154 protein-coding genes, 6 tRNA genes, 3 pseudogenes and 1 other annotated feature are annotated in these 177,986 nt (G+C 35.4%); of the genes and pseudogenes, 85 read left to right on the plus strand and 78 right to left on the minus strand.

The genetic code is table 11. From position 1 onward, the window contains the following. Window positions 1-300: 300 nt before the first annotated feature. Window positions 301-924: a sigma-70 family RNA polymerase sigma factor gene (locus H6F32_RS04340; RefSeq protein ID WP_190368123.1), complete on the minus strand. Its 624-nt coding sequence runs from the start codon at window positions 922-924 to the stop codon at window positions 301-303. Between the two features lie 364 nt (window positions 925-1,288). Between H6F32_RS04340 and H6F32_RS04345 the strand changes: the two genes are divergently transcribed. Next, window positions 1,289-1,882 (plus strand): glyoxalase-like domain protein, encoded by a 594-nt coding sequence (locus H6F32_RS04345; protein WP_190368254.1) that lies wholly within the window; start codon window positions 1,289-1,291, stop codon window positions 1,880-1,882. 117 nt (window positions 1,883-1,999) lie between these two features. Here H6F32_RS04345 and H6F32_RS04350 read toward each other — a convergent pair whose 3' ends face one another. After that, window positions 2,000-3,448, minus strand: a complete 1,449-nt coding sequence (locus tag H6F32_RS04350) for a cyclic nucleotide-binding domain-containing protein (RefSeq protein WP_190368124.1) — start codon at window positions 3,446-3,448, stop codon at window positions 2,000-2,002. A 296-nt stretch (window positions 3,449-3,744) separates the two neighbouring features. Beyond that, on the minus strand, window positions 3,745-4,167 hold the full coding sequence (locus tag H6F32_RS04355; protein WP_190368125.1) for a hypothetical protein: 423 nt from the start codon (window positions 4,165-4,167) through the stop codon (window positions 3,745-3,747). Window positions 4,168-4,624: 457 nt separating this feature from the next. On the opposite strand from H6F32_RS04355, the gene lnt reads away from it, so the two are divergent. Next, entirely contained in the window at window positions 4,625-6,184 is a 1,560-nt protein-coding gene (gene lnt / locus H6F32_RS04360) for an apolipoprotein N-acyltransferase (protein WP_242031046.1), read from the plus strand. A gap of 52 nt (window positions 6,185-6,236) precedes the next feature. On the opposite strand, the gene H6F32_RS04365 is transcribed toward lnt, so the two are convergent. From H6F32_RS04365 to ccsB, 5 genes are all read right to left on the minus strand, one after another. Next, window positions 6,237-7,013, minus strand: coding sequence for a tryptophan-rich sensory protein (locus H6F32_RS04365; protein ID WP_190368126.1), 777 nt, complete (start codon window positions 7,011-7,013; stop codon window positions 6,237-6,239). A 133-nt stretch (window positions 7,014-7,146) separates the two neighbouring features. Further along, on the minus strand, window positions 7,147-7,401 hold the full coding sequence (locus H6F32_RS04370; protein ID WP_199294476.1) for a 2Fe-2S iron-sulfur cluster binding domain-containing protein: 255 nt from the start codon (window positions 7,399-7,401) through the stop codon (window positions 7,147-7,149). Window positions 7,402-7,539: 138 nt separating this feature from the next. Then, window positions 7,540-9,015, minus strand: coding sequence for a cobyric acid synthase CobQ (gene cobQ, locus H6F32_RS04375; RefSeq protein ID WP_190368127.1), 1,476 nt, complete (start codon window positions 9,013-9,015; stop codon window positions 7,540-7,542). Window positions 9,016-9,558: 543 nt separating this feature from the next. Continuing rightward, window positions 9,559-9,963: an Npun_F0494 family protein gene (locus tag H6F32_RS04380; RefSeq protein ID WP_190368257.1), complete on the minus strand. Its 405-nt coding sequence runs from the start codon at window positions 9,961-9,963 to the stop codon at window positions 9,559-9,561. 76 nt (window positions 9,964-10,039) lie between these two features. Next, entirely contained in the window at window positions 10,040-11,092 is a 1,053-nt protein-coding gene (gene ccsB, locus H6F32_RS04385) for a c-type cytochrome biogenesis protein CcsB (protein WP_190368128.1), read from the minus strand. 448 nt (window positions 11,093-11,540) lie between these two features. Between ccsB and H6F32_RS04390 the strand changes: the two genes are divergently transcribed. The 5 genes from H6F32_RS04390 to H6F32_RS20870 all read left to right on the plus strand — a co-directional run bounded on the left by H6F32_RS04390 (window position 11,541) and on the right by H6F32_RS20870 (window position 13,981). Then, complete coding sequence (locus tag H6F32_RS04390; RefSeq protein WP_190368129.1) at window positions 11,541-12,497, plus strand: DUF4351 domain-containing protein; 957 nt, start codon at window positions 11,541-11,543, stop codon at window positions 12,495-12,497. 137 nt (window positions 12,498-12,634) lie between these two features. After that, entirely contained in the window at window positions 12,635-13,453 is an 819-nt protein-coding gene (locus H6F32_RS04395; protein ID WP_190368130.1) for a TlyA family RNA methyltransferase, read from the plus strand. Continuing rightward, entirely contained in the window at window positions 13,450-13,620 is a 171-nt protein-coding gene (locus H6F32_RS20860) for a DUF29 family protein (protein WP_277875039.1), read from the plus strand. The genes H6F32_RS04395 and H6F32_RS20860 overlap by 4 nt, the downstream gene beginning before the upstream one ends. A gap of 2 nt (window positions 13,621-13,622) precedes the next feature. Further along, a complete protein-coding gene (locus H6F32_RS20865) occupies window positions 13,623-13,754 on the plus strand; it encodes a DUF29 family protein (protein ID WP_313926375.1) in 132 nt (43 codons plus the stop codon). Window positions 13,755-13,810: 56 nt separating this feature from the next. Next, the gene (locus H6F32_RS20870) at window positions 13,811-13,981 is read left to right on the plus strand and encodes a DUF29 family protein (protein ID WP_277875040.1); all 171 of its coding nucleotides are present in this window, start codon (window positions 13,811-13,813) and stop codon (window positions 13,979-13,981) included. A 158-nt stretch (window positions 13,982-14,139) separates the two neighbouring features. Here H6F32_RS20870 and H6F32_RS04405 read toward each other — a convergent pair whose 3' ends face one another. The 7 genes from H6F32_RS04405 to H6F32_RS04435 form a co-directional block, all read right to left on the minus strand. After that, window positions 14,140-14,409, minus strand: coding sequence for a Calvin cycle protein CP12 (locus H6F32_RS04405; protein WP_190368131.1), 270 nt, complete (start codon window positions 14,407-14,409; stop codon window positions 14,140-14,142). 185 nt (window positions 14,410-14,594) lie between these two features. Beyond that, complete coding sequence (locus tag H6F32_RS04410) at window positions 14,595-15,929, minus strand: GTP-binding protein (RefSeq protein ID WP_190368132.1); 1,335 nt, start codon at window positions 15,927-15,929, stop codon at window positions 14,595-14,597. Window positions 15,930-16,044: 115 nt separating this feature from the next. After that, window positions 16,045-16,824, minus strand: a complete 780-nt coding sequence (locus tag H6F32_RS04415) for an ABC transporter ATP-binding protein (protein ID WP_190368258.1) — start codon at window positions 16,822-16,824, stop codon at window positions 16,045-16,047. Window positions 16,825-16,915: 91 nt separating this feature from the next. Further along, entirely contained in the window at window positions 16,916-18,052 is a 1,137-nt protein-coding gene (locus H6F32_RS04420; protein WP_190368133.1) for a branched-chain amino acid ABC transporter permease, read from the minus strand. 297 nt (window positions 18,053-18,349) lie between these two features. After that, window positions 18,350-19,738, minus strand: coding sequence for a collagen-like protein (locus H6F32_RS04425; RefSeq protein WP_190368134.1), 1,389 nt, complete (start codon window positions 19,736-19,738; stop codon window positions 18,350-18,352). Window positions 19,739-20,118: 380 nt separating this feature from the next. Next, window positions 20,119-20,604, minus strand: a complete 486-nt coding sequence (locus H6F32_RS04430) for a hypothetical protein (protein WP_190368135.1) — start codon at window positions 20,602-20,604, stop codon at window positions 20,119-20,121. 11 nt (window positions 20,605-20,615) lie between these two features. Continuing rightward, complete coding sequence (locus H6F32_RS04435) at window positions 20,616-21,017, minus strand: hypothetical protein (RefSeq protein ID WP_190368136.1); 402 nt, start codon at window positions 21,015-21,017, stop codon at window positions 20,616-20,618. Window positions 21,018-21,099: 82 nt separating this feature from the next. Here H6F32_RS04435 and hslO point away from each other — a divergent pair, with 82 nt between their 5' ends. Further along, complete coding sequence (gene hslO, locus H6F32_RS04440; protein ID WP_190368137.1) at window positions 21,100-22,005, plus strand: Hsp33 family molecular chaperone HslO; 906 nt, start codon at window positions 21,100-21,102, stop codon at window positions 22,003-22,005. Between the two features lie 184 nt (window positions 22,006-22,189). Further along, window positions 22,190-24,259 carry a chromosome segregation ATPase gene (locus H6F32_RS04445; protein ID WP_242031048.1) on the plus strand — a complete coding sequence of 690 codons (2,070 nt, stop codon included), beginning with the start codon at window positions 22,190-22,192 and terminating at the stop codon, window positions 24,257-24,259. Between the two features lie 492 nt (window positions 24,260-24,751). Here H6F32_RS04445 and H6F32_RS04450 read toward each other — a convergent pair whose 3' ends face one another. Continuing rightward, entirely contained in the window at window positions 24,752-25,429 is a 678-nt protein-coding gene (locus tag H6F32_RS04450) for a response regulator transcription factor (protein WP_190368138.1), read from the minus strand. An 897-nt stretch (window positions 25,430-26,326) separates the two neighbouring features. Here H6F32_RS04450 and groES point away from each other — a divergent pair. Next, complete coding sequence (gene groES, locus H6F32_RS04455; protein WP_190368139.1) at window positions 26,327-26,638, plus strand: co-chaperone GroES; 312 nt, start codon at window positions 26,327-26,329, stop codon at window positions 26,636-26,638. 101 nt (window positions 26,639-26,739) lie between these two features. After that, window positions 26,740-28,371, plus strand: a complete 1,632-nt coding sequence (gene groL, locus H6F32_RS04460) for a chaperonin GroEL (RefSeq protein ID WP_190368140.1) — start codon at window positions 26,740-26,742, stop codon at window positions 28,369-28,371. 128 nt (window positions 28,372-28,499) lie between these two features. On the opposite strand, the gene H6F32_RS04465 is transcribed toward groL, so the two are convergent. Further along, a complete protein-coding gene (locus tag H6F32_RS04465) occupies window positions 28,500-29,375 on the minus strand; it encodes a hypothetical protein (protein WP_190368141.1) in 876 nt (291 codons plus the stop codon). After that, the gene (locus H6F32_RS04470) at window positions 29,375-29,632 is read right to left on the minus strand and encodes a helix-turn-helix domain-containing protein (RefSeq protein WP_190368142.1); all 258 of its coding nucleotides are present in this window, start codon (window positions 29,630-29,632) and stop codon (window positions 29,375-29,377) included. The genes H6F32_RS04465 and H6F32_RS04470 overlap by 1 nt, the downstream gene beginning before the upstream one ends. Before the next feature lie 133 nt (window positions 29,633-29,765). Here H6F32_RS04470 and H6F32_RS04475 point away from each other — a divergent pair, with 133 nt between their 5' ends. Further along, window positions 29,766-30,878 (plus strand): DNA methyltransferase, encoded by a 1,113-nt coding sequence (locus H6F32_RS04475; protein WP_190368143.1) that lies wholly within the window; start codon window positions 29,766-29,768, stop codon window positions 30,876-30,878. Between the two features lie 26 nt (window positions 30,879-30,904). Here the strand turns inward: H6F32_RS04475 and H6F32_RS04480 are convergent. After that, a pseudogene (locus tag H6F32_RS04480) lies at window positions 30,905-31,844 on the minus strand (IS630 family transposase). A gap of 102 nt (window positions 31,845-31,946) precedes the next feature. Between H6F32_RS04480 and H6F32_RS04485 the strand changes: the two are divergent. Beyond that, window positions 31,947-32,324: a hypothetical protein gene (locus tag H6F32_RS04485; protein WP_242031049.1), complete on the plus strand. Its 378-nt coding sequence runs from the start codon at window positions 31,947-31,949 to the stop codon at window positions 32,322-32,324. Window positions 32,325-32,426: 102 nt separating this feature from the next. Here H6F32_RS04485 and H6F32_RS04490 read toward each other — a convergent pair whose 3' ends face one another. Further along, the gene (locus H6F32_RS04490; RefSeq protein WP_190368144.1) at window positions 32,427-34,499 is read right to left on the minus strand and encodes a TonB-dependent siderophore receptor; all 2,073 of its coding nucleotides are present in this window, start codon (window positions 34,497-34,499) and stop codon (window positions 32,427-32,429) included. Between the two features lie 223 nt (window positions 34,500-34,722). Next, window positions 34,723-35,916 (minus strand): energy transducer TonB, encoded by a 1,194-nt coding sequence (locus H6F32_RS04495; protein WP_190368145.1) that lies wholly within the window; start codon window positions 35,914-35,916, stop codon window positions 34,723-34,725. 593 nt (window positions 35,917-36,509) lie between these two features. Here H6F32_RS04495 and H6F32_RS04500 point away from each other — a divergent pair. The 8 genes and pseudogenes from H6F32_RS04500 (at window position 36,510) to H6F32_RS04535 (ending at window position 43,227) form a co-directional block, all read left to right on the plus strand. Then, window positions 36,510-37,148 carry a peroxiredoxin gene (locus tag H6F32_RS04500; RefSeq protein WP_190368146.1) on the plus strand — a complete coding sequence of 213 codons (639 nt, stop codon included), beginning with the start codon at window positions 36,510-36,512 and terminating at the stop codon, window positions 37,146-37,148. Between the two features lie 234 nt (window positions 37,149-37,382). Continuing rightward, window positions 37,383-38,489 carry a DMT family transporter gene (locus H6F32_RS04505; protein ID WP_190368147.1) on the plus strand — a complete coding sequence of 369 codons (1,107 nt, stop codon included), beginning with the start codon at window positions 37,383-37,385 and terminating at the stop codon, window positions 38,487-38,489. A 70-nt stretch (window positions 38,490-38,559) separates the two neighbouring features. Continuing rightward, window positions 38,560-38,673, plus strand: a pseudogene (locus tag H6F32_RS04510) (transposase); the annotation flags it as partial. Between the two features lie 234 nt (window positions 38,674-38,907). Continuing rightward, the gene (locus tag H6F32_RS04515) at window positions 38,908-39,804 is read left to right on the plus strand and encodes an LD-carboxypeptidase (protein ID WP_190368148.1); all 897 of its coding nucleotides are present in this window, start codon (window positions 38,908-38,910) and stop codon (window positions 39,802-39,804) included. Between the two features lie 72 nt (window positions 39,805-39,876). Then, entirely contained in the window at window positions 39,877-40,677 is an 801-nt protein-coding gene (locus H6F32_RS04520) for an FkbM family methyltransferase (protein WP_190368149.1), read from the plus strand. Window positions 40,678-40,855: 178 nt separating this feature from the next. After that, window positions 40,856-41,548, plus strand: a complete 693-nt coding sequence (locus H6F32_RS04525; RefSeq protein WP_190368150.1) for a glycosyltransferase family 2 protein — start codon at window positions 40,856-40,858, stop codon at window positions 41,546-41,548. 182 nt (window positions 41,549-41,730) lie between these two features. After that, window positions 41,731-42,981 carry an ABC transporter substrate-binding protein gene (locus H6F32_RS04530; RefSeq protein ID WP_242031054.1) on the plus strand — a complete coding sequence of 417 codons (1,251 nt, stop codon included), beginning with the start codon at window positions 41,731-41,733 and terminating at the stop codon, window positions 42,979-42,981. Between the two features lie 90 nt (window positions 42,982-43,071). Beyond that, a complete protein-coding gene (locus tag H6F32_RS04535) occupies window positions 43,072-43,227 on the plus strand; it encodes a hypothetical protein (protein WP_190368152.1) in 156 nt (51 codons plus the stop codon). Window positions 43,228-43,415: 188 nt separating this feature from the next. Here H6F32_RS04535 and H6F32_RS21165 read toward each other — a convergent pair whose 3' ends face one another. Further along, window positions 43,416-44,681, minus strand: coding sequence for a 6-carboxytetrahydropterin synthase (locus tag H6F32_RS21165; protein WP_190368153.1), 1,266 nt, complete (start codon window positions 44,679-44,681; stop codon window positions 43,416-43,418). Between the two features lie 367 nt (window positions 44,682-45,048). Here H6F32_RS21165 and hemE point away from each other — a divergent pair, with 367 nt between their 5' ends. Then, window positions 45,049-46,101 (plus strand): uroporphyrinogen decarboxylase, encoded by a 1,053-nt coding sequence (gene hemE / locus H6F32_RS04545; protein WP_190368154.1) that lies wholly within the window; start codon window positions 45,049-45,051, stop codon window positions 46,099-46,101. 153 nt (window positions 46,102-46,254) lie between these two features. Here the strand turns inward: hemE and H6F32_RS04550 are convergent, their stop codons facing one another. Beyond that, window positions 46,255-48,486 (minus strand): polysaccharide biosynthesis tyrosine autokinase, encoded by a 2,232-nt coding sequence (locus tag H6F32_RS04550; RefSeq protein WP_190368155.1) that lies wholly within the window; start codon window positions 48,484-48,486, stop codon window positions 46,255-46,257. 216 nt (window positions 48,487-48,702) lie between these two features. On the opposite strand from H6F32_RS04550, the gene H6F32_RS04555 reads away from it, so the two are divergent. The 6 genes from H6F32_RS04555 (at window position 48,703) to H6F32_RS04580 (ending at window position 55,796) form a co-directional block, all read left to right on the plus strand. Next, the gene (locus H6F32_RS04555; RefSeq protein WP_190368156.1) at window positions 48,703-48,876 is read left to right on the plus strand and encodes a hypothetical protein; all 174 of its coding nucleotides are present in this window, start codon (window positions 48,703-48,705) and stop codon (window positions 48,874-48,876) included. A 56-nt stretch (window positions 48,877-48,932) separates the two neighbouring features. Further along, on the plus strand, window positions 48,933-50,747 hold the full coding sequence (gene dnaK / locus H6F32_RS04560) for a molecular chaperone DnaK (protein ID WP_190368157.1): 1,815 nt from the start codon (window positions 48,933-48,935) through the stop codon (window positions 50,745-50,747). Between the two features lie 455 nt (window positions 50,748-51,202). Next, on the plus strand, window positions 51,203-52,339 hold the full coding sequence (dnaJ, locus tag H6F32_RS04565) for a molecular chaperone DnaJ (protein WP_190368158.1): 1,137 nt from the start codon (window positions 51,203-51,205) through the stop codon (window positions 52,337-52,339). A 6-nt stretch (window positions 52,340-52,345) separates the two neighbouring features. Continuing rightward, window positions 52,346-52,603 carry a sulfurtransferase TusA family protein gene (locus H6F32_RS04570; RefSeq protein WP_190368159.1) on the plus strand — a complete coding sequence of 86 codons (258 nt, stop codon included), beginning with the start codon at window positions 52,346-52,348 and terminating at the stop codon, window positions 52,601-52,603. Next, on the plus strand, window positions 52,600-53,679 hold the full coding sequence (gene rsgA, locus H6F32_RS04575) for a small ribosomal subunit biogenesis GTPase RsgA (RefSeq protein ID WP_190368160.1): 1,080 nt from the start codon (window positions 52,600-52,602) through the stop codon (window positions 53,677-53,679). Before H6F32_RS04570 ends, rsgA begins: the two co-directional genes overlap by 4 nt. Before the next feature lie 524 nt (window positions 53,680-54,203). Beyond that, window positions 54,204-55,796 carry a glycoside hydrolase family 57 protein gene (locus H6F32_RS04580; RefSeq protein WP_190368161.1) on the plus strand — a complete coding sequence of 531 codons (1,593 nt, stop codon included), beginning with the start codon at window positions 54,204-54,206 and terminating at the stop codon, window positions 55,794-55,796. Window positions 55,797-55,857: 61 nt separating this feature from the next. On the opposite strand, the gene H6F32_RS04585 is transcribed toward H6F32_RS04580, so the two are convergent. Then, on the minus strand, window positions 55,858-57,615 hold the full coding sequence (locus H6F32_RS04585) for a caspase family protein (protein ID WP_190368162.1): 1,758 nt from the start codon (window positions 57,613-57,615) through the stop codon (window positions 55,858-55,860). Window positions 57,616-58,061: 446 nt separating this feature from the next. On the opposite strand from H6F32_RS04585, the gene H6F32_RS04590 reads away from it, so the two are divergent. Next, window positions 58,062-58,133, plus strand: a tRNA-Thr gene (locus tag H6F32_RS04590). Here the strand turns inward: H6F32_RS04590 and H6F32_RS20875 are convergent. Continuing rightward, window positions 58,125-58,250, minus strand: a complete 126-nt coding sequence (locus H6F32_RS20875) for a hypothetical protein (protein WP_277875041.1) — start codon at window positions 58,248-58,250, stop codon at window positions 58,125-58,127. The two genes, H6F32_RS04590 and H6F32_RS20875, sit on opposite strands and share 9 nt — an antisense overlap. On the opposite strand from H6F32_RS20875, the gene H6F32_RS04595 reads away from it, so the two are divergent. Beyond that, entirely contained in the window at window positions 58,210-58,563 is a 354-nt protein-coding gene (locus H6F32_RS04595; RefSeq protein ID WP_190368163.1) for a HepT-like ribonuclease domain-containing protein, read from the plus strand. The two genes, H6F32_RS20875 and H6F32_RS04595, sit on opposite strands and share 41 nt — an antisense overlap. A 116-nt stretch (window positions 58,564-58,679) precedes the next feature. Here the strand turns inward: H6F32_RS04595 and H6F32_RS04600 are convergent, their stop codons facing one another. Both H6F32_RS04600 and H6F32_RS04605 read right to left on the minus strand, forming a co-directional pair. Further along, window positions 58,680-59,150, minus strand: coding sequence for a DUF29 domain-containing protein (locus H6F32_RS04600; protein WP_199294478.1), 471 nt, complete (start codon window positions 59,148-59,150; stop codon window positions 58,680-58,682). Window positions 59,151-59,478: 328 nt separating this feature from the next. After that, complete coding sequence (locus H6F32_RS04605) at window positions 59,479-60,621, minus strand: AI-2E family transporter (protein ID WP_190368164.1); 1,143 nt, start codon at window positions 60,619-60,621, stop codon at window positions 59,479-59,481. A gap of 235 nt (window positions 60,622-60,856) precedes the next feature. Here H6F32_RS04605 and rplS point away from each other — a divergent pair, with 235 nt between their 5' ends. The 17 genes from rplS to H6F32_RS04690 all read left to right on the plus strand — a co-directional run bounded on the left by rplS (window position 60,857) and on the right by H6F32_RS04690 (window position 75,576). Beyond that, entirely contained in the window at window positions 60,857-61,219 is a 363-nt protein-coding gene (gene rplS, locus H6F32_RS04610; RefSeq protein WP_190368165.1) for a 50S ribosomal protein L19, read from the plus strand. Between the two features lie 157 nt (window positions 61,220-61,376). After that, window positions 61,377-61,449, plus strand: a tRNA-Trp gene (locus H6F32_RS04615). A gap of 203 nt (window positions 61,450-61,652) precedes the next feature. Then, window positions 61,653-61,874, plus strand: coding sequence for a preprotein translocase subunit SecE (gene secE, locus H6F32_RS04620; protein WP_190368166.1), 222 nt, complete (start codon window positions 61,653-61,655; stop codon window positions 61,872-61,874). Beyond that, a complete protein-coding gene (nusG, locus tag H6F32_RS04625) occupies window positions 61,874-62,506 on the plus strand; it encodes a transcription termination/antitermination protein NusG (protein ID WP_190368167.1) in 633 nt (210 codons plus the stop codon). The genes secE and nusG overlap by 1 nt, the downstream gene beginning before the upstream one ends. 6 nt (window positions 62,507-62,512) lie before the next feature. Beyond that, window positions 62,513-62,938, plus strand: coding sequence for a 50S ribosomal protein L11 (gene rplK / locus H6F32_RS04630; RefSeq protein WP_190368168.1), 426 nt, complete (start codon window positions 62,513-62,515; stop codon window positions 62,936-62,938). Between the two features lie 118 nt (window positions 62,939-63,056). Continuing rightward, window positions 63,057-63,773, plus strand: coding sequence for a 50S ribosomal protein L1 (rplA, locus tag H6F32_RS04635; RefSeq protein WP_190368169.1), 717 nt, complete (start codon window positions 63,057-63,059; stop codon window positions 63,771-63,773). Window positions 63,774-63,819: 46 nt separating this feature from the next. Next, window positions 63,820-63,995: a sequence feature (ribosomal protein L10 leader region), on the plus strand. A gap of 47 nt (window positions 63,996-64,042) precedes the next feature. Further along, on the plus strand, window positions 64,043-64,588 hold the full coding sequence (rplJ, locus tag H6F32_RS04640; protein WP_190368170.1) for a 50S ribosomal protein L10: 546 nt from the start codon (window positions 64,043-64,045) through the stop codon (window positions 64,586-64,588). An 82-nt stretch (window positions 64,589-64,670) separates the two neighbouring features. Continuing rightward, the gene (gene rplL, locus H6F32_RS04645) at window positions 64,671-65,063 is read left to right on the plus strand and encodes a 50S ribosomal protein L7/L12 (protein WP_190368171.1); all 393 of its coding nucleotides are present in this window, start codon (window positions 64,671-64,673) and stop codon (window positions 65,061-65,063) included. Between the two features lie 395 nt (window positions 65,064-65,458). Next, window positions 65,459-66,637 carry a sulfate adenylyltransferase gene (gene sat, locus H6F32_RS04650; protein ID WP_190368172.1) on the plus strand — a complete coding sequence of 393 codons (1,179 nt, stop codon included), beginning with the start codon at window positions 65,459-65,461 and terminating at the stop codon, window positions 66,635-66,637. A gap of 179 nt (window positions 66,638-66,816) precedes the next feature. Then, the gene (locus H6F32_RS04655) at window positions 66,817-68,955 is read left to right on the plus strand and encodes a caspase family protein (protein ID WP_190368173.1); all 2,139 of its coding nucleotides are present in this window, start codon (window positions 66,817-66,819) and stop codon (window positions 68,953-68,955) included. A 373-nt stretch (window positions 68,956-69,328) separates the two neighbouring features. After that, window positions 69,329-70,528, plus strand: coding sequence for an alanine racemase (alr, locus tag H6F32_RS04660; protein WP_190368174.1), 1,200 nt, complete (start codon window positions 69,329-69,331; stop codon window positions 70,526-70,528). A 464-nt stretch (window positions 70,529-70,992) separates the two neighbouring features. Beyond that, window positions 70,993-71,074, plus strand: a tRNA-Leu gene (locus H6F32_RS04665). Window positions 71,075-71,336: 262 nt separating this feature from the next. Next, on the plus strand, window positions 71,337-71,588 hold the full coding sequence (locus H6F32_RS04670; protein ID WP_190368175.1) for a hypothetical protein: 252 nt from the start codon (window positions 71,337-71,339) through the stop codon (window positions 71,586-71,588). An 888-nt stretch (window positions 71,589-72,476) separates the two neighbouring features. Further along, window positions 72,477-72,785, plus strand: coding sequence for a DUF3181 family protein (locus tag H6F32_RS04675; protein WP_190368176.1), 309 nt, complete (start codon window positions 72,477-72,479; stop codon window positions 72,783-72,785). Window positions 72,786-72,825: 40 nt separating this feature from the next. Beyond that, entirely contained in the window at window positions 72,826-73,041 is a 216-nt protein-coding gene (locus H6F32_RS04680) for an acetyltransferase (RefSeq protein WP_190368177.1), read from the plus strand. Window positions 73,042-73,507: 466 nt separating this feature from the next. Further along, a complete protein-coding gene (locus H6F32_RS04685) occupies window positions 73,508-74,809 on the plus strand; it encodes a dihydrolipoamide acetyltransferase family protein (protein ID WP_190368178.1) in 1,302 nt (433 codons plus the stop codon). 263 nt (window positions 74,810-75,072) lie between these two features. After that, on the plus strand, window positions 75,073-75,576 hold the full coding sequence (locus H6F32_RS04690; RefSeq protein WP_190368179.1) for a hypothetical protein: 504 nt from the start codon (window positions 75,073-75,075) through the stop codon (window positions 75,574-75,576). Between the two features lie 87 nt (window positions 75,577-75,663). Here H6F32_RS04690 and pth read toward each other — a convergent pair whose 3' ends face one another. The 4 genes from pth to H6F32_RS04710 form a co-directional block, all read right to left on the minus strand. Continuing rightward, complete coding sequence (gene pth, locus H6F32_RS04695; RefSeq protein WP_190368180.1) at window positions 75,664-76,338, minus strand: aminoacyl-tRNA hydrolase; 675 nt, start codon at window positions 76,336-76,338, stop codon at window positions 75,664-75,666. Next, on the minus strand, window positions 76,335-76,607 hold the full coding sequence (locus tag H6F32_RS04700) for a TatA/E family twin arginine-targeting protein translocase (protein ID WP_190368181.1): 273 nt from the start codon (window positions 76,605-76,607) through the stop codon (window positions 76,335-76,337). The genes pth and H6F32_RS04700 overlap by 4 nt, the downstream gene beginning before the upstream one ends. 136 nt (window positions 76,608-76,743) lie before the next feature. Beyond that, window positions 76,744-77,724, minus strand: a complete 981-nt coding sequence (locus tag H6F32_RS04705) for a protochlorophyllide reductase (RefSeq protein ID WP_190368182.1) — start codon at window positions 77,722-77,724, stop codon at window positions 76,744-76,746. A 266-nt stretch (window positions 77,725-77,990) separates the two neighbouring features. Next, a complete protein-coding gene (locus tag H6F32_RS04710; protein ID WP_313926391.1) occupies window positions 77,991-78,905 on the minus strand; it encodes an alpha/beta fold hydrolase in 915 nt (304 codons plus the stop codon). Between the two features lie 628 nt (window positions 78,906-79,533). On the opposite strand from H6F32_RS04710, the gene H6F32_RS04715 reads away from it, so the two are divergent. Together H6F32_RS04715 and H6F32_RS04720 are read left to right on the plus strand one after the other, a co-directional pair. Then, the gene (locus H6F32_RS04715; RefSeq protein ID WP_190368262.1) at window positions 79,534-81,873 is read left to right on the plus strand and encodes a ComEC/Rec2 family competence protein; all 2,340 of its coding nucleotides are present in this window, start codon (window positions 79,534-79,536) and stop codon (window positions 81,871-81,873) included. An 87-nt stretch (window positions 81,874-81,960) separates the two neighbouring features. After that, window positions 81,961-82,045 (plus strand) — tRNA-Ser (locus tag H6F32_RS04720). Between the two features lie 72 nt (window positions 82,046-82,117). Here the strand turns inward: H6F32_RS04720 and H6F32_RS04725 are convergent. Further along, a complete protein-coding gene (locus H6F32_RS04725) occupies window positions 82,118-82,264 on the minus strand; it encodes a hypothetical protein (RefSeq protein ID WP_190368183.1) in 147 nt (48 codons plus the stop codon). A gap of 201 nt (window positions 82,265-82,465) precedes the next feature. Further along, window positions 82,466-83,374: an N-acetylmuramoyl-L-alanine amidase gene (locus H6F32_RS04730; protein ID WP_190368263.1), complete on the minus strand. Its 909-nt coding sequence runs from the start codon at window positions 83,372-83,374 to the stop codon at window positions 82,466-82,468. Between the two features lie 110 nt (window positions 83,375-83,484). Here H6F32_RS04730 and metH point away from each other — a divergent pair, with 110 nt between their 5' ends. Both metH and H6F32_RS04740 read left to right on the plus strand, forming a co-directional pair. Next, window positions 83,485-87,006 (plus strand): methionine synthase, encoded by a 3,522-nt coding sequence (gene metH, locus H6F32_RS04735; protein ID WP_190368184.1) that lies wholly within the window; start codon window positions 83,485-83,487, stop codon window positions 87,004-87,006. Window positions 87,007-87,473: 467 nt separating this feature from the next. Further along, window positions 87,474-88,391, plus strand: coding sequence for an AEC family transporter (locus tag H6F32_RS04740; protein WP_190368185.1), 918 nt, complete (start codon window positions 87,474-87,476; stop codon window positions 88,389-88,391). 47 nt (window positions 88,392-88,438) lie between these two features. Here the strand turns inward: H6F32_RS04740 and H6F32_RS04745 are convergent, their stop codons facing one another. After that, the gene (locus H6F32_RS04745; RefSeq protein ID WP_190368186.1) at window positions 88,439-88,954 is read right to left on the minus strand and encodes a phosphoribosyltransferase; all 516 of its coding nucleotides are present in this window, start codon (window positions 88,952-88,954) and stop codon (window positions 88,439-88,441) included. Between the two features lie 95 nt (window positions 88,955-89,049). Here H6F32_RS04745 and H6F32_RS04750 point away from each other — a divergent pair, with 95 nt between their 5' ends. Then, a complete protein-coding gene (locus tag H6F32_RS04750) occupies window positions 89,050-90,528 on the plus strand; it encodes an MFS transporter (RefSeq protein WP_190368187.1) in 1,479 nt (492 codons plus the stop codon). 19 nt (window positions 90,529-90,547) lie between these two features. Continuing rightward, window positions 90,548-92,005, plus strand: coding sequence for an MFS transporter (locus H6F32_RS04755; RefSeq protein ID WP_190368188.1), 1,458 nt, complete (start codon window positions 90,548-90,550; stop codon window positions 92,003-92,005). Window positions 92,006-92,113: 108 nt separating this feature from the next. On the opposite strand, the gene H6F32_RS04760 is transcribed toward H6F32_RS04755, so the two are convergent. The 5 genes from H6F32_RS04760 to H6F32_RS04780 form a co-directional block, all read right to left on the minus strand. After that, the gene (locus H6F32_RS04760; protein WP_190368189.1) at window positions 92,114-92,443 is read right to left on the minus strand and encodes a helix-turn-helix domain-containing protein; all 330 of its coding nucleotides are present in this window, start codon (window positions 92,441-92,443) and stop codon (window positions 92,114-92,116) included. A 183-nt stretch (window positions 92,444-92,626) separates the two neighbouring features. After that, window positions 92,627-95,194 (minus strand): leucine--tRNA ligase, encoded by a 2,568-nt coding sequence (gene leuS, locus H6F32_RS04765; protein WP_190368190.1) that lies wholly within the window; start codon window positions 95,192-95,194, stop codon window positions 92,627-92,629. A 513-nt stretch (window positions 95,195-95,707) separates the two neighbouring features. Further along, the gene (locus H6F32_RS04770) at window positions 95,708-96,610 is read right to left on the minus strand and encodes a bestrophin family protein (RefSeq protein WP_190368191.1); all 903 of its coding nucleotides are present in this window, start codon (window positions 96,608-96,610) and stop codon (window positions 95,708-95,710) included. A gap of 239 nt (window positions 96,611-96,849) precedes the next feature. Next, a complete protein-coding gene (locus H6F32_RS04775) occupies window positions 96,850-97,521 on the minus strand; it encodes a hypothetical protein (protein ID WP_190368192.1) in 672 nt (223 codons plus the stop codon). Between the two features lie 183 nt (window positions 97,522-97,704). After that, window positions 97,705-98,229: a sterol desaturase family protein gene (locus H6F32_RS04780; RefSeq protein WP_190368193.1), complete on the minus strand. Its 525-nt coding sequence runs from the start codon at window positions 98,227-98,229 to the stop codon at window positions 97,705-97,707. A 154-nt stretch (window positions 98,230-98,383) separates the two neighbouring features. On the opposite strand from H6F32_RS04780, the gene H6F32_RS04785 reads away from it, so the two are divergent. After that, window positions 98,384-98,773: a 6-carboxytetrahydropterin synthase gene (locus tag H6F32_RS04785; protein WP_190368194.1), complete on the plus strand. Its 390-nt coding sequence runs from the start codon at window positions 98,384-98,386 to the stop codon at window positions 98,771-98,773. Between the two features lie 131 nt (window positions 98,774-98,904). Here the strand turns inward: H6F32_RS04785 and H6F32_RS04790 are convergent, their stop codons facing one another. Further along, window positions 98,905-99,195, minus strand: a complete 291-nt coding sequence (locus H6F32_RS04790; protein ID WP_190368195.1) for a hypothetical protein — start codon at window positions 99,193-99,195, stop codon at window positions 98,905-98,907. A gap of 4 nt (window positions 99,196-99,199) precedes the next feature. Then, window positions 99,200-99,871 (minus strand): NYN domain-containing protein, encoded by a 672-nt coding sequence (locus H6F32_RS04795; RefSeq protein ID WP_190368196.1) that lies wholly within the window; start codon window positions 99,869-99,871, stop codon window positions 99,200-99,202. Between the two features lie 922 nt (window positions 99,872-100,793). Here H6F32_RS04795 and H6F32_RS04800 point away from each other — a divergent pair. The 9 genes from H6F32_RS04800 (at window position 100,794) to H6F32_RS04840 (ending at window position 110,571) form a co-directional block, all read left to right on the plus strand. Beyond that, window positions 100,794-101,621 (plus strand): squalene/phytoene synthase family protein, encoded by an 828-nt coding sequence (locus H6F32_RS04800; RefSeq protein WP_190368197.1) that lies wholly within the window; start codon window positions 100,794-100,796, stop codon window positions 101,619-101,621. Window positions 101,622-101,680: 59 nt separating this feature from the next. Continuing rightward, entirely contained in the window at window positions 101,681-103,129 is a 1,449-nt protein-coding gene (hpnJ, locus tag H6F32_RS04805) for a hopanoid biosynthesis associated radical SAM protein HpnJ (protein WP_190368198.1), read from the plus strand. Window positions 103,130-103,365: 236 nt separating this feature from the next. Continuing rightward, window positions 103,366-104,082 carry a Uma2 family endonuclease gene (locus tag H6F32_RS04810; protein WP_190368199.1) on the plus strand — a complete coding sequence of 239 codons (717 nt, stop codon included), beginning with the start codon at window positions 103,366-103,368 and terminating at the stop codon, window positions 104,080-104,082. A gap of 2 nt (window positions 104,083-104,084) precedes the next feature. Next, on the plus strand, window positions 104,085-104,510 hold the full coding sequence (locus H6F32_RS04815) for a restriction endonuclease (RefSeq protein ID WP_242031050.1): 426 nt from the start codon (window positions 104,085-104,087) through the stop codon (window positions 104,508-104,510). A gap of 210 nt (window positions 104,511-104,720) precedes the next feature. Then, complete coding sequence (gene hpnK / locus H6F32_RS04820; RefSeq protein ID WP_190368200.1) at window positions 104,721-105,569, plus strand: hopanoid biosynthesis-associated protein HpnK; 849 nt, start codon at window positions 104,721-104,723, stop codon at window positions 105,567-105,569. Between the two features lie 134 nt (window positions 105,570-105,703). Continuing rightward, entirely contained in the window at window positions 105,704-106,150 is a 447-nt protein-coding gene (locus H6F32_RS04825; protein ID WP_190368201.1) for a hypothetical protein, read from the plus strand. A gap of 42 nt (window positions 106,151-106,192) precedes the next feature. Continuing rightward, complete coding sequence (locus H6F32_RS04830; protein ID WP_190368202.1) at window positions 106,193-107,263, plus strand: pentapeptide repeat-containing protein; 1,071 nt, start codon at window positions 106,193-106,195, stop codon at window positions 107,261-107,263. Between the two features lie 447 nt (window positions 107,264-107,710). Next, the gene (locus tag H6F32_RS04835) at window positions 107,711-109,129 is read left to right on the plus strand and encodes a hypothetical protein (RefSeq protein WP_190368203.1); all 1,419 of its coding nucleotides are present in this window, start codon (window positions 107,711-107,713) and stop codon (window positions 109,127-109,129) included. A 194-nt stretch (window positions 109,130-109,323) separates the two neighbouring features. Beyond that, complete coding sequence (locus tag H6F32_RS04840) at window positions 109,324-110,571, plus strand: OFA family MFS transporter (RefSeq protein ID WP_190368204.1); 1,248 nt, start codon at window positions 109,324-109,326, stop codon at window positions 110,569-110,571. Window positions 110,572-110,651: 80 nt separating this feature from the next. Here the strand turns inward: H6F32_RS04840 and cas6 are convergent, their stop codons facing one another. The 6 genes from cas6 to H6F32_RS04870 form a co-directional block, all read right to left on the minus strand. Next, window positions 110,652-111,749, minus strand: coding sequence for a CRISPR-associated endoribonuclease Cas6 (gene cas6, locus H6F32_RS04845; protein ID WP_190368205.1), 1,098 nt, complete (start codon window positions 111,747-111,749; stop codon window positions 110,652-110,654). Between the two features lie 600 nt (window positions 111,750-112,349). Further along, window positions 112,350-113,387, minus strand: a complete 1,038-nt coding sequence (locus H6F32_RS04850; RefSeq protein WP_190368206.1) for an agmatinase family protein — start codon at window positions 113,385-113,387, stop codon at window positions 112,350-112,352. A gap of 202 nt (window positions 113,388-113,589) precedes the next feature. Continuing rightward, window positions 113,590-113,997 carry a hypothetical protein gene (locus H6F32_RS04855; protein ID WP_190368207.1) on the minus strand — a complete coding sequence of 136 codons (408 nt, stop codon included), beginning with the start codon at window positions 113,995-113,997 and terminating at the stop codon, window positions 113,590-113,592. Between the two features lie 237 nt (window positions 113,998-114,234). Next, window positions 114,235-116,064 (minus strand): serine/threonine-protein kinase, encoded by a 1,830-nt coding sequence (locus tag H6F32_RS04860; RefSeq protein ID WP_190368208.1) that lies wholly within the window; start codon window positions 116,062-116,064, stop codon window positions 114,235-114,237. Window positions 116,065-116,468: 404 nt separating this feature from the next. Next, window positions 116,469-117,623: an AAA family ATPase gene (locus H6F32_RS04865; protein ID WP_190368209.1), complete on the minus strand. Its 1,155-nt coding sequence runs from the start codon at window positions 117,621-117,623 to the stop codon at window positions 116,469-116,471. A 96-nt stretch (window positions 117,624-117,719) separates the two neighbouring features. Then, the gene (locus H6F32_RS04870; RefSeq protein WP_190368210.1) at window positions 117,720-118,142 is read right to left on the minus strand and encodes a DUF29 family protein; all 423 of its coding nucleotides are present in this window, start codon (window positions 118,140-118,142) and stop codon (window positions 117,720-117,722) included. Window positions 118,143-118,408: 266 nt separating this feature from the next. Here H6F32_RS04870 and H6F32_RS04875 point away from each other — a divergent pair, with 266 nt between their 5' ends. From H6F32_RS04875 to H6F32_RS04885, 3 genes are all read left to right on the plus strand, one after another. Further along, window positions 118,409-118,741: a DUF433 domain-containing protein gene (locus H6F32_RS04875; protein WP_190368211.1), complete on the plus strand. Its 333-nt coding sequence runs from the start codon at window positions 118,409-118,411 to the stop codon at window positions 118,739-118,741. Between the two features lie 118 nt (window positions 118,742-118,859). Further along, window positions 118,860-120,857: a DUF4209 domain-containing protein gene (locus tag H6F32_RS04880; protein ID WP_190368212.1), complete on the plus strand. Its 1,998-nt coding sequence runs from the start codon at window positions 118,860-118,862 to the stop codon at window positions 120,855-120,857. After that, the gene (locus H6F32_RS04885) at window positions 120,854-121,288 is read left to right on the plus strand and encodes a PIN domain-containing protein (protein WP_190368213.1); all 435 of its coding nucleotides are present in this window, start codon (window positions 120,854-120,856) and stop codon (window positions 121,286-121,288) included. Before H6F32_RS04880 ends, H6F32_RS04885 begins: the two co-directional genes overlap by 4 nt. On the opposite strand, the gene H6F32_RS04890 is transcribed toward H6F32_RS04885, so the two are convergent. The 4 genes from H6F32_RS04890 to H6F32_RS04905 all read right to left on the minus strand — a co-directional run bounded on the left by H6F32_RS04890 (window position 121,233) and on the right by H6F32_RS04905 (window position 124,980). Then, entirely contained in the window at window positions 121,233-121,823 is a 591-nt protein-coding gene (locus tag H6F32_RS04890; RefSeq protein WP_190368264.1) for a Uma2 family endonuclease, read from the minus strand. The genes H6F32_RS04885 and H6F32_RS04890 overlap by 56 nt on opposite strands. A gap of 114 nt (window positions 121,824-121,937) precedes the next feature. Continuing rightward, on the minus strand, window positions 121,938-122,522 hold the full coding sequence (locus H6F32_RS04895; protein WP_190368214.1) for a DUF4276 family protein: 585 nt from the start codon (window positions 122,520-122,522) through the stop codon (window positions 121,938-121,940). An 11-nt stretch (window positions 122,523-122,533) separates the two neighbouring features. Next, window positions 122,534-123,706 (minus strand): AAA family ATPase, encoded by a 1,173-nt coding sequence (locus H6F32_RS04900; protein ID WP_190368215.1) that lies wholly within the window; start codon window positions 123,704-123,706, stop codon window positions 122,534-122,536. Window positions 123,707-123,777: 71 nt separating this feature from the next. Next, the gene (locus H6F32_RS04905; RefSeq protein ID WP_190368216.1) at window positions 123,778-124,980 is read right to left on the minus strand and encodes a phosphoglycerate kinase; all 1,203 of its coding nucleotides are present in this window, start codon (window positions 124,978-124,980) and stop codon (window positions 123,778-123,780) included. Window positions 124,981-125,235: 255 nt separating this feature from the next. Between H6F32_RS04905 and psbN the strand changes: the two genes are divergently transcribed. Continuing rightward, the gene (gene psbN, locus H6F32_RS04910; protein ID WP_190368217.1) at window positions 125,236-125,373 is read left to right on the plus strand and encodes a photosystem II reaction center protein PsbN; all 138 of its coding nucleotides are present in this window, start codon (window positions 125,236-125,238) and stop codon (window positions 125,371-125,373) included. 74 nt (window positions 125,374-125,447) lie between these two features. Here the strand turns inward: psbN and H6F32_RS04915 are convergent, their stop codons facing one another. From H6F32_RS04915 to H6F32_RS04925, 3 genes are all read right to left on the minus strand, one after another. Next, window positions 125,448-128,609 carry an Hsp70 family protein gene (locus tag H6F32_RS04915; RefSeq protein ID WP_190368218.1) on the minus strand — a complete coding sequence of 1,054 codons (3,162 nt, stop codon included), beginning with the start codon at window positions 128,607-128,609 and terminating at the stop codon, window positions 125,448-125,450. A gap of 69 nt (window positions 128,610-128,678) precedes the next feature. Then, window positions 128,679-129,875 (minus strand): hypothetical protein, encoded by a 1,197-nt coding sequence (locus H6F32_RS04920; RefSeq protein ID WP_190368219.1) that lies wholly within the window; start codon window positions 129,873-129,875, stop codon window positions 128,679-128,681. A gap of 598 nt (window positions 129,876-130,473) precedes the next feature. Next, a complete protein-coding gene (locus H6F32_RS04925; RefSeq protein WP_190368220.1) occupies window positions 130,474-131,460 on the minus strand; it encodes a GntR family transcriptional regulator in 987 nt (328 codons plus the stop codon). Between the two features lie 287 nt (window positions 131,461-131,747). On the opposite strand from H6F32_RS04925, the gene gltX reads away from it, so the two are divergent. Further along, entirely contained in the window at window positions 131,748-133,208 is a 1,461-nt protein-coding gene (gene gltX / locus H6F32_RS04930) for a glutamate--tRNA ligase (RefSeq protein ID WP_190368221.1), read from the plus strand. Between the two features lie 117 nt (window positions 133,209-133,325). Here gltX and H6F32_RS04935 read toward each other — a convergent pair. The 3 genes from H6F32_RS04935 to pdhA all read right to left on the minus strand — a co-directional run bounded on the left by H6F32_RS04935 (window position 133,326) and on the right by pdhA (window position 135,617). Further along, window positions 133,326-133,397, minus strand: a tRNA-Lys gene (locus H6F32_RS04935). A gap of 92 nt (window positions 133,398-133,489) precedes the next feature. Beyond that, window positions 133,490-134,359, minus strand: coding sequence for an aldose epimerase (locus H6F32_RS04940; RefSeq protein WP_190368222.1), 870 nt, complete (start codon window positions 134,357-134,359; stop codon window positions 133,490-133,492). 220 nt (window positions 134,360-134,579) lie between these two features. Further along, window positions 134,580-135,617: a pyruvate dehydrogenase (acetyl-transferring) E1 component subunit alpha gene (pdhA, locus tag H6F32_RS04945; protein ID WP_190368223.1), complete on the minus strand. Its 1,038-nt coding sequence runs from the start codon at window positions 135,615-135,617 to the stop codon at window positions 134,580-134,582. 463 nt (window positions 135,618-136,080) lie between these two features. Here pdhA and nadA point away from each other — a divergent pair, with 463 nt between their 5' ends. Then, window positions 136,081-137,040 carry a quinolinate synthase NadA gene (gene nadA / locus H6F32_RS04950; RefSeq protein WP_190368224.1) on the plus strand — a complete coding sequence of 320 codons (960 nt, stop codon included), beginning with the start codon at window positions 136,081-136,083 and terminating at the stop codon, window positions 137,038-137,040. Between the two features lie 372 nt (window positions 137,041-137,412). On the opposite strand, the gene H6F32_RS04955 is transcribed toward nadA, so the two are convergent. Further along, window positions 137,413-138,144 carry a hypothetical protein gene (locus tag H6F32_RS04955; protein WP_242031051.1) on the minus strand — a complete coding sequence of 244 codons (732 nt, stop codon included), beginning with the start codon at window positions 138,142-138,144 and terminating at the stop codon, window positions 137,413-137,415. 309 nt (window positions 138,145-138,453) lie between these two features. Here H6F32_RS04955 and crtD point away from each other — a divergent pair, with 309 nt between their 5' ends. Further along, window positions 138,454-139,965 carry a C-3',4' desaturase CrtD gene (gene crtD, locus H6F32_RS04960; RefSeq protein WP_190368225.1) on the plus strand — a complete coding sequence of 504 codons (1,512 nt, stop codon included), beginning with the start codon at window positions 138,454-138,456 and terminating at the stop codon, window positions 139,963-139,965. A gap of 233 nt (window positions 139,966-140,198) precedes the next feature. Here crtD and H6F32_RS04965 read toward each other — a convergent pair whose 3' ends face one another. Beyond that, entirely contained in the window at window positions 140,199-140,903 is a 705-nt protein-coding gene (locus tag H6F32_RS04965) for a hypothetical protein (RefSeq protein WP_190368226.1), read from the minus strand. Window positions 140,904-141,462: 559 nt separating this feature from the next. Between H6F32_RS04965 and cruG the strand changes: the two genes are divergently transcribed. The 8 genes from cruG (at window position 141,463) to H6F32_RS05005 (ending at window position 152,763) form a co-directional block, all read left to right on the plus strand. Beyond that, on the plus strand, window positions 141,463-142,635 hold the full coding sequence (gene cruG / locus H6F32_RS04970) for a 2'-O-glycosyltransferase CruG (RefSeq protein WP_190368227.1): 1,173 nt from the start codon (window positions 141,463-141,465) through the stop codon (window positions 142,633-142,635). Between the two features lie 62 nt (window positions 142,636-142,697). After that, window positions 142,698-143,852 carry an alanine--glyoxylate aminotransferase family protein gene (locus tag H6F32_RS04975; RefSeq protein WP_190368228.1) on the plus strand — a complete coding sequence of 385 codons (1,155 nt, stop codon included), beginning with the start codon at window positions 142,698-142,700 and terminating at the stop codon, window positions 143,850-143,852. An 833-nt stretch (window positions 143,853-144,685) separates the two neighbouring features. After that, window positions 144,686-146,413 (plus strand): bifunctional serine/threonine-protein kinase/formylglycine-generating enzyme family protein, encoded by a 1,728-nt coding sequence (locus tag H6F32_RS20410; RefSeq protein ID WP_190368229.1) that lies wholly within the window; start codon window positions 144,686-144,688, stop codon window positions 146,411-146,413. A 134-nt stretch (window positions 146,414-146,547) separates the two neighbouring features. Continuing rightward, complete coding sequence (aroA, locus tag H6F32_RS04985; protein WP_190368230.1) at window positions 146,548-147,897, plus strand: 3-phosphoshikimate 1-carboxyvinyltransferase; 1,350 nt, start codon at window positions 146,548-146,550, stop codon at window positions 147,895-147,897. A gap of 65 nt (window positions 147,898-147,962) precedes the next feature. Continuing rightward, on the plus strand, window positions 147,963-148,703 hold the full coding sequence (locus H6F32_RS04990; protein ID WP_190368231.1) for an RNA methyltransferase: 741 nt from the start codon (window positions 147,963-147,965) through the stop codon (window positions 148,701-148,703). 110 nt (window positions 148,704-148,813) lie between these two features. Next, window positions 148,814-149,773, plus strand: coding sequence for an aldo/keto reductase (locus tag H6F32_RS04995; RefSeq protein WP_190368232.1), 960 nt, complete (start codon window positions 148,814-148,816; stop codon window positions 149,771-149,773). A 651-nt stretch (window positions 149,774-150,424) separates the two neighbouring features. Further along, entirely contained in the window at window positions 150,425-151,234 is an 810-nt protein-coding gene (locus tag H6F32_RS05000; protein ID WP_277875042.1) for an AccI family restriction endonuclease, read from the plus strand. A gap of 14 nt (window positions 151,235-151,248) precedes the next feature. Continuing rightward, window positions 151,249-152,763, plus strand: coding sequence for an N-6 DNA methylase (locus tag H6F32_RS05005; protein WP_190368234.1), 1,515 nt, complete (start codon window positions 151,249-151,251; stop codon window positions 152,761-152,763). A 49-nt stretch (window positions 152,764-152,812) separates the two neighbouring features. Here H6F32_RS05005 and cobS read toward each other — a convergent pair whose 3' ends face one another. Next, window positions 152,813-153,589, minus strand: a complete 777-nt coding sequence (gene cobS, locus H6F32_RS05010; RefSeq protein ID WP_190368266.1) for an adenosylcobinamide-GDP ribazoletransferase — start codon at window positions 153,587-153,589, stop codon at window positions 152,813-152,815. A 231-nt stretch (window positions 153,590-153,820) separates the two neighbouring features. Here cobS and H6F32_RS05015 point away from each other — a divergent pair, with 231 nt between their 5' ends. From H6F32_RS05015 to H6F32_RS05025, 3 genes are all read left to right on the plus strand, one after another. Continuing rightward, complete coding sequence (locus H6F32_RS05015) at window positions 153,821-154,273, plus strand: hypothetical protein (protein ID WP_190368235.1); 453 nt, start codon at window positions 153,821-153,823, stop codon at window positions 154,271-154,273. Between the two features lie 92 nt (window positions 154,274-154,365). Beyond that, entirely contained in the window at window positions 154,366-155,463 is a 1,098-nt protein-coding gene (gene tgt, locus H6F32_RS05020) for a tRNA guanosine(34) transglycosylase Tgt (RefSeq protein ID WP_190368236.1), read from the plus strand. Window positions 155,464-155,606: 143 nt separating this feature from the next. After that, complete coding sequence (locus H6F32_RS05025; RefSeq protein WP_190368237.1) at window positions 155,607-157,145, plus strand: helicase C-terminal domain-containing protein; 1,539 nt, start codon at window positions 155,607-155,609, stop codon at window positions 157,143-157,145. A gap of 95 nt (window positions 157,146-157,240) precedes the next feature. On the opposite strand, the gene H6F32_RS05030 is transcribed toward H6F32_RS05025, so the two are convergent. The 12 genes and pseudogenes from H6F32_RS05030 to H6F32_RS05085 all read right to left on the minus strand — a co-directional run bounded on the left by H6F32_RS05030 (window position 157,241) and on the right by H6F32_RS05085 (window position 169,471). After that, a complete protein-coding gene (locus H6F32_RS05030; RefSeq protein WP_242031052.1) occupies window positions 157,241-157,852 on the minus strand; it encodes a HigA family addiction module antitoxin in 612 nt (203 codons plus the stop codon). A gap of 176 nt (window positions 157,853-158,028) precedes the next feature. Then, window positions 158,029-158,100, minus strand: a tRNA-Cys gene (locus tag H6F32_RS05035). Window positions 158,101-158,236: 136 nt separating this feature from the next. Next, the gene (locus H6F32_RS05040; RefSeq protein WP_190368238.1) at window positions 158,237-158,833 is read right to left on the minus strand and encodes a chromophore lyase CpcT/CpeT; all 597 of its coding nucleotides are present in this window, start codon (window positions 158,831-158,833) and stop codon (window positions 158,237-158,239) included. A gap of 108 nt (window positions 158,834-158,941) precedes the next feature. After that, on the minus strand, window positions 158,942-159,730 hold the full coding sequence (gene pstB / locus H6F32_RS05045; RefSeq protein WP_190368239.1) for a phosphate ABC transporter ATP-binding protein PstB: 789 nt from the start codon (window positions 159,728-159,730) through the stop codon (window positions 158,942-158,944). 197 nt (window positions 159,731-159,927) lie between these two features. Continuing rightward, entirely contained in the window at window positions 159,928-160,809 is an 882-nt protein-coding gene (gene pstA / locus H6F32_RS05050; protein WP_190368267.1) for a phosphate ABC transporter permease PstA, read from the minus strand. Window positions 160,810-160,862: 53 nt separating this feature from the next. Next, window positions 160,863-161,846 (minus strand): phosphate ABC transporter permease subunit PstC, encoded by a 984-nt coding sequence (gene pstC / locus H6F32_RS05055; protein ID WP_190368240.1) that lies wholly within the window; start codon window positions 161,844-161,846, stop codon window positions 160,863-160,865. 85 nt (window positions 161,847-161,931) lie between these two features. Then, a complete protein-coding gene (gene pstS, locus H6F32_RS05060) occupies window positions 161,932-162,966 on the minus strand; it encodes a phosphate ABC transporter substrate-binding protein PstS (RefSeq protein ID WP_190368241.1) in 1,035 nt (344 codons plus the stop codon). A gap of 660 nt (window positions 162,967-163,626) precedes the next feature. Next, on the minus strand, window positions 163,627-163,965 hold the full coding sequence (locus H6F32_RS05065) for a P-II family nitrogen regulator (RefSeq protein WP_190368242.1): 339 nt from the start codon (window positions 163,963-163,965) through the stop codon (window positions 163,627-163,629). 339 nt (window positions 163,966-164,304) lie between these two features. Next, complete coding sequence (locus tag H6F32_RS05070; protein ID WP_190368243.1) at window positions 164,305-165,408, minus strand: glutamate--cysteine ligase; 1,104 nt, start codon at window positions 165,406-165,408, stop codon at window positions 164,305-164,307. Between the two features lie 147 nt (window positions 165,409-165,555). Next, window positions 165,556-168,039 carry a cell division protein HetF gene (hetF, locus tag H6F32_RS05075; protein ID WP_190368244.1) on the minus strand — a complete coding sequence of 828 codons (2,484 nt, stop codon included), beginning with the start codon at window positions 168,037-168,039 and terminating at the stop codon, window positions 165,556-165,558. Between the two features lie 910 nt (window positions 168,040-168,949). Further along, window positions 168,950-169,356 (minus strand): annotated as a pseudogene (locus tag H6F32_RS20420) (RNA-guided endonuclease InsQ/TnpB family protein). Continuing rightward, window positions 169,322-169,471 carry a helix-turn-helix domain-containing protein gene (locus H6F32_RS05085; protein ID WP_190368245.1) on the minus strand — a complete coding sequence of 50 codons (150 nt, stop codon included), beginning with the start codon at window positions 169,469-169,471 and terminating at the stop codon, window positions 169,322-169,324. The pseudogene H6F32_RS20420 and the gene H6F32_RS05085 overlap by 35 nt, the downstream one beginning before the upstream one ends. Window positions 169,472-170,888: 1,417 nt before the next feature. On the opposite strand from H6F32_RS05085, the gene H6F32_RS05090 reads away from it, so the two are divergent. The 4 genes from H6F32_RS05090 (at window position 170,889) to psaI (ending at window position 174,859) form a co-directional block, all read left to right on the plus strand. Then, the gene (locus tag H6F32_RS05090; protein ID WP_190368246.1) at window positions 170,889-171,713 is read left to right on the plus strand and encodes a hypothetical protein; all 825 of its coding nucleotides are present in this window, start codon (window positions 170,889-170,891) and stop codon (window positions 171,711-171,713) included. Window positions 171,714-171,798: 85 nt separating this feature from the next. Next, the gene (locus tag H6F32_RS05095; RefSeq protein WP_190368247.1) at window positions 171,799-172,044 is read left to right on the plus strand and encodes a hypothetical protein; all 246 of its coding nucleotides are present in this window, start codon (window positions 171,799-171,801) and stop codon (window positions 172,042-172,044) included. 27 nt (window positions 172,045-172,071) lie between these two features. After that, a complete protein-coding gene (locus tag H6F32_RS05100; RefSeq protein WP_190368248.1) occupies window positions 172,072-174,570 on the plus strand; it encodes a hypothetical protein in 2,499 nt (832 codons plus the stop codon). Between the two features lie 148 nt (window positions 174,571-174,718). After that, a complete protein-coding gene (gene psaI / locus H6F32_RS05105; RefSeq protein ID WP_190368249.1) occupies window positions 174,719-174,859 on the plus strand; it encodes a photosystem I reaction center subunit VIII in 141 nt (46 codons plus the stop codon). A 365-nt stretch (window positions 174,860-175,224) separates the two neighbouring features. Here the strand turns inward: psaI and H6F32_RS05110 are convergent, their stop codons facing one another. The 6 genes from H6F32_RS05110 to H6F32_RS05135 form a co-directional block, all read right to left on the minus strand. Beyond that, the gene (locus tag H6F32_RS05110) at window positions 175,225-175,344 is read right to left on the minus strand and encodes a photosystem II reaction center protein J (RefSeq protein WP_190368250.1); all 120 of its coding nucleotides are present in this window, start codon (window positions 175,342-175,344) and stop codon (window positions 175,225-175,227) included. 182 nt (window positions 175,345-175,526) lie between these two features. Continuing rightward, a complete protein-coding gene (locus tag H6F32_RS05115; RefSeq protein WP_015081482.1) occupies window positions 175,527-175,646 on the minus strand; it encodes a photosystem II reaction center protein L in 120 nt (39 codons plus the stop codon). A 9-nt stretch (window positions 175,647-175,655) separates the two neighbouring features. Beyond that, window positions 175,656-175,793: a cytochrome b559 subunit beta gene (psbF, locus tag H6F32_RS05120; RefSeq protein WP_015139785.1), complete on the minus strand. Its 138-nt coding sequence runs from the start codon at window positions 175,791-175,793 to the stop codon at window positions 175,656-175,658. A 9-nt stretch (window positions 175,794-175,802) separates the two neighbouring features. Then, a complete protein-coding gene (psbE, locus tag H6F32_RS05125) occupies window positions 175,803-176,051 on the minus strand; it encodes a cytochrome b559 subunit alpha (RefSeq protein ID WP_190368251.1) in 249 nt (82 codons plus the stop codon). Between the two features lie 177 nt (window positions 176,052-176,228). Then, entirely contained in the window at window positions 176,229-177,242 is a 1,014-nt protein-coding gene (locus H6F32_RS05130; protein WP_190368252.1) for a photosynthesis system II assembly factor Ycf48, read from the minus strand. Between the two features lie 154 nt (window positions 177,243-177,396). Continuing rightward, a complete protein-coding gene (locus tag H6F32_RS05135) occupies window positions 177,397-177,741 on the minus strand; it encodes a rubredoxin (protein WP_190368253.1) in 345 nt (114 codons plus the stop codon). Window positions 177,742-177,986: the final 245 nt, after the last annotated feature.

A 177,986-nucleotide genomic window follows, 5' to 3' on the forward strand; every position in this document is an offset into this window, starting at 1 on the left:
CAACTGGTATGAAGTACAGAGGAATCTGTTTACTTTAGTTGTACGTGAGCATATTTTTGCTAATCTTAATAGCGATCGCATGATCTAGAATACATAGATAATGTTTTTTGTCAATGCGTAAGTCCTAATACCATCACACAAGCGTTTTTCGTCTTCACTTAAACCTAGTGTAACCGCATCTAAATTATGTAATCTATACACAGCTATGGTTTCAATTTTTAGATACAAAACTTAACAATGCCTTAAACCTTTGTCCTGGTTGTCACGGGCGATCGCTGATTTTTAAAGTAAACATAGATACTATTCACTATCTTCACCTAAGTAAATAGCACGAATATCCGCAGGTAAATTTTCTTCTAGCATTCTATAACCTTCTTGGAGTAAATTACTTACTTCCCCAGGGGAAATTTGTTCTCCTTCGGCTTGCAAATAAGCGGCTATTCTGGTTTCACTCCAATGAAAAGTTTCAGACATTAACACTATTAATCTTAACATTGGTTGTAATCTATCTAACGCTTGTTCTACATAACACCATAGTGGTGGTGATGTATTTTTCAGAACATAATGAATTGATTCTGATGGTGGTAATTTCATTTCATTGATATAGAAAGCAGCGATGTTAATTAACCAATTTTGTAAAGTTAAAGTTTGCTTACCTGTTTCTGGATTAACTAAAGAAAGACCGCCTAATTCATAGTATATCTGTCGCCAAATGAGGGCGAATAAATAATCAGCTTGGACAGGCGATCGCGTTGAATGTCTAATTAAAGTATAGACTATAGAATTATAACGGCAAAAAATTACTGTAAAATACTTGCCATGTTCAGGATAGCGTTGAAATAAAGTGAGTAATTCTTGGTCACTATAGCGAAATAATGACTTAACTAACGGATGATTAGCTTCAGAAAAGAAAGGAATTTGCACAGGATTTTAATGTGTTAGCAGTTAAAATATACAAGAGCAGGATTTATATAAGTTAATAATATATAATAATATAGAGGTGGCAAGTTTTCTCAGGACAGTGATATGATGACTCATACTAATTTTCACACACTCCTGTGTCACCTGTCACTGGCTATTGATAAACTAGAAACAGAATCGTTATGCTAGTCTTTATTGACAATACTATAGGACTTACCCAAGTTTTACAGCAAAAATCTCTTGTAGGGTACGTCAGACTCCATGCCTGCAAATAAACAGATCCTTGACATCTGACGCACCCTACCAATGTGCCAGTTACGTCAGTTCTGTATTAAAAGCGGTTCATTTATACAATAATTCTTTGTTCATGGTTATAGCAACTAATTTCATACCTGTTCCAGCGACTCCAATTATAGGCTCTTTCCTACCTTCATTACCTTTAGATAGTCTGTTCTCTACTCAAGGCATAATGATCATGCTGTTGGCGGCCTATGCTGGTGCTATGTGGATGTTTCTCAGCAGCGCGCCCAAAGTATACACTGTCATGGTATCAGATTTGGAAATTGCCCGACAGTTATACGAAGGTTTACTTAATTTGCCCGTAGCCGAAGTACCTTTGCACTATTATTACAACTACGAACAAACCATTGGTGCTACTGGTATTGATCCCTTATATATGTCCGCCAGTTCCAATTTTGCTCCAAAAACCATGAATAATGGGAATGATGGACTTTGGTATCAACTGAAAAAAAACACCCAATTACATATTATTACTGGCGCAAGTTTGGGTAGTAAAAATCAACAACGTCATGTTTGTTTTGATCATGACTGTTTAGAATTAATCTTAATGCGTGTGGAAACAAGAGGTTTAAAACTCAAAATTCGTAATCATAAACCCTTGAATTTTTTGGTAAAAGACTACGATGGCCGCATTATTGAAATGGCAGAAGTAGCAGGTTAACATATAGCTAACAGTTAACATTGAACAGTTAACCGTTAAAGGTTAACTGTTATTAATTTTATAGCTTGAGGACTGAGCTTGCCAAACCGCACCCTACCAATATGCCTATTTTAACTGTTAAGTGGTAAGTGTTAACGCAAATATTTTCTGTAAACGTTTACGTACCCATACACCTATATTACTATCATCACTTTCTTCCACTATACCCATTTGTTGTAATTGCTTTTTCCGTTGTTCTAATTCTTCCTGATGTTGTGACAATTCCTGAATAATTAACTCAGCAAAGTCAGGCTGATCTTGTAATAATTTCTCAAATTCTTGACGATAAATACCAAAGACAATAGTAGGTTCTACAGCCCTGACGGAAGCAGTTCTCGGAATACCTAAAATCAGAGATAATTCTCCAAAAAATGCTCCTCTTCTTAATGTAGTTAAATGTTTATCTATCTTAGCTACGAAAATATCTATAGCACCTTCTAACACAATATAAAACGCATCTCCTGGTTCACCTTCATTAAAGAGAATTTGGTCTTTCTTTAATCTTTTCCGTGAACCAATTTCAATTAATTTCCTTAATTCTAACTCTGTGAAATTTTCAAAATAGGGAACTTTTTTCAGCAGATCCCTAATAGAAATATCACCACGAATTTCTCGATGTTCTTGGTTTTCTAAACTAACAATCTCTGGTACTTTTGCTTTATTCAGATAAACACTATAATCAGGAAAACTAACACTAATACCCCTTTGTCTCAAATTATATTCTATAGCATAATTCAGTTTAGTTTTTGCTGGTTCATCATCTCTAAAACTATGTATCCACACAAATAATTCAAACTCAAAGTATTTTACACCTAATTCATTAAATACTAATTCTGGAGGAGGATCTTTGAGAATGAAAGGCTCTTGATCTACTGATGTTAAAACTGTTTCCGTAAATAATACTATATCTGTACTGGGATGAATCCTAATTGGTAATTTTATTCTATTAGGATTTCCTCCATAACTCCAGTTTAAAATCGGTACTGTCACCAAGGAACTATTAGGAATAATTAATGTTGCTCCATCTTCTGTGGTAATTAGTGTGGATAGTAAGGAGATATTTTTTACTGTGCCTTCTAAATCCTCAAATTCTTGATTACTACCAAATTGTAGATAATCATTTACCTTAATGGTACGACGCAATACAATAATAATACCACTACTTAAATCTCGCGCCATGTCTTGTAAACCTAAGCCTATTCCTATTCCTAAACCTCCAGCAATAACTATTAAGGATGATAGGCTAAAACCAATGGCTTCTAATGATACCAATATCCCAATTATCGCTAAAATATAAGTTACTAATGTGCTAATAGCCTCACGAGTTCCTAAGTCTAATCCTAAACGAATTAGTAAAAATTGTTTGAGGAAAACTTGTACTAATTTAATTAATATCCAAACAATAAAGAGGTTAAGAATTAATAGAGAAATTGTAACAGCAGAAAAGTTTACTTCTCCAAAAGTAAATAAGGTATAGTTTAATACGGCATATATATATGACCATAAATATTCTAGGTATTGAGTCATAATTATCTCTGTTGATCATGTCTGTTTATCATGGTTTTTGTAGTCAAATATACTAAATTTGACCAATAGCCACTACATTATACAATGAATTTATGTAAATTTCAAGAAAAATTTTACACTTCTCAATATAAGTGCAAAAAGTTTATTCAGACTTGATTAAAATAAACAATAACATTGTCAGTAGTAGAAACATATATCAATAGATAAATATATAATAAATATATATTTATCTATATTTATCTATATTTATCTATCTTTCCACGACTGACATAATTAACAACAGACAATTTCTAGCTTTATTTATGACTATCTAATAATTGATGATGAGAAATAATTCCCTTCAATTTTAAATTAGTAAATACATTAATGGAATTTACTAATTCTCTTTGTTCTGTGGGTAAATTTACAGCATCTAATCCTTGTTTCAGACTACTACCTCTATGTAATTCGTGAGCAAGTTTTTGCTGTTGTGATGAATCTAAAATTTTGCTAATTTCCTGGTTTCTTCGCTGTATTAACCCTTGCATTTTTTGCTTTTCTTGAGGTGTAAAATCATCCTCAATAGGTCTAAATGTGCTACCAATCTGCGTATTAGCAGCTATAACAAAACTCTGGGCATAAGCATGATCAAATGTTGTCAGACAAAAAACAACAGATATCAATGCTAAAGTTAATAATTGGAATTTGAGTTTACAAATCATGTTGGTGCGGATGTTCATAAAATACTCAATCAAACTAAATCAGGTATGATATTAGTTTAACTAGTAAATAGCTTATATTATAGGACTTACGCAAGTGTCACACTAAAAAATCTGTTGTATGGTGCGTCAGATATCAACAATTTAGTTATTTACATGATTTATAGTGTCTGACGTACCCTACCAATGTGCCGGTTGCGTAAGTCCTGAATTACCTAAAATAGCATTATAAAATTGAGAATTAATAATACATATTTACTATTTATCTGGATCTGCGTTAATAAAAATGTACCAATAAATCCACTAATAAATAAGCTGTTTTACTTTTAATTTAGATAATGGATGCAAGCAAGATGCTTGCGCTACTGTAATTTTAGTGGTTTTTTCCAGTAAAATTATAAAACTGTCTAAATATGATATGGGGTTTTCAAACCACTGTATTTATTTCTGATTTGTTCACCATCTACTCTCATTCAATATGAAAATACTCAAAATTCAAGATGATCCCATTAGTATTTTATCTATTTTATCCTATATTTTAGCAGCAATTAGTGGTTTATTGATGGGGTTGACAGTTGCCCCTGTTAGTCTTTGGTTTTTGGCTTGGTTTGCCTTAATACCATTGTGGATATTATTATTTAATGATAAGTATAATAGTCACAATTATCTCAGATTAGCTTTTATTTGGGGTGTATTTTATCACGGAACAGCTATATCATGGATTAGAGGTATTCATCCTATGGACTGGTTAGGTGTTCCTTGGTGGCCAAGTTTGTTAATTACTCTATTTTGTTGGTTATTTGTTAGTTTTTGGGGCGGATTTTTTCTAGTTATTTGGGCGTTTTTAATGGTACGCTTCAATAAACAAACTCCTTGGTTACGAGTTTTATTGGGATCTACTATTTGGTGCTGTTTAGAAACTGCTTGGAGTTATAGTTCTTTATGGTGGAGTTCCCTAAGTTATACTCAATCTCCTCATAATTTGTTAGTGCTACATTTAGGACAAATTTCTGGTAGTAATACTGTCACTTTTTTACTTGTTTCTGTTAATGGTTTATTAGCTGAATTCGGGATTTTATATCTCACGCAAAGACGCAAAGACGCAAAGAGTTATATTTTGTTATTTGGGGCTGTGGGTTTGTTTTTGCTGGGGCATTTATGGGGGTTTTATTTATATGTTTCTCCTGCTAATGATGATTTTAATAATGCTGTCAAGGTTGGCATTATTCAAGGTAATATTCCTAATAAAATTAAGGTACTTCCCCAAGGTTTACGTTTAGCAATTTATCATTATACTCATGGTTATTTGCAGTTAGTTAATCAAGGTGTAAATGCTGTTTTAACTCCTGAAGCTGCTATTCCCATATTTAGTTATAATTTACCAAATACTGACTTATTTATGGCTATTAAAGAACAACAAATTCCGATATGGATAGGTGCTTTTGGTGTCCAGGGAGATAGTTATACTAATAGTTTATTTACTGTCAATGAAAAGGGGGAAATTACCAGTCGTTATGATAAGTCTAAACTTGTTCCCTTAGGTGAGTATATTCCTTTTGAGGAGATTTTTGGTAAGTTAATTGAACGTTTATCTCCTTTGGAAGCACATCAAGTTCATGGGGCAAAAAATCAGATTTTTGATACTATTTTTGGTAGGGTAATTGTGGGTATTTGTTATGAGTCTGCTTTTCCAGAAATTTTCCGTTATCAAGCTGCTATGGGAGGCAAGTTTATTTTAAGTTCTTCCAATGATGCCCATTATACTATGGCTATGGCTGATCAACATCATGCCCTGGATATTATGCGGGCAATTGAAACTAGTAGATGGGCAGTGAGAAGTACAAATACGGGTTATTCTGCTGTTATTGATCCTCATGGCCACACTTTGTGGAAGTCGGGATATAATAGTTATGAAACCCATGCGGCAGTTATTTATGGCCGTGAATATCGCACTTTATATGTTAGTTTTGGTGACTGGTTAACACCTTTTTTTGTAATTATTAGTGGTTTGGTTTGGTTGATAATTAAGATAGTCTAATAGTTAGATACCCGACTTATTAAAGAAGTCGGGTATCTTGGTGTTTTTTGTCTTAATTTCTCGGTTTCATTGTGACAAAGGTTATTAAGGAAAATATCATCATGGCTAATATTAAGGCTGAGTTTCTAATTAATGCTTTATCCCAATGTTTGACTGCGATCGCTATTAATGCCCATACTGTTACACTAGAATAAGGTATATCCTCGCATTTAATAACTATTATTCCGCAAATTATGGTGGCTATTATTAACATAATCACTGTCCACAATTGACTATTAATACCCCAACCAGTCCATTTATAGAAATGCAATGTACAAGCTATGTTAACTATTGTCGCTACACTAATCCAACTTAAATAAATGCTGATAGGATAATGTAAACATAGTTTCTTGCTGCGATTTACGGCTTTTTTACCAATTCCTAAACGATAATAAATCATCATTAAAGAAATTAAAATACCTAACATGGCAACTACTGATAAATCAAAATATCTTGCCAGGAAAAAATACACCCAAATACTTTGACATACCGAAGCAATTACTAGAAAATATGCCGTATTTTGTAAGTCCTGATCTTCCTTTTGATTTGGTAAAACTTGATAAATTCCTAAACTAAATAATCCTACATAAATTAATCCCCAAATAATAAAGGCATAATTAGCTGGTACAATTAATACATCTTGAAATATAGTGTTGGAAATTGTGCCAATATTCATCCCATTTAATGGGTAAATATTAGAGACTACATTAATGATAAATGCAGCAATAATAGCCATTAAAGTTAATATTTGCCGCAAGAAATTTTGTAAGTTAGAATTGGGTAGTTGCATAGATGAACATTATACATTAATCAGGATAAATTAATTAAGTATTGTAAGGGCGGTTTTAGCTGATAATTTGTTGCTATTATTTACAAAACCAAAACCAGCCCTGATACAAACTAATAAGATTATCAATTGTCAATTACCAAGTAGGATCGCTGAAAAGATTAATTATTAATTTTTCCTGTCCTGGTTTAATTGGTGGAACTCCGCTAATACAAGCACGAATAATTTCTGGTTCATCTTCTCCATTATCTAATTCTACTGTACAAGCATGACAAGTGCCCATTAAACAACCCGTAGGAATAGATATTCCTGCGCGTTCTGCTACATCTAAAATAAGTTCGCCAATTTCTGCATCAGTGGTTACTTTATCTGGTAAAAATTCAATTTTCATAGTTATGTTTTCGAGATTGTTTAATTTGTGATATTAACAATATTTGCCTATTAAGCAATTCACCATTATCCCCATATTTGCCCATATTAGTGATATCAATATCAAAAATATGATCCCTGATTACTGAATGCTAATAGCTTAAGATAAAATAGGTATGATATCTAAATGTTTTTCTACTTCGTTAGCTATAAAATCTAACATTTTTTCTCTTTCTTCTCGATAATTTGCTACTCCTGTAGGTAAGGATGTTAAACCTCTTTGTTGACGTAAACGGTTAATCCAGGTCCTTCTCCAAGGACCATTATCAAAAATACCATGTAAATATGTTCCCCAAACAGATTGACAATTATCTACTAATCCTAAGTTAGCATCATCAAATAATGGTTGACAGGGTTTTTGATCATTGGAATTTTCAACACGCGATCTCCCTTGATGAATTTCAAAGCCATTTACAGGTAATCCCATTTGTGGATAATTGGAAGTAACTTGTCTTTGTCTGGCGATTTTCTGCCCTGTAATTACTGTTTTTATCGGTAATAAATTCAATCCTGAATATCTTCCTGCTTGTCCTTCTACTCCTTCAGGATCGGCGACAATTTCTCCTAACATTTGAAAACCACCACAAATTCCTAACACTGTTCCTCCCGATGCAGCATAATTTTGAATTGCTGTGGACATACCAGTTTTTTGCAATATTAATAAATCCGCAATAGTGGTTTTTGTACCAGGAATAATCACCGCATCTGGATGTCCTAATTCTTGTTTGGGATGGACATATTTAATTCTAATTGATGGTTCTGACTCTAAAGGATCAAAGTCTGTAAAGTTGGCAATTCTTGATAAACGAATCACGGAAATATTTAATTCTGCATGGGATTTTGTGGATTTACGTTCTAATAAATCTAGCGAGTCTTCGGCAGGAAAAACTTGTTCTAAGTAGGGAATTACTCCTAATACGGGAATACCTGTTCTTTGTTCTAACCATTTTATTCCTGGTTCAAGTATTGATATTTGTCCACGAAACTTATTGATGACTATACCTTTAATTAGTTGTCTTTCTTCTGGTTCTAATAGTTCTAATGTTCCTACTACATGGGCAAATGCACCTCCCCGATCAATATCTACTACTAATATGGTATTTGCCTGTAAATATTTGGCAATTCTCATATTAGTTAAATCCCGATGTTTGAGATTTATTTCTGCTGGACTTCCTGCACCTTCACATACTAATGTATCAAATTCTTGGGTTAAGTTTTGAAGACATTCTTGAACTGTTTGCCAACCTATATCAAAATATTCTTCATAATAGTCTTTGGCGTTCACTTTACCTACTGCTTTTCCTTTGAGAATTATTTGAGATGTCATGTCTCCTTGGGGTTTTAAGAGAATAGGATTCATGTCTACTGTGGGTGCTATTCCCGCAGCCCAGGCTTGTACTGCTTGGGCATATCCAATTTCTCCTCCTGTGGCAGTAACATAGGCGTTTAATGCCATATTTTGCCCTTTAAATGGTGCAACTCGCCATCCTTTCCGTGAGAGAATGCGACATAATGCGGTGGTAATTAGCGATTTTCCCGCATGGGATGTTGTTCCCACTACCATGATTGATTTCATTTTCTTGATTTACTCCTATTCTTAACTTTTTCATGGCCACAATCATTAATTTTCTAAGTATTCAGCCGTGAGTTATCAGTGATCAGCTAATATTTAAAGATAGTCTCTATCAAATGTATTTGTTCTGTGATATTTTCTCATTGCTAATTACTGTTCACGTAGCGTGATGTTAGGCGTTACCTGAATACTTACTTTCTGAGGACTTTCACAAGTGTCACAGCAAAAATCTGATGTAAGGTGCGTCAGATGTGAAGAATATGTTTATTTACATGATTTATGCTGTCTGATGTGGTTGGTGAGCTTGTCGAACCACACCCTACTAATGTGCCAGTTGCCTAACTCCTGTTTCTGTAAATGTGTTTGTAAATGTGTAGGTTTTTCATTGTACTTTATACCCACAATATGCTATCCAATAACAAAATTATCAAAACAGGAAGTAAAGTAGGGTAGGAAGTGCGAAGTACGGAGTGAAAATTATGATTACTAGTCTGGGTTTAGCATTGCTAAACCCCTAGTGATATAGTGATAGCTCACAGCTGACGGCTAAAAAGGCCGACGTAACCACCGAGTGATAAAATCGAGTAGACGATCGCTCAATGATGCTGGAGGTAGTTCTTTTTCTTTGAGCTTTTCCACTAATTGATGCCCTAAAGGCGTGAGTCGAAAACCGTCCGTAATTCCCTGGCCATCTACTTCCCGTCTTAATATTCCTACGTCTATTAGCCAACTTAAAGCATTATCACATATCAATTCTGATAATGGTTGTTTGGTGTAATTTTTCTTTACTCCATGTTCTGATGCGATCGCTCCTAATGCTATACTTCGATTCTGCATCTCTATGAGTAAGTTTAGCTTAAATGGTGAACATATCAGCGATCGCTCTGCTCTGGTTAGAGTATTACTAGAATATACTAGGGGTTTGAGATTTTGACTATTCACAGCAAATATTTCTAATTTTAATTAACATTTAACTGTTAACAGTTAACGTCTAAGGTTAACTGTTAACTTAGAACACACTAATATTCTACAAAAACCAACCGTAGGAATGTAAACCTTTACCTAAAAGATTAACTCCTAAATAACAAACCCACACTACTACAAAACCTGCTGAGGCTAAAATTGCCGGTTTTCTACCCTGCCAACCACGAGTTATTCTCGCATGAAGATAGGCTGCAAATACTAACCAAGTAATTAACGCCCAGGTTTCTTTGGGATCCCAACTCCAGTAAGATCCCCATGCTTCATTTGCCCATACACCCCCCGCAATTATACCTATAGTTAGTAAAGGAAATCCTAACCCTATAATCCGATAACTTATATTATCTAATATTTCTGCCAGGTTAAGGCGTTGAGGTGAAAGGGTTAGGCTATTGGTGATAGTTGCAGATTCTGTAAGTTTTACTACGTCTAACACTGCTGTACCTTTACCATTGTTTTGGTTTTGGCTGTTGCTTTCTATACCAATAAAACCGTTATTTTCTGAGGCTGGGGTGACTAATTCTCCTGATTTAATTAATTTATAGCCGTTACTACGATAACCACCTGTACCTACAGAACTGCCTTGTAATTGGATGTTTTGTCCACGAGTGACAATTAGAAAAGCGATCGCTAGTAGTGAACCTACCATTAATGCTGAATAACTTAACATCATAACACTAACGTGCATCATCAACCAATTAGATTTTAAAGCAGGTACTAAAGGCTCAGAAATTTGCATTTCTGATGGTAAAGTCAGAGTAGCAAATGCTGTAATACCCATAGCCACTGGTGCGGTAACAACTCCTACCAAACGACTACGAGTAGAATTTTCTGCTATCAAGTGAACAGCAGTAATACCCCAAGTCAGGAAAAATAGAGATTCATAGAGGTTACTAAGAGGGAAATAACCTGCTTCTATCCATCTTGCAGCCAATAGGGTAGCAATGGATAAATTAGCGATCGCCATTCCTGCTGTGCCTAAAGCCCCAGTCAATGATAAACTAGGAAAAGCTGCTCCCACCCAATATACTAACATGGTGCAGAATAAAACAGCAAAAGAGGCATTATCTAGCCAATTCTGGAGTACAACCAGATTCATAAATACGTCTCCCTAATGGATGCTTTCAGATTAATTCTCACTTTATTTCTCATCCTATCGGTTTTTGTAACCACAAGATCCTCAATTTCTTCCATAACTATCAGCATTCAGCCATCAGCAGTCAGCCATCAGTTATCAGTTATCAGTAAATGTATATCAAATGTATCAATTTTATAATATTTCCTGACAAACAACAAGATACCGGACTCTTACAAGGTTGAAAATTAAAATAGCAGTCCTATCTTGATCAATAAATCAATTAATAAGTGTGGGTTCTTAAAACATATTACATAATAATATATACATTACATTTGAATTTTTATTAAATAATATTACCCACATCCTATAGATTTATGGTATAAAATTACTATGTTTATTGTATAGAGATCAAATTAGTGATCACCTGTAAGTAATGCTGAATACAACGATCCTCAGAAAACATTGACACATGACCAGATTTATCTATGATCAGTTTTCTAAGGACTATTTAGAAGAACTGCTTAAACCCTATGGAAAAGTAGAAACACCTCGTGAGTTGGCAGGAGAAATTAGGCAAATAGATGTTTATTTTTCTCCATTGTCCCAACTCGATCCTAGTGTAAAAATGCTAGGATTATTAGGTAATATGGCATTAACGCCAGCAATGTTTGAACCCTATCGTAATCCAGTAAAAGTGGACGAAATAGGAGATTGTATACTCAAATTATTAGAAATTAAAGGAGTCTTAAAAAGAGAAGCAAAGCGTAATAAATCTAATTTATTAGATGAACAACTGCCGAAATTATGGATACTCACACCCACAGCATCATCTGATATACTATCAGGATTTAATGCTACCTTAAAACAAGATTATTTACCTGGTGTCTATTATTTAGGAAAGTATTTACGCACAGCAATAGTAGTAATTCATCAATTACCATGTACGGAAGAAACCCTATGGATCAGAATTTTAGGAAGAGGCAAAGTTCAGCAACAAGCTATAGATGAACTGGCCAATTTACCAACTAATCATCCATTTAGGAAAATCGGGTTAGAATTACTATATAACCTGCAAACACATCTGAAAAGAAATAATCAAAAAGATGAAGATAGGGAGGTACTTATGAGATTAGAACCACTATATCAACAAGAAAGAGAGTTAGCCGTTCTTGAAGGAAAAAGAGAGGGAAAAATTCAAGGCAAAATTGAAGGTAAAATTGAAGGCAAAATTGAAGGCAAAATTGAAGGTGAGATGTTATTAATTACCAAGCAAATTAACAAAAAGTTTGGTAAAATTTCAGAAAATTTAACTGAGAAGATTCAAAAATTACCAGTTGAAACAATTGAAGCTTTAGCAGAATATCTCCTAGATTTTACTAAAGTTGATGATTTAGAAACTTGGTTAAATCAAAATTCTCCATCATAAACCTATCCCCAAATCCCCGATTTCTCAAATAAGTCGGGGATCTTAATTTAATGATGATCATGATCATGAAAAATATATCAAAAGGTTTATAGTGATAACTAGTAACTTGGGTTATTATTAATATTGGAGCGAAAACATTGGTTAAACAAAGATTAGATACTTTATTGGTAGAATTGGGTTTATGTTCTTCTCGTCAACAAGCACAACGTTTAATTCAAGCTGGAGAAGTAACTGTTAATCAAAATTTAATAGATAAAGCAGGAACGGAAGTAGATACATCTGCACAAATAGTCATTAAAGAACGTTCTCGTTTCGTTTCTCGTGGTGGAGAAAAATTAGCGAAAGCATTGGATTTTTTTGCAATTTCTGTTAAGGATCGCATTTGTTTAGATGGAGGAATTTCTACAGGAGGTTTTACCGATTGTTTATTACAATCTGGTGCAAAACAAGTTTATGGTATTGATGTTGGTTATGGCCAAGTTGATTGGAAATTAAGAAATGATCCGCGAGTTATTTTAAAAGAGCGCACAAATTTACGTCAATTAAAACCAGAACAATTATATACAGAAAATGATATAATTCCTGACTTAGTAGTGGTAGATGTTTCTTTTATTTCTTTAACTAAGGTTTTATCTGCTATTTGGGATTTAATTCAAGCACCAAGGGAGGCAATTTTATTAGTAAAACCTCAGTTTGAGGTAGGTAAAAGTCGAGTGGGTAAAAAAGGGGTGGTGCGTGATTCTCAAGATCATGCTGATGCTATTTTTCAAGTTCTCCAAACCGCCCTAAAATTAGGTTGGCAATATCAAAGTTTAACTTTTTCTCCTATTACTGGTCCTGCTGGTAATATTGAGTATTTATTATGGTTAAAAATGGATGGTGAAATAATAGTACCTGATTTAGAATCTATTCAGGAAATGACTAAGTTAGCAGTTCAGGAGTTTATGAAAAAATGATGAGTAACCAATTTGTACAAGATGATCAAATAAATGATCAATCATGGTTAGATAAAACTATCAGCCAATTGAAAGAACGCAATTTTGAGGCTTTAGATATTGATTTATTAATAGAAGAAATAGGTGGAAATTTAAAAGATGCTTTAGAAAACAATTTAATTGTTTAATTGTGGTTTTAGCACATTTATTGAAGTGGAAATATCAGCATGATAATCGTTCTGGAAGTTGGCAAGGTAGTATTAAAGAACATCGTCATCGGATTAATACAGCAGTTTCCGTTATTATGAGATACAGATGTTAATGATAAAACCCTTGTAAAACAGCCATCTTGCTGTGTTCATAGTGTACCTCATGTAGATGGAATGTGCTGTAAGTCTATGCAAATATGATGAGGATATTTTTGATAGTTGTTATGATCCTGCTTTAAATTGGGCAATGGCAGAAACGGGTTTATCTGTTGATATTTTTCCGGTACAATGTTCTTTTACTGCTGAAGAGGTTCTCAATATTAAATTTTTACCTGAGTAACTTAAGCATTCAGCTATCAGCAATCAGCTATTTACCTGAAATATTAAAATACAAAGAATGAAAACAAACGAATGCAGATAACATTCTGTGAAATTAAAATTTCTGAACCCTTGTTATTGATACTATTCTCTGATTACTGATTACTAATAGCTGAATACTTACGTATCATATATTAAACATTCTAGTGCTTCTGGATGATTTTCACAGTATATTTCTAAGTCTGTTTTGCGATGCTTTGCTTGTTTTTCTTGGGCTTTTTCTATTTGTAATTGTTGAATTAAATTCCATGCTTGAATACAAGTAGAGGAATTTTTTCCATCTATTTCGCATATTTCCCGCGCTTTTACTATTGCGGCTAGGATTTTTTCATCAATGGTTGTTTGCGGACTTTTTTGGATTTGTTTTTGGATTTGATTTACGGTTGTCATGATTTTTAGATATAAACTAACTAGGAATTATTGCCAACTCAGATGCACAGATATAGAGAATAATTTATTTGCCGATTATTTCTCAAGATTAACAATTGACAACTGATTTTTTTGTTAATTTATATACTTTTTAATAGATATTACAGATCCCCAAATTCTTAAAAAAGTCGGGGATCTTAAGGAGGTTATAATTCCTGTTTTAACCTATACAAAATTGTGTTTTCATCAACTTGTGATAATATTTCTCGAATAACAGTATTAGCCCCTAATTGTCCCCAAGTACAGCCTTTTTCTAGGTAAATTTGGGCGGCTTTTCCTACTCGATAACTACCATAGCCTGCTATTACACTTTGCATTAATCCACTAGTGGCAAAAGTAGTAATATGAAAGGGATTTTCTCCACTAATTGCATCTGTGGTTTTACCTATACCTAATATCAAACTAGTGGCTATTTCACTCAGAAATAAACTACCAGAACTAAATAAAATGGTTTTTAATAATTTGGTAGCTTCATAACTAGTCATGGGTAGGCCATATAATCTTGCTAGGGAACGAATCAGGGCTAAATCTGTGATTAAACCACCAATAATATCTAAAAAACCAATGGGATTTAATCCGATCGCTATGGCTTTATATTTAATAAATTGAGAAATAATATTTTCTGCTTCTTGTTGGCGAATATCTAGGGTTTTACTAGTAATAATTTCTTCTGCTTCTCTAGCTTGAATTAAGGCGTTTAATGCTAATAGCGATCGCCCTTCTCTATTTAATATTTTCAAAATAGTTTCTTTCAATTCATGAACTTGTGGTTCTGGAGTTTCCCATTCATAACTAACCCTACCATCTGCCCATTCTATTCTTACCTCCATTGGTGCTGGTTCAGCCGCGATCATTACAATTTCATCAGGTAATAATGGCTGATTTGATGAATTTCCTGCCCCTAATTGTTGCAAGTTTTTATATATTGTTTCTCTATCCGTTTCTGGATATAAATCAATTTTATTAAATACTAAAATTAAAGGTTTTTGTGATTGACGTAATTCTAATAATGCTTGATATTCTGTTCTCGTAATATCGCCAGAAACCACAAATAAGATTAAGTCACATTGACGCACAACATCCTTAGCCATTTGCGCCCTTGCATCCCCAGAAATTTCATCTAAACCTGGTGTATCTATCAATTCAACTAATACCTTATCTCCTGGTTTCCAACGTACTGAACGCGGCCATTGTGTCACACCATTTAATGGTCCAGTTTCTAAAATTTTATCGCCCATTAAGGAATTTAATACGGCAGATTTTCCCCGACTAACCAACCCAAAAGCAGCAATTCTAATAATATTAGCATCAAGTTTTTCTAGGGTAGTGCTTAATATTTCTATTTGTGGTTTTACCACTGTAATTAATTCAGAATTTCCTGATAATTTACCAGACTTACGCAGATAATTATACCAAGACAATGCTTGTCTAATACTAGCACGGGCGCGGTTTAAATGGGTTTCTTGTAAGTTACGAGTCATAGGATTTTGGATGTTTGGTTTTTGATTTTAGATTTTCAGATCCCGGACTTCTTTAAGAAGTCCGGGATCTAAATTTTTCAGTTCTCTAATTTTCTTTGGCATATCTAATATAACGTTATTGTCCTAAATATGCTTCTAAAACTTTAGCATTATTTTGAATTTCTGTAGGAGTTCCCACAGCTAAATTTTGTCCCTCTGCTAATACCCAAACTTGATCACATAAAGACATAATTACATCCATATTATGTTCAATAATTAAAAATGTCATACCATCGTTACGATTCCAGTTTAAAATGCGATCGCAAATATCATCTATTAACCTGGGATTAACACCTGCTGCTGGTTCATCTAACAATATTAACTTAGGATTTGTCATTAAAGCCCTGCCCATTTCTAACAGTTTTCTTTGCCCCCCTGATAAACCTCCTGCATAGTCATTAGCCTTTTTTTCTAACCCCACAGACTCTAATAAAAACATTGCCCGTTCTTTTAATTTTTTCTCTTCTTTAGCGACAATATGGGGCTGAAATTGCACTTGCCAAAAATTTTCTCCCGTTTGTTTTTGTGCTGCTAACAACATATTTTCTAACACCGATAACCGTGATAAAGCCTTAGCAACTTGAAAAGTTCTTATTAAACCTTGTTGGGCAATTTGATGAGGTTGTAATTTATGAATTGGTTCACCATCAAATATTACTCTTCCTTTATCTGGACGAATAAAATTAGAAAGTAAATTAAATAATGTGGTTTTACCTGCACCATTAGGACCAATTAATCCGGTAATACTACTTTTTCGTACTTCAATATTAGCTTCTTGCACTGCTTTAATACCACCAAAATTTTTACAAAGTCCGGTAGCAGATAATAATGGCATTTCTGGTGTTTCTAAAATCATAATTTTTATAGGTAATTGGGAATTGAGAATCATATTTATTAACCCACGCAGGTGGGTTTTGCCTGTGTATATGCGATTTCTAATCGCCAATCTATTTACCCAAAGTTAACTCCTCCTTTTTACCTAAAATACCCTGTGGTCGCCAAATCATCAATACCATGAGAATTAAGCCAATAAACATGATTCTAAATGCCCCAATTCTTTCCACATCCAGAGGGACAATTTTCGGTAAAAATTCTCTGGTTAAAGCATCATAAGCAAAATAAATTACTGCCCCTAAAATTGTGCCAATATTATTACCAGAACCTCCTAAAATTATCATAATCCAAGCATCAAAAGTTAATTGAGGTTGAAAATTATCTGGGTAAATCGCGCTTAATTGCCAAGCGAAAAAAGCCCCAGAAACACCAGCGATCGCACCCCCTAAAACCAAAGATTGTAATTTATAACTGAACACATTTTTTCCTAATGCTTTGGGTACTTCTTCATCTTCCCTAATAGATTTTAAAACTCGACCCCAAGGCGATTTTACTAACATTTGTAAACGCCAAAATACAAAGGACAAAACTAACAAAGCTAACCACATTAACCCCGCTTTTGGATTATAATTATATAAACCAATTACCCCAGAAATGTAAATTACTATGGACAATAATCCTAAAATTATTCCCACCACCAAACGAGTCATAAATTCCTGTTGACTACTTCTGGTTTTTGCCACATTATCCCTAACAATTTTCTTAGCGGAATTTATCCAACCCCATAAAGAAAATAACGTAATTCCTGCCAAAAAAGTTAAAATTAAAATCATCAATAACCGGAAAAATAAATTTGGTGTACTTGACAATGGAATTACATAACTTTGTACTCCAAAAGATCCCGATATCCAACTATTACCCACAGGTAAATCTTGATTATTTACTACTAAACGAATCAATTCTCCCGTGCCAATAGTTACAATAGAAAGATAATCTTCTCGTAACCTTAAAGTGGCAAAACCAATCACTAAACCTAATAAAGCAGCTACAATAGCACCAACTACAACCGCAAAAAGCAAAGGTACACCTTTTTGTAAACTCAAAAGTACCGTTGTATAAGCACCTAGCGTCATAAACGCAATATGCCCAAAATTAATTAAACCTGTAAAACCCCATTGTAAATTGAGTCCTAAACCGAATAAAGCAAAAGTAGCGGTAGAAACAGCCAGAAAAATTAGATATTCAATCATAAATTAGTAGTTACCGAGTTCATGGAATATGAATTTACTACGGATGAGAATGTACCATCTCATTGAACAAATACCAGATGACGAATTGTACAATATTTGGCACACAGTTCAGGCCAGGCATTATATTATGATTCTTACATGATTAAAGCGATCGCCTAAGTATATCAACTTCATCAACCTTGGCATACGCTAAGTTTTTTTAATAGACCATGACTTACGCAACTGGCACATTGGTAGGGTGCGTCAGATACCAAGAACCTGTTTATTGACATAATTTATGCTGTCTGACGCACCCTACTAACTTCTAACTTTCCTAATAGTACCCTGCCAATTAATTTTCTGTTGTGTAGAACGACTACCCAAAAAACGCACAACAGTTATTTCCATATTAACATTTGTCCCTGGTTGTAAAGCTGAACCGGGAATTTTTGACAACTTACCCACAGCAATACTAAAACGATTATATTCACGACTTACCAACTCCACCGGAATTTCTTCCTCAAAAATAGCTTGATTATTAAAAGAATCATAGACACCATCTTGTACTGTATATTTAATTTTAAATCTCGTATTAATCACCTCAGACTTACCCGCTAAATCCACAATTCTTAACACTAAATTATCACCATAATTAGCAAAATCAGCCACAGCTAACCGCGTCACATCATCTTTTTTAATAACATTATTAACTCTATATTCTGTCACATTTCCTTGAAGACTAGCCACCCCATTAACCCACAGATCATCAGGGAAATTTACATCAATTAATTGATTATCATTTAACGTCAAATTCACCATTTGATTAGCAAAATTACTAATAGGTTCTTTCTCATTCCAAACTAAATTTAAACTTCCTTCTAACCGACTTTCAAACTCTTGATATTCGTCATCAATTACGGAACCAATAGCTAATAAAGACTTAGCCCCTTGACGTATTTGCCATTTATTTTTAGAAAGTAGAAAACCTTGATTTATTAACCGAGAAATTGTTAATTCCGCAGTAGGATTATCTTCTGCTAAAGATTCTTGACCTTTAACAATTCTTAAGATTCCCAACTTACCACGAACACCATTCACGCCATCTCGTCCATAAATTCCATCAAAACCTCCTGAACAGCGATAAATCCTATTACTACACTTATAATCAGGACTACCAGAATTACCAGTACAATTTTTTACCTCCCAACGGCGGCGACCACAACTACAACCAGCCGTACCCCTACCACCACGGCCACCTCGTCCTGGTTCTCCTCCCCTAGCCAGCACCACAATATTCTTTAAATCTGCCAGATTTTGGTATAAAACCGTTAAAATACCCCCATTACCACCATTACCGCCCCTTCCACCATTACCACCACTACCACCATTAGGTGCAGTAATATTTTCTCTACCTTCATCCCCATAACCACGACAGTGGGGACGAGAACCATCTTCCCCGTCTTCCCCGTCTTCCCCATCCTTCCCCGACAAATCGAGATTTAATGAAGTACCATCAGCCTTAATAGTGACATTTTTACCACTGCGTCCATCCCTACCACTACGGCCATCACTTCCTCTACTGCCATCACCATCATAATATCTGGCTATTTGGGATTCAGCAGTGACACAAATCACATTGGCAGCAGCGGGTAAAATGTGAGTAAATAGGTAAAATGACAGTAAAAAAGGCAATTTAAGGGTTTTCATAAATCATGTTTTCTTTCTGCGTTCAATTACAGCCCATTCCATCTACATGAGGTACACTATGAACACAGCAAGATGCCCGTGTTACAAGGGTTTTATCATTAACATCTCTACCTCATAATAACGGAAACTGCTGTATTAATGTTTGTACCTCACTTGAATAGGAATAGCTATAAACCAAAATCTAAGTGCGATCGCCATCACTTGTATGAAAATTAATATCATCAGACCAAGTTTGTGATTTTCAATACGTCATAAATTTCACCCTGAAAATTGTTGCAAAAATAGCATTTTTTCTCCCGATTTTTTATAGATAAATAGCAGTTTACCGCTTGTAGCACAGCATATTGAGAGAGAAAATGCTATTAATCAAGAAAATCAAATTAGCGTGGTACTTTCCAGTTTACTGTACTTGATTTTTCTATATATTTGGGCAAACTTTTATATTTTTTACCTTGAGGTAGTGGATTTTTTGTGACTATAACAAAGGCGCGAACTGTTTTAGTGGTTTGAGGATTAACAGTCAAATCTTGTATTATTTCACTGTCATTTCCTTTATATTCAATAGAATTACCCGAGTGCCACCATATACTACCACCCGCACTTAATAGGATAGAAATATATGAATTTTCAGGCAAATTAGACATATTTACGGTAGCAGAAAAAATGCAATTATTGCGAGTAGATCCTTCTTCACAGGTTATTCTGCTATTAGGTTTAGGATTAGTAATAGCAGTGTCAGCTAAAGTTACAGATTCAAAACCAATTATCCCCGCAAAAATACTACTGAATACTAGAATTGGGCGGCGAAAATGCCAAATTTTCACTAAATTTCGAGGTTGTATTAATTTAATTGATGAGTGAAACATAAATAATCTCCTTATTTTTTCTTAGTTACAAACTCCCGCAAACTCAATAAACTCACAGTTTGAGCTAACTTTAGAGGTAAAATAGAAACTCCTTCTAAACGTGACTGTATCCAACCATCACCCCAATACCACTCATGAAAACCATCTACAGCACCACTTAGTAATAAACGTAAACAATAGGGTTTTATCACATCTACATGATGATTAATAGTAACTAATCCCGTAGAAGTAGAAAATTCAAATCCATTAGTTAATATTTCTGGCATTTGTGCCATTTCTGGCATTTTTGGGGTAAACTTCTCAGCCAGTAGCCATTTTTGCAGATTTTCTGGACACAATAAACTATCATGAATAGCATCGGCGGATGCTTTAATTTCAATTCTTAATTGGCTTTGTTGGAAAGTACCTAGCATAATTTAGTGATTAGTAATTGGTAAAATAACTTGATGACATTAAAATATAAAAGTCACCTTGTAAAGAATTGTAAGGGTTTTCATGGCAGATCAACTAATGAGAGCAACAGCAGCCGATGGAGGTATTCGGGCAGTAGGTGTCATCACCACTAGATTAACAGAAGAAGCCAGAGTTCGTCATCAACTATCCTACGTGGCCACTGCCGCACTGGGCAGAAGCATGACAGCAGGGTTATTAATGGCCTCCAGTATGAAACGTCCAGGTTCTAGGGTGAATGTCAGAATTAAAGGAGATGGTCCTTTAGGTGGTATTTTAGTAGATGCTGGTTTAGATGGAACAGTACGGGGTTATGTAAGTAATCCAACCGTAGAACTGCCTCCTAATGATCGTGGTAAACTAGATGTAGGCCGTGCAGTTGGTAAAGGTTTCCTCTACGTAGTGCGGGATGTGGGTTTTGGCTACCCCTATTCTAGTACAGTAGAATTAATATCAGGGGAAATTGGCGATGATGTTGCTCACTACCTAGTACACTCAGAACAAACACCTTCAGCTTTAGTTTTAGGTGTATTTGTAGGTCAACAAGGCGTTACAGCCGCAGGGGGCATACTTATACAAGTGTTACCAAAAGCAGCCAGAGATGAGGCATTAGTAGCCAAATTAGAATCACGGGTTTCCGCATTATCAGGGTTCACTCCTTTATTGCAAGCTGGTAAATCATTAACAGAAATTTTCACTGATATTCTGGGCGATATGCAATTGAATATATTTCCAGAAAGTCAGATGTTACGCTTCCATTGCGGTTGTTCTTTTGATAGGGTACTAGGAGCATTAAGGACTTTAGGTAAATCTGAACTGCAAGATATGATTACTAAAGATGACGGAGCAGAAGCAACTTGTGATTTTTGTGGTAATGTTTATCAAGCTAGTAGTAGTCATTTAGCCCAGTTAATTGTTGACTTACAAACAGAATCTTCAATTTCGGGTTAATGTAACTTCTCACACTCCAATTAGATAATATTCATGTTATCTGTGGGAGTGATTAACTTTTTCAGGGTTAAATGATTAGGCTAATGCCCAAATAGAAAAATAAAAAAATATAACATTTTCGATATCTTTCTATATCAATCTACTCAAAATAAGATTGGTTAATTTATTGATTGTGGTGTGAACAATGACATATAAAGATATTCCAGAAAACCTATTCCCCATGAGAGATAACAAAGTTAATGATTTATCTGGCATTCCATTAACAGAAAATCACACTTTTGATCCTGCACATAAGGGTTATCACCAGCAAACAGTGGATAATATGGATCATCAAGAAGATAATTCCATGACCGTGGCAGACGATGATAGTAGTTTAATTTATAAATTAAATGGTATCGCTAGAAAAATGCCTCTTTGGACTAAAAGCTGGATGCTATGGTCACTAATTTTGATTTTAATTCCTGGTAGCATCGGTTTTGTGGGGATATCCATGTTATTTAAGTTGCCTTCATCCCCTAAATGTCCTGAAGTTTTTTGGCCTTTAGCTAGTGCTTCCGTTAGATTACATTGTGCTCAAATAGCAGCATCTAAACAAACTATTGATGATTTATTACAAGCTATTGATTTAGTTAAACAACTACCAGAAAACCATCCTCTACGCGGCGAAATTAATAGACAATTAGAACAATGGTCAGAGGATATTTTAAAATTAGCAGATCAAAGTTTTCAAGCAGGAAATTTAGAGGAGGCGATCGCTACAGCACATAAAATTCCTCCTGATGTTAATGTTAGTCAATTAGTAGATAAACAAATCGAAAAATGGCAATCAATTTGGTCAAAAGCTGAAGCTATTTATCAAGAAGCAGAACAAGAATTACGCCAAAGAAATTGGCAATCTGCTTTTATGTTAACCTCTAAATTATTACGAGTTAATAACGAATATTGGGCTAGTACAAAATATGATGAATTAAATAATATTATTGTCACAACCCGGGAAGATGGCGACAAACTCTATAAGGCAGAAGCTTTAGCTAAAAACCGCAATTTGCAAAGTTTACTCCAAGCTATTAAATTAGCCAGAACGGTTAAACCCAATAGTTATCTATATCAAAAGTCTCAAGAATTAATTACTGAATTTGCCCAAAAAATGCTAAAATTGGCACAATCTACAATGCAAGCAAAAGATGCAGATACAGCTTTAGAAATTGCTAGAAAAATTCCCCCAGTGGCAGAACTACAAGTACAAGTTGACGATTTTATTATGTTAGGAGAAGCACAAAGAAGCGCTTTCTTAGGCACAATTTCCGGACTGGAAACTGCTATTTCTCAAGCACAACAAATAGACGCTTCCAGAGAAATTTATAGTCAAGCACAAGAATTAATTGCCCGTTGGCAATTGGAAATAGAAGATATCTCACGCTTAGAGAAAGCCCGCAATTTGGCTAGTCAAGGTACAATAAATGACTTAACCTCAGCCATTGCCGAAGCTCAACAAATTCCTACCAATAACCCCCGCTCTCAAGAAGCTCGTAGAGAAGTGGCTAGATGGGTTGATCAAGTAGAAACTATTGAAGATCGTCCCTACATAGAACGGGCAGAACAAATCGCAGTTATGGAGGATGTTAACTCACTACAAGCAGCGATCGCGGAAGCTAGTCAAATTCGCCCTGGACGTGCACTATATTTCCAAGCTAGGCAAAAAATTCGTGACTGGACAGCAAAGGTTGAAAGAATTCAAGACCAACCACTTCTGGAACAAGCTACCGCACTGGCTGATAGTGGTAATCTTCAGGAAGCTGTGAAAACCGCTCAGAAAATAGCTGTATCTGGCAGAGCTTTATCAAAACAAGCCCAAACTGCTGTAGATACTTGGCAAGAACAAATTAACGCTCGCCAAAACTGGCAAAAAGCACAACAATTAGCATTGGCAGGTACACCAGAATCTCTATCACAAGCTATTAAACTAGCTAACAGAGTGTCAAGTCGTAATGTGTTACGCCTAGATGTAAACATTGCTATAGATCAATGGAGTCAAGAAATATTGAATATAGCACGCTCTCAAAGTGAAGTTGATATCGCTAAAGCCATTGATATCGCAAAATTAGTCCCCGCAGGCAGTAGCGCTTACAGAGATGCCCAGCAAGAAATCCAAAACTGGCAACAATTTATGATCCCTAAATCTCTCTCTACCCCATCTTTTCAGCCTAGTTTAGAAGCTACACCACCATTAACACCAGAATTTAGTAATCAGTAATTTGGGGGAATTTTAATAAGTAATTTTTATGAATTTTAGAAAAATGATAAGTTTTTTAAAAGAAAACGCCACCTTTTTTCATGTTTTGTAGGCGATCGCTGTGGTATTGTAATGATACTCTAATATAATGGATTATTGAGAGTAAATTATAACTGCAAACACCCCCATTATAAAAATTTTATTCTTCTGTATATATTATCATTAAATCAGAAAAAAGTCAACTATTTAGCCGACACAAAAAAGCTAACTAATGCTCACAAAAGTTCGCTTTTTCTTTTTGCTTTATCCTAGAAGTGTCGGCACTATCTAGTCCACAGGCTAACACGGTTAATCTAACCGCAGTTTGACAAGCTCACTGACCATTTCTTTTTTTAAATTTGTTACCGCGTTTAAATCTCTGTTTAAATCTCTGTCAGACTCAAAACCGCAAATCTGATGGTTAGCAGTTACCAGTTAACTTTTAACTGTTAACTGTTAACCGTTAACCGTTAACTAAGCCATTTGATTCTCAATAGCCCACCGTGCTAACTCAGTACGGTTGTGCAAATTGGTTTTACCCAACATATTAGAAACATGGCTTTCAACAGTGCGCTGACTAACATTAAGTTCTTCAGCAATTTCTCGGTTGGCTAAACCTCTAGCGACAAACTGAACAACCTTGAGTTCAGTAGGAGTTAACTGAACATCAAAAGGAACTTGAATCCGAGAACCGTTTTCTCCTCCCTTAGTTTGATGTTCCTTCCAGCGTACAGTTTGTTTAAGTGAAGATTCTACTTGTGCTACCAGTTCCTCAGGTTCAAAAGGTTTGACCATATAAACGTCAGCACCTTTATTAAGACCTTTAACACGGTCTGCACTTTGTCCCTTAGCAGAGAGGAAAAGAACAGGAATCCAACTAGTACGTTCAACTTGACGCACTTGTTCCACAAAAGTGTATCCGTCCATTTCCGGCATCATCACATCACAGATAATCATATCTGGGACATCATTTTCGAGAATTTCTAGGGCTTCTCGTCCATTAGCAGCAGTGATGAGTTCATAGCCCCGGAATTCTAAGTAGTCCTTCACCAGCAAGATGAGGTCAGGGTCATCATCAATAAGTAGAAGTCGTTTATGGTCTTTCATGCTGGGTTCTTTCATAACAGTGGTACTTTTCGCGCTTCTTTCCATTAAGGTTTTGATATGGAAGTATTTGTCCTTGATGGTGGATGATAGGGTAATCTTTTCCCACTTAAACTGCCTTAGTTGTTTTGATGATCTTGAAAGTGGGAGTCACTTGGAAGATCATAAGAACACACTAGCAAAAGTTTCGTAAGGATACGTATAGCAGTAGTATTTATAATGCGCTATTATATATCCCTTTGAAAGTGACGGGTGAAAAACCCTGATAAATTATCATTCTTGTGCTGTACAAGTGCATATTTTCTCAAGATGACCCTAGCCCAAAAATCTCCCGTTCTTTCATGGGTTACTGCTGCTGGACTATATCCTTCGGATATTCAGCCTCGATGAAGAGCTTACTTACCCGGGGAAGTGGCAAAACAAAGTATGATACAAACTACTTATACTCTGCCGATGTTGTTGCGGTTTTTGGATAACCTCTTGGGTAAACTTCTCGGTTTATTTGGTAATACTAAACCGTTAATTAACCACTTATAGGTAAACTACTATTATCGTTCTATAACCTCAAACACGCAAGTTTTTCATTTTAATCCCTTATTTATCCTAAATTTATCTTTTCTTTAAGATTTGTAACTAGCCATTTATTAGCTTATAAGCAAGTTTAATGGTTTACTAGTTGGGATTTGTGGAGTGTGGGGAGTCGTGAGTCGTCAGTCGGGGCAGGGTGCGAAGTTTTGGGTTTAGCATTGCTAAACTTACTCCTGGATCTCCTGACTCCTGGATCTCCTCACTCCTCGATCTCCTGATGTTTGCACTTAAGTAGTGCTTTCCTTGTTTAAGTTCGGAAACCCGTACAAATTTGATTATTGCCATCGCCTATGATTTTTAGGTAAATTAGCACTCAAGAGTTGAGAGTGCTAATCACAAGAAAAAAAGGAGAAAATTATGGCAGCAGTATCTCTAAGCGTATCCACTGTTAAACCTTTGGGCGATCGCGTGTTTGTAAAAGTTAGCGCGCCCCAAGAAAGAACCGCAGGTGGTTTATATTTACCTGACAATGCCCAAGAAAAGCCCCAAGTAGGTGAAGTGGCTGCTGTGGGTCCTGGTAAGCGTAATGACGACGGTAGCCGTCAAGAAGTAGATATCAAGGTTGGTGATAAAGTGCTTTATTCCAAATATGCTGGCACTGACATCAAACTAGGTACAGAAGAGTATGTTCTTCTCTCTGAAAAAGATATCCTCGCAATCGTATCTTAGTATTGTCTCCATCAGTTTACATTTAGGAAGCTAAATAGCAAGCGAATTTACTTCCAGCAAAGAACAATTCACAAATAACCAATCGGAGGATTATACAGATTATGGCAAAGCGCATTATTTATAACGAAAACGCCCGTCGTGCTTTAGAAAAAGGTATTGACATCTTAGCAGAAGCTGTAGCAGTTACCCTTGGACCTAAAGGTCGTAACGTAGTATTAGAAAAGAAATTTGGCGCACCACAAATCGTTAATGATGGTGTAACTATTGCTAAAGAAATTGAATTAGAAGATCACATTGAAAATACTGGCGTTTCTTTGATTCGTCAAGCTGCTTCTAAAACTAATGATGCTGCTGGTGATGGTACAACTACCGCTACCGTGTTAGCCCACGCTATTGTTAAAGAAGGCTTACGCAACGTTGCTGCTGGTGCTAATGCGATTTTATTAAAACGCGGTATTGATAAAGCTACTGGTTTCTTAGTAGAAAAAATTGCAGAACACGCTCGTCCTGTAGAAGACTCTAAAGCGATCGCTCAAGTTGCAGCTATCTCTGCTGGTAATGATGAAGAAGTCGGTAGCATGATCGCTCAAGCTATGGACAAAGTGGGCAAAGAAGGCGTAATTTCCTTGGAAGAAGGAAAGTCTATGACCACTGAATTAGAAATTACCGAAGGTATGCGTTTTGATAAGGGTTATATTTCTCCTTATTTCGCTACTGATGCAGAACGCATGGAAGCAGTATTTGATGATCCTTACATCCTATTAACTGATAAGAAAATTGCTTTGGTACAAGATTTAGTACCTATCCTCGAACAAGTGGCACGTCAAGGTAAGCCATTAGTAATTATCGCTGAAGATATCGAGAAAGAAGCATTAGCAACCTTGGTAGTAAACCGTTTACGCGGTGTATTGAACGTTGCCGCAGTGAAAGCTCCTGGTTTTGGCGATCGCCGTAAAGCCATGTTAGAAGATATCGCAGTTCTCACCGGTGGTCAAGTCATCACTGAAGACGCTGGTTTGAAATTAGAAAACACCAAACTAGATAGTTTAGGTAAAGCGCGTCGTCTGACAATCACCAAAGATAATACTACCATTGTAGCTGAAGGTAACGAAGCTGGTGTTAAAGCTCGTTGTGAACAAATCCGTCGTCAAATGGAAGAAACTGAATCTTCCTACGACAAAGAAAAATTACAAGAGCGTTTAGCTAAATTATCCGGTGGTGTAGCTGTAGTTAAAGTTGGTGCTGCTACCGAAACCGAAATGAAGGATAAGAAGCTACGCTTAGAAGATGCTATTAACGCCACCAAAGCGGCTGTAGAAGAAGGTATTGTGCCTGGTGGTGGTACAACCTTAGCGCACCTCGCTCCTCAATTAGAAACTTGGGCAAATGGCAACCTTGCTAATGAAGAGTTAACAGGTGCTTTAATTGTGGCTCGTGCATTACCCGCACCATTAAAGAGAATTGCAGAAAACGCTGGTCAAAACGGCGCTGTAATTGCTGAAAGAGTGAAAGAGAAAGATTTTAACATTGGTTTCAACGCTGCTACCAACGAATTTGTAGATATGTTAGCTGCTGGTATCGTTGATCCTGCTAAAGTAACTCGTTCTGCATTACAAAATGCTGCGTCTATTGCTGGTATGGTGTTAACAACCGAGTGTATCGTAGTTGACAAGCCAGAACCTAAAGATGCTGCTCCTGCTGCTGCTGGTGGTGGTGGAGATTTTGACTACTAAGGTTTAAGTAGTTCTGGTTTCCCTAGTTTGAATTAGTGTGAATATTAGTTTAAATAATTGCCGCTTCCGTTGGGGGGCGGCTGTTTTTTGTGTTTTGTCAAGATGGAAATAAAGTAGGTAAGATTTAGCTATGAATCTTGTTTTCTAATATCAACTTTCACTTCATTTAAAACTCTATCCAAAGAAACTTCTATTTTTTGATCATCTCTTCCTTCAGCAATTGACTTAAATATTCTCAACCAGTGTTTAATTTTTATTCCCAAATAATACAAATTGAGAATTTCATCTAAATAATTTTCTAAAATGCTACCCTGTCCTGCCCTAGAAACTCGACCGAAATTATTACCCTTGTCATTTTCTGCGCTATCAGAAGCATCTTTCTTAGCTGCTGGATAAGGTTTTCTAAATTGTTGGGCAGGACGGTTTATATTGGCATTTTTACTATCAGCAATTCTTGACTGTTGCCAATAATAATTTCTGGCTTCTGCTGCGTACTTTGCTAATTCTACAAATGGTGGCAACAAAACAGGTTGACCTGCTATTACATCTGATAATATCCAAGGAAAAACTACTAGTAAATCTGCTTTAGCACAAGCATCTGGGTCAATCTTAAATCTAAAACTAGGTTCTTCTTCCTTTGATAAAGCATACCAGGCTTTAAGTTCAATACCAAATATAATTTCGTCGTTTTTGATGGCATCAACTAAAAGGACATCTGGAAATGTTTGTGATTGACGTTTAAAAGCAAAGCTAAGATATTTGTTTTCTGGGTCCCAAATATTCCTCATTTTATTTAGTCCTTCTACTAAGCTAGATTCAATGGCACTAGAAAATAAAGAACCTACGGCATATACATCAGTGGCATTTATACCTTTTACTACTATTTGAGATTGAAAAAAATTGGGTAAAGTCCTAATTAATTCATTAATTTTTGTCCATAATTCAAAATATTCCCAAGTGTTATCAGGTGGTTGTTGACTTGGGGGATTTAGATTATTCATCATTATTGCTGACCTTGACTAGAGATAATGTTTTCTAACTGGCTAATAAATTCATCAAAAGGAATTTCTAATGCTAAACAAAATGCCCTTAGTTCTATAGCATCTATACGTCTATCTCCTCGTTCACATTTACTAATAAATGATTGAGTTTGATTTAATCGCTTTGCTAACTGCTCTTGACTTAATCCAGCTTGTTTTCTACAGTTACGCAGATGACTTAAAAACAAGTGATAATCTTGGGTAAATATTGTTTTTGTCATTTAACTCACCTGATAGTGAATATATAGTCTATTTTAGAATAGTCCAAAATAGAATATATTGAGATACAATAGGAACAATGGATGAAAAAATAAATTTCAGTATGATGGATTATCTAAATGTGGTGAAATTTCTATGTCAATACCTACAACTGTAATTGATGGTGTACATATTGAGATGGCTGATGTTATCTCACGCTATGTAAATTGGCTTTCTCCAACAGTAATAGTATCCGATGGGGCTTATGGACTTGGCTTATTTCCAGGTGATCCTCTTAACATAAATGCTTTACAGAGTTGGTACGAACCTCATGTAGAGGCTTGGTCAAAATATGCACTTCCACAAACAACTTTATGGTTTTGGTGTAGTGAAATTGGCTGGGCTACTGTTCATCCACTACTAGAGAAATATGGTTGGTTGTATCGTTCCTTTCATGTGTGGGATAAGGGTATTGGACATATTGCTGGCAATGTAAATAGTAAAACCATCAGACGTTTTCCTGTGGTGACTGAGGCTTGTGTTCAATATGTCCGGGAAGTTAAATTGCCGACGGTTGATGGTAAATTATTAGAAATAAAAGAGTGGTTACGTTATGAATGGGAACGCTCTGGACTACCATTTCATAAAACTAATGAAGCCTGTGGAGTAAAAAACGCAGCAACACGAAAATATTTTACAAAATGTCATCTTTGGTATTTTCCTCCTCCAGACAAAATGGAACAAATTGTTGCTTATGCTAACAAATATGGAAAACCTACAGATAAACCTTATTTTTCTATAAATGGGAAAAACTCCGTTACAGCAGTAGAATGGTCGAAAATGCGCTCTATTTGGAATCATATTCATGCGGTTACTAATGTATGGTCAGAACCTCAAGTTAGTGGTGATGAAAGGATAAAATTAGATGGTAAAACCCTTCATACTAATCAAAAACCTCTTAGCTTGATGGAAAAAATTATTACTGCATCTAGTAATGAATATGATGTTATATGGGAACCCTTCGGTGGTCTTTGCCCTAGTGCTGTGACTTGTTTAAAAACTAAGCGGCATTGCTACAGTGCTGAAATAAATCCTGAATATTATCAAGGGGCAATATCTCGTCTTAAAAATTTTGCAAAAAGTAGTTATTTACTCACAGAATCATTTGATAATATGATTAGTTTACAAACATCTTTTATAAATCCAACAACTAGGAATATCCAGGATCAAGTATTACAGAAAAATCAGCAATTATCACTGTTTTTATAGTGGTTTTATCTTTCATATAGCCTTTCTCAGTCTAGTGAGGTACAGTAACAACAATGGGTAAACCAATTATAAATATCCTCTAATGAGATTTGAGTAAAAGCAGTTTCAATTGCTTTTGCTAAGTCTGGATAACTTCTAGCACCGAGAGAACGTAGTAGATTTTTAATTTTTGACCAACAATTCTCTATGGGAGAAAAATCAGGAGAATATGGAGGTAAATAAATCAATTTAGCTCCAGCAGATTCGATTAATTTTTCAATCTCTTTACTTTTATGAATTGAACAATTATCCATGATTATATAAGCACCTTTCCACAGATTTGGAACTAGTTTTTGAGAAATATAAGCCTCAAATGTCAGTCCATCAGTTGCACCTAAAATACTGTATTGACTAATCACACTAGAGCAATTGCACCAATTATAGAGACATTTTGGCAACGTTTTTGAGGTCGTAAACCATGCGCTTTCTTACCTTTTCACGAGCCGAGTGTCTTATTAAAGATAGATTAGCTCCCGATTCATCAAGAAATATAAGCTTTTCAGCCGGTATCCCCTGAAGTTGAAGCCAGAATTCTACTCTTAACGATTGAACTCTTTCAGTCTCTTTTTCCGAGGCGTGCAATGTTTTTTTAGGCTAATTTCCATCTTCTGTAACATCCGCTGTAGATATACCAATTGTTATTCCTGTTCTTTCTTGAATAATTAAGCGAATTTCTTCCAAGGTGGCATCATTCTTGTCTTCAACTATTTCTTGGAGAATATTCAGTTGTTCAGGATTTAGCTTTGTAGGAGTTTGTTTTATCCTCTGTTTGGGCGCAATACTTTGTGTTTCTCTATATTGCTTTAGTAATTTCTCTACAAAACTTAAACTTACACAAAATCTTTTTGCTAATTGACGTTGTGATATTCCACTTTCCAAGTATGTATCAAATATTTTTTTGCGAAAATTGAGAGAATATGCTTTCATTTTTACTCCTAATGTAGATCGACAGCCTTATCTTAATTAGTGTACCTCATTAGACTGGGAAATGCTATAATTACTAATCTGCGCCCTTACAATGGGAATAATTTGAAAATCCAAGATCAGGATATTCCTTTAAACTACAAAGTTGATGCTAATGAAAAAGTAATTAGTCCACCTTTTCGAGGTGGAGCAGTTGTGCGTTTTCCTGTGGGGCTAATTCAGAGTCTTGTCGGTACTTTGTCAGTAGAAACATCAGGAAAAACTGTAATTCCTTCCTATGGTCAGTTAAATATAACTGTGAATAATCAAATTATTAACTCACCTATTGGTAAGGAAGGAGATTTTTATTTAGACAGTGTTCCTCCGGGAAAATATGCAGCTAATGTTGACTATGAAGGAGGTATTTGTAATTTTGAGCTAACTATTCCCCAATCTCAGGAACAAATGGTTAATTTAGGTAATTTAAAGTGTACCAATAAGTAGGACTAGTCAAGGTGGCGGCTAACTAAATAGGGCTTGCTGAATAAAACCAAAACCTTGATAAATCAAAAATTTGACTCCACAACAAGACTTATTCACGAAACCCTAAATACTGGAGCTTAAACCAACACGAAAGGTAAACCCAGGACTATAAATTCGATTCACCCTTTCATATTGTTCACCAAGTAAATTTTCTAAGTATACCGTCAACCCTAAATTTTTGCTTAAAGGAATACGGCCACTCATGTCTATGTTAAAAAATGATGGAGAAAAATCTCTAGTATTATCACCAGCTTTCGTAAAAATAGCCCGGCGAGTACCACTGTTATATGTCATGTACAAGTTTCCTTGCCATCCATTTTTTTCATAGCTAATACCAGTTTTAACAAGAGAGTAGGGAATAAAGGCTAATTGTAAGCCTCTCTCGGAGGCAATGGGACTGGTTTTAATTTCGGCATCTGTATAGGTGTAGTTAACGAAAGTTGACCAATCACGGGCAATTTTTAACTGTAATGCTGCTTCTAAACCATTGGTATTTACTAAACCAATATTTTCCCATTTGTTATCAAATATTCCTAAGCGATTATCTAAACTACTACCAAAATATGTAAATTGTCCTAACAAGTTTTTCGATAGATTTACATCTACTCCCCCAGTCCAAGCTGAACCTGTTTCTGGTTTTAAATTAGGGTTTGGATCCCAATTATGAACTGTATCATAAACATATAGTTGATCTAAACCAGGATTACGCTGTGCACCTGCCCAACTTCCCCGGAGAAAAACTTTTGGTGTCAAGCTATAACGCAAGCCTAGACTGGGATTGAGATAATTTCCAAATTGTCCATCAAAGTTTTGTCTGAATCCTAAATCAACTTGAAAAAGTTGGCTAACATTCCAAGTGTTGACAGCAAATAATCCTGTGTTAAACACACTGCGATCTTCTTTTTCATTTTTAGTAATTCTGGTGGGAACTGTACTCAAAACATCTCCATATAGGTCATGATTTTTTAGATCTAATCCCCAACGTAATAGATTATTTGCTGTCAGTTGCCAATCATGATTAATCCTGGCTGTAAATTGTTTTGTATCTAAAATTCCTGTGCGAGAAAAATTACCACTAGGTCCATAGGTACTAAAATAATTTTGGTTATAACCAATGGTAGTTGTTAAATTAGAATTGTCTCTAGCACCAAGTTTACTTTTCCAAGACAAGCCAATATTTAAACTATCATGATCTAAACGATCTTTTTGTAAGGGGAAGCCAAAATATACTAATCCACGCCGACTACTAAGAGTAGTAATATCTAAATTTAGAGAATTTTTCTGATTTAATTCTAGTCCCACACTACCAAAATACGTACTTGTAGCTGTATCAGCATTTGATAAAAATCCCTGGGAATCACGATTAGCTGCACCAACGGGTACAGCATAACGGTTGTCTATAAATTTTCTTTCAAAGCTAAAGTTATAGTTTAAACGATTGCTAGAACCACTATAAGTTAATTGTTGATTATTAAAATTTAGTGAGCCAAATTTGATATTAGTAGTCAATTTTGGTTTTCCATAACCTTCTTTGGTAATAATATTAATCACTCCGCCAAAGGCTGATGAACCATACAAGGTAGAAGTAGTACCGCTATATAATTCAACTCGTTCAATAGCTTCTACAGGAATACTATTTAAGTCTGTAGCTCCGTGATAAGTGCTAATATTATTATTAAATGGTCTACCATTAATTAAAAATACAGATTGATTAACTGATGCTCCTCGATAGTATGTACCTGTGTGAATATCTGCTCCATAACCAACATCATTGATAGCAAAACCTGGCATTCTTTTTAAAATATCAGCAACGCTAGTAGCACCTTGTTTTTCAATGTCTTCTTTTTCTACTACATAAGTTGGTGTAGATTCGGGAAGATTGTCTTTTTGTCCTATGGTTTCGATGTAAATATCTGCATCTTTGCCAGGTTTGTTATTAGTTTCTGGAGGGTTGTTTGATTGACTTGGTAGTTCAGATTCTCTGGTTTTTCCTGATGGTTCAGTTAATAATTCTGCTTGGGTATATGGTAGCTGAATTTCACTTAAATTGAGAATATCTGAACTGGCTTTTTTGATATTTTCTGGGTTTGGCTGATCAGCCGCAATGCTAGGAAAGGCTATGAGAAAATATATCATAGTAACAGGCGGTAGGAGAAAAATATTCTTCACTTTATTTACACTAAATACAAAAAACTACTAGGATATAGTGTGAATGTAATTGACAAGATATGTCAAAAGACAGGCTGTCATATTTTTTAGAGGTTGTTTTTAACAATCAAAGTCACCCTTTCTCAAAGAATTTAGGTGGATATAAAAGTTTTTAATACATATATAGCAAACAGTTTTTGATGTTTATATTTTATCTTGCCATTGTAAAGTTAATTAATGCTCTAATACCCTGCCTCTCTACACCACTAGATTTTAGTTTCCAGTTGAGGGCGGAGGTTTGGGCGGCTTGATCGAGAGAGCGATCGCCACTAGATTTAATTAATTGTACATTAGTAACATTCCCATTTTTATCAATATCTATAGCTACTTCTGTTTTACCTTCTATACCTCTGCGTCTGGCTATATCTGGATACTTAATATCACATATGAGGCAATCTGTACGATCTAATCGTGAGTTGATTACTGGTTCAGGTTTTGGGGTTGTATTTATTGTAGAGTTATCTCCTTTTTCGTCGCCAACGCCATTCCCAACGCCATTCCCAACCCCATTCCCAACCCCACTCCCAACCCCATTCCCAACCCCATTCCCAACCCCATTCCCAGAATTTTTATTTAAGGGGTTACTCAAAGTTTTATCGCCAATTTTGTCCACAGATGTAGGTAAACTTTGTGTTAGTTCTGGTGAACTAGTAGGAGTTGTAACTACAGTTGAGGAAGTGACACTAGGTTGAATTGTGCTATCAAGTGATTCCGGATATTTCGGATTGATATCACGTATTAAATTCGGTTCATTTTTTGGTATTTCATCTATTAGTTTCTGAGAATTTTGCACTAAATTGTCTTGGATTTCTTGAGGAATTGAACTGGGTTTATAAATATTATCATTATTATGATTATTTTTGATAGTTGGTGTTTTTTCAGCAACTGTTTTAAATTGATGATAAATTTTCGGTTTTCTAACTAAATTAGGTTGATAAATCTTATCATCATGAATATTTTTTATTTGTATTTTATTAGAGACTATTTTAGTTTGATCAGTAATTTTTGATGCTTGTGGTTCAGCAACTGTAGAAATTTGAGGAACAACAAATGATGATTTAAGATTAAGTTGACCTCCTCCCTGATTATTACCACCAATACTAGATTTATCTTTGATTTTGTTTTGATTATTTTCTATAGTTTGTACTAATTTCTGTGCTGGTATTTCCATAATTTGCACATCAATTGGTTGATATTTCACTTGAGGATCTTTCAACCACAGTTTACTAATATTTAAAGCTAATAGACCAATATGTAATAATACAGAAAATAGGATACTGTATACAATAAAATATTTCTGAGCTTCAGTTTCTTTTTCTCGTTGTTTTATGTTAGCAAAAGTCATGAGTGTTTTCTCTGGAATAATAACTAATTTGACTAAATATAACTATAATGACATAAGTAGTTATTTCCGTCAAAAGACAGTATGTCAAACTTCATTTCCAGTAGAATTAGTTATCCCATTTTTCAACTATTTACACCACACATTCATTCTGATATCCATTACACATAGGAGTCAACATCAATGTAGGGACAATTCATGAATTGTCCCTAAAAGGGATTCAATTCACCTGTCTGCCGACAGGCAGGCGGATATTGAATTACCACCAGATATTTATTGGCACTATTTATTGGCACCTTTGCCTCTAACCTACTTCCTACTTTACTTTGCTAATGCACCTTTGCGCGAAATAAAAACTGTGGTTCATTTACCTGAAAATATCTGTTTATTTGCCAAGCACTACTTAACAATTGTAGAAAATTAACTAAAGTACAGTTAAAAAAACTAACACAGGTAATGTGGGTTTCTTTATATAAACAGCAAGCTCAAATAAAACTTACAATTTTATGAGCAAATTATCCCAATCTATAGGATAATATGTTTTTTGTGTCATAATGGCACAATAATGATGTTGTTCTAAATACAGGGAATATCAAATGGCTCTTCGTCTTGGGGATACTGTACCAAATTTTACACAAGCCTCTACCCATGGTGAAATTGACTTTTACGCATGGGCAGGTGATAGCTGGGTAGTATTATTTTCTCATCCTGCTGATTTTACACCGGTTTGCACTACTGAATTGGGTACAGTGGCCAAATTAAAACCAGAATTTGACAAACGTAATGTTAAGGCGATCGCTCTCAGTGTTGATGATGTACAATCTCATAATGGTTGGGTAGGTGATATTGAAGAAACCCAAAATACCACTCTTAACTATCCCATTTTAGCCGATCCAGACCGTAAAGTTTCTGAACTTTATGACATGATACATCCTAACGCGGCAGCTACTGTTACTGTGCGCTCAGTATTCGTTATTGATCCTAACAAAAAGTTACGTTTGAGTTTTACTTATCCTCCCAGTACAGGACGTAATTTTGACGAAATTTTGCGCGTAATTGACTCTTTGCAGTTAACTGATAACTATAGTGTTGCTACTCCCGCAGACTGGCAAGATGGACAAGATTGTGTCATTGTACCATCTTTACAAGATCCTGAAGTCCTCAAAGAAAAATTCCCCAAGGGTTATCAAGTCATTAAACCTTATTTACGCATGACACCTCAACCTAACAAGTAACAACAAGTAACAGATTAATCAGATCCCCGACTTGTTAAAAAAGTGGGGGATCTAGTTAAGTTATTATCAATTATCAATTTTGTTATATGCCACACATAAAATAAATCATAGTGTGGGGTTTTCCGGTTTTTTATGTCAGCGTCAAGAATCACCGCACCTTGAGGTCGGTGAGTATGTCAATAGTTTATAAACTACTTTACATTAGTTCAGTTTAAAAAACATTATCATTTACCCATGCAATTAGAATTTAAAACATCTAGATCTACCATTACATCATTACTACTCATTGCTCCCTTTTTCCTTTGGGGTACAGCAATGGTAGCCATGAAAGGTGTTATACCTCACACTACACCATTATTTATGGCAGGAGTGAGATTAGTACCCGCAGGAATATTAATTTTAATTGCTGCCGCATTTATGGGTAGAAAACAACCTCAAGGATTATTAGCATGGTTATGGATTACTCTATTCGCTATAGTTGATGGTACATTATTCCAAGGTTTCTTAGCGGAAGGTTTAGTCAGAACCAGTGCTGGTTTAGGTTCGGTGATGATAGACTCCCAACCTTTAGCAGTAGCCTTACTTTCTTGGTGGTTATTTCAAGAGCATATTGGTTTATGGGGATGGATAGGATTAGCATTAGGCGTTATAGGTATTAGCTTAATCGGAATACCAGACGAAATAATTGTGAATATTGTTAATTTTTCTAACTCAGAAACATTATTGACTACTAAGGGATGGGAACAATTATTAACAGATATATTTACAGGTGGAGAATGGTTAATGTTACTAGCAGCTTTATCAATGGCTGTAGGTACAGTAATGATTAGGTTTGTATGTCGTTACGCTGATCCAGTAGTAGCCACAGGATGGCATTGTATCATAGCCGGTTTACCATTGTGGCTCATGTCTTATGTATGGGAAACTCAACAATGGCAAAATATCCTACCATCAAATTGGTTAGCTCTCAGTTATGCTACTATATTCGGTAGCGCGATCGCTTACGGTTTATTTTTCTACTTTGCTCAAAGTGGTAATCTCACAAGTCTGAGTTCCCTCACTTTCCTCACTCCCATTTTTGCCTTAATATTTGGTCATATTTTCTTAACAGAAGTCCTCACTAACATCCAATGGTTAGGAGTTATTATCACCCTAATTAGTATTTATTTGATCAACCAACGGGAAAATCTGCTCAGAAAGAATAATCAAGCTACAATTAATGATCAAAGTGTTCCAGAAAATGTATTAGGAAAACCAACCCTTTTACAAAATACATCCACTAATCAAATCAGTAAAATTACTGTGAACATGGCACAATCTCAGTCAAATATAAAACCCTAAATCAACACCCGATTACTAAATTAAATTTTTAGCTGGAGATTAAGATCTAGTCGTAGGTATGGGCGGCTATAAAAAACCCCATAAAGAAGCATTATGGAGTCCCAGTTATTTTGCTATCTCTGTAGGAGGTGCGCAGCTAGAGATATTAAAGGAGTATATCAAAAATCAAGAAAAGCCGTCCTAGAAGGACGGGGCTTGTATCCCATTATTTTCGGTCAGACAAAATGCCATACGGGATTTATCACGTATTCATGATATGATAGAAAAGGTGAGCCAAACCTTGTATTTATCTCTATCAGATGAGGATCCAGAAGTACAAGTTACGGCAAATAAGCCTTAAAACAGATTAATGCTTTACCTAAAAATCATTATTCAGAAAATAGACCATCAGAAGAAAGAGCTATTTCCTAGCTAACAAATGATTATACCACCATATATCAAACCAGGTGATTTATTGCGTGTCATTGCTCCCAGTGGTGCATTAAGAGAGTTTACAGCTTTTAATGAAAGTTTGCAAATTTGGCGATCGCTAGGTTATAAAATCCAAATTAGTGATAACATAGAAGCCCAACACGGCTATCTTGCGGGAACAGATCAACATCGTCAACAGCAATTATTAGAAGCATGGCATGATCCCCAATGTCGTGGTATTATCTGCACCAGAGGGGGATTTGGTAGTACCCGCATTTTAGAAAATTGTCACTGGCCAGAAAATACCCAAGATCCTAAATGGGTAATAGGTTTTTCTGACATCACAGCCCTACTCTGGCGGCTATACAACGTCGGTATAGTGAGCGTACATGGTCCCGTACTCACTACCCTAGCCAACGAGGCACAATGGTCCATAGAAAGGCTGTATAACCTATTATCAGGTGGTGTTCTAGCACCATTACAGGGACAAGGATGGGGAGGAGGAAAAGTTACAGGAGTATTACTACCAGGTAATTTAACCGTTGCTACCCATTTATTAGGAACAGCAATTTTACCTAACCTAGATGGAGTAATATTGGCATTAGAAGACGTAACAGAAGCACCTTATCGGATAGATAGAATGTTGACACAATGGCGTTTAAGTGGGGTGTTGTCGAAAGTTGCGGGAATAGCATTAGGGGGGTTTACCAAATGTGAAGCACCAGCAAATATACCCAGTTTTACAGTAGAGGAAGTATTAAGAGAGCGTTTAGCGGATCTAAATATACCTATAGTATCTCACTTACCCTTTGGCCATGATAATCCTAATGCAGCGTTACCAGTGGGAGTATCAGCAACATTAGATGGAGATCAAGGAGTATTAGAAATTATTAACTATATTTGAAAACTATCATTAAAATCCAACTTATGCAATAATGACAGTGATACATATTCAGTCTGTAAAAATACAAAAATCATGGATGAAAACTTAATCATAGATGTTGGTGTGCACACAGGAGAAGACACAGAATATTATTTAAAGAAAGGCTTTAGAGTGGTGGGGATAGAAGCAAACCCAGAAATTTATGAACTAACAAAAAACAAACTCCAATCATACATCACCAATGGTCAACTACAACTTCTCAATATTGCCATAGCTCCCCAAGATGGTGAAATTACCTTCTATTCTAACTTAGAAAAAAGTATTTGGGGAACAACCTCCCCAGACTTTGTTCGTCGTAGCGAAATTCTTGGTACTAAATCAGTAGCTATCACAGTTAAAGGAACTAGATTTGAAAATATTCTACAAGAATTTGGCATTCCTTACTATTTAAAAATTGATATTGAAGGTGCAGATATATTGTGTATAAAGGCATTGAGAGAATTTGATAATAGACCAAAATTCATATCTATAGAATCCCCAAAACTTTCTTGGAATGATTTACTAGAAAAATTTCAGATATTTGAAGAACTAGGTTATGAGAAATTTAAAGTTATTAACCAAGCAAAAATATCTCAACAAACTTGTCCCTATCCAGCAAAAGAAGGAAAATACGTCGAGCATGAATTTCAATATGGTTGTAGCGGTTCATTTGGAGAAGAAACACCAGGTAAATGGTTGTCAAAAACAGCAGCCATAAATATCTACAAACGCATTTTTTCGTTTTATAAAATATTGGGTATTGAGGGAATTATTTATAAATATCCTTGGGGTAAGATGCTCATAGAAGGACTGAATCTTAAAGAGCCATGGTATGATACTCATGCCAGTTTGTAAAAGTAGATTAGGCTTCTAGCCCGATTTCCTAATTATTTTCTAGTGGTAATTTATGAATTACTAATACCTTCGTTATTTTTTGTCTAAGTTCTGAACAAGCAAAATTGAAAACTTGTTCAGCAAACTTTTCTGAAAACATGGTATTTTTATTCCAGTATCATTGATCTTCCTGAAAACAATGCCGAGTATCCAATTTGACACAAAACCAGAAATTTCTGTCATTCTTGCCACATATAACCGCTCAGATTATTTAAGGAATTGTATTAATAGCGTTATTGAGCAAACCTTTGAGAATTGGGAATTGGTTATAGTTGATGATGGTAGTGAAGATAACACCACAGAAGTAGTTAATTCCTATCTCCAGGAATACCGGAATATTCGTTATATTAAACATCAAAATCGTAAAGCCGCTTATGCCAGGAATGCAGGTATTCAAGCATCTTTTGGGAATTATATCACATTTATTGATAGTGACGATACTTATAAACCACATCATCTGAAATCAAGATTAGAATTTATGCAGGGTAATTCAGAAATTGATTTAATTGAAGGAGGATGTGAAATGCAAGAATTTTTTGTAGTTGATTATTTTCAACCTCATAAATTAATTAGTGTGAAAGAATGTGTTTTAGGAGGTACTTTTTTTGGTAAAAGGCAGGTATTTTTTGAATTAAGTGGATTTAATAATGTTGCTTATGGAGAAGATGCAGAATTTTGGAAAAGAGCTGAAAAAATCTTTAATACTTATCATCTGAAACAACCAGAAACTTATATCTATACTAGATCAGAAAATAGCATAACTAAAAAAGTTTTTGAGCAAATTTCCTCCCCTCTGGATGAAATTAAAGCTATAGCTCGTAAAATTATGTGAATATATAGCTTTGACTAAGTTTTAGACTATTTGTGAAAATTACATACTAAACAAGTATATAAACCATAAAAATGAAGAAAATTAATCAACTGAGAAAAATTAGTATTTATTGGACTATTTGTAAGGATTATATTTGTAATACTATAGGTGATAATTGGCAGCGATCGCTATTAGCTATAATTATGGTTATCGGTTTGTTTTGTATATCTGGTTGCCAAATACAAACTAACAAAGACTATCAAAATAATCAAGTAGTTTACCTAAATCTTTGGCAAGGAATCAACCCACCTAAAAATCGAGATGTTTTTAACAAATTAGTAGACAAATTCAATCAAAGTCATCCTGATATTCAAGTTAAATCTATCTTTTCTGGTGCAAATAATCCTTTGGCAAAAATATTGACAGCAGTTGTGGGTAATTCTGCTCCAGATATGTTGATATTTTATCCTCAACTTACAGGTCAGTTTGTACAACTAGAAGCTATTAAACCCTTAGATGATTGGTTTAATCAACTACCAATAAGATCAGATGTTATATCTACTCTATTACCAGAACTCAAATTGGATGGTCATCTTTGGTCTATTCCTTATAGTACGGCTAACCTGGGTATTTTTTATCGTCCCGATCTTTTTCAAGCCGCAGGAGTTACAGAAACACCAAAAACTTGGGATGAATTAAGAGCAGTTGCTAAAAAGTTAACTATAGATAAAAATGGTGATAAAAGACCAGAACAATATGGAATATTATTACCTCTAGGTAAGCAGGAATGGACTGTATTTTGTTGGTTTCCTTTCTTATTAGGTGCAGGAGGTGACATACTAGATGATAATTATCCTAATTTAACTAATTCTGGTGCTATTACTGCTTTAAAATTCTGGGAAAATTTAATCAAAGATGGTACAGCAACTCTTTCACCTCCTGAAAGAGGTTATGAAGAAGATGCTTTTATTAGTGGTCGTATTGCTATGCAAATTACCGGACCTTGGACTTATATTACAACATCTCCAGTTAAATATGATGTGTTTCCAATTCCTGCAAATATTAATAGAGCAACAACTACAGGTACTGGTAATTTATTTTTGATGAAAACAACACCAGAAAAAGAAAAAGCAGCATTGAAGTTTTTTGAGTTTGTGTTAAGTGAACAGTTCCAAACTGAATGGGCTATAGGTACGGGTTTTTTACCTGTAAATATCAAATCTGCTCAAAGTCAAGAATATCAAGAATACGTCAAATCAAAACCTTGGTTAAAAGTATTTTTAGATCAGATATCAGTGGCTGGTTCTCGTCCTATTTTAGCTGGTTATAGTCGCATTTCTGATAATTTAGGTAGGGCTATTGAAGAAACTTTATTAGGTAAATCTTCGGCTGAAGTGGCTTTACAAGCAGCACAAAAACGTTTGGAGTTAATTTGGCCAGATCGGAATTTTTAAATATAGTTTTTATAGTTTTTAACTATAAGCAACTATAAGCAACTATAAGCTATTTAAAACACCAAAACTGCAAATTAGCATACTCTAAAAATGTGGGTATTCAAGCCTCATTACAGCGATTTTCATGTATTTAAGCCAGAAAATTTAGAATCCCTCAATGAAGCGATGACGATCGCAGTTAAGTTAATTATATTACATAAGATGATGCCTTCAACTGGTTCAACCACTGTGGCTTATTTACTTTAAAACTGCTGCAATTCCTGTGCTTTCCCTAAAGCGAAGGCATAATTCTGAAAGTAGTAAATCATTTTTTTCATCAAGCCAAGACTTAATCATGTTCAGATATTCATCTTCAATTAAGCTATAGAATATCCATTTTTTTAGTTAGTAATTGTAGGTTGAGTTAAAGCACAAAACCCAACCTACATATTGTTTTAAACAGTAGCTAAAACAGGTGTAAAGTTAATAGCTGCAAATGAATTAGATGCTGATGATGGGTAAATTTCACAGGAGTTATTAGGACTTTCTACAAGTTTAATTTTATGTAGTGTTGCTCCCAATTCTTGAATCGGCGATCGCAAAATATTGCTAATATAAAAAGCGATATTTTCGGCCGTGGGTACAACTTCCGTAAAATAGGGAACATCTATATTTAAAAAGCCATGATCACAAGGTTCAATTACATAATCTGTAATCAACTTATTTAAACCTATTAAATCCACCGCCATACCAGTAAAATCATCAATTTTACCTTTGACAGTTACTTCTAATTGATAATTATGCCCATGGCCATTAATGCGAGAACATTTACCATAAACTTCTCGATTTTTTTCTAAACTCAAATTATTATGAGCTAATCTGTGGGCAGAACTAAATTCGCTTTTTACAGTCAAGAAAATCTCTTTTTCATTACCTACATAATCTACCCATAATTGGGAACTTTCATAAAGTCTAATTTGAGTTAATTTTGCCCCTAATTTATTAATAGGAGATGCCAGTAAATTACTCATGTAAAAAGCGATATTTTCAGTGGTAGGAACAATGTTTGTAAAATAAGGAATGTCATCATTTATGCAAGAATGATCAAACAGTTGCACTACATTATTTTCTACTACTTCCTGTAAAGAAGTTAAATCAATAATCATTCCTGTGCGTTTATCCATTTCTCCTGCTACAGTCACTTCTAAATGGTAATTATGTCCATGAGTGCGAGTACATTTACCATATTGCTCAGGACTAAGATTAGGAGCTAAACGATGAGCCGCACTAAAATGAGTAGAAATACTTAAACTAGCTTCATTACCATTACCTGTATAGTCCGCGTAAAGTAGTGGCTGTTCATATAAACGCACACCAACTACAGCTAAATGAGGTTTTAAACGTTGCCAAATTACCCTAGCAATGTTTTCATTAGTAGATAAAGTTTCTTGAAATTCTGGCCACACATCATTAAGATAAGAAAAGTCTAATGGATTTGTCACTTCTCGCTTAATAACTTGTTTAACATCGGACAAATTTAACACCATCCCATATTCGTCTAACTCACCCGCAAGGGAAATAAAAAGGGTATAATTATGGCCTTGTCCGGGAAATTTAGAAGAAAGTCCGAATTTGGCTCTATTTTCAGCTTCAGAGAGTTCTGGTAAGGAATAATGATGACTAGCTAAAAACTGCGCCCGGCGATTGATTATACACTGCATAGGTACACCGCAAATAGAATGTAATATTTCTTAATCTTTTGTTATTTACAGTGTAAACTAATTTGTTACTTAGTGGTTAGTTATTTTTTTACAGTAACTATTGATTAATTTTGTGATTAATTTTGGATGGGTAAAATGTCAGGAGATCGATGAGTCAGTAGGGGTTTAGCACTGATAAACCCGTACAAGGAGTCAGAATAAACAATTTTAATTTTCTCCCTGCTCCCTATTCCCTCCCTTACTAATCATTAATTTTTGTAAACTAATGTAAAGCAACTTTAAAACCTAACCAACTATGCGGATCAACAGTAATCTAGTGATGATAAGCTAAACAGTGAAATTAACTGATTTTAGGATGAACTATTAAATGGGTGTTTCCTCCAATGATCCTCTCCTGCTTCGCGCTGCGCGTGGTGAACAAGTAGATCGTCCCCCTGTATGGATGATGCGACAAGCGGGACGCTATATGAAAGCGTATCGAGACTTACGGGAGAAGTATCCTTCTTTTCGGGAACGCTCGGAAATTCCTGATGTAGCGATCGCAGTCTCTCTCCAACCCTGGCGAGCTTTTCAACCCGATGGTGTGATTTTGTTTTCCGATATTGTCACTCCTTTACCTGGTATGGGAATTGACATGGATATTGCGGAAGGTAAGGGTCCAATTATTTTTAATCCCATCCGCACTCAGCAACAAGTTGATCAACTACATCTTTTAGAACCAGATACGGCTTTACCTTTTATTAAACCTATCTTAACATCATTAAGAGAAGAAGTGGGTAATCAATCAACTGTTTTAGGTTTTGTGGGCGCACCTTGGACATTAGCAGCTTACGCTGTGGAAGGTAAAGGTTCTAAAACCTATTCTGTGATTAAAAATATGGCCTTTTCTGATCCCAGTATCCTTCATCAACTGCTGAAAAAGTTTGCTGAATCTATTGCAGTATATGTACGCTATCAAATTGATTGTGGCGCACAAGTGGTACAAATGTTTGACTCTTGGGCAGGACAGTTAAGCCCTCAAGATTATGATACCTTTGCCGTACCTTATCAAAAAATGGTGTTTGATCTGGTAAAACAAACCCATCCTAATACACCTTTAATTTTATTAGTCACTGGTAGTGCAGGACTTTTAGAAAGAATGGCTACTTCTGGTGCTGATATTATTACGGTAGACTGGACAGTGGATATGGCTGATGCTAGAACTAGATTAGGTGAGAATATCAAAGTTCAGGGTAATCTTGACCCTGGTGTATTATTTGGTTCTCAGGATTTTATCCGCGATCGCGTTATTGATACTGTACGCAAAGCAGGTAATTGGGGACATATCCTCAACTTGGGACATGGTGTATTACCAGAAACACCAGAGGACAATGTGAGGTTCTTTTTTGAAACAGCAAAGCAAATCACATATTTGCCTTAGTTTCTAGGGTAGGCCAGGCCTACCCTAGTATTGTATTGGTAAACTTATAGCATTTTATAAACAGGTTGTTAAAAAATCTTACATGAAATGCTCCTCCACAGGAAAAGAAGTTTAAGCAGTTTATTTATACATTCAAAACTTTTCAAACATCCTCTAGCTGGATACCTGTTGATTAGGGTAAGGTTGGTTATAGTAATTGTAATAATAATTGTAATTTCTGGCACGATTTTTATCTGCATTAACCACCATTCCTAAAATATTAATAGGAGAAACTTTTAAACTCTCCTGTAGTTCAAGCATAGACGATTTATCAGTTTTATTCATTCTAACAACCAACATTACACCATTAGTATGTGGTGCAATCAATCTAGCATCCACTAAACTTAACATTGGAGGCGCGTCATAAATTACCAAATCAAAATTATCATGAAAATAATCCATTAACTGCTTCATCTTATCTGAAGATAATAATCTAGCAGGGTCGGGAGGTAAAGAACCTGCTGTAAGCACAGATAGATTGGAAAAATCTGGTAATTCTTGAATGATTTGTTCACAAGGTATATTAGTAGCAATTAAATTACTTAATCCCCACAAGTTTTTTAATCCTGCTAATTTATGAACAGAAGAAAGACGTAAATCAGTATCTACCAGCAATACCTTTTTTCCCATAGATGCAACTGTCTTTGCCAAATTGAAAGATACCGTACTTTTACCATCTCCTGGTAGAGATGAAGAAATAACTAAAGAATTAATCGGTTGATCGGAATTTAGTAGTTGAATATTGGAATATAAAATTTGGAGAGCCTCGGAAAATCCCCCTTTTTGATAATAATAATAACTTCTTTTGGAAGAACGGGAATTATTAAGTCCTAAAATATTACGTAATTCAAGTTTATTCTCTACCTGATCATCTAATGATTCGTTATCAGGATTTGCACTTTTATCTTTAACTAACATAGACTTATCAAAGGGGAGAATTCCCAGTATAGGAAATCTAATTTTTTCCTTAACTTGATCAACACTATGATAAATAGTATCTATTTTTTCCATCAATAAACCAGTACCCACACCTAACAAAGAACAGGCTACCATTCCTAACAACATCTGCCGAGGAATATTTGGACTTATAGGGAACCGTGGTTGTTCTGCTGCTTTAATTAAGGACCAGGGAAGTTCTGTTTGTGCTACTTCTATTTGTAATCTTTCCTTATTAGCTAAAAATCGAGTCAAACTTTCATTCGCTAATTGTAAATTTAATACAATAGTTGCATATTGTCTAGTTAAAACTGGTAATTGAGTTAATTTTTGCTGTAATTGTCGTTCTGTTTGCATTAATAACTGATTATCTACTTCTACCTTTTTTAAGTTACTTTCTGCTTCTGCTAATTTGAGAGTTAATACTCGTCTTGTCTCTTGTTGGATTAGTGGTGCGAGGTTACTCTTTTTTTCCTGTAAAGTGACAATAACTGGGTTGTTAGGCGAAAATCTCGCTAATTCTCCAGATATTTGCACTTCTAATTGACGCTGTTGGGCAATTAATTGCTGATAATTTGGAGAATTATTGAGAATTAATAATTGTTCTTGTGGCTGTTGTAAACTCAGATAATTATTTCTAGCAGCAACTATTTGTTGATTAAGGGTTAAACGTTGCTGACTCAGAAGTTGTATTTGTGAAGAAATAGCTGATGATTGATTTTCTGGATCAATAAAATTATATCTTTGTCGAAATATTTGTAGTTCTTTTTGTAATTTTTCCACACGATTTTCAATCTTAGGAAATTGCTCATCTACGAACTTCATTGCTTGTCTTAACTTAGTTTGACGTTGATCTAAACTATACTTTAAGAAATTTTTTGATAGAACATCTAAGACAGTTTTAATCTTTTTAGGATCATTGCTTTTATAGGCAACTTCTAGTATCTTAGTTTCTCCAACACGACGAATAGTTAAATTTTGCACCAAGTAAATATATGTAATATCTGGATAAATTTTCTGCAATTCTTGTATAGTTTTTTCTAAAGTCTCCCGACTTTTCAATACTTGAATCTGACTTTCATAATCCAGACCTTGGCGCTTAATCAACTGAGATTCTGTTAAAGTTAATTGATCTGTAGCATCACTATCAATAGGCTCAACTAATACTTGAAAACTTTCTTGATATATTGGTTCTTGATTCATTGCTGAGTATGTTACACCTGTCATCCCTAGTATAATAACTCCAGTAATGGTTAAAGCGTGCCGTTGTAAAATACCTAAATAGTCTTTTAAAGATTTATCATCTTCCTGGGTAATCAACGATGATAAGATAGAAGGTGCTAATTCACGATTTCTTGTTGCTAATAGTCCGTTTTCTGGAAAATTTGAGGTTGTATGATGGTTGTTCATAAATTTCGTTAATTTCCCTTACATCAATATTTGATTTGCATTTATTAAACAAGTCCTGGCGTGATTATAGCAAATTAATGACTTATTTATATCTCAATATCAATTTAGTATATTTTTGGTATATTTTACACATCTAGGACTTACACATTGACAGAATCAACTAAATATCGGCTATGGGTTTGGAGGATTTTAACTTGGTTTTTTGATGATTTTTGAGTGATAGCTTCCCTTGCCGTAGGCATTGCTATTGATCGGAAGTTAATCGGCAAGAGCCTGCGAGGGATTTTAGTTCATGGACATCATGGTGAATTTGTACAGTGCGTAAGTCCTAACATTTTTAGTGGAGGTAAATTACAGGGTTGGGTTTTAGAGAACGAAAAAACTTTCTGAAAGTTTCAAGTACATGGTAACTATAATTTAACCATAGACGAATACAGCATGGAAATATGGAAAAAGTCGAAAAAGTTATTGGTATTGATCTAGGTACTACTAACAGTTGTGTTGCCGTATTAGAAGCTGGACAACCAACAGTAATTCTTAACGCCGAAGGCGGACGCACGACACCTAGTATTGTTGCTTTTGGTAAGAACAGTGATCCTCTAGTGGGACAATTAGCCAAACGACAGTCTGTAACCAATGCAGAAAACACCATCTATAGTATCAAAAGATTTATTGGTAGACGGTGGGAAGATACAGAATTAGAACGCTCTCGTATACTCTACAGTTGTAAAAAAGGTCGGGATGAAACCGTTGATGTGGAAGTTAGAGGAATTAATTATACACCCCAGGAAATTTCCGCTATGGTATTGCAAAAGCTCAAAAAAGATGCAGAAAACTTTCTTGGCGAAACTGTAACAAAAGCAGTGATTACCGTACCAGCATACTTTACCGATGCTCAAAGACAAGCTACTAAAGATGCAGGTGCTATTGCTGGTTTGGAAGTGTTAAGAATCATCAATGAACCCACTGCTGCTGCCTTAGCTTTTGGCTTAGATAAACAAGATCAAGAACAGTTAATATTAGTATTTGACTTGGGTGGGGGAACATTTGATGTTTCGATCCTCCAAATAGGAGATGGAGTATTTGAAGTTAAAGCCACTTGTGGTAATAACCATTTAGGTGGAGATGACTTTGATAATACCATTGTCAAATGGATTACACAACAATTTTGGGAATATGAAGGTATCAATATTGCCGATGACAAAGTGGCTTTGCAACGGCTACGAGAAGCCGCGGAAAAAGCCAAGGTTGAATTATCTACCTTAGAAAGCACATCTATAAATTTACCATTTATCACAGCTGATCAAACTGGTCCAAAGCATTTAGAAATTGAATTACTTCGTACCAAGTTTGAAGAGTTAACTAAGGATTTAGTTCAAGCAACTATAGAACCATTAATGATGGTTTTGAAAGATGCCGATGTCACACCTCAACAAATTGAGAAAATTATCCTGGTGGGCGGATCTACTCGAATACCTGCCATCCAAAACGCATTAATTAAGTTCTTCAACGGAAAAACGCTAGATCGATCCGTAAACCCTGATGAAGCGGTGGCTTTAGGCGCAGCTATTCAAGCAGGAGTGTTAGGAGGAGAATTAAAATCTCTGTTACTTTTAGATGTCACACCCCTATCTTTAGGAGTGGAAACCCTGGGTGAAGTATTCACTAAAATTATTGAACGCAATACCACCATTCCTACAAGTAAATCTCAGGTATTTTCTACGGCTGTAGATGGCCAAACCTCTGTAGAGGTTCATGTTCTCCAAGGAGAAAGAGCTATGGCCCAAGACAATAAGTCTTTAGGCAAGTTTCTCTTAAATGGTATTCCCCCTGCACCTCGCGGCATACCACAAATTGAAGTGGTTTTTGAAATTGATGTTAATGGCATTCTGAAAGTAGCTGCTAAGGACAAAGGCACTGATAGGGAACAAAGCATCTGTATTACCAGTACAGGAGGATTAAGCAGCAATGAAATTGAAGATATGCGGAAACAAGCAGAATTATATGGTAAAGAAGATCAACGTCGTCGAGAACTAGTACAACTAAAAAATCAAGGTGATAATTTATTGATTAGTTATCGCAATTCATTACGCGACAATGCTGGACTCTTCGATGAAAAGTTAACTAAGACGGCTGATAAAAAAGCAGTACAATTGCAAATGGCTATGATTAATCCTAGTATTGCTCCAGCTAAATTAAGAAATATTCTGGAGGAATTCCAAGAAACTCTATTTGCTATTGGTGCGGATGTCTATAGATAGGGGTTGGTGAATAGATGCAAAATATAGATAAATTAAAGGTAAAGGTTTGAGGCTGATAAACACAGAAGGAGGTTGCAAGGGTTTTCAGTGTGAGAAATCAAAATTTTCAAATCCAAAAACTCCTTGAAGTACCGACCCTTGATCTCCTTATCCTCTAATTATCATATACTATTTGAAAAGTCAACAGGGTATTTTCCCCATTTAATAATTCGGTTAGTTCTTCTGTTCAAAGTCTGGGTTTTTTCGCATCTAAACAGCACAATTAGAAAAGTTATAGCTTTCAGCAGTAAGGAATCCGTAATTCTCATACAGTGATTGTTCGATTTTACTAATATTTGCTGGGTTAACAACTATCTGTTACAATAGATTATTAACAAAACCTTAAATGTTTTCTTGGACTAACTTAGTTCCTATCTTAGCTACTTCTGTTTCCATCTAAATTTTACCTTTGCTATATGTCCCGCGATTATTATGAAACTCTGGGTGTCCCTCGTGATGCCGACAAAGAACAAATTAAACAGGCTTACCGCCGTCTGGCTCGGAAGTATCATCCAGATGTGAACAAAGAAGCCGGAGCGGAAGAAAAATTTAAAGAAATTAACCGCGCTTATGAGGTACTTTCAGAGCCAGAAGTACGCGCTCGTTATGACCGCTTTGGCGAAGCCGGTGTATCTGGTGCTGCTGCTGGTGGTGGTTTCCAAGATATGGGCGATATGGGCGGTTTTGCGGATATTTTTGAAAGTATTTTCAGTAATTTCGGCGGTGGTGTCGGTGGTCCATCTCAACAACAAAGACGGCGCGGCGGTCCTGTACGCGGAGATGATCTGCGCTTGGATCTGAAGTTGGATTTTCGGGAGGCTATTTTTGGTGGAGAAAAGGAAATTCGCATCTCCCATTTAGAAACTTGTGAGGTCTGTGGTGGTTCAGGTGCTAAGGCCGGAACTAGGGCAAAAACCTGTGGTACTTGTGGCGGTTCAGGTCAGGTAAGAAGAGTGACTAGAACTCCCTTTGGGAGTTTTACTCAGGTTTCTACTTGTCCTACCTGTGATGGCACTGGATCTGTGGTGGAAGATAAGTGTGATGCTTGTGGTGGCAAGGGATCAAATCAGGTGACGAAGAAGTTAAAAATAAATGTCCCTGCTGGTGTGGATAATGGGACTCGTTTACGCATTTCTCAAGAAGGTGATGCAGGACAAAGAGGCGGTCCACCTGGTGATTTATATGTTTACTTGTTTGTCAATGAAGATGCACATTTCCATCGAGAGGGTATTAATATCATCTCGGAAATTAAAGTTAGCTATCTACAAGCCATTTTAGGCTGTCGTTTGGAGGTGGATACTGTTGATGGTCTGGTAGAGTTAATTATCCCTGCAGGTACTCAACCAGGTACTATTATGAAGTTGGAAAATCGCGGTGTGCCTCGTTTGGGTAATTCTGTTAGTCGCGGTGATCATTTGCTGACGGTGTTAATTGATATTCCTACTAAGATCACGGCGGAGGAACGGGAATTACTGGAAAAATTAGCTAAAATTAAGGGCGATCGCACTGGTAAGGGCGGTATAGAAGGTTTCTTGGGTAGTATTTTTAAATGAGATTAAATGAGTATGTCTTCTGTATTAACTCCTGATGCTCACTTAGATTTACGCGGTACTCCCTGCCCTATTAATTTTGTGCGGACAAAGTTACGTCTGGAACAAATGTCACCAGGGGCTTTACTGGAAGTATGGTTGGATGGTGGTGAACCTATTGAACAAGTACCTGATAGTCTGACTATGGCTGGTTTTCAAGTAGAACAAATCACGGACTGCTGCCAATATTTCGCTTTGTTTGTGCGTCGTTTGGGTACGACTACATGAACAGTAATTTACAAGGAACGGTTTTAGCTGTACAGGCTAATTTCTACCGCGTACAGTTACATGATTTAGGAGAGGAGCAGTTACTTCCTTCTCCTATACTAAATAATGTTAAACCTCCTGTGTTACTTTGCACTCGCCGCACTAGGTTAAAAAAAATTGGACAACAGGTAATGGTGGGCGATCGCGTAATTGTACAAGAACCAGACTGGTTAGGTGGTAGAGGGGCTATATCTGAGGTTTTAAACCGTGAAAGTGTGCTAGATAGACCAGCGATCGCAAATGTTAATCAAATTTTATTAGTATTTGCGGTGGCTGATCCACCTCTAGAACCTATACAATTAAGTCGCTTTTTAATTAAAGCAGAATCTACAGGAATAGATGTGATTTTGTGTTTAAATAAATGCGATTTAATTGATGAGGAAGAAAAACAAAAAATCGGCGATCGCCTAATTAATTGGGGTTATAAGCCTATATTTATTAGTGTACAAAATAATATTAATATTGGCGAAGTCGCTGATCATTTACATGATAAGATTACTGTAATTGCAGGTCCTTCTGGTGTGGGAAAATCTAGTTTAATAAATATGCTCATTCCTAATATTAATTTGCGTGTAGGAGAAGTTTCTGGTAAATTGGCTAAAGGTCGTCATACCACTCGTCATGTAGAATTATTTGAAATACCTAGCGGTGGTTTATTAGCCGATACTCCCGGTTTTAACCAACCTGATTTACATTGTACTCCAGAAGAATTAATTTACTATTTTCCTGAAGCTAGAAAACGCTTAGAAAGTGCAAATTGTCGGTTTAGTGATTGTTTACATCGAGATGAACCTAATTGTATTGTCGGTGATGATTGGGAAAGATATGAACATTATTTAGAATTTTTGGATGACGCGATCGCCCATCAAACCTATATTAAACAACAAACTGATCCTGAATCAACCTTAAAACTAAAAACCAAGGGAAAAGGAGAGAATAAATATGAACCCAAATTAGAAAGTAAAAAATATCGCCGTATTTCTCGTCGTGTACAAGTGCAAAATATCCAAAATTTTTATACAGAAAGTGAGGAGTAATTTTCTAAATTAGGACTTATAGAATGTTTAATTGTCAGAATCAGGATATTGAAAATTTAAGGATTTAAAGGATTTACAGGATGTTTGATTATCAGGAATTTGTGATGGATTTTGTAAATTAATATTATTCGATTCGAGAGAATTGATATTAAGCTGTTGTGCTTTTAATTTAGATAATAGATGCAAGCAAGATGCTCGCACTACGGTAATTTTAGGTTTTTTAGTTATACAGTGAGTGCTGCACATCAGCTGATTTGACTTTTTTTATTATTTTTTCAACTGTGTTAAACTTTTCGTGCCAACTTATAATACGATATACTTTGTTTTTAACATCCTGATTCAGACAAACATCCTGAAAATCCCCACATCCTGGAGATCCTGATTCAGAAAACATTCCCATATCGCAACCACAATAACATCTGGAAAAATCCTGATCCAGATCACCACAAATCCGGTATGATCTTAAAATATTGTTAAATTCTCCAAAGTTTCGCGCTTCAACCTATCCAATAAAAAACAAAACTATGTCTAAAGGTTACGTCGCACTTGTACTCCATGCCCATCTTCCTTTTGTACGTCATCCAGAAAGTGATTATGTGTTGGAAGAAGAATGGCTATATGAAGCCATTACAGAAACTTACATTCCCTTATTGAAAGTATTTGAAGGCTTAAAGCAAGATAATATAGATTTCAAACTGACTATGAGTATGACACCTCCTTTGGTGTCTATGTTACGTGATCCTCTGCTACAAGAAAGATATGAAGCGCATTTATCGCAACTAGAAGAACTAATAGAGTTAGAATGTGAGCGCAATATTCATAATGGGCATTTGCGTTATTTAGCCGAATACTACGCCAAAGAATTTAATGAAGCTCGTCAAATTTGGGAAAAGTACAATGCTGACCTAGTAACCGCCTTTAAACAATTTCAAGATTCTGGTAATTTAGAAATTATTACCTGTGGTGCAACTCATGGTTACTTACCATTGATGAAAATGTACCCAGAAGCAGTATGGGCACAAATTCAAGTAGCAGCAGAACATTATCAGGAAACCTTTGGAAAACCCCCCAGAGGAATTTGGTTGCCAGAATGTGCTTATTATGAAGGTGTAGAGAGAATGTTAGCGGATGCTGGTATTCGTTATTTTCTCACAGATGGTCATGGTATATTATATGCTCGTCCCCGTCCGCGATTTGGTAGTTACGCGCCAATTTTCACAGAAACAGGTGTAGCAGCTTTTGGAAGAGATCATGAATCTTCTCAACAAGTATGGTCATCAGAAGTAGGTTATCCTGGTGCTGCTGAATACCGAGAGTTTTATAAAGATTTGGGTTGGGAGGCTGAATACGAATATATTAAGCCTTATGTTATGCCCAATGGACAACGTAAAAATACTGGAATTAAATATCATAAAATTACTGGACGTGGTTTAGGTCTCTCGGATAAGGCATTATATGATCCTTACTGGGCAAAGGAAAAAGCCGCTGAACACGCTGCTAACTTTATGTATAATAGAGAACAGCAAGCAAGCCATTTAAACAGCATTATGGGTCGTCCACCTATTATTGTATCACCTTATGATGCAGAATTATTCGGTCATTGGTGGTATGAAGGTCCTTGGTTTATTGATTATCTGTTCCGTAAATCTTGGTATGATCAAAATACATATCAAATGACCCATTTAGCAGACTATTTGAGGGCTAATCCTACTCAACAAGTATGTCGTCCATCTCAATCAAGTTGGGGTTATAAGGGATTTCATGAATATTGGTTAAATGATACTAATGCTTGGATTTATCAGCATTTACATAAAGGTGCTGAAAGAATGATTGAAATTGCTAAACTCGAACCAGAGGACGAATTACAATGGAGAGCGTTAAATCAGGCTGCCCGTGAGTTATTATTAGCACAGTCTTCTGATTGGGCTTTTATTATGCGAACTGGGACAATGGTACCCTATGCTGTAAGAAGAACCCGATCGCACTTAACCAGACTAAATAAGTTGTATGATGATATCAAACTGCGTAAAATTGATAGTGGTTGGTTAGAGAAGGTGGAGTTGATGGATAATATTTTCCCCAATATTAACTATCGTGTTTATCGTCCCGCTTTTTAAGCCTATTTTTCACACATTCTGATCTTTGGGTTTAGCAGTGCTAGTGCTAAACCCCTACTGGTTATTTCTGTTGTTGCCATTTTTTAATGGCATCTTGAGCATCATCATAGGCAATGGTAACATCTGGAACTAACGCAGCAGTAGCGATCGCTGACGCAAAATCTTTCTGTATTGCCCGCGCTTTAGCTAGTTCTAAAATAGCTTCACTCCATCCATTGATGGAAATTTGAGCATTTTCAAACCCTGGTTGTCCTTTGGGTATCTTTTTGGCCAGTGCAATGGCACGATTATAACTAGATGCTTGTCCTGGTATAATTAATTTTTTGGCTGCGTCTAAAAGTGTTTTGTTGCTAATAAATTGCTTCTCTGCTGTCTTCCACTTTTCTATGGCAGTCTGTACCTGATTATATAAAGATTGTTCCTGTGTAATTACTTCAACAGCCGAAATTGCACCTTGATAATCTTCTTTTCGCGCTTTCTCTTCAGCTAACTCCAAAATTATTTGACTCCATACCTGAATATTTTCTTGAGCTTGTTCATACAAAGGTTGTTCCGGTTGTACCTTTTTAGCTGTGATAATGGCCACAGTTAGATCACTAACTTGAGTAGCACGTAGAGACATTTTCTCCAGTTCTAAAATAGCTTTTTCGCGGTTATTCCCACCACTAGTAGTATTTTCAGCATTTGGAGTAGCTTGTAATTGAATGTTAGCAGTATGAGAGGGAGTAGTGGAAAAAATACGGAATAATCTAGGATTACGTAAAACAAAAGTTGCTAAAATCGCTACTATAGTCATACTACCACCACCCCAAATCATAAATTGTTGCCAGATGGGGAGATTCTTTGTTGAGGTAGAAATGTTAGTTTCCGTGACTTTAGGGATATATCGCTTATTGGTAGTTGCTTCTGGAGAATTTACTAAGGTTTTATCATTCCCATTTTTGTTTAGTTCTTCAATTGGTAAGTTATGAGCAGGAGTAATGGTAGGATTAATAATAGTTTCCAAAACTGCCACTGGTTGAGGTGCAGCAGTAACAGCTGTGGCAAAACTTTCTTCAGGAAATATTACCGCTTGGGAGTCTGTATCTACCGAAATTACTGGTAAAATAGCAGGTTGGGGACTAGGAACAAATGTAACTGGATGTTGTAAAGGTCGCCAATGATGTTGACAGAGTTTAGGAGTAAGATCAGTGAGATAATGGGCTAACTCTGAAAAATTATAACCCTGATCACAGTGTAAACCTTCTAATAAAGCGGCTGTAAAAAACCCGTGGCCTAATTCTGTGCTTTCGTGGGAAAATTCCTCTGGTTGACAGGAAATAATAGCACTTTGCTGTAATTCTTCGGCAATAGCAATAATTTCTGCTCCCACCGGTGCATCTGCTTGAGTACCAAAAGCTCGGTTAATATCAAAAATAAATAGGGATTTGATACCACTCAGGTGTATACTGTGCATCAGCGATCGCAATTCAATCCCCGTTTCTACAATTTGCTCTGGGTTGCCATCCACTGGCATTAAATAATCTTTATTTTGATAATTTACACCATAACCGCTAAAAAATAACCAGAGATAGTCCTGTGGTTGGCAACAGGCAACCAATTTTTCCATCCACTGTACAATGTTCTCCTTAGTAGGAAAAGTGGATTCATCTTGTATTGGTACAGAAGTATTAGTCATTAATAGGCAGTTTTGGGGAGGAAAACCCGCAACATTGACTAAATACTCTTTAATAGCTTCTGCATCGGCTTCAGTACAACTCAAAGGCTGGAATAATTGATATTGATTAATACCGATGGCGATCGCCCAATAGTTTACCATCGTTGTATAGTCTTGTTTGTTATGAGTGGAAAATATAGCAGATAATCTATAAATGAGTGCTACAACCTTTATTTTATCTAACTTTTTTTGGTTTTCACTGTTAAGTCAACCTAGTTAGTTAGTACCATGCTGTTGATCGGTTGTCTACTTGGCAATATCAGGACTTACGCAACTGGCACATTGGTAGGCTGTGGTTCGACAAGCTCACCAACCACATCAGACAGTATAAATCATGTAAATAACCAAATTGTTGATATCTAACTTACCCTACAACAGATTTTTTAGTGTGACACTTGCATAATTTCTAAGTATATCAGATTCCAGATCAGACAACAATAGTACAGGTTTATTAATTTTGCTGACCTGTGATCGGATATTTATGAAGTTTTTTGTATGAGAGTTACAAATTGAATCAATTATGTTATAATGGCTTGGTGATTATTATTGCCGATGTAGCACAGTGGTAGTGCAGCTGATTCGTAATCAGCAGGTCGTGGGTTCAAATCCCATCATCGGCTTGTATAATAAAAATTTGTTGTGGGATGTTTACCTTTTTGTCGCCAGGTTTCAATTTCTGGATGTTTACCCATTTGCATGAGTAATTCGTTAATTAATGGTCTGTTTTTCTCTGCCATCGTTAATTCTAATAAAAGCATTCAGCGTTATACAGCAGGAATGACTTTTAATGAATTTGCACAAAATGATATATTAATGAAAGCAATTCTGTATGATTTTGTCGTAATTGGTGAAGCAGTAATGAATATTCCCAGTGATATTAAATCTTGTTATCCGCAAGTTCCCTGGAGAGTAATAGGAGATATGAGAAATGCAATTGCCCATGAATATTTTCAGGTAAACTTAAAAATCATTTGGAATACAATTCAAAATAATCTTCCTGAATTAATAATTGAACTTGAACAATTACTACAAAATGAAACAAGAGAATAAGCTGATGTTGCCAGGAAGTTATTATAATTCTATTCTATTATTAACCAGCATTAGCCAGGGAATAAATTCCCTGTCTAAAACCGACTAAATTTTTTATGGCTAAATTTTGTATGAAATTATAAACCATAAAAATCTTCATTTAATATTTGTTCCACAGAAAATGGACAAGTTAAAGGATATTCACTTTCATCAGGAATACGCACACCAAAAGCAGCAAATTTACCTTCTTTAATAGCTAATTTACAAGCTGGAGAATATGCTTTATCAATTAATTCAGCAAGAGAACTTTTTAAAGATGGAGTATCTTCTAAACTATTCAAAATTCGTTGACGATGTTCAATAACCGAGTTATACCAACTCATTTTCATAGTATCGGGAGCATCAAATTGAACTTTTAACTTTAATAAATGAGCTAATAAAATCATCAGATTACTTTTTAAAGCATTTTTTTCTGATTTTCCCAAGTTTGTTAATTCCTCAATCAAATTTTCTACATCCAGTGATTGAAATTCACCATTTTTCAAGTTCTCAATTGTCGCATCAATCCAAACCTGAAAATCATTTTCGTAAAGATGTTTAATTATCATAATATGTTACAGGTTACAGGTGATTAAGACAAAGGTAATTTAGCTTGTCATTACCTTGCTACATTTATTTTACTACAAACGAGAGTAAAAAGCGGTCTTCCAGATCCCGGACTTCTTTAAGAAGTCCGGGATCTTATTGCCATTATCACGTAAAAACACTTATAATATAAACATGATAATCATCTTTGTTTAACAGAATCTGTTGATTTTACTTGCCCAGTACAGGGAGATTTGTAGTTCATAATCGTTAATTTTAATTAACTATAGCAATGCTATTGTTGAAATCCCCAACTTCTTCAAAAAGTCGGGGATCTTTCTGTGAACTTTCCTAATAAACGCTTAAATTATTTGCCTTGATTGTTGAGGACTCTTCTATATTAACATTATTGGTAGTTTCTACCGCTTCTAATTGCTGCAAATCAGGACGAATGGCAATAATAATACTTTTTATTACTACAGCACAGGGAACTGCCACCACTACACCTAAAAGCCCGCCTATTCTAGCCCCAGTCAGAACAGAAATTAAAATCCATACCGGGTTTAAACCTGTAAAACTGCCTAAAATACGCGGTGCAATGATATTTTCCAGAATTTGCTGTACTATCACAGCCGCACCTAAAACTCTAGCACCCATCCAAACATCCTGTAAAGACACTAACAACGTAGTTAAAGCAATGCCCACAGAACCGCCAAAAGGAATAAGTGCCATAAGACCGATACTTAACCCAAATAATAGACCATAGGGTACTTTTAACCATAAAAATGCAGGTATTAAAGCCGAGGCCATACAGGTGGATAAAATTAATTGTGTAATAAAGAAATTTTGAAAACTTAAACGTACCGTCTTAGAGAAAGCTAATCGAAACCTAGCAGGTAGCCAATCTACTAAACTTTGCCAAAGTTCTTCTCCATGCTGTAATAAGTAGAAAGTTAACACCATAGTTAGTAGAAAATCTAATAAACTAGTAAATGTAACTACAGCAAGATTTAAGACTTGTCCAGCAATAGCTTGTAACTGTCCTTTAACGCGATCATTAATTTGTGTAGCTAAGGCATCAAGATTTATGGGTAAACCCAGATTTTCTGCTCTACTATTGAGTATCATCAGTTGAGAACGTCCCGAATCAATTAACTCCGGTAATCTCGCCACTAACTGTTGTGCCTGAGTCAAAGCTAAAGGTAATAGAGTAATAGCCAGAGCTAATAAAATAGATAAAGCGATTAAGAATACTAAAATAGCTACCTGTTCCCGTTTAGCACCTTGTTTTTCCATCCAACTTACCGGGTAGTTGAGTAGAAAAGCCAGTACAGAAGCCCCAACTAAAATAACTATCAGAGAATGGAAATAGTCAAAGATAGCAGATATAGCCCAAGCATTGAGAACTAATAGGGGAGCCAACAGAGCGATCGCCCCAGTTTGTGCTATAGGTGTAAGAGTCTGCCACCAATCAAATAGCTTGCGTGTCTGCATTTTTAGCTAATTGCACTATCAATAAACTTGTAATCCTTATTTTAACGTTGTTTGTCTTTTTATCAGTAGCAATATTTTTTATTTGCAGTGTGGAGTTTGGAGTGTGAGGAGGAAATTGTTAATTGGTGACTCCTCCATATCCTGACTCTTTGAACTCCTTCCATTTTACCAACTTATGATCTACAATTAGTGATTGTCAGTTTTTTTTCCCACATTAGCAAAAACTAGTAAAACAATGAACGCGCAAGAAATAATCCGTTCTATAGAAGCGGAACATTTAAAGACCAATTTACCCACCATCTACGTTGGTGATACCGTTAAAGTAGGCGTGAAAATCAAAGAAGGCAACAAATACCGCGTCCAACCCTACGAAGGTGTAGTCATCTCCAAACGTAACGGAGGCATCAACGAAACAATTACAGTTCGTCGCGTTTTTCAAGGTGTAGGCGTAGAGCGAGTCTTCTTACTACACTCCCCCCGCATCGAAACTATTCAAGTATTAAGACGTGGTAAAGTTAGACGTGCTAAACTGTATTATTTACGCGATCGCGTTGGTAAAGCCACCAGAATTAAACAAAGATTCGACCGCGCTCTATAAATCATCAAAGTCAAATAACAGCAAAACCCAGATGGTAAGCGGCTTTAGCCGCTAACTTGACAAAATCAAAAAAATAGTTTACAATCAAGAAACAATTGTGATAAACTAAAGAAAGTTCACCACAATCATTGTTACCAAAAAAACAAGAACAGCCTGTGCGCTCTTAGTTCAGTTGGTAGAACGCAGGTCTCCAAAACCTGATGTCGGGGGTTCAAGTCCTCCAGGGCGCGCTCAAAAGCCAAAAAAAATATACCCCGAAGCAAAAACGCCACTGACAAAACAGCAGCGTTGATTATTTCGGGTATAATTATTTTTTAACTAAGAGCAATTTAAAGTGCAGCTTTCTTGTAGCCAACTAAATCAAATTAAAGCTGTAAACTAATCAGAAAAATCACAAAGTAAGGCAAAGTTAAAAAGCGGGAGGATCACCACTATGGTAAAAAAAAGCGAGGCAGAAATGCCAGAAACAGCCACTGGGTTTAGTTTAAACAACTTCATTCAAGGTTCAAAAGAAGAACTAGAAAAAGTAGTGTGGCCTAGTCGGCAACAGTTGGTAAGCGAATCAGCCGCAGTATTGCTAATGGTAACACTTTCCGCCTCTTTGATCTACTTAGTTGATGCACTCTTTGGTTGGGCAGCAAGACAGGTGTTCTGATGAATTCTGCAACAGATGAACCACGCAATATAGAATCATCCACAGAAGCACCACTAGGTACACCCCTAAAAGAAGCGCGGTGGTATGCAGTGCAAGTAGCATCTGGATGTGAAAAGCGCGTGAAGACGAACTTAGAACAACGTATTCAAAGTTTTGATGTAGCTGATAAAATCATCCAAGTGGAAATTCCCCACACCCCCGCAGTGAAAATCCGCAAAGATGGTACTCGTCAACATACAGAAGAAAAAGTATTCCCTGGTTATGTGTTAGTTCGGATGATTATGAGTGATGACACCTGGCAAGTAGTCAGAAATACCACCCACGTCATTAACTTTGTCGGTGCAGAGCAAAAACGTGGTACAGCAAGAGGTCGTGGTCACGTCAAACCACTACCCCTAAGTCATTCAGAAGTAGAACGAATATTTAAACAAACCCTGGAACAAGAACCAGTAGTCAAAATAGATATGGCTACAGGTGATAAGATATTAGTGCTTTCTGGTCCATTCAAAGATTTTGAAGGCGAGGTGATCGAAGTGTCCCCAGAAAGGAGTAAACTAAAAGCTCTACTCTCAATCTTTGGACGAGATACACCAGTAGAATTGGAATTTAATCAGGTACAAAAACAGAGCTAAATCAAAATGGCGAAGAAAGTAGTAGCGGTCATTAAACTGGCGCTGAATGCTGGAAAAGCCAACCCAGCACCACCAGTTGGTCCAGCACTGGGTCAACATGGTGTGAACATCATGATGTTCTGCAAAGAGTATAACGCCAAAACAGCCGACCAAGCTGGTATGGTCATTCCGGTGGAAATATCCGTATATGAAGACCGGAGTTTTACCTTTGTACTGAAAACACCTCCAGCATCAGTATTAATTCGCAAAGCAGCGAAAATAGAACGCGGTTCGGAACAACCCAATAAGAAAAAAGTGGGTAGTATTACCAGAACCCAATTGCGAGAAATAGCCCAAACTAAACTTCCAGACCTCAACGCTAACGACGTTGACGCAGCAATGAAAATTGTGGAAGGAACAGCAAAAAACATGGGTGTAACCATCACAGATTAGTAACAGTTGACAGGTAACAGTAAAAAAGTTACAAGTAACAGATTAATCTCAGAAAATCTAAAATTTAAAATTGTATCGGGGGAGAAGTACTACTTCGAGATCACCCCAGGAGTAACCAATGGCCAAAAAAGTGTCACGTCGTTTGCGGGCGTTACTAGAAAAAGTAGAAGATAGAGCTTACTCGCCTTTAGAGGCTTTAAACCTGCTCAAAGAAACAGCCACAGCTAAATTTCCTGAAGCAGCGGAAGCACATATTCGGTTAGGTATTGATCCCAAATATACAGACCAACAACTACGAACAACAGTGGTATTGCCCAAAGGAACCGGGCAGACTGTGCGCGTAGCAGTAATTGCTAGAGGTGAAAAAGTTACAGAAGCCTCTAACGCAGGTGCAGATATAGTAGGTTCAGAAGAACTCATTGACCAAATTCAAAAAGGCATGATGGACTTCGACAAGCTCATTGCTACCCCTGATGTCATGCCCCAAGTAGCAAAATTGGGTAAATTGTTGGGTCCTAGAGGTTTAATGCCATCACCAAAAGGTGGTACAGTAACATTTGATATTGCCGCAGCGATCGCTGAATTTAAAGCTGGTAAACTAGAATATCGTGCTGATCGCACAGGCATAGTTCATGTTATGTTTGGTAAAGCAGCCTTCACTCCTGAAGATTTATTGATTAATCTCAAAGCGTTACAAGAGTCTATTGACCGTAACCGTCCTTCAGGTGCTAAAGGCCGTTATTGGCGAACAGTATATGTATCCGCCACAATGGGTCCTTCAATTGCTGTAGATGTTAGCGCGTTGCGTGATTTGAAAGTAAGTGAAGTTGCGTAGGTCTGAGGTAATTATTCAGATCATCTACCCATCACGAAAAATTAAATAAACAGCCAATAAACAGCCGGAGACAGCAGGGACTATCTAGTTTAAACATCCTGCCGAGGTAGTAATTTTAATTGCTAATTTATCTCAGTTATTTTTAACATTGTGATAATTACTCTGTAAAAAATTACTTATCTCCCACCCCGGTCCATAAGACTGGGGTTAATTGTTGATGGTCAATGGTAACGTGAGAGGTGGTTTTTGCCCCTGGAGGTGAAAGGAAAATGGGTAGAACGTTAGAAAACAAACAAGAAATAGTAGCTGAACTCAAGGAAACTTTGAGTCACTCTAGTTTAGCAGTAGTCATTGATTATCAGGGGCTAACTGTAGCGGAAATCACAGACCTACGTAGGCAATTACGTCCTAGTGGTGCTGTGTGTAAGGTGACAAAAAACACCTTAATGGGCATTGCCATCAAAGATGATGAAAAATGGCAACCAATGTCAGAATTGCTTAGTGGCTCTTCGGCATTTGTGTTAGTACCAGAAGACTTTTCATCGGCAATTAAAGCCTACCAAGCATTCCAAAAAGCCTCCAAGAAAACAGAAATTCGTGGTGGCGTAATGGAAGGCCGTCTCCTCAAAGAAGCTGATATTAAGGCTTTAGGAGACTTACCATCCAAAGAACAACTCATGGCGCAAATTGCAGGAGCTATCAACGCTTTGGCCACCAAAGTCGCTGTTGGTATCAAAGAAGTTCCCAGTTCTTTGGCGCGTGGTATTCAAGCCGTCGCTGATGGTGAAACAGGTAAAACCGAATCTGCTGAATAGGTTATATTTACCTCTTCTTCAATGATTCCTTATCAAAGAACAAGTTCGTAAAAACAAATCAACATTATTAGGAGTTATATCCATGTCTGCTGCAACCGATAGCATTTTAGAACAGTTAAAATCCTTGACCTTATTAGAAGCATCTGAACTAGTTAAGCAAATTGAAGAGGCTTTTGGTGTTAGCGCTGCTGCTCCTGCTGGTGGTATGATGATGATGGCCGCTCCCGGCGCCGGTGCTGCACCTGAAGCTGTCGAAGAAAAGACCGAATTTGATGTTATTCTGGATTCTGTACCTGCTGATAAGAAAATTGCAGTTCTCAAAATTGTTCGTGAAATCACTGGTTTAGGCTTAAAAGAAGCTAAAGACCTCGTAGAAGCTGCTCCTAAACCTATCAAGGAAGGTATGGCTAAGGAAGCTGCTGAGGATGCTAAGAAACGTATTGAAGAAGCTGGTGGTAAGGTAGTTATCAAGTAATTGATAGTTTTTGGTTATTATCTATCTATCAAATACTAATCATATTAATTTTAGGAGTCTATCAAGACTCCTTTTTTTGATATAGCATTTACGGCATTGCTGATTAAGGGTATGATCAAAGTTTCACGCAGAGACACTTCAGGTACACAAGAGTAAGATTTTCATTTTTGTAACTTTTCCATTTCATACTCTAATTCGTCAAGACCGCATTTACTAAGCTAGTAACTTACAGACTTTTTTAGTTTTAAGGAACAGGGAACTTGTTTCTAAGTATTCAGCCTTCATCTATCAATACACCGCACTTCCCACATAAAATTTATAAAAATTTAACTATTTGTGCAAACAATTTGATAAATTAGTACATAGTTCGCAACAATTATTAGGGAAAAATTACGTTGAGTTACCAACCAGAGGCCATCGCCCCCCACGGCGGAGAGTTAATAAACCGTATCGCTTCCTCAGCCCAAAGAGAACTATTTATCTCCAAAGCTGACTTCTTACCACGAGTGACACTTGACGAACGTGCTGTTTCTGACTTGGAAATGATCGCTATTGGCGGTTTTAGTCCCCTCAAAGGCTTTATGAACCAAGCCGACTATCACCGAGTAGTTGCAGAAATGCGTTTAGCTAACGGTATTGTTTGGTCAATTCCTATTACACTATCTGTGACAGAAGAAGTAGCTGCACCATTGGAAATAGGCAGCCTAGTACGTCTCGATAACCCTAACGGGGAATATATCGGTGTATTAGAACTTACTGAAAAATATCACTACAACAAACAACTAGAAGCAATTCAAGTTTACCGCACAGATGATAGCAAACATCCCGGCGTACAAGTGGTTTATAACCAAGGTTCTGTTAACCTCGCAGGCGATATCTGGTTGTTACAACGTGATCAACATCCGTATTTTCCCACATATCAAATAGATCCCTCAGCATCTCGGCAAATGTTCCGAGAAAAAGGCTGGAAAACTATCGTTGGTTTCCAAACCCGTAACCCCATCCACCGCGCTCATGAATACATTCAAAAATGCGCTTTAGAAACTGTAGATGGGTTGTTTTTACATCCTTTAGTGGGCGCTACCAAAGAAGATGATATCGCCGCCGATGTACGGATGCGCTGCTATGAAATATTACTAGAACACTATTATCCCGCAGATAGAGTAATTTTGGCTATTAACCCTGCCGCTATGCGTTATGCAGGACCAAGGGAAGCTATTTTTCATGCGTTAGTACGTAAAAATTACGGTTGTACACATTTTATAGTTGGTAGAGATCATGCTGGTGTAGGTGACTATTACGGCACTTATGACGCACAATATATATTTGATGAATTTGAACCCGAAGAACTAGGTATAGTACCCATGAAGTTTGAACACGCTTTCTATTGTAAGCGCACAAACCAAATGGCTACCACTAAAACCAGCCCCAGTAAACCTGAAGAACGGGTACATCTATCTGGTACAAAGGTAAGAGAAATGTTGCGACGCGGAGAACTACCACCACCAGAATTTTCTCGTCCAGAAGTAGCAGCAGAATTAATCCGCGCTATGCGTACTCCCGTGTTAGTATAATTAACAATTGACAATTACAATTTTTTTAGGGGCAGGTTCATGAAGTAATTGTAACTAATTTGTAACTCAATTATCAATAAATTGAATCAACAAATTATTTACAAAACCTCTCCCTATCCATTCACTAAATTTGCAACTACTTTACTACGGCTAAATAATTATGAAACCCTAACCTCCTAATGAAACGACGTAAATTTTTACAACAAATTAGTTTTTTAGTCACAGCTTTAGGACTGTCTCAAGCTGAATTTTTTACGTTAGGAAATCTTTATTCCCAAGCATTAGCTCAGTCTACTTCACGTAAATTAGCATTATTAATAGGTATTAATCAATATCCCCAAAGTCCTATTTTAAATGGTTGTGTTAATGATGTAGAATTACAAAAAGAACTATTAATTAATCGTTTTGGTTTTTTATCATCCAATATTTTAACCTTAACAGATGAACAGGCTAGTAAAAAGTTTATTGCATCAGCTTTTTTTGATCATCTCACTAAACAAGTTAAACCAGAAGATATTGTAATTTTCCACTTTAGTGGCTATGGTACTAAAATTAATTTGGGTTTAGATACATTACAAAATGCTATCATCCCCTATGATGAGAAAAATCTCCAAGATCAAGAAACTCTTAATTACTTATTATTAGAACACATATTATTCCCATTGCGATCGCTCACTAGTCAAAATGTCACAGCTATCTTAGATACAAGTTATGATTATCCCACAGAATTAAAACCATCAACTTTAAAAATTCGCACTCGTCCCCTTATCCCCAACGCTAAGTTATCATCAACAGAAATAGACTTCTTTAATAGTCCTAATAGTCCTAAAAATACTATATCACCTATTAATCATCCTCTCATTGTTCATCCTACATCCTCTATCACTCAACCAGCAGCAGAATTAGTATTTTCTAACTGGAGTGCAGGTTTATTTACCTACGCACTCACTCAATATCTATGGGAAATTACCCCACTACAAACTGTACAAACTTTTTTCTCCCATGTTACAACTTCCATGTACAAACTAGGAGCAAAACAACAACCTACTTTAGATATTGAACATCAAAATATTGATAATAACTTAATTCATAATTATTTTCCTTTACAAAATTTACCCAGCGCAGGCATAGTCAAAAATATCGAAGATGATGGTAAAACTATCACATTATGGTTGGGAGGTTTACCACCTCAAATCTTACCTTATTATAATGTCAATTCTCGATTAACTTTGGATACAGGAACAGAATTAATTATCCGCACTCGTAACGGTTTAATAGCTAAAACTCAACTGCCAAACAAGGAAACTTCTAAATTACCAGAAAAAGGACAAACAGTAACAGAAACTATCCGCATCTTACCCCGAAATATTCATTTAACCCTTGCCTTAGATACTAATTTGGAACGAATTGAAAAAGTAGATGCTACCAGCGCCTTGGCAAGTATTAACAAAACTGCTAATATTTTAACCACAGAAGAAATACCAGATTATCTATTTGCTAAATTACCACAAATACCTACTCGCTATGGTATATTTTCCTTGGCAGGAGAATTAATTACTAATACTGCTGGAGACAGTGGAGAAGCAATAAAATTAGCTATCCAACGCTTAACTCCTACATTTTCTACTCTTCTAGCTGCAAAATTATGGCAACTTACCGAAAATACTAGTAGTTCACAAATACCTATAAGAGTAACTTTATCCATCATTAATGATATCGTTCCTCGTGTTGTTTTTCAACAAGAAACTATTATCAACGCTATCCATAATTTTCTCAATAATTCTCAAACTCAGAAAAAAAATCATAGGAAATTCAGTTATTTGGGCATCAATATTCCTACAGTAAATGCAGGAAGTATACTACAATATGGTATTGAAAATTTTAGCGATCGCCCCCTTTATCTGCTACTATTCGGCATACATAATAATCATCCCATCGCTTTTTATCCCTGGCAAATTCCTGATCCTATTACCAACAAACCTCAACTTATGGAAGTTATCATTCCTCCCCAAGAAACTTTGAAAATACCTCATAATGACACTATCACAGGTTGGTCAGTTCCCACAAGACCAACATTTTGTCAACATCAAATTATCCTCAGCACCACTCCTTTTACACAAACATTAAAAAAATTAGCTATCGCTAAATATTCTACCACAGATCAACAACCTCTTAGTCCTTTATCTAACCCTTTAGAAGTCGCTCAAGCATTACTTCAAGACTTACATCAAGATAATTTTAATATATCTGTTCCAGATTCCTATATTCTTAATACTAATAATTGGGCCAGTTTTAATTTTACTTTTCAAGTGATTTAATTTAGCTTTCATCTATTAGCTTTCTTTCACAAATTCACTTAAAAGAGCTTAAAATGAGCGACGCGAAAAATTTAACTCCTTGACAAAAGAGGAAAAAGCTGATAAAGTGGATACTGATGAGGAAGAACTATCTTATTGCACACAACGCTTCTTGATTAAGCACTATATCATACTAAACTAGTATAAGAATTGCTATCAATAAATAAGATCGCTATACGGTAACATCATTTGTCACTGACTCCAAAACAACCAAGTTTGAATATTCCTGATAGCTGGTATAATTACCGGATCAAGGTTAAACTTCCTGATTAATAGTGATATGACTTCTAAGAGATGTCAGAAGTCTTACGTGGTGCAATAGGAGTAAATCACAATGTTTAATAGTAAGCAAACTCCAGTTTTTGCTGACACTCAACAAAGTAACACCTATGCTTGGTTTTCCCAACGTGCTTGGGTAGAAATTGACTTAGGAGCATTATCTCATAATATAAAACAGTTAATTAAATTAATATCACCCCATAGTCAATTAATGGCGGTTGTTAAAGCAGATGCCTATGGTCATGGTGCAGTAATGGTATCTAAAACTGCTATTAATGCTGGTGCTAATGTGTTAGGTGTAGCTACTGTTCCAGAAGGGATTCAACTAAGAGAAGAAGGCATTAAAGCACCTATTTTGATCTTAGGAGCTACCCACACCCACGAACAAGTTCAGGCGATCGCTCACTGGCAATTACAACCTACCCTTTGCAGTCCTAAACAAGCCCTAGAATTTTCTAATACCTTGGAAAACATTCCATATCATGGTTGTTTACCTGTACATATCAAATTAGACACGGGAATGTCCAGATTAGGCACAGATTGGCGACAAGCTGCGGAATTTGTCCAGTTAGTACAAGGACTCCCTCATTTACAGATTAATAGCGTTTATTCTCATCTAGCTACCGCCGATAGTCCTGATCCTACCACTATGAATGAACAACAAAGACGATTTGATCAAGCAATTACTCAAATTAAAGCTAAAGGTATCCACATTCCCACATTACATCTAGCTAACTCAGCCGCAACTCTTACCAATAGAAATTTACACTATGACATGGTTAGAGTAGGTTTAGCCATGTATGGACTTTATCCAGCAACCCATTTAGAAAAGAATTTATACAACCAAGTTAAATTACAACCAGTTTTACAACTCAAAGCCAGAATTACTCAAGTCAAAACCATCACTGCTGGCACCGGAGTCAGTTATGGTCATCATTTTATCGCCCCCACAGATATGCGTATTGCTGTTGTAGGTATTGGTTATGCCGATGGTGTGCCTCGTAGTCTTTCTCACAAAATGCAAGTATTAATTCGTGGTCAACTTGTATCCCAAATTGGCGCTATTACTATGGATCAACTAATGCTAGATGTGACTTATATTGAGGATCTTCAAGAAGGAGAAGTAGTAACATTACTAGGATATGAAGGTAATAAATATATCTCCGCAGATGATTGGGCTACCCAATTAAATACCATCTCTTGGGAAATTCTCTGTGGGTTTAAACATCGTTTACCCCGTGTAGCTGTAATGTAATTAGGGCTTGCCTAATAAACATGAAAATATTACAGGTAAAGGATTTTAGGCAATTTGAAATGGAAAAAGTGCAAGATTTTATGGCATGGGAACTGGAAAACCTTGCACTTTGTTGGTTTTTACCTCGTTTCAAAATGCAAAAAACTCCTTGATATCCTTGAACTTCTTAATCTTCACGAAAGGACTTTTTGGTGCAATCCCTAATTATAAGCATTACATTCTGATTATTTGCATCAAAAAAAAGCCCAGGCTCAAACAATTTTCCCTCTTGACATAGGCGGAAAAACCTGTTAGACTAATCTTGATGAGGAAGAACTATCTTTATAGTACAAGCGAGTCTTGTTAAAACTGCTGCATTATTAGACGAATAGGTAAAAGCACTAAATTGATCTCCTGTGTCCACAAAATTTAGTCTGATTACCTATTGTCATCTCCAATTTTTTGTGCTATATTAATAAATGACTGCGGATGTGGCGGAATTGGCAGACGCGCTAGATTTAGGTTCTAGTTCCGAGAGGAGTGAAGGTTCAAGTCCTTTCATCCGCATTTAGTATAAATCTTGACAGAATAGCAGAACTGCTGGAAGTTAATCTTCAACAAAGCAGAAGATTCCCCATTGCTGAACTCAGGTATAAAATTGAGGGCATTGCTGATTAAAGGTATGATGAAAGTCTCGCCCAGAGGCACTCCAGGTACACAAGAGTAAGATTTTCATTTCATACTCTTAGGTATTAATCGTCGGTAAAACACAAGAACCATGATATTGTAAAATAGAAGTTGTATTTATATCACAAAAATTTACTTATATATGCCTCCTCGTTGGCCACGTGAACCAGATCGTCAAGATCCAGAATTTCGCAAACTAGATGATAGAATGAACTTTGCTGTTCATGTAGCGATCGCCGCCACCGTTACTTCTGGGTTATGGTTTTTCCACATTTTAAAATCCACATCCTGGCAATGGTTAACACCATTTAGTTTAGGTTGGTTAGCTGTAATATTACTGCATTTAATTTATATTAGTGCGATCGCTAATTATTCTCCATCATCAAATTCATAAGCTGTCAGATAAAATAGTAGGGTGTGTTATAACGCACCTTACAAAACTTTAAATGTTACTAAACACTACTTGTGAATTGTCTTTTACACAATTGTAAACAAAGAAAGAACAGACAAAGAATGTAGACATTTTAGACAAAGCTATTTATCATCATTATCAATGTAAAATACAAATGAGAAAATTAATGTATGGAGGTAAAAGCAGTTTAGCGATTAAAACAATTCCAAAAAATGGTGACAAACAGAAAAACAGAAAATCCCGATAAATCACCAAACTATCATGAAATCGTTGATAAACATCATATTGTTCATCTTAAAGCCGCCTAAGTTGCACCGTTGGTAGCATCGGCTGACATACTTCATTATGAAGCAAATATCCGAGGTGGATGAGACTTATCTAAGAGGATGTTTAAAAGTATAGAGCGAATATAATTCGCTACTGTACAGCCAAAGTCCACACTTCGACAGGCTCAGTGACTACCTGCGTGGACTAAGAAAAAACAAGGATTTTTAACCTGCGTAGACAGGCTTTGCCCCTGTAGACGCGATTTCCAATCGCCGATTTTTGTGTTAATTTAGACTTGCCAAACATCCTCTAAAACTTCTACTCATCTTCTTACCTTATTGTTAGAAATTCAAAAACAATTAAAAAACAATTAGTTTAGTTTCAAAAAAATTAGATATTTTCCAACAAAGAAAATACTTATTATAGCTAGTTAAAATCATCAATCACAGGAACTAAACTACCAATTACCAATTACCCATTATCAATTACCACCTAAATATTACTTTTGATAGTTGCCAATTTTCCGGTAATTAAGCCATAATGTAGAAAACTCGATCTACAATTATCAACTATCAATTACCAATTATCAATTAATCATCACCAATGGCAAAAACTAATACCACAGAAATACTAGAATCCCTAGCATCAGAAATAGGCGAAAATATCTATATGGATATTGCCAAATGGCATCTTTATTTATCTAATGCTAAATTAGATCATGTTCTAGCTGAAAAATTATATCCATTACTAACATCAAAGTCAGTCAATGAGCAAAAAGTTATCGAAATATTACAAACAACTTCCATTAAAATTGGAGGTGGAAGAAAAGAACTGCCATTATTAGATTTATTACCTTTACAGTGTCAAGTGACATTAATAGATATTCTGGAAAAATATCAACGAGAAATATAACAATTACCAATAACCAATTAAAACTAGGAGAATTGGAAATATGTTTTTACAAATCAAAAATACCCGTGATCTAGTGAGAATAGTTGATTTTCAAGAATTACTTGATCCTAACAGTAAAATTGTACATGGTCAAGAACAACAAGGAGAAGAAGAACAAGAAACAGATACCTATACTAAAGATGAATTAGTATTTCCATCAGGAGAAACCTTACCACGCTGTTGGTTAGATGCTAGTTATCGTTTACAACCTGTTTAATTCATACTTTAGTTTGATCCTAAAATTATACTATTGCAACAAGCAAGATCCTTGCATCCATTATTTACATTAGACATTTGGTGAAAATTATCCTAGGGACAATTCATGAATTGTCCCTACAAGCGTTTGGTGGTTATAAGCTAATGTGCAGCACTCACTGTATAATTAAAAAACCTGAAGTTACAGTAGCACAAGCATCTTGCTTGTATTAATTATTCAAGTTAAAGGCACAACAGCTTATACATTTAACTCTCGGACAGTTTTCATGTATAAACGTTATATATAACATCTCTAGAAAGGTTGTAACTTTTACCCATGCACCCTAAAAATATATACTTATATAACAATAAATTATAATCAACTATCATCATCCAGGTAAGTTTTCCCAAAAATCACCAGATGAATAAGAAAACTGTTAAAATTCATAGATCAAGATATTGTTGATTCTGAAACCACCATATCCATCATGAGTATTAACGAAGTATTTATGCCAGCGTTGAGTTCCACCATGACCGAAGGAAAAATTGTTTCTTGGGTCAAGTCACCAGGAGATAAAGTAGAAAAAGGCGAAACAGTGGTGGTTGTCGAGTCAGATAAGGCCGACATGGATGTAGAATCCTTTTATGAAGGATATTTAGCCGAAATTATCGTTCCTGCTGGTGGTGTTGCTCCCGTAGGCGCTGCGATCGCCTATATAGTAGAAACACAAGCAGAAGTACAAAATTTTGCCTCTTCTGACCCCAGTAAAACCGCAACTGCACCCGCACCTATACCCGTACTTGCCACAGTTGGCAAAACCATAGCTGCACCTACATCTATCACGGCTAGTAAAAACGGTTCCAACCATCAAGAAGGACGAGTAGTAGTATCTCCCAGAGCGCGAAAACTCGCCAAAGAACTAAAAATAGACTTACATGGCCTCAAAGGTAGCGGTCCCTATGGTCGTATTGTAGCTGAAGATATCGAAAAAGCCACAGGTAAAACCCCAGTAGTTACCACTACAACCCCCACCGTACCACAAACACCCTTAGTCACTACCCCATCAGCCAGCACACATACCACAGCACCAGCACCAACCCCTGTATCCACTGTTCCTGGACAAGTCACACCATTTAGCACCTTACAGAATGCTGTAGTTAAGGGTATGGTAGCCAGCTTAACTGTACCTGTATTTCGTGTTAGTTACACAATAACCACTGATGCTTTAGATAAACTTTATAAACAAATTAAATCTAAAGGTGTAACAATGACCGCACTACTAGCTAAAGCTGTAGCCGTAACATTACAGAAGCATCCTTTGTTAAATGCCAGTTATTCAGATCAGGGAATAGTTAACCATTCACAAATTAACATCGCTGTAGCAGTAGCTATGGATGACGGCGGTTTAATTACACCAGTGTTACAAAATGCCGATAGTCTGGATATTTATTCAGTATCTCGCAATTGGAAATCTTTAGTAGAACGCGCTAGAAGCAAACAACTACAACCAGCAGAATATAACAGTGGTACATTTACCCTGTCTAATTTAGGAATGTTTGGTGTAGATACCTTTGATGCCATTTTACCCCCCGGACAAGGTTCTATTTTAGCAATTGGTGCATCTCGTCCCCAGATGGTAGCCACCGCAGATGGTTTATTTACTGTTCATCAACAAATGCAAGTTACTATTACCTGTGATCATCGTATTATTTACGGCGCACACGCAGCAGCATTTTTACAAGACCTAGCTAAGTTGATTGAAACTAATGCTCAATCATTAACAATGTAATTATTGTTTATTGTATTGGGTTGCGCTTTGTTTAATATTTAACCGTGTAATTGTTAGTTGTTCTGTTAGGTGATACTAACTGAATATTTTACAATTTACTTCTGAATTTTTGGGTTGGCTTGCTTTTCGCTTAATCCAACCTACTAAGCAACCATATCCCCGACTTCTTTAAGAAGTCGGGGATATCACCTATATTAATTCATAAATATTCACTTAACATAATATCTATATCATTAATAATATTTTAATTCATATATTAATTAATGTTAAGAGATGCTCATATTCCTGTCATAGATACATTTCTTAACGATCGCAATTTCTACACACTAGTTGATGGTGGTTTATTTGCTAACAATCCTACCAGTTTAGCAATGATGGAAGCATTAATTTCCTCTCAAGAACCTGGAAAAACCCCACTACAATTAAATGAAATTTTAATAGTTTCCTTGGGGACAGGTTCATTAATTCGGAAATATGCCTATGAAGATGCCAAAAAATGGGGATTATTAAAATGGGTACAACCACTAATTAATATAGTATTAGATAGTGGTAGTGAATCTGTAACTTGTCAATTAGAACAATTATTACCAGATATTCCCGGTCCAAATAAACAATATTATCGTTTTCAAGGACTGTTAAAAGGTGCTAACGATGATATGGATGATGCGACACCTAAAAATATAGAAAATCTGCTCAAGTTAACAGATAAAATTATCCAAGAAAATGGCGCAGCTATAGATCAATTAGTTGAAGTGTTGTCTCAATAGCTATCCAATAACTATCAGTTAGTCAGTTAGTCAGTTATCAGCCAAAGATAAAAAGCTGACTACTGACGGCTGACTACTTTAACATTTTTAACATTCAGAAACTTCAAAATTACGACTATTACAAACATTCATCGCTTTTTCTACTCCCTGTTTACAACTCATTTCTAAACAGTCAACCACAAAGTTTAAAACCTGTGACATAACTTGATTTTCTGTAGCTGTAAACTTGCCTAAAACGTGAGATACTGTTTGTGAATTATCTCCCTCCTTTGCCGCTTCCTTTGCACCTTTAGGTTTACCTATACCAATGCGTAAACGGGGAAAATTTTGGCTATTAAGATGGGAAATAATACTTTTCATCCCATTATGTCCACCAGCAGAACCAGATAACCTTAATCTCGTTTTACCCAAAGGTAAATCTAAATCATCATAAATTACTAAAACCGATTCTGGAGGTAGTTTATACCAACTAGTGACAGCCTGTACAGCCTGTCCTGAACGGTTCATGTAAGTTAAGGGTTTCAGTAAACGTATCCTGTGACTACCTAAAGTCATCCCTTCACCAAATTGGGCTTGAAATTTGCGATTTTCAGTTAAAGAAATTTTCCAAGCGTGGGAAATAACATCAATAGCAGCAAAACCAATATTATGACGAGTTTGATCATATTTAGGTTCAGGATTTCCTAATCCTACTATTAATTGAGGAATGATTAAAACTGGTTCTTTTGGTTCTTGTAGTTCTTTATTTTTTTCCTGCTTCATCCTTGTTTATGTTCCTGTTCAGTTTTCGTAGGTTCAATATGTTTGGTGTCTTGTTTATGATCTATTTCTGCACTAGTTTGGATAGTTTCTTTAATTTGTTCGGCTTCTTTTTTAAATTCATTTTGAAACTCATTAGAAGCCTCTTGAAAACTGCGAAGAGTTTTAGCTAAACTCCGGCCAATTTCTGGTAATTTTTTTGGACCAAATATTAATAATGCTACTACTAGAATTACCATCATTTCTGGTAAGCCAATACCAAATATATTCATGTTCATTTCTCCTATATTAATATGGGTGCAAAGCGCACTTCGTCAAATCAAAAGTCAGGCATCGGATATTCTGACTCTTAGTAGGGGTTTAGCACTGCTAAACCCCTACTAATTAACGGCTGATAGCTAACTGCTATTACACTCTTGCGAGTTCTGGCAGTCCAACTAATTGGGCACTATATTTCCACATTAGTTCACCTTTTTCATTATCTCTGGCTTGAGGTGAAACTCTTTGCACAAAAGATTCACGATCTTTCTTTTGACGGTTGCCCCAACTCCAATAAATACCTGATTGTTTGTATTCTGGATCTGCTACTACCATAGCAACACGCTGGCCAGATAATTCTTCAGATACAAAACCACCAGTAATCTTTTGTTGGAAAATGGGGAAGAGTTTCTGGAATAAGGGGTAATGATTGCGGAATAATGCTGTGGTAGCTACACAACCAGGATACAATGAACTGAAAATAATACCTGTGGATTCGTGATAACGACGATGTAACTCCCTCATGGTCAGGACGTTACACACTTTGCTATCTTTGTATGCTTTTACAGGTTCAAATTTCTTGCCATCTATCATGGAAATGGGATCTTGGAAACCTGCCGCAAAACCTTCAAAGTTGCCTAAGTCTGGTCTGGGAGGAATTTTACCACCTAATTCATCGGGATTGTGGGTAACAGTTCCTAAAATTACTAATCTTTTATCCGTTGCAGGGGACTTTTGTAAATCCTCTAACATTAAATTACATAGCAGGAAATGACTTAAGTGATTAGTGGTAACAGTTAATTCATATCCTTCAGGAGAACGTAAAGGTTGTTTTATTAAAGGCATATAAATGGCCGCATTGCAAACCAACGCTTCTAATGTTCTGCCAGTAGCACGGAAGTTATTTACAAACTGTCTTGTACTGTCTAAAGATCCTAAGTCAATGTGCATCAGAGTGTAGCTGTTTTGAGGCATTCCTACACTTTGGGCGGCTTTTTCGGCTTTGACTAAATCGCGGCAGGCCATGATCACGTGCCAATTTCCTCTATCTGCAAGGGCTTTGGCTGCTTGTAAACCGACTCCGGAGGATGCGCCGGTAATAATTACTGTTGATTTGCGTGTTTGTTCCATTGTTGAGATTTTGCGGATTTTTAGTTAAGTATTTCTATGATCTCATATCCTATTGCTAATTTCATTAGGACTTACGCAAGTGTCACACTAAAAAATCTCTTGTAAGGTGCATCAGATATCAACAATTTGGTTATTTACATGATTTATACTGTCTGATGCACCCTACCAATCTAATTTATTAATCTAGTCAACTATAGCAGTATGCACTTGAATGAGATACAACAAATTGAGGAAAAAACCTAGACATTAATAGACTTTTAATTCTGTTATTCTCTGTTCTCTGTTCCCTTTTCCCTGCTATATTTAACTAATAAATGCTGATTAATAAAAGATTGTATCCATTTTAAATACTCTAAACCTACAGTGGTAGCAATATTATTATGATCTGCTCCAGGAGCTAAAATCAAGCTTTTCGGCGTTGGAGCAACTGCATAAAGTTTTTCACTCATGAAGGATGGCACGGTACTATCGGCTGTACCATGAATGAATAAAATAGGTATTTTTAATTTGGGTAATTTATCAATGGAAGCAAATTTTTGATTGAGTAATAATTTTACTGGAAATAATGAAAATCTTTTTTGAATTGTGACCATTTCTAGAATAGATGTAAAGGAACTTTCTACAATTACACCTGCTGCTTTTGGTTGTTTAATAGCTAGGTCTATAGCGATCGCTCCCCCCAATGAATGTCCATAAATAATTATATTTTCTGGTAGTATATTTTGGGTTTTAACTAAAAAATTCCATCCTGTCATAGCATCTTCATAAACAGATTTTTCCCTGGGAAAATTCCCATCACTCCAACCATAACCACGATAATCTATTAATAATACCGAAAAGCCTAATTCATAAAATCTTTTACTATGATTAATATTGGCACTAATATTTAAACCATTGCCATGTAAATATAGCAAAACTGGAGCATTTTGTTTTGATGATTTCATCCACCAACCATGAATTTTTTCTGTTTTTCCTAATTTAGATGTTACTGGTAATCTCACATCTTGATAAGGAAGATTCAATTCCGCTGGTGTTTTTTCTATCACACGAGAAGGAAAGAAAATAAACCACCTTTGTCGCATTAGCAAAAATATACAAATACCACCGTAGCCAATTACTATAAATATCCCTATATTAAGTAATAAATCAGACAATTGTTGTAGTAGATGATTCATGCCCATATTAAAAATTTCCTATTTATTAATCAAATTGTTGCAAATCTTCCAGTTATCTTGGCAATTAATACCTTAATTTTGGCATTATGTAAAAGTCAACATTTACAAATCAAGGGATCTTATTTTCATTGCTAAAAAAGTCAAATATTCACTGAATCTCTATGATATTGATTCCACTAGTTAATCTTCTTATTGTACTATAAGATGGCAGGTTTAACTTTTTTCTTCAGCTTTACTAAAATCAGCAATTTACTTATAACTGACATTTCCTATTCATAAGCCTAAAATAATAATAGCTAGGACTACCCATAAGCTATTTTGCATGAAAAATTCACAACAGCAAGTCAAAACTGAAGACACTTTCAGGCAAGTTTTTTGTGAATTTCAGAATATACAATATATCTGCACATCAACTTAACTCCTGTCTTGTCTCTTGAGATTGCCGAAAATGCTTGACTTCTTTGAGTTTAGCGATTAAACTATTTAACATAATTTAAAATTTGAAAAGTTAGTGATCTCTTTTTGATTCTATCAAGAAAAGATCACTTTTATTTTCCTCACCCCGATATGAAAACGCCATTATTAAAAGTGAGAATCGCTGTAATAGGTGATTGTGGATTAAAATAGGATTGAAATAATGCAAACGAATTTCGTAATTATTTGTCTGAGTTATATACTAGGGCTATTATCTACGGCTTTTCCCTGGAGTGGTTTATGGATTTTACTATTAGGGATTTTTATCGCAGTAATATCTCCTCTAATTTATGCCAGATGGCGAAAATTAGCTCAAAAAGGTAACTCCAATTTTAACTTAAATATTCTATCTTGCGCTCCCCATCCTCGTATATGGATTATAGCTGGAATTATTGGCTTACTAGCAACATTATATTTTAATTGGCGTGTCCCAGTACCAGGAGAAAAAGATATTAGTAAATTTGTAATTGCTGATAGTGGTAACTTAGAACAAGTGGTAATTGTACGTGGTTTTGTAGATAGTAAACCCCGCTTAACCCGCAGTCAAAAAGGACAATTCTGGTTAAATGTAACCCAACTAGATGAAGTTACAAACGATAAAGGTGCTGTAAGTTCGCCTAAAGGTGCAACAGGTAAATTATATGTCACAGTACCAATGCTGCAAGTAACAGGTTTATACCCAGGTGAAGAGGTAGCAGTAACAGGGCTATTATACAAGCCTACAAAGCCTATAAATCCCGGTGGATTTGATTTTCAAAGGTATTTACAACAAGAGGGCTGTTTTGCCGGTTTAGTGGGTAAACAGATGAACATTTTAGATGAAGGTAAAAACTGGGGATGGTGGCAAATACGAGATAAAATTGTGCGATCGCAAGTACGCTTTTTAGGTGTACCAGAAGGTATTCTTGTCAGTGCGATGGTATTAGGTAATAAAGCGGTTGATCTACCGTATGATATTCGTGACATATTTGTTAATACTGGTTTAGCTCATGCTTTAGCTGCTTCGGGTTTTCAAACTTCCTTAATTTTGGGAGTAATTCTCACTTTAACTAAACGCAGTAGTAAGAAAATACAAATCATTTGTGGAACATTAGGTTTAATTATTTTCCTGTGTTTATCTGGCTTTGAACCCGCAATTTTAAGAGCGGTAATTATGGGTTTTGCAGCTTTACTAGGTTTGGCTTTAGGCAGAAATATTAAACAGCTAGGATCTTTGCTATTAGCAGCAACTCTGCTATTATTATTTAACCCTTTATGGATTTGGAATTTAGGTTTTCAACTGAGTTTTTTGGCCACATTAGGGTTAGTAGTCACAGCATCAGCCATTGATAAACGTTTAGATTGGATGCCTCCAGCGATCGCTTCTTTAATCTCTGTACCCTTAGCTGCTACAATGTGGACTACACCCAGATTATTAGAATTTTGTAACTCCCTAATTATTTATAGTTTACCTTTAAATATTATCGCTACCCCGTTCATTTCTGTAATTAGTTTGGGAGGAATGCTTTCTAGTTTATTCAGTGTTATTTCTCCAGATATAGGAAGCATTTTAGCCAGTTTTTTGTATTATCCAACTCACTGGTTAATTGCCATAGTAGAACTATTTGAGAACTTACCAGGAAATATAATTACAGTTGGTAGTATTTCTAATTTACAAATGTTGGCTATTTATGCTTTAATTATTATTACTTGGTTAATTAAAGGTTTCCAAAAACGCTGGTGGTTAAGTTTAATCATTGCTGTTGCGTTAATATTAGTTCCTCTGTGGTATTCCACTAATAATTTATTTCAAGTCACATTATTAGCAACTAGAAATGAACCAGTATTAGTAATTCAAGAACAAGGTAATGTTACATTGATAAATAGTGGTGACGAAGGTACAGGAAGATTCACAATTTTACCATTTTTAAGACAACAAGGCATAAATCAAATAAATAACGCCATTGCTAGTAAATTTCCTGGTTATAGCAAAGATGCGTGGTTAGAAATAATGGACAAATTACCCATCAAAAACTTCTATGAATATACTCCTAATACAGATGATCAATTAGAAACCCAAATAATTCAACAACAACTACAACAACAAAAAGGCATATATCGGCCATTACTAATTGGTCAAATGATCACCAATAAATCTACAATAATACAACTAATTGATGATCAAATACCAATTATAAAACTACAAATTTTAGATCAAAATTGGTTATTAGTAGGCAATACTCCCGCAGCACCAATTTTAGAATTAATTAAAAGTGGACAATTATCTCCTGTAGATGTTCTGTGGTGTACCTCAGAAGCATTACCAGAACTGGTTTTAGCCTTAAAACCACAAATAGCGATCGCTCCCAACAGTAACCTAGAAAATACCACATTATCCACCTTAAAAAAATCATCAACAAAGATATATTTTACAGGTAAAGATGGGGCTATTCAATGGACACCAAACCAGCAATTTTCCACCTTTATACGAAATACAGAAAATAAATCTTCAGTGTTGTGATAGCACATTTCGATCCCCAACTTCTTAAAGAAATCGGGGATCTGGGGCTTGTTTTTAATCCACAATGTGTTATAATGTCGTTAAACTGGAGAGGTGTCCGAGTGGTTGATGGTGACGCACTCGAAATGCGTTTTGGGGCAACTCAACGGGGGTTCGAATCCCCCCCTCTCCGTTATCAACATAGTAATTCAAGTAAGATACCTGCAAAACTTTGATTTAACTAAACTAATTAAATTAATTTTCATCATACCTTATCTGGGTTAATACCCAACTCTCGCAACTTTTCTGCTAAACGTGCTGCTTTTTGCTGTTCATGTTCTAATTGCCATGTTAATTGCTGGGTTTTTCCCACTATAACCAAGGGGTAAAATTGGATAATGACATATTTCATTAGGTACTAAGAGATGATAATTACCATTCTAGTTCAACAGATTGAGCCATAGTCACAGAACGTAGGTAATTAGTAAGAGATTGCATGATCTATCTATGCAATAATTAACAGTCAGGATAACAATAAATTACCATAATTACCATGTAAATGATGCACCATAAAACAGAAATGAATACAGATAAAATTAGACAGGTAATATATTTATGCTAAAGTTCTAAAACGATGGAGAAGATTAAAGAACTTATCAAAATCGAAACTTAACGGATCTACTTTTCTTCCAGACCTATCCACAGCCTTATGAGTTGTAATTCTATCATCTGGTACTTGACTTTGAGCAATTAACCAAGCCAAAGAATTATATTGTGCATCCGTGTAACCACTATGTCCTGTAATATTCTCCTTACCCCAAGCATCTGGGGGAGTTTCCAGAGAAACATGATAGGCGAAATTATTTACCGAAGGTGGTAAATTAGGATTAGTTTGCACAGTTTCCACACCATTACCACCGTCAAAAACCGAATTACCAGCGCCAAAAGCGCGTTTATCAGGAGGTACTAAATAAATTACTCTACCATCCAAAGCAATTAACGCATGATAACTGGCCTGGACATTTTCATCATTATTAGTGTTTTTAAAGAAATTAATTGCACTAGAAGCAGAATTACTGGTTTCATGAAGAACAATAATAGCTTGATTATTGACAGGATTACCATTAACATCAGTAGAATAGCGATCGCCATAATTAGTAGGATTAACCGCAACCACTTGATAACGAGGTTTATAAATAGCAAAAGCCGCAGTAGTCACATATCCACCATAAACAGGTTTAATTTTAGCAGGAGTTGGTGACACAGATTTTTCTTTCACAGCAGTTTGTTGTAAAATTTTTTGTTCTAAAGATTTTTTCTGTGTAGTAACCTGTTGAGGAGAACTTGCAAAAGATGGAACACTCATCATCGGGTATTCCCCAACCACAGGACCCGTGACAGTAGATACTAAATTACCACTTTGCTCTTTATGCCTCATCCCAAACACAAACAAACTCACAAACAAACTCACAACAATCAAAAGAATAAATATAAACCTTTTGAGCCAATCACTAAATATCATCATCTTAATCTCATACATCTAAAAAACTAAAAAAAACCCATAATATTGATTATCATTATGGAACAAAAATAGAAAATATCCTTAACCAACAGCAAAACTACCATCAAAATATGACATATTCATTCCTAGAAAGACTACATAGCCCCGAACATCCTATAATCGTCTTTGATGGCGGAATGGGAACAAACCTCCAAACCCAAAACCTCACAGCAGCAGACTTTGGAGGACCAGAATACGAAGGTTGTAACGAATATTTAGTACATACAAAACCGGAAGCAGTGGCTAAAGTCCATCGTGACTTCTTAGCAGCAGGAGCAGATGTCATTGAAACCGATACCTTTGGTGGTACATCTATTGTATTAGCAGAATATAACCTTCAAGATCAAACCTATTATCTCAATAAAACCGCAGCGGAACTAGCTAAACAAGTAGCATCAGAATTTAGCACCCCCGAAAAACCTCGCTATGTTGCTGGTTCTATCGGACCTACCACAAAACTTCCCACCTTAGGACACATCGCCTTTGACACCATGAAAATAGCTTTTGCTGAACAAGTGGAAGCATTAATAGATGGTGGAGTAGATTTATTAATAGTTGAAACCTGCCAAGACGTATTACAAATCAAAGCTGCATTGAACGGAATTGAAGAAGCATTTACTAAAAAAAGTACAAGAAAACCGATCATGGTTTCCGTGACAATGGAAAGCATGGGAACAATGTTAGTCGGCACAGAAATAGCAGCCGTTGTCACCATATTAGAACCTTACAAAATTGATATACTTGGTTTAAACTGTGCCACAGGACCAGACTTGATGAAACCCCACATCAAGTATTTATCAGAACATTCCCCCTTCGTAGTTTCCTGTATTCCCAATGCTGGCCTACCCGAAAATATTGGAGGTCAAGCACATTACAAACTTACACCCGTAGAACTACGCATGGCATTAATGCACTTTATCGAAGACTTAGGAGTGCAAGTAATTGGTGGATGTTGTGGTACAAAACCGGCACATATTCAACAATTAGCAGAAATTGCCCAAGAATTAAAACCCGCTATTAGAAAACCGATTTTAGAACCATCAGCCGCATCAATTTATACAACACAACCCTACATTCAAGATAATTCCTTCCTCATAGTGGGGGAAAGGTTAAACGCCAGTGGTTCTAAAAAATGCCGAGACTTACTGAATGCCGAAGACTGGAATGGTTTAGTCTCCATGGCACGGGAACAAGTAAAAGAAGGCGCACATATATTAGATGTCAACGTAGATTATGTTGGTCGTGACGGTGTGCGGGATATGCACGAAGTTGTTTCTCGCATAGTTAATAATGTTACCTTACCTCTGATGCTAGACTCCACAGAATGGGAGAAAATGGAAGCAGGGTTAAAAGTAGCGGGTGGTAAATGTTTACTCAATTCCACCAACTATGAAGATGGAGAACCGCGATTTTTAAAGGTCTTGGAGATTGCGAAAAAATACGGCGCGGGGGTAGTTATTGGTACAATTGATGAAGATGGCATGGCCAGAACCGCAGATAAAAAATTCGCCATTGCCCATCGTGCTTACCATCAAGCTGTAGAATATGGTATACCCGCAACTGAAATATTCTTTGACACATTAGCTTTACCTATTTCCACAGGAATAGAAGAAGATCGGGAAAATGGCAAAGCCACCATAGAGTCAATTAGACGCATTCGCCAAGAATTACCAGGATGTCATGTAATTTTAGGTGTATCAAATATATCCTTCGGTTTAAATCCAGCAGCGCGAATAGTGTTAAATTCCATGTTTTTACATGAAGCCATGAATGCTGGGATGGATGCAGCGATCGTTAGTGCCAGTAAGATATTACCTTTAGCCAAAATAGATCCGCAACATCAGGAAATTTGCTGCCAATTAATTTATGATCAACGGAGATTTGATGGTGATGTTTGCATTTATGATCCATTAGGAGAATTAACAAAAGTTTTTGCAGGAGTCAAAGCTAAACGTAATACAGGAATTGATGAAAATTTACCCATTGAAGAAAGATTAAAACGCCATATTATTGACGGAGAAAGAATAGGTTTAGAAGCACAATTAACCAAAGCATTAGAACAATATCCTCCCTTAGAAATTATCAACACATTTCTCTTAGATGGCATGAAAGTAGTAGGAGAATTATTCGGTTCTGGACAAATGCAGTTACCTTTTGTGTTGCAGTCAGCCGAAACCATGAAAGCAGCAGTGGCCTATTTAGAACCTTTCATGGAAAAATCAGAATCAGGAAATAATGCCAAAGGTAAATTTGTCATTGCTACTGTTAAAGGAGATGTTCATGATATAGGTAAAAACCTAGTAGATATCATCTTATCTAATAATGGCTATAAAGTAATCAATTTAGGCATTAAACAACCAGTAGAAAATATCATTCAAGCATACCATGAACATCAACCAGATTGTATTGCCATGAGTGGTTTACTAGTAAAATCTACTGCGTTTATGAAAGAGAACTTACAGGTTTTCAATGAACAAGGTATTACTGTCCCCGTAATTTTGGGAGGTGCAGCATTAACCCCGAAATTTGTGAATCAAGATTGTCAAAATACCTATAATGGTCAAGTAATATATGGTAAAGACGCTTTTTCTGACTTGCATTTTATGGATAAATTAATGCCAGCAAAAGCCACAGGAAATTGGGATGATATTAAAGGCTTTATGGATGAATTTGTGGAAAATACACCTCTTCCTGAAAAGGATATTTCCTCTAGTGAAAAAACTCCTGTAAAAACAGAAGTTAAGGAAATAGATACTCGTCCCTCTGAAGCTGTAGATATCAATATAGAACGTCCTCAACCTCCATTTTGGGGAACAACATTATTACAGCCAGAAGATATTTCTTTAGAAGAATTATTTTGGTATTTAGACTTACAAGCATTATTTGTTGGACAATGGCAATTTCGCAAAGCAAAAGATAAGTCAAAAGAAGAACATCAAGAATTTTTAGAACACACAGTTTACCCAATTTTAGAAATTTGGAAAAAACGCATTATTGACGAGAAATTATTACATCCCCAAGTCATTTATGGATATTTCCCCTGTCAGTCTGAAGGAAATACTTTACATATTTATGATGTGGAAACGCAAACTCAAAAAATTGCTAGTTTTGAGTTTCCGCGTCAAAAGTCTGGGAAAAGATTATGTATTGCTGATTTCTTCTTAGCTAAAGATTCTGGAATGATGGATGTATTTCCCATGCAAGCTGTTACCGTAGGGGAAGTAGCCACAGAATTTGCCCAAAAGCTATTTGCTAACAATCAATATACCGATTATTTGTATTTTCATGGTATGGCTGTACAAATAGCTGAAGCATTAGCAGAATGGACTCATGCCAGAATTAGAAAAGAGTTAGGTTTTGGGGATATTGAACCTGATAATATTCGGGATATTTTAGCACAGCGTTATCAAGGTTCACGTTACAGTTTTGGTTATCCCGCTTGTCCTAATATTCAAGATCAATTTACACAATTGCAGTTATTAAGAACTCAGAGAATTAAAATGTATATGGATGATAGTGAACAATTGTATCCAGAACAATCAACTACAGCCATTATTGCCTATCATCCTATAGCTAAGTATTTTACAGCTTAGTTAAAATCCTCGGTGAATTATATCAATAATTCACCGAGGACTTGATTAATTTTCCTACTCTTTTTTCTGTAATTTAGATCATGAATGCAAGCAAGATGCTTGCGCTACTATTTACTTGGGTTGAGGCTATGTTTCCATCCCCTTGCGGGAAAAGGTGATCAAAAACCCGTAACACAGGCATCTTGCCTGTACATCTTATAAAGTTTCCATCCCTGTTAAAATCTGATCATTTGCCAGATTATCAACTTTACAAAAGTAAACAATTACAGATTTTCTCCAATTCTCCATCAAGCCCAAAAAACAGTAATGGGGTAAAGTTTTGACATACTCACCGACCTGAAGGTATATTAAAAATCAACAAAAGCCGTCAAGCACGGGGCTTGTATCCCAGATTTTTGGTCATTGTTAAATAAGCTGTTTTACAAAACACGTATAAATTAACCATATCAAAGATATTAGGTGTAGTCTTGACAAATATTATAGAACTCTACATAAAATTAATTGGCTTAGTCTCACTAGGATTTATCTTAGGACGTAAACTACCCAGTAACACTGCTACTTATATCGGTCGCTTTCTATTTTGGATCGGAGTACCCATAACTATCATTGCGTTTTTACGCAAAACTGACTTATCAGGTCAAATTTGGATAGCACCAGCGATCGCCTATTTTGCCATGTTTATAGGAATATTATTAGCATGGTTAGCAATGAAAACCTACAGTTATTGCCGTAAAACCACCTCCCCAGTTAAAACTCAAGGTAGTGTAATTTTAGCAGCTATGGTAGGAAATACAGGCTATTTAGGTTTTCCTGTCACCTTAGCAATGGTTGGTAAAGATTATTTTGCTTGGGCGTTATTTTATGATTTACTGGGTAGTCTATTTATTGCTTATGGTGTGGGAACAGTATTAGCTGCTAAATTTGGTAACAATATTCACAACTATTTACAAATACTACAGGTCATTTTTATCAATCCCGCACTGTGGAGTTTTGGTTTTGGTGTATTATTTCGTCAAGTGACGCTTTCCCAACCCTTAGAATTTGCCTTAGATAAAATCGCTTGGGCTATTTTGGCCTTATCATTGATATTAATTGGCGTAAGAATGTCGCGCTTAACTTCTTGGGGGAATATACCCCAAGCATCCATTAGTGTTGTGATTAAAATGTTATTAGTTCCTGTGATTGTAGGGATACTATTATCATGTTTGGGTGTTACAGGTAAACCAGCACTAGTAATAATCTTACAAACAGGTATGCCTCCAGCTTTTGCTACATTGGTATTAGCAGAAACCTTCAATTTAGATCATGATTTAGCAGTGACAACTTTAGCGATGGGAGTGATAGTATTATTATTTACTTTACCTTTGTGGTTGTGGCTGTGGTAATTGACAATTAACAATTGATAATTAACAGTTGATAGTTATTTTACCAATCACCAATTACCAATTTTTGATTTTAACTCCTGGGGAGTAATATGTTCATAAAATTCAAAAGGTTGATGAATCCAGGGATTTTCCGGTAGATAAGTAGTATAGTAATCAGGAATAATCACGGAACAGGATTTATACCAAATTACTGCCGTTTTAATTTCCGTAATTGCACATTGACTATATTGTTCTAACCAAGGTATTGTTTTTTGTAGGGTAATACCAGAATCTACTAGGTCATCTACTAATAAAATGCGATCGCCCAATTTTTCCGTAGTCATAGTCAACTGTGGGGATATAATCAGACTATTCCTATCGTTTTTACTTCCATCAGCATAAGATGACGTGGCTAAAATTGCCAAAGGTAGATTATAAATACGAGAAAGAACATCTCCTACTCGTAAACCTCCCCTAGCTAAACAAACAACTTGGTTAAATTCCCAACCAGAATCATAGATATTTATTGCTAACCGTTCAATCAGATGATGATATTCTGACCAAGAAATGTAAATTTCTGACATAAATTTGTAATTTCTAGTAATTTGTCATTGATAATAAATTGATCACAAACATTAAGTAAATCGCAAATTATTTTATAATATAAACCTGGTTAATTATGAAAAATTCAGCAAAAAATTTTTATGGTGATGACAATATCGAAAACAATGCTATTTCTGAAAAACTAGATTTTAGCACTAAATTAGCTTATGGTGCTGGAGATTTAGGACCGGCTATTACCGGAAATGTTTCCATCTTTTTTCTATTAATATTTTTCACCAACGTGGCAGGTATTCCCGCAGGTTTAGCTGGTAGTATTTTAATGGTGGGTAAAATATGGGATGGTATTAATGATCCCATAGTTGGGTTATTAACGGATAACACAAAATCTACTCGTTGGGGTCGTCGTTTACCTTGGCTTTTTTATGGTGCTATTCCCTTCGGTATTTTCTTCTTTCTCCAATGGATTGTACCTCCATTTAGCAACAATCCTAATAATAATATTTGGGCGTTATTTTGGTATTATGTGCTCATTGGTATTATTGGACAAGCATTATATACAGTCGTGAGTTTACCTTATACAGCAATGACTCCTGAACTTACCCATGATTATGATGAACGTACAAGTTTAAATAGTTTTCGCTTTACTTTTTCTATTAGTGGTAGTATTTTATGTTTAATATTAGCCAAAATAGTTTTTGATGTAGTTCCTGATCCTCAATATCAATATATAGTTTTAGCTAGTGTTTGTACCATTATTTCTATCCTATCTTTATATTGGTGTGTTTTTGGCACAAAACAACGAGTGTTATTGATGGAAAATAACCGTTTACAAACTCAAGAAGAAACAGAAAATATCCCTTTCTTAACACAAATAAAAATTGCTTTTAGCAATAAACCATTTCTCTTTGTTATTGGTATCTATCTTTGTTCTTGGTTAGGGGTACAAGTCACTGCTAGTATTATTCCCTATTTTGTAGTTTACTGTATGAACATGAAAAATGCGGATGTTCCTACAGTGATGATAGCAGTACAAGCTACCGCTTTAATCATGCTATTTTTCTGGAGTAACTTAAGTAAAAAAGTTGGGAAAAAAACAGTTTATTTCTTAGGAATGAGTTTATGGATAATTGCTGCTGGAGGACTATTTTTCCTACAACCTCACCAAATTACCTTAATGTATATCATGGCAATTATGGCAGGCTTTGGTGTGTCCACAGCTTATTTAATTCCTTGGTCTATGATACCTGATGTTATAGAATTAGATGAATTACAAACAGGACAAAGACGAGAGGGTATATTTTATGGTTTTATGGTTTTATTACAAAAATTCGGTTTAGCGTTAGGACTTTTTTTAGTTGGTAATGCTTTACAAACATCGGGTTTTAAAGAGTCAATTGGAGGAGTGAATATTATACAACCAGATTCAGCACTTTTCGCTATTCGTGTCGCCGTTGGACCGATCCCAACAATTTGTTTAATATTAGGTCTAATTTTAACTTATTTCTATCCTATTACTCGGGAAATGCACGCAGAAATAATGTTACAATTAGCGGAAAAACACCAAAAAAATAAGCACAAACCAACTACAAAGTAGTGAGAATAAGGGACGATCAATGAATAATAATATTAATAATTATCACAATGGGGAAAACTCGAATGGTAAATTGGATTTTACTACCAAATTATCCTATGGTATTGGTACTTTAGGACAATCTATGGCAGGCAATATGACTGCTATATTTATGTTAACTTTCTTTACTAATGTAGCAGGTATTTCCCCAGGTTTAGCCGGTGCTATTTTATTAATTGGTAAAGTTTGGGATGCAGTTAATGACCCTTTAATTGGATGGTTAAGTGATCAAACAAAATCTCTTCGTTGGGGTCGTCGTTTATCTTGGATTGTCTATGGTACTATACCATTTGCTTTATTTCGTTTTTTACAGTGGCTTGTACCTTCATTCAATCAGAATCAAAATAGTAATGTTGGTTTATTATTTTGGTATTATGTTGTGATAGGAATTATTGCCGAAGCATTATTTACAGCAGTAAGTTTACCTTATGGTGCAATGACTCCTGAATTAACTCAAGATTATGATGAACGTACTAGTTTAAATAGCTTTCGCTTTACATTTTCTATTATTGGTGAAATCTCATCATTAATTTTAGTACAAATTATTTTTTCTCATCCTATTTTTACAAATCTACAGATAAAAAATCAATATTTGTTATTGGCAGGAATTTTTAGTGTAGTGACAATTATATGTTTATATTGGTGTGTTTGGCAAACACGCGATCGCTTACTTTTATTTGAAAAACAACATATTCATAACCAGGAATTAGAACATATTCCTTTCACAGAACAATTAAAAAATCTTTGGGATAATAAACCTTTTCTATTCGTAATTATTATTTTCCTCTGTTCTTGGTTAGGGGCAAATATTACAGCCACAATTTTTCCCTATTTTGTGATTTATTTGATGAAGTTACCACCATCTCATATTCCACAATTAATGATTGTTGTCCAAGTAACAGCTTTAATAATGTTATATTGTTGGAGTTATTTAAGTAAAGAATATGGTAGGAAAAGTGTTTATTTCTTAGGTATTGGTATTTGGATAATTGCTTCCTTTGGGATATTTTTCTTGCAACCTCAACAAATGTATGTTACGTATTTACTGTGTGTGATGGTAGGTTGTGGATTATCTACAGCTTATTTAATACCTTGGTCAATGATTACTGATGTGATAGATTTAGATGAGTTGAATCATGGCCAAAGACGAGAAGGAATATTTTATGGTTTTGTGGTTTTTCTGCAAAAATTAGTATTAGCTTTAGGAATATTTTTGGTTAGTTATGGTTTAGAAATCTCTGGTTTTCAAGCGGGAACTGGAGAAACACTTATTGTACAACCTGAATCTGCATTATTAGGTATTCGTTTAGTAATAAGTCCACTAACCATGATATTTTTAATTTTGGGTTTACTAGTAAATTACTTTTATCCCTTAACTCGTGAAATTCATGCAGAAATCATGTTACAACTTAAAGAACGCCATCATCAAGATAATGTTTAGTTGTAAAAACCTAATCCTTTCTTAATTTATATCCACTAAATAGTAGCTACTGTCTTGAATGTCAAGCGATCGCTACAAACTACACACTGATTTAGATCAGTCCCTAATTTAATTGATAGCTGTTTTAGCCTTGATTCCATAATCTAAAGCTATTTCTTCTGTGGTATCCAGTTCATCAGCAATATCTTTTATGACCTTAGATAGTAATGAATCTTGATCAGCATACGGTCTAACCAGTGATTGTATCGCAAGAGACGGATCGTAATATATTGTTCTCCTACTCACTTGAAAAAATTCTATTAATTCAGGAATTGTCACTCCTTTATAGCTCAATAAAATACAATGCGCTCTTTGTCTAACTTGATAATGTCTACTTTGCTTGTATATTCTATTTAATAATTTGGCAGTATCAAAAGTTAAATCTCTAATAAATCGCATGATTGTTCCTACTTATTACTGTTCATAAGATACTTTATCACTTTATGTTTCTAATGTGCAATTTATTTTGCACGACTACTTACTAAAAAAACAAGTCACAACCAAAAAATAAAAGGTGGGTTAAACTTTCGCCAACCCACCTCAAAAAACTCTCCGTGCCTCTGCGCCTCTGCGTGAGAAAACCTAACCCAAAACGAAATTAACCAACTTACCAGGAACGACAATTACCTTCTTAATTTCCTTCCCTTCAATATAGCGCTGTGCAACTTCAGATTCTCGCGCATATTTTTCCAAACCAGCCTTATCTAACTGGGAAGGAACTTGAATAGAACCGCGAGTTTTACCCATAATTTGAATTACCAAAGTAATTTCATCAGCTATTAACGCCGCAGGATCAAAACTTGGCCAATTTTCCTGATGCACAGAATTTGTATTCCCCAATAATTGCCATAATTCATCAGCAATATGAGGCGCGAAAGGTGCTAATAAAATCACTAACGTTTTAATCCCTTCCGCGTAAATTGGTGAATTTTTTAAATTAGCATCATTTAACCCATTACTTAATTTCATCAATTCGGAAATTGCGGTATTAAATTGATATTCGTCTTCCACATCTTCCGTAATTGCTTGAATTGCTAAATGAATGATTCTTCTTAAATCTTTTTCCCCTTTATCTAACTTATCAACTTCTACTTTTTGTTTACAAACTCCTGCATTTACATAATCTGTAACCAATCTCCAAACCCGATGTAAAAACCTAAATTGTCCCTCCACATCTGCTTCATCCCATTCTAAATCTTTCTCTGGAGGTGCTTTAAATAAAATGAACATCCGCGCTGTATCTACACCATATTTAGCAATCACATCCTCCGGTGCTACACCATTTCCTTTAGATTTAGACATAGTAGCATATAACTTTTGTAAAGGTTCTCCTGTTTTCGGATCTACAGGATTATTCGCATCTACTAAATAGGAAGGTATCCATTTATCTTTACCTCCCTTATTAGGATTCATGTAAGTTAAACCCTGAACCATTCCTTGAGTTAATAACTTTTTAAAAGGTTCATCAAAGTTATATAAACCCCGATCTCTTAATACTTTGGTAAAGAAACGAGAATACAATAAATGTAAAATTGCGTGTTCAATTCCGCCCACATATTGATCTACAGGCATCCAATCATTTACCATGTCAGAATTGAAGATTTGCTGCTCATTTTTGGCATCTACATAACGCAGAAAATACCAAGAAGAATCAACAAAAGTATCCATAGTATCTGTTTCTCTTTTTGCAGGAGTACCACAACTTGGACAAGGTACATTTACCCAATCTTCCATTTGTGCTAAAGGTGAACCTCCGCGTCCTGTAAATTCTACTTCTTCTGGTAAAATTACAGGTAAATCTTGCTCTGGTACGGGGACAATTCCACATTCAGGACAGTGAATTACAGGAATAGGTGCGCCCCAATATCTTTGACGGGAAATTAACCAATCTCTGAGGCGATATTGTACTCTTAATTTACCGAAGTTTTGCTTTTCGGCATATTCTGTAATTGCTGTTTTTGCTACTACTGAATTAATACCATTAAATTCACCTGAGTTAACTAAAATTCCTGGTTCTGTGTAGGCTGCGGTTAATATTTCTTCTGTGCTATTTTCAGGAACAATTACTACTTTAATGGGCAAATTTTGCTCTTTAGCAAATTTAAAATCCCGAACATCATGCGCTGGTACTCCCATAACCGCACCTGTACCATATTCATAGAGTACATAGTCAGCGATTAAAATAGGAATGGATTCGCCATTAAAGGGATTAATTGCTTTAGCACCTGTAAAAATACCCCGTTTGGGTTTATCTTCCGCAGTGCGTTCTAATTCGCTTTGATTACTAACTTCTTTAATAAAGGCTTCAACGGCGGCTTTTTGGTCTGATGTGGTGACAATTTGAGTTAAAGGGTGTTCTGGGGCTAATACGACGTAGCTAACACCATAAACGGTATCAGGACGAGTGGTATAAACACCTATTTTTTCATCACTACCCACAATGGGAAATTCTAAATATGCACCTGTGGATTTTCCTATCCAGTTGGCTTGCATTAATTTAACTCGTTCTGGCCAACCTGTTAATTTATCTAAGTCGTTGAGTAGTTCTTCAGCATAGTCCGTAATTTTAAAAAACCACTGTCTTAGTAATTTACGTTCTACTATTGCGCCAGAACGGAAACCTCTACCTTCACTGTCAACTTGTTCGTTAGCTAATACTGTTTGATCTACTGGGTCCCAATTTACGGCCGCTTCTTTTTGATAAGCTAAACCTGCTGCTAAAAGTTGTAAAAATATCCATTGTGTCCACTTATAATAATCTGGTGAACAGGTAGCAATTTCACATTCCCAATCTAAGGATAAACCCAGACGTTGTAACTGTTGCTTCATTTGGACAATGTTTTGATATGTCCATTTTGCAGGAGGTACACCGCGATCTATGGCGGCATTTTCCGCAGGTAAACCAAAGGCATCCCATCCCATTGGATGTAATACTCTATACCCTTGCATTTTTTTCAGGCGACCTATTACGTCTGTAATTGTGTAGTTACGAACGTGACCCATGTGCAAGCTACCGGAGGGGTAAGGGAACATGGAAAGGGCATAAAATTTAGGTTTGCTTTTATCTTTATCTGTTTTATCTAAGCCGATTTCTAACCATTTTTTCTGCCATTTATCTTCTATATTTTCTGGGTTGTATCGAGACTCCACAATGAAAACTCCTGATGTGATTACTTGGTTTCGCTATTTTGGCATAATATAGACTACAGATACAGCCATTTAGCCTGATGAAGTTTTTGTTGTTGAAAGATACAAAATTTAGATAAAATTATGTTTGACGGTAACAAGTAGTTATTGTATGATAGACACATAGATTTTTGCAGGGACTGGAGCGAGGTCAAAAACCCTGGTTTCTACTTACCTAATCCCCGCAAGGGGACTGAAACTTACCTTTAGCGATAAAGTCATCCCATTCTCTACCGTTTCTAAACCATTAATCCCCAGTCAGAATCACAGATTAGACGGATTAAAGGATTTCACAGATTTTACATACAGCATATTAGAAGTTTATGAAAGACAGTCACAGATTAAACTTCAATTTTTCAAACTACCTTCTAAATCTGAAACTATATCAGATAATCTAATCCGTGCAATCCTTTAATCCCTATAATCCGCGATTCTGACTTTTTACTTTACACATTGTAAATTTTTTTAGTGCAAACCCTAAATATTTTTATCTGATAAATGTACGCTGGGAGTTAAACTCATTAAATCATTAATGTTTCGTTCTATGGTATTACAAATAGTATCCAATGGTAAATCATTAGCATCATAACCAAAAGGATTTTCTATTTCTAATCCTATAGCTTCAATTCCTAATAATGTAAAACTAACTAAGGCTGTAATTATTCCAGTCCACCATCCTAAATTTTGTACTATTTGAAATGGTAATAAGAAACAATATAATAATAACAGTTGTTTGAGATGAATGGCGTAAGCTAAAGGCATTGGTGTTCTTAAAATTCGTTCACAAGCCCCTAAATTATCCACTAATATATTCAGTAGTTCCTGCATGGATGTTAATTGATAACTATTCAAGCAATTACGACTATATTCTATTTGTAAATAATCTCCAATCCAAAAAGCAACTTCTAAGGGAGGGTTAGTTGTCAATCTTAATTTACTATATTTAGATTCTGACATGAAAGGTTCTAAATGATCTTTGATTTCTTCTCCTCGCAAATGCAATTTTGTAGATATGGCAAAAGCAATTAATAACTTTAATGCAGCGATTTTATTATCTTTATCTTCTATTCCCCTTTCGTCGATAGCTACCCAAATTTGTCTAGCTAAATTGCGGGTTGTGTTAACTATTGAACCCCATATTTTTCTACCTTCCCAAAATCTTTCATAAGCTGTATTAGTTCTAAAGACTAGTAACAAACCTAAAACTATGCTAGGAATTACACTGCCTAAAATCGGTTGAGAAACGGGTAATTTATAATAGTAAAGTATGGAGACTAATATACCAAATATGCCACATAAAATCACTCTTTGATAAATAGCACCTATCACTGAACCCTTGACTTTTAATGCAGTCTGAAACCATGTACGTTCTTTAGTCATGTTTTTGATTACATTGATAAATAAAAATTACAAAAATTATAAATTGATATATTAATAATTGTCAATTATTAATTGTCAATTATCAATTATCAATTATCAGTATTGCTGAACTCAGGTATGAAATTGAGAAGTTCAAAATTTGAAACTTTGCATCTAACGCACTGACAGTGCTTCACTTCGCTGATACGCGAAACAAAATTCATACTGCCATTATGCAATGCCCAATTTTCATGCTATGATTAAGAAACTAATGCTAATTGTTGTTCACGTTTAGTTGCTATTTGACTACGCAATTTTGCTAAAATTAGTTTGGTTCTTGCTGATTTTGGTTCTATATATCCTAACCGCAAAAGTTCTCTAATATCTTTTCTTCTGGCTGGTATTTTAGTACCTAAAATATAATCCGCTAAAGGAAAGACAATATTGTAATTTTTATTAGTAAATTGATGGTGCATATAATGATGAACTGCTAACCATTTATAAATTCCCCAATTACTAAAAAATGCTGGTGTAGGTAAGTGCATTTGTGTATGGATAGTATTCCAGACATTGCCATGTATTAATAACATTACTATAAATGTTATACCACATATTGGTGATACTGCAAAAAATAAGGCGTTGATCGGTAATAAGCAAGTCATGATGATGATCACATCAAGTGTCCTAAATCTAATATTATCATTACGCCCTGCTTCATTGGGTTCAAAGTCAAAGTCTCGATACCAAATACCATGATGTCTGATAGCATGACCTTCAAAAATATCTTCAAATATAGGATATTTCTTATAAAACCATTTTGGTAATGTTTTTTTATGCATTACCCTTGAGTGCATTTGATGTTCTGTAAAGGAAAATACAATCTCCGATACTACAATAGATCCGATAATAGATACAAGTAGAGATAACAGCATGAAATTTTTCAGTGTGGGATGAAGTTTAACCAGCACTGATGAATAGTACCAGATGCAATGCTGAAAATCAATTAATACTTTATTAAATTCATAATATTCTATTACTAATCCAAATTGCTAAGAGTCAGTATTATGTAGGGGTTTAGCATTGCTAAACCCCTACAAGGTTCTATGAGAATGTTATTATAAATTATTTATATGTGCCTTATTAGACATTAAAGAACGCCCATAAAATTTTAGCATACGTAACCACCTCATCCAAATTCTTGCGGGTTTGTCAAAAAAGGTAAAAATATCACCAAAGCCTAAGTTAGTTTTTCGATGATGTAGCCAATGTTGTTCTGGTGTGGTAATACGTAATAACTGACATACAACTATAATAGGATGTGGTGTGTTCCAACCTAAGGATGTGGTGTGTCTCCACCATACATGAATCTGACCTAATACTAAACCACTAATAACACCCCAATGCGATAAATTCCACAATAATACTGCTACCAATAAATAAGGTAATGCTCCTAAAATTCCATCTAACAGTACAGGGAAGTTTAATGTTAAAATGGCATAGTGACGGAAATTCTTTTTGCAGGAGTGGTGCGTTGTCAAGTGCAGGCTACCAAAAATGTGTTCTGGGACATGATAAACAAAGGTAGAAAGAAAATCACCAAGGAATAATAATAGCCAAGCAATAACAACAGTCTCAAGCATTTCAACTCCTGAAATATTCTGCGGTTGACAATTTAATGATTATTTTCTAACTTAGCGATCGCTCCTAAGCAAAGATTAAGTTAAGATCAATAAAAATTTAGGTTAACTTACCTAAATTGTTCCTGTTCCTCATCAAAATAAGGTAATTAGAACAATGCCCAAATGGAAATTAATTACAGAATTTAGTTTTGATAGTGCTCACTATATTAAGGATTATAATGGTCCTTGTGGTAGAATGCACGGACACAATTATAAGGTAAAAATTGAAGTACAATCATCTAGTTTACATTCTTCAGAATATTGTCCCCATCCTGTGATGGTAGCTGATTTTAAAAGTTTACGTTGGGCAAAAAAAGATGTGACTCAAGGAGGTTTAGATCATTGTATATTAAATGAAGTCTTACCTCCTGAATATGAAACTACAGCAGAAATGATTGCTAAATATATTTATGATGAAACCAAAAAAAGATTATCTCCAGATATTAAGCTAAAAGTTGCTGTATCAGAAACTCCTAATTCTTGGGCTGAATATGAGGACGATTAGTCATACAATAAATTAGATTAATAACTTATAACAAGGATTTGTTCAACCAATTACTGATACAAATCCATATTAGTTAATTAGGTTAATTTTCGTGAGGTAAAATGAATAGCTGATTGTTGAACGATATAAAGTTAAAAAGTTAAAAATTGCTGTAAATAGCAAGAAACACTAAAAATAATTATCCCTAAAAATAAGGGAATGATTTGTTGAAATTGTACTTGGCGTTTTTGGAAAATTTCGCCACAAACAGTGACAATACCCAGAGGCCATAATACAGTAGTAATGATCAACATGATCAAAGATAAAAACTTTTCTTCTGGGGTAGATGTGGGGTTTTTCCCCAGAAAAATTAACCAATTTATCAAAAAATACACTGTCATTAATATGTAGGTAATTATTAATGGTAACTGAATTTCATTCATATTGCTACAGATGGGAATTAGAAGAAGAGCGATAACTATAACCGACGTAAGAATCTTTTTGAATGTACTGTTTAATACTATCAAAATCTATAAATTCGTCAGCTACATCTATTAAATGATCACTGGTGGTACTTTGTAAACCAATAACTTCTATTCTTGCTCCTGCATTACTGACTGTATTTACAGCATAGGATAAATCACCATCTCCACTAACTAAAATTGCTGTGTCGTAATAGGGAGCTAAAGTAATCATATCAACAGCAATTTCTACATTAAGATTTGGTTTTTTATAACTATCTATAATCACGCTCATATCTTTAGTCACTACCCGATAACCATTACGGCGCATCCATAGCAGAAAACCCTGTTGTTTTTCGTTGCCATTATCTATGCCGGTATAAAAGAAAGCTCTTAATAAACGAGAGGTTTTTGTCAACCGACAAAGTAATTTTACATAGTCAATTTCAATGCCTAATTGTAAGGCCGCATGAAATAAGTTTAAACCATCAATAAATATGGCCACTCTGCCACGATTTTCTTCTTCTGTAGCCATATTTTTCGGTGTTGTATTTGTTTCCTTGGGTTTCACTGTAGCTTTTATATTTGGTCCTTGCCACTGAGGTTTTTCTTTGAGTTCTTTATACTCGTTCGCTCTTTTGCTATGATCGAATTGCATGATACCTCTCAATGTTAAATCGTGAATGTTGTGGATAAATTAGCAAGTGTAAACAATTGTAGTTTGTCTGCAATTAATTATAATTAACTAATTGTGGCACTGGGAACTGTTTAAGGACACTATAAAATAAGTTTTATTCACTTGCTATTCACTTGCTAGTCATTCCCTGTTGTATGAAATGTCTCAAATCTTTAGTCTTCAAGTCTTGAGCTATAAATCAGCATAAATTGCCAGGGTGATTTTGGCAAATTTTTGTGGTCAGGTCAGCTAAAAAGCAAATTTTCCTCCATCTATATCTACTTTACCCAAAATACACTTAATTGGGATCAAATTGCAGTGCAATTGGAATTTATTGCCAAAATTTGACTTTTCGGGGCAAATAGCTGTTTAGTTGCTATCGGAAATATTGTAAATATCATGGTTCAACTATGTTAAAGATGATGTTAAAAATCATGGTCAATAAATTTTATTTGATTTAATATATGGGATCTGTGAGATTACTAGTAAAATTCGGGTTAAAGAGAAAATCACTAGCCATATATCCAAATAATAACCTAGAAATTAGCATTTAGTAAGCATCTCATCAAATCCTGTTTTGTGGATATTGCTCCAGAAAAATTAAGATAAATTTAAGTATTGTCTGAGTAATTTTCATATTTTTACTGATATGTCAGATCCAAATTTTGGCTTTTGTCCGGTAATCATACAACTTGAGTAAAATTTTCGTCAATTTTAGGATATCATATTAAACTTTACTAAACTTTGATCAAAGGCTATGTTAATTAAGATACTGTAAATTAAGAGTTTAGAAATTCAATACTTGGATATTAATAGTTTTTTAGATTAATCAACAGCTTTATCTAGTATTATCAAAAACAACAGAATTTATTGTGGTGTTTCAATTCCATGAGGAGTGAGTAGTATGGATTTACGTAAAGAAGCGTTAAAAATTCTACAAGAAACTAGTAGAACTTTTTATATACCTATTAGTATGTTACCATCTGAATTACAACGGGCTGTAACATCGGCATATTTATGTATGCGTGCCATTGATGAAATTGAGGATGATAGTCAATTAGATAATCGCACTAAAAGCAAGTTACTTAGAAACATTAGCCGCACTTTGCAAACGGGAGGAGATGGTTTTGCGTTAAATGCGTTTTCTTCTGGGTTTATAGGTTATGAAAATTCTTTACCAGAAGTGAGTTTACGAGTACGGGAATGGTCTATTCTTGCTCCTGAAAGTATAGCACCAAGAATTTGGGATGCAACGGCAGCAATGGCTGATCGAATGGCTGATTGGGCAGAAACAAACTGGAATATACAAACAGAAGCGGATTTAGATAGATATACTTTCAGTGTAGCTGGTGCGGTAGGTTTATTACTTTCTGATTTGTGGGCGTGGTATGATGGTACACAAACCAATAGATCACAAGCCATAGGTTTTGGTAGAGGTTTACAAGCGGTGAACATTTTACGTAATCATACAGAAGATTTGCATAGGGGCGTAGATTTTTTCCCCACTGGTTGGACTCCTCAAATGTTACATGAGTATGCAAACCGTAATTTGTCGCTAGGAGATGCTTATACAAATTCCTTGCCTTATGGGCCAGCTTTAATGTTTTGTCAAATTCCATTAGCTTTAGCAAAAGGTACATTAGATGCTTTAGCTAGTGGCAAAGATAAGTTAAGTCGTAGTGATGTGTATGCACTACTGCAAAAAATTGAGGGAGTTGGGAGTAGGGAGTAGGATATATTTATCAATTGTCAATTGTCAATTATCAATTAAATTGTGTGGGAGAATATTTTATGAAAACAACTTTATTTCTCAGTCCTCCATCATTTGATGGTTTTGATGGTGGTGCGGGAGCGCGTTATCAAGCCAAGAGAGAAATTACATCCTTTTGGTATCCAACTTGGTTAGCACAACCAGCAGCATTAGTTCCTGGAAGTCGTTTGGTGGATGCACCTCCCCATGATCAAAATGTGGATGATGTGTTAAAAATTGCCAAGGATTATGAGTTAATTATTATGCACACTAGCACACCTTCCTTAAAGAATGATGTGAAATGTGCAGAAGCAATAAAAGCCCAAAATTCATCGGTAAAAATTGGTTTTGTGGGGGCGCACGTTGCAGTTTTACCAGAGGAAACTTTGCGGGAAAATCAGGTAATTGATTTTGTATGTCGTAATGAATTTGATTACACTTGTAAAGAGTTAGCGGAAGGAAAAAATTGGGAGGAAATTACAGGTTTAAGTTATCGAGATCATTTGGGACATATTCGCCATAATGAAGAACGTGCTTTAATTCATGATTGGGATGCTATGCCTAGTGTATTTCCAGTGTATGCTAGGGATTTGGATATTAGTAAATATTTTATTGGCTATTTACAACATCCTTATATTTCATTTTATACCGGGCGAGGTTGTCCAGCAAAATGTACATTTTGTTTGTGGCCGCAGACTATTGGTGGTCATTTATATCGCCATAAAAGTCCTGATGCTGTGGGTAGAGAAATGGCTGAAGCTAAGGAATTATTTGGGGATAAAGTACGGGAATATATGTTTGATGATGATACTTTTACCATAGATAAACATCGAGCGATCGCCATTAGTAAACATTTGAAGAAGCTAAATATTACCTGGAGTTGTAACGCCAGAGCAAATTTAGATTATGACACTTTAAAAGTTTTAAGAGATAACGGGTTAAGGTTATTATTAGTAGGTTTTGAATCAGGAAATCAGGCAATTCTCAATAATATCAAAAAAGGTATTAAACTAGAAACTGCCAGAGAATTTATGAAAAATTGCCATAAATTAGGAATTACTGTGCATGGTACATTTATTATTGGTTTACCAATAGAAACTAAGGAAACTGTAGAAGAAACAATTCGCTTTGCTTGCGAATTAAGTCCCCATACAATTCAAGTTTCTATAGCTGCACCTTATCCTGGCACAGAATTATATGAACAAGCGCAAGCAAATGGTTGGTTTAGTAGTAATTCCTTAGTAGCAACCTCAGGGATTCAAACATCAACATTACAATATTCTAATCTTTCCAGTGCGGAAATTGAAGATGCAGTGGAAAAGATGTATCGTAAGTTTTATTTCCGTCCAAAAGCCATTATTCCCATTGTGAGGGAAATGATTACTGATAGACAAATGTTAGTACGTCGTTTGCGAGAAGGTGGAGAGTTTTTCTCCTATTTAAAAGAGCGTCGTACCCAAGCGAAAAGTAAACAGACTGCGGTAGTTTAAAGATTTTAGACTTTAGATTTTAGATGATACAAAGTCTAAAGTCCAATACTATCAATAACGCCTAAATTTTCATACAAAGTATCATAAAAAGTATCATAAAAATTCATTATCTAACCATGATCTAACATTTACATGATTCCATATTTATAGAATTATTAATAAAAAAATCAATAAATATTATATAATGATAAATAGCTTAATATTAAGTACCACTGTCAAAAATTGGAGATATAGATATGGTACAGCAACTTATACCAAAAGTAAAAGCAGAAATCATCTACCCTGATAGCGATGGAAAACCAATGGCAGAAAATACAGAACATTATGAATGGATAGTCAAAATCAAAGAAAATTTAGAAATATTATTTGTTCCTGAAAACAATGTTTTCATCGCAGGTGATTTACTTTGGTATCCTGTTGAGGGAAGTGTAAAAACCTGTCAAGCACCTGATGTAATGGTGATTTTTGGTAGGCCAAAAGGTAGAAGAGGTTCTTATAAACAATGGGAAGAAAATAATATTGCTCCCCAGGTAGTATTTGAAATTCAATCTCCAGTAAATCGTAGTCAAGAAATGGCCAAAAAACTGCTTTTTTATCAACGTCATGGAGTAGAAGAGTACTATATTTATAATCCAGAGAAAATCGAATTAACAGGATTTATTCTTCAAGAAGAATGGTTAGAAGAAATTGAAGAAATTAATGGTTGGGTAAGTCCCCGTTTAGGAATACGTTTTGAATTAACATCAGATAATTTGGAAATTTATTATCCTGACGGTAAAAAGTTTCTCACATCTTTGGAATTAAATGAACGAGCAGAACAGGAATATCAACGAGCAGAACAGGAATATCAACGAGCAGAACAGGAACGTCAACGAGCAGAACAGGAACGTCAAAATTATCAAGACTTATTAGCAAAATTGCAAGCTAAAGGAATTGATATCAATACACTTTAAAAATGAGATCCCCGATTTCTGGAATTGGGGATCTAGTCAAGGATCTACCACAGAGATATGAAAGATGTCTGATTAGAAATTCTGATGGTTTTTATTTTCAGTGTATTTACTGCTATAATATAAGTCATTGGCAAATTCAATGTAAAAATACAGCAAAGGTTGATATTGATGTTTTAGCATTTGTCACAGGAGCAGATGTAGTTATGGTTGTTACAACTGGAGAATTTACAAAAGATTCTTATCAATATGCGTATAGAATGATGGATGTATCTCGCTACTATACGATTTTGTTACAAAAAAATGATATTGAATCTATCAAGAAAGATAAAACAAATATTGCACAAATTCTTGATAGAAAAGCTAGAAGAGTATTTGCTAAAAAAGAACTTGATACAGCAGTTTCCGTTATTATGAGGTACAGATGTTAATGATAAAACCCTTGTAACACAGGCATACTTCGACAAGCTCAGTACAAGTCTTGCTGTGTTCATAGTGTATCTCATGTAGATAGAATGTACTGTATCTCAGATGAGGAGTTAAATGATATTGAACAGGAAGAAAATCTAATAGATGAAGCTATAGAAGATGAGTAAAATTTTTTCCGATTTCCATAGTTAAATAACATTGAATTTACTCCTATGAATAAACCCTATTTTTTAATTATTAACGCTGATGATTTTGGTTTTTCTGATAGTGTCAACACTGCTATTGTTCAAGCACATACTCAGGGAATTTTAACCAGCACTAGTTTAATGGTAACTGGAAATGCGGCTGATAATGCCATTTCTCTAGCTAAAAATTACCCCAATTTAGGAGTAGGTTTACATCTGGTTTTAGTCTGTGGTAAATCAGTTTTACCTCCTACTAAAATTCCCCATCTAGTAGACTTTCAAGGTAATTTCTCTGATGATCCTACTCAAGCAGGTTTACACTATCAATTTAATCAAAATGCCCAACAAGAATTACGTTTAGAAATTCGCGCACAATTAGAAAGATTCCGCGATTCTGGCTTACAATTATCCCATGTGGATGGACATTTACACCTTCATGTACATCCAGTAATTTTAAACATTTTAACTGAGTTAGCACCAGAATTTAATATTAAATATATTCGTTTACCATCGGAAGAATTATCTAAAAATCTGAAAATTGACAAAAGTAATTTGGTTAATAAAATGCTCTGGTTTTTGGTTTTTGGACAATTACGACGTTATGGAGAAAAGTTATTAACGAACCATAATATTAACTTTGCAAATCGCGTTTATGGATTATTACAAACTGGAAATATTAATGAAAATTATTTACTAGGTTTAATTCCTCAAATAAATGCAGAATTAGTAGAAATTTATGCTCATCCTGATACGGAAAATACTAATATTAATCCCGGTGGTACAACCGAATTAGCAGCTTTATTAAGTGAAAAAGTTAAGGAAAAGTTAACAGCAAGTGATTTTCAACTAATTAATTATCATCAAATACCTCACTAGTATCATAAATCACAGACCTGTTAAAATTATTTAATAAATTTATACATTTTGATACACACAATTGAGGATAATTGTGATATTGTTGACTGTAAACATATAAACATATTTGGATAAATAAACACAAGGATCTATTTATGACCACACAAATTTCATTTCCTGCTAAATTTGATAATTTATCTGACGATGATCAAAAGTTAGCTAAGGAATTGATGAAGTCAATTTTACAAGCCGAGGAAGCAACTGATATTTTATTAGATTTATTAGGTAGTAAAGAACTAGATTCAGATTTACCAAAATTTAGAGAAAATTGTAAAAAACATCTTGATAATAAATTTAATTTAGGAACTGCTAATTTAGCAACTATCTCAGCATTACCAATGAATAGTACAGGTGCAAGTGATGATCATGTTCCACCTCCACCTCCACCTGCTCCTATAGCTGCTATACCAATGGTACAATTTATTGTAGAACGAGCTAAAGCTATTCAAGATAGGACCAAAAATAGGTGTAAGCAAATTTGTCAACATGATTCAACTTCCAAAGAATGTATAGATTGTCAACGTATTTTAGGTCAACAATAGGTCAACAAGAGAAACTACAATACTAGTTAAATCATAAAGTCCATGAATCCATATCAAAACCAGCAACAACCTAATACAAATAAATCATCTGGTATTCAAAATAATTCTGTTTCTGAAGAATTACCAGATGTCCAGAAAATACGTGAACAGTTTTCAGAAATAGCTAATACTTCTGATCCTCTAACTCGTGAATATAAGTTTTCATTGTTAGAAAATGAAGCTCAAAAATTAGGAATATCATCAGAAAATTACCGTCGTTTGTTTGAAACCTATTTACAAAACAAAATACATATTCCCCAATATCCACAAAAGTGGTGGTTATTAACAGCATGGATAAGTTGGTTGATTAAATTTCCCAAGAAGAGAAAAGTAGGAACAACTATCTTGTTAACATTACTAGAAAAAGGGGTATTAATTAGTTTAATAGTATCTTTAGTAAGTTATTATCAAGAAGCACCAAAAAGAAAACAACAAGCTCATTATCAAGCGTGGGAAATAATTAACGGTGCTAAGGATCAAAGTGGTAGTGGTGGCAGAATTGAAGCATTACAAGAACTCAATAAGGATGGAGTTAGTTTGCGCTATGTAATTCTTAATAATGCTGATTTAAGTGGTATAAGTTTGAATAATGCTTTTTTAATTGATGCTAATTTTCAAAACTCCAAATTAACCTGTATAACACGAGATAATGGTAAAGAAGAATGTACAAAAATTCTTAATACGAATTTGTCTTATAGCAATTTACAAGGAGCAGAGTTATATAATGCTGATTTCCAAAAATCTAACTTTTTTAAAGCAAAAATGCAAGGTGCTAAATTAAGAGATACAAAACTTAAAGGAGCAGATTTTGAAAAAGCTGAATTACAAGGTGCAAATTTTCCAGGTGCAGATTTAGAAGGTGCTAATTTTAAAGGTGCTATAATATGTGGTGACGTTTTTGATAAATCTACAGAATCTAAAAAAATAACTTGCGCTAATTTTATGGGAGCGAAAAGTTTAACTGCTACCCAAATTAAATCTGCTAAAAATTGGCAAAATGCCTGTTATGATTTACGATTAAGAAAAGAACTCAATCTACCAGGTGATAACCCTCCAGAGTGTTACAAAAAATAGTTTATTAACTATTAGTGATGATAATAAAACATTTACTAATATTCTCGTCACTAAAAAGGGACTATTCCTACTTTTTATCCAGACGCAATTCCTGAGTTTCACAAAACGCCCTGATGTCAAAGTTAGGATCTAAATAAATAGAGAGTAGGGTGCGTCAGACATTAAAAGTCTGTTTATTTACATGATTTATGCAGTCTGACGCACCCTACCAATGTGCCAGTTGTGTAAGTCCTGACTAGTAGAACTTCAGTAAATCTAAAACTTGACGAATAATTTAGTTATACTCAACAGATGATATTTAGCAATTACGGAATTTTTATCCCAAAAATCTGTTATATTGTGCATCAAACCGTATAGAATCTAAAGATAAAGGGATTATTGATATCTGATCTACCCTATTAAGATAAAAATACATAAATACCATAATTGTAACTATATATCATTATTATGACTAAATTTAAAAAGTATCAACACAAAAAAACTTGGCTAGAAAAATTAATTGCTATCCTTGCTACTATTAATTTAGGTTTAATTGCATTTGATTTAAGTTATGTATCAGGAAGGGATTTTTATTTTCGCAATTTAACTTATATCACTATAATATATGATCCGATTAAAGGAATTGAATCTCATAGAGATACACAGAAATATTTGCAATCAGTAACAGCATTAGAAAAACAAGTAAGTGAAACAGGTTTAAATTCTCCACAAGTACAAACTGAATTAGAAAAAATGCGGAATTTAAGTGTGGAAATGATTAATAGTAACCCTTTTGCGGGAGTAGGAAAAACGGGAACTTTGGAAAAAATTAAAAACCGAATGCGGGAACATATTAAAGTAGAATCTTCAAAACAGGCTTTTAAAGATTTTTGGAGTTTTGAGTATTTATCTCAGCAAGGTTGGAATAAGGAAATTGATTTTTTTAATGCAAGTATTCGTCCTTTACTTGCTAGTAATTATTATCGCCAATTAGGAGAAAATGGGGATTTTGTAGATAATTTTTGGTTAATTGATTTACCCTTTTTAATATTATTTGCTATAGAATTATTATCGAGAATATCTTTAATTAAATTACAAAATCGTCAATTGACATGGTTGGAGGCAATTTTATGGCGATGGTATGATTTATTTTTGCTATTACCTGTAATTAGATGGATGAGAATTTTACCAGTAATCATTAGATTAGATCAGGCACAATTATTAGATTTACATTTGGTTTATAAACAAATTCATCAAGGAATTGTGGCTAATTTCGCGGAGGAAATTACGGAGATTGTAGTAGTCAGAGTAATTAATCAAATTCAAGGTTCTATCAGGCGTGGAGAGATGACAAAATGGTTATTACAGTCAGAAAATGTTAAGGAGTATGTTGATATTAATAATGTTAATGAAATTGAAGCGATCGCTGGTTTATTAGTTCAAACTATAGTTAATCAAGTATTACCAAAAATCCAACCAGAACTTAAAAACATTTTAAGTCATAACCTAGATGTTGCTTGTCAACAAATACCGGGATATAATAACCTATTAAAATTACCAGGAATAGGCAACGCCCAAACGCAAATTAATCAACAATTAGCAAATCAAATTACCACTAACATTTACGCAGTCTTAAAAAGTGCTATTCAAGATCCTGTAGGTGCTAAATTAGTGACTCAACTATTGGAAAAATTCACAACTACTCTAACCTCAGAAATACAAGAAAAACAAGTATTAACAGAAGTTCAGAATTTACTAAACGACTTTTTAGAAGAAATGAAAATTAACTATGTACAAAAATTATCCCAAGAAGAGATAGAACAAATTATCCAACAAACTAGAGACATGAAAATAGAACCATCCAGTAGTTTAGTTGTCAGAAAATAAACATAGAAATCCTAAGCATTCAGCAGTTAGCTATGTCATACTAGCAATATTTTCTCATATAAAATCAGTGCAAAAATAAGATAAGCTGATGTGCAACTAAACTGTATAACCACAAAACCTAAAATTACAGTGTAGGCATCTTGCTTGCATCCATATTAAAGAAGCACAACAGCTTACTAAATTGAGGATAACAAATGGAAAACATAAAACTTTTTGGAATGCCAGCAGAAAAAGGGAGATGGTTGCTTATTCCCTTGAGTGCAATTGTGTTACTTTGTCTGGGTACTGTGTACTCATGGAGTATTTTTAGAAAACCCTTAGAAAAATTATTGAGTATTAATGCCACAGAAAGCCTCTTACCTTTTACAGTCTTGTTAGTGCTATTTGCCATCTTAATGCCTATTACTGGATTTTGTATTAATCGTTTTGGTACTCGAATTGTTACTGCCCTTGGTGGAGTAATTATGGGTTTAGGTTACATTTCATCTAGTATAGATGGAAATTTACAAACATTGACTTTTACCTATGGTGTCATAGCAGGTATAGGTGTAGGTATAACCTATGGTGTACCCATAGCAGTAATAGCTAAATGGTTTCCTGATAAAAAAGGTGTTGCGGTGGGTTTAACCGTCATTGGTTTTGGACTTTCTCCTTTAATTACAGCACCTTTAGCAAAGTCTTTAATTGATAGCTATGGAGTACGGCAGACTTTTATTATTTTAGGTGTGGTTTTTACCGCTATTATTGTACTCATCTCCACTGTGTTGAAAGCACCACCAGCACAATGGCAACCCGCAGGTTGGACTCCAGCATCTTTAGCTAATAATACATCTACTAACACTCAAGAATCAATCTTTCAAAATCCGGCATTTTATGGACTATGGTTATGTTACACCATCGGCACTTTCGCAGGACTAGCTGCCATTGGTATTTCTAGCCCTTTAGCCCAGGAAATTGTCAAATTAGATGCGGCTACCGCAGCAAGTAGTGTCTCCTTATTTGCGATATTTAATGCTTTAGGTCGTTTATTTTTTGGTTGGTTTACGGATCGTTTTAGTCCTAAATTAGCGGCAATTGTATCTTTTACAATGGTACTTGTGGCTTCTTTAATTATGCTAAAAACTGGTGAAGGTGCGGTAATGAGTTATTTATTGGCATTTTCACTATTTTACTTCTCTTTTGGTGGATGGTTAGCGATCGCTCCCACAACTACCTTAATTTTGTTTTCATCCGCAGACTACGCCAAAAATTATGGTATCGTTTTTACCGCCTATGGTGCAGGTGCTTTAGGTGGAACTTTATTAGCGGGTAGAATTAGAGACATATTCGGTAGTTATACTGTTTTCTTCTATCCTACCGCTGCCTTAGCGATATTAGGCATCATCCTAGCTGTATTTATGCTAAAACGGAGTTTTTCCGATTCTATTCTTAGTCAAGTTTAGATAGATCCCCGACTTCCAAATATAGTATCATGATTTATTTATGAGATTAAATAAGAAGTTGGGGATTTTTGGATCTTTAATTATTCTTTCAAAGCATTTCTAGCTAGTTTAGCATAGGTTTTTACAGTTTCATAAGGTATTTCTAAATCCGTAGCTATATCTATTAAGGATTCACCCATTTCGCGTCTAGCTAAAATAGTTGCCCATGTAGAAGCAGTTTTTTCTGCCCTTTCTCCTCCTTGACGTTTCTTTTGTACTTTAAATAATTCTGTTAACTCAGAAATACGCTCCCCTAACAAATTAGTTATTACCTCGGATGTTTTTGGTACAGATTCAACCCAGTTTAATCGAGTTTGTCCCAATCCAAAAGTAGTTTTATGACCTGTACCACAATAGGGAGCAAGTTTAACTAAAGCATAAAATAACTTAGTAAAATCAGGATTTTCTAAAGCCTTTTGATTTAAACTTAAAGACATTGCACCCATAAACCCAGTTACAGAACCGCGTTTACCTGCGGCCACCTTAGCTGAATCTAAATGAAACTGGTTAATAATAATACCTTTGTCTATCCATTCTAAAAACGCATCTTGTTCTACAGACATCCCAGAAAAATCATTCCAGCGTCGTAAATAACTATGAAAAAGGTTGACAGGAACGGGTAAAGGGAAATGATGACCTTGACGACGAAAACTGGTAGGAGAGATAAAACTGAGTTTTACATCTCTGTTTTTACCGCTATATTGTTGTAATAGGTGCGAGTAAGTAGTGGGAGCATGGGCAATATTAACATTTTTAATTTGCAAAGGTGCATTTCTAACTTCTACAGTGGCAGGTAAATTATTCAACCAATGTTGAAAAAACTCTGCCACAGGTTGGGTTAAGGCGTTGATGTGCCATTGATAGATTTGATGGGCTTGTAGTTGTAATTGTGTACCTGTGGGAACAAGTTGACCTGCCAACCCAGAGATATTAAAAGGTTTTTCCGATTCGCCATCATGCAAATATGCTGACAGGTCGGGATTATATTGACGTACTTGATTGAGAAACCAAGCATGAAGAGCGATGGTATATTGGGCATATAAGGAAGTGGTGCTAGTAGATTCCAATTCCAAGACTAACCCGACTAATTGGGTATCATTAGACCAGGTGAGGTTTTGGGGTTTGGTGGTTTTGGCCATAAGATTGCAGAGATAGATGGATAATGCAAGTATGAATTGCTCTCACGCAGAGATGGAGCATGAGCGATCGCATCTATAATTGTAATCTATTTCCGTCCCCTTGGGGGGATTTCTTGGGGAATAATTGGGCGTTGCTGAACTCAGGTATGAAATTGACAAATTCAAAATTGGAAACCTTGCACCTTTGCGCCTCACGTAAGTGCTTATCTTCTCTGATATGCAAAATAAATATCATAATCACACCCCAATTCAGCAACGCCTGAAAAAGAATCTGAAACCCTTAACTTGTCTAGCTGAAAACCTAATTTCCTAAGATGTCTAATAAAAAAGGTTTGGTGATTAACCAAACCTTAACTTAAATCCAGTGCATAACAACATCCCAAATTAATTTAACCTGTAGATGATATGATCACATCTACCTATGGTATATGTACAAAGCTGGGAGTTTCTGCATCCATTAGGTGAAAATTATCGTAGGGACAATTCATGAATTGTCCCTACAAAGGTTTGGTGGTTATATCTGGTGGTAACTAATGTAGAGACATTCTATAGAACATCTCTACAATTTAAACAGCGCACATTTAATTTTCACTCCCATACCTAATATGTAGATAAATGAAGAAAATTAGCTAATTTATAGGTTATTCTTGCTCCTACATTAGCATCCCATTCATCATCACCAACTTCACAAACATCAAAACCAATAATTTCCCGGCCACTTTTAACCACTTCTCTAAATAAACAATATACCTGTTCTAATTCTAATCCTCCTGGAACTGGTGTACCAGTGTGGGGACAAAGTTTAGGATCTAAACCATCTACATCAAAACTGATATATACTTTTTCTGGTAAGTTGCTAACTATTTCTTGACATTGTTCCAACCAAGATTTTCCAGCGTATAATTGTTGTTTAATTTGTGCATCATAATAGGCAATTATTCTATTATTAGACTCATTAATCATCTGTACTTCTTCATGGCAAATATCCCGCAAACCCACCTGTACTAATTTAGTAATTTGGGGAATTTTCATGGCATTAAACATAATTGAAGCATGGGAAAATTCAAATCCTTCATAGGCATTACGTAAATCTGCATGGGCATCAATATGTAAAATGCCAAAGTCATTATATTTGCTAGATAAGGCTTGGAAACAACCTAGAGGTACACTATGATCTCCACCAATTACTGCGATTTTCTTACCTAAATTTAGGGCAGTTTCACAGTGTTTAAAGACATATTCATTTAATAATTTAGAACCATGATTAACGATAAAAATCGAATCTCGTAAATCTTGAGAATTTTCAACTTTTATACCTATGGCTAGATTTTCAATAACTTTTGTGGCTTGTTCACGATAGTATTCATTGCTTTCTAACATTTCTTGGGCATATCCTTTAAGAAATATTCCTTGTTGCCAACCATCGGGATAATCAAAATCAAATAAGTCTATTTGTAGGGAAGCGTCTAATATTTGTTGTGGTGCTTGTGCTGTTCCTTGATGATAGGAAACTGTGGCTTCCCAGGGTACGCTAATAATAATTAATTTGGCTGTTTCGTAGGTAAATGGTAAGCCCATAAAGTTACCATTGTCTACTGCAATATCATTAGGGTTATAGTTTTCTAAGGGATTATTCATATTATTAGTTGTGGATAATTAGGGTTTGGTGATTGATTTGATGAGCTATTTGTTAGTTATTTGTTAGTTATTTGTTAGTTGTTTGTTTTGATGTTAATTCCCATTGATTTTAATACAGCATATTTAGTTTATTTAAGGTAAATGGCAGAATACCTACTCTACTATTTACTATATAATTCAATGGGAAAATTTGATATGTGATTTAGTTAAGGGGGTTGCCATTTAAGGTATTAGGATCTATGGGTTCTCCAGTAAATCGGGAATATTTTACCATATTGGATGGGGGAAAATCGGATATGGCTACCATTCCTTTAAGACTATTTTCAAAGTACATAACTCCACCAATGCTGTTTTTAACCATAAAAGTTCCATGAATAAAGTTGTATTCAGGTATGAGAATTAAACGTAGGTTATGGGAATCTTCGTTCAGCATTTGTCTACTCAGTACTGGTACTACTTGTTCTATTAATGAATGGGTGGTACGTTCTCCTAACTTGGTAAACTCTTCATAATCTGTGAAGTTATCCATGTAGAAACCCCATACTTTAGATAGGTCTTTCTCGTTGTACAGTCTGGATTTTAGTTCTCTAAATCTGCTAGTTTTAAACATTGGTTATTACTCTTGAGACGATTGTTTGGTATTATAGCAAACAAATAAATCTGCGTTTATCTGCGTTTTTTTATTAATACTTGTACCTCACTTGAATAGGAATTGCGGCGTTGCTGAAGTATGATATTTATTTCGCGCATTAGCGAAGCACTTGCGTTAGACGCAAAGTTTCAAATTTTGAATTTCTCAATTTCATACCTGAGTTCAGCAACCCCGGAATTGCTATAGCTTTAGATGTTACAGTTTACCAGTTTTAAAAAAAAGAAAATTGACACGACCTATAGACCTACTTCCTCCACCTACACCCTTTCCATCCCAATCATCCCAAAATCTAGCAGGCAGGTGTCCTTGAGGTGATGATATATTAAACGTGACATCTTTATACCACAACCTCCGTCCTCCTATCCTCCATCCTACTCTATCGCCAAAGGCAGTCCAGATTTGATCATTATATTCGTTAGTGCCACCCAAACTTTGATAAATCTGTTTCTGCACAGAAAAACCAAAGTGCCCATTACTGTACTTGATCCACAAATCATCAATGACATGAAGATCATCATCAGGAAATAACATGATCCTGAAAGTTTCCTTATCCGCTTCTTTCCATTGACCACATTTTAAAAATTGCTCTAGTTTTTGACAGCAGCTTGGTATAGTAGTATTAACAACTTCTGAATTAGATTTAATTCTGGATACTAGAAAAGAAAACCCTCGTCGTACATCACTTCGATATTTTCCATTTTTTTTCAGTGGATAAATTGCAGGTAAGTGTCCTTGTGGTGCAGAAGTATTAAAAGTTAACTCTTCATAATATAACCACTTATTTCCTATCCTCCATCCTACTCTATCGCCAAAGGCAGCCCAGATTTGATCATTATATTCTTTAGTGCCACCCAAACTTTGATAAATCTGTTTCTGCACAGAAAAACCAAAGTGCCCATTACTGTACTCGATCCACAAATCATCAATGACATGAAGATCATCATCAGGAAAATGATCAATACTTGTTTCATTTAACCAACCTTCTTTTTTTCGATTTGTTAGCGCTAACATGATCCTGAAAGTTTCCTCATCCGCTTCTTTCCATTGACCACATTTTAAAAATTGCTCTAGTTTTTGATATCCACTGACTACAGGTAATTCTGTAACAGCTAGAGAAGCAACTAGGTTAATATGTTGATTTACAGGATTAATCTCATTAATAACTTCTGGAACAGATTGATAACGATACTTGGGAATAGGATGTGCTAATTTGTCCAAAATCTTACCCAATTTATCACTAACCACATTTCCATTCAAGTAATCTCGCCATACCCATTCCCCTTCTAAGGAACTATATAAATCAAAGGGACTAATTCCTGTTAATAAATGGAAACAACTCACACCCAAACTATACAAATCGCTGCTAAATAATGGTTTACCCATAGACTGTTCAGGAGCGCAATATTCAGCCGATCCTATAATTGTTCCTATAGCTGTACGCTGCTGTGGCTTTACTACCTTAACTGCGCCAAAGTCTACTAAAAATAGTTTGTTATCACTATGACGACGTATGATATTATCTGGTTTGATATCCCGGTGTATAATACCCTGGCTATGAATTGCTTCTACAACTGGTAATAAGTCCTGTAATAAATCCCAAATTTTAGACTCGTTAAATATTCCCTGGTTTTTTAATTCTGTTGATAAATTATCACCATCAATAAACTGTTGTACCAAATACAAATGGTTGTTGTCACTGAAGTATGCTAATAAAGCGGGAATCTGTGAATATTCACCAAGTTTTTGTAATTGTTGCGCTTCTTGTAAAAACAATTCTGTAGCTTTTTGTAAACCTACTGTTTCTTGGTTTGGGGGTACAAATTGCTTAATAACGCATTTTTCGTTTAATTTGTCAATATCTACCGCCAAATAGGTTTTAGCAAATCCACCACTACCCAATGTTTTAATTGGTTGATAGCGGTTTCTCAATGTTATTAAGGTAACTCCACAGCTAGGACAAAATTGGGTGTGTTCAGGAACTGGGGGGTTATGACACCCTGGGTTGAGACAACATATTTGATTCATGGTTGTGCAGTGGTAGATACATTTATAATTAATATAATTAAGTATTTACAATGTAGCACAAATTGGTAATATTGTTTGGGGAAATTTGAATAATACGATTTAACCTGTTATTGCCATTTTTCTATAAGATTCGCTTCTGTGTATTTTGGGAGATAATCATTTTCTAAACCCCTCATAGTCTGTTGAAGTAAAAATTGATTCCATTCTTCATTTTCTGTATTATTCCTATATGATAACAAGGGGTTATAAAGTGTTGGTTTGCGATCGCTAATGTAATTTTATTATGATTATCAGTTCCCCCGGTCATCGCTATAATTTCCCCATCCCGATATCCAGTGGACTAATAATGCTTTATTTGAAACAGAAACATGATGTATAGCAATCCTAAATAACCTTTTTCTAAGTTAAAATTTAAGACTGAATAATGCTTTTAATGGCATTGATAAAGTGAAAAAACTTAGAGAGCGTGTATTTTCCAGATTTAAATAAGGTGCTATCATTCGTGAACCGTTTATTTTTTGGTATTCAGGTACAAGTGATTTTAGTTCTTTTGATGGACTTTCAAGATTATCAGGATTTCTGAATGCATATTCTCGAAATTCCTCTGCAAGTTCATATAAAAGTTTAGGGTAAAGTTGATTTTCTGGTTCTTCTACACATAACAAAGGATGAGGGTTAGGATCATATAAAAGCACCAAATAAGCAAACATTTTGATAGTTCCATCAGAAACATATCTTGCTAAAAAAGGATCATGAAAATCACCATCTTTAAACCTTAATAATACTCTTCCTTCCTCAGTAATTTTTGCATCAACTTGACTAATACCTGGAACTCTTTGTTTTAACTTTTCCAGAATTTTTTGGAAAATAACAGGATGTCTTTTATAGAGAAATTCCGTCACCATTGCTAAGTTTTCGCCCTCTTTGGAAAGATGTTCTGCATAACTAGATTCCCGTTCTAGTCGCGCTTGTTGGATATGAAAATCAGAAATATGCCAATTTTCAAGTAAATTACCAATTGCTTTACTTGCAGGGAATTTTTCAAATTGTGCTAAACCTTTTAAAGGCAGAATATCTGGAGATTTTAACTCGTGGTCTTCTCTTTTTAATTCTTTTTCATCTATAATCTGATCAGGCTCATTAATAACAGCTTGTCCTTTACCTTTAGAAAAATCAATAAACCTCCAAGGTTGACCTTTACTACCTCTGCGGTATTGAAGAATCTCTCTTTCTATGAGAGGAAGACCATCTTCTTCGGCGATTTGCAAAGAATAAGTAATTAAGGGTGATTTATCAGCTAGACGAAATTTTAATTCAATTTCTATTAGTCCGGTTGAATTGCGGCTTCTTACTTCCTGAAATCCTCGACCTCCTCCTAATTTCGTGAGGGCAACATGAACATTATCGGTTAAAGCATCTTTGAGAAAACTGAACACATTAAAAAGTGTGGTTTTACCAGTACCATTTGCACCGACAAAAACGCACATCTTGGGAATTTTTTTAATTTCCACATTTTTGAAAGCTTTAAAGTTTTTTAGATGGATACTTTCGATTTTCATGACTCACCATTAAAAGATTTTTTGAATAGCAATTTGTGTCAATAGTATAATTTATTCGCAAAAGAATTTTTTTCATTAATTAAGTTCGCGATTTATTTAATTAAAAATAAAATTTAATGCCTGTTTGATAATTAATTCTTGATCTACCATATTTCTCAAGGTTAATTCATCATAAATTCCGCCAAAAGCTTCTAAAGAAGCATTATCTAAAGCTCGATTATAAGCTCCTGGTAAAATTTCTTCTATTTCTTGTTTGTTCATGTAATATCCTCCAGCTTTTCTGCGTTTGTTGATCCGATCAATTGCGTCAATAGCATTCCGAATGGAAACATCCCAAGAATGAGTTGTCCTTTTTTCTGCCTGTTGTTTAATTAAATGGACTAAAAGCACTACACAATAGCTATAAATTTTATTGATTTTATCTTCTTTGCTCATTTCTTCTAATTCATCAATTAAAGATAGAGCCGCTTTTAGGTTGCCAGAAACCACTAATTCTCTGAGTTCTAGTAATTCTTCCATGATTTGCTCTTTCCTTGAAGTTTGCTATTTCTAGCATAGCGCTGATAACGCTATCAACTACAGATACACCACTAATGATAACGGTTGTTGTGCAAGTTTTGCCAATTTCTGCTAGAGTATGAGCGATCTCGCAAGCTCTGACTTATCAGTTCGCTTCCGTATCCGCAGTAAGCACAATCACAACACATAAAATTCAGAAATTAAGCTCCCACGAAGAAGCCTTTGTCAAGTAAGATAGAATCAAAGGACTGTATAAAGGTAAAAATATGCAAATAGAGGATTATTTTGAATTTTTAGATCCAGACGATATCCGCATTAAGGGTCATAGAATCGGTATTGATGATGTGATTGATTATTACTTACAAGGATACATACCTGAACAAATTCTGGAAGATTTGCCATCGCTAGATTTAGAAAAGATTCACGCTACTATTACCTACTATCTCCATAATCGTGGGGAAATAGATGCTTATATGTTGCGGTTGGCTAGGTGGAGAGAACAGCGTTATCAAGAAGCTGCGGCTAATCCTTCCCCGATGATACAGCATTTGAGAGCAATAAAGGCACAACGAGAACAGGAGCGGCTTAATCTTGTATGAAGATCCGTTTCTTGCTTGATGAAAATTTGCTTGATGAAAATTTGTCACCAAAGATAAAGTTTGTGTGGGGTTATGTGCTAATATAGTAAGTATCTAAATTATTACCTAATATTAAATTATGATGTCGTTAAACCCTCCTCTCAATAAAGAAGATTTTATTAAGTCTGGCTGGCAAGAAGTAATTGATAACAGCGAGAGAAAAGATTGTCAGAGCTATGACATGGCATTCTGGAATAAAGCGAAGAAAGCAGAAAAAGCGGGAAATACTAGAGAACAGGCAGTTTTTGGAATTTTAGCTGCTATAACTGGTGCTGCTATCGAACCAAAATCAAACGATGAATTTTTAAATCAAATTTTTAGTAACTTCACAGAAGAACATTTAAACTTTCTAAGTGAGATTGTACTTGAAATATCAGATCCAGAACTTCAAGCAAGAGTCGCTGATATTCTCTGGGTGAAAAAGGGTGACTATCGAATGGGAAAGTTAGCTGTTGATGCTTATTTAAAATCAGCTAAGGAATTAGAACATCGTGAAGAATGCTCTAATTGTACAGATGAGATTGAAAGGCTGTTGAAAGAGGCATGGACTGATTGTACATACAGAATTGAAAGGGCTTTGAGGTTAGCACTTAAAATTAATTATAAGCCAGAAATTGTTGTTGAATATATAGATGAAGTTTTAAACCGTAACCAAGGAAAAGATCCGTTATGGTTATCTGTCAAATTAATGGAACTTTTGTTAGATTGTAAACTTGGCAATGCTAATAAATATTCTATTCTTGCTGAAAAAGGAGCAATTTTTGCAGAATCTAATGGAGAGTGGGATAAAGCTAGGAGATGGTGGGAAATTAAAGTAGAATGGCATCGTATTGAAAAGAATTATGAAAAATTATATAAATCAAAAATTCTTGCTGCTGAAACTTACATCAAGGAATCTGAAGATTCGTTAACTAAATATCCAACCCCTTACTCCAAAGCATCTCATGACTTACAAAAAGCCTTTGAAGCATTTGAAAGATTAAAAAGCCAAGGTACAGAAGAGGAAAGAACTGCTATAAACACTAAATTAGAAGAAATTCACAAACCTCTTCTTGAGTATCAGCAGCAATCATCTAATGAGTTAATAAAAGTTTATTCTGAGTTTGATATTAGCAATGAAATAGAACTAGCTCAATCACAGGTTAAAGGAAAAAAATTCTCAGAAGCAATATTAGCTTTAGCTTTGTTAGGAAGTCCTCAAAAAGTTTTAGACCTTCGCCAGATGGTAGAAAGAAATTCCTTGTTATCTCAATTCATGCCAATAAAGATAAAAAATGATATGGGAAAGACTGTTGCACGTCAACCTATAGAGCCAAATAAAGCAGAAGAGGCAATCCTTTTTGAAATGTACAGGATAGCAATTGTGACTCATAGATGTCATACTCAAGCATTTATTGAACCAGCTAGATATCAAATATTTTCAGAACACATATTACAAAAAGCTGAAGATAATAGAATTAAAGAGACTGATTTAATACCATTAGTTTCAAATAACCCCTTTGTACCACCAGGAAGAGAAAAGTTATTTGCAAAAGGTCTTTACGCTGGTTTGATAGGAGATTTCATAACCTCTACTCATATTTTAATTCCTCAAATTGAAAACTCTGTTCGCTACTTACTTTTGAAAAGAGGAGTAATCACTTCAGGAATTGATAATAAAAATAATGGTATTCAACAAGAAGATAACTTAAATTCAACGCTTTATCCCAGTAAATATCCAAAAATTACTTCTATTTTTGATGAAGATACTCTTCTCGATATTCGAGGTTTACTAATTGAACATTCTGGCTCAAATTTAAGAAATAAAATGGCTCATGGTTTAATTAGTGATGATGATTTTTCTAGTTCTATTTTCTCTTACTTATGGTGGTTAACATTACGGTTATGTTTTTGTATAGGAATATTAGTTCCTCAAGAAATTGTAGAGGAATCTAATCCTTGGATTAAATTTGCTGTTATGTTTAAAGATGATCCATTATTTGATGAATTTGTCGAAGAAATGGCTAAAAATCGCCGGGAATTAGATGAGGAAATAGCTAGTTACGAAGCATCTTTAGAGGAGAATGATGTGGCGTGAGTATATATATTCTCGATACTAATATTGTGACTCTTTTTCAACACAAAAATACTCTAATTACTCAGCGTATTTGGTCTATTCAGCCTAGTAGTATATTTATTACAGTTGTGACTTTTCAAGAACAGTTAGAAGGTAGGTTAAAACAGGTAAATAGTAACAGTCAAAAAACTGAAAAACTAATATCTGCTTATCGAGATTTGCGAAACCTTCGTGATTTTTATAGTAGTGTAAATTTATTGGATTTTAATGAAGGAGCTTGCGAATATTTTAAAAAACTGCGTCAGCAGAAAATTAATACAGGTACACAAGATTTAAGAATTGCTGCTATAGCTTTAGTTAATAATGCAATTTTAGTCACTCAAAATTCCCAAGATTTTAACAAAGTTCCTGATTTAAAAATGGAAGATTGGAGTAAATATAAAATAAACTAATTTCAAAATCAAGATATTGCAATTTAACAATATCATTTTCAGATTTATATTCTCTAAAAATCCATTCTCCCTCATTAGTTTTGCTATAGTGCATGACTTGATATTGATTTTGTTCTACTAAAACATATTCTTTAAATTGGGGAATAGAACGATAAAAAGTAAATTTCTCACCTTGATCATAATTTTTTGTAGACTTAGATAAAACCTCAACAATTAATAAAGGATTAGTCACAGTAGTATTATTTTTACTTGTATAACTAGCTTGACCATCAGTTACAATTACATCAGGATAAGTATATTGTCTTAGTTGTGGAATCCATAAACGCATATCTGCCATAAAAACTTCATATTTTTTGCGTCTCAGGGCATATAATAAAATAGCAGCAATAGCTAGTGTAATTTTATTATGATTACCACTTCCTCCAGTCATAGGTATAATTTCTCCATTGCGATATTCGCTTTTATAAAGTGCTTTTTCCTCTAATTCTAAATATTCTTCAGGGGTGTAAGTATGTATGCGAGTTTGTACTTCCATATTATTCTCCTTGACAATATTTTTATTTGCAGATTTCATTTAATTATAATCAAACTACTACACCAAAATCTTAATTAATAAAATTTGATTGATTGTATCATAATCAGATAAATTTTAACTAATCATTCTTCTTAATCCATCACGAAAAACCTGAAAACTTCTTGATTGGTTGTTTTCCACATCCATGTGGGGGGATACTTTTTGAGCAAAGTCCATTTTTTGTAACCCTGTCTCATAGCCATATCTTTTCAAAATTTTATCTAATTCTTCCCATGTCCCACCTTTGATAGTATCTGGATTACGAAATTTAGCTTGTTGGGATAAAGAAGCAGGAATTTTTTCATATTCAGCCCTGATTGCTGCTACATCACCGATAAACCAAGACTCCAGTTCTTCTACAACAATTCGATGAAGAACAATATTTCCTTTTTTTTGGGTTACAATGCTACTAGCATCACAGAGTTTCTTCTTTAATTTTTGACAATCTGATCTATCTTCGTCTACTAAAATGACAATTCGCCAGTCATCAGTTACAAAATTAGCATAGGCTTTCATGCGCTCAGGCAATCTTTTTAAAAGTCTATCTTTACTTTGAAAGTTATGAATTTTAAAAGTATGAACATTACCTATAATTTTAGGAACAATTTGTTTTAAAGCAATTTCTGTGGAGGCTTCTTCTACTAAAAATTCTATGTGCATAATTGATATTACTAATAAGGTAATCCTCTCAGATATCCTTCAGACCAGAGATCACCTAAACCAGCTTCGGTTTCTATAAAATGTTTAGCATTCTCAATTTTATCAGCCCTGGTAACAGTTGCATAACCATTATCATCTCGTTGAAAAATCCAGAGTTGTCTAGCATCTTTGATAGTATTAACAAAAAATGGTGAGTGGGTAGAAACAAAAACTTGTGCGCGTTGGGAATATGCTTTTAACTCTTCACTCAAAGGATCAAGAAGCCGATGGTGAAGCCCATTTTCTGGTTCTTCAATACAAAGTAGTTGGGGGGGATTAGGATCATTTAATAATATCAAATATGCCAATAATTTAAGTGTTCCATCTGAAGAAAAACGTGCTAGAAATGGCTTACTAAAAGGTGCATCTTTAAATAAAAGAGCGAGTCTACCATCAATTGTTGGTTCAGATTCTACTTTTTCTAATTTAGGAATACGTTTGGCTAATAACTTCAAAATTTTGGATAAAGTTTCTTGATGTTCATCAGCAAGGTATTGAACTACATTGGCAATATTGTCTCCTTCACGAGTAAGATGTTCCGTTGCACCAGCCGTTGCTAATTGACGAGCTTGATCTGGGATAAAATAGGAAAGAAACCATCCTTCAATAAAACGGCGTAAACTGGCAATACGTGGGTTATCTGACAATTGACCAATAGTTTTAATTGCTAAAGAACTTGGATCATCCATTTTATAGGAGATTCTATTGTCAGTTATTTCTGGATTTTCACCACTAATTACTACACCTTCACCATTTTCAAACTTCAAAAAATCAAATGGTTTGCCATGAATACCTCGTTTCCATTTGAGAGTTTCTCTGGAAACAATTGGCGCTCCATTTTGTAAAGCAATAGCAACTGTATAAGTAATTTTAGGAGATTTCTTATTTTCACGATATATAATTACAATTTCAATTTCCTGACCTCCACAATCACGGGAAATAACTTCTTGAAATCTTCCCCGCTTTTCTAAGGCTTTTTTCACATTAGTAGTGAGACAATCTGAAAGAAATCCTATGACATCAAAAAAGGTAGTTTTGCCACTACCATTAGGACCAAGGAAAACAGAAAAAGGTTTAATATCTTTTAGGGTAATATTTTGCAAAACCCTATAGTTTTTGACAGAAATTTCTTCAATTGTTGCCATCACATTATCACTTGTATAACTTGAATATCCAGATCCCCGACTTCTTTAAGAAGTCGGGGATCTGATGTTAATTACGCTTCATCCAAAGCTGCAATACCAGGTAAAACTTTACCTTCTAACAACTCTAAACTAGCGCCACCACCGGTGGAAATGTGGCTCATTTGATCAGCTAAACCGACCTTTTCTACAGCCGCTACAGAGTCACCACCACCGATAATGGTAGTTGTGCCGGTTTTGCCGATTTCTGCTAAAGTATGAGCGATCGCTTCTGTACCCTTAGCAAATTTATCAAACTCAAACACACCCATAGGACCATTCCATATTACAGTCTTACAATCAGCTAAAGCCTCTTGGAAAAACTTCACAGAATCAGGACCAATATCTAAACCCATACCATCAGCAGGGATATTCTCAATAGCTACAGTAGTAGCATTAGCATCAGGCGCAAACTTATCTGCGGAAACAATATCTGTAGGTAACAATAAAGCTACACCACGTTCTTTAGCTTTAGCTTCTAATGACTTAGCTAACTCTAACTTATCTTCTTCTACCAAAGACTTACCCACACTTAAACCACGTGCTTTGTAGAAGGTGAAAATCATTCCACCACCAATAATCAACTTATCGCACTTTTCTAATAGAGTTTCAATAACTCCAATCTTACTAGAAACCTTAGAACCACCAATGATAGCAGCTAAAGGACGTTGAGGCTTTTCAATAGCACTTTGTAAGTATTGTAATTCCTTCTCAACCAAATAACCAGCTACGGAAGGACTTAAATATTTAGTTACACCTTCAGTAGAAGCATGAGCGCGGTGTGCAGTACCGAAAGCATCATTCACATAAAAATCAGCGTTAGATGCTAACTTTTGGGCAAACTCAGGATCGTTCTTTTCTTCTTCTTTGTAAAAACGTACATTCTCTAATAAGAGAACTTCACCATTTTCTAACGCGCTCACTTTAGCAGCTACATCATCACCAATACAGTCATCAGTTTTGACAACTTCCTGGCCTAATAACTCAGAAAGACGTTTAGCAACAGGAGTTAAACGCAACTTGTCATCTACACCCTTGGGACGGCCAAAATGACTTGCTAAAATCACCTTAGCACCTTTTTTGGTCAAATCTTGGATAGTTGGCAGCGCAGCGCGAATACGAGTATCATCAGTAATATTACCTTGATCATCTACAGGTACATTAAAATCAACACGAACTAAAGCACGTTTACCAGAGATATCAGCAGCAGACAAACTAGCTAAATTTTTTTTAGACACAGCTAAACTCTCCTAATTGATTTTTTGTTATTGTTTTGAAAGTATCACCATTTTGATTCTACTGGACTATGGCTACTTCGCTGAACAGTAGCAAAAAGATCAATTTTTAAAATTTTTAAGTATTTAGTATTTTTTATAACTTATTTATTATTTTGCTACTGATTAGTTGTTGAATATTTGTAGATTTATGTTAAATCTTATGTTAAGTTTTGTAATATTATATAAAGATAGTTTTGATAATATCTGTGTAAATTTATGGACTTAGAACCCGGCGCTATCATGGGAATCTCTTTCTGCGCGGCACTAGTAGCTATTACTGGTATGGCAATTTATACTTCTTTTGGTCCACCAAGTAAGGAATTAGATGATCCCTTTGATGATCATGATGATTAATAGTGCTTTTTAGTAAGTGCAGGGTGCAGGGTGCAGGGTGAAAATTCTGTATTCTGACTCCCAACTCCCAACTCCTAACCCTTAGTAATTTCCAAAAACCAGGCTTTTAAGTCTCTAATATCTTCGGCAGTAGCAGTACTTAAATTAAAAGCAGATTCTATTAATTCTAATTTACGATCAAATTGATGAGAAATGCCGGGAAATGAACTCATATTAGTTTTACAAGGTATGTAAATATCTGTTAACGAGAGAATTTCATTAACTATCCTCTCATGTAATAAATTTCCTGTAATATGCCATAGAATACATTGACTTAAACAGCTTAAAGCATCCAGGGCAACTTGTGGTTCAGTAATACGATGTTGAATTTGATCTAATACAAAAGATGCCACTTTTTCCACATTTGTTAGTGTAGCTTGCCACTCTGTAGGTTGTCCAGGGCTGATAATTCTTGCTAAAGACCAAAATGCTTTTTGTCGTAAATGTAGATGTTGATTAGATTGAATGATAGACTGTAATCTGGTGATGTTTCTTAAAGAAGGTTCGGCACAAATACCAAAAGAGTTAAGCAAATAAACGGAAGTTTTCTGATGAGAATTAATCGCAAAATCCTGATAAATTAGTTCAGTAAAATCTGACCATAATAGTTTACCAGGAGTGTGAGCGATCGCTGAATATAAATCATTATGAGATTGAAACCGCGATAATCCTGCTTCAAATTGGCGTAAAATCCAATTATGATATCTTTGTTCCAGTTGTCTAGTTTGAAAATCACTAGCATCAGAAGGTAGAACTTGAATAATATTAGATAAAGCCATCACTGCTACAGTTTGTCTAGTGCGTTTTAAATCAGCATTATAATTATTTCCTTGTTCCAACCATTGCAATAAACTATTAGCAATAGATAGACGATTTGTAGCTAAACGACTTTGATATTCCAACCTTTTTTTCTGTTCTTGAACAGCGCCATTTTGCCAACCCTTGGAAAGACTTAAGGAAACTCTACCCCATTCTGTAAATTGTACTTCCACTGTAGGATCAACATCACTACCTATACGAAAACGAGGAATATGAGGAATGAGTTCTTTTTCTGTAATATTTCCTCCTGTATTCACAGAAGGAAACGCTGTTTTTGCTCCTGGTTTTGTTGCACCAACTTCTATTTTAAATCTTAAATCTGGACGATCCTTATGTACAAGAGTTAATAACAATCTTTCATCAAAAGTATATTCAACTTCTAAATTTAACTCATCTCCTGGTTGAATATTCGCACTTTTTATTTCTTCAGATTTTACATAACGAGTCCGTTGTAAAGTAGTATTTTGACCAAGTTTTGAACCCATTCCTACCCAAGCATTAAATCCAATTAAACCGTCATGCACCATTGGTAAACGAAAGCCATTTAATGTAGTCCGATAAGGGTATTTTTGTCCATGGGCAACCAATAATTCTAATTGTGATTCTTTGGTATTAGGATCAACAACTTCTAACCAAATATTGGTAGGATTAATACCTTCAGGATTTCTCACTGTACCCGCAGCATAAAGCGCAGCACCACGAGCAACCGCTAAATCAGGATCACCTTCACAAAGAATTAATGTCCCTGGTAAAAGACGCTCTAAACGCTCTCTAATTAAAGGAAAATAAGTCATTCCCCCATTAAGTAAAATCGCGTCAATTGTGGGAACTTTACCTAATTTATCCTTAGCTTTTAATAAAACATCTAACACTGGAACGACAAAAGTATCCCGACGATCTGTAAAAGGTGGTTCATTAAAAGCAGTTTGAGGATCTAACTTTTCAATTAATTCTGGCTTAATATCCAAACATAATAAATCCTTTAGTGCTTCCTGCATTTGCCGATAATTAACACTATAAAAAATCGGGAAACTGGCATCTAAACCGACATATTCAAAAGCCAATTTAAACTCATCTTTTTCCAAACTATCTAAATATTTAGCTCCCCAAACCTGTTTAAACTTTTCCGCATAAATTCTCAATTCATACCAAAGTTTACGCTGTTCTGGTGTTGATAATCTTTGGATTCTGCTATATTTATCAAACAGATAATCAACAATTCTTTCATCAACTTGATCTCCTCCTATTCTTGTGCGAGAACCAATGGAAATATCATCAATTAAAAATTGGGCAACATCACTATTCCACTCTACTTTATGTAAAGAAGTATCTAAAGTACCTCCTCCTAAATCATACACGAGAATATTTAAAGGATGACCAGTATCTAAACTAGCGAAAATTTCCCCATTGGTAAAACGGTAGAGAAAATCATATAATGCTGCCTTTGGTTCTGCCAATAAAACAATATCATCCTTTTTCCAACCTGCTAAAGTAGCTGCTTCTCTTGTAGCTTCAATTGCATCAGGTTCATAGGATGCAGGATGGGTAATTACCACTCCTCCCACATCAATTTGTTTTTTAATTAACTGTTGACGACAAAATTTTAAAACCTCTCCCGCAGCTTGTTCTGGTTTAATTTTGCCAATACTTAATTCATATTCAAAAGGTAGACCATTTTTCAATGTACCAATATCATGTTTCCAGGCCAATATAGTTTGATCTCTAAAAGCATAAAATTGACTGCGAACGTGCTTACCAATTTCTGCATGATCTAGTTTAGAAAAACGCACGGAAGAAGGAATTAATTGAGTCTGTTGTAGTCCTTCTTGTTCATTTTTCACAGGAATATTAATAGCTGTGGCTGTCCATTGTTGTTGATAGTTTAATTTTTGGTTTGCTAAGGCTATAACTGTGTTAGTAGTACCTAAGTCAATGCCTAAATAAGTAGGACGGAGGACATTTTTAATAAACTCAATATACGTAGCTTTTTCTCTGAGCTTATTTCCCAGTTGGTTATTACCAATAGCTAAGGTTTTAATACCTTTACTAGTTAAATTGATAAATAAATTGGCATAATCATTATCATTACTAACTACAGCAATGATACTGATTTTAAATTGCGAATTATTAATTAATTCTCCGGCTGTTCTAACAATTAAATTATCTACTTCTTGCGGTACAATACTTAAACCTGGTGTTAATTCAAAACGATATTGTAAATCCCGTAATTTACTCCCATAAGCAGCGAGAACAGATGGAGTATTAGAAAATGCCCGACGTTCTACCACAGTACCATATTGTCGACAAATTTCTTCTATTTCTCGTAGTTCTGGTTTAATATTATCTAAATCCAATAAAATAGCAACATTTTCAGCCATTATTTATTCTCCTATATGTTTGTATATGGTGTTTTATAATTTGCCTATAGTAATATATAATAATATATTTTATGTATTTAATTCTCTGATTTTAGCAGGTGTGATGATTGTTTCTCCTACTTTCCATCCTTGTTGAATACATTCAACTTTTTTAATTTCTTGCTGATTTACAAAAGATTTTCCTTCTATATATGCATATTCCGAAAGTTGCTTTTGGGAGATTTCTAAGGGCTTTGTCAATGATTTTGGATAGGTTTCTATACCTAATTCTTGCAATACTTTCATAATATTTCTCAGGATAATAAATACACTCAAAGATTGTTCTGAAGAAAGTGCAGGTTCGCCATTTTCTTCTATTTGTGATTCTAATATTTTCATCATTTGTTGCATTTGATCTAGGGCTGGTTGTCTACCATTTTGTAGAGAAGTAGCAATTTCTATTAAGGCTTTTTGTTTTCCTTGGTTACGCTGTTGTTGTAGTTGTTCTTCTAGTTCTAATTTTTGTTGTTCTAGGGTATGAATTTGATTTTTTAAATTTCTTTCAATTTCTCCTATACTAATGACTAAATTACTGGCTGCTTCGGCTTTAATGGCGGTATGAGTTACTTGAAAACGTTTCATTAATGCCATACCAAAATCTTGTAATTTGCGGCTTGGTCCTGCATCTATAATTTCTTGAAAACCTCTGGATGCGGTAAACATTGCCTGAGCATCTTCGGACACTACACCAGGTAATTGAAACAGAATTAAATAGGTTTTAGATTGATGATTTTGGAAGTAATTAATCGTATCACTTAATTGACTAATTCTGCCAATATCTCGATTTTCTGTATCTAAGAATCCATATTCTGCATTATTAATTAACCCTCTAATAGCAGCTTGTGATTCTTGATAGACTTCCTGGGGTGTAAGTTTTTTAGTGCGAGAAATGTGACGATAAACTTCATCCACTTCTATTCTTTCTGCTGGAGGTATTTTACTTAAAAGTTCTGCCCAGGAATCTTGATAATTCTCATTAAGTAGCTTAATGCCATTTTGGATCATTTTTGCCCGTTTTTGTAGTTCTTCTTTGGGACGAGGTGTAAAATCTTTGTAGCAGTCTTCTATAAATAGTAAGAATTGTCCCCAAGGATTTTTTTGTAATGTTTGTAAATCAAATGCTTCTTTTAAATTAGGTACATTAGTCTGATCTGATTTTTTTTGTGGACGTGCTAATACAGATTCTTTATCATGTTTAATTACTGGTTTTGGTGTGGGTTTATCCATAGTCAATGATGCAATTTCAAGGATGAATATATTTAGTAATACCTAGGAATATTTGTCAAATACTAGCTATCAACTATCAAACTTTAGTAATTTTGCTAGATGATCAGCCTAATTTAGATGACATTATTTGTAATTATAATTACTCTCAAGCATAATGGCAACTTTTTATTTAGTATAATTTAGTTGATATTTCTTAATAAACAATTATTAATCTTTATTTATCTTGTTATTATTTTTACTCGTTATTCTCAGGGTTCAGCAATCAGCCGTACTGTATTGAAGTTGTATCAGTTTAATGTATAAGTTTCACAGGAGTTTAACAGACAAGATGCCTGTTCCACAAGAGCTAACAATATTATAATTATACAGATTTAGGGTATGGTATGGTTCGACAAGCTCACCAACCACTTCATAGAGTATAAATCGTGTTAATAAACAAATTTTTGATATTTGACGCACCAAGTTTTAAGGGTTTTGCAATTGGTGTCAAATTAACGTGAAACGTAAGTCAGCCAACAAATAAGCCTTCTATAGCTTAAGTTGACACCATTAAGCATTGCTAAACCCCTACTGACGGTTGACGGATGAAAGTGGATATTTAGGCCAATCCTAGTTCTCTTTGTAATAAATTAATAGAATGAGAACCGATGTAGTTTTCACAACGAACTAATTTAGGCGGACGGATGATATCATCTATGAAGTTTTGCGCTGTACCTTGGGCTGATGTATAACTAATTTGATCTGTACAAAATACAATTTCACAACGTTTAATAATTGCATTTAGTTTGTACGCGTCTTTCGGTTGTGCAGTCATTACTAGTAATTCATCACCTCTTAATCCATGTAAAATTACTTCTGTAGCTCTTAAAATGCCTGGGCTAAGACTAACTATACCAATACAACTAGATTTAGGCAAGTTCTTTACTAAGTTCAATTCTTTTGCATAGTCGTGAATATCCAAAGGAATAACTCGCACTGCTTTTGGAGCAGCGATCGCCTCTACTTCTGCGATAAAATATCTACTGGTGACTAGCGTGGCTGAGGTAGTTTGTTCTAATACCGCCAGTAATTCCTCTGTAACTACCAACTGTACAGGAATTTCCAATGCCTCTTCTAACTCATCTACCATTAATTCCCCTGCACCTAAGTCTTGTGATGGTACAACTACCAAAACTCTAGCACTACAACGTAACCGCCAATCCACTTCTGTTAAAAACAATTCTCTTGCTTGACTTAGAGAACAACCTTGATTAAATAACTCATCTAAGGCATTTTGTACTACTTTATATGCTTGAGGATATTGTTTAAGTATGGGTAATTGTAATCTACTGCCGCCTTCATGTCCTTGAGTACGCACATAAATTCCTGAACCTGCTAAACTTTCTACAAATCCTTCCTCTTCTAACTGACGGTAAACTTTACTAATGGTATTTCGATGTAAACCAGTTTGCATAGCTAATGCTCTGGTGCTAGGTAGTTTATATCCAGGTGGGTATTGACGAGAAGCGATCGCAAATCTTATCTGATTAAATAATTGATTAGAAGCAGGTATTTCGCTATCTGGCTGAATACGGAATTGAATCATTACTAGGTTTACTCCATAAAAGTTATTACAAATTATCAAATAAGCACTACTTTACTAAAAACAATATATATATTGTTTTTGATATAAATAAATAAATATCTTACCACTGACAATGATAGTTCTATGAGAAAATTATGTTAACTATTATTATTATTTTTGATAGTGTTGTCACAGATCCTATTAGCTAAATGCTGATAGCTGATAGCTGTAAGGGTTTAGGAGTGCTAAACCCCTACGGATAGCTGAAAATTAATTGAATTGACGTTTAGAAAGAGAGCAGATTAATTGTGACCGTTAGAGTACGCATAGCACCTAGTCCCACAGGAAATTTACATATTGGTACAGCGAGAACTGCTGTATTTAATTATTTATTTGCTCACCATCATGGTGGCAAATTTATTCTTAGAATTGAAGATACAGATTTGGAACGTTCTCGTCCCGAATATACTGAAAATATTATGTCGGGTTTACGTTGGTTAGGAATAAATTGGGATGAAGGTCCATTCTACCAGTCTCAACGTTTACATCTTTATAGAGAAGCAGTGCAAAAACTTTTAGATCAAGGTTTAGCTTATCGTTGTTATACCACATCTGAAGAATTGGACGCTTTACGAGAATCCCAAAAAGCTAAAAATGAAGCACCTCGTTATGATAACCGTCATCGTCATCTTACACCAGAACAACAAGCAGCTTTTGAAGCACAAGGCCGTTCTTCTGTAATTCGTTTCAAAATAGATGATGATCGGGAAATTGTCTGGCATGACCTGGTACGTGGTAAAATGTCCTGGCGTGGCAGTGATTTAGGTGGTGATATGGTCATTGCTCGCGCTGCATCCGATGGTGTGGGTCAACCATTATATAATTTTGTGGTGGTGGTAGATGACATTGATATGCAAATTAGTCATGTCATTCGTGGAGAAGATCATATTGCTAACACAGCGAAGCAAATCTTACTTTATGAGGCTTTTAACGCCACAATTCCCCAATTCGCCCATACTCCCCTCATATTAAATCAAGAAGGACGCAAATTATCTAAACGTGATGGTGTAACTTCTATTTCTGACTTTCAAGCAATGGGTTTTACACCTGAAGGTTTAGTAAATTATATGACGTTGTTAGGTTGGTCACCTATAGATAGCACTCAAGAAATATTTAGCTTAGATCATGCAGCTAAGGACTTTGATTTTGATCGAGTTAATAAAGCAGGTGCTAAATTTGATTGGGATAAGTTAGATTGGTTAAATAGTCAATATATCCATAATATGCCTATTGATAAATTGACAGATTTAATCATACCTTTTTGGGAAAAAGCAGGTTATCAATTTACCAGAGGTAGAGATCGTCCCTGGTTAGAACAGTTAGTAAGTTTAATAGCGGCTAGTGTGACTCGCTTGGTTAATGCTGTAGATATGACTAAAATCTTCTTTACAGATGATATAGAATTGAGTCCAGAAGGTAGTCAACAGTTACAACAAGAAGGTGTCAAAGCTGTATTAGAAGCGGTTTTCAGTAGTTTAAACAATCAGCAATTAACAGCGGAATTAGCCCAGGGTATTATTAAGCAAGTTGTGAAAGAGAAAAATGTGAAAAAAGGGTTAGTTATGCGATCGCTCAGAGTAGCATTAACTGGAGATGTGCACGGACCAGATTTAACACAAACATGGTTATTATTAAATCAGATTGGTGTTGATAAAACAAGACTAGAAAAAACCATAGATATAGCTGAGATTGAGATATCTGCCATGTAAAACCTAGACAAAACTAGACTTTACTTTCTACCTCAACGGGTACAATGGAAGAAGCTATCCCTCTGAGGATAGCTAACTTAAACAAATTTAAACAAATATTGTAACCATCCTAAAAAATGGGTCGCCCGGGATTCGAACCCGGAACTAATCGGTTAAAAGCCGAGTACTCTACCGTTGAGTTAGCGACCCGCTTGCCTTTAGCAACTTTCTCAATATAGCAAACTCTTTTCATATTTGTCAACTACTTTGAGGAAAAAATTTGAAAAAAGTTTGCTAACAACCTAAAACTTAGTCACAGACAGTTTTATAGACATAGTTCTGCTTGCTCCTGGTTTTAAAACCGTGAGATATTCACCTGTATTTAGGGAATTTCTACCAGCAGTCCAAGGTTCGAGACAATAGAAATCTTTACCTTTAAGAGTCCAGAAAACCAGCATAGCATAAATATCATCATAATCCACAGTTAATTTCAGCTTACGATCATGATCTGTAACTGTGGCTGTCTGACTGCGTAAATGTCCGAAAGCAAAGTCTATTTCATCCCGTAAAAAATCAAATTTACCATCAAAAGCGTATAATTCTTTAGTTTTTTGGTCTAAATATTGTCCAGAAGGAATGGAAAAGTCTAACTGTGACTTATCTCCACATTGAAAATAGGGATGAAAACCCGCAGAGAAAGGTAAAGGAACGGTAGATAAATTTTGATAATCTTGATCAATTATTAAATAATTACCTTGAAGAGTGTAGGTAAAACTAAGTTTAAAATCAAAGGGATAAACAGCGCGGGTTATTTCATTACTTTGCAAAACTACAGTTAAACTAACCTTGTCTTGAGTTGTTTGTGTAGTTACCTGCCAAGGTAAATCTCGTGCAAAACCGTGTTGTTTAAGCTGGTATTGTTGACCATTATAAGTATAATTATTATCTGGTAAATTCCCACATATAGGAAATAAAATTGGTATACCACCACGAATACTTAACTCTGGGTTTGTGAACCTTTCTGAATCTAAATACAGAATTTCTTGACCTTGAATTTGCCAACGAGTAATAATACCTCCTCTTTCTGGTACTACTTCTATGAAAGAATTAGCAGTATGATCAGCAAGAATATAAGTATGATACTGATTTTGATTTTGTGTAATTGTGTACATGATAATAATGGATAATTAACAATGGATAATTAACATGGATATAGCATTTCCTAATCTAATCAAGTAGAATTAATTATCCGCGTTTATCTGCGTTTTTTAACTAATTCCTGTACCTGATTGTTTTGGGAATTGCTATATACTTATCAAGCCGTAGGGTGCGCCACACACAAATAATCTGTTTATTGGCTTGATTTATGGTATCTGACACACCCTACAATTACTATTGATCTTCAGCGAAAATGAAGCGATATAATTCACTAGCATCTGGTTCAGGACTGCTTTGTGCAAATTGTACTGCATCATCAATAACTGCTTCAATTTTCTTCTCTACTCCTTTAAGTTCATCTGTTGTAGCTAGATTATTTTCTATTAAATATGCACCTAAATTTTTAATTGGATCACGAGAGAACCAAAATTCCTTTTCTTCTTTACTGCGAAGTTCATCTGGATCAGCAAGAGAATGTCCTCGGAAACGATAGGTCAATGCTTCAATCACGGTTGGACCTTCTCCCGCACGAGCACGAGCTACTGCTTCTTGGGCAACTTGACGTACTGCTAACACATCCATCCCATCTACCTCTACACCTACCATGTTAAACACACTAGCTTTTTTGTAGATTTGTGGATCTGATGTTGCGCGATCGTGCGCCATACCGATCGCCCATTTATTGTTTTCTACCACAAATAAAATTGGCAATTTCCATAACGCAGCCATATTCAATGTCTCGAAGAATTGACCATTGTTAGCAGCACCGTCTCCAAAAAAACAAGCTGTAACTTGATCAGCATTTTTATCTCCTAACACTTCGCGGCGATATTTGCTTTGAAATGCAGCACCAGCAGCTACCGGAATACCTTCTGCTACGAAAGCATAACCTCCTAATAAACGATGCTCAGAAGAAAACATATGCATTGAACCACCACGGCCTTTACTACAACCTGTGGCTTTACCAAATAATTCTGCCATAACTTCTCTTGCAGGTACACCAGCACTTAATGCATGAACGTGATCACGGTAGGTACTGGAAACGAAATCTTCGCCTGGACGCATTGCTCCTTGAATAATACCTGTAGATACGGCTTCCTGTCCATTATACAAGTGGACAAAACCAAACATTTTGCCTCTATAGTACATTTCGGCGCATTTATCTTCAAAAAACCGCCCTAATGTCATATCTTCATATAACCGCAATCCTTCTTCTTTGGTAATTTGGACGTTAGCAGTATTAAATGTGGGTAATGTGCGCTCTTGAGCCATGCTTGTGAAGTATCCTTGTTATATAAGTTTTAGCTATTAGCTGTCAGCTATCAGTAGTCAGCTAATATTTTAATGAGGAATGATTACCAAATGTTAATTTTTTTAAACTAACCATCTTAATTATATAGATATTTGAAGACTATAGCCATCATTCTTCACATTTCAGGCTGATAGCTGACTGCTGACTGCTATTTGCTAGGTTAGCAGTTATTAGATGTGTTTTCTGCATGGTTTTCTACCATATAATAATTTCAGATAGGAAATTTTCTTTATTTTTGGTAAAAACTACTATAATTGAATTACATGATACAGAAGTTCATATTTCAGTAGTTCACAATTCCCTACACTAGCAGAAACACTGAGGGCAGTTTAACAATGTTCTACAATGTTAACCGTCCAATTGTGCTATTGCTAACAAAAACCACCCACTAAATTATTTTGCAGCTAAAAGCAACTTTTAACCGTGTTTACAACTACACTTAATCCCCCACCAAGTTCACCCATAGACCTATTTACCGCCCTTGAGAATTTAAAAAAGGAACTCAATGCGGTTATACTAGCCCATTACTATCAAGATCCAGATATTCAGGACATAGCGGATTTTATTGGTGATTCTTTGCAATTAGCAAGAGCGGCAGCCCAAACTAATGCTGATGTTATTGTATTTGCAGGTGTTCACTTTATGGCCGAAACCGCAAAGATTCTTAACCCAGAAAAATTGGTGTTGTTACCAGATATGAATGCCGGTTGTTCTTTAGCGGATAGTTGTCCTCCTGATCAATTTGCGGCTTTTAAAGCTGCTCATCCAGACCATTTAGTAATCTCTTATATTAATTGTAGTGCGGAAATAAAAGCCATGAGCGATATTATCTGCACTAGTTCAAATGCAGTAAAAATTGTAAAACAGATACCTGTAGATCAACCGATAATTTTTGCTCCAGATCGAAATTTGGGTAGGTATGTGATGGAACAAACAGGAAGAGATATGCTGTTATGGCAAGGTAGCTGTATTGTTCATGAAACTTTTTCTGAGAGGAAGATTGTAGAGTTAAAAATTAGACATCCTCATGCGGAGGCGATCGCTCATCCAGAATGCGAAACTAGTGTATTGCGTCATGCCAGTTATATTGGCTCTACAGCCGCGTTATTGAGTTATTGTCAAAAAAGCCCTACACAGGAGTTTATCGTGGCTACAGAGCCAGGAATTATCCACCAGATGGAAAAATTCGCACCCCATAAACACTTTATTCCTGCACCTCCACAAAATAACTGTAATTGTAATGAATGTCCATTTATGCGGTTAAATACTTTGGAAAAATTGTATTTAGCGATGAAGTCACGCAGTCCGGAAATTACTATGGATGAGAATATTCGTGTTGCTGCGCTTCGTCCCATGCAAAGGATGTTAGAAATGAGTGTTTAAATTTTAAAGTTTGTTTAAAGTTTGAAAATTTTAAACCTATAATTTTGCTGATAGGTCAGAAATAACCAGCTATTCAAGAACACCTCAAATATTGGTCAATATTAGTAAATATTACACTTAGAGGTGTTCTTGAAAATAAAGCCGATAAGCTAATGTGCAGCACTCACTGTATAATTAAAAAACCTGAAGTTACAGTAGCACAAGCATCTTGCTTGTATTAATTATTCAAGTTAAAGGCACAACAGCTTATCAGAGTACCCTATCCTTATTTTTCTTGATCTTCTGATAACTGAATGTTTACTGATCAATATAGTAGATTTTCGGAAACATTCACAAAGTTTACACCAAGTTTATCAGTAATTATTCCGTAAATTATTGGAAAACTGATGCACTTTTAGTAGTTTCCTCAACTTCCAAAAACTTATCAAGAATAAATTTCTGAAATAGACCTACAGAATTTTGCCAGTTATTAATGACTGTTTGCAATTGTTTAATTCTGTCATTTGTGCTTTCACTAACCAAGGGATAATTTAAGTTACCAGAAAAAAGAATTGCTGAGTTAATTGCTTCCCCAAGTTGTACGTTAACTAGATTAATATCTATGTTTAACCCTCCTTTCTCAAAAGGATAATTCAATCGTAAACTAGGATTAACTTTACTACCACGAAATTCTTGCCATGATCCAGGTGCTAATAGTTTACCACACATATATTGATAAGCTGCTGTTTCTGATGGAAATATGCTAAATCCTTTGGGGTTTATACCTATAGCTTGATAGTCTATTTGTGATAGTTTATCTACTAATTGACTAGCTATTTTTGCTATTTGTGCTTCTGCCGGTGGTTTCCCTCCAATGATTTCTACTACATTAATACGGTTGGGTTCAATAATAATTCCGATGCCGTTTTTGTAAATCACTTGTACTAAATTATTTCTGTATACTGGTTCTGCTGCTAGTTCCCATTCCGCAGGAATAATATTAGTGTATTTGATTACGTCTGGATTAATCGCTGCTGGGTTAAGGTTTTTTGCAGCTATGGCGATCGCTAATTCCTGAATTTGTAAACTTTGTTTTGTCATTTTATGATCATCACTTGTTGTCATAGTTAATTTTACACATACTGTATAACTCAATGTTTCCAAAAAACAAAGTATTTGCAACTATTTGTATTAATTACAGGAATCTGACACATCAGTAGGGTGCATCAAACTGTATAAATACTGTAAATACTGTAAATAAACTGATTTTTGATATCTAACGCACCCTACAACTAAAAACGTTTTTGATTCGCAAACACTCAGAGGCTAAGATCCCGGACTTCTTAAAGAAGTCCGGGATCTTAGGATTGCTATATATTAAGTTATATTAATAATTATTAACTTAATCATTGATTTTAGGAATTTTGTCCAATTATGTCTAATTTACCTATTGACAAAAACTACCATAATGTAGTAATTATCGGCGCGGGTATAGGTGGTTTAACGGCGGGAGCTTTATTAGCGCGTCGAGGTTACAAAGTGAAAATATTTGATCAAGCTATAGTTCCAGGAGGTTGTGCTTCAACTTTTCAACGTCAAGGTTTTATCTTTGATGTGGGCGCTACTCAGGTAGCAGGTTTAGAACCTGGAGGTATTCATCATCGGATTTTTTCAGAATTAAATATAGATATACCTGATGCTACTCCTTGTGATCCAGCTTGTGCGGTTTATTTACCAGGAGAATCTCATCCTATTAATGTTTGGCGAGATCCGCAAAAATGGGAAGAAGAAAGAGAAAGACAATTTCCAGGAAGTGCAGGTTTTTGGCAATTATTAGCAACCTTATTTAATGTCAGTTGGGAGTTTCAAAGTAGAGATCCCGTGTTACCACCTCGTAATTTATGGGACTTAGGACAATTAATCAAGAGTTTAAGATTAAATACATTAATTACAGTACCATTTACATTAATGACAGTGGGAGATGCTTTAAGAATATATGGTTTAGACAAAGATAAAAGGTTAAGAACATTCCTAGATTTACAATTAAAATTGTATTCTCAAGTTAATGCCGAAGAAACAGCTTTATTGTATGCAGCCACAGCATTAAGTGTATCCCAATCTCCCCAAGGATTATATCATTTACAGGGAAGTATGCAAGTGTTGAGCGATCGCTTGGTAGAATCCTTAAAACGGGATGGCGGACAAATATTCATGCGTCATAGCGTGGAAAAAATCAATCTTATCAATAACCAAGCAGAAAGTATAGTTATTAAAAATCAGAAAAACAGTGAAATATTCACAGAAAAAGCAGATCACATTATTGCTAATGTCACCGCACAAAACCTAGTTCAACTATTAGCAGAAAATGCTCCCCAGGGATATAAATATAGAGTCGAGAAATTACCACCAGCTTCAGGTGCTTACGTATTATATTTAGGAGTTGATGCTAGTGCAATTCCTCCAGAATGTCCACCACATCTACAATTTATGTATGATCAAAATAAACCAATAGGAGAAAATAACTCCTTATTTGTATCTGTCAGTCACCCAGGAGATGGCCGCGCACCCACAGGAAAAGCGACAATTATTGCATCATCATTTGTAAATTATCAACCTTGGTGGGAGGAGATAAACTATCAAGAAATGAAAGAAAAATTTACCCAAGATGCAATTACAAAACTGGGAGAATATTTCTACTTAAAACCAGAAACATTAATTCATGTAGAAGCAGCAACACCACGGACATTTTTTCAATATACTGGACGAGATCAAGGTATAGTTGGGGGAATAGGCCAAAGAATTTCTACCTTTGGTCCTTTTGGTTTTGCTAACCGCACTCCTATCAAAAATTTGTGGTTAGTAGGAGACTCAACCCATCCCGGAGAAGGTACAGCAGGAGTTAGTTATTCAGCATTAACAGTTGTCAGACAAATTGAAAATAATTGACAATTGATAATTGATAATTGATCATTCTATCTATGCTGATCAATTTATCAGTAAATACCTGCTTTTTCCCAAGTCTTTTACTTCCCCACTTAAACCTTCAGTTATTTACCTGAAATGTTGAAATACAAAGAATGAAAAGAAACAAATGCAAATAACACTCTGTGATGTTATTGATACTATTTACTGATGGCTAATAGCTGAATAATTACTTCTCCACACTAGCCTATTTCCTGCTATTTTTGATAAACTAAAAGACTGTTATATTCAGCAACTTTGTGAATTTTACCCTGGTATTCACATTTATCAATAAACTCTGCAACCTTACCCCAACCTACAGAACCAGGATAAAACAAAATTCTACCTCCAGGGTTTAATTTACTTAAAAACATCTTAACCAATGACTGATCATCATGATGCACAAAATCAGCTTCTTCTGTTAAATAAAATTCTCCCAAATGAAATAAAGAGACTATATCAAACATTGGTAAAGCAGCAGCAGTGAGAGTGTAAATATCTGCAAATAACACCTTATAGTATTTGTTGAGATGACGGTTTTCTTGACATAAACTCACATATTTCTGATGTTCTAAAACTGATGCCGTAATTCCTAAAATTTGGTTAGCAGCAGTCAATTTTCGATTTTCTAAACCTAAAATATGATGAGAACCTGTACCAAAGTGAAAGATAGTCTTATTGTGAATTTGTTCCTGTTCTAAATATTGCATAAAGTCCACATCACAAGGACATAAATGTGGTTTTAATTCCCAAGATGACGTTTCCCGATAATAATTATTCCCTACCCAATGGGGAAGCACAGGACGAGAAAATGTCATTCTATAATATAGTCTAGCTAATTGTGGAGATTTAAAAACAACCTCACGAATATTTTTCCGCAAGGAGGTAAATAAAGATGTTTGAGTGTAAGAATTTGTAGTCATAGTTTTTGCAAAGTAAGGTAATGAATGGAGAATTTTGTGTTGTCTTCTTTCTTAATTTTTGATTAATTTATTGGTTTTGATCATGTAGATGTATTGATCTTTATTGATTTGATTTTCTGTTGATGCTGATACAAATTAACTCTATCATGGCAACATCAACTTCATGTTAATATCTTGTCAACTTTTGATAAAATACTCTTCAAAATAATTACAAATAATAGAGGATGACTATATACTTTTCTCTATGTTTAAATTAATATTGAAAAATTTCGGTGAAAATTTTTCTTCCTTGCGTTGAAGTCATGAGAAAATTCAATATTTTTATCTTTCAATTCTGATATTTAATCTGATAAAATAGATATAGATTTATACTGCAATTAATAGAGATTATATAAAATCACAAATATTCTCTCAGAATAGTCACCCAAGTAACTAATTATGGTAAAGTAGAATATTCGTAAAATAGCTGAGTACAGATTTACCAAATATGTATGATTAAGTCATATTTAGTCATAAAAAAATATCTGATAAGCTACACAAAACAAAGGTTATAAAATCAATGATTACGTATTTTAACATTATTCCTCTGTTATTATTATCACTACAAATTCCTGCTACAGCCATTCTACTATCTCGGTTATTAAAAGGACCAGGAAGGTATCCACCATTACAACCACAACAACCAACTCCAGAAATTTACGGTAGTGTAAGTGTAGTAGTTCCTACATTAAATGAAGCATTACGTATTACTCCTTTATTAACTGGGTTAAGTCAACAAAAAGAGGAAGTAAGAGAAATCATAGTTGTTGATAGTCGTTCTACAGATGGTACTGCGGATATAGTTAAGAGTTTTCAGAAACAAGATTCGCGTTTTCGTGTAATAACAGATGATCCCTTGCCTAAAAATTGGGTAGGTCGCCCTTGGGCATTACATAACGGCTTTTTATTTACATCAGAAGACAGTGAATGGTTTTTAGGAATGGATGCAGATGTACAACCTCATCCTGGGTTAATAGCAAGTTTAGTAAAAACAGCGATCGCTCAAAAATATGATTTAGTATCATTATCACCGCAATTTATTCTCAAATATCCTGGAGAATGTTGGTTACAACCAGCCCTATTAATGACACTATTATATAGATTTGATCCCACAGGAATTTACACCGAAGCACCAGAAAGAGTCATGGCCAATGGTCAATGTTTTTTATGTAAACGTTCCGTATTGCAATCCGTAGAAGGTTATACCAGTGCTAAAAGTTCATTTTGCGACGATGTTACATTAGCAAGATATATAGCATCCCAAGGATTCAAAGTAGGATTTTTAGATGGCGCAAAACTGTTAAAAGTAAGGATGTACGAAGGTGCATTAGAAACCTGGAAAGAATGGGGACGCAGTTTAGACCTTAAAGATGCTTCCACACCTGCTCAAACCTGGTCAGATATATGGCTATTAACATCAGTACAGGGACTACCCTTAATTATAGTTTTACCCAGTTTACTAAACATACCAACATATCCATCTATAAGTTTTGTGTTATTAGCATTGAATATGTTTTTACTAGTGATCCGATTTGCCTTATTATTAGCGATCGCACCATCCTATGATCGCAAAAATGCCAAAGGAGGTTGGTTATTCTGGCTATCCCCACTAGCAGACATCCTAGCAGTAATCCGTATCTTCCTATCAGCCCTGAGAAAACCCAAAGAATGGCGCGGAAGAACATACTCATAAAGTCAAATCTTACTCTGTATCGCCCTGCGACTCTGCGTGAAATATACTCATAAAAAACTACCATGACATCTACAAAAACCATCAAAGAAAAACAACGCCTAGAACTATCACCCTTAGAAGTTCCCCAACGCTTATTATTAGGACCAGGACCAAGTAACGCCCATCCTGCGGTATTGCAGGCCATGAGTACCACACCATTAGGCCATTTAGATCCGGCATTTTTAGGCATAATGGACGAAATTCAGTCATTATTGCGCTATGTTTGGCAAACAGAAAACGAGCATACCATCGCAGTTAGCGGTACTGGTACAGCCGCAATGGAAGCAACCCTCGCTAACGTAGTGGAATGTGGAGATGTAGTATTAATTGGTGTTGCGGGATACTTTGGCAACCGTTTAGTAGACATGGCCGGAAGATATGGTGCTGATGTGAGAACCATAAACAAACCTTGGGGACAAGTATTTTCATTAGCAGAAATTAGGACAGCCTTAGAAACCCATAAACCCGCCATATTAGCTTTAGTTCATGCCGAAACATCCACAGGAGCGCGTCAACCCTTAGAAGAAGTTGGTGAATTATGTCGTGAACATGGCACATTATTATTAGTTGATACTGTCACCAGTTTAGGGGGAGTTCGCATATTATTAGATGAGTGGGGAGTGGACCTAGCCTATAGTTGCAGTCAAAAAGGTTTAGGATGTTCTCCTGGTGCATCTCCTTTTACCATGAGTTCTCGCGCAATGGAAAAACTGCACAACCGCAAAAGCAAAGTTGCTAACTGGTATTTAGATATGCTGTTATTAGGCAAATACTGGGGAGAAGAACGCACATATCACCATACAGCGCCAATAAACTTATATTATGGTTTACGGGAAGCGCTGCGTTTAATAGCAGAGGAAGGCATAGAAAATAGTTGGCAAAGGCATCAAAAAAACGTAGAGTATTTATGGGATAGTTTGGAAAGTATTGGCTTAAAAATGCACGTAGACAAGCAATATCGTTTACCCACATTAACCACAGTTTGTATTCCTCAAGGTGTGGATGGAAAAGCCGTCACCAAGGAATTATTGCTAGATCATAACATAGAAATTGGTGCGGGTTTAGGAGAATTGGCGGGTAAAGTTTGGCGTGTCGGTTTAATGGGTTACAATAGTCGTCAAGAAAGTGTGGATAAGTTAGTGGCTGCGTTAGAAACAGTTATAAACCATAGCAGATAAATCATATTCTGTAGGGTGCGTTAGGCAACGTAACGCACCTGATATAATCTTTTGAGAATGTTTAATTATTAATCTTTAGATACCGGACTTCTTAAAGAAGTCCGGTATCTGGTATCTGGTTCACACTTATCAATCAAAAAAATCCCAAGGCAAAACCATTTTTCCCATTGACACCACCGAAAAAACCTGATAGAGTAATCTTGATGAGGAAGAACTATCTTGCTCGCATAAGCATGACAAGTCACAAAGAACATTATCAAATCGTCAAAATTATGATGCAAACCATAAAATTGATAATGATAGATGATAGGGCAAACTGACAATTTATGAGTTGCGCGATCGCACAACATAGATCATATCAAACATAGACGTTTAGATACCGGACTTCTTAAAGAAGTCCGGTATCTGGTATCTGGTGGACTTACGCAACTGGCATAGGCGATCGCTAGATTATAGTATATAGTATTAAGAATTACGCAAGATTAAACTCAAAACCTGATCTTTGCTTAGGGATAATTCATCAATTTACCCCTAAGCTAATGTGTAGCACTCACTGTATAATTAAAAAACCTGAAGTTACAGTAGCACAAGCATCTTGCTTGTATTTATAAAACATCAACTCTTATCTAGTAGCACAAGCATCTTACTTGTATTAATTATTCAAATTAAAGGAACAACAGCTTATCGCTCTCACCAAATGTTCAATTTATAAAACATCAACTCTTATCTAGTAGCACAAGCATCTTACTTGTATTAATTATTCAAATTAAAGGAACAACAGCTTATCGCTCTCACCAAATGTTCAATTTATAAAACATCAACTCTTATCTACCATGTTATGGCAACCAAACCAACCCATTGAAGACGGTAAATATATCATTTTAAACCAACTCGGAGATCCTGGCGGTTTTGGCATTACCTACAGCGCCAAAGATACCCGTACAGGCCAAATAGTCGCCATTAAAACCCTCAACCAAAAACGCCAAGCTGCTAATGACTTTAAGCAACAGCAAATTAAATTTGTCAACGAAGGTTTTAGATTAAACGCCTTCAAACATCAACATATTGTTAAAGTTCATGGCATGACACAAGAAAATGGACTTTGGGGGATGGTAATGGAATATATAGATGGGAACGACTTAAGTAAATATGTTCAAAAATATGGGCAGTTATCCGAAACTGATGCAGTATTATATATTGACCAAATTGCTCAGGCGTTAGAATATATGCACCAGCATAATGGTACAATTCATAAAGATATTAAACCTCATAACATTGTCTTGCGACAAGACAGAAAAGAAGCAGTATTAATTGATTTTGGTTTAGCTTGTGAAATTGATAGAATTACCACTAGAGATGGCCTTACCGAAGGCTATGCACCTCTAGAACAGTATGGTATCGGTACAGTAGGCTTTTATACAGATGTTTACGCTTTGGCTACAACCCTATATTATATTTTGACAGTAGATGGCATGAATGCCAAAAATGAATATATTTATCCTTCCTTTGTGCGGAAATTAGGAGCTGTGGAATTACCACCACCTCAATATTATAATCCTGGCATCAGTAAGAGAGTCAATGATGCCATTATTAAGGGAATGGAGTTAGAAATTCCAGATCGTCCCCAAACTATGGGAGAATTTAGGAAGTTATTAGAACTAGTTAATCAACCTGTAGTTAATATTCCTATTCAACCTCCTCAAGTTAATATTAATAATGCCGAAACTATCAAAATTGTACCGCCAACACCAAAGCCAAAATCAAAGTTTCAATCTTTTACAGAAAACTTGGGAACTATAGAAAGCAAAGGTATATTTTCCATCTTTACTGGTAGCCGTCAAGTATTAGTATTATTAGAAATGATAGCCATTCCTGGTGGAAAATTCTTCATGGGTTCTCCAGATAACGATAACCAAGCAAGCGATACAGAAAAACCGCAACATGAAGTTACTGTTCCATCTTTTTATATGGGTAAATATCCCATTACTCAAGCACAATGGGAAAGGGTAGCAGCTTTACCCAAGGTAAAAATTGATTTAAAACCTCAACCATCATTCTTTAAAGGGGAAAATCTTCCAGTTGAGCGCGTTTCATGGTTTGACGCACAGGAATTTTGCGCTAGACTAAGTAAAGCTACAGGTAAAAAATATCGGTTGCCTAGTGAAGCTGAATGGGAATACGCCTGTAGAGCTAAAACCACAACTCGCTACTATTTTGGTGATAGCATTACCACTTATTTAGCCAATTATGATAGAAAATATGGACAAACCACAGAAGTAGGCAAGTTTCCACCTAATGCTTTTGGTTTGTATGATATGCACGGGAATGTGTGGGAATGGTGTGAAGATAATTGGCATGACAATTATATAAACGCGCCTAGTAACGGTAGTGCCTGGATTAGTCAAAGCACTGATAAAGTAACAATGCGTGGTGGTTCTTGGTACAACAATCCTAGTATCTGCCGTTCTGCGTCTCGCCTCACTGATGTTAGGGCGGAGCGCGTCCACCTCTACAACGATTTCGGTTTTCGTGTTGTGTGTGGGGTGGGGGGGACTTTGTAGCCCTTTATACTTTTGTCCTCTTGCCCTTTGCTTTTTTCTTTTCCTAATCTGGTAATTAAGAAACTATAGCAAATTACAGGTTTACTAACAGGTAAAATAATTAAACCTTATATTTCATTACCTCTGTATTTATCATGTCTTCTGCCGTTATTACCTTAGAAACTCAACAAAACGCTTCTGATCACCTAATTATTAACCGTCCCAGTTCAGGTATATCTTTACAAGGTTCTATTCGTATTCCTGGAGATAAATCCATTTCCCATCGCGCTTTGATGTTAGGTGCTATTGCTGAAGGTGAAACTAAAATTACAGGACTACTTTTAGGCGAAGATCCGCGCAGTACAGCCGCTTGTTTTCGGGCTTTAGGTGCGGAAATTTCTGAATTAAATACAGAACTAGTAAAAGTTAAAGGTATTGGTTTAGGTAACTTTCAAGAACCTATAGATATTCTCAATGCTGGTAATTCCGGTACAACCATGAGATTGATGTTAGGTTTATTAGCATCCCATCCCCATAGATTTTACACCGTAACTGGTGATGATTCCTTGCGATCGCGTCCCATGTCCCGTGTTGTTAAACCTTTGGTAGAAATGGGGGCGCAAATTTGGGGTAGAAAAAATAACAGTCTTGCACCCTTAGCTATTCAAGGCCAGTCTCTCAAACCTATACATTATCATTCCCCCATCGCGTCGGCACAGGTAAAATCATGTATCTTGTTAGCAGGTTTGAATACCCAAGGAGATACCACAGTTACAGAACCTGCATTATCACGGGATCACAGTGAAAGAATGTTAAAAGCCTTTGGAGCGCGAATAAGCACCGATCCTGAAACCAAGAGCGTCACAGTGACAGGAGGTGCTAAACTTTATGGACAAAGCGTAATAGTACCTGGTGATATTAGTTCCGCCGCTTTTTGGTTAGTGGCTGGGGCGATAGTACCCAATTCTAACTTATTGGTGGAAAATGTAGGAGTTAATCCTACCCGTACAGGTATTTTAGAAGCCTTAGCTATGATGGAGGCAGATATTCAATTAGAAAATGAAAGGGAAGTGGCCGGAGAACCTGTAGCAGATATTCGCGTGCGTTCCAGTGCTTTAAAAAGTTGTACTATCGCAGGTGATATTATTCCCAGATTAATTGATGAAATACCTATTTTAGCAGTGGCGGCTACTTTTGCATCAGGTACAACTATTATTAAAGACGCGGAAGAGTTACGAGTTAAAGAGAGCGATCGCATTACTGTCATGGCACAACAATTAAATAAAATGGGTGCAAAAGTTAATGAACTGCCCGATGGTATGGAAATTATAGGAGGTACTCCATTAACAGGTACAGAAGTAGATAGTTATACAGATCATCGTATTGCGATGAGTTTAGCGATCGCTGCCCTCAATAGCACAGATACAACTACCATTCAACGTGCAGAAGCTGCGGCAATATCCTATCCCAACTTTACCAACACATTAAAGGAAATCATTAGATAATAGGAGATCGAGGAGTCAGGAGTCAGAACAAAGAACTCCCTCCCCCTGCACTCCGCACCCCATATATGTCATTATCAACAATTAGAATTGTATTAGTAGAACCAGCAGGACCATTGAATTTAGGTTCAGTGGCCAGAGTAATGAAAAATTTTGGACTATCTCAATTATTCCTTGTTAGTCCACAATGCGATCGCCGATCAGAAGAAGCAGTATTAATGGCAGTTCACGCCCACGCAATTTTAGAAAATGCTCAAGTTGTAAATACCATCCCAGAAGCCCTCCAAGGCTGTCATTTTGCCATAGCCACCATAGGACGCGAATATAGTGGACAACTGCCTTTAGAAAGCCCTACAGATGCTTTACCTTCCCTATTTACAGCATCAGATCAACCAGTAGCATTAATATTTGGTCGAGAAGATCGGGGTTTAAGCAACGAAGAAATAAATTATGCCCAAAAATTAATTTATATTCCTACAAACCCAGAATATCCATCTTTAAATTTAGCCACAGCCGTCGCTATTTGTTGTTATGAATTATCGGAAATTGCCCAAATAAACCTAATTGAAAATAAACCTATACCAGAAACAGCACCTGCGGAACTGCGAGAAATTTATTATCAAGAATTAGAAACTTTATTGTTAAATATAGGTTATCTTTATCCCCATACAGCCGCCAGGAGGATGGAGAAATTTCGCCATTTATATAATCGTGCAAATTTGCAAACTAATGAAGTTACTATGTTATTAGGAATATTAAGACAAGTGGAATGGGCAATTAAAAATTCTCAAAATATTGAACCAAAGTAGCGCAGGCATCTTGCCTGCAACAAGTGTAAAATATGTAAAATATTATGTAAAATATAAAAATTTAAAATATGGTATAACTCAAAGCTAATAACTAATAAGAGATCAAAACCATGAAAAAAAGAACATTAGGAAACTCAAACGTACAAATAACACCCATTATTATGGGAACTTGGCAAGCAGGCAAAAAATTGTGGGTAGGAATTGAAGATGATGACTCAATTAAAACTATTCGCGCTGCTTATGAACATGGAATTACTACCATAGATACCGCCGCAGTTTATGGAGAAGGACATTCTGAAAAAATTGTCGCTCAGGCTTTATCTGATGTGCGAGATCATGTAGAATATGCCACAAAAGTTTTTGCCCATGATCTTAAATATGAAAAAGTAATTGCAGCTTGTGAACAGTCTTTAAAAAATTTGCAAACTGACTATATAGACCTTTATCAAATTCATTGGCCATCTGGTAGTTTTAACAGTGAAATTGTGCCAATTTCTGAAACTATGAAAGCTTTAAATTATCTTAAAGAACAGGGTAAAATTAGAGCTATTGGAGTTTCTAATTTCTCCCGTGATCAAATTATTCAAGCTGCTGAATATGGAACTATTGATAGTTTACAACCTCCTTATTCTTTGTTTTGGAGAAAGGTAGAAAAAGACGCAATGGCCTATTGTATAGAAAACAATATTTCTATTCTAGCTTATTCGCCTCTAGCTCAAGGATTATTAACTGGAAAATTCCCTTTAGGACATAAATTTGATCCTCAAGATAACCGAGCTAAAAATACGTTATTTCAAGGTGAAAATTTTGCCCGCGCTCAACAAGCATTAACTCAATTACAACCCATTGCAGAAAAAAATAATTGTAGTTTAGCTCAATTAGCTTTAGCTTGGTTAATTGCTCAACCTCAAACCAGTGCTATAGTTGGTGCACGTTATCCTGAACAGGCGATCGCTAATGCTCAAACTGTTAAAGTGCAACTTTCCGCCGCAGATATGGCTCAAATAGACAGTATTGGACGTATTGTTACTGATCCTCAAGACGATCAACCAGTGATGTGGAATTGGTGATAAATTGGTGATTTAATTTAACATTAAATAACAGATTTTTTGATGTTATTAATGACAAGTTAGGGGTTATTTGTTAATAGTAAGTAATCCTAGTTTAACTTGTCATAGGATATTTTTAGACCTTGTAAAAATTAACTGGTAACTTCTACAGCAGCAGCTAGAATATCATCATCAGATTCTAGATCATCTAAATTATCTACTTTCATTTGTTCCATCATTTTAGAATGAGTAATTTCATATTCAATATCTACTAAAGCACGTGCTATTTTATCTGCGACTTTTTGCCATTCTTCAGGGGATACTATTGCATCTATATGTTTTAAAGCTGTATAAGCCTCTGCTCAAAGATATCCTAAAAATGTCAAATTAGTTTGTTCAAACATATCAACTCCTTGTGAACTTTGTGGTATCATAATATAATAAAAAATTGTTGTTGCTCTTTGTGATTTTTAGGAAGTTAAAATTTAACAACAAAATCATAATAAAATTATTCAACATAAATTTTGACAATTAGAGGTATCAGTCATGCACCCATTTGAAAGGATTTTATTAGTCTCAAAAGAAAAAATTGAACTTGAATTAAAATCAATCAAGGAAATTATCTGGAGTGAGTTTTACTTAAATCCAAGACGTTTAAGAGGGAGTGATTTTTTGATGCGTTGGTCTCAGGGAGTTTGGAGTGAAAAACGCTTAACTGATGCTATTAATCAAACTAGTGAATTTTATGCAATTCCTTATGGACCCAGTGGAACAGCCCCTACAGATGATGTCAGAGAATTTGAACTTTACTTTGAAAAACTCGAAACTGCGGGACTTGGAAATATAAAACGTCCTGATTTATTGATTTTTAAAATATCAGAAAAATCCTATGTTGATCATTTTTTACAAGATATTGGTGGAAGTGAAAAATTACCATTTATAGTTGAAAAAGAACTACAACCTCTGATTAAAAAAGCAATTGTAGCTATTGAGTGTGAAAATTCACTGTGGGTTGCAGAAAAAATGCCTAATTATAATACCGAATTGCGTCCTCAAAAAAGGCTGGGAGGTAAAATGGGGCTACCCAAAAATGCTGTTTTACCAACAGTGATTATTAAAGAAGAAGACCGTATTCCTTTGCATAAATGGCAAGAAGAAAATAATATTCCTGTTCACATTTGGCACGTTTTTTTTGATAAGGCTTATGGGTTATCTCTTCAAGAAGCTGAACACCTCATTCAAGAAGGTTTAATTGAACCAACAATTCAAGTATTTCAAGCACCAGGTGGAGCAACAACTAAAAAAGCTATTTACAAATTTTATTACCATTATGCTTATCTTCTAGGAAATTCTACAACACAGCCTACTTTAGTACCTGATTATATTCAAGACAAAAATGGACATATTTTACCTTATGTAAAATTTACAGGTGGTTCACTGGCAATTGCTCAAAATACTTTAAAAATTCTCCATAACCTTTAATAATTATCATAATTATGACTCATCAACAACTACCGAATAACTGGGAAGAACGGGAAAAACTTCGTAATAAAGGTCAATTTTGGACTCCAGAATGGGTTGCAAAAGCAATGGTTTTATACACAGCAAAAGATACAAGTTTAATATTTGATCCTGCTGCGGGTAGAGGTGCTTTTTTTGATGCTATTTTAAAAATAAATCCCTCTATAAATTATTATGGAATTGATATAGATAAAAAGGTTTTACAAGATGTAATTTATCAAAGAAATGATTGTTTAGTAGAAATTCGTGATTTTTTAATAAATCCTCCACATCAAAATTTTAAAGCAATTGTAGCTAATCCTCCTTACATTAGACATCATCGAATTGATGCAAAAATAAAGGAATTTTTACAAGAACTTTTTATCAAAATTACAGGTTTTAAAATTGATGGTAGAGCAGGTTATCATATATACTTTTTTGTCCAGGCTTTAAATCTATTAGATAATTATGGAAAACTAGCTTTTATTATGCCTGCTGATACTTGTGAAGGGATTTTCTCACAAAAACTTTGGGACTGGATTACTAAAAATTATTGTCTTGAATGTGTGGTCACATTTGATGAAAATGCTACACCTTTTCCTAATGTTGATACCAATGCGATGGTTTTTTTTATTAAAAAATCTGCACCAATAAAAAATATTAAATGGATTAAGGTAAATCAGTCTAACTCTGATGAACTTCTTAATTTTGTGGAATCAGATTTCCAGAATGAAGATTATCAAAATTATTCTACTTTAGAAATTAAGAACCGTGAGTTAAAAGAGGCATTATCCACTGGTTTATCAAGGCCTAAACAACATCATTGTGATTTTAAATATCACCTCCATGATTTTGCAACAGTTACCAGAGGTATTGCCACAGGTGCTAATGATTTCTTTTTTTTAACCAAAAAACAGGTAGAAGAACTACAAATTCCTCCAGAATTTCTTAAGTTGGCAATTGGTCGTACAAAAGATGTAAAGGGAGATAAAATTACTATGGATGATATCAGCATATTGCAAGAAAAAAATCGTCCTACAATTTTACTTTGTGTGGATAATAACAATATTCCTGAATCAGTGGCTAACTATCTTAAAAAAGGAGAAAATTCTGGATTGCCTAACCGTCCTCTTATTAAACAACGCAAATGTTGGTATAGAATGGAATATAGAAAAGTACCACCTATATTATTTGCTTATCTTGGTCGCCGAAATTCAAGGTTCATTAAAAATGAAGCTGGAGTTGTTCCATTAACGAGTTTTTTGTGTGTTTATCCCATTTTTTCCGATGAAATATACATTATGAATCTTTGGCAAGCATTAAATGATCCTGATACTATTGAAAATCTTAAATTAGTAGGTAAAAGCTATGGTTCGGGTGCTATTAAGGTTGAACCTCGTAATCTTAATAGAGTACCAATACCAGAGCATATAGTAGAGAAATATAATTTAAACCTACATCAAAAACCACAAAAATGTACTAACAAAATTCAGCAACTCGCGCTATTTTAATCCTTCTTATATTTATAAGTGTGTATAATTTAAAAATTTATATTCAATTTTACACTACACAAGTTAATACAATTATTAATATCGCTTCACTCCATTCTACCACCGCCCCATAAGTATCCCCTGTATGTCCACCTAATTTATGATTAAACCAAGCAGATGTGATAGATGCGATCGCCAAACCTAAACCAACCATCATCACAGCTAGAGTAAAATTTTGCCAATTAAACCACCACATCACTACACTAAAACACAATAGTAAAAGTAAACTGGGTATTACATCTATATAAGAACGAATTGCTTGTTTATGAAATGCTCCTTTACCAGCGGCTTTAAGATAAGGATAACAGGCGATCGCTAATTGTTGTCCCCATCTACCCCAACCACAAACCCCCATCAACACTAACCAACGATTTACTTCAATATCTGTTAACGCTACAGTTTTTAATAAAATAATTATAATTCCTGACATCGCCCCAAAAGCACCAGTTGCACTATCACTCATCACTTCTAAACGTCTTTCTGGATTATTTACCGCTAAACCATCACTAGTATCCATCGCTCCATCTAAATGTAAACCTCCTGTAATCAGTAACCATACAGCCACAATCACAGCACTACGAGTTAAAGCAGGGACACCTATATAACTGATCCCCCCATCCAACCCCCCCAAAATACCACCAATTATTAAACCAACCATCGGTGCAAAACAGGCCACCCTCTGAAAATCTAAATTTTCTATATAAGGTAAGGGAATTGACGTATAAAATATCACAGCAGCTACTAAATCCGAAAATTGCTGTTGCCACCAAAGCAAAAATTTAGCCATACTTAAATAGAGTTGATCTACAAATCTCCAGTATTCATTCTCAGCACAATTGAGAATGATTATGTTCATAAATTACTTGAATTATCTGAAGATGATTGGACAATTTAATCAAAAAATTGATATTTTGGAAATATAGACAATTCATAATCTATATCATCGGTTGTATGGCTTACACCATCTTCACCCTATCGGCTGCGTTGTTACTCACCTTCTGTAAAATATAATTCCTCTATGAGTCACCATCTACCCGAAACTAGGATACCAGCACCATGCATTGTCAACATTGGCATTATCGTTAGTAAGCTGGATATGCAACGACTTCTATGCGACTTAGGTAGAGTTCACTACATCTACACTCAAAATGACACAATACTCAGTCAGGGAGATGGGGATGTAATGGAAATATTCTCAAGTCCACAAAGGTCTACTTTAGTTGCTAATAATGCAATATATATCAACCTGGACAGTTTTGATTACTTAGAATTAAAACAGTCTCCCCAACAAGAAACTTATTTTGACTTACGACAGGAGGAAATGTGTTTACGCTTAATTCCTCTGTCTACACCTTCCCAAGAACGACACCAGCGCAATTTTAATATCACTGCTATTGAGGCCATGATGGATCAAGTTTTAGCTGCTAGATGGGATGCAGAAATTGATGATGATTGCTGTGATTCTTTTTAGTGGTCAGCTATCAGCAGTCAGCAGTCAACACTGCTAAATTTTCAATAGTACAAAATACTATTACCATATTTGTTAATAATGATCAATAACGAATGACCAATTTTTTCTTTGAAAGTCTCGCTAGTTGTAGTCAGACTAAGGCCAGGGCAGGCATCTTTTATACTCCTCATGGTGCTGTGGAAACTCCTAGATTTATGCCTGTGGGAACTTTAGCTAATGTAAAAACTATCACTCCTGCACAATTGGCAGATACAGGGGCGCAAATGGTATTAGCTAATACTTATCATTTACACCTACAACCAGGAGAAGGGATAGTTGCTGGCGCTGGTGGACTACACAAGTTCATGGGATGGACAGGTCCAATGTTAACTGACTCCGGTGGTTTTCAGGTTTTCAGTTTAAGCGAAATGCGAAAAATTACTGAAGAAGGTGTAACTTTCCGCTCGCCTCACGATGGACAAATTATTAAACTCACCCCCGAACGTTCCATAGAAATACAGAATACGTTAGGTGCTGATGTGATCATGGCTTTTGATGAATGTCCACCTTATCCTGCTACTCGTGAAGAAGTGGAAACTGCTACAGGTAGGACATATCGCTGGCTAGAACGCTCTATAACCGCCCATAAACGCTCAGATCAGGCTTTGTTTCCCATTGTCCAGGGAGGAGTATATCTGGACATTCGCGCCCGTGCTGCTGGCGATTTGGCGGCGTTGAATATGCCAGGATATGCTATTGGTGGGGTGAGTGTAGGTGAACCTACGGAATTAATGGCAGAAATTGTACAGGCTACTGCTCCTTTATTACCAGTGAATAAACCCCGATATTTGATGGGAGTGGGTACTTATCGAGAAATGGCTATCGCTATAGCTGCTGGTATAGATTTATTTGACTGTGTAATTCCCACAAGATGGGCCAGACATGGTACTGCTATTGTTAGTGGTGAACGTTGGAATCTTAAAAATGCTAAGTTTAAGGACGATTTTACACCTTTAGATGCAACTTGTTCCTGTTATACCTGTGTGAATTTTACTCGTGCTTATATTGCTCATTTGGTGCGATCGCAAGAAATATTAGCTTATACTTTATTAAGTATTCATAATATTACGGAATTAATTAGCTTTACCCAAAAAATTAGGGAGTCAATTTTAAGCGATCGCTTTGTCACAGATTTCGGCCATTGGTTATAATATCTATCAGGAATAGCTCTGACTACTCATGGCTATTCCCTAACTCCTTTTATAGTTAACTGCTTCCCAATTTTCCCTGTTCTCTATTCCTTCCCCCCCCATATATAATTAAAAAAAGCTCTTTGTAATGGAATTTAACACTTGTGATTGAGGCTGAAGTTCATTTATCATTGCATAATTTCTTGCGATCCCAGTCTGGGTTTCCCTCCTGGCCTCATCATTTGACTATGGCTAGGCTGGTAGCACGTGCTTTAAGATTAGATCGCAGTGCATTAATTCAGGTGGGAGCTTTATGTGGTTTGCAAGGACGATATCGCACTAGCTTTATTGCATCTGCTTTAATGTGGCCAAATCCTGTAATCGTTGTAGCCACTTTAGAAGTACAACAGCGTTTATTAAACATAGAAATTCCCCGGTTACAACAGTGGTTATCTACTCATAAACCCATCAGAATTGGTAATACTTGGCCAGATGATAATTTCCCAGGTTTATTATTAACATCTCCCCAGGCTTGGTTCCAAGCACAATTATCTAACTCCACAGCATTTCCTCCTGATATCCCTACTATTATTGATGGAGTAGATGACTTGGAAAATTGGGTATGTGAACAACTCACATATCATATTCAGCCCACAGACTGGGAACAATTAATGTTATCTTGTCCCCAACAAAGAGAAATAATTCGAGAAACAAGAGTAAAATTAACCCACGAGTTATTTCAACATCCTGAAAACCCCTATAATTGTTATTTAATTTCTGCTACAGAAATTGATATTTTACAAAATTTGTTTTTAAATTTACAAGGAGAAAATTTACCAAAAATTTGGCAAAGTTTCTCTCAAGATTTTCCCTTTTGTTATCATCATATACCCTCTTTTTTATCTTGGGCAACTATTAACCGTCGTCAAGGTTTATTTACTTTACACTATACTCATAATGAATTTCATAAAGCTCTTGCACCAATTTGGAAACGTCAACCAGTAGTTTTGATTGGTAGTGCTTTAGAGGTAGAAACAGAAGCTCCTTTATTTCGTCAACGTTTTGGTTTACCCGATGTTACTTGTTTACGGTTTTCGGCGGATACCCAAGGAGAAGCAATTCAACTTTATGTACCTTATAAGTTACCACTACCAAATACACCTGAATTTCAAGGGGCTTTAATTCATAATATTAGAACTCTAGTTTGTTTAAGTGCAACCACGTTAGGAATAACTGTAGTTTTAGTAGGAGATGTACCACTAAAAGCAAAATTAGGCGCGATTTTGGCTGGAGAATTTGGTTCAAGAGTACAGGTAGAAAAAACCTGTTTAGATGATAATGGAATTTTGGTTACTGGTTGGGAGTTTTGGCGATCGCATCAAAATGTATTACCATCACCAAGATTATTAATTATTGCCACTTTACCATTACCATCATTAGAAAATCCCTTAGTAGCTGGTAGAGTAGCACATTACAAGCGATCGCATCAAGACTGGTTCAGATTATACTTATTACCAACTGCTATCAGTGAATTACAAAGAGCGATCGCGCCAGTGAGAGAAAATCAAGGTATAGTAGCGTTATTAGATAGTCGTGTTGTCAACCGTAGTTATGGTTCACAGATATTAGCAGCATTGAGTCCTTTAGCGAGATTAAACTATCTTGATCCCAGTTTATTTTCTTCAGATACGCAACAGGAGTAAATTGATATGATATTTATTTCGATTTTGCGCATCAGTGAAGCAAAGCACCTGTATTAGACGCAAAGTTTCAAATTCTGAATTTCTCAATTTCATACCTAAAAAAAATTTTTAAGATCGCTCCGTTTCACTACGCTTGCAAGGGTAAAGTATTTAGGACAATCTAGTTTTTCTGCTTCTATTTCCCCCAAACGTAACCATGCAGAAATAGCACCAACATCACTTTGTTCTTCGCGGGTGCGACGAAAATTAACTTCTAAACCTCCGTAGCATTTCTGCCAATCTTCCGGTGAAGCAACACCGAAAAAATGTAATAAATTTTTTACCACTCCTGGTTTATTCTTAGCAATTAAAACGCACTTGGGAATTTTACCTTGGTTCATCAATTCTCTGATTGGTAACTGATCTAACCAAAATGTCCACCCCTGTAAGCGGCTTTCTTCTTCTTTTTTAGCTAAAGCAGCACGATACTGGGCTTCACGTCTGAGCCAAAATCCTGCGGTACTGCCTAAAACTCGTTCTAATTTCAATGCCGTTTCTTCATTAATAGGTGCTTTGCCATTAATCAGTAAACTGATATGTTTTGTGCTGTAGCCTAGACGCTCTGCTAATTCTGCTTGCGTCCAATCACGTTCTTCTAGTACATCAGCAACAGATGGGGTAATTGGGGTAACGGTTGTTAAGGATGCAGCAGGCTTGTATTTAGCCAAACTCGCATCAAACTCACCATAATCAATATCATTACTTTACTTTTACCCCAATTTTACCCCAAACTAACTGAATTTACCCCAAACTTACCCCAAAAAATTTGGGACGAGTATTAAACTCATCCCATAATTTATTGCCTGAAACCTTGAAATGCTTGGTTTTGGCTTATTTTTATCAAAGGCGACACCCAGATTCGAACTGGGGGATAAAGGTTTTGCAGACCTCTGCCTTACCACTTGGCTATGTCGCCGCTCCCACACCTATCTATAATAGCAGAACTTAGCCGCATTGTCCAGTGAAATAAGAAAAATTTTCAATATTTTTCCCAGATTTTTTGTAACATATTCATCAGACAGGCTCAAAGCCCGTCCCCAACAGCCCTAAAGCTAAAAATATGTTCTCACTTCATCAGCAAAACTAGCCCAACGCACAAAATAAAACGGACCAGCTACAGAACCCCAAATATGCTCATCTGTCTCAGGATTTCGTCCTCTATCGCGGCTGATGAACTGCTGGGCATCAATCTCAAAATCACTATCTAAATAGGTTCTTTGCCCATCTCTGATGACTATACAGCCCTTTCCTGGTTCAACTGTACCTTTAAAATGCTTACCAGTCCATTGCACAATCATATTACAACCAGTAAGTTTTTCCAAGCGATCGCTCGTTAAATTCTGCAATCTTTCCAAATCACGAGAAGCACCGTAAAAATCTTTTTCATCCTTTACTGTATAGTTCTCAATGTGAATCCTATCGCCACTATTCTTCAAATGCAACACTCGTACTCTATAAGGTCTATTCAGCATATAGTCATAAGCCTGTTCTACAAACAAACTCACCCCGGACAACAGGGAATAAGACAAAGGACGCATACATACCCGAATATGGGCATAAAAAGCGGGATTTTCAAACACCTGCGCTTGATTACTAAAATCTGCCGCCATCCAACGAGCTAAGGTAGTAATATCTGTAGAATGAGTCATGTCAATTTTAGGGTTACGATTTTGGATTTTGAATTTGGGATGGTGAATATTTACAATCAAAGATTTACAAAATATTTACAACTAGAATACCAACCCAATTACAAATTATTAACCAAAACGACCAGAAACATAATCACGAGTACGATTATCTAAAGGATTACGGAAAATTTGACCCGTAGAGCCAAATTCTACCATTTGTCCAATTCTACTTTCATCCGTACTAAAGAAAGCAGTAAAATCAGAAACACGAGTCGCCTGCTGCATATTATGAGTCACAATCACAATTGTAAAATTAGAACGTAACCCGTGAATTAATTCTTCCACCTTCATAGTTGCAATAGGATCAAGTGCTGAACAAGGTTCATCCATTAATAAAACTTTTGGTTTAACAGCTAACGCACGAGCTATACATAAACGCTGCTGTTGTCCTCCCGAAAGTCCTAAAGCAGACTTATGTAATTTATCCTTAACCTCATCCCACAATGCAGCCCCCTTTAAAGCAGACTCCACAATCTCATCTAACACCACCTTGGGACATCTACCAGCAATTCTCACACCATAGGCCACATTTTCATAAATACTAATGGGAAAAGGATTAGGCTTTTGAAACACCATACCAATTTCCCGTCTTAGGCGATTAATATTCACTCCAGAACCATAGATATTTTGCCCAAATAATTCCACAATTCCTTCAACTTTTACCTTTCCCTCTAACTCACTAATTCGGTTCAGAGTTTTAATAAAAGTAGACTTTCCACAACCACTAGGTCCAATTAAAGCTGTCACTTGGTTTTGATAGATGTCTAATGATATCCCTTCAATAGCCTTATAGTTACCATAGTAAAAAGAGAGGTTTTTTACCTTGATAGCAGTAGTTAGATTAGTTACATTAGTCATTGTACTTAAATTACTCATCATAAACAGGATATTGGCGAAAAAAGGTAAGTATTGAGCTATCAGTCATCAGTTATTAGAACTTGATTTTAAGGCCTACTTTGCAGAATTTTCAGGAAACCATCACAGATGACTGAATCACTGTTTACTCATGGCTAAATGTGGACAACAAAAAGAGACACAAAGAGACACAAGAATATTTAATTTAACCTGCTTCTACTAGCTATTAAGCGAGATAATACGCTAAAAACTAGTACTAAAGTTAGGAGGATAATCGCCGTAGTCCACACCAACTTATTAACTTCTGGATCTGGATTATTATAAAGATTAAAAATCAACACGGGTAAAGAAGCCGTAGGACTTAATAAATTATCAGACCAGTTTTGACTAAACAAAGCAGTAAAAATTAATGGCGCTGTTTCTCCTGCTGCACGAGCTATAGCCAGAGAAATTCCTGTAGTAATTCCCGGAATAGCAGCACTAACTACAACCCGAAAAGTAGTTTGGAAACGAGTTCCCCCTAAAGCCGCAGATGCTAAACGCTGATGCACAGGAATTAATTTTAATGCTTCTTCAGTAGTTAACGCAATAATCGGTAACATAATTACTGACAAAGCAAATCCCCCCGCAATGGCAGTAAATCCTTTAGTGGTTAAAACAATTACACCATAAGCGAATATACCAACAACAATTGATGGTACACCAGTAAGAATTTTAGTAATAAAGCGCACAGAATTAGTAATAGTGGGATTTTCGTTAAATTCCGCTAAAAATATACCTGTGATAACTCCCAGAGGTATACTTAGTATAGCACCAATAGTCACCACTGTTAATGTACCAGTAATAGCATTACCAAAACCACCATCAATTACTGGTTTTAATAACATTCCTAGCTCAAATCCCGATATTCCCTTATTGAGGATTTCCCAGATAATTGATAATAAGGGAATGACAGCTAAGGTAGTCAAACCAAAAGCAATTAAATTCATAATATTTGTAAATAATTGCCTTTGAATAGTCAGAGGTTTATGTATTTCTACAGTCGCTGATGGATTTGGTTTAGAATTAAAATTGCTTGTCATCATGATTGTTGTAATATTTGTCCTAGTAAATCATCTTGCCCATTTTCTCAATATTAATTATGTTTGTTAGCTAATAACTTTACCAATAGTCCAGCCGCAATATTTACAGCTAAAGTCAGAGCAAATAAGATTAATCCTAAATAACTCAATGAACCAATATGTAATCCTGGTTCTGCTTCAGCAAATTCATTAGCCAATATAGCAGGAATTGTATAGGCAGGATCAAGTAAAGATAATTTAATTTGGGCAGAATTACCAATCACCATTGTTACAGCCATTGTTTCTCCTAAAGCTCTTCCTAAAGCTAACATGGCAGCACTAAGTATACCGGACAATCCTGCCGGTAATAATACCCGAAAAATAGTTTCCCAACGAGTTGCACCTAAAGCCATGGATGCACTACGTAATTCCTTAGGGATAACTAATAATACATCACGAGAAATAGCAGCCATTGTAGGTAAAATCATAATTGCTAAAATCATCCCTGCCGTTAACATATTATTCCCCGTAGGATCTTCGGTGTTAAAAAAAGGTATGAACTTAAAATTAATAGCTAACCACTTTTGTAATTTTTCTATAACGGGAACAAATACAGCAATTCCCCACAAACCAATAATAACACTAGGAATAGCAGCTATTAATTCAACAATAAATGCCAAGGTATTCTTAATACTTGAAGGAAGAAAATCTTCACTAGTAACCAAAGCAACGGAAATGGCAATAGGAACAGTAAAGAAAATAGCGATCGCACTACTAACCAATGTTCCATAAATGTAAGGCAAAGCCCCAAAAACTTGATTACCTGTATCCCATTCTTGACTCCATAAAAATCCCAAGCCAAATTGTTTAATTGCAGGTTCTGCTTCTTTAAAAACTATAAATGTCATGATAAATAATATCATGGCAGTAATGACCACAAACAGATACACTAACCAAGTAAATCCTTGATCAAACCAAAACATCATTCCACCATTACTTGTCAAATTAATGTTTTTATGTTCTGATTGCCATGAGTTATTATCATCTAAATTAGCCATAATTGATTTTTAAGTCCTCGTATTTATTAGGAGATCAACAAGTCATGAGATTCAGGAGCCATAAGACTGACTCCTGACTACTAAATTACCTCACACTACCATTTACAGTTTGTAAAACTCTGTTAACGACATCAGCCGGGATCTTGGTATAATTCATGTCATCATTAAATTGTTGACCATCCTTTAACACCCAATTAATCCACTTTTTCACTGCCGCTGCTTTAGCTGCATTAGGATACTGCTTATACACCATCATCCAAGTCAAACCCACAATAGGATACCCTTGACTGGGATCGTTCACAAACACCCGATAATTACTGGGAAAACTGACTGTAGATAAAGCAGAATTAGCTGCTGCTAATGAAGGAGTCACAAATTCACCCTTTTTATTTTGAATTTGGGCTGATTTGAGCTTATTCTTAGTAGCGTAATCATATTCCACATAACCAATAGCACCAGGAGTCCGACTCACTAAAGCCGCTACACCAGGATTTCCTTTACCCTTAAGAACATTGGGTAATGTCCACTTAGGAGCAGTGTTGGCTCCGATTCTACCTTTAAAATAACCACTAATTGCACTTAAGTGGTTAGTAAAAATGAAAGTTGTACCACTACCATCTGCCCGTACTACAAATTTAATCGGCTGGTTTGGTAAATTCACGCCTGGGTTATCAGCTTTAATTTTCGGATCATTCCAGTCTTTAATTTGTCCAGCAAAAATTGCAGGTAAGGTAGCACGAGACAACTTGAGTGTATTCACCCCAGGAAGATTATACACTACCGATACTGCACCACCGGCTGTGGGCACTAAAATCACACCATTCTTAACTTTAGCTATTTCTGCATCAGTCATAGCTGCATCACTAGCACCAAAATCTACAGTACCATTAATAGTTTGACGAATACCACCACCACTACCAATAGCTTGATAATTCACTTTTAATTCTGGATGTTTTTTAGTAACTTCCCGTGCATAACGTTCATATAAAGGTGCAGGGAAAGTAGCTCCAGCACCATTTAAGGTTTGAGCTTGAGCAGACAACATGGGGCTTAATGCCATAGCTGATGTGACTACAGAAGTAGCTACTACACGATTGACAATGGTGGATAGGAAATTCATAGTACCTTTAATTCAGGGAATAACTTTTTCAGCAATTACATCCTTTATTAACGGTGATTGTTTGTTGTTAAGATTAGGTTAAGTAATGTCTAATAAAAATTTAAACTATGCTTAAATTTACACTTTTAAACTTTATTACTCACTGATGCTATCTAGAGCTAATTTCTGTTGCATACTTTTTATGCTCAAATATCATACAAGATAATAAAATCGCTGACAACCTGTTTGTAATTAATGCTGTAGACGCAAACGTAAGTGTTATATTGATTATTAGCAGGACTTACGCAACTGGCACATTGGTAGGGTGTGGTTCCACAAGCTCACTAACCACGTCAGACAGTATCAATCATGTAAATAACCAAATTGTTCATCTCTGACACACCCTACAACAGCATCCTACAACAGATTTTTTAGTGTGACACCTGCGTAAGTCCTAATTAGTTTAGTTGTAGGGTGTGTCAGATTCGATAAATCCTGCAAATAAACAGATTACAGATTGTTGATATCTGACACACCCTAATAATGTGGTGGTTGGGTAAGTCCTGCTAGTTGAGATATAGGTTTCTGATCGGTTGAAATATTTTATTTCTTTATATTGCTCGTGTAAAAGCAATATAGTTTATTTAAACCAAGAATATCCTTCTTGAACCAAAAGAAAAGTTAAACCGCTTCAGTATTTTTTTCCCCAGTGCGAATACGGACAACCTGATCTACAGGAGAGATAAATATTTTACCATCCCCAATTTCCCCTGTACGTGCGGCGGAAATAATCTTATCTACAACCATATCAACTTGACTATCTTCAACAACAATTTCCACCTTAAGTTTTTGGAGAAATTCTACAGTATATTCAGAACCACGATAACGTTCAGTTTGCCCCTTTTGCCGTCCGAAACCTCTAACCTCAGAAATAGTCATTCCCACAATACCAGCATTCACTAAGGCAATTTTTACCTCATCTAGCTTAAAGGGACGAATAATGGCTTCTACTTTCTTCATTTTTCTCATCCTAACTTCTCATAACTTTGTTTATATATAGCAGATAATAGGCAATTCGCAATTTCTTACTTGAAGTAACTTAGCACACCGATACAAAAAAGCTAACTAATGCTAACAAAAGTTCCCTTTTTCTTCCTGCTTTATCCTAGAAGTGTCGGCACTATCTAGTCCACAGGCTAACACGGTTAATCTAACCACAGTTCGACAAGCTCACTGACCGCTTATTTTTTAAATTTGTTGCCGCGTTTAAATCTCAGTCACACTCAAAACCGCAGTTACCACATTTAAACATTCTTAGCTTTTCAGTTACTCTGTTAATTAACCCCACCCCCACGAATCTTAAAAACCACTATAGGTTGTTTTCAGAGTTTCTTCAATAGAACCTAGATGCTGAAACATTTCTATCAGGTAATCAGCTTTTGTTTTTCTATTTGCTAAAATCATTTTTAATGGCACTAAAAATTTAATGTCTGGATCATTGACTAAGACATTTTCCACAACTTCTAATATTTTAGCAGCATTGTCCAGAATTTCCGGATCACCAAAGCCAAATTTGGCAGAAATTTGATGTAAATTGGCATCAGGTATGATGGCTCTACCTGATAAACTATTATCTAGGGCTAGACCTTTTAATAATGTCAACAAACCAGCATAAATTAAGAAATCATCACAACTATCACAGGCTTTAAATTCAATCCTACCAATTTCTGCGGGAATACGCCCAACTTTTGTTAATGAAGGTACACTTTTAATAATTTGTTCTGGTTTTTCCACAAATACAAGTGTGGCTGATCTTTTGCCAGTTCTAATAAATGTTCTTACTGATAACCCATTCCATAATACTCCATTATAAAAAGGAGAACTATAACTAAATGGTACAATATAAGGACTATAATAAGTTAATTTCTGTCCAATATCAATAACTTTTTCTATGGGTAAATTTGCTAAGGAAATATTTAAGTCCGGTCCGTATGAAACCATATAAATATGGGCAGTTTGTTCATCAGGATAATTTTGCAATTGTTTGATTTCAAAATCATTTAATGGTGGTTCAGGAGTAAATAGACAATTATAGGGATTAAAACTCACTAATACTGGAGAAAAACCAAAGTTTACAGCCATTTCCCGCAATAGATGAAAACTTGTGGTTAATTCATCAATTACTCCTTGAATGGTAGGATGAATAGTAGTTCTAATTTCTATGCCTTTGGGTATACAAGTAATAAATTTTTCTGTTGGTGAAAATCTTTCAAATCCTTCAATATACCAGCGTTTCTTTTTAATGCCAGCGTCACCAATTCTTAATTGTAAATGATCATCAGTATATAAAGGCAATTTGTCAACTATTTGTTGAAAATCTGAAAAATTTGTACAAGAAAAATCAGCAAATTTTCCTTGGCGGTTTAAAAAGGCAACTTCGTGTTCAATACCAAAAGAAAACATATAGAATTGGGTAATTGGTAATTGGTAATTGGTAATTGGTAATTGGTGAAATAACTAAAAATTAAATATTAAACATTAAACATTATAATTTAAAAATTATTTCTCCTGACTAATAATGGCTGATAGCTGATAACTGGTAGTTACAAACTAGTTTTCTGCTAACAACGATCGCCAGTCAGTGATCGCCTGTTCTGTCCATAACCAATTTTGTGATAACTTCTCTATAGTAAAATCTGATGGTGCATTTTGAATCACCAACTGTCGTAATTTTATCGCCTCCTGTAAATATCTTTGCTTTTTTTCACCTGTTTCATTTTTAGCGGATTTATATAAACCCAGGGCTAACCCTGCATAGGATGTTAGCGTCTCTGGCTTTCCTGCTATATAAGCATATTTCATCGCTACTGAACCTTGATTTTCTCCCCTTTTCAAAGCAAAATTTAAAGCCTGCAACCATGCGTCATTAGCATAATTCAAATTGTCTTCTGCATAATAAGCAAAACCTAACGCATTATTATATAGTAGTGAATCTGGTTGTTTCTTTGTTGCCTCTACCCAATAACGACGGGCATCATCAACACTATACTTATTATTTCCTATTTGTACAAATTGCCATGCTAAACGACCTCTATAAAAATTTACAGATGGATGATTACTTTCTTGAGCAGGCACTAAATTTAAGGCAATTTCCGCCGATGGTAACGCAGCACGATTTAGAAGCTCCTCTACTGCTTCCATACCAGCTTGTAAATTGCCTTGACTAAATTGTGCTGTAGCTGTGGCAGTAACAATACCTGTATTTGCTTTAGATAGATTAATATTATTCTGATTATTATTTTTTCTATTAGTCAAATTTTGATTAGATAAACTAGGAACATCAGTAATATTTCTACTACTACTACTTTGAAGCCATAATAAGCCAATTCCTGTGAATACAGCGATCGCACTTATACCTATTACTGACCAAGTTTGTTTATTTTGTAAAGTCCTTCTGTGGTTTTCAGGACTAAAAATACCAGATGACATAGTATTTACCGTACTTTTTTCAATGTTAGCAGGTGTTGTCACAATGCGAACACGCCAAGGAACAGTATCATTAATATTTTTAACAGGTAGATCATTAAGATTGTTAATAGGTATCTGTTTTACCAACTCAGTCTGCATTGTAGCATCTTCTGATCTGGATACTTTACTATCCAATACCTGACCTTGTAAATTCTGCATAATATCAGAAACCATGTCCATATCTTCCTGATAACTAGGATCATCATAGCCAATATTATCCACCCCATCATCCCAACTATCATCATCTAACCAATGATCTTCGCCAATATCGTCTAAATTAGGATTAAGAATATCCTCTAAGTCCAATGATACATCTAAACTATTAGCTATATTTCTATAACCATTATTTATGGGTTTTGTTGGAGGTTGACATTCATTTAATAAGTCTGAATAACCCGATAAATTAGCTTGAGGTAGTAAGCAACCATCAAATTCTCGTTGTAAATATAAAATAGGTAAAACCCAATATATTTGTTGAGAACCATAGGCAGAAATTAAACCTTGACGTACTCTAGTCACACATAAATCTAAACTATAACCTTGACTTAAATTCCGATAAAATAACTGTGTTAATGTCAATGCCACTTCATCAGGAATGCGTTCTGACATGGCTAAAACACTTTTGACACCACGTTTAACTAAACTTTCTGTTAAGTTTCTTTCTGCTGTTTCTTCATTGATTTCTGACTTAGCCCGATAAGCACCTAAACAAGAGTTAAAAACAGCCATCTGAATATTATTATTAACTAATAAACCAGCAAGATCATCACCACTAAGAGTTTCTGTTAAACCTGTTTTTTGACTCACAAGATAAATTTGTCCACCATTGGGTCCCAAATTACTATGACCAGAATAATGGAGAATATGATATCTACCTTGTTCCAATGCTTGGGTTAATTCTTCCCTACCCGGCTGATCTAAAACAGAAAGTTCAATTTCTGGTACACGAGGATCTACTTCAGCTTGTTTTGACACTTTACGGTATAATTCAGTTTGTAGGTTAACCACTTCTTGTTGCAATAAATGTAAACGGGCTTTATCCGTTGGTGAAGAAATGACCATCAATACCTTTAAAATACCAATACCCGATGATCCAGCAATATTATGTAGTGGTGGGGATGGATTACTTGCACCACTTTGATAACGGGCAAAAGTGATATATGGTCCTGTAGCTAAAGGGCGATCGCCCACGTGCATCAATTCCCAAGGTAATCTAGCTAAACGAGAATCCTTCAAGCCTAAACGCAGCTTTAACACCTGTTGATGATTTTGGGCAACACCCTGAGCTATAATCCAACTATCTCTTAAACTACCCTGAAATAAAGCATTATATAACTCTTGTCCTAAAACCACTAAACTTACAGCAGTTGATCTGGATATGACATCACCTTGCAAAACAGATTGCAACGGATCCTCCATCAATTTTGCCGCCATTGATAACCACTCAGCCACAGGCCAATTCACCAGTTCTTCTGCCAATGGTACACCAGATGCGACTTTTTCCGTCCGCACCAAATAACCATTTTGCCCTACTGGGGTTACAGAAAGGTGAAAGTCTTGTGTCACAAGTTCTCCTGTTTGCCTCTTCAATCTACTTTAAACTGTTTTTATTATGATGGGATCACTACTGATACTTTAGATGTATTTTTTTCACAAATGTTTCAGATTGAGGTTTTCTACCTCTCGCGCTTCTACTAACTTTATCCGGATCCATTGATCCCCATCGAGAACATTTTATTGGTAGATGCACCTTGATCTTCAACTCCCCTAGTAGGCTAACACCATCTAGGGGATTTCTTTTTAATTTTGGCAAACTTTTGGTCAACAAACATCAAATCAGACATAAGATTTTGTCGTAACACCACAAAATCAAGCAAATTGCAACCTAATAATTAACTTCCCCAGCCAGCTATCATCCCAGAGATTTTTTCTGTGTTTGATGTAAGACAAAATTTAGATAAATTCATCCTGATTATGGGTGGGAAATAAAGAACAGTAATTTAGTAGATGCACCCTGATAACTAACTTCCCCTGGTTGGCTAACACCACTGGGGGTTTTTTATGCTCATGATCATTTTTTCCGGAAGATAGGATCGGCACTAAGAATATTAAACTAGTAGATGCACCCTGATAACTAACTTCCCCTGGTTGGCTAACACCACTGGGGGTTTTTTTATGTTATTTTATATTCATGATCATTTTTCCCGGAAGATGTGATCTAACTCCAGAATATCAAACTAGTAGATGCACCCTGATAACTAACTTCCCCTGGTTGGCTAACACCACTGGGGGTTTTTTATCTTTTTCGACAGGTGTAAGGTACGTCAAACTGAATAAATTTTGTAGATAAATGAATTTTTGATTTCTAAAACACCGATACAAAAAAGCTAACTAATGCTAACAAAAGTTCCCTTTTTCTTCCTGCTTTATCCTAGAAGTGTCAGCACTATCTAGTCCACAGGCTAACACGGTTAATCTAACCACAGTTCGACAAGCTCACTGACCGCTTATTTTTTAAATTTGTTGCCGCGTTTAAATCTCTGTCACACTCAAAACCGCAGTTACCACATTTAAACACTCTTTGTGATAGTGGTAATTGAGATTTTTTCCACAATCAGAGCAAGTTTTACTGCTAGGATAAAATCTATCCACAACTACTAACTTACTGCCATATAGTTGTGTTTTATATTCTAACTGCCTCCTGAATTGATCAAATCCTATATCCGCAATAGCTTTAGCTAACTTACCATTTCCTAACATTCCAGACACATTCAAATCTTCTATCCCTATTAGCGAGTGGTTTTTGCTGATACAAGTAGTGATTTTGTGTAATGTATCTTTCCTGATATTAGCTATTTTTTGATGCAGTCTGGCTATTTTGATTTGGGAACAATGCTAGACCTTGATTCCAACCGTGTTTGGCTACCCCTGCGTGTTGTGCTAGTAGTAGTCTTTGTTGCTTGTTTACCTTGAGTTCGGTCTTGAATCCTAGCAGCATAAAGGTATTTTACCACAAAATCCCAATATTGTTACCATAGAGGTGTGACTTTGTACAGTCAGCATAAGTAGGTAATTGTTAGTAATTGTTAGCTTTTCAATTACTGTTAATTAACCCTGAGAATGCTAAACTAATAGATGCACCTTGATAACTAACTTCCCCTGGTTGGCTAACACCACTGGGGGTTTTTTATGATCATGATCATTTTTTCCGGAAGACGTTGTATTATTGAAGAATATTAAGTCTAGTAGATGCACCCTGATAACTACTTTTCCCTGGTTGGATCACATCTAACTTGGGAATTTTCTATTAATTAAGCCCGATTTTACTGTAGTTGTAAAAAATATACCTAAATATCTTTTACCAAGATTCTTGAAAAGACTATCACCGTCATTGCTTGGTTTTCGCTTCACTTGACAGTGTTAATTCAATACTTGATATGTTAGGATTATATATCAAGTATTTGATTTTTTCAACTAAAATATATTGATTTTTGTCAACAAATGTATAGCTTTGTCTATAAAATTGTCAACTTAGGACTAGCTCTTGGATTTTATAGAAAATGTACCATGAATAGTCAAGTCTGTCTATAAAATTTGTGAACTTTACCAATACACCACTACCATAACTAATTCTTAAAACAGTAAATGTTGACCACAAGAACCCGTTGGCATCAGTTTAACAGTAAACCTATTACCAATTTTGTAGTTTTAAACCCTATATTTATTGATAACCAAGATACACTTTAACACTCTTTATCATTTTTTGATAATAGTGAGTGCTAGTAGACGTTTTTTCAGTGTTACTACAATATAACATAATATCAACATTTTTGCAAATTTATTAAAAATTTATTAGACCTCTCCGGAAATTGGGATTTTAGCTAGACAGGTTAAGGGTTTCAGATTCTTTTTCACTCCTATGTCTATTTATAAAACATGAAAACTTAGGCCAGTGTTATTCAAAAAATCTGTTGTCGGGTGTTTTAGAGGATATTTGTAAAGTCTAAATTATTACTAAAATCGGCGATTAGAAATCGCGGTTCATCTTGCACACAGACAAACCTGCCTACACAGGTTAAAAATCCTTGGTTTTTCATTAGTCCACGCAGGTGTAATTAGTTTGTGTAGTAGCGTATCCCTATCGGTAGCGAAGCAATATTATATTCGCCCAATACTTTTAGAACATCTTCTTAGACTGCATAAATATTGCAAATAAATAGATTTTTGATATGCTATTGTTGACAGATTTTACTCATGCTAACTTAGCAATTGAGTAATAATTAATTGAGTTATAAAACTTAATAACTTAACTCAGTGAATGCTCTCAAATGCTTAAAAAATCAGAATTGTAAGCATAAACACCTTACAATTATAAGCTGTAAACAAACTTTCTGATCATATAGAGAAAAATATCCATGATCAAAAATCAACATCAGATGAGAACGGCAAGTCTTTTAATGACACTGCTGTTAGTGGGATGTGTAGGAGGGGAAAGTCCCAAGGTAACTAATACGGCTGCTTCTACTGGTTCTCCAGAACCAGGATCCCAACAAACTAGAACGCCAGGAAGTCAGGTTCAGAAAAAGTTTCCCAAGTTGGGGGTTCAGACTCAACCTTTTGATACTCCATTAGTTGCAGCTTCTCATAAACCTAATGTTGCTAGTTTGATATTACCAACAAATAAGAATGAGAGGTTAAATATCATTCCTACTGGAAGACCGGATCCTTTTGGGCGAATTTATGAACCAATTGTTCCTATGTCACAAAGTAATACTAGTAGTCAGCGAGAAAAAGTACCTGTATTACCACCATTACCAATTGTGAAAAAACCGGTAATCAAAAAGCCACAAGTAGCAATTAAACCACGAGTAGCAATTAAACCACAAGTAGCAATTAAACCACAAGTAGCAATTAAACCACGAGTGGTAATTAAACAACCTGCTAAACCAGTATTACCTAAGTTAGTGCCTCCTGTGGCGATTAAACGGGAATTAGTTCCTGCGCGTCAACCAGATGCAGCTAAGAGTGTGTTTGTCAGTGGTGTGATTTTGATTGGTAAAGTACCCCAAGTGATTATTAAAGTACCAGATGAACCAAGTAGTAGATATGTACAGCCAGGACAAAGATTGGTAAATGGGGTGTTGGTAAAGCGTGTAGAAATGTCCAATGGTACAAATCCAGTGGTAATTTTAGAACAGTATGGTATTGAGGTGGCCAAGCAGGTGGGTTTCGTTCTGTAGAACGAAAGGATAAGGACGTTAAACCTACAAGTACGGCTGCTGTGGAGAATACTTCTCAACAAAAGGTTTTAGGAGTTTTATAGTTATGGGAAGTGAGGAAAGGTTTGCATTGACTAATTTACCTTTGGCTGTATATCGTGAGCTAGAGGTGCATCTACTTCAGGTTTCTGGTGTGGAGGTTGGTTTAATACCTCAAACGTCTTCGGATTTTGATTATACCCAAAGTCAAGTTTCTGGGTTGTGGATACGCTGGAAGTCAGATGTGGATACAGAAAGTCGGGATAGGGTAAAACAAATTCTTGCTTACTATCAAAACCGATATGGGATATAGTGCTATTCAGTTTAGGCTTAACTGACAATGGATAACTGGCAATTTCTCATCCAAAAACAGGGCGATCGCGGTTGGAATACTTTGGAGTCGTCTCATTTACAAATACTACCAGGAAAGTATCGCCTTTTGGCTCGTTCTTGGCTGGTGAATACTGATGTGGAGGTGCAGGTAACTCATACTGCTGCTGGGGAAGTACCTCCTAAGGAACGGGTACTTAAGCGATCGCGTCGCACTAATGCTGATGGTTTAATGGCTGTAATTCCCTTTACCCAATTTAAACCGGGAATTTGGGAATTACGCTGTTGTGGAAATGTAATGTCAACAATGTTAGGTCAATCATGGCAACATACTCTCTATATTGAAGTTTTATCTCCTGTACCACCAGAATTACTATCTGATCCTGTTCCTGAAAATCAGGATCAGGCTCCATGGATAGAAAATGAAGTTAATATAGTAATGAATCCTCCGGTTAACCCGATGTGGTTACGAGGTCAAACTACTGAACAAATTTTGCAAAATTTATTAGATATCGCTTTACCTGTGGAAGATCCGGAGGTAACTCAAGAAGTTATCAATGATGTATTAACTTTACCAGATCCTTTGTTGGTAAATATCACTTTGGATCAAGAGACTTATGTGGCTAAATGGGGTAGTGGTTTCACTATTCATGGTTATGTGGAAATTAATGATCTGGAAAATTTGGCAGATGAAAAGTTGCAGATCAATAAGTTATCTAATTTGCAATTGGAAATTTCTTTAATCACACCTGCAAATTCACAAGTTATTAATCATATAGAACAGTCCTTCTCAGACAAAATTCTACCTTTTACTTTTACTTCTTCTATTGATATTTCTCCTAATTGTGAATCAAAATTGTTATTAGCCGATATTCACTTATATGGTATTTATGGAGAAGTTGATCAAGTTAAACTTTTAGGTAGTCATAGTTTTATTATTACGGCAGATATTACTGCATTATTAGCAGGACAAAATCAAAGTTCTCTGCCGGATAATTCCAAGGACAATAATGAAACTTTGCAAGAAAAGCGGGTTTTAAGCTTAGAACTTTTTAATGTGGCTAAAACTCCTAGTTTAGCCCAGTTTCATATTTTAAAACCTGCTGTTAAAAAAGTTTTTCCACCACAAATTAAACCTGAAAGTATGGGTGAAGTGCTTGTTCCTAAATTACCTAGTTTACCACAAAGTTCATCATCTCACGTCGTTAATAAAAATTCTGTAAAAATAATTTCTCCACCACCACCAATTAATTTAAGAAAATTGCAGATCAAACCTGTGAAAACCAGTTTTCCCTATTTGGTAAAGATTAAACCAAATCAGGATCAACTTCGTAAACATGGTCCTGTTTTGCCTGTCACAAAATCTAAAAAACAAGATGTACCTGTATTATTAGTGGGTTCTGAGGTAATTAATGAAAATTTACAAGAGGCTATTTATAATATTGATGAATTGCCAAGAGTTGATGATCCGTCTTTATTATCTGTAACTATATCTGAATCACAAAATCCTCCACATTTATTAGTTGATAATGATATTATGGATCAGTATTTGCAAGAAGCAATTACTAATATTCATGATGATCAAATAGTAGATAATTTAGCAGAAAATCTTGAGAAAAATCTCAGGAAAGATATTAATATTATTACTTCAGAAGTGCCAGATTTACCAGAATCAAATATTGCTAAATATCTGGATCAATCTGTTAATTTGGAAGTAGAAGTTAATGAGGTCAATATTCAGGAAGTTCCAGAAAATAAATTGAGTTTTTCTCTATTACAACAGTGGAAAGAAAGAAGCAAAAATTCCATTTATCAACATATAAATGTACCAGAAATCAATGAAAACTACCCAGAAGAAAATGATGTATTTGATATTGCTGAAAATATGCCTGTAGCCGAAATTGAAGCGGTTTCTGAACCTATAGAAGTATCTATTCCCACTCAGGAAATAACTCCAGCAGTAAAACCGTCTTGGTTATCTCAAGAAGTTGTTATTGATGATGTTTTTATGGAAAATGATTTTGTTAGGGAGGTTGCGGAAGAGAAAAAGGATAATTTAGCGGTTGAGGTAAAAATTGATGTTGTTGACTTTGGGATGATACAGTCTTTACCAACACCACAATTATACTTATCAGAGGGTGAATTAATTGCAGGTAAGTCTATGATAGTGCGCTTTGAATTACCAATAATATTATCAGATGTAATTGTAAAGTTATGGATTGAAGATTGTCAAACTCGCACTTTATTAAATGATGTTCATATTATTACAGATATACATTCAACCAGTTGGGGAACAATGGAAGGTGTGGCTAGTTTAATAGTACCCTATGGTTGTTTAGAAATGAGTCTAGGTGCGATCGCTTATCATCAAGTAACCCATCAAGAAAGTAATAAGGTAACAATACTCAAGAAAATTATACCTGCGGATTTGCCAAAGATGGATTTTGATGAGTTATTAGGTTTTAATCTAAATACTGATGATCATCTACCTGACTGTGGATATTTATAATACTATTAACTTTACAAAAGTTATCACAACTCAGCCAAAATCACAAAAACGTTACTAACTGTTAAAAATCTTGACAGTTTGGTAAATAAGGTGAAATTTTGCAGTAAGCTCTATTTGAATTGTAGTGTGACTTCACAGGAATTTTTCTATGTCATCTTCTTTTTTCCCCACCATTTTGGCTTATACCCCTTTCTTGTCTTCTATCTTTGTTCCTTTGACTGGTTTAGTATTACCAGCAGTTATTTTCGCTTTCCTGTTCTCCTACATTGAAAGTGACAATATTGGTTAATTTGGTAATCTCAGATAATCTAATTTGGTTATTGCTGATTTTTTCGTTATAGTATTTTATAGGCTAGTTCTACCAACCTATTAATTGCTATTACAACTAGCAAATCAGCTTAATCAAATTAATCAAATTTACAAACCAGTAAAAAACCGCCCCTTGGTCTAAAGTGGGCGGTTTGAGGTTTTAAGGGATCAACTTAAATAAATTTAATTAAATTTACACTCCAGTTAAAATACATCAAAAAACCGCCTAGCTGAGATTAATAAGGCGGTTTTAGTTTATCATTTTTAGTGTGTAGGGGTTTAGCACTGCTAAACTCTAGCTATGGTAAATTATAATTATAAATTAGCATTACTAAACCCTCTGAATTACATTGAAGAACCTAAACCTACGTAAGAACCATAGAAAAAGATTCCTAAAACAGTAATTACACCTAAACCGGCAATAGTACCGACGACCCACAGGGGAATTCTTCCACTTCCAGACACAGTTTTTTCTCCCTTAAATATAGATAAACAATGATCAACAGAGATTTGTAATAGTGAGTTACTAGGACAGCTATAACTCTTGTATTATCAGTATTTCCAGCATTTAGTCAATAATGTTTATTGCTGACTACTGACAGCTAATAGCTGTATTTCCTAGCAACTAATACAGTAAGTTTTTCCAGTTAGTTAAAGAAGTAGCTAGAAAATAGAATACCTAGTACAAATACTAGTAACAATCCCAGGTATAAAGAAGTACGATTTAACTCTACTGGTTGTTGATTGGGGTTGGGCGTTCTTTCCATGGTTTACTCCTAACGTTGAATGAATTGCATGGCGGCGATCGCGCCTAAGAAGAATACAGTGGGAACAGCTAGAGTATGGACTGCTAACCATCTAACTGTAAAAATAGGATAGGTAACTGGTTGATTGATGTTATTACCGCTAGTCATGATCTTAAATTACTTTCCGATAAATGTTTCTACTTGTTTTTTCGCTTCAAAACGGTTTTTCACAATGGGAACTTCTTGGCGTACTTGAGTAAAATACTCGTTAGGACGAGGAGTTCCAAATACATCATAAGCTAGTCCAGTGCTAACAAATAACCAGCCTGCGACAAATAATGCGGGGATGGTGATGCTGTGAATGACCCAGTAACGGATACTGGTAACAATGTCAGAAAACGGACGTTCTCCTGTAGTACCTGCCATTTCTTATTTACCTTGAAAAGACTATGATTGAGTTTATTATCCTACAAATAGAAAAAGTTACAACTAGCAACTTTTTTTATCAGAATTTATCCTGGGAAATTTTGCGATAAAGCGTAACTACAGAGTAATTACGATTTATCCTGGGAAACTTTACGCTAAATCGCAACTACTAGATAATTAGGATGGTAATTCGGTTGTTGTTTGGGGGTTATATTTGAGCAGTACTCCGCGATCGCCAATAATAAAACCTTGTTCTGGGTTGAAAAATACGATTTTGTAAAAGTTAGCTGCTACTTTCTCTACATATCGGTCTTTTTCCCAAGTTTTACCCCCATCTACGCTGCGAAGTAAATTACCGCTACCTCCACTAACCCAGATTTCTTCCGGTGTACGGTAAGCTAGGTCTAATAGACCCCAACTTGTGGATAATTCTGGATATTCTACCTCTAACCACTCATCGGGTTTTGCAGGATCGCTAAATTGTACTTGGCCTCCTCTAGCTAATAACCACAGTTGTCCGTTGTTACTAAAACCCATGTTTTCTAAACGTCGGGAACTGTTGCGGTTATGGGGTGTCCAGGCTGTTTCTCCTGGTTGCCAAGTGGAATAAAAACTACCTTTAGCGGAAACTGCGATATATTTGCCATCAAGCGATCGCTCCATGTTCCTGACTACACCTACGGCCGATTCTACCTTAGCTTGCCAATTTTGGCCACCGTTGGTAGTTTCATAAATTGCTCCCACGTCTGTGGCTATCTCTGCTACATTGGGGGCGATCGCTTGTACAGTGATAGGATTACCTGGTAATTTTTCACTTAAGGGTATACGTGACCAGTTTTTTCCTTCATCAGTAGTATGTAACACTAAAGAAGGTTCACCTACTATCCAACCCTCTTGTCCTACAAATGCCACTGCATTAAAACGATATCTATTATCATCTAATTGTGGTTCTAGTGATTGCCAAGTTGCTCCACCATCTTTAGTTTCTAGTAGAGTAGTATTACTTCCTACTAAATAACCATGTTGAGTATCACCAGTAAACGCAATATCTAACAGTTTGGCATTCGTGGGTATATTTATCACCTGCCAAGGATTATAGCCAGTTGAAGGAACATTACTACAACCTATACAGGATATGATAACTATTAATGCAGCAAGAAACCCTTGCCAATTTTTCAAAATTGCACCCATTGGTATTACAGAATTTTAGATTTTAGATTTTTGTATTTTTGGATTTTTGTATTTTATAGCTGACTGCGGAGTGGGGAGTCGGGAGTGGGGAGTCCGGAGAAAATTCTTTATTCTTTATTCTGACTACTGACTGCTGACTACTAACTGCTGACTACTATTGTAGTCCGTACAGACTAATAAAAAACAAAAATCCTAAAGCTAACATTCCAAAAATGAGAATGTTTTTTTGTCCAGGTGTCAGCGTGTTAACACCTAAACCATAGCTTAAATTTTCCTTAAAACCAGATGCACTACCAGCCGGTCCAATGTTCGCAAAAGCAGCTTTCTTAGCTGAACACACTGGACAACGCCAGTTGACAGGTAATTCAGCAAATGCTGTTCCCGCTACAATATGATACTTGTCGTCTCCTTTTTCTGGTTCATAGACATAACCACAGGCGCGACACTCATAGCGGTCTAACTCTGGAGTTTCTACAGCCTGTTCAGCTTGTTCACTCATAGTTTTATCGTCTTGCTAGTGGAAAATATTAACAATTATTAAGTTTACCATAGTAATCTAACAACAATATCTGATACTTTTAACCGAGACATTCCCTGACATCTGAGATATCGTGAATGTCCAGTACAACATTACCAACTGAGTTGATAAAGGTGGTATCCCACATTGCCTTGAGGAAAATCCCCAAAGCTCCATTAAAATCTCGCGGTATGTCATAACCGCAATTAGGGCAAACAAAGCTCTTA

The organism is Anabaena sp. FACHB-1237, assembly GCF_014696225.1.
Lineage (GTDB): Bacteria > Cyanobacteriota > Cyanobacteriia > Cyanobacteriales > Nostocaceae > FACHB-1237.

What these genes read in the sequence shown, in the direction of transcription:
- H6F32_RS04415 (WP_190368258.1), bottom strand. Translation starts at nt 16,824, where the DNA reads ATGATTTTAGAAACACCAGAAATGCCATTATTATCTGCTACCGGACTT.
- H6F32_RS04940 (WP_190368222.1), bottom strand. Translation starts at nt 134,359, where the DNA reads ATGTACACAATTACACAAAATCAAAATCAGTATCATACTTATATTCTT.
- H6F32_RS04835 (WP_190368203.1), top strand. Translation starts at nt 107,711, where the DNA reads ATGACTAAATTTAAAAAGTATCAACACAAAAAAACTTGGCTAGAAAAA.
- groES (WP_190368139.1), top strand. Translation starts at nt 26,327, where the DNA reads ATGGCAGCAGTATCTCTAAGCGTATCCACTGTTAAACCTTTGGGCGAT.
- H6F32_RS20875 (WP_277875041.1), bottom strand. Translation starts at nt 58,250, where the DNA reads ATGGCAGAGAAAAACAGACCATTAATTAACGAATTACTCATGCAAATG.
- psbE (WP_190368251.1), bottom strand. Translation starts at nt 176,051, where the DNA reads ATGGCAGGTACTACAGGAGAACGTCCGTTTTCTGACATTGTTACCAGT.
- tgt (WP_190368236.1), top strand. Translation starts at nt 154,366, where the DNA reads ATGACCAATTTTTTCTTTGAAAGTCTCGCTAGTTGTAGTCAGACTAAG.
- H6F32_RS04345 (WP_190368254.1), top strand. Translation starts at nt 1,289, where the DNA reads ATGGTTATAGCAACTAATTTCATACCTGTTCCAGCGACTCCAATTATA.
- H6F32_RS04410 (WP_190368132.1), bottom strand. Translation starts at nt 15,929, where the DNA reads ATGACTCGTAACTTACAAGAAACCCATTTAAACCGCGCCCGTGCTAGT.
- pstB (WP_190368239.1), bottom strand. Translation starts at nt 159,730, where the DNA reads ATGACTAATGTAACTAATCTAACTACTGCTATCAAGGTAAAAAACCTC.
- H6F32_RS04390 (WP_190368129.1), top strand. Translation starts at nt 11,541, where the DNA reads ATGACCAGATTTATCTATGATCAGTTTTCTAAGGACTATTTAGAAGAA.
- H6F32_RS05135 (WP_190368253.1), bottom strand. Translation starts at nt 177,741, where the DNA reads ATGAGTGAACAAGCTGAACAGGCTGTAGAAACTCCAGAGTTAGACCGC.
- H6F32_RS04600 (WP_199294478.1), bottom strand. Translation starts at nt 59,150, where the DNA reads ATGATAATTAAACATCTTTACGAAAATGATTTTCAGGTTTGGATTGAT.
- H6F32_RS20410 (WP_190368229.1), top strand. Translation starts at nt 144,686, where the DNA reads ATGTTATGGCAACCAAACCAACCCATTGAAGACGGTAAATATATCATT.
- H6F32_RS05095 (WP_190368247.1), top strand. Translation starts at nt 171,799, where the DNA reads ATGGGAAGTGAGGAAAGGTTTGCATTGACTAATTTACCTTTGGCTGTA.
- H6F32_RS04655 (WP_190368173.1), top strand. Translation starts at nt 66,817, where the DNA reads ATGAAACGACGTAAATTTTTACAACAAATTAGTTTTTTAGTCACAGCT.
- H6F32_RS04920 (WP_190368219.1), bottom strand. Translation starts at nt 129,875, where the DNA reads ATGGATAAACCCACACCAAAACCAGTAATTAAACATGATAAAGAATCT.
- H6F32_RS20860 (WP_277875039.1), top strand. Translation starts at nt 13,450, where the DNA reads ATGATGAGTAACCAATTTGTACAAGATGATCAAATAAATGATCAATCA.
- H6F32_RS04605 (WP_190368164.1), bottom strand. Translation starts at nt 60,621, where the DNA reads ATGCAGACACGCAAGCTATTTGATTGGTGGCAGACTCTTACACCTATA.
- H6F32_RS04840 (WP_190368204.1), top strand. Translation starts at nt 109,324, where the DNA reads ATGGAAAACATAAAACTTTTTGGAATGCCAGCAGAAAAAGGGAGATGG.
- H6F32_RS04800 (WP_190368197.1), top strand. Translation starts at nt 100,794, where the DNA reads ATGGATTTACGTAAAGAAGCGTTAAAAATTCTACAAGAAACTAGTAGA.
- H6F32_RS04580 (WP_190368161.1), top strand. Translation starts at nt 54,204, where the DNA reads ATGTCTAAAGGTTACGTCGCACTTGTACTCCATGCCCATCTTCCTTTT.
- H6F32_RS04875 (WP_190368211.1), top strand. Translation starts at nt 118,409, where the DNA reads ATGCAAATAGAGGATTATTTTGAATTTTTAGATCCAGACGATATCCGC.
- H6F32_RS04470 (WP_190368142.1), bottom strand. Translation starts at nt 29,632, where the DNA reads ATGACAAAAACAATATTTACCCAAGATTATCACTTGTTTTTAAGTCAT.
- dnaK (WP_190368157.1), top strand. Translation starts at nt 48,933, where the DNA reads ATGGAAAAAGTCGAAAAAGTTATTGGTATTGATCTAGGTACTACTAAC.
- H6F32_RS20870 (WP_277875040.1), top strand. Translation starts at nt 13,811, where the DNA reads ATGGAATGTGCTGTAAGTCTATGCAAATATGATGAGGATATTTTTGAT.
- H6F32_RS04520 (WP_190368149.1), top strand. Translation starts at nt 39,877, where the DNA reads ATGGATGAAAACTTAATCATAGATGTTGGTGTGCACACAGGAGAAGAC.
- H6F32_RS04435 (WP_190368136.1), bottom strand. Translation starts at nt 21,017, where the DNA reads ATGCTAGGTACTTTCCAACAAAGCCAATTAAGAATTGAAATTAAAGCA.
- alr (WP_190368174.1), top strand. Translation starts at nt 69,329, where the DNA reads ATGTTTAATAGTAAGCAAACTCCAGTTTTTGCTGACACTCAACAAAGT.
- pstS (WP_190368241.1), bottom strand. Translation starts at nt 162,966, where the DNA reads ATGAATTTCCTATCCACCATTGTCAATCGTGTAGTAGCTACTTCTGTA.
- H6F32_RS04465 (WP_190368141.1), bottom strand. Translation starts at nt 29,375, where the DNA reads ATGATGAATAATCTAAATCCCCCAAGTCAACAACCACCTGATAACACT.
- nusG (WP_190368167.1), top strand. Translation starts at nt 61,874, where the DNA reads ATGAATTCTGCAACAGATGAACCACGCAATATAGAATCATCCACAGAA.
- H6F32_RS04895 (WP_190368214.1), bottom strand. Translation starts at nt 122,522, where the DNA reads ATGCACATAGAATTTTTAGTAGAAGAAGCCTCCACAGAAATTGCTTTA.
- H6F32_RS04420 (WP_190368133.1), bottom strand. Translation starts at nt 18,052, where the DNA reads ATGATTGAATATCTAATTTTTCTGGCTGTTTCTACCGCTACTTTTGCT.
- H6F32_RS04995 (WP_190368232.1), top strand. Translation starts at nt 148,814, where the DNA reads ATGAAAAAAAGAACATTAGGAAACTCAAACGTACAAATAACACCCATT.
- pstC (WP_190368240.1), bottom strand. Translation starts at nt 161,846, where the DNA reads ATGGCTAATTTAGATGATAATAACTCATGGCAATCAGAACATAAAAAC.
- H6F32_RS04475 (WP_190368143.1), top strand. Translation starts at nt 29,766, where the DNA reads ATGTCAATACCTACAACTGTAATTGATGGTGTACATATTGAGATGGCT.
- pdhA (WP_190368223.1), bottom strand. Translation starts at nt 135,617, where the DNA reads ATGGCTCAAGAGCGCACATTACCCACATTTAATACTGCTAACGTCCAA.
- cobQ (WP_190368127.1), bottom strand. Translation starts at nt 9,015, where the DNA reads ATGAAATCAATCATGGTAGTGGGAACAACATCCCATGCGGGAAAATCG.
- H6F32_RS04975 (WP_190368228.1), top strand. Translation starts at nt 142,698, where the DNA reads ATGACATCTACAAAAACCATCAAAGAAAAACAACGCCTAGAACTATCA.
- H6F32_RS05070 (WP_190368243.1), bottom strand. Translation starts at nt 165,408, where the DNA reads ATGTTTTCTTTTGGTATTGAACACGAAGTTGCCTTTTTAAACCGCCAA.
- crtD (WP_190368225.1), top strand. Translation starts at nt 138,454, where the DNA reads ATGTCTAATTTACCTATTGACAAAAACTACCATAATGTAGTAATTATC.
- H6F32_RS04850 (WP_190368206.1), bottom strand. Translation starts at nt 113,387, where the DNA reads ATGAATAATCCCTTAGAAAACTATAACCCTAATGATATTGCAGTAGAC.
- H6F32_RS05100 (WP_190368248.1), top strand. Translation starts at nt 172,072, where the DNA reads ATGGATAACTGGCAATTTCTCATCCAAAAACAGGGCGATCGCGGTTGG.
- H6F32_RS04825 (WP_190368201.1), top strand. Translation starts at nt 105,704, where the DNA reads ATGACCACACAAATTTCATTTCCTGCTAAATTTGATAATTTATCTGAC.
- H6F32_RS04675 (WP_190368176.1), top strand. Translation starts at nt 72,477, where the DNA reads ATGGCAAAAACTAATACCACAGAAATACTAGAATCCCTAGCATCAGAA.
- H6F32_RS04865 (WP_190368209.1), bottom strand. Translation starts at nt 117,623, where the DNA reads ATGAAAATCGAAAGTATCCATCTAAAAAACTTTAAAGCTTTCAAAAAT.
- H6F32_RS21165 (WP_190368153.1), bottom strand. Translation starts at nt 44,681, where the DNA reads ATGCAGTGTATAATCAATCGCCGGGCGCAGTTTTTAGCTAGTCATCAT.
- H6F32_RS04505 (WP_190368147.1), top strand. Translation starts at nt 37,383, where the DNA reads ATGCAATTAGAATTTAAAACATCTAGATCTACCATTACATCATTACTA.
- pstA (WP_190368267.1), bottom strand. Translation starts at nt 160,809, where the DNA reads ATGACAAGCAATTTTAATTCTAAACCAAATCCATCAGCGACTGTAGAA.
- rplS (WP_190368165.1), top strand. Translation starts at nt 60,857, where the DNA reads ATGAACGCGCAAGAAATAATCCGTTCTATAGAAGCGGAACATTTAAAG.
- H6F32_RS04670 (WP_190368175.1), top strand. Translation starts at nt 71,337, where the DNA reads ATGCCTCCTCGTTGGCCACGTGAACCAGATCGTCAAGATCCAGAATTT.
- H6F32_RS04870 (WP_190368210.1), bottom strand. Translation starts at nt 118,142, where the DNA reads ATGGAAGAATTACTAGAACTCAGAGAATTAGTGGTTTCTGGCAACCTA.
- rsgA (WP_190368160.1), top strand. Translation starts at nt 52,600, where the DNA reads ATGAACAGTAATTTACAAGGAACGGTTTTAGCTGTACAGGCTAATTTC.
- rplA (WP_190368169.1), top strand. Translation starts at nt 63,057, where the DNA reads ATGGCCAAAAAAGTGTCACGTCGTTTGCGGGCGTTACTAGAAAAAGTA.
- H6F32_RS04770 (WP_190368191.1), bottom strand. Translation starts at nt 96,610, where the DNA reads ATGACTAAAGAACGTACATGGTTTCAGACTGCATTAAAAGTCAAGGGT.
- ccsB (WP_190368128.1), bottom strand. Translation starts at nt 11,092, where the DNA reads ATGAATCTGGTTGTACTCCAGAATTGGCTAGATAATGCCTCTTTTGCT.
- H6F32_RS05115 (WP_015081482.1), bottom strand. Translation starts at nt 175,646, where the DNA reads ATGGAAAGAACGCCCAACCCCAATCAACAACCAGTAGAGTTAAATCGT.
- H6F32_RS04860 (WP_190368208.1), bottom strand. Translation starts at nt 116,064, where the DNA reads ATGAATCAAATATGTTGTCTCAACCCAGGGTGTCATAACCCCCCAGTT.
- H6F32_RS04830 (WP_190368202.1), top strand. Translation starts at nt 106,193, where the DNA reads ATGAATCCATATCAAAACCAGCAACAACCTAATACAAATAAATCATCT.
- H6F32_RS04710 (WP_313926391.1), bottom strand. Translation starts at nt 78,905, where the DNA reads ATGGGCATGAATCATCTACTACAACAATTGTCTGATTTATTACTTAAT.
- cobS (WP_190368266.1), bottom strand. Translation starts at nt 153,589, where the DNA reads ATGGCTAAATTTTTGCTTTGGTGGCAACAGCAATTTTCGGATTTAGTA.
- H6F32_RS04965 (WP_190368226.1), bottom strand. Translation starts at nt 140,903, where the DNA reads ATGACTACAAATTCTTACACTCAAACATCTTTATTTACCTCCTTGCGG.
- H6F32_RS05090 (WP_190368246.1), top strand. Translation starts at nt 170,889, where the DNA reads ATGATCAAAAATCAACATCAGATGAGAACGGCAAGTCTTTTAATGACA.
- H6F32_RS04570 (WP_190368159.1), top strand. Translation starts at nt 52,346, where the DNA reads ATGAGTATGTCTTCTGTATTAACTCCTGATGCTCACTTAGATTTACGC.
- H6F32_RS04450 (WP_190368138.1), bottom strand. Translation starts at nt 25,429, where the DNA reads ATGGAAAGAAGCGCGAAAAGTACCACTGTTATGAAAGAACCCAGCATG.
- H6F32_RS04795 (WP_190368196.1), bottom strand. Translation starts at nt 99,871, where the DNA reads ATGCAATTCGATCATAGCAAAAGAGCGAACGAGTATAAAGAACTCAAA.
- H6F32_RS05130 (WP_190368252.1), bottom strand. Translation starts at nt 177,242, where the DNA reads ATGGGTGCAATTTTGAAAAATTGGCAAGGGTTTCTTGCTGCATTAATA.
- H6F32_RS04810 (WP_190368199.1), top strand. Translation starts at nt 103,366, where the DNA reads ATGGTACAGCAACTTATACCAAAAGTAAAAGCAGAAATCATCTACCCT.
- rplL (WP_190368171.1), top strand. Translation starts at nt 64,671, where the DNA reads ATGTCTGCTGCAACCGATAGCATTTTAGAACAGTTAAAATCCTTGACC.
- H6F32_RS04815 (WP_242031050.1), top strand. Translation starts at nt 104,085, where the DNA reads ATGAGATCCCCGATTTCTGGAATTGGGGATCTAGTCAAGGATCTACCA.
- metH (WP_190368184.1), top strand. Translation starts at nt 83,485, where the DNA reads ATGACATATTCATTCCTAGAAAGACTACATAGCCCCGAACATCCTATA.
- H6F32_RS04690 (WP_190368179.1), top strand. Translation starts at nt 75,073, where the DNA reads ATGTTAAGAGATGCTCATATTCCTGTCATAGATACATTTCTTAACGAT.
- H6F32_RS04725 (WP_190368183.1), bottom strand. Translation starts at nt 82,264, where the DNA reads ATGAAATATGTCATTATCCAATTTTACCCCTTGGTTATAGTGGGAAAA.
- rplK (WP_190368168.1), top strand. Translation starts at nt 62,513, where the DNA reads ATGGCGAAGAAAGTAGTAGCGGTCATTAAACTGGCGCTGAATGCTGGA.
- H6F32_RS04790 (WP_190368195.1), bottom strand. Translation starts at nt 99,195, where the DNA reads ATGAATGAAATTCAGTTACCATTAATAATTACCTACATATTAATGACA.
- H6F32_RS04405 (WP_190368131.1), bottom strand. Translation starts at nt 14,409, where the DNA reads ATGACAACCGTAAATCAAATCCAAAAACAAATCCAAAAAAGTCCGCAA.
- H6F32_RS04535 (WP_190368152.1), top strand. Translation starts at nt 43,072, where the DNA reads ATGTGGGTATTCAAGCCTCATTACAGCGATTTTCATGTATTTAAGCCA.
- H6F32_RS04925 (WP_190368220.1), bottom strand. Translation starts at nt 131,460, where the DNA reads ATGATTCAATTCCGTATTCAGCCAGATAGCGAAATACCTGCTTCTAAT.
- H6F32_RS04700 (WP_190368181.1), bottom strand. Translation starts at nt 76,607, where the DNA reads ATGAATATATTTGGTATTGGCTTACCAGAAATGATGGTAATTCTAGTA.
- psbF (WP_015139785.1), bottom strand. Translation starts at nt 175,793, where the DNA reads ATGACTAGCGGTAATAACATCAATCAACCAGTTACCTATCCTATTTTT.
- H6F32_RS04880 (WP_190368212.1), top strand. Translation starts at nt 118,860, where the DNA reads ATGATGTCGTTAAACCCTCCTCTCAATAAAGAAGATTTTATTAAGTCT.
- psbN (WP_190368217.1), top strand. Translation starts at nt 125,236, where the DNA reads ATGGACTTAGAACCCGGCGCTATCATGGGAATCTCTTTCTGCGCGGCA.
- cas6 (WP_190368205.1), bottom strand. Translation starts at nt 111,749, where the DNA reads ATGGCCAAAACCACCAAACCCCAAAACCTCACCTGGTCTAATGATACC.
- H6F32_RS04685 (WP_190368178.1), top strand. Translation starts at nt 73,508, where the DNA reads ATGAGTATTAACGAAGTATTTATGCCAGCGTTGAGTTCCACCATGACC.
- H6F32_RS04525 (WP_190368150.1), top strand. Translation starts at nt 40,856, where the DNA reads ATGCCGAGTATCCAATTTGACACAAAACCAGAAATTTCTGTCATTCTT.
- H6F32_RS05015 (WP_190368235.1), top strand. Translation starts at nt 153,821, where the DNA reads ATGAGTCACCATCTACCCGAAACTAGGATACCAGCACCATGCATTGTC.
- H6F32_RS04500 (WP_190368146.1), top strand. Translation starts at nt 36,510, where the DNA reads ATGGCTCTTCGTCTTGGGGATACTGTACCAAATTTTACACAAGCCTCT.
- hemE (WP_190368154.1), top strand. Translation starts at nt 45,049, where the DNA reads ATGGGTGTTTCCTCCAATGATCCTCTCCTGCTTCGCGCTGCGCGTGGT.
- H6F32_RS04855 (WP_190368207.1), bottom strand. Translation starts at nt 113,997, where the DNA reads ATGTTTAAAACTAGCAGATTTAGAGAACTAAAATCCAGACTGTACAAC.
- H6F32_RS05085 (WP_190368245.1), bottom strand. Translation starts at nt 169,471, where the DNA reads ATGCTGCTAGGATTCAAGACCGAACTCAAGGTAAACAAGCAACAAAGA.
- H6F32_RS04680 (WP_190368177.1), top strand. Translation starts at nt 72,826, where the DNA reads ATGTTTTTACAAATCAAAAATACCCGTGATCTAGTGAGAATAGTTGAT.
- H6F32_RS04705 (WP_190368182.1), bottom strand. Translation starts at nt 77,724, where the DNA reads ATGGAACAAACACGCAAATCAACAGTAATTATTACCGGCGCATCCTCC.
- aroA (WP_190368230.1), top strand. Translation starts at nt 146,548, where the DNA reads ATGTCTTCTGCCGTTATTACCTTAGAAACTCAACAAAACGCTTCTGAT.
- H6F32_RS04445 (WP_242031048.1), top strand. Translation starts at nt 22,190, where the DNA reads ATGACATATAAAGATATTCCAGAAAACCTATTCCCCATGAGAGATAAC.
- groL (WP_190368140.1), top strand. Translation starts at nt 26,740, where the DNA reads ATGGCAAAGCGCATTATTTATAACGAAAACGCCCGTCGTGCTTTAGAA.
- H6F32_RS04990 (WP_190368231.1), top strand. Translation starts at nt 147,963, where the DNA reads ATGTCATTATCAACAATTAGAATTGTATTAGTAGAACCAGCAGGACCA.
- H6F32_RS05065 (WP_190368242.1), bottom strand. Translation starts at nt 163,965, where the DNA reads ATGAAGAAAGTAGAAGCCATTATTCGTCCCTTTAAGCTAGATGAGGTA.
- H6F32_RS04530 (WP_242031054.1), top strand. Translation starts at nt 41,731, where the DNA reads ATGGTTATCGGTTTGTTTTGTATATCTGGTTGCCAAATACAAACTAAC.
- H6F32_RS04745 (WP_190368186.1), bottom strand. Translation starts at nt 88,954, where the DNA reads ATGTCAGAAATTTACATTTCTTGGTCAGAATATCATCATCTGATTGAA.
- H6F32_RS04490 (WP_190368144.1), bottom strand. Translation starts at nt 34,499, where the DNA reads ATGATATATTTTCTCATAGCCTTTCCTAGCATTGCGGCTGATCAGCCA.
- rplJ (WP_190368170.1), top strand. Translation starts at nt 64,043, where the DNA reads ATGGGTAGAACGTTAGAAAACAAACAAGAAATAGTAGCTGAACTCAAG.
- H6F32_RS04550 (WP_190368155.1), bottom strand. Translation starts at nt 48,486, where the DNA reads ATGAACAACCATCATACAACCTCAAATTTTCCAGAAAACGGACTATTA.
- H6F32_RS04495 (WP_190368145.1), bottom strand. Translation starts at nt 35,916, where the DNA reads ATGACTTTTGCTAACATAAAACAACGAGAAAAAGAAACTGAAGCTCAG.
- H6F32_RS05040 (WP_190368238.1), bottom strand. Translation starts at nt 158,833, where the DNA reads ATGACTCATTCTACAGATATTACTACCTTAGCTCGTTGGATGGCGGCA.
- H6F32_RS04515 (WP_190368148.1), top strand. Translation starts at nt 38,908, where the DNA reads ATGATTATACCACCATATATCAAACCAGGTGATTTATTGCGTGTCATT.
- H6F32_RS04780 (WP_190368193.1), bottom strand. Translation starts at nt 98,229, where the DNA reads ATGCTTGAGACTGTTGTTATTGCTTGGCTATTATTATTCCTTGGTGAT.
- H6F32_RS04750 (WP_190368187.1), top strand. Translation starts at nt 89,050, where the DNA reads ATGAAAAATTCAGCAAAAAATTTTTATGGTGATGACAATATCGAAAAC.
- H6F32_RS04755 (WP_190368188.1), top strand. Translation starts at nt 90,548, where the DNA reads ATGAATAATAATATTAATAATTATCACAATGGGGAAAACTCGAATGGT.
- H6F32_RS04425 (WP_190368134.1), bottom strand. Translation starts at nt 19,738, where the DNA reads ATGAAAACCCTTAAATTGCCTTTTTTACTGTCATTTTACCTATTTACT.
- hpnK (WP_190368200.1), top strand. Translation starts at nt 104,721, where the DNA reads ATGAATAAACCCTATTTTTTAATTATTAACGCTGATGATTTTGGTTTT.
- pth (WP_190368180.1), bottom strand. Translation starts at nt 76,338, where the DNA reads ATGAAGCAGGAAAAAAATAAAGAACTACAAGAACCAAAAGAACCAGTT.
- hslO (WP_190368137.1), top strand. Translation starts at nt 21,100, where the DNA reads ATGGCAGATCAACTAATGAGAGCAACAGCAGCCGATGGAGGTATTCGG.
- H6F32_RS04915 (WP_190368218.1), bottom strand. Translation starts at nt 128,609, where the DNA reads ATGGCTGAAAATGTTGCTATTTTATTGGATTTAGATAATATTAAACCA.
- H6F32_RS04900 (WP_190368215.1), bottom strand. Translation starts at nt 123,706, where the DNA reads ATGGCAACAATTGAAGAAATTTCTGTCAAAAACTATAGGGTTTTGCAA.
- H6F32_RS05005 (WP_190368234.1), top strand. Translation starts at nt 151,249, where the DNA reads ATGACTCATCAACAACTACCGAATAACTGGGAAGAACGGGAAAAACTT.
- H6F32_RS04955 (WP_242031051.1), bottom strand. Translation starts at nt 138,144, where the DNA reads ATGACAACAAGTGATGATCATAAAATGACAAAACAAAGTTTACAAATT.
- H6F32_RS04365 (WP_190368126.1), bottom strand. Translation starts at nt 7,013, where the DNA reads ATGCAACTACCCAATTCTAACTTACAAAATTTCTTGCGGCAAATATTA.
- psaI (WP_190368249.1), top strand. Translation starts at nt 174,719, where the DNA reads ATGTCATCTTCTTTTTTCCCCACCATTTTGGCTTATACCCCTTTCTTG.
- H6F32_RS04775 (WP_190368192.1), bottom strand. Translation starts at nt 97,521, where the DNA reads ATGCTGTTATCTCTACTTGTATCTATTATCGGATCTATTGTAGTATCG.
- secE (WP_190368166.1), top strand. Translation starts at nt 61,653, where the DNA reads ATGGTAAAAAAAAGCGAGGCAGAAATGCCAGAAACAGCCACTGGGTTT.
- lnt (WP_242031046.1), top strand. Translation starts at nt 4,625, where the DNA reads ATGAAAATACTCAAAATTCAAGATGATCCCATTAGTATTTTATCTATT.
- H6F32_RS04350 (WP_190368124.1), bottom strand. Translation starts at nt 3,448, where the DNA reads ATGACTCAATACCTAGAATATTTATGGTCATATATATATGCCGTATTA.
- H6F32_RS04595 (WP_190368163.1), top strand. Translation starts at nt 58,210, where the DNA reads ATGAGTAATTCGTTAATTAATGGTCTGTTTTTCTCTGCCATCGTTAAT.
- H6F32_RS04585 (WP_190368162.1), bottom strand. Translation starts at nt 57,615, where the DNA reads ATGGTAAACTATTGGGCGATCGCCATCGGTATTAATCAATATCAATTA.
- dnaJ (WP_190368158.1), top strand. Translation starts at nt 51,203, where the DNA reads ATGTCCCGCGATTATTATGAAACTCTGGGTGTCCCTCGTGATGCCGAC.
- cruG (WP_190368227.1), top strand. Translation starts at nt 141,463, where the DNA reads ATGATTACGTATTTTAACATTATTCCTCTGTTATTATTATCACTACAA.
- H6F32_RS04355 (WP_190368125.1), bottom strand. Translation starts at nt 4,167, where the DNA reads ATGAACATCCGCACCAACATGATTTGTAAACTCAAATTCCAATTATTA.
- H6F32_RS04370 (WP_199294476.1), bottom strand. Translation starts at nt 7,401, where the DNA reads ATGAAAATTGAATTTTTACCAGATAAAGTAACCACTGATGCAGAAATT.
- H6F32_RS04760 (WP_190368189.1), bottom strand. Translation starts at nt 92,443, where the DNA reads ATGCGATTTATTAGAGATTTAACTTTTGATACTGCCAAATTATTAAAT.
- H6F32_RS04730 (WP_190368263.1), bottom strand. Translation starts at nt 83,374, where the DNA reads ATGATATTTAGTGATTGGCTCAAAAGGTTTATATTTATTCTTTTGATT.
- H6F32_RS04430 (WP_190368135.1), bottom strand. Translation starts at nt 20,604, where the DNA reads ATGTTTCACTCATCAATTAAATTAATACAACCTCGAAATTTAGTGAAA.
- hpnJ (WP_190368198.1), top strand. Translation starts at nt 101,681, where the DNA reads ATGAAAACAACTTTATTTCTCAGTCCTCCATCATTTGATGGTTTTGAT.
- H6F32_RS04890 (WP_190368264.1), bottom strand. Translation starts at nt 121,823, where the DNA reads ATGGAAGTACAAACTCGCATACATACTTACACCCCTGAAGAATATTTA.
- H6F32_RS04785 (WP_190368194.1), top strand. Translation starts at nt 98,384, where the DNA reads ATGCCCAAATGGAAATTAATTACAGAATTTAGTTTTGATAGTGCTCAC.